Below are 225732 nucleotides of genomic sequence, written 5' to 3'. Positions count from 1 at the left end.
GGGCTACTCAGCACATCGAGACGCTCAACACGCTCGACTACCGCGATCTCGATGCCGGCCTGGAGGCATGGACCGACGCCTCGACCGGCACGTTGCGTGATCAGCTCGCCGGAGTCCCCGATGAGGAGAAGCAGATGCTCGCCGAACAGCAGATGATCTCCAGTGGGGAGGTCGTCGAGGCAGCCGTCACCGATCTGGACGATGACACCGCCACCGTCATCGCGGCCGTCGAGGTCACGGTCACCGATGGCAGCGATCCCGATGCGGAGCCGACGGTCAAGCGCAATCGGTTCAGCGCCGAGCTGCTCCACGAGGACGGCGACTGGAAGCTGGAGTCCCTGTCGCAGGTCTCGGTGAGTCTGTCATGAAGGCCGCGACGCGATGGATCGTGATCGGTGTGCTCGTGGCCGTCGGGCTCGCGGGTTGGGGCACGTCCTGGTACGTCTACCAGGGCGCCGCCTCCCAGAACGCGGCACTCATCGAGACCGGGCCGACGGCAGAGGTGCAGTCGCAGGTCACCCAGGCGCTCACGCAGGTGCTGACCTATGACTACAACGATCCCGAGGCGACCGAGGACGCCGCGCAGCGGCTGCTCGCCGGCGACGCCTATGAGGAGTACGAGACGCTGTACGCCGCGCTGTCCGAGCAGGCACCGGACCAGCAGCTCACGCTCACCGCGCAGGTGCAGGCGGTCGGCGTGACCGAGCTGAAGGACGATCGGGCCGAGGTGCTGGTCTTCCTCGATCAGTCGAGCCGTCGTGAGGGCGACGAGGAGGCCTCCGTCTCCGCGGCGCAGATCGCGGTCGGCGCCCAGCTGGACGGCGATGTCTGGACCATCACCGACCTGCGCGTCCTCTGATCCCCTCGGTGGTCGAGTAGTGGAGGTCGCTTAGCGACCGGAGCGTATCGAGGCCACGCGTACGGAAAGGTGATCTCGCTCCGTGACGGCTATGCCCCTCGGGTCACGGCTCCATCGGCACGTGCTCGCAGGGCTCGCCGTGCCTACTCGATCACCGGTCCCTCACCTCGGTGGTCGAGTAGCCAAAGGCCGTCCACGGCCGACGCGTATCGAGGCCACGCGTACGGAAAGGTGATCTCGCTCCGTGACGGCTATGCCCCTCGGGTCACGGCTCCATCGGCACGTGCTCGCTGCGCTCGCCGTGCCTACTCGATCACCGAGTTCGACCGCTCCCAGCATCGAGGCGGGTGGACGGAGGGGTCCGGTCTTGACGCGCGCCGAGCCATCTGCGATGCTACGTCGTGAAGCTTAGCCTTACCTAAGAACTTGGCCGCTCCGTCGTGCCCTCGGGTGGCTCAGCCTCGATGCCCGGCGAGACCGGGGCGGCCACTGTTTGGACGCGGCAGCCACCCCGGCCACCTCACCGGCATCCTCACCGCCGACACGCACGTGCCGGCGGAAGCGCGGAGTGCCGGGAGGCACTCCCACTGTAGTGATGGAGTGATTCATGCGTACACGTATCCTCGTCGTCTCGGCCGCCGCCGCGGCGCTGACCCTCACTGGCCTGATCGGTTCGCCGGCTCTCGCGGCCGCCGGGCTCACCCCTCCGCCCAGCGTCGATGGTGCCGGTGAGCGCTTCTACGACGACGGCGACACGACGACGGCCTCTCTCACCGGCCTGTCGGCGAATACCGACTACTACGTGGGGCTGTGCTCGAATACGAACTACCCGCTGGGCATCCCCGCCTGCACGAGCTTCATCCCGATCACCACCGATGGCTCGGGCGCGGCGACCGCCGTGGTCGCCCTGGAGAACAACGGCGGCAATGCCCATACCGGTGCGCCCGGTCAGCCGTCGACGGTCAACTGCACGGCCGCGGACTCCTGCGCCGTCAAGGTGGCGTCGCACGGCAGCGTGCCGGCGATCGTCGACCAGAGCGTGTCGTTCAAGGTCAACCCCTGAGCTGACACCGAGGGGCCGGCGGCTCGGGGGTCGCCGGCCCTCTTCTCCGCCTGTCCAGCTGTCCCCACCTTCGTAAGGTTCCCTTCGCATGTCCGTGCGCCGTTGGTCGATCACGACCTTCCTGCTCAGCCTCATCGCCAGCCTCCTGGTCATCACCGCTCCCGTTCCCGCCGCCACCGCCGCTCCCGTCGAGATCACCGAGGGGTCGGTCACGTGGGGCATCAAGCAGTCCTGGCGCAACTACGTCGGAGACGGTCAGTTCCTCTCCGAAGGGGTCGAGCGCAACGAGGACGGAACCTTCCGATTCCCCGTCCGCGGCGGCAGCTTCGACCCTGACACCCATGCGTTGACCCTGGAACTGGGTGGAACCGTGCGGTTCGCCGCCTACTGCGACGACTACCAGGCCTATACCGACTGCATGCTCGACTCGACCTTCAGTGAGCTGTCGCTCACCATCGCGCCAGACCGCCAGGAGCTCCGGGGCACCTATGCCGGCCGACCCCGTGAGGATACGAGCGCACCGATCGAGACGAATGTCGACGTACCGCTGGTCTTCATCGACGCCTCGGGCACCGAGCCGGACACCGAGGGCGGCACGACCAGGTGGGCGGGACTGCCGAGCGTTGCCTCGGATCAGCTCATCCTCTACGGCGCCGGAACCCCCATGGACCCTGTGTCGATCGAGTATCAGGGCCCAGGAGGCGCACCGGACCTCGGTGAGCATTGGGACACGCCGGGCACGCCGGCCCTGGCCGACGGCCCCCTGTGGTCACCGGGTGACGAGGTGGAGCAGCGCTCGCTGCTGACGGGCCGCGATGTCGTCCATGTGATCGACAAGGAGACGGTCAACTCGGCCGAGATGACCATCCGTGCTCTCGATCCGCAGACGATGACGGAGCTCGCCGAGATCACCGTGCCGTTGGCCAACAGGCGTTACGCCGCGGTCGACCCGCAGACGAACCGCCTCTTCGTCGGTGCCTACGACTCCGCCTCCGATGTGCGCAGGGCCACGGTGGTGCGCTTCGACTACGTCGACGGTGCCTACGCGATGACTCAGCTCACGGAGTTCGCGACCCGGGGCCTGGACGCCGTGACCTGGAACCACGTCACCGAGGAACTCGCGGTGGTGACCCACGATGCGGGCACCGCTCCCGACCGGTTCACCGTGCACCGCTTCGCGGACGGTGCCGGTGCGCCGCAGGCACAGACGATCGAGCTGGCCGAGGGGCTCGTCACCGCGTCGATCTTCCGCGCGGCCGACCGGGCCCTCCCGCCCGCCTCGCAGCAGATGGCGGTCCTCCGCGATGGCAGCTACCTCGTGGTCGGCGGTTTCCGGGCCGATGGCACCCCTCTGCCGGCTCGCCGGCTCACGATCGACGACGTACCCCAGATGACGGAGACCGAGGGCACGGTTCCGCAGCGGCAGCCCTATGGAGAGGACTTCGGGCTCTACTACAACTTCTCGCAGGCGCAGACGACCAGCGACGGCAGCGTGCTGCTCTTCGACTCCGGATGGTCGAGTGTGGTCGCCTATGCCGACCTGGCCGAGGGCGAGCCACGCTTGGTCACCGATGACCTCGCCCTCTCCGGCGAGGGGATCACCGACCTCGCGGCCAGTGACGGCGAGCGCGGACTCGACTACGCCTTCTCCACCAACACCCAGAGCATCGAGGTCTTCCGTGATCGCCGGCTGATCAAGAGCCTGCCGATCGAGGGCTTCGTCTCCCCGTTCTCGGCCAAGTATGTGGCGGGGATGGCGCCCGATGGGGCGTTGCTCGTGCAGGTGGCCGACCCGGAGACCGGGAAGCGCGCCCTCCGGCGTCTCGACGTCACCGCGATCTCGCCCGAGGTCACAGCGCACCCTGCCGACCGTTCCGTCACGCTCAAGGATGGCGCGACCTCGGCATCGCTGGCCTTCTCCGCCTCGGGCACGGGTGAACTGCAGTGGCAGATCCGTCCCTCCGGGGCGAGCACGTTCAGCGATATCGAGGGGGAGACCACGCCCCTGCTGGGGTTGACCGCCACGCTCAACTCCGACGGCACCCAGGTGCGCGCGGTCTTCAGCAACGCGGCCGGCAGGATCGCCACCGACCCCGCCACCATCTCCGTCGCGAGCGCGCCCGTCATCGAGGCGCAGCCCGTCGCCCCGGACGTCTACATCGGGCAGTCCTTCGAGCTCTCGGTGCTCACGGTCGGCAAGCCCACGCCGACCGTCACCTGGCAGCGCAAGGCCGGGAACGGCTGGACCGAAGTGGCACAGGGCGACCGCCATCTCGCGACCGATGCGGGACGCGAGCTGAACGGGACCACCTATCGGGCCGTGGTGAGCAATGAGCACGGCACGGTCCACAGCGACGAGGTCACCGCGACCGTGCGTGAGCGTCCGGCCGTGCCGGAGACGCGGACCTTCACGGGCGTCGCCCTGGAATGGGCGGGCAGCAGCGAATGGCAGCACCGTCCGCCGAACGGCAGCGTCGCCAACTACTTCTCCGCGGGAGTGTCGGACGGCACGCAGCGCACCTACGCGGCCGCCCGCGACGGTGTCGAGGTCGTCCAGCGCTCGGCCGACGGCAAGCGCACCCGCGCGAGCTGGGGAGCCAGGGGAGCCCACGTCGATGCCGGGGGTCAGGCCGCGCAGCTGCTGCGCTGGACCGAGGGCACGGCGAAGGTCGAGAAGGACGGGTCCGCGGTCATCACCTGGCCGGGCAGTGCCAGCGTGAACTTCTACGACGGTCTCGTGCCGTTCACGATGAGCGATGTCACCGCGCAGATCGGTGCGGACGGCAAGGGCCGGGTCACGGCTGATCTCGCCGGCTACGCGGGTGACATCAGCAATCCGAACAAGCCCAAGGAGCCGGTCGCGCCGCGCCAGGACGTCGTCGTGGCGACCTTCTCGGGTGCCGTGGTGGATACCGATCGCGGGTTCGTCATCGATCCGGACTTCGACCGGGTCGGCATCGACGCCCGCGGCGGCACGTCGCAGGTGCGCACCGGCACCGGGTGGGGCGCGTGGCCGCAGCCCTTCGTCGACTTCCACGTGGCCACGGGGCTCGCGGCCTATTTCTACACGACCGGCGGCTCGATGGATGCCGCCAAGCGCCCCTCCGCACTCGCGGTCGGCTTCGACGGTGCCACGCCCACGGTCCCGACGCCGAAGCCGCCGCCGGGCGGCAACCGGCCCCCCGAGTCGCCGAACACCGCGCCGCCGGTGTCACCGGTGCCGGTCACCCAGGTCAACAGCGCTCGTGAGGGCGCGCTCCTGTGGGGCGTCAAGTCGTCCTTCCGCAGCTACATCACCGGGCCGATCGCCAAGGGGTCGATCGCGGTCAGCGGGGGCGCTGCCGAGGAGGGCGGGCAGTTCCGCTTCGGCCAGCGCTCGAACGAGACGAACGGGGGAGTCGGGACGGCGGGCTTCGGCGGCGCGGTCCGTTTCACCGGCCACCACGGCATCCTCGATCTCACGTTCAGCGATCCCGTGGTGCGGATCGACTCGCCGCAGAAGGGCGCGCTGCTCGTGCGGGTCGGCGGGGGAGGGCCCACCGAGATCGCAACCCTCGATCTGGCCGCGGGCGCCCGCAGCGAGTCCGAAGGCGCGTTCGCCTATACCGGCGTGCCGGCCACGCTCACCGGTGCCGGCGCCGGGGTGTTCTCCTATGGCTCGTCGCAGTTCTACGCCCCCGGCACGGCGATGGACCCGGTGTCCTTCGTCGTCGGCTCGAATGCCAGCGGCGGTGCCGGGGGAGGCGGCAGCACCACGGTCGCCGCGGCGGAGAGCAAGGATGCGTGGACCCCGCCCGATGAGCCGCCGGCACGTTCGGGGCTGACCGTCGAGGGCGACTTCCCCGACGGCATCCCGGCGGGCACCGAGATCACCGTCTGGGGCGACGACTTCGCGGCGAACGAGGAGGAGATCAAGGTCGTCCTCTACTCCGATCCGGTCGTGCTCGACGAGGAGCTGACCGCCGACGAGACCGGACGTGCGTCCTGGACGGGCATCATCCCGCTCACCACCGAGCCCGGCGAGCATGTGCTGACCTTCCAAGGCGAGGACAACGATCTCGGGGCCGAGTTGACCGTCATCGAGGCCGAGGAGCTCGACGGCTGCCGGATCGAGGATGCCTCCCTCGACTGGGGCTTCAAGGAGAGCTTCCGTGCGTACATCTCCGGCTCGATCGCGCACGGCGACTGGAGCACGGCCGGTGGCGCGGGATACGAGACACCGGCCTTCACCTGGCGTGAGGGGACCGGCACGGCCGACCTCGACGCGGGGACCGGCCAGGTCGACTTCGCCGGCTCGGTCACGTTCAGCGGCCACGACGGCCTGCTCGACACGACGATCGCCAACCCGCGGATCCGCTTCATCGACGAGGACCGGGCACAGCTGCTGCTCGATGTCTCCGGGGTGACGATGGAGGACGCGATGGCGGGCAACACCGATGCCGTCACTGAGGCCACCGCCGTGCCCTTCGTGGACCTCGACCTCGCCGGCGGTGAGATCGAAAGGGACGGCACCACGCTGATCGCGCGCGGCGTCCCGACCGCGATCACCAGCGAGGGTTACGTGACCTTCCCGAACTACGAGGCGGGCACGGCCTTCGATCCGGTGGACTTCGAGGTCACGGTGGCCGATTGCGTCGAGGAGGATGTCGCCGCGCTGGCGCCGGTGGACACCGCGGGCATCGATGGCGGCCTGCCGTGGTGGGGCTGGGTGGCGATCGCGCTCGGCATCCTGTTGGCCCTGCTGACGGGTGCCGCCGGAAGCTGGTTCGTCCTGCGCCGCTCGGTGCCTGCTCAGACCTAGCCCGATCTCGTGCCCGTCTGGGGCGGTTGCTGGAAAACCCCACCCTCCCGGCAGCGGTAGCTGGTCAACGTTATCGAGGCCGGATGGCGTTGACCGGCTACCGCTGCCGGGAGGGTGAGGTTGATGGTCTACCGCCACCGGGCCGGGACCACGAGGCCGGACGCTCAGGAGCGGGCGGCCCCGTGGTCGCTGTGGGAGACCGGGCATCCGCCGGGGAAGGTGCCGAGTGAGCTGATGTCGTAGCCGTCGGGATAGCTGCGGATCCAGCGGATGTCCTCGAGCTGCTTCGGTCGTCGCCGCGCGGGCGCCGCGCGAAGCAGCATCCCCCGCAGGCGCAGGGAGAGCGGCCCGAGGCGTTCGACAAGGCGGGGCGGGGTCGCATAGCGCAGAGAGCTCCGCAGCGGCTCATCCATGAGCGAACGGGCGAAGGCGTGCATGAGGCGGTCGGGGACCCACGGGTAGAAGGTCGTCATCAGGTCGAGGGTCGCGTCAGCGACCCGGCGGGACCCGGCGGCGTAGGCGAAGTGCTCCTCCTCGTAGTCGTCCATCAGCCGGGCGAAGGCGTCATAGTCCTCGGGGATGTCGCGGATGCCCATGTGCCGGCCGAGCTCGGTGTAGTAGCGCACCGAGGCCCGCACCTCCCGGTCGATGAGGGGACGTTTGCCGAAGCGCTCGATCCAGCGCGCCGGCACGACGACGAAGGTGCTCAGCACATAGCGCATCTCGTGGTCGGGGATGTCGTAGGCGCGGTGCATCTGATTGATCCGCCGGATCGCCGCGCGGGCATCGGGGTGCTCGAAGCCCTGCTCGCCAGGGGCGGCGAGCAGCAGCGTCGTGTCGTCATAGCGCTTCTGCGTGTCGGTGGTGAACGCGCCCGTCTCGTCGAGCAGCCGGCCGATGCCGGGCACCGCGTACGTGCGGAACAGCGCGAAGCTCAACGCCATCAGCATGTCCCACGGGAACTCGTGCTGGGCGAGTACCCCGTAGATCTGGCGGTAGTCGGTGTCCGGGTCGAGCTCGTCATTGTGCCGGCGCCAGTGATCGCGCTTCATGACCCAAAACTAGAGTGAGCGCTCTAGATGTGCAAGGGTGCTCTCGTGAGAGCCGTCGCGCAGCACCGAGCCGAGCAGTCCACCCAGGTCATGATCCGCGCCACCGCCGAGCTCATCGAGGTCGGCGGGCTGCGGGCGGTCACCGTCGCGGCGGTGGCTCGTCGCGCCGGGACCTCGAACGGCTCGTTGTACCACCGCTTCGGCGACCGGGAGGGTCTGCTGGTGGCGCTTCAGCGGGACACGCTCGACCGCCTGGAGGCCGAGGCGCTGGCCGTCATGGAGCTGGCGCGGGAGCAGGAGCCCGAGGCGGCCATGCGCAGTGCGGTCCGAGGTGCCCTGCGGTTGTTCGGCCAGTACCGCAGCGCGTTGCGGGCCTTCTTCGTCGAAGGGCAGGAGGTCGCGGCGTTCGAAGCACGCAATGCCGAATGCCTGCGCCGGCTGTCCGAGTCGGCGGAAGCCCTCCTGGTGGACCGGCTCGGCGTGGCCGCGACCGAGGCCGCGGCCATCTACCGGGTGCTGTTCTCGGTCGGTGCGACCCGGGCGCTGTTCACCGAGGAGCAGATGCGCAGCGAGCGTGTCGGCGACGATGAGCTCGAGAACGTGCTCGTGCGCCTGCTGCGGCGCTGATCAGTGCTCGATGTCGACCTCGCGGGTCTCCTTGCCGAGGAGCAGGGCCACGAAGGTCAGCACGGCCATCGAGGAGAGGTACACGCCGACCCAGAAGGGGCTGCCGTCGCCGAGCGTCCACAGCCACACGGCGATGAAGGGTGCGACCGCCGCGCCCAGGATCGAGCTGACGTTGTAGCTGATACCCGACCCCGTGTACCGCACATTGGTGGGGAACAGCTCCGGCAGCAGCGCGCCCATGGGGCCGAAGGTGAGTCCCATCAGGGTGAAGCCGAGGATCAGCCACAGCATCACGAGTCCGCCGTCCAGCAACGGCACCCACAGCAGGCCGAAGACCATGATCGCCGCGGTGATGACCAGCAGGCTGCGACGCCGTCCGAAGCGGTCGGCCATCGGGCCGGAGATCATCGTGAAGGCGCCGAAGAAGACGACGCCTCCGATCATCATCAGCACGAAGGTGTTGTAGGAGTAGCCCAAACCCGAGAGCTCGGCGTCCTGAGGTGCGCGCCCGTAGCTGAGCGAGAAGGTCGTCATCAGATAGAACAGCACATAGGTGGCGAGCATGAAGAACGTGCCGAGGACGAGCTCGCGCCCGTTGGAGCGCACGACCGACGCCAACGGCAGCCGCTGGACCTTGCCGGTCTCGACCGTCTTGGAGAAGGCCGAGCTCTCGACGAGCTTCAGCCGGATGTACAGGCCGATGATCACCATGACGGCGCTGAACAGGAAGGGGATGCGCCAGCCCCACTCCAGGAAGGTGTCCGAGGGCCTGGATGGATCGTCCGAGGGCATGATGACCGCGATCAGCAGGAACAGGCCGTTGGCGAGGATGAAGCCGAGCGGGGCTCCCAGCTGCGGGAAGGTGCCGTACCAGGCTCGCTTGCCCTGGGGCGCGTTCTCGGTCGCCACCAGCGCGGCGCCGCTCCATTCGCCGCCGATCGCGAATCCCTGTGCGAGGCGCATGACGACCAGCAGGAACGGCGCCAGCCAGCCCACCATCGCGTAGGTGGGCAGCAGCCCGATGAGGAAGGTCGCGATGCCCATCGTGAGGAGCGCCGCGACGAGGGTGACCTTGCGCCCGGACCGGTCGCCGAGATGGCCGAAGAAGATCGCGCCGGCGGGACGGGCGACCATCGCCGCACCGAAGACCGCGAAGGACGACAACAACGCGACGGTGTCATTGCCCTCGGGGAAGAACAGGTGCGGGAACACCAACACCGCGGCCGTCGCGTAGACGTAGAAGTCGTAGAACTCGATCGTCGTGCCCACGAGGCTGGCCATGAGGACGCGGGAACGAGGATTGGCGGGCGCGGCGGACGGTGCCGCGGAGGTCGACGACATGGTGGTGCTCCAGGGAAAACGGCGATGAACGCAGCGATGCTACGCCCGGATCCATGCTCGCGCCGCCGCGGGGTGCGATGTGTGATCCGGCTCGCGCCGATCCGCGGCGCACCCCGCCGAGGGGCGGGCGTACAGTGGCGCGCGTGACGGCTGTGCGACTCGAGGGAGTGAGATTCGTCCGCGCGGGACGGGAGATCCTGCACGGTATCGATCTGACGGTCGAGCGGGGCGAGCAATGGGCCTTGCTGGGACCGAACGGTGCCGGCAAGTCCACCTTGCTGTCGATCTGCTCGGCGACCACCTTCCCCAGCCGCGGCACCGCGAGGATCCTCGACGCCCAGATGGGACGCGTCGACCTGCGCGAGCTGCGCCGCTCGATCGCCGTGGTCGACGCACGCCACCCGCTCGGCTCCAATCTCTCGGTCCGCGACATCGTGCTGACCGGGGCGACCTCCACGATCGAGCGGATCCCGCGCTGGGAGCCGAGCCAGGCCGAGGTCGAGCGTGCCGAGGACCTGATGAAGCAGTTGGCCGTCGGCGACGACCCGACGCAGCGCTGGCTCACGATGTCGCAGGGGGAGCGGGGCCGGACGCTGATCGCGCGCGCCCTGATGACCGAGCCCGATCTCATGATCCTCGACGAGCCGTCCACGGGCCTGGACCTCGCGGCGCGGGAGCGGATGATCGCCACGATCGACCGCCTCCCGGACACCGGGGTCACCACCATCATGGTCACGCACCACTTCGAGGAGCTGCCCGCACGCGTCAGTCACGCCGCGCTCATGAGCGCTGGTCGCCTCGTCGCCGCCGGACCCGTCGACGAGGTGCTGACCGATGCTCTGGTGAGCGAGGCCTACGAGCACCCGATCACGGTGGAGCGAGTCGGCGGTCGGTGGACTGCCCGAGCGCGTCTGCCGTGATGGACGACCCCAGTCTCTACCTGCTGGCCTTCGTCGCCGCGGCGGCGTTCCTGGCGGGCTGGACCGATGCCGTGGTGGGCGGCGGGGGACTGGTGCAGCTGCCCGCCTTGATGATCGCCTTCCCTCACGCCGCGCCGGTGCAGCTGCTCGCCACCAACAAGCTCGGCTCGATCGCCGGCACGACGACGTCCAGCATCACCTACCTGCGCCGGGTGCGTCCCGACCCACGGACCGCGCTGCCGCTCGCGCTCGCCGCCTTCGCCGGATCGCTCGGTGGGGCGTTCGTGGCCTCGTTCCTGCCGCGTGAGGCCTTCAACCCGATCATCCTCGTCGTGCTCGTGGTGGTGGGCGCCTACACGCTGGCCACCCCGAAGCTCGGGCTCGTCACCCGCATCCGGTTCTCCGGCGGGCGGCACTACGGCGCCGCGATGACCACCGGGATGCTGATCGGCTTCTACGACGGAGCACTCGGCCCCGGCACTGGATCCTTCCTGGTCTTCGCCCTCGTCGGATGGCTGGGGTACGGGTTCCTGGAGGCCAGCGCGAAGGCGAAGATCGCGAACTGGGCGACGAACTTCGCCTCGCTGCTCGTGTTCGTGCCGCAGGGCGCGGTGATGTGGAAGATCGGCGTCATCCTGGCGGTCTTCAACATCGCCGGCGGCTACCTCGGGGCCCGGACGGCGGTGGCGAAGGGTGCCGCGTTCATCAGAGGTGTGTTCGTGGTGGTCGTGGGAGCCTTCATCCTCAAGATCGGCTGGGACGTCGTGCAGCAGCTGCTCTGATCCATCTGCCATGCGTCCGTGCAGTGGGTGGCCGAGGATATGGAGATGGCTCCGCTGCTCGTCGTCCTCGGTCTCGTGCTGCTGGCGGTAGGCGCGGAGGCGGTCGTTCGAGCCGGGGCACGCGTCGCACGTCGGTTCGCCGTCCCGCCGCTCGTCGTCGGCATCACGATCGTCTCGGTGGGCACGAGCCTGCCCGAGCTGGCGGTCGGCGTCGATGGTGCGCTGCGCGGTGCCGGTCCGCTCGTGGTCGGCAATATCGTCGGCACCAATATCGTCAACCTGCTGCTGATCCTGGGCCTCGGCGCCGTGCTCGCGCCCGTGCTGCTCGATCGGACGACGCTGCGACGCGATCTGCCGGCGATCGTCGTGGTCGCCGTGATCACGGCACTGCTGCTCGTGGACGGTGAGCTGTCGCGGGTCGATGCGATCGTGCTGGTGATCCTCGCCGTGGGTTACACCGGCCTGGTGCTGCGCCAGCGTTCCGGGGCTGTCGAGAGCGAGGTCGACGACGCACACGGGTCACCGGTCCGCGACGTGATCGTTCTGGTGGCCGGTCTCGCGGCGGTCGTCGGCGGTGCCGAGCTCTTGGTGAGCGGAGCCGTCGAGCTGGCGCGGCTGTGGGGTGTCGACGACGACGTCATCGGTCTCACGGTCGTGGCCATCGGCACCTCGGCACCTGAGCTGGTGACCCTGATCGTGGCGACGATCCGCGGCGAGCGCGGATTGGCGCTGGGCAACCTGATCGGTTCCAGCGTCTACAATCTCGCGCTCGTGCTCGGAGCCTCGGCGCTCGTCCGTCCCCTGGCGGTCAGCGATCCGATCGTGCGATTCGATCTCCCGGTGATGGTGGCGGTGGTGCTCCTGCTCGTCCCGGTGTTCTGGTCGGGGCGCCGCATCTCGCGCACCGAGGGTGCCGGGCTGGTGGTCGCCTACCTGGTCTATCTCGGGGCTGTGCTCGTCGTGCGGATCTGACCGCGGCCGGGCGCTACGCTGCGGCTATGGACTTCGCCTTGGACGAGATCGACCAGGAGATCGCCGGCCTGGCGCGCACCTTCGTGGATCGTGAGATCGTGCCGCACATCCGCGACTGGGACCGTGCCGAGTCGGTCGACGTCTCGATCGTGGGACGGCTGGGAGAGCTGGGTTTTCTCGGCCTCGGCATCGCCGAGGAGTACGGCGGCACTCCGAGCAGCTTCCAGGCCTACGCCGCGGTGATGGAGGAGCTGGGCCGTGGCGACAACTCCATCCGGGGCATCGTCTCGGTCAGCCTGGGCCTGGTCGCCAAGTCGATCGCCTCGCACGGCACCGAGGAGCAGAGGTCGCAGTGGCTGCCCCGGCTGACCTCCGGCGAGGCGTTGGGATGTTTCGGTCTCACGGAGCCGGACTCCGGCTCCGACCCCGGCTCGCTGCGCACCCGAGCGCGGCGCGACGGCGACGACTGGGTGCTGGACGGCGAGAAGATGTTCATCACCAACGGCACGTGGGCGGCGGTCGCGCTGGTGTTCGCGCGGACGAGTGACGAGGGCGGCCGTGGAGTCACCGCCTTCCTCGTGCCGACCGATGTGCCCGGCTTCACGGCCCGGTCGATCGAGGGCAAGCTCGGACTGCGCGGGCAGGCCACGGCGGCGCTGAGCCTCGAGGGCGTACGCGTCCCGGACTCCGCACGGCTGGGCGATCTCGGGCGGGGGCTCCCCATCGCGTTGGAGGCGCTCACCAAGGGGCGGATCTCCGTGGCGGCCAGCAGCGTGGGTGTCGCACAAGCCGCACTGGATGTCGCGCTGGGCTATGCCACCGAGCGCAGGCAGTTCGGTGGGCCGATCGCCGCCAAGCAGCTTGTACAGGAGCTGCTCGCGGACTCTGCCGTCGAGATCGACGCGGCCCGGCTGCTCACCCGCCGGGCGGCGTGGGGTGTGGATCAGGGCACGGCCCTGCGCGCGCTCACTCTCCATGTCTCGATGGCCAAGCTCGCGGCGAGCGAAGCGGCCGTCGCGGTGACCAATCGCTGCCTCCAGGTCTTGGGCGGATACGGTTTCATCGACGAGTTTCCCCTCGGCAAGTACCTGCGGGATGCCCGCGTCCTCACCTTGTACGAGGGCACGAGCCAGATCCAGAAGCTGATCATCGGACGGGAGTTGACCGGTCTCAATGCCATGTGACACCACCAATGACTTCATCGTGACGTTGTCGTGCCCCGATCAGATCGGCATCGTGGCCACGATCTCCGGTGCGCTCGCGCAGCACCACTGCACGATCGTGGAGTCCCAGCAGTACGCCGACCCCGACACCCGGCAGTTCTTCATGCGGGTGCGCTTCTCCTCCGCCGAGCCGCTCGCGGTCGAGGAGATGCGCGAGCGGCTGGCCGGGGCCGTGGGGTCTTTCGAGATGACCTGGCAGCTCCACGACGCCACCCGGCCGATGCGGGTCGTGGTCATGGTCAGCAAGCAGGGCCATGTGCTCAACCATCTGCTGTTCCGATATCGCACCGGGCAGTTGCCGGTCGAGATCGTCGCGGTCGTCTCCAACCACACGACCTGGGAGAAGGAGGTGCGCTGGCACGGTATCGACTTCCACTACCTGCCGGTCACCGCCGACACCAAGGACGATGCGGAGCGTCGTGTGCTCGCGCTGATGGACGAGACGGGCGCCGAGGCGCTCGTGCTGGCGCGCTACATGCAGATCATCTCCGATGACATGTGCCGCGCCGTCCACGGGCGGGCGATCAACATCCATCACTCGCTGCTGCCGAGCTTCAAGGGCGCGCGCCCCTATGAGCAGGCCCATCGCCGTGGGGTCAAGGTCATCGGTGCCACCGCGCACTATGTCACGGCCGAACTCGACGAGGGACCGATCATCGAGCAGGACTTCCGCCGTGTCGATCACCGATCGAGTGCGACCGAGCTCGCCGGTCTCGGTCAGGACCTCGAGGCCCGCGCCCTCGCCGGCGCCTTGCGGGCGCATGCGGAGCACCGCGTCGTCCTGAACGGCGTCAAGACCGTCGTCTTCGACTGAGGCGAGCCCCCGCGGCAGCTGCTCGGCCGCCGATCTGGTGGGTCCCTTTCGTGGTCCCCGTGCGGTGGTGGCGGTAGACCATCAACCTCTCGTCGGAGCTGGGGGTAGCTCGTCAACGTATTCGAACGTCGATGGGGTTGATGGCGTACCGCTGCTTGGCGGGGGTGGTCGTGGCGCGGCCTGTGGATGAGCCTTCGACGATGTCGGTGTGCTGGTGTTGTCCGTCGACGCGGGGGATCGATCTGCTGTTGAAGAAGGATCGATTGGAGCGGGCGGGCTGCTCGGCTGACGGAGCCCACCTTTTGCCGGGTTCTGGCCCTTTTCGCAGTGCTCCAGGGGCCACAACCCGGCAAAAGCCGGACGTCAGCGTTGGGTGATGTCCGGGTGCTCGTCGCCCGCGGCGCCGAGCTGCTGATCGATGTCCGCGGTCGTCGGACCCTCGGAATCCGGTTCCGCCCCGCGTCGATCCTCCGAGGGCGCATCGGGCGACACCTCCAAGTCGACCTGCTCGTTCAGGTAGCGCAGGATCTCCGCGACCGCCGCGGCCACCGGGACCGCCAGGAAGGCGCCGGTGATGCCGAAGAGGGAACCGCCCGCCGTCACCGCCAGCAGCACGACGCCGGCGTGGAGCTTCATGCTCTTGCCCTGCAGCCACGGCGAGAGGATATTGCTCTCCAACTGCTGGACGGCCACGATGATGAGCAGCACGATGATCGCGTCCTGCAGGCTGTTGGTCACCAGGGTCACCAACACGGCCAAGGCTCCGGTGGCGAAGGCACCGACGATCGGGATGAAGCCGCCGAAGAAGGTCAGGATCGCCAGCGGGATCGCCAGCGGCACGCCGACGATCAGCAGGCCGAGGCCGATGAAGAAGGCGTCGACCGCCGAGACGATGCCCTGCGTGCGGATGAAGCCGCCGAGGGTCCCCCACGAGCGGCCCATCAGCTCGCTGAGGTGACCGCCCACGCGACGCCCGCCGATGCGGCGAACGAAGGGCAGGAAGCGGTGGCCGTCCTTCAGGATGAAGAAGACCAGCACCAGCGTCACGACCAGGTTGATGATGACATTGGTGACCGTGCCGAGCGTGCTGAAGACGCCGGAGCTGATATCGCCCGCGGAGTCTCGTAGCCACTGCTGCACGGTGTCGATCGCCTGGGTGATCTGTCCCTCGGTGACCTGGAAGGGCCCTTCGGTGAGCCACTGCTGCACCTTGTTCAGACCGCTCGCGGCGCTATTGGCGATACTGGGCGCCTCGTCGATCATCTGCGGGATGACCATCGCGAACACGACGAACACGCCGCCGAGGAATCCGAGCAGCGTCAACAGAGCGGAGAGGGCGTCCGGGAACCCGATACCCTTCAGCTTGCGAGCCGGGGGCTCGAGCACGGTGGCGACGAGGATCGCCAGGCAGATCGGGAACCACACCATCCACGTGCGCCCGATGACCCATCCCAGGACGTAGAGCGCGGCCGCGATCACGACGATGCGCAGTCCCCATCGCTGCAGTTGGGCGAAGCCTTCGTCGATGACGCGACCGCGGTCGCGGAGATTGGTGGTGCTCACCTGGAAAGGTTAACGGTTCAGGTCCCAATTCACCGGCTCAGCGCCCTGTTGTCGCAGCAGCTCGTTGGCGCGGCTGAACGGCCGCGAGCCGAAGAAGCCGCGCGAGGCCGACAGGGGGCTCGGATGTGCCGAGGCGATCTGCGGGGTCGAGCCGAGAAGGGAGCTCAGATTCTGGGCGTCGCGGCCCCACAGGATGGCCACGAGCGGACGGTCGCGGGCGACGAGCGCGCGGATGGCCTGCTCGGTGACCGCCTCCCAGCCTTTGCCGCGATGGCTGGCCGGCGTGCCGGGGCGGACGGTGAGGACGCGGTTGAGCAGCAGCACACCTTGCCCGGCCCAGGGGGTCAGGTCGCCGCTCGCGGCGGGCTCGATGCCCAGATCCTCATGCAGTTCGCGGTAGATGTTGATGAGGCTCTTGGGGATGGGACGCACATCGGGCTCGACGGAGAAGGAGAGTCCCATCGGATGCCCCGGTGTGGGGTAGGGGTCTTGTCCGGTGATGAGGACCTTGACATCGGCCATCGGCTCGCGGAACGCGCGCAGGATGTCCTGGCCGGCCGGGAGGTAGCTGCGACCGGCCGACATCTCCTGACGCAGGAAGTCGCCCATCCGCGTGATCTGGTCGGCGACAGGCGCGAGGGCATCGGCCCAGTCCGGGGCGATGAGGTCGGTGAGAGGGCGGCGTTCGGTCATCGGTCCCATGCTGCCGTAGGGCAGACGGTCCGGACGTCCAGGGTCGCCTTCGGTGTGTCCGGCGTGTCCGAGGTGGCGGCCGGGAAGCGCTGGAGACAGGCGGCTAGACTCGCTCTGCTTTGTCTGCCGTCGCGTCGTACCGCGCCTTGTTGCGCACAGTCGGGCCCGCCTACGTCCTCGTAGCCTTCCTCGGGCGGATTCCGCTTGCCATGAGCCAGCTGGGTGCCCTCGTCATGGTCAGCGAGGTCAGCGGTCGTTATGCGCTGGGTGGTGCCGCGGCCGGATCACTCGCCATCGCCAATGCCGTCGGCGCTCCGATCGCCGGGATGCTGGCCGACCGGATCGGGCAGCGGCCCGTGGTGCTCGTGCAGTCCCTCGTCGGCGCGGCGGGACTCGCCGCGCTCGTGGCCGTGACGACGCCGACCGCTCCCGCCTGGCTCATCGTGGCCGTGGCGGCCGCGACCGGGCTCATGCTGCCCCAGGTCGGACCGCTGGCCCGCGTGCGGTGGCGCCCGATCACCTCCCAGGATCAGCCCGGGCCGAGGGATCAGCGTCGCCTCATCGACGCCGCCTTCTCCTATGAGGGCGCCGCGGACGAGGCCTCCTTCGTCCTCGGTCCGGCCCTCATCGGTGTGCTCGGCGTCCTCCTCGATCCGGCCGGCGCGGTGCTCGCCGCCGCGGTGATCCTCGCGGTGTTCGGCACCTGGTTCGGGATCCACCCGACCGCACAGCTGGTCGCGAAGGCGGCGTCCGTCGTCGCGGACGGACGTCTGTGGTCGGTGGCCTTCGGGGTGCTCATCGTGGCGCAGTTCTTCGTCGGCACGCTGTTCGGCAGCATCCAGACCGGCAGCACGGTGCTGGCGACGGCAGCGGGTCAGGCCGGTCTCGCGGGCCTGATCCACGCCTGCCTCGGAATCGGCAGCGTGATCGCCGGTCTGTCGATCACCGCGCTGCCCGAGCGCTTTCTGTACTCGACTCGGATGCTCGCTGCCGCCACGGCGTTGTTCCTCTTCGCGATCCCGCTGTGGTGGGTGGACTCGCTCGGTGCGCTCGTGGCGGTGATCAGCGTGCTCGGTTTCGCGGTCGCTCCGTACATGATCAGCAACTTCGCGCTGGCCGGGATCATCGTCCCGATCACCAAGGTCGGCACCGCGATGACCTTCCTCGCGGCGGCCACCGGTCTCGGCTATGCGACCGGCGCGGGGATCGCGGGCCGCCTCGCCGATGCGGGTGGACATCAGCCGGCATTCGGCGTGACCATCGCCGCCGCCTGGGGCGCGCTGCTGCTGGCGATCATCGCCAACAGCACCCTGCGCCGGGCCCGCGTCGTCAGCTGAGTCCCGGTCAGTCCGGAAGGTGGCCGACGGCGGCCGCGAGACGGGCTCTGGCGGTGGGCCATTCGTCGTCGAGCATCGCGTAGGTGACGGTGTCGCGCCAGCTGCCGTCCGGGCGTCGCCGATGCTTGCGCAGGAGTCCCTCGCGGGCGGCGCCGAGGCGGGCGATCGCCGCCTGCGAGCGCTCGTTGCGCACGTCGGTCTGCCAGACCACACGGACGCAGCCGAGATCGTCGAAGGCGCGGGTCAGTAGCAGGAGCTTCGCTTCAGTGGGGGCACCTCCCGCTTGCGGGGGATTGTGGCCCTGCCGCCCGTAGGGCCGGCCGAGCCGGGTGTGCCCGATCGCCACCGTGCGCAGAGAGGCGTCGATCTCGTAGAAGGTCGTCATGCCGATGGCGCGTCCGCTGGCGGCGTCGACCTGAGCCCACGGTGCCATGGCCGGCTGCTCGCGATACCAGTCAGCCGCTCGGCGAGCTCCTCCGTCGATCGCGGCGGCGGCCAGCTCAGATGCCGGAAGACCTCGTCCTCGACGACCTCGAACAGGTCCGTGGTGTGCTCCTCGGCGAGGGGGGCAGCTCGACCAGACGCCCGCGCAGGGGCGGGTTCAGCAGATAGCCCTCGGCGTCCATCGGGACACCGGACCCGGGCGCACGGCGCCGCGGGCTGGGCGAGATTGGATTCTTCGGTCACACTAGAGGGGCCGCGCCACAGGGGGCGCGGCTTTTCGCGATGGCTCATCGCGGAAGTTCGTTCTTCTCAGTGAGGATGAGATGCCGAGCGCTGCTCAACGTTCAGACGACCCTCCGTGTAGTACCAAGGCGCCAGGGGGTGGGCGCCGATGAGTGTGGTCTATCTGCTGCTGGGCCTGGTGGTCGTCTTCCTGATCACCGTCGCCACCGCCTATTTCGTGGCCCAGGAGTTCGCTTATATGGCCGTCGACCGGTCGCGCCTCAAGGCGCGGGCCGCCGCGGGAGACGCAGTCTCCGCGCGGACGCTGCAGGTCACGGGCCGTACCTCGTTCATGTTGTCCGGCGCGCAGCTGGGCATCACCGTCACCGGCCTGCTGGTCGGTTACGTCGCCGAACCGCTGATCGGCGAGGCCTTCGGCGACATGCTCGGCGGGGCCGGGGTGTCCACCGCTGCCGGCGTGATGATCGGCACGATCATCGCGCTGCTGCTGTCGACGATCATCCAGATGCTCTTCGGTGAGCTCTTCCCGAAGAACCTGGCGATCTCGCGTCCCGAGCCCGTCGCCCGGGCCCTGTCGCGTTCGACGCTGATCTACCTCAAGCTCTTCGGCTGGCTCATCACGGTGTTCGACCACGCGTCGAATCTGCTGTTGCGAGCGCTGAAGATCGAGCCGGTGCACGATGTCGAGAGCTCGGCCACGGTCAGGGATCTGGAGCACATCGTCGCCGAGTCGCGCGAGAGCGGCGACCTGTCGCCCGAGCTGTCGATGATGGTCGACCGGATCCTCGACTTCCCGCGTCAGGACGTGGAGCACGCGATGGTGCCGCGCTCGCGGGTCGATGTCATCGAGTCCGATGAGACCATCGGCACCTTGCGGGAGCAGATGGCGTCCGGGCACTCGCGCTATCCGGTCATGGAGGACGACCGGGTCGTGGGCGTGGTCCACCTCGTCGACGTGCTCGGCGGCTGCGATGAGAGCGCCACCGTCGCCACCATCATGCGCGACGCTCTCGTCATCCCCGAGCTCATGCCGCTGCCGAATGCGCTCGCCGCCTTCGGCGAGACCAACGACCAGCTGGCCTGTGTCGTCGACGAGCACGGCAGCTTCACCGGCGTGCTCACCCCGGAGGACCTCGCGGAGGAGTTCGTGGGCGAGATCGCCGATGAGTGGGACGACCTCTTCCCGGTGGCGGAGCAGGAGGGCGCGGGCGTGTGGCGCGTCTCGGCGGACTCGCACATCGACGAGGTCGAGCGACTGCTGGAACGGGACCTGCCCGAGGGCGACTACGAGACGCTGTCCGGCCTCGTCATCGCCTCCCTCGGCCGGCTGCCGGACGAGGGCGATGTCGTGCGGGTCGAACTGCCGCCCGACGCCGGTGCGGTGGCGCTGGGCGAGGAGCCCGAACCGGAGTTCCTCGATGTCACCGTGCTCGAACTGCGCGATCATGTTCCCGCGTCGGTGCGTCTGACCTTGCCGAAGCTCGCGTCGAGTGGTCAGGAGGCCGACGATGAGTGACCAGCCCTGGATCGTGCTCATCGCGACGATCGCGATCATCGCGTTGAGCGCGTTCTTCGTCGCGGTCGAGTTCGCGCTCATCGCCGCCAAGCCGCACCGTATCGAGGACGCGGCGGCCACGAGCCGTTCGGCACGCGCGGCTCTGCGGTCTTCGCACGAGCTGACCCTGCTATTGGCCGGTTCCCAGCTGGGCATCACGGTCTGCACGCTGGCGCTGGGTGCGATCACCAAACCGGCGGTCCACTACGCCATGACCCCGCTGTTCAGCGGATGGGGTCTGCCGTACTGGCTCGCGGACGCCGTGGCATTCGTGCTCGCCCTGATCATCGTCACCTTCCTGCACCTGGTCGTGGGGGAGATGGCGCCGAAGTCCTGGGCGATCGCCCATCCGGAGCGTTCGGCGATCATGCTGGCGATCCCGATGCGGGCGTTCATGTGGGTCGCGCGCCCGCTGTTGCGAGGGCTGAACCTCGCCGCCAACAGGCTGGTGAGGCTGGTCGGTGTCGAGCCAGTGGATCAGACCTCGTCGAGTCAGAACGCGGACGACCTGCGGCAGCTCGTCGAGCACTCGGCGAATGTCGGCGCGCTGGAGGCGCGGTACTCGGCGCAGATCACGCAGACCTTGTCGTTGCAGGATCTCGTGATGGCCGACATCGTGGAGGCCGGCGGTGAGCTGACCACGGTGCCCGACGGCGCGACCGTGGCCGATGTGCAGCGCGCGGCGCGCGAGTCCGGGCATCTGCGCATCCTCGTGGGCCCGCCGACCGATCCCCGGCGTGTGGTGCACGTCCGCGAGACGCTGACACATGACGACGATGTGCTCGTGGAGCAGCTCGCCCGGGAAGTGTTCGCGCTCGAGGCCGCGACGCCCCTGCATGAGGCGCTGTCGACGATGCGTGAGTCGCGCAATCACCTCGCGCTCGTCTATGACGGCGGGCGGGTCCAGGGTGTCGTGACGCTCTCGGACGTCCTGCGGCGGCTGTATCCGGCCGGCCAGGCGGTCGAGGCCGGCGCGTCCTGACCCTCCGGCGGGAGCGGTAGGTCATCAACCTCTCGTGCCGTGTGCAGGTAACTGGTCAACCTCATCGATGGCCGATGAGGTTGACCAGCTACCGCCGGACGGCGGACAGCGAGCGATCCGGTAGACGCAGACGCTTCGTTATCGCTGATCGCCGGCCAGGGGGCTGTCGCCGTGGGCGGCGAGGAAGGTGACGGGGACGGAGGTGACATCCTCGATCAGCGGTGCGAGGTCGTCGACGTGGTGTCGGAATCGGTCGGTCTGAGCCCAACTCTCTCTGGCCTCGGCCGATCGGAAGCGGGTGACGACGATCAGGCTCGCGCCATCGCGCGATCGATAGACCTCGTTGCCGAGCCAGCCGTAGGCGGTGGCCTCATCGCTCATATCCCGCATCTCGGCGATCTGGAAGGCGGTCAGCGCGTCGATGTCACCGCCGACGGCAGTGAACGTATTGATCGAGATGTATGGGCTCTGGCGGTGTCGATCGGTCATGGGAGGCTCCTTCTGTGTCGATATTCGGTGTGCGCTCGAGAGCGCCGATGGTCTAGTTCGGGAACGGGCGGTGGGTGCGAGCGTCGGTGAGCACATCGCGCCACCAGGCCAGCTCGGCCAATGCCGCCGCGAGAGCCGTGGCCGTGCCATCGCCGGGTGCGTAGCGTTCGGTGCCGTCCAGGGTCTGCCACGGTGCGGCGAGTCCCAGGCAGCGGCGGGTGGTGACCATGTTCAGCTCGGCCAGCACCCCGCGCAGGTGCTCGATCGCGGCGTGGCCGCCATGGACGCCGTAGGCGATGATCGTGGCGGGCTTGAGCATCCACGGTGTGTAGTGCCAGTCGATCAGTCGCTTGAGTGAGGCGGGATAGGAGTGGTTGTACTCGGGAGTGACGAACACGAACGCCTCGGCCGCCGCGATCCGGCCGGTCACCTCGCTCTGGGGTCCGCCGCCGGGGTAGAGCTGGGAGTCGTCGGGCAGGGTGATCTCGGCCAGATCGATCAGATCGATCTCAACCCCGTCGATGTCGTCGAGAGCGTCGACGACCCAGTCGGCGATGGCCGGGCTCACCCGTCCATCGCGCACGCTGGAGGAGATCACCGCAACCTGTGTCCTGGCCCGGGTCGAGGTGGCGTGGTGGTCGACGGAATGCTGTGCTGGTGTGGTCATACCGATCACGCTGAGGGTTGAACATATGGTGAAGTCAAGCCCCGGCGGTGCGTAACGTGGACCTCATGACTATCACCACATCGGCCCCTGCGGGCGAGGTGCTCACCGTCAGCGACGTCGCCGCCCAAAGTGGCGTCGCGCCCTCAGCCGTGCGGTTCTACGAGAAGCACGGCGTGATCAACGCAGTACGTACCTCTGGCAACCAGCGCCGCTTCGACGAGTCCGCCGCCTGCCGCATACAGGTCGCCAAGCTCGCCCAACGCGTCGGACTGACCGTGCGCGAGATCGCCGGACTGTTCGCCGGCCTGCCCCCTGCCCCTGAACCGGAGGACTGGGGCCGCGTCGCCGAACAGATCGTGACCCAGGCCGAGCAGCGCGTCGCCGATCTCAAAGCGCAGCTCGACGCCCTCGGATCCGATGACAAGCTCTGCGAGATCGGTGCGAACCTCGGCACCTGAGCACGGGTCGCCGACGGGGCGAAGGATCCCCTGCGCGGTCAGGAGATCGGGCGAGTGGTCTTGCCGTGCGGGTCGCGCTGCGCATTGAGCTCGGTGAGGAAGTCATTGGCCCACCGGTCGATGTCGTTCTCCATCACCTGCTTGCGCAGCGCCTTCATCCGGCGCGAGGTCTCACGACCGCTGGCATTGATCGCCTCGAGCATCTTCTGCTTCAGACCGTTGATGTCATGCGGGTTGACCAGATAGGCCTGCTTGAGCTCGGCGGCGGCGCCGGCGAACTCGCTGAGGACCAGGGCGCCGCGGTTGTCCCAGCGGGTCGCGATGTACTCCTTGGCGACGAGGTTCATGCCGTCGCGTAACGGGGTCACCACCATGACGTCCGCGGCCCGGTACATCGCCGCCATCTCCTCGCGGGGATAGGAGGCGTGCAGGTACTGGATGGGTTGTTGGCCGATCCGCCCGATATCGCCGTTGATCCGGCCGACGAGCTGGTTGATGTTGTCGCGGAGCAGCTTGTAGGAGTTCACGCGCTCGCGCGAGGGAGTGGCGATCTGGATGAACTTGACGTCGTCGAGTTGTACGAGACCGTCCGCGACGAGCTCGCCGAAGGCACGGAGTCGCTGCGGCAGCCCCTTGGTGTAGTCGAGCCGGTCGATGCCGAGGAGGACGGTCTCGGGGTTGCCGAGGCTCTCACGGATCTCGGCGGCTCGAGCCTGCACCTCGGGGGTGCGCGACAGCGTCTCGAAGCCCTCGGCGTCGATCGAGATCGGGTAGGCCTTGGCCAGGACGGTGCGCCCATCGGGAAGGTAGACCGTGTCGCGGTGGGTCTTGTGACCCACGCGCTGCCGCACCAGGCGGATGAAGTTCTGCGCTGCTCCCGGTGCCTGGAAGCCGACGAGGTCGGCGCCCAGCAGGCCCTCGAGGATCTCGCGGCGCCACGGCAGCTGCTGGTACAGCTCGGTGGGCGGGAAGGGGATGTGCAGGAAGAAGCCGATGCGCAGGTCCGGGCGCAGGGCGCGGAGCATCTGCGGCACGAGCTGGAGCTGGTAGTCCTGTACCCACACCGTGGCGCCCTCGGCGGCGATCTGCGCGGCCTTCTTGGCGAAGCGGCGGTTCACGCGCACATAGGCGTCCCACCACTCGCGGTGGTACTCCGGGGCGGCGATGACATCGTGATACAGCGGCCAGAGCGTCGCATTGGAGAAGCCCTCGTAATACTCCTGGACGTCGTCCTCGGTGAGCGGGATCGGCACGAGGTGCATGCCGGCGTGGTCGAAGGGCCGGAGCTTCTCATCGGCGGCGCCATGCCAGCCGATCCATGCTCCGTCGTGTCGTCGCATGACCGGCTCGAGGGCCGTGACCAGTCCGCCGGGCGAGGTGCGCCACAGGACCTCGCCATCGGGGGACGTGACCCGGTCCACCGGGAGACGGTTCGCGATGACGACGAAATCGGGCTGCTCCCTCGGCATACCCTCAGCCTAGATGATCGACGGGTCTAGGGCTCGGGTTCTGGTGCGGTGGTCCGGCGGCTCCTACGGAGGATGTGCTGTGGCGGTGACCTACGCACCCCTCGCGCGGTGGGGGGGGGGGGGGGGGGGGGGGGGGGGGGCGGGGGGGGGGGGGGGGCCCCCCCCCCCCCCCGGGGGGGGGGGGGGGGGGGCCCCCCCCCCCGCCCCGCCCCCCCCCCCCCCCCCCCCCCCCCCCCGCCACCCGAGGCGCGTGCGGGACAACTCACCTCCCACGCGTCAGGATGATCTCCGTGCTTCGGCGAGGTTCCCGGGTATATGACATCGATGTGATTCATGTCGTAGGATCGATCCCATGAGCGCTGTGGAGAAGGTCCATCACCCGGGTGAGCCGGGCAGCTCCCTCACTGATCGCGACCGGGAGGTGCTCGAGCTCGAGCGTTACTGGTGGCAGTACGCGGGCGCCAAGGAACAGGCGATCCGCGAGAAGTTCGACATGTCGGCGACACGCTACTACCAGATGTTGAACGCGCTCATCGATAGCGAGGAGGCGCTCGCCTTCGATCCGCTGCTGGTCAAGCGGTTGCGCCGGCTGCGCGCTGAGCGTCAGCGGCGGCGTTCGGCCCGGCGCCTCGGCTTCGACGTCTGACCGGTCGTGAGCCAGCGCTTCCGTCGGCCGGTCTCACGATGAGCGAATCGGAACCGGAAACCCCCGCGCCCTCGGGTCCTCAGCATCGCCATGCGGCGCGTTCACGGCTGCTGTCCATCGTCGCCATGACGGCCCTGGCCGTCGCCACCGGCGTGCTGGTCGCCTTCGCGCTGCAGGGCGGCGGAGGGGACGACGACCGTGTCCAGCCCCCGAACCTCGCCGATGCGGCGGCGTCGGAGCCCACGCCTGAACCCGAGCCGGAGCCGACCGAGGACGCCGAGCCGGAACCGGACCCCGAGCCGGAACCAGAGCCAGAACCCGAACCCGAGCCGGACCCCGAACCGGCGCCGCCGGCCCGCACCCTGGGCGTCATGGTGCTCAATGCGACGAATGTCACCGGCCTTGCCGCTCGTACGACGGGCCAGGTCTCGGGTGCGGGATGGAATGTGGTCGGGTCGGGCAATGCCCGCGGCAGCTATCCCGCCGACACGATCTATTACCCCGCCGGCGGGTACGACCAGGCGCAGCTCCTCGCCGCCGACCTCGGTGTCGGGAGGCTCATGCCGAACCTCGCGGACATGCCGAGCAATCGACTGACGGTGGTCCTGAGCTCGGCTCGCTGACGTCCCGGCATACTTCTCGGCATGACCGAGCGAAGCGAGGGAGCAGTGGGGTTGTCATGCCGGTGCATGCCTATCGTTGTGGTTCTCTGGCAGGCGGCGGCATGACCGAGCGAAGCGAGGGAGCAGTGGGGTTGTCATGCCGGTGCATGCCTATCGTTGTGGCTCTCTGGCAGGCGACGGCATGACCGAGCGAAGCGAGGGGACGATGGGGCTGGATCTGCCCGCGGCAGTGACCGATGAACCGGGTTCGGTCCTACTCGGGCTCGACTTCGACGGCACGCTGGCGCCGATCGTCGACGATCCGACGAGAGCCGACATCCATCCTCAGTCGCTGACGGCCTTGCGCCGGCTCGGTCGGCTGCTCGGACAGGTGGCGATCATCACGGGCCGACCTCTGGACCAGGTGCGCCGGCTCGGGCGGTTCGAGGACGGATCGGGTCTGGAGCACCTGGTGATCTGCGGCCAGTACGGAGCCGAGCGCTGGGATGCGTCGACGAATGAGATCACCCGTCCGCCGCGGCCGGAGTCGATCGTGGAACTCGAGCGTCGGCTGCCCGAATGGCTGGCCGCGCACGCGGCGCAGGCTGTGCGGATCGAGGACAAGGGACTGGCGCTCGCCCTGCACACCCGAGGGGTGGCGCCGGGGCTCCTCGACGATCTCGCCCCGGATCTCGCCGAGCTGGCCTCCGAGCTGGGGCTCGTGGTGGAGCCGGGACGTCAGGTGATCGAGCTGCGCACGCCGGGCACCGACAAGGGCGAAGCGCTCGCCGCCCTGGCTGCCGGAGGCTCGTTCGCGAGCGTGGTCTATATCGGCGACGATCTGGGCGATCTGCCGGCTTTCGATGCCGTGGACACGCTGCGTGCGGAGGGTCTCTTCGGTCTGCTGGCCGTCTCGGCGTCGACCGAGCAGCAGGCTCTCGTGCCGCGTGCGGATCTCGTCCTCGACGGTCCGGACGGGGTCGCCGAGTGGCTCACCGCATTGGCCGACGCGATCGACTGATCTCACGATATGAGCGCTCGTCTCTATATATGAGATTCGCGTTTCGTGTCGCCGGTCCCGCTCATTAGGCTGCTCACAACTCATCGAGAGGGGCAGAGGGATACGGCCCGACGAAGCCCCAGCAACCAGCCGATCATGCGGCCAGGTGCTACGTCCGTCCTCGCCGAGAGCCGGCCAGGAGAGATGAAGGAGTGCTTCGTGAGCCTGACCCTGGAATCCACCACCTTGCGTGCCGGCGCGTTCGGCAACGCCACCTGTCTGAAGTGCCGGGAATGCGGCACGACCCGGGAGCTGGGTCCGTACTACGCGTGCTTCGAGTGCTTCGGCCCGCTGGAGGTCGGTTACGAGTTCGGCACGGTGACGCGTGAGCAGATCGAGGCCGGGCCCAGCAATATCTGGCGATACAAGGCGTTGCTGCCGGTGCCGGAGGACATCGAGTCCAGCCCCAATCTCGAGCCCGGTTTCACCCGGCTGCTCGATGCGCGCAATCTCGCCGGGGAGCTGGGGCTGACGAAGCTCTGGGTCAAGGACGACAGCACCAATCCCACCAACTCCTTCAAGGACCGGGTCGTGGCCTGCGCGCTGAGCGCCGCCCGTGAGCTCGGCAGCCGCGTCTTCGCCTGCCCGTCGACCGGCAACCTCGCCAATGCTGTCGCGGCCGCGGGCGCCCGGGCCGGCATCCCGACCGTCGTGTTCATCCCGAGCAACCTGGAGACCCCGAAGCAGGTCAACTCCGCGGTGTTCACGGAGAATCTCGTGGCGGTCGACGGCACCTACGACGATGTCAACAAGCTCGCCAGCGAGATCGCCGGCGAGGACCCGGGTTGGGCCTTCGTGAATGTCAATGTCCGGCCGTTCTATGCCGAGGGCTCCAAGACGCTGGGCTATGAGATCGCCGAGCAGCTCGGCTGGCGGCTCCCCGATCAGGTCGTGATCCCGGTCGCCTCAGGCTCGCAGCTGACCAAGGTGCACAAGGCCTTCACCGAGCTGATCGAGCTCGGTCTCGTCGAGGACAAGCCCTACAAGATCTTCGGCGCGCAGGCGGAGGGCTGCTCGCCGGTGGCGACCGCCTTCGCCGACGGGGTGGACGCGATCCGCCCGGTCAAGCCCGACACGATCGCCAAGTCGCTCGCCATCGGCAATCCGGCCGACGGCATCTACGTGCTCGACATCGCCCGGCAGACCGGCGGCAGCGTCGAGCAGGTGAGCGACGATCAGATCCGTGAGGCGATCGTGCTGCTCGCGCGCACCGAGGGGATCTTCACCGAGACGGCCGGTGGCACCACCGTGGCGGTGCTGAAGAAGCTCGTGGAGACGGGGCAGTTGGACCCGGAGGCCGAGACCGTCGTCATCAACACCGGTCACGGGCTCAAGACGCTCGATGCCGTCAGCGATGCGGTGGGCCCGCGGGCCACGATCGCCCCGACCTACGACGCCTTCGCCGCTGCTGGCATCGCCTGAGACCGCACACCCTGTATCCGAGGAGTTCCGCATGTCCGTGTCCGTTCGTATCCCCACCATCCTGCGCACCTACACCGGTGACGAGTCCCAGGTGAACGCCGACGGCGCCACGCTCGCCGAGGTGCTGGAGTCGCTGGAGACGTCGTACCCGGGGATCAAGGCGCGCATCGTCGACGAGGACGGCAAGCTGCGTCGCTTCGTCAATGTGTACGTCGCCGAGGAGGATGTCCGCTTCGCGGACGGCCTCGACACCCCCACCCCCGACACCACCCAGATCTCCATCATCCCCGCTGTGGCCGGAGGCTGTTGAGCTGACGTAGGGCAAATGAGGGGCGAAGCCCCGCTGTAGCGGGAGGCTGTTGAACCCTCGGTGGTCGAGTAGGGGAGTGCGCTCAGCGCGCGAGCCGTATCGAGACCACGTCGGGTGGGGTGATCTCGCTCCGTGACGGCTAGGCCCCTGATGTGCTGGCTCCATTGCGTCGGCCGTGGCCGGCCTTCACTACTCGATCGCCGAGCACGTGCCGACGGGCCTGTGTCCGCCCAGCGAGAACGAACATATGGGGCATAGCGCGTGGCGAGGGCACGGCGTTACGCTGAATCGCACGGGGTCCAGACGGGGCCCAGAGCTACAGCAAGGTGGGAAGCTCATGGTGCAGGGCACCGTCAAGTGGTTCAATCCCGAGAAGGGATACGGCTTCATCGAGGTCGATGGACACGATGACGTGTTCGTCCACTGGTCGAAGATCGCCGTCGAGGGATTCAAGACCCTCGACGACGGCCAGTCCGTGGAGTTCGAGGTCATCGACGGGCCCAAGGGCCGTGAGGCCCAGGGCGTCTCGCCGACCGTCTGATTCTCCGGCGCACCGGACGTCGGGGCGACAGGCCACTAGGCTGTCCGCATGGATGACGAGTGGATCGGTATCGGCGCGATCGTCGGGCTGTTGCTCGGGTCGGTCGGATTCCTCGCCTTGGACAGCCCCTGGTGGCTGCTGATCGGCCCGGTGGTCGGATTGGCCATCGTCCTCATCTTCGGTCCTCGCCGTTCGGTCGATGACACGCAGGACCACGAACACGACTCTCGCTGACCTGCGTTGCGCCACGTTGATTAGCACTCGTATAGTGAGAGTGCTAGTTATGGATCGGTCCGATGAGGCCGGTTGTGGCGTCGAGAAGGGTTCGGCGTCGACGCCGGTCGTCCGTCGCGGGCATCGCCCGGTCTGCCCTATCAACCTGTGTGGGAGATACGCACACCATGGCCAAGTCCATTGCATTCAACGAGGAAGCGCGCCGCGGCCTCGAGCGGGGCATGAACCAGCTCGCCGACGCCGTCAAGGTGACGCTTGGCCCCAAGGGCCGCAACGTCGTGCTGGAGAAGAAGTGGGGCGCCCCCACGATCACCAACGACGGTGTGTCCATCGCCAAGGAGATCGAGCTCGAGGACGCGTACGAGAAGATCGGCGCCGAGCTCGTCAAGGAAGTTGCCAAGAAGACCGACGATGTCGCCGGTGACGGCACCACGACGGCCACCGTGCTTGCCCAGGCGCTCGTGCGCGAGGGTCTGCGCAATGTGGCCGCCGGTGCCAACCCGATGAGCCTCAAGAAGGGCATCGAGACCGCCGTCGAGGCCATCATCGAGCAGTTGCACGAGATGGCCAAGGACATCGAGACGACCGAGCAGATCGCCTCGACCGCCTCGATCTCCGCCGCTGATTCCACTGTCGGCACGATCATCGCCGAGGCGATGGACAAGGTCGGCAAGGAAGGCGTCATCACCGTCGAGGAGAGCAACACCTTCGGCCTCGAGCTCGAGCTCACCGAGGGCATGCGCTTCGACAAGGGTCACCTGTCGGGCTACTTCGTCACCGATCCTGAGCGTCAGGAGACGGTGCTGGAGGATCCCTACATCCTCATCGTCAACAGCAAGATCAGCTCCGTGAAGGACATGGTTCCGGTCCTGGAGAAGGTCATGCAGTCGGGCAAGCCGCTCGCCATCATCGCCGAGGACGTCGAGGGCGAGGCCCTGGCCACCCTCGTGGTCAACAAGATGCGCGGCACGTTCAAGTCGGTCGCCATCAAGGCCCCCGGCTTCGGCGACCGCCGCAAGGCCATGCTCGCCGATATCGCCATCCTCACCGGTGGCGAGGTCATCAGCGAGGAGGTCGGCCTCAAGCTGGAGAACGCCGACCTGAGCCTGCTCGGCACCGCTCGCAAGATCGTCACCACCAAGGACGAGACCACCATCGTCGAGGGTGGCGGCGACCAGGAGCAGATCAACGGCCGGGTGGCCCAGATCAAGGCCGAGATCGAGAACAGCGACTCGGACTACGACCGTGAGAAGCTCCAGGAGCGTCTCGCCAAGCTGGCCGGCGGCGTGGCCGTCATCAAGGTCGGCGCGGCCACCGAGGTCGAGCTCAAGGAGCGCAAGCACCGCATCGAGGACGCCGTTCGCAATGCGAAGGCGGCCGTCGAGGAAGGCATCGTCGCCGGTGGCGGCGTGGCGCTCGTCCAGGCCACGGCCGCAGCATTCGAGAAGCTGTCGCTCGAGGGCGACGAGTCGACCGGTGCCGCGATCGTGCGCTCGGCCGCCTCGGCTCCGCTGAAGCAGATCGCGATCAACGCCGGCCTCGAAGGTGGCGTCGTGGCGGAGAAGGTGGCGGGCCTGTCGGCCGGTCACGGTCTCAACGCGGCCACCGGCGAGTACGTCGACATGATCACCGAGGGCATCCTCGACCCGGCCAAGGTCACGCGCTCGGCGCTGCAGAACGCGGCCAGCATCGCGGCCCTGTTCCTCACCACCGAGGCCGTCGTCGCCGACAAGCCGGAGCCCGTTCCGGCCGGCGGTGGCGCCCCGGACATGGGTGACATGGGCGGCATGGGCTTCTGACGAAGTCCCGTTCCACCACGAAGGCCCCCGGCATCGCCGGGGGCCTTCGTCGTTCTCCACACCGCCACCAGGTGGTAGCGGTAGCTGGTCAACGTGACGCATCCGGTGGCGGTAGTCCAGCAACGTCATCGAGGCCGGATAGCGTTGCTGAGATACCGCCACCGGGGAGATAGCGTTGCTGAGATACCGCCACCGGGGAGGCGAGCGGGCTCCGGGGCGCGGTCAGACGTCGAGGGCGTCGAGCGCGGCGAGGACCGCTCCAGCCGCACACGACTGGTCGCCGAGCGTGGCGCGGGCGACGTGCGTGCGCTGAGCGATGGGTTCGAGCGCGTGTCGCCGCAGGCCGTCGCGCAACCCATCGAGGAGCAGCTCACCCGCCTCGGCCAGGTCGCCGCCGACGACGATCAGCTCCGGGCCGACGATCTGCGCGAGCGTCGCGGCGGCCCGGCCGAGGTGACGGCCGGCGTCCTCGATGAGGCGGCGCGCGCCGAGGTCGCCGTCGAGAGCTCGTGACACGAACTCGTGGACGGTGAGATCGGTCGCGAAGGTGCTGAACTGCTCGACCAGCGAGGCGCCCCCGGCGTAGGCCTCGAGGCAGCCGCGGCTGCCGCACCGGCACAGCGGTCCGTCCTCGTCCATCGTCAGGTGGCCGAGCTCTCCGGCGGTGCCGAGGCCGCCGTGGAAGACCTGGCCGTCGAGTACGAGACCGGCGCCGATGCCCGAGGACACCTTGAGGTAGGCCATCGTCCGCACCTCGCCCCCCGCGCCGTGCGTGAACTCCGCGAGGGCACCGAGATTGGCATCGTTGTCGACGCGCACCGGCACGCCGAAGCGCTCCTCCACCGCGGCAGCGGCATGGACTCCTACCCAGCCCGGGAGGATCGAGCCGGAGTTGATGATGCCGTCATCGCTGATCGGTGCGGGCAGGCCGACGCCCAGCGCGTGCAGCGTCAACGACGGGTCGTGGGCGTCGAGCAGCTGGTCGAGGAGCTCGTGGGCGACTTTGAGGGCATCGCGGTAGTCGTGGTCATCGGCGAAGGCCTGGGTCTCGGAGCACAGGATGGTGCCGCCGAGATCGGCGAGGCACACCCGCACATGCTCGTGGCCGAAGTCGATACCCCCGACGAGCCCGGCGGATCGGTCGATGCGGACGACCGCGCCGCGCCGGCCGGCGCCAGCCACGACATCGACGAGTCCCGTGCGTTCGAGCTCGCGCACGAGGGTGGACACGGTCGCCGGTGCCAGCGAGGTCCGCCGGGCGATCTCCGCCTGACTGACCTCGCCCCCGCGTCGCACCGTGTCGAACACGAGACGACGGTTTCGTGCGCGCAGGGCGGCGGTGGTGTGGCGGCCGGTCATGCCGCTACTGTGACGGCCCGACTCAATGACGTCAAGTAGTGAACACAAAAACGAGAATTAGGCGTCTCAGATGATATTTATCTTCAACTCTTGACGACAAACGGTGAAGCGGAGCACACTGGCGTGCGTCGGATGTGATCTGGATCGCACTCGACATCCCCATCAGTGCTCATTCGTGGAGGATCCCGTGAACCGCTATCGCCGCACCGCCGTGTACGGCCTCGTCGCCATCGTCTCGGTGGCCGGCCTGGCCGCCTGTGGCGCCAACAGCTCCGACGACTCCGGCGATGGTGGCAAGACCATCGCCCTGCTGCTGCCGGAGACCAAGACCACTCGCTACGAGTCCTTCGACAAGCCGCTCTTCGAGGCCAAGGTCAAGGAGCTCTGCAGCGACTGCAAGGTCAACTACCTCAACGCCGATCAGGATGCATCCAAGCAACAGCAGCAGGCCGAGTCGGCGATCACCGACGGCGCCTCCGTGCTCGTCCTCGATCCGGTCGACGGCAAGGCCGCCACCGGCATCGTGAAGTCCGCTCAGTCCTCAGACGTGCCGGTCGTCGCCTACGATCGCTTCATCGAGGGTGCCGACTACTACATCTCCTTCGACAACGAACGAGTCGGCGAGATGCAGGGCGAGGCGCTCGTCAAGGCCACCGGCGACACCGGTGACATCCTCATGCTCAACGGCTCCCCGACCGATCCCAACGCGGCCCAGTTCAAGAAGGGTGCACACAGCGTCATCGACAAGAGCGGTCTCAACGTGCTCGCCGAGTACGACAATCCCGACTGGAGCCCGGACAACGCGCAGAAGTTCACCAGCAGCCAGCTGAACAACATCGACCCCTCGCAGCTGGCGGGTGTCTATGCGGCCAATGACGGCCAGGCCGGCGGTGTCTTCGCGGCGCTCAAGGCCGCGGGCGTGACGGACTTCCCGCCGATCACCGGACAGGACGCCGAGCTCGCCGCGATCCAGCGGATCCTCGCCGGACAGCAGTACATGACCGTCTACAAGCCGATCAAGACCGAGGCCGATCAAGCGGCGCAGCTGGCCGTCGACCTCGTCAATGGTGACAAGCCCTCCGACACGACGGACTTCGAGGGCGTGCCCTCCTACATCCTCGAGCCGATCTCGGTGACGAAGGACAACGTCAAGGACACCGTCGTCAAGGACAAGTTCTACTCCGTCGACGACATCTGCACGACCGAGTACGCCGACGCGTGCCAGTCCGCCGGACTCCAGTGATCCGTGGGCGGGAGCTGCTCGGCTCCCGCCCACCCACCGCGACGATCGAGGAGGACACTCGATGACGACCACGACAGCTCCCGTGCTCGCGCTGTCGGGCATCGGCAAACGGTTCGGTGCCGTCCAAGCGCTCTCGGGGGTCGACCTGGAGGTGCGACCGGGAGAGGTGGTCGCCCTCGTGGGCGACAACGGCGCCGGCAAGTCGACGCTCGTCAAGATCATGTCGGGCGTCTATCAACCCGACGAGGGCGAGATCGTCTTCGTCGGCCGCACGGTGACGGTCAACGGACCGAAGCAGGCCAAGGACCTGGGGATCGCCACGGTCTTCCAGGATCTGGCGCTCGCCGACAACCTCGATGTGGTCGCCAACCTGTTCCTGGGACAGGAGAAGACGAGCGGCGGCGTGCTGGACGAGGTCGAGATGGAGGCGAGCAGTTGGCGCCTGTTGCGTCAACTGAGCGCCAAGATCCCGTCGGTGCGCATCCCGATCGCCTCACTCTCGGGCGGTCAGCGGCAGACCGTCGCGATCGCGCGCAGCCTCGTCGGCGAGCCCAAGGTCATCATGCTCGACGAGCCGACGGCCGCTCTCGGCGTCGCGCAGACCGCCGAGGTGCTGAACCTCGTGGAGCGACTGCGTGAGAACGGACTCGGGGTGATCCTCATCAGCCACAACATGGCGGACGTGCAGGCCGTCGCCGACCGCATCTACGTCCTGCGGCTGGGGCGCAATGCCGCCGAGTTCGCGATCGACGCGGTGACCACGGAGGAGCTCGTCGCCTCGATCACCGGGGCCTCGGACAATGTCGTCTCGCAGCGTGCCGCGAAGGAGCACCAGCTATGACCGCGCCGACCACCACCCCTCCCGCCGGCCTGGCCGACCGTTCCGATGAACGACTCGTCGAGGACTCGTCGCCGCGCGCGCTCCTGGGCGGCTTCATCCGGCGGATGCGCTCGGGCGATCTCGGCATGGTGCCGGTGATCGTCGGACTCGTCGCGATCTGGGCCGTGTTCTACGCGCAGAATCCGCGTTTCCTGTCGTCGCGCAATCTGGTCGAGCTGAGCCTGGACTCGGCCACCATCGGCATGATCTCGGTGGGCATCGTGCTCGTCCTGCTGCTCGGCGAGATCGACCTCTCGGTGGGGTCGGTGAGCGGTGTCGGCGGGTCGGTGCTGGCCGTGTTGCTGGTGTACCAGGGGTGGCCGCTGCTGACCGCCGTGCTGGCGGCGCTCGCCTGCGGCATAGCGATCGGCGTGCTCTACGGGTTGCTCTACACGCGCTTCGGTGTGCCGAGCTTCGTGATCTCGCTGGCGGGCCTGCTGGCGTTCCTCGGAGTCCAGCTGTGGGTGCTCGGCTCGAATGGCACGGTCAATCTGCCGGGTGACTCGTGGATCATCGACTTCGCGAACTTCTGGTTCCTGCCCGCCTGGGCCTCCTATGTGCTCGCCGTCGTCGCGGGGGCCGTATACCTACTCGTCCGGATGGCGACGATCCGGCGGCGGCGGGCGGCCGAGCTGTCGGCTCCGTCGATGGTGTCGGTGACGGTGCGAGCGGCGTTGATCGTCATCGCGCTGGCAGGTCTCGCGTACTACCTCAACATCGATCGCGGGATCGGCTACCTGCCGTTGCTGTGGGTGGGAATCATCGTGTTCATGGACCAGGTGCTGCGGCGCAGCACCTGGGGACGCCATGTGTACGCGGTGGGCGGCAATGAGGAGGCGGCCCGGCGCGCGGGCATCGGCGTGGGCAAGGTCTACGTGAGCGTCTTCGCGCTCTGCTCCTTCTTCGCGGCCTTCGGCGGGGTACTGGCGGCTGGGCGGTTGCAGTCGGTCGCCCAGTCCAGCGGCGGCACCGACACCAATCTGATGGCGATCGCGGCCGCGGTGATCGGGGGAGTGAGCCTGTTCGGCGGCCGCGGCTCGATGTTCGCGGCGCTGCTCGGCATGTTGGTGCTGCAGTCGATCACCAGCGGGCTCAACCTCGTCGGGGTCGCGGCGGAGATCCGCTACATCGTCACCGGCGCGGTGCTGCTGCTCGCCGTCACGATCGACTCGCTGTCCCGGCGCGCCCGCAAGAGCAGCGGAAGGTTCTAGGCCCGGCTCAGCTGGTGGCGGTGCGTCATCAACCTTTCCCTCGAGGTGGAGGTAGCTGGTCAACGTCATCGTGGCTCGATGACGTTGACCAGCTACCGCTGGATCGGCTGGGCTGGGTCGCACTGCGTCAGACTGCGCCCGGAGCGCGTGAACCTTAGGCTGGCGAAATGGCAGCACGTCGTCCGCCTCGCTGGGTGTCCTGGTTCGTGTTGGTCTTCTGGGTGTGGTTGGGTTTCGCTGGCATCCTTTCGGCGGTCTTAGGCGACCGGCTGCTCGATATCTCGCTGGGTCTCCTGGTCGCCGTGGTGGCACCGATCGGCGTCTGGGAGAGGTGGCAGTTCTTGCGGGGCCGGTCAGCTCGTGGGCCGCAGATCTCGATGATGCTCGCGCTGCTCGGACAGGCGACGACTCAGGTGACGCTCGCCGATGACACATTCCGGTGGTGGCTCCTCGGGGGGATGTTCGTGCTGGTGGTGTTCTCCCTCTTCTCGGAGATCCGCCGCCAAAAGGGCCGGCCCATCGCCTTCGATCGATGGATCGACGCGCGCTTCACTCCACGTCAGCTGACCTACGCGACCTTCGGCATCACGGGCGTGGGTGTCATCGTGATCGGTATATGGGCCTATCTCGCCTATGGTGCCGCCATGTTGTCCGTGCCGGTCTTCGGATTGACGGTGGTGGGGATCGCCTTCTGGGTCGCGCTGCGTCAGCTGGCGCGCCAGGGCGACTAGCGGGTCGCGTGTCCGAGTCCGTCGATCTGGCCTACCCCTTCACCGGGCGTTGGCTCGTCCAGAACAGCCCGGCGAACCGGTTTCCCAGCCACGGCACCCATCTCTTCGCCACGGCCTATGCCATCGATTTCGTGCCGGTGACGGACGCCGACCGAACCGCACCGATCACGTTCGGCTCCCTCGTGAGGCCGGAGCCCACCGACAGGTTTCCCGGGTTTGGGCGACCGATCTTGGCGCCCATCGACGGCATCGTGGTGGCCATGCACGACAGCGAGCCTGACCACCCGGCCTATCGCGGACTGCCGTCGATCCGTTACGCCCTGACCCAGCGGCGGCGGGCGTCCGCGGGCTGGGCGGCACTCGCCGGGAATCATGTCTTGATCGAGGGTCGCGGCATCGTTGTCGCGCTGTGTCATCTGCAACAGGGCAGCAGCGAGGTGTCGGTCGGCCAACGGGTGCGGTCCGGCGATGTGCTCGGCCGCTGCGGAAACTCCGGCAACAGCACCGAACCCCATGTCCACGTCCAGGCTATCGACAGCCGCGATATCGATCGTGCGAAGGCCGTGCCTCTCACCTTCGACGGGGAGCTGCCGGCCAATGGTGAGATCGTCCATGTGAGCGTGCCCGACGAGCGAGGTTGAGAGACGACGGCCGGGTCAGGGGGTGAGGATGCGCAGGGCGCCGGGGCGGCAGCGCAGGGTCACCTCGCGGTCGGCGAGCTCGTCGCCATCGGCACCGAAGGGCACATCGCGCTCCGCCCGGATCAGCACCTCTCGGGCGGTCCGCACCGTGACCTCGGGCCGGTCGACGTGTGCGCCGTGCTTCGCCTCCTTCATGAACGATGCGAGGCGCAGCAGCGAGGCGCTGCCATCGACGGTCAGCAGATGGATCAGGCCGTCGTCCAGGGTCGCGCTCGGAACGATGTGCAGGCCGTGCCCATAGCGCCCTGAGTTGCCGGCGACCACCATCATCAGGTGCTCCGTGGTCGTCACGCCGTCGAGTGTCAGCTCGAAGGAGGCCGGCCGCCAGCGCAGGGCTGCCAGCACGGGCGCGAGCCGGTACAGCAGCAGCGCCGGCACGCGACGATGACGATTGATGATGCGGGTCGACAGGGCGTCGATGCCCGCGTACACATTGCCCGGCACGATCACGCCATCGGCATCGAGCACGTCGATCGCCCGGATGTGCCCGTCGAGCAGCACCCGCGCGAGCGCCACCGGCGCGTGGGGGAGTCCGAGGCCGAGCGCAAGATCATTGCCGCGTCCGGCCGGCACGATGCCGAGCACACCGTCGCCGGCCACCACCCCGCCGGCGACGTCACGGACCAGCCCGTCCCCGCCGACCGCCACCACGGTGCGTCCCTCCAGGGACAACTGCTCGGCACGCTCCCTGGCCTGATCGGCGCTGCGTGTCGGCTCCATCGCGACGTCGGCACCACCCGCCCGCAAGGCCGCGGCGACCGGCTCCCACCGTTCCACGCTGGTGCCAGCGGACCCCGAGATCGGGTTCAGCAATGCGGTGAAGGCGGTCATCTCAGTGTCCGGCTCGCGGCAACAGGATCCCCGGGTTCACGACACCCGAGGGGTCGAGGGTCTGCTTGATCGCCTGGAGCGCCTCGACCGCGAGCGTCCCGAGCTGCTCGGTGTAGACGCCCTGATGATCCACGCCGATCCCGTGGTGATGGCTCGGCGCCGCCCCGATACGCAGGAGCGTCTCGTTCACCGCGGTCTTGGCGACGGCCCACTGGGCCACCGGGTCCTCGGCCTGCGCCGCCGCCACCGTGAAGTAGAGCGAGGCCCCAGTCTCGTAGACGTGGGAGATGTGGCACATGGGGATGCAGGGCGTGCCCTGGTCGCCGAGCGCGGTGGTGAGTGCCGTGTTCACGGCATCGCGGACCTCGGTGAGGCGCGACCAGAAGGTCGCCGTCTCGAGGGTCTCGATCAGGACGCCGTTCTCCAACAGCGGATCGCGTAGATAGGGGGCATTGAAGCGACCCTCGCGCCACGCCTCACCCGGAGCGGTCCCGAGCTCTTCGCCGCCGAGATCGCGCAGGATCGTCGTGACGGCCTCTCGGCGTGCGGCGACATCGGCCGCCGTGCCCTCGAAGCCCACGATCGCCAGGCAGCCGCCGGGATTCTCCTCCAGTGACTCGTTCGGGTCGGCGAGATTGACCAGCGTCTCGATCTCATCGGAGAGCCGGAGCACCGTCGGGCGAGGCCCGTCCTGTGCGAGCCGCCGCAGCGCTGCGGCCCCGGCGGCGAAGTCCGCGAACCGCCAGCCCTCGAAGACTCGTGTCTCGGGCAGGGGCCGCACGCGCACCCGCACCCGCGTGATGACACCGAAGGCGCCTTCGGAGCCCAGGACGATCTGCCGCCAGTCCGGGCCCGCGGCGGACCGGGGAGCGTTGCCGATCTCGATGGTTCCGCGCGGTGTGACGAGGGTGAGCCCGACGACCATCTCGTCGAAGCGGCCGTAGCCCGCCGACGACTGGCCGGCCGACCGCGCCGCCGCGTAGCCGCCGATGGTGGCCCCGGCGTAGGACTGTGGGAAGTGCCCGATCGTGAAGCCGTGCTCGGCCGCGAGCTCCTCGGCCCGCGGGCCGCGCGTGCCGGCCTCGAAGGTGAGGATCCGGGACTCCGCGTCGACATCGAGGAGTCGATCGAGAGCCGCGAGATCGAGGGCGATCACGCCGGTAAAGCCGTCGCGCTCGGCGGTCAGCCCGCCCACCACGGACGTGCCGCCGCCGAAGGGGACGACGGCGACCCGCTGTTCGCCGCACCAGCGCAGTACCGACTCGACCCCGGCCTCGTCCGCGGGGCGCACGACGGCGTCGGGGGCATCGACGAGGGCATTGCCGCGCAGTCGTAGGAGATCCGGCGTCGACCAGCCGTTCGCATGTGCCGTGCGATCGTCGTGCTCGGTGCTCACCGACCCGTCCCCGACGGCTTCGCGGAGGGAGTCGAGCAACTCTGCGGTGAGACCGGTGTCCGGGGGGACCAGCTCGCCGAGAGGCGTCGGAGGCCGCTCGGACGTGGTGATGCCCACCAGGCCGAGGGCTCCGGTGATCCGCTCGCTCAGCGTGACGAAGTGTGAGGGATCGCCCCACCGATACGGGTGGAAGTCCACGACGGGGAGGTCGGTCTCGTCGACGGGACGAGGTCCGGGGGTGACGTCGGTCATGCTAGTATTAAACACATGACCGCAGATCGTTTCAACTCCTCGGAGTCGGCCCTGCACCTGGTGCGGTCCCGTCCCGCTGCTGAGACGGCCGCCTCGATCGACTCCCACCGCATCCTCGACGCCGCGCTCGAGTTGATCGTCGAGGAGGGTCTCCCGCGGACGACGATGACCGCCATCGCCCGACGGGCAGGGGTGGCCCGCGCGACCCTCTACCGGCGCTGGGAGAACGTCACGAGCATCGCGGCCGATGTGTCCACCCGTGAATGGAACCGGCTGACCGAGCGTGCCGCCGAGCGGTCGGTGGGCTCCACGCGTGAGCGGGTGGTGGCGACCGTCGTCGGCATCGTCGGCGAGATGCGCTCCCACCCGCTGTTGCGTGCCATCGTGGAGGAATCGCCGGAGTTCCTCACGCCCTACCAGGTACGCCGCCCCGGCCAGGTCTCCGCCTTCCACCTCGCGATCATCGAGGACGCACTGCGCCAGGGTGCCGCCGACGGATCGGTGCGGTCCGGCGACCCGGCGGTGCAGGCTCAGGCGGTGCTGCTGATGAGCTGGTCCTTCGTCATCACCGCGCCGGCCATCCTCGACGTCCCCGATGCGGTCGGCCCCGAGCTGGACGCGTTGGACGCCGAGCTCGCCCTCGCCCTCGACCGGTACCTCGCACCATGACCACGGCCCGATCCTCATCGCTCAACGCGGCCCGGCGTTCGCGCGAGCTGGACGAGATCGCCGGGGGAACGGTCGACCTCGTCGTCATCGGCGGCGGGGTGACCGGTGCGGGTGTGGCGCTCGACGCCGCCACGCGCGGGCTCTCGGTCGTGCTGCTCGAGGCCCACGACCTCGCCTTCGGCACCAGCCGCTGGAGCTCCAAGCTCGTGCACGGAGGCCTGCGTTATCTCGGCACCGGCGATGTCGATGTCGCCTATGAGAGCGCGATCGAACGACACCACCTGATGACCACGATCGCCCCGCATCTCATCCGGCCGCTGCCGAATGTCTTCCCCGAGCTTCCGTCGATGGACCGGAAGCACGCGGCCCTGGTGCGGGCCGGGCACTGGGGAGGCGATGCGTTGCGTCGAGCGGCCCGGACCTCCGCCTCGCTGCTGCCACGACCCGATCGCATCGACGCGGAGGCGGTCGAGCGCTACGCGCCCTGCGTGCGTCGTGAGGGGCTGCGCGGTGGGCTGCGCTTCTGGGACGGCCAACTCGTCGACGACGCGCGCCTCGTGGTCGCGATTGCCCGCACGGCCGCGTACTACGGCGCCCGTGTGCTGACCCGGTGCCGTGTCCTCTCGGCGTCGGGCGCGGGGGTACGGGTGCGCGACGAACTGAACGGATCGGAGTTCGATCTCTCGGCGCGGGCGGTCGTCAACGCCGCGGGGGTGTGGGCCGGCACCCTGGCCGACGACATCTCGCTGCGACCGAGCCGCGGCACCCACCTGGTGATGTCGCAGCGGACCTTCGGTGGACTCTCCGCCTCGCTCATGGTGCCGATCCCGGGATCGACGACGCGATTCGTCTTCGCGCTGCCGGCACCCCTCGGCCGGGTCTACGTGGGGTTGACCGACGAGGACGCTCCGGGCCCGATCCCGGATGTGCCCCGCGCGTCCGACGACGAGATCGACTTCCTGCTCGACACCATCGGCCTGGCGCTGGAGCGTCCCGTGACCCGCGACGACCTGCTCGGCACGTTCTCGGGGCTGCGTCCGCTGCTCGACGCGGGAGAAGCGAGCAGCGCCGACGTCTCCCGGCGCCATGTCGTCCAGCGGGGCTCCGACGGCGTGACCACGGTCGTCGGCGGCAAGCTGACCACCTACCGCCGGATGGCCGAGGACGCGGTCGACCTCGCGGCCCGCGATGCCGGGCTCTCGGCAGGTCCGTGCGTCACTCGCCGCGTCCCCCTCGTCGGTGCGGGGCCGGAGCGCGATCCGCGTGCCCCGGGTGAGCTCCTGCGTCGCTTCGGCAGCGAGGCCGGGGCCGTCCTCGACTCGTCACCCGGTCTCGACGAGCCGATCGCCGAGGGCCTCGACGTGAGCCGGGCCGAGCTGCGATTCGCGGTCCGTCACGAGGGAGCGTCGACCGTCGACGACCTGCTCGACCGGCGCACCCGGATCGGGCTGGTGGCGGTCGATCGTGCCCGTGCGGAGGACGCGGCGCGCGAGGCGCTCGACGAGAGCTGAGATGATGCCGCGGTGGACGACTCGCTGACCGCCGACCACCGCGACCGCCTCCGGGCGGCGGGCGTGGAGGCCTCCCGGGTGGACTCGCTCGTCGTGCGCCGGGTCGCCGACGGGCTGCCGCCGTGGTGGCACGATCTCGACAACGCGCTCTACCTCGCGCCTGGGGCCAGATTGCCCGAATCGGTGCTCAGCCAGCTCATGCTGATTCCGATGCGCCGCGCCCTGGTGGTGGTCGGCGGGCCGATGGACCATCTCGTCTCCCTGCTGCTCGGCGGGGACGACGCCACCGTCTTCCTCGACGAGCGCGTCGTCCTGACGGCGGGGGAGGTGTACTGCGGGGCGGGTTCGTCGATCGTGCTGCACGGACCGGTGCTCGCGACCCGCTGCGCGGTGATCGACGCGCGCAACGGCGGCAGCATCGTGGCCGCCGGCGACCAGCTGTGGGCCTCGAATGTCTACCTGGCGACGGATGACATGCACCGGCTGGCCGATCGTGCGACCGGCGAGCGGCTCAACCCCTTCGGAGCATCGATCCGTCTCGGCGAGCACGTGTGGCTGTGCCGCGACGCGGTGGTGAGTGGTCACGTCGAGATCGGCGAGGGCGCGTGCGTGGCGATGCGCGCGGTGGTGCGCAACCAGAAGGTGCCGGCGCACAGCGTCGTCGGCGGCGTCCCCGCGCGGGTGCTGCGCGATGACGTGCGCTGGGACTACGACGACGTGCCCTGAGCGAGCCTGCCGCGGGCGGTGCGGGATCCCGCACATGACCGCCTTGGGTGTGGGATAACTCACCGCCCGCGGCGTGGCCGTCTCGGATGGTGAGATCGGTGGGCCGACCCGGCGCGGCATTCGTACGGTCGATGTCTGGCGGCACCACGAGTGTGGCCATCTTCTCCACCCCCACCGGCCACGAGCCGTGCACGAAAGGACGTCCATGTCGGACCAGAACCTCATCGAAGCGCCCAAGAAGCGCACCGGACTCATCGTCGCGATCGTCGTGGTGGTCCTCGCTCTCATCGCGGCGGGTGTCTTCGCCCTGACCCGCGGCGGTGACGAGGACACGGTGCGGATCGGCGTCGTCGGCGCGAGCGACCCGTACTGGGAGACCTACAAGGAGGCCGCCGCCGACGAGGGCATCGACGTCGAGATCGTCGACTTCGCCGAGTACACGCAGCCCAACCCCGCTCTGGCGGCCGGCGACCTGGACCTCAACCAGTTCCAGCACATCGTCTACCTCGCCGACTACAACGTGAACAACAACGAGGACCTCGTCCCGATCGGCACCACGGCGATCTACCCCCTCGGCCTGTACTCGCTGGACTACGGCGATGTCGAGGAGATCCCCGACGGTGAGACCGTCGCGGTGCCCAATGACGCCACCAACCAGGCGCGTGCCCTGGTGCTCCTGCAGTCCGCCGGCCTCATCGAGCTGACCGACGGCGGCACCGCCTTCTCCGATCTCGCCGATGTCGACACCGCCGCCTCGCGGGTCGAGGTGACGGCGCTCAACGCCGAGATCACCGCAGCCTCGCTGCAGGACGTCGCCGCTGCCGTCATCAACAACGACTTCGTCGAGAACGCCGGCCTGAGCTTCGACGACGCGATCTACGAGGACAGCGCCGACGACCCGGACGCGCTCCCGTACGTCAACATCTTCGTCGCGCGCGCCGAGGACGAGGACAACGAGACCTATGCCAAGCTCGTCGAGATCTACCAGGACAGCCAGGATGTGCTCGACGGCGTCCAGGACGTCTCGGGTGGCACCGCGGAGTTCGTCAAGACGCCGATCGACGAGCTCAAGTCGACGCTGGCCGATGCCGAGCAGGACGTCCGCGACAACCAGTAAGGTCGCCACGTGGCCCTCATCGAGTTGCGGGATGTCGCCAAGGCGTACCCGCCCAGGCGCCGAGGAGGTGACCCCGTCCATGCGGTGGACGGGGTCACCCTCGACGTGGCCGAGGGAGAGATCCTCGGCATCGTCGGGTACTCCGGTGCCGGCAAGTCGACCCTCGCCCGGCTGATCAACGCGCTCGAGCCGGCCACGTCCGGCTCGGTGGTGGTCGCCGGACAGGACCTCACCACCCTCCGCGAGAGCGAGCTGCAGAAGGTCCGCCGCACGATCGGCATGATCTTCCAGCAGTTCAACCTGTTCCACTCGCGCACGGTGTGGGGCAATATCGCCTATCCGCTCAAGGTCGCGGGGATCTCGGCCACCGAACAGCAGGAGCGGATCTCCGAGCTGCTGCACTTCGTCGGCCTGGCCGACAAGGCGCACCAGTATCCCGAGCAGCTGTCCGGCGGCCAGAAGCAGCGTGTCGGCGTGGCCCGCGCGCTGGCCTCGTCCCCGCGCATCCTGCTGGCCGACGAGGCCACCAGCGCACTCGACCCGGAGACCACCCAGGGCGTCGTCGATCTGCTGCGCCGCGTCAATGCCGAGTTCGGCATCACGATCGTCGTCATCACGCACGAGATGGAGGTCGTCAAGAACCTCGCCGACCGGGTCGCGGTGATGGAGGACGGCAAGGTCGTCGAGTCCGGCACCACGTTCGACCTCTTCGCTCGCCCCGCGCACGAGGTCACCCGCCGCTTCGTCAACACGGTGGTCGACGACATGCCTCCGGCGAGTGTCGTGGAGGAACTGCGCAAGCGGCACCCCGGACGCCTCGTGACGCTCGGATTCCGCGAGGACTCGGCTTCCCAGTCGCAGGTCTTCGGGGCCTTCGGCGAGGCGGGCGTCGGTTTCGAGCTGATCTACGGCGGGATGGAAGAGGTGCAGGGCAAGACCTTCGGCAACCTCACCGTCGAGCTCACCGGGGGCCGCGTCGATGAGGCCGTTCGTGTCGTGTCCGGGCTCGTCGAGGTCAGGGAGGTGCGCTGAATGGATCGCGTGATCGAGCTGCGCGGGCTGATCGGCACCGCCACCATCGAGACGATCGTCCTCTCGGCGGTCGGTCTGACGATCGGCGGACTGCTGGGCCTCACGATCGGCACGGCGCTGTATGTGACTCGCAGGGGCGGCCTGATGGCCAACACCCCGGTCAACGTCGTCCTGAACGTGCTGGTCAACTTCTTCCGGCCCATCCCGTTCATCCTGCTCGCGATCGGCCTGCAGGGCCTCGTCCGCGAGGTCTTCGGCACCGGCATCGGCAACACGGCGGCGATGCCGATCGTGGTCTTCGCGGCGACCTTCGGCATCGCCCGCATCGTCGAACAGAACCTCGTCTCGGTGTCCCCGGGCGTGTTGGAGGCGGCCCGTTCGATGGGGGCGAGTCGGTTGCGGGTGATCTTCACGGTCCTGCTGCCCGAGGCCTTCGGGCCGCTGATTCTCGGCTTCACCTTCGCCTTCATCGCGATCGTCGACATGATCGCGGTCGTCGGCGTGATCGGCGCGGGCGGCCTCGGCAACTTCGCCCTGCAGTACGGCTACCGGCAGTTCAACCCCTGGGTGACCTGGACGGCCATCCTCATCGTCATCGTGATCGTGCAGATCGGGCAGTTCGCGGGCAATGCCGCCGCCCGCAAGGTGCTGCGTCGCTGAGTGTCCCGGCGGGCCCGGTTGACGTGGTTCAATGGCGCACGTGAACGAGCCGATCCCCGCCCAACCGGACATGCCGCAGATCTCCATCGGCGATATCGGTGTGTCGCCACAGAGCGTCTTCCTGCCCACCGGCGCCTTCCCGATCGCGGGCACCACGTGGCAGATCGCCGACTACTCACGCAGCGAGGAGAGAATCCCGGCGTGGGCGATCGTCTGCGCAATCGTCTTCTTCCTGTTCTGCCTGCTGGGGCTGTTGTTCCTCCTCGTCAAGGAACGCACGACGACCGGCTATGTCCAGGTCACGGTCTCGGGGCCCGGGTTCGCGCACACCGCCACGATCCCGGCCGGCTCGCCGCAGACCGCGCCGATGGTGACCCAGCAGGTCAACTGGGCGAGAGGGCTGGCCGCGCGGACCTGATCGGCGCCATGACGCGGAGTGACGACACCCTCTACCCGGGGGTAACTTGTTGTTACACTCCCAGGCATGAACGATCTGGCCTACACGGCGAAGGTGGCTCACCGCATCGGCCTGCTCGGATTGGGTAATCCGCTGCGGCTCGCGAGGGCCGGCATGCATCTGGTCAAGTGGGGACCGGCACTGCCGTCCGGCCTGAACGCGGCCGCCGCCCGGTTTCCCGAGCAGACCGCGATCATCGACGACGCGGGGGAGATCACGTACCGCGACCTCGTCGCCGAGGTCAACCGCGTGACCGCTGCGCTCAAGGAGCGTGGCCTCCAGCCGGGCGATTCCATCGCGATCCTGTCGCGCAACCACCGGTGGATGGTCATCGCACTCGTGGCGATCATGCAGCTCGGTGGGCGCATCCTGTTGCTGAACACGATGGCCAGCCGCTCCCAGCTCACCGACCTCGCCGAGCGCGAGGGGGCCGAGCTGATGATCGTCGACCAGGAGTTCCTCGAGGTCCTCGCCGACGTGCCGCGCGAGAAGATCGTCCTCGGCTGGGCCGATGCCGACGCCCCCGAGGATCTCACCACGCTGAGCGACCTCGCCGACGGCCAGCCGGCCGACGGTCACCGCAAGCCCGCCAAACACGGCCAGATCGTCATCTTCACCTCCGGCACCACGGGCCTGCCCAAGGGCGCCCGGCGCGAGGAGCCCAAGGACCTCAAACCGCTGCTCGCCTTCTTCGGCTCCATCCCGTACCGGGGCAACTCGACCGTCGTCGTCGCGGCGCCGCTGTTCCACTCGTGGGGACTGTTGAACTTCAGCTTCGGGCTGACCACCGCGCCCACCTACGTCCTGCGGCGCAAGTTCGTGCCTGAACTGGTCATCGAGGACATCGGCCGTTACCGCGCGAAGGTGCTCGTCGTGGTCCCGCTCATGATGCAGCGGATGGTCGACGCCGACCCGGACGTCATCGCGCGCACCGACGTGTCCAGCCTCGAGATCACCGCCACCAGCGGCAGCGCGCTCGCCGGAGACCTCGCCCTGCACTTCATGGATACCTTCACCGACTCGATCTACAACTTCTACGGCGCCACCGAGACCGGCTGGGTCACCATCGCCTCGCCGCAGGATCTGCGCACCGCCCCGGGAACCGCCGGCAGCATCCCGTGGCGCACCACCGTCAAGATCCTCGACTCCGACGGCCGCGAGGTGCCACAAGGGGAGACCGGGGTCATCCACGTCGGCAACGACATGCCCTTCGGCGGCTATACCGACGGCAACACCAAGACCTTCGCCGACGGGCTCATGAACACCGGCGACCTCGGCTACTTCGACGAGAACGAGCTGCTCTTCGTCGCCGGACGCGATGACGACATGATCATCTCCGGTGGCGAGAACGTCTTCCCCCGCGAGCTCGAGGACGCCCTCATCGAGCACGAGGCCGTGCGCGATGTCGTCGTCACCGGCGTCGACGACGAGAAGTGGGGTCAGCGGCTCGCCGCCTTCGTCGTTCTGCACGACGGCTCAGAGGCCTCCGAGCCGGACCTGGTCGAGTACGCGCGGGCGCAGGTTGCCAAGTTCGCTGTGCCCAAGAGCGTGGTCTTCCTCGACGAGCTGCCTCGCAACCCCACGGGCAAGGTCATGAAGCGCGAGCTGCCGAGGATCTAGCGTCACGGGTGAGCCTGCGTGCACGCGCCCGGGCGTGTCGATACGGTGTCTGCGTGGTGATCCGAGCGCTCGTCGACACGTTGCTCGCACGCCGGCAACGCCGCACGCGCGCCGCCGGTGGGCTCCGTGTCGAGTACGCGCCGCGCCGCGACGGCCGCCCGGACCCGGGCGAGATCGTCTGGACCTGGGTGCCCTATGAGGACGATCCCGCCCAGGGCAAGGACCGTCCCGTGCTCATCATCGGCCGCGACGGGGCCGACCGGCTCTACGGCCTCCAGCTCACCTCCAAGGACCACGACCGCGATGCGGCCCAGGAGGCCCGCGCGGGACGACTCTGGGTCGACATCGGAGCCGGCGACTGGGACCGGGAGCGCCGCCCCAGCGAGGTTCGGATCAATCGGCTCCTCGAGATCGATCCTCGTTCGGTCCGGCGCGAGGGCGCCGTCCTCGACCGGGCACGCTTCGACACCGTGATCGCCGCCGCGCGACCTTATCTGCGGACATGAGCGAGCGAGCATGAGCGAGCGCCAGCGAGTGAACGGACGAGGCGTATGAGCGTCATCGACACCGTCGACCGGTTTCAACGCCGGCATCGCGTCCTCGGCTTCCCTCTGGCCGTGATCTACAAGTTCTTCGACGACCAGGGGCCGTATCTCGCGGCGATCATCACCTACTACGCCTTCATCGCCATCTTCCCGGTGCTGCTCATCGCCACCTCGGTCCTCGGATTCTTCCTGCAGAACGACCCGGATCTGCAGCAGCAGCTACTCGACACCGTGCTGGCGCAGTTCCCCATCGTCGGTGACCAGCTCGGCCGCCCGGACGGCTTCTCGGGGAGCACCTCGGCGATCGTGGTGGGTGTGCTCGCGGCCACCTACGGCGTCATGGGTCTCGGCCTGTCGGTGCAGAATGCCGGCAATGTCGCCTGGGCCGTGCCGCGCAACTCGCGCCCCAATCCGATCCTCCTGCGCCTGCGCTCCCTCATCATCATGGCGATTGCCGGCTTCGGGATCCTGATGGTCGCGATCGGGACGTCTCTTCTGCAGGATCCCTCCGCCATCGGGCTGAGCTCCGTCCCGGACTTGGGGATCCTCATCCGCTTGATCGGCTTCATCATGACCGGGGCGATGTTCATCGCGCTGTTCCTGCTCATCAGCCTCGGCCGCGCGACCTTCGGGTCCGTGTTGCCCGGGGCCGTCTTCTGCGCGCTGTCCTGGCAGGGGCTCCAATACGGCGGCGACGTCTACGTCCGGCACATCATCGTCCGGGCGAGTGCGATGAACCAGACTTTCGCGCTCGTGCTGGGGCTCATCGCCTTCCTGTTCATCGCCGCGCTGATCGTCATCATCGGGCTGGAGGTCAACGTCGTCCTGCGCCGGCGGCTCTATCCGCGCGCCCTGCTGACGCCGTTCACGGACAATGTCCGGCTCGGGCCGGGCGACATCCGCGCCTATACGAGCTATGCGCGGATGCAGCGGCACAAGGGCTTCGAGACCATCAACGTGGAGTTCACGCCGGAGGAGGAGCCCGCGCGGGGCTCGGAGGGGGAGTCCTCCCACTAGACTGGAGACTCCTGGCCCGACACGAACGAAGGACGAGAAGGTATGCCGACCGGCAAGGTGAAGTGGTACGACGCCGACAAGGGATTCGGCTTCCTCAGCCGTGACGGCGGCGAGGACGTCTACGTACGTGCCGACGCGCTTCCCGAGGGCGTGGAGTCGCTCAAGTCCGGCACGCGCGTCGAGTTCGGCATCGTCCAGGGCCGTCGCGGCGATCAGGCCCTCCAGGTGCGGCTGCTGGACCCGGTGACCTCGGTACGCCGCTCGCAGGCGCAGGCCCGGCGCAAGCCGCCGGAGGACATGGTCGTCATCGTCGAGGACCTCATCGGTCTGCTCGACAGCCTGGGCGAGGGATACCGGCACAATCGCCACCCCGAGGGCAAGCAGGCCAAGGTCACCGCGCAGCTGCTGCGACGCCTCGCCGACGAACTCGACTGACCCGCCCTGGAGTCTGAGCCCTCCATCAGGAAGAATTGAACGGTGAGTATCTCGACGAGCGATATCGCGCGCACCGCCCTGGACGAGTCGGTCGACGACGGCTCGGTGGGGGACCATCTCGGCGCGACCGACGAGGCGACCGGACTGCTCACGGAGCGCTTCGCGTGCACCCTCCCGGGCTACATCGGATGGTACTGGGCCGTCAGCCTCTCGACGGTGCCGGACTCGTCCCCGACGGTCAACGACATCGTGCTGCTGCCCGGTGACGACGCGATCGTGGCCCCGGCCTGGACCCCTTACCGCGACCGGATCCAGCCCGGTGACCTGAGCCCCGGCGATGTCCTGCCCCCGGAGGAGGACGACATCCGTCTCGCCCCGGCCTGGTTCGTCGGCGATGGCGACGGCGAGGGCGTGGTCGATCGACACTTCGCCCGCGAGATCGGGCTGGGTCGCGAGTGGGTGCTGTCGTTGGAGGGCCGCGAGGAAGCCGCCGACCGTTGGTACGGCGGCGAGCACGGTCCGGACACCCCCATGGCCGAGCAGGCACCGGGTCGTTGTGGCAGCTGCGGCTTCCTCATCAGCCTGAGTGGCGACCTGTCCGATCGCTTCGGTGTCTGCGGCAATGGCACGGCCAATGCCGACGGGCGCGTCGTGGCGTTGACGCACGGCTGCGGTGCCCACTCCGGATCGCGACCCAAGCGATCGGCGTCCGCGACCGCGCTGCCCGACCCGGTCGTCGACACCATCAAGGTCGATGAGCTCGAAGGCTTCTGAGCCACGCCCCGGTGAGTGACGCACCTCTGCACGATTCGGGCGGTGGGCTACGCACCTCTCAGCTCGCCCGAGACGTGCGTAAGTCACCGCCCCTCGGTCGACCCGATGGCGACCCCGGGCACGTCTCCGCGGCGGTCACTTGCGGCGACGGCCTCCGGCAGGCGGACGCTGACGAGCCGCGGCGAGCGCGTTGCGCCGGCGGCGGCAGTACTCGATGCCGATCAGTCCGAGTCCGAACCCGGCGAGCGCCGCCCAGAGCCACCACTGCGTGCCGTTCTCGCGCAGCGTGCCCCAGAACGGGATGAGGGCGACCGCCGCCACGGCCCACAGGATCGTGCCCACGGTCATCGTCCGGACACCGTCGACGTCCATCGGCTGCACCTCGGCCACCCGGTGCGTCGTCTTGCCGATCTCGATCTCGGTGATGTCCGGGTGCCCCAGGTTGTGGCGACGGGCGGCACGATCCGTGTCCGGCGCTGGATCACTCTCAGGGCTCACACCCCCACCCTACCCAGCGGTGGGGGATGATGGACGCGATGAACCCACGTCGTCGCCGGATGCTGATTCCGGGATTGCTGATCGCCCTGCTCGTGGTGGCGGCGATCGCCTCGTTCACCGGTCGCGCGGAAGGCGCGGAGCAGCAGCCTGTCAGCCGGATGAGCGATCCGCGGATCACGGAGTCCAGCGGACTGGCGGTGAGCCGCGCGCACGACGACCTCGCCTACACCATCAACGACTCGGGTCACGACCCCGTCGTCTACGCGGCGCGGATCAGCACCGGCGAGACCGTCGGCGTCACCCGCCTCGACGCGCACGTGACCGACCCGGAGGCGCTCGCACTCCACGACGGCACACTCTGGGTCGCCGACACCGGTGACAATGCCGCCGTGCGCGACGAGATCGCGCTCCTGGCCCTGCCGGAGCCGGGACCAGGCGATCGGTCGGTGACTCCCGACCGCTATCGCGTCACACTCGACAGCCCCGCCGATATCGAGGCACTGCTGGTCGACGGCGCGGGAGTGCCGCACCTGGTCACCAAGGTCATCGGGTCAGGCGCCGTCTATCGACTCGACGATCTCTCCACGGAGAGCCCGGTGGCAGCCGCACGTCTCGACATCACCGCGCCGCCTCTGGTCACCGATGCCGCGTTCGCCCCCGATGGCTCTTCCGCCGTGCTGCTGACCTATCTGGGCGTGCACGTCCTCGATGCCGACTCGTGGCAGACGCGGGCGACCCTGCCGCTCCCTCCGCTCGAACAGGCCGAGACCATCGCCTATACCGACCCGTTCCATGTGCTGGTGGGCAGTGAGGGCGAGAACAGCCCGCTGTACCGGGTGGCTCTCCCCGCGGTCGCGCCCCGGGAACTGGCCGCCGTACCAGGACTCGGGCTCCTGGTCCTGCTGGTCGCGAGGCTCAGCGACCAGATGCGGTGAATCCGTACCTCGCCGTGCTGCTGGCGGCGGTGTGCTTCGGTACGACAGGAACCGCCCTGGCGCTCGGGCCCGACGACGCGACCTCCTTCTCCGCGGGTGTGGCCCGGGTGGTCCTCGGCGGTGGCGTGCTCGGAATCGTGGCATGGGCGACCAGCCGCGGGACCCGCATCAGCTGGTCGCCGCGCTCGATCGCCCTGGTCGCAGTCGGCGCGACCGGCGTCCTGGCCTACCAGCCGGCCTTCTTCCTCGGAACCACGAGCAACGGTGTCGCGATCGGCACGGTCGTCGCTCTCGGCAGCGCCCCGGTCATGACGGGAGCACTGGAGTGGCTCCTCACCGCCCGTCCGCCCTCGCCCGTCTGGTTCGCGGCCACGCTCATCGCCACCGTGGGAGTCGTGCTCCTGTCGGGAGTCCTCGACACCGCCGCCGGAGTCTCCGCGCTCGGGCTCGCGGGATCCCTCGGCGCGGGACTGAGCTACGCGGTCTACACCTTGTCGGGCAAGGCGCTCATCGACGGGGGTCTCACACCGCGAGCCTCGATGGGCACCATCTTCGGCGCGGCCGCCGTCCTCGGGCTGCCGCTGCTGGCCTTCGCCCACACGAGCTGGATCGCCACCGGCGGCGGCGTGGCGACGATCCTCTGGCTCGGGCTCGTGACGACGGTCGTCGCCTATCTGCTGTTCGGTCATGGTCTCCGGGCGCTGCGGGCGTCGACCGTCTCGACCCTCACACTCGCCGAGCCCCTGACCGCGACCATGCTCGGCCTCCTGGTGCTCCGCGAGACGATGGACCTCTCCGCCGCGCTCGGGCTCGCGGTGATCGCGGTGGGCATCGGCGTGCTCGGCTTCGGCGGACGCGCCGGGGGACGCGACGAGCCGACCCCACGGCGAGCCCCGCGCCGGTGACCGGGACAATGGTCCGGTTGTCACCCTTCGCACCATAGGAGAGCCATGACCGGCGTCCTGGACCGTTACTTCAAGATCTCCGAGCGCGGCTCGACCATCCCGCGCGAGCTGCGCGGCGGTCTCGTCACGTTCCTGACGATGGCCTACATCGTGGTCCTCAACCCGATCATCCTCGGCGGTGTCGCCGATGCGGAGGGCAACTACCTCGGCGGCGACTCCGAAGGCGCCAATATGGCCGCCATCGCAGCAGCCACCGCCCTCATCGCCGGTCTCATGTCGATCATCATGGGACTCGTCGCGAACTTCCCGCTCGCCCTTGCCGCCGGCCTCGGCCTCAACGCCTTCGTGGCCTACGCGGTCGCCACCGAGATGACCTGGGCCGATGCGATGGGCCTCGTCGTCATCGAAGGCATCATCATCCTGGTCCTGGTGCTCACCGGCTTCCGCAAGGCGGTCTTCGACGCCGTGCCACGGCAGATCAAGACGGCGATCGCCGTCGGCATCGGCCTGTTCATCACGCTCGTCGGACTGGTGAACGCGGGCTTCGTCCGCACCACCGGACAGGGATCGCCGCCGGTCGGACTCGGCATTGACGGGGTGCTGCACGGCTGGCCCGTGCTCGTCTTCTGCATCGGCCTGATCGTCATGATCGGCCTCTACGCCAACGGTGTACGCGGCGCGATCCTCATCGGCATCATCGTCACCACCGTGCTCGCCGGCATCGTGCAGGCCGTCACCGACACCCCGGGCTCGAACGGGGATCCCTTCAGCACCGGCTGGAACCTGAACGTCCCGGGCATCCCCGACTCGATCGCGGCGGTCCCTGACCTCTCCCTGCTCGGCGAGTTCAACCTCCTGGGCTCGTTCGACAAGGTCGGTGTCGTCGCGGTCATCCTGCTGATCTTCAGCCTGCTGCTCGCCGACTTCTTCGACACCATGGGCACCATGACGGCGGTCGGCACCGAGGCCGGACTGAACGACGAGGACGGCGCGCCCATCAACACGCAGCGCATCCTGGTGATCGACTCCATCGCCGCGGCCGCCGGTGGCGCCGCGAGCGTCTCCAGCAACACCTCGTACGTCGAGTCGACCGCGGGTGTCGGCGACGGCGCGCGCACCGGGCTCGCCAGCGTCACCACGGGCGTGCTCTTCCTGTTCTCGATGATCTTCACGCCGCTGGTGGGCGCCATCCCCAATGAGGCGGCCGTCGCGGCACTCGTGCTGGTGGGCTTCCTGATGATGACCCAGGTCACCGGCATCGACTGGGACGACATCGAGATCGCCATCCCGGCCTTCCTCACGATCGTGCTCATGCCGTTCACCTACTCCATCACGGTCGGTATCGGCGCGGGCTTCCTCGCCTTCGTGTTCTTGAAGCTGGTGCGCGGCAAGTTCCGCGAGGTGCACGTGCTGATGTGGATCATCGCGATCCTGTTCCTCGCCTACTTCCTTCTCGGCCCGCTCGGCGATCTGCTCCTGTGATCGCCCGGGCGGCGCGATAGCGTGCTGCCATGTTGATCGCACTGGGAGACAAGAAGCCTCAGGTCGCCGATTCGGCCTTCGTCGCGCCGAACGCCACGCTGGCCGGGTCGGTCATGGTCGAGGAGGGGGCGAGCGTCTGGTACGGCGCGGTCCTGAGAGCCGACAACGAGCCGATCACGATCGGGAAGAACGCCAACGTGCAGGACAACTGCGCGTTCCACGTGGACGTCGACAAGCCGGTCACCCTGGGCGAGGGGGTTTCGGTCGGCCACGGTGCGATCATCCACGGCGCTACGGTCGGTGACTTCGTGCTGGTGGGCATGGGCTCGATCATCATGAACGGCGCGGTGATCGGCGAGGAGTCGCTCATCGCCGCGGGTGCCCTGGTGCCCGAGGGCATGGAGGTGCCGCCACGCTCCCTCGTGATCGGTGCCCCCGCGAAGGTCCGCCGCGAGCTGAGTGACGCGGAGGTCGAGCGGCTCCACCTCAACGCCGCGGTCTATGAGAACCACCGCGACCTGCATCGAGACGGCACCGTCCTCGACTGACTGGTCTGAACTCGCTGGGGGTGCGGCGGCATCATCGGCAGCGCAGCATGTCCGTATGGCTTCCACCGACGACGCACCGGCGTCCTCCGGCGAACCGAAGACCCGACTGAGGCGGGGCATCACGCCGCTGTTGTTGTTCGTCTTCATCCTCGGGGATGTGCTCGGAGCCGGCGTCTATGCCCTGATGGGAGAACTGGCCGCCGATGCCGGCGGCGTCATCTGGTTGCCGATCCTGATCGCCCTGGTCATGGCGCTGCTGACGGCCGCCTCTTATGCGGAGCTGGTGACCAAGTACCCGAAGGCGGGCGGCGCGGCGATCTTCGCGCAGCGTGCCTTCGGCAACCGATTGGTCTCGTTCCTCGTCGGGTACTGCATGCTCGCGGCCGGGGTGGTCAGCGTGGCCGGTCTGGCCGTGGCCTTCGCCGGCGACTATCTCGGCACCTTCGTGTCCGTGCCGGTGGCGGTCGCGGCGCCGCTGTTCCTCGCCCTCGTCGCGCTGCTCAATGCTCGCGGCATCAAGGAATCGGTGCGCTCGAATCTGGCGATGACCGCCGTCGAGTTCGGCGGACTCGTCCTGGTCATCGTGCTCGTGGGCATCGCGGTCGGTCGCGGCGGGGGAGAGGTCTCGCGCGTTACCGAGTTTCCGGAGGGAGACGGGATGGTCGGTGCGGTCCTCGCAGCCGCCATCATCGCCTTCTACAGCTTCGTCGGCTTCGAGACCTCGGCCAATGTCGCCGAGGAGGTGCAGGACGTCTCGCGGGTGTATCCCAAGGCCCTCTTCGGCGCCCTCGCGGTGACCGGCGCCGTCTACGTGCTGGTTGCCCTCGCTTCGAGCACGATGCTGCCGTCCGACGAGCTGTCCGGATCGAGCGGGCCCCTGCTGGAGGTGGTGCGGGCGACGGGTATCGGACTCCCGGCGTGGGTCTTCAGCCTGATCGCCCTGGTCGCCGTCGCCAACGGCGCACTGCTGACGTCGATCATGAGCTCGCGCCTGACCTATGGCATGGCGGAGGAGGGCCTGCTTCCGGCGGCGCTGGCGAGGGTATTGCCGCACCGGCGGACCCCCTGGGTGGCGATCGTGGTCACCACGGCGATGTCGATGGTCCTGGCGGCATTCGGCACCTTGGCCACGTTGGCGGAGACGGTGGTCCTGTTCCTGCTGTTCGTGTTCATCTCGCCGTACTCGTCCTACGCAAGGACTCGGTGCCGCACCGCCACTTTCACGTCCCCCGCGCGATCCCGGTGCTGGCACTGGTCAGCTGCGCGGTGCTGCTGACCCAGCAGACCTGGCACGTGTGGCTGCTGGGTCTCGTGCTCGTCCTCGTGGGCGTGTGCGCGTACGTGCTCCAGCGAGCGGTCTCCTCTACCGGTGCTCGATGACGTAGTCGATGCAGCGGGTCAGCGCGGTGACGTCGTCGGGATCGATCGCGGGGAACATCGCCACACGGAGCTGGTTGCGGTTCAGCCCGCGATAGCCGGCCACATCGACGATGCCGTTCTCGCGGAGTGCTGCCACGACGTCCGCCGCCGGGATGTCGTCGGAGAGGTCGACGGTGCCGACGACGAGTGAGCGCTCCGCCGGGTCCGGCACGAAGGGCGCGGTGTGCTCGCCGGCCTCGGCCCAGGCGTAGAGGCGGCGGCTGGACTCCCGGGTGCGCGCGACGGCCGCGTCGAGGCCACCGAGACCGTTCAGCCATCGCACCTGCTGGTCGAGCAGGAACAGCGTCGCGATGGCGGGGGTGTTGTAGGTCTGGTTCTTGCGCGAGTTGTCGATCGCGACGGGCAGATCGACGAAGCCCGGAATGTGGCGCCCCTCGGCCTTGATCCGCTCGGCTCGCTCGATCGCGGCGGGGCTCATGATCGCGATCCACAGGCCGCCGTCGGAGGCGAAGGATTTCTGCGGGGCGAAGTAGTAGACATCGGTCTGCGCGATATCGACGGGCAGGCCCCCGGCGCCGGACGTCGCGTCGACGACGACGAGTGCCTCCGGGTCGGCTCCGTCAGGACGCAGGACCGGGACCATGACGCCCGTCGAGGTCTCATTGTGGGCCCAGGCGTAGACATCGACCCCGGTCTGAGCCGTGAGTGCCGGGTGCGTGTACGGCTCGGACTCCGCGATCACCGGGTCCTCGAGGAAAGGCGCCCGGGCGACGGCGGTGGCGAACTTGCGGGTGAACTCCCCGTGGACGAGGTGCAGGCTCCGGCGCTCGATGAGGCCGAACATCGCCGCGTCGAAGAAGGCGTGCGAGCCGCCGACCCCGAGCACCACCTCGTATCCCTCGGGAAGGTCGAAGAGGGAGGCGAGTTCCTCGCGGACCCGGCCGACGAGGTCTTTGACGGGAGCGGCGCGATGGGAGGTCCCGAGCAGCGACGTGCCGGTGGCGGCGAGTGCCGCGAGGGCCTCCTCACGGACCTTGGAGGGACCGGAGCCGAAGCGTCCGTCGGCGGGCAGCAGTTCGGCGGGAAGGGGATCTGACATCGGCACCTCTCGGACTCTACCGCCGGTTCGCGGGACGGTCCTCGTACAGGGTGACCGGGACCTCACTGATCATCGCTCCCGCGCGGTTCCGTACGATGCCGCCATGGCACCCGACTCCACGATCCGCCTGGCCGAGGGCGTGCACCACGACCTCGCCGAGTGGGAGAAGGCCACTGCGGCTGTGCTGCGCAAGAAGGGCAAGCTCGCCGAGGAGGCCCCCGACTCCGATGTCTGGGATCTGCTCGCGACGCGCACGCTCGACGGCATCAGCGTCACGCCGCTCGGCACTCCTGCGCTCACCGACGACCTCCCCGATGCCGGTCTGCCCGGCCAGTCGCCGTTCACCCGCGGCGCGGCGGCGGCCCGCACCGAGCTCGACGGCTGGGACGTGCGGGGCTGGTTCATCGATCCGGACACCGATGCCGAGCGGGTGAGCGCCGAGCTGGAGAACGGCGCCAACTCGCTCTGGCTCACGGTGGGCCCCGAGGGAATCGAGGTCGATCGCCTCGCCGCTCTCCTGGAGCCCGTGTTCGTCGACCTCGCCCCGGTGGTGCTGGACGCACCGACCGACCCGCGCGGTGCTGCGGCGGCGCTCCTGGAGGTCGTCGAGGACAAGGCGGTGCAAGCCCACGCCGGCACCAACCTGGGGGCGGACCCGCTGGGCGCCCTCGTGCGAGGACGCGGCGACACCGGACTCGATGTCGTGGTCGATCTCGCCCGGCTGGCCAAGGAACGCGGTGTCCGCGGCGCCGTGGTGGATGCCACGGCGGTCCACGAGCTCGGCGCCTCCGACGTGCAGGAGCTCGCCTACGCGCTGTTCGCCGGGGTCACCTATCTGCGCGCTCTCACCGACGCCGGGTTGAGCGCCAATGAGGCCGCGGAGCAGCTGGAGTTCCGCCTCGCCGCGACCGACGAGCAGTTCGCCACCATCGCCAAGTTCCGCGCTGCCCGCCGACTGTGGGATCGGGTGGGCCAGCTCAGCGAGGTCACCGAGCCGGCCCGAGCCCAGCGTCAGCACGCCGTCACCTCGCGGCCGATGATGTGCCGTTACGACTCGTACACCAATATGCTGCGCACCACCGTGGCCACCTTCGCGGCCGGTGTCGGCGGGGCAGATGCCGTGACGACCCTGCCCTTCGACGAGCCGCTCGGCCTGCCGACGCCGTTCAGCCGGCGCATCGCGCGCAACACCTCCGCTCTGCTCGTCAGCGAGTCCCATGTGGCGGCTGTGACGGATCCGGCCGGCGGTGCTCACGCGGTCGAGAAGCTGACCGACGACATCGCCCGCGCGGCGTGGGAGCTGTTCGGTGACCTGGACGCCGCGGGCGGCGTGGACGCCGCTGTGGACCTCCTGCGTTCGCGGATCGACGAGACGGTGGCCGATCGGGCCCTCGCGATCGCCCGGCGCAAGCGTCCGATCACCGGGGTCAGCGAGTTCCCGAATCTCGCCGAGACGCTCCCGGACCGTGCGCCCTATCCCGTCGCCCCGGCGGTCTTCCGTTACGCCGGGGAGTACGAGGAGATGCGCGACGAGCCGTCCGAGCAGCCGGTCTTCCTCGCCACGATGGGTCCGATCGCCCAGCACACGGCCCGGGCGAGCTTCGTCATCAACCTGCTGGCCGCCGGTGGGATCCACCACGGCATCGCGGGCGCGACCGATGGTGTCGACACGGTCGTGGCGGCCTATCGCGAGGCGGGACAGCCCGCGGTCGTGTGCCTCGCCGGCACCGACAAGGCCTACGCTGAATGGGGCACCGATCTCGTGGCGGCGCTGCGTCAGAACGGTGCCCGTCATGTCATCGTGGCCGGCAAGAACGAGGTCGGTGCCGATGACGCAGCGGCGATGGGCGTCGATGCCCTCGCCTTCCTCCGCCGCACCCGGGAGGTGCTGTCCGCATGACCATCCCCTCCAGTTTCTCCGGTCTGCCGTTCGATCCCGAGCAGCCGTCGATGCCCGATGCCGGGGCCTACGCCCGGGCCACCGACGGCGCCGAGCCGTGGACCGCACCCGAGGGCATCGACGTCAAGCGCCTCTACACGCCCGAGGACCTCGCCGGAGTCGACGCTCTCGACACGTACCCCGGTCTGACACCCTTCCTGCGCGGCCCGTACCCGGCGATGTACACGACGCAGCCCTGGACGATCCGCCAGTACGCCGGCTTCTCGACCGCCGAGGAGTCGAACGCCTTCTACCGCCGCAACCTCGCGGCCGGCCAGAAGGGCTTGTCGGTCGCGTTCGACCTCGCGACCCACCGCGGTTACGACTCGGACAATCCGCGGGTCGTCGGCGATGTCGGCATGGCGGGCGTCGCGATCGACTCGATCTACGACACGCGCAAGCTCTTCGAGGGCATCCCGCTGGACCAGATGAGCGTCTCGATGACGATGAACGGCGCGGTGCTGCCCGTTATGGCGCTCTACATCGTGGCCGCGGAGGAGCAGGGCGTCGCGCCTGAGCAGCTGGCCGGGACCATCCAGAACGACATCCTCAAAGAGTTCATGGTCCGCAACACCTACATCTACCCGCCGGCGCCGTCGATGCGGATCATCTCGGACATCTTCGCCTATACGGCCGCCAAGATGCCGCGGTTCAACTCGATCTCGATCTCCGGGTACCACATCCAGGAGGCCGGGGCGACCAACGACCTGGAGCTCGCCTACACGCTGGCCGACGGCGTCGAGTACATCCGCGCCGGCCTCGATGTCGGCCTGGACATCGACGCCTTCGCGCCCCGGCTGAGCTTCTTCTGGGCGATCGGCATGAACTTCTACATGGAGATCGCCAAGATGCGCGCCGCGCGCGCGATCTGGGCGAAGCTCGTCGGTCAATTCGATCCGAAGAACGCCAAGAGCCTCAGCCTGCGCACCCACTCGCAGACCTCCGGCTGGAGCCTCACAGCGCAGGATGTCTTCAACAACGTCCAGCGCACCGCGATCGAGGCGATGGCCGCGACGCAGGGGCATACGCAGAGCCTGCACACCAACGCCCTGGACGAGGCCATCGCGCTGCCGACCGACTTCAGCGCCCGCATCGCCCGTAACACCCAGCTGCTGCTGCAGCAGGAGTCGGGCACGACGGACATCATCGACCCGTGGGGCGGCTCGTACTACGTCGAGCGGCTCACGCACGACCTCGCCGCCCGCGCCTGGGCGCACATCGAGGAGGTCGAGGCCGCCGGCGGCATGGCCAAGGCGATCGAGGAGGGCATCCCCAAGATGCGCGTCGAGGAGGCCGCGGCGCGCACGCAGGCCCGCATCGACTCCGGCCAGCAGGCGGTCATCGGCGTCAACACCTATCGCGTGCCCGATGACGAGCCGGTCGAGGTGCTCAAGGTCGACAACAAGTCGGTGCTCCAGCAACAGCTCGCCAAGCTCGACCGGCTGCGCGCCGAGCGCAGCGAGGACGACGTGCGCCGCACGCTCGAGGCGCTCACCAACTCCGCCGAGCGGGGGGCGGGCCGGGACGGCTCGCTGGACGGCAACCTCCTGGCCCTCGCGGTCGATGCCGCGCGCGCCAAGGCGACCGTCGGCGAGATCAGCGACGCGCTGGAGAAGGTCTACGGGCGCCACCAGGCGGTCATCCGTACCATCTCGGGTGTGTACCGCAGCGAGTCCGGAGGATCCGGTGACGTCCAGCGCGTGCTGGAGGCCACCGATGAGTTCGAACAGGCCGAGGGCCGCCGTCCGCGCATCCTGGTCGCCAAGATGGGCCAGGACGGCCACGACCGCGGCCAGAAGGTCATCGTCTCGGCCTTCGCCGACATGGGCTTCGATGTCGACGTGGGCCCGCTGTTCTCGACCCCCGAGGAGGTCGCGCAGCAGGCGGTCGACGCCGATGTGCACATCGTCGGGGTGTCCTCGCTGGCGGCCGGCCACCTGACCCTGCTTCCCGCGCTCAAGGCGGCGCTGGCGGAGCTGGGCCGCGAGGACATCATGGTGGTCATCGGCGGCGTCATCCCGCCCGATGACGTCCCGGCACTCCGCGAGATGGGTGCGGCAGAGGTGTTCCTGCCGGGCACGGTCATCGCCGAGTCGGCGTTGTCGCTGCTCGACAAGCTCCGCACCCAGCCGCAGAACTGATCGGTCGCGGCATCGCCGGGCGCCCGATCAGGGCGAACGGCGCCTGAATCGGTCGGCGGTGTCGGCGATCTTCTGGCGCAGCGCGTCCAGTCCCGTGAGAGGCTCGGCCGCGACGCGCTTGTTGGTGCCCTCGCGATTGTCGCCCTTCTCGAGGATCACCAGATTGTGGAAGCAGTGGAGGCCCTTGATCGTCAGATCGGTGGGCGTCGGCCGGTAGTGCTGGTCCAGGTACTCCTCGTAGTTGAGGCCGTCGACGAGATCCTTGACCAGTGCCATCGTGGTGGAGGGGTCGTGGCGATCCCGGCTGCCTCCCCAAGCGGGCCAGTAGGACGTCTGGGTGTCCTCGATCGCGTAGAGACCGTCGAGGGGGAGACGCTCGAACAGCAGCGCGAAGGTCTCGCGGATGTGCTCGGGACGATGGCTGCCGTCGTCGATGACGACCTTGATATCGGGGAAGTCGGCGAAGATCCGGTCGAGCACCTCGGGGTCGACCTGACTGCCCTGGTAGACGTGGACGCGGTCGCCGGCGACGAAGGACTTGTCCTCGATGTCGAGGCCGATGATCTGAGCCCGGGGGAAGAAGTCGCGCCACATGCGCAGGGAGGCGCCGCCCTCGCCGGACTGGGCGTACCCGCCGATGCCGATCTCGAGCAGCGTGAAGGACTCGTCCCGGAGATGTTCCAGGAAGCGTTCGTAGTGCGGGGTGTAGCGATGCATACCCCACTTGTCCGTGCCGTGGGTGGTGGCCAGCTCGGTCAGACTCGGCCCCGGTTCGGAAGCGCGCATGTCGACACCCTAGACGGCCGGACCCGAACGTGCCGGGAATCAGCCCGCATCGGGGAACACCCGGCGGGCGATCGCCTGGACATCGCGATCGAGGGCATCGAACTTGGCGTTGAGCCGGGTCTCCATGACGCCCATGTCGGCGCGGAGAGCGTCGGCCAGACCGCTCACCTCGCCGCGGAGGCCGGTGGCCAGTCCGCTCATCTCGGCGCGGAGGCCGGTGGCCAGTCCGCTCATCTCGGCGCGCACGCCGCCGATTTCGGCGCGGATGAGGCGGGTCACCATCACGCCGAAGAGCGTGAGCGTGCCGAAGAACGCCGTGATGAAGGTGGCGATCAACGTCCAGGTCTGGGCTTCGGTCATGGCGTCCTCCTCGACTCCAGTGTGACTGACAGGGGGGACTCTGCCAATGATGTGGTGATCAGGGAAGCGGCATCGGTGGGCGCCTGTGGACAATCGGCAGCCTAGACTCGGGCGCGTGGTCGACATCGCTGCTCTCGCCGAAGGTGTCCGCTCCGGTCAGCGGGGGGCGGTGGCGCGCGCGATCACCCTCGTCGAGTCGCGGCGGGCCGATCATCGAGCCGCCGCGCGGGAACTGCTGACCGCGATCGCCCCGGAGGCCGGGGGAGCCGTACGCGTCGGGATCTCCGGTGTCCCGGGGGTCGGCAAGTCCACCTTCATCGAGGCCCTCGGTCGCCACCTGACCGGACGCGACCTGAAGGTCGGAGTGCTGGCCGTCGATCCCTCCAGCGTCCGCACGGGCGGCTCGGTCCTGGGGGACAAGACGCGCATGGCCTCGCTCGCGACCGATCCGAAGGCCTATATCCGTCCCTCGCCGAGCGCGGGCACCCTGGGTGGCGTCGCGCGGGCCACGAGCCAGGCGATGACGATCCTGGAGGTCGCCGGTTACGACGTGGTCCTCGTCGAGACCGTCGGCGTCGGTCAGTCGGAGATCACCGTGGCGGGCATGGTCGACACCTTCCTCTTCCTGACGATCGCCCGCACCGGCGATCAGCTCCAGGGGATCAAGAAGGGCATCCTGGAGATCGCCGATGTCATCGCGGTCAACAAGGCCGACGGCGAGCGGGCGAAGGAGGCCGAGGTGACCGCCCGCGAGCTCTCGGGAGCCCTGCGTCTCGTCTATGCGGGCACCCAGGGATGGGTGCCGCCCGTGCTGACCTGCTCGGCCCTCGAGATGACCGGTATCGACACGGTCTGGAGCCGGATCATCCGGCATCGCGAGTTCATGGGATCCACGGGGCTTGCCGAGAAGCGGGCCCAGCAGCAGCTGGACTTCACCTGGGCGCTCGTCCGTGACGAGATCGACCAGCGCCTGCGCACCGATGAGAATGTCGCGGCCGTCCGTGAGTCCCTGCGCGAGCGGGTCCTGGCGGGTGAGCTGCCCGCCGTCGCCGCGGCCGACGAGATCCTCCGCGCCTACGACAGCTGACCGTCCCTGCGCCGTGCCCATCTCCCGGGCAGCGCGAATACCAGTTGACACCGTTCCCAATCATGGGTCAGGCTAGGTGTGTTGGGAGCGTTCCCAACGCGTTCCACCTCGACCCACAGAAGGCAGTCACGGTTTCATGAGCGACATCATCCCGGTCCCCGACGACTTCGAGGCGTGTGTCCAGCACGCACTCGATCAGGACGACACCGCCCGAGCAGTGGTGCGGAAGGCACTCGACAAGGGGTTGGAGCGTGTCTACCTCGTCGGATGTGGTGGCTCGCACTTCGGGACCTACCCCGCCTTCGACCTGCTCGACCGTTACGCCACCGGACTCACGACACAGCGGCTCACGAGCAGCGAGCTGACGTCGCGGACGCCCGCGGGGCTAAACGAGCGCGCGCTGGTCGTGGCCGCATCGCACTCGGGCAACACCCCTGAGACGGTGGCGGCGGCGAAGCTGGCCAAGGCCAAGGGCGCGACCGTGGCGTCGATCTCTCGCGAGGGTGACAACGGTCTCTCACGCGTCGGGGACGTCCACTTGCACTATCCCGACACGATCTCGATCACCGAGCCCAAGCTGGTCCACAACGAGCAGGTCGCGCTGGCACTGCTCGAGGCCTTCGGCGCGGCCGACACCGCGACGGTGCTGCGTGACAGCCTGCCGCAGCTCCCGGGTGCGCTCCGCGCCGTCAAGGACGAGGTCGCCGAGGCGGGTGAACGTATCGCCGACATCCTCACCGATGCGCCACTCAGCTACATCGTGGGCGGGGGACCGGCCTACGGCATGGCGAAGATGATGGCCTGGTGCTACTTCCAGGAGATGCAGTGGATGAACTCGGCCGCCATCAACGGTGGTGACTTCTTCCACGGCCCCTTCGAGATGATCCTGGAAGACACCCCGCTGGTGGTGCTCCTCGCCGAGGATGCGAGTCGTGGACTCGGCGAGCGGGTCGTCTCCTTCGGCGAGCGCTACACCTCGAGATTGGGAGTCGTCGACACCGCCTCCTTCTCGTTGCCGGGCATCTCGGCCGGGGCCCGTGGCGATCTGAGCGTCATCGCGTTGATGAGCGCCGAGCGGCGCGTGCTCGATCACGTGGCCGCCCGGCGCGGTCACGACACCTCCGTCCGCCGCTACATGTACAAGGTGCAGTACTGATGAAGATCCTCGGTGCCGGCGACAATGTCGTCGACCGATACCGACGCCTGGGAACGCTGTTCCCGGGAGGCAATGCCGTCAACGTCTCCGTCTTCGCCTCGCGGCTGGGCGCTCGCGCCGCCTATATGGGGGTCCTGGGCGATGACGATGCGGGACGTCACGTGTTGGCGTCGCTGGAGGCCGAGGGCGTGGACACGACGTGGACCACGACGGTTCACGGCACCAATGCCTATGCGGATGTCGACATCGTCGGCACCGATCGCGTGTTCCTCGGCTCGGATCGTTCCGTGCAGCCCTTCGAGCCGACCACGGCGCAGCTCGATGCCATGGCGGAGTTCGATCTCGTGCACTCGGGATACGCGGGATCGTTGTGGCCCCACGTCGAACAGATGGCCGAGCGGACGAAGGTGTCCTTCGATTTCGGGAGCCGCTTCGAGCTCGGCGAGATCCTGCCCCGGCTGCGGCACCTTTACCTGGCGGCCTTCTCGGCCAGCCACCTGGACGCCGAGGAGGCCGAGGGGCTCATCCGGCGGGCTCTCGACGCCGGTGCCACGCATGTCGTCGCCACGCGGGGAGCCGAGGGCGCCTATGTGGGTACCTCCCGAGAGACGCTGTTCCAGGACGCCGAGTACGTCACCGTGCGCGATACCCTCGGCGCCGGGGATGCCTTCATCGCCTCCGTGCTCGTCGGCCTGCTGAGCCACCGCGATCTCCGGGCGACCTGCGCCGCGGCGAGTGCTCACGCAGCTCAGGTCTGTCTCGAACACGGCGCCTTCGGGCATCCGCTCCCGCATGCGCCATCCGATCCTGCCAGCGATTCGAAAGTGGTCAACTCATGAGTCTTCGCCTGGGCGTCGACACCGGTGGCACCTTCACCGATGTGGTCGCATTCGACGATGCCACCGGCCAGGTGCACGTCCGCAAGGTGTCGAGTACACCGGACGATCCGGGACGCGCCATCCTCCGTGGAGTGGCGGAGATCCTCGAGCAGATCGGCGGACGTGCTATCGGCGAGGTCTCGTACTTCGCGCACGGCACGACGGTCGGCACCAATGCGCTGCTCACCGGCAATGGCGTGTCGACCGGGCTGATCACCACACGGGGGTTCCGCGACCTGCTCGAGCTGGGACGGGGGCGTCGTCCGGCGATGTACGACCCGCAGGCCGACAAACCGGCGCCCTTGGTGCCCCGGCAGGCCCGAGTCGAGGTGACCGAGCGGGTCCGGCACACCGGTCGGATCGAGACTCCCCTCGACGAGTCCGAGGTGCGCGCGGCGGTACGTGACCTGCGCGACCAGGGAGTCGAGGCCGTGGCGATCTGTCTGCTGTACAGCTATGTCGATCCGACCCATGAGGGGCGGATCGCCGAGATCGTGCGCGAGGAGTTCCCCGAGGCCTATGTCTCGATGTCCAGCGAGGTGCTGCCGGAGTTCCGGGAGTACGAGCGGCTCTCGACGGTCGTGACCAATGCCTATGTCGGGCCGGTGGTCTACCGGTACCTGGCGGCATTGCGGGAGAATCTCGCCGCCCAGGGCCTGCGAGCGGTACCGCACGTCACCCAGAGCAATGGCGGTGTGATCCCCTTCGCGACCGCCGAGGCCATGCCGGTGCGCCTCGTCCTCTCCGGGCCCAGCACCGGTGTGGTCGGGGCGGCGCAGATCTGCTCGGCGGCGGGCTTCGACGACATCATCACCTTCGACATGGGCGGCACCTCCTCGGACATCTCACTCGTCCAGCACGGCCGCCCCAAGGTCACGTCGGGCATGGAGCTCGACGGCCGCCCCATCCGATCGCCCATGCTCGACATCCATACCGTCGGCGCCGGGGGCGGATCACTCGGGTGGATCGACTCCGGCGGCCATCTGCGCGTCGGGCCGCAGAGCGCGGGCGCCTCGCCCGGACCCGCCTGCTACGGCGAGGGACTCGAGGCGGCGGTGACCGATGCCAATGTCGTCTTGCAGATGCTCAATCCGGAGTATCTGCTGAACGGCCAGATGAAGATCGACCGGGAGGCGTCCGTGCGTGCCGTGCGGCGGCTCGCGGAGCCGCTGGGCCTCTCGGTGGAGGAGACCGCCCTGGGGATCCTGCGGGTCGTGACCGCCAACATGGCGCGGGCCATCCGGGTGGTCTCGGTGCAGCGCGGGTACGACCCGCGTGACTATGCGTTGGTCCCGTTCGGCGGAGCCGGTCCTCTCCATGCGTCGCGATTGGCCCGGGAGCTGCGGATGCGGCACATCGTCGTGCCGGAGATCCCCGGTGCTCAGTCGGCCATGGGGCTGTTGATGACCGATGTGAAGACCGACTACATGAGGACCCAGATCATGCCGGTGTCCGCCGGGACCGCCTCGCATCTCGATGAGGTGTTCACCGGACTCGCCCGGCGTGCGGACGAGTGGTTCGACGAGGAGGACGTGCCCGCTGAAGGCCGCCGGCTGGTTCGCCGGCTCGAGCTGCGGTACGCCGGGCAGAACTTCGAGTTGCCCGTCGAGGTGCCCGAGGAGCACGACATCGTCGTCGGCGGTGTGTCGCAGATTCTCGACGCCTTCCATGCCGCACACGAGCGGGTCTACGGCTACCGGTCGCCCGAAGCCGCCGTCGAGGTCGTGACGTTCCGATTGGAGGCGCACGGCGTCGCTCCGCGCGTCGAGATGACGCGAAGCGAGGCCGACGGCGGCGGCATCGCGGAGGCGGTCGTCGATACCCGGGAGACCTGTTTCGATCCCGACCGCGGCTACGAGCCCGTCACGGTCTACGATCGCGGCCGCCTCGGCGTCGGTCATCGGATCGTGGGACCCGCGATCATCGAGCAGATGGACACCACGACCGTCCTGCTCCCCGGCGACGTCTGCGTCGTCGACGAACTGCGCAACCTCGTGATCGAGATCGGAGAGCAAGCATGACCACAGCGAACACGGGTGGCGACGGCGTCCTCGACCCGGTGACGGTCGAAGTGGTCGGATCTGCCCTGTCGACCATCGTGGAGGAGATGAGCGAGACGCTCGTCAAGGCCGCGTTCTCGCCGAATATCAAGGAACGACGTGACTGCACGGCCAGTCTGTTCGATGCGAGCGGCAACGCCATCGCTCAGGACGAGGGAGGTTCCCCGCTGCATCTCGGCTCGCTCATGGGCATCGTCGCGGCCATCCGAGAGCGCTTCGACGAGACGCAGATCCGTCCGGGCGATGTCTTCATCGGCAATGATCCCTATACCGGCGGGGGCTCGCACCTGCCCGATATCGTCCTGGCGACGCCGATCTTCGTCGGCGATCGGATCTCCGCGTGGGCGGCGACCCTCGCGCACCACGCCGACTTCGGTGATCGCGGACATGCGCACATCTATCAGGAAGCCATCCGCATTCCTCCCGTGCACCTGGTGCGCGAGGGCGACACACAGCAGGAGCTGCTCTCGCTGATCCTCCTGAACTGCCAGATCCCCGAGGAACGGATGGCCGATCTGCGGGCCCAGGAGGCGGCGCTGCGTGTCGCCGCCGCTCGTTATCTGGAACTGTGCGACCGGTATGGGTCGGAGGTCATCGAGGCGGTCGGTACCGAGCTGCTCGACTACACCGAGCGCCGGACTCGCGCGGCCATCGCGGAGTTCCCCGACGGCGAGTATCGCTTCGAGGACCTCTTCGACTGCCCCGAGCTCGACGACGAGCTCACCCTGCGGGTCCGCGTCGTGGTTCGTGGTGACGAGCTGCTCTTCGACTTCGCGGGCAACCCGTCTCAGGTGCGGGCGAGCGTCAACGTCGTGTGGACGGGGCTGTACGCGGCCGTCTACTACACGGTCAAGACGCTCATCGATCCCGATATCAGCCCCAACGCCGGGTTGTACCGACCGATCACGATCGAGGCCCCCGAGGGGTCGATCGTCAACTGCACGGCGCCTGCAGCGGTCAACGGACGCAGTGAGACCTGCCAGCGCATCGTCGACCTGATCCAGGGCGCGCTGGCCGAGGCCGTTCCCGATCGCGTCACCGCGGCCGCCAACGGCGCGAATACGGGAGTCCATTTCTCCGGACACGATCCTGTGCGCGGTCGCGACTTCGTGTACCTCGAGACGATCGGCGGGGGCAGCGGGGCGCGCTTCAACAAGGACGGATTGGACGGTGTCCAGGTCCACATGACCAATACGTCCAATCTTCCCGTCGAGAGCCTGGAGGCGGAGTACCCGCTCGTGGTGGAGGCGTACGAGCTCCTGGACGACTCCGGTGGCATCGGCGAGTACCGCGGTGGGCTCGGGATCCGCCGCAAGATCCGGGTCGAGGCATCCGATGTGCATTTCTGGCTGGACACCAGTCGGCAGAGATCGCGACCCTGGGGACTCTTCGGCGGCGGATCGGCGGAGTCCGCCCGTTGTGAACTCAGCGACGACGCCCGACCCATCGATCATGGCTACACCGTGCTGCAGCCCGGTCAGTCCGCATCGATCGAGACCGCTGGCGGCGGTGGTTACGGCGATCCCGCCGAGCGCCCGGACGCGGCGGTTCAGCAGGACGCCGTCGAAGACAAGATCTCGCCGGCGACGGTGGAGCAGTACCGGACTCGTCGCACGCGGTGACCCGGCCGGGGAGGCTGCTCACCCGCGCTCGGTCAGCGCGGGGGAGCGGTCGACTCTCGGGGGATGAGCCGCGCCGGCAGTCGCAGGTCCCGCTCATCGGGATCGATGTCGCGAAGCTGTGCGAGGAGCCGCGTCGCCGCGGTGGAGCCGAGCTCATGGCGCGGCTGATCGATGACGGTGATGGAGGGCCGGACGAGCATCGTCCAGTCCTGGTCGTCGAATCCGATGAACGAGAGATCATCGGGCACGGTGAGACCGCTGTCGACCACCGCCCGGAAGGCGCCGAGCGTCACGATCGCGTCGGTGCAGTACAGGCCGGTGAAGCCCAGGCCGGCATCGAGTGCGCGGCGCACGGCCGCCTGAGCCGACCCGGCTTCGTAGTCGGACTCGAGGACGAGGGACTGGTCGAGTTCGAGACCGTGCTCGATGAGCGCTTGGGCATAGCCGAGAAGTCGCTGGGTGGAGGGACGCAGCCGGGAGACATCGGCGTCCGAGGGGAGATCGGCCAGGGAGTCGAGCCGATCGGGTGCCTCGGTCACGATGGCGATGCGCCGGTGGCCCAGCTCGAGGAGGTGCTCCACGGCGAGCCGTGAGGCTCCGATGTGGTCGGCGGAGACCAGCGGGACGTCCGCGAGGGCGGGCATGCGACGGTCCAGCAGCACCACGGGCGTACCGTCCTCGAAGAGCCGGAGGATGGCCTCGGGGGCGTCCTGGAACACGGGCGCGATGATGAAACCGTCCGCGCGCTTCTCCGCGAGGACCTCCAGCGAGCGGGCCTCTACGTCGGCGTCATTGTCGGTATTGCTGACGATGACCTCGAAGCCGGCCGCCCGCGCGGCGTCGGTGAGTCCGCGCAGCGTCGCGGAGAAGAAGGCATTGGCCACATCGGGGATGACCGCCGCGATCGTATTGCTCGTGCCCGACACCATCGCTCGCGCCAGTGCATTGGGCCGGTAGCCGAGTCGCTCGGCGGCCTCGGTCACCCGTCGTTGCGTCTCCGCGCTGGCGGACCCGTGGCCCGACAGGACGCGAGCCGCCGAGGACTTGGAGACACCTGCCTCGCGGGCGACGTCGATCACGGTCACGGATGGGCTGCGACGAGACACCGATGGACCTTCTCACTCTCGCGGGAACCGGACGATCCGGTCGTCCGCATCTTAGGCACGCGGCGGTCCGGGCCCGATGCACCTGGCCGTCCCGTCAGCGAGAAAGGTGGCGCCCGATGACAGGGTGACCTAGCTGACAGAAAGTGATTGACACCGTTCCCAAGTCTAGTACACACTGGCAGGAACCTGATCGTGGGAGCGTTCCCATTCCTGCTGTCCGGTCAGGGAGACGGGGCCGCCGGCCTCGATCAGCGGCGGCCGGCAGGCCGTTCACCGTGAGGAGACAACGATGCGAACACTGACCAGTAGCGGGGCGCGCCGCGCCTTGAGGCTCGCCGGGGGTCTGACCGCGGCGGCTCTCGTGCTCACCGCCTGCTCCGGAGAAGGCGGGTCCGGTGACGGAACGAGCGGGACGCTGCGCTTCGGTCTCGACAGCGACGTGCCCAATCTGGTGACTCCGCAGAACCAGGGCAGCGCGTCGATGATGCTCAACAGCGTCCTCCACCGCGGGCTCGTGGCCTACGACGAGGACGGCGAGATCGTGCCGGCGCTGGCCGAGAGCTGGGACGACGAGGACAGCCAGGTCTACACCTTCACCCTGCGCGACGGCCTGACCTTCCACGACGGCACCGAGCTGACCAGCGAGGACGTGAAGGCGACCCTCGAGCACCTGCGGGACCCGGAGGCGGTCGCGAAGCTCTTCCCCGTCGCGGAGGGAATCGAATCGGTCGAGACACCCGATGAGCTGACGGCCGTCGTCCGGCTCGCGCAGCCTGACGCCGCCTTCCTGCCCTACCTCGCCGACGTGTCGGGGGCCATCTTGCCGAGTGAGTCCATCGGACAGGACGAGCCGACCTATGTGGGCGCGGGACCGTTCTCCTACGTGAGCTACGAGCAGGGAACCTCCTTCACGGTCGAGCGTTTCGATGACTACTACGAGGACGGCGAGCCGGACTTCGACTCCATCGAGTTCCAGATCCTTCCCGACCAGTCCGCTCGCGACAACGCGTTGCTCAGCGGGAGCGTCGACATGATCTCCTTCGTGGGATGGAGCTCGTACGAGCAGGTGGAGAATGCGGCGAATCTCGTCCTCGACGAGACCGAGGGCCCGTTCATGTACCTGCAGTTCAACACGACACCCGACAGCCCCTTCAGCGACCCGCGCGTGCGTCAGGCCGTGGCCTATGCGGTGGACCGCCAGTCCGTGGTCGACTCGGCGCTCGGCGGTGAGGGCGCACCGCTGTGGGGAATGCCCATGCCCGAGAGCAGCGAGTTCTACAACGAGGAGCAGGCGGACTACTACGAGCAGGACCTCGACACGGCTCGCCAGCTGCTGGCCGATGCGGGGTATCCGGACGGCTTCAGTGCGCGCATGCTCTCCTCGTCCCAGTACGACTTCCATCAGAACACGGCCCTCTCCGTGCAGGGCGATCTGGAGAAGATCGGCATCGAGCTCGAGATGAACCTGCCGGACTGGCCGACGCGGCTTCAGCTCGGGGCCGATGGCGACTACGACATCGCCGTCTACGGCACCGTCGGCGTCACGAACGATCCCGCCTGGCTCGACCAGATGCTCACGCCGGCCGGTTCGCAGAACGCGCCCTTCGGATACGACGACCCCACGGTCGGTGACCTGCTCGACCGTGGACGTGAGGCGACCGACGAGTCGGAGCGCAAGGCGATCTACGATGAGCTCGGCGCGTACGTCCTCGAGAACGCCCCGGTCATCGGCCTCGCCTGGCGCTCGCAGGCCTACGGCTATGTGGACACGATCGAGGGCTTCTCGAATATCCCCGGCTTCCTGACCTTCGACTCCGGCTACACCCTGGCGTCCGCGGTCCGACGGTGACGGTGGCGACCCGTGGCGGGCTCGCTCCGGCCACGGGTCGTCATGTGCGGGAAGGAATCTGAATGCTCTCCACCATCGTCAAGCGGCTCGCCATCGGCGTGGTCGTGCTGTGGGTGGTCTCGACGGTCGTGTTCTTGGCCCTCCACCTGGTGCCGGGCGACCCCGCCCGGACGATCCTGACCGGTACCGGAGCGACCCCCACCGAGACCGCGATCGAGCAGTTGCGCGAACAACTCGGCCTGAACCTGCCCCTCTGGGAGCAGTACCTGCGGTTCATGGGGCACCTGGTCACCGGCTCGCTGGGCGAGTCGCTGCGTAACGGTCAGGAGGTGACGGCCCTCGTCGCGCAACGGCTGCCTCGCACGCTCGAGCTGGTCCTGGCCACCACGATCGTCTCGGTGATCCTCGGTGTCGCCCTCGGTGCGCTGGCCGCTCGGCGCGGTGGGTGGCTCGATCGCGTCCTGACCGTCGGGACGTCCTTCGGTGTCGCGGTTCCGGCCTATGTCGCCGCGGTGGTCCTGGTGTACGCCTTCGGAGTCCAGCTCCAGTGGCTCCCCTCGGGCGGCTATGTCGCGTTCGGTGCCGACCCGGTGGGCAATCTTCGCTCTCTCATCCTGCCCACGGTCGCGCTCTCCATCGGCTTCACCGCGATCGTCGCGAGGATGACCCGCACCTCCGTGCTCAGTGTGGGGGAGCAGGACTGGGTGCGCACCGGCCGTGCCGTCGGGCTGACGGAACGCCAGGTCTTCAACCGCCATGTGCTGCGCAATTCGCTCACCTCGGTGCTCAGCGTGACCGGATTGCAGATGGGTGCGCTGCTCGGCGGCACCGTCATCGTCGAACGGGTCTTCAGCTGGCCGGGACTCTCGGCGCTCCTCGTCGATTCGGTCAACAACCGCGACTACCCCGTCGTGCAGGGCGTCGTACTGATCATCGCCGCGCTCTTCGTGCTGCTCAACATCATCGTGGACATCGTCTACGGATTCCTCGATCCGCGTGGGAGGGACTGATGGGACGTCTACACGCGCTACGGCGCGAGCTGCGCTCGCCCGGCCCCCTGATCGCCGCAGCCTTCCTGCTGCTGCTGATCGTGGCGGCGCTCCTCGCGCCTTGGCTGGCTCCCCACGATCCGCTGGGGCAGAGCTCCGACCGACTGGTGCCGCCGGGTGGCTCCCATCTCCTCGGTACCGATCAATTCGGGCGTGACGTGTTCTCGCGCTTGGTCACGGGCGCGCGGGTGGACCTGCTGGTCTCCTTCGGCGCCGCCGGACTGGCGGCATTGATCGGCGTCACCGTGGGGCTCGTCGGCGGTACGTCGCGCGGCGCGGTGCGGATGCTGACGATGCGCGGCATCGAGGTCATCCTCGCCTTCCCGCCGATCGTGTTCGCCCTGCTGGTCGTCACGCTCTTCGGGCCCGGCGCGTTCACGCTGGTGATCACGATGGGCATCCTCTTCGCTCCGAGCTTCGCCCGGATCGTCTACGGCGAAGTGCTGACGATCGACCGTCTCGAGTACGTCCAGGCCAGTCGGGTCATCGGCAGTTCGCGCCGGCGCATCCTCGGCCGGGTCATCCTGCCCGGCGTGCTGCCTCCCGTGCTCGTGCAGCTATCGCTCACCGTCGCGACGGCGATGTTGCTGTCCTCGGGGCTCAGCTACCTCGGACTGGGCGTCGTCCCGCCGACTCCCTCCTGGGGCGGCATGATCGCCGAGGGCCAGGCGCTCATGATGCGGTCACCCCTCCTGTTGCTGTTCAGCAGCGGTGTCGTCGTGGCGACCGTGTTGTCCTTCTCCGTGCTCGCGGACGCTCTCGAACGCGCACTGGACCCGCGCCGTGGACGGCGCGGGCGGCGACCCTCGACCCCCGTCAAACCGCTCAGCGTCAGCTGACCGGCGAGTACCCCATCAGCGAGGAGGTGTCCGATGCGATTCGGAGCCCATAGCCAGATGTTCGTCCATGACATCGCCGAGGATGTGGAGGGTGTCTTCGAGACCATCGCCTCCTACGGCCTGGACGCCATCGAGATCCATGTCGGCGATGCGCGGGAGTTCCCCGTGGAGCGGGTGACCTCGGCGGCGCATCGCACCGGTCTGGAGGTCGTGGTCGGAACCGCTCTGCGGGCCGACCAGTCCACGGTCTCCGATGACCCGCGCGTGCGACAGCGGGGCGTGGACCACCTGCGGCGGTGCATCGAGATCGCGGACGCGGTCGGTGCCCGCATCGTGGCCGGCGGCGTCCACTCGGCCAACGGGACCTTCGCCGGACGCGGCAGGACCGATGAGGAGTGGGACCGCTCGGTCGAGGCACTGCGCTCGGCGGCCGAGGATGCGACCGATGCCGATGTGACGCTCACCGTCGAACCGGTGAGTCGCTACTCGGGCTACTTCCTCAACACCGCCGCCGATGCGGTCGCCCTGGTCGACGCGGTCGGCTCGTCTCACGTCGCCGTGCAGCTCGACACCTTCCACATGAACATCGAGGAGCCTGATCCGGTTGCGGCGATCGAGGCCGTCGGGGCCCGCCTGCGACACGTTCACGCCGTCGAGAACACGCGAGGAGTGCCGGGGACCGGACAGGTTCCGTGGAGCGCGATCTTCGAGGCGCTGGATCGCGCCGGCTATGAGGGCCTCTTCGTCTACGAGCACTTCCCGATCACGCTTCGCGAGATGGCCGTCCGCACCCACACCTGGCGCTCGATCGCCTCGAGCGAGGAGGTCTGCCTCGAGGGCACTCGCCGGCTACGGGCCCTGGCGGGCGGTCTCACTCACGATGGGAGCCCGGCCCGATGACGGCGGCAGAGCGCGAGTGCGTCCTGGAGGCCCGATCGCTGAGCATCGGATTCGCTCAGGACGACGACGAGACGGCGTGGGTCACGCAGGATGTCTCCTTCTCGGTGGACGCTGGGGAGACTCTCGCGATCGTCGGCGAGTCCGGTTCGGGCAAGACGGTGACGGCCATGGCGGTGCTCGACCTGCTGCCGGGCAATGCCGTCCGCTCCGGAGAGATCCTGTTCCGGGGCGAGGATCTGGTCGCCGCGTCACCGGAGCGGCTGCGGACGATGCGCGGACAGGACATCGCGATGGTGTTCCAGGAGCCGATGACCGCCTTCAATCCCGTGTATACGGTGGGCCGTCAGATCTCCGATGCCATCCGGTCGCATGAGTCGATCTCCTCCAAGGCGGCGTCCGAGCGGGCGGTCGATCTGCTCCGGCTCGTCGGCATCCCCGAGCCGGAACGGCGGGTGAAGAGCTTCCCGCACCAACTCTCCGGCGGGCAGCGCCAGCGCGCGATGATCGCGATGGCGATCGCCTGCCGGCCCGCGGTCTTGATCGCCGACGAACCGACCACGGCCCTCGACGTGACCGTGCAGCAGGAGATCCTGCAGCTCCTGCGCCGGCTCCAGCGCGAGTTGTCGATGGCGATCATCTTGATCACGCACGACATGGGCGTGGTCGCTGAGATGGCCGATCGCGTGATCGTCATGCGATCGGGCGAGGTGGTCGAGCGCGCGGACGTGCACGCGCTGTTCGAGAAGCCGTCCCACCCGTACACCCGTGCACTCCTGGAAGCCGTGCCGCGGATCGACACCGCGGCGGCGGAGTCTGCGCCGCCTGAGGAGGCCTCGAGTCTGGCGCTGGAGGTCTCCGATCTCCACGTCCGCTATCGCGGGCCCTGGGGGAGGCCGGGCTTCCTGGCAGTGCAGGACGTGAGTCTCACGATCGGGCACGGACGCATGCTCGGGCTCGTGGGGGAATCGGGATCGGGGAAATCGACTATCGGGCGGGCGATCGTCGGATTGGCACCCATCGAGGCCGGGACGGTGCGCATCAACGGGCGCGAACTGGACACGTCGCGGAGCCGTCAGCCCGCCGAGGTGCGACGACAGTACGCGATGGTCTTCCAGGATCCTGCGTCCTCGCTGAACCCGCGGGTGAGCATCGGTGAGAGCATCGCCGAACCGTTCGTGGTGCACCGGCGTGAGCTCAGTGGCCGCGAGCGGCGCGCGAGGGTGGCTGAGCTCCTGGAGATGGTGGAGCTCCCGGCGGAGTGGGAGTCGCGCTTCCCGCACGAGTTGTCCGGCGGCCAACGGCAGCGGATCGGCATCGCTCGGGCACTCGCCCTCGAGCCCTCCCTCCTGATCGCCGACGAGCCGACATCCGCACTCGATGTGTCCGTTCAGGCGGCGGTCCTGCGCATCTTGCAGGAGCTGCAGGAGCGGCTCGGTTTCTCGTGTCTCTTCATCAGCCACGATCTCGCGGTCGTGGAGCTGCTGGCCGACCAGGTAGCCGTGCTGCAGCACGGCCGCCTGGTGGAATCGGGAGCCACCGCGCAGGTGCTGCGACATCCCCGTGAGGACTACACCCGTCGCCTGGTCGAGGCGGCGCCGGTACCCGATCCCGTCGTTCAGCGGCAGCGAGCGTCAGCCTCCGAACGCACCTGACGGATCTCAGTATTCGAGACAGCATGACCCGGACTAGTCATTAAGGACTAGTCCGGGCTACTGTAAGTCTCAGAACAGCAGAAAGGCCCGGCCATCTCGGGGGGATGGCCGGGCCTTTGCTGTGGGATCAGGCGGTCGCCCAGGCCGGGTTCCAGCCCGCCACCTCGTCGGCACGACGCTCAGCCGGCCCGGTGTAGATCGACGACGGACGGATCAGCCGGCCCGTGCGCTTCTGCTCGAGGATGTGCGCGCTCCAGCCGGCAGTGCGGGCCGAGGTGAACATCGCGGTGAACATGTGCGGCGGGATCTGGGCGAAGTCGAGGACGATCGCGGCCCAGAACTCGACATTGGTCTCCAGCACCCGATCCGGACGGCGCTCGCGCAACTCCGCCAGCGCGGCCTGCTCGAGAGCCTCGGCGACCTCGGCGCGAGGGGCGTTCAGCTCCTTGGCGGTGCGGCGCAGCGTGCGGGCACGGGGATCCTCGGCCCGGTAGACGCGGTGGCCGAAGCCCATCAATCGCTCGCCGCCGTCCAGCAGCCGCTTGACGTAGGCGCGGGCGTCGCCGGTCCTCTCGACCTCCTCGATCATGCCGAGGACTCGCGAGGGGGCACCGCCGTGCAGCGGGCCGGACATCGCACCGACGGCGCCCGACAGGGCCGCCGCGGCATCCGCGCCGGTGGAGGCGATGACCCGCGCGGTGAAGGTCGAGGCGTTCATGCCGTGCTCGGCTGCCGACACCCAGTACGCATCGATCGCCTTGGCGTGGTCAGGATTCACCTCGCCGCGCCAACGGGTCAGGAAACGTTCGGTGATGGTGTCGCACTGATCGATCTGCGCCTGCGGCACCATCGGCTGGCCGACACCGCGTGCCGCCTGAGCGACATAGGAGAGCACCATCACCGCCGTGCGCGCGAGATCGGCGCGGGCCTGCTCGTCGCTGATGTCGTAGAGCTGTCCCATGCCCCACTGGGGCGCGGTCAGGGCGATCGCGCTCTGGACATCGGCGCGGATATCGCCGGAGTGGACCGGGATGGGGAAGGGCTCCGCGGGCGGGAGGCCGGGCTCGTAGGCGCCGTCGACCAGGAGCCCCCAGATCTTCTCGAAGGGCACGCGGCCGACGAGATCGTCGATATCGACGCCGCGGTACCGAAGCGCCGATCCTTCCTTGTCGGGCTCCGCGATCTCGCTCTCGAACGCGATGACACCCTCTAGTCCGTGATGCACTTCAGTCATGTCTGCATTGTGCCTTGCCTATGCCTACGGTGTGGACATGGACTCCGCTGACTTCACCGCGCTGCGGCACGAGTACGAGGCCGCCGGGTTGAGCGAGCAGGACGCCGGCGACGACCCGATCGCCCTCTTCGAACGCTGGCTCGCGGACGCGATCGCTGCCGGTCTCGATGAGCCGAATGCGATGGTGCTCGCCACCGCGACTCCGGAGGGCATGCCCTCGGTACGCACCGTCCTGCTCAAGCAGCTCGACGAGCGCGGGCTGGTGTTCTTCACGAGCTACACCTCGCGCAAGGGCCGCGAGCTGGCGGTCAATCCCCGAGCCGCCGTCGTCATGCCCTGGCACCCGCTGCAGCGGCAGATCCGTGTCGAGGGGGCGGTCGAGCGCATCGATCCGGCGGCGTCCGATGCCTACTTCGCCGCCCGGCCCCTCGGCAGTCGTCTCGCGGCGATCGCCTCGCCCCAGTCCGAGCCGGTCGGTGACCGCGACGAGCTCGAGCGCCGCTATGCGCAGGTGGAACGAGCCGGAGCGGAGGTCGAGCGTCCCGAGTCGTGGGGCGGCTATCGGATCGGCTGGGAGACGGTGGAGTTCTGGCAGGGTCGGCGCAATCGCTTCCACGACCGCGTGCGGTTCCGTCGTGAGGACGGACGGTGGTCCAGGGATCGCCTAGCGCCCTGACCGTCGCGTGGCAAGATCGATCGGGTGTCCGCTCGCTCGGTCCTGCCCGACCTCACCCCGCTTCGCGTGTCACCGGCGTACCGCCGGCTCTGGACGGGGCAGACCATCTCGGCGTTCGGTCAGCAGATGGCCCTCGTGGCGATCTCGTTCGAGGCGTACCACCTGACCGGCGAGTCCTTCGCGGTCGGGCTCATCGGCCTGTTCGGGCTCCTGCCCCTCGTCCTCGGTGGTCTCTACGGCGGAACGCTCGTCGATGCCTTCGACCGCCGGAAGGTGGCGCTCGTCTCGGCGCTCGGGCTCTGGGCCTGCTCGCTCGCGCTCGTGGCGCACGTCCTGGCCGGTTGGGAACGGGTCGAGGTGCTCTACGCGATCGTCGCGGTGCAGTCGGCGATGTTCGCGGTCAACAACCCGGCGCGCGCGGCGATGCTGCCGCGCCTCCTGCCGATGAAGGTCCTCCCCGCCGCCAACGCCCTCGGCATGGCCTCCTTCACGCTGAGCTTCACGGTGGGCTCGCTGCTGGGCGGCAGCCTGATCGCGGCTGGCGGCGTCCGCTCGGTCTACATCGTCGATGCGGTGCTGTTCACGGCGGCGATCTACTCGATCCTGCGGTTGCCCTCGCTGCCCCCGGGTGAGCGCGCACCCGTTCCCGGGTTCCGCTCGGTGATCGACGGTCTCGGGTTCCTGCGCCAGGCGCCGAACCTGCGGACCTCGTTCGTGCTCGACATGTGCGCGATGGTGCTCGCGCAACCCCGCGCCGCCTTCCCGGCGCTCGCCGCGACGGTCTACCTCGCCGGAGGCAGAGGAGCGGACGGTGCCTGGGTGCTGGGCCTGCTCCAGGCGGCTCCCGCGATCGGGTCCTTCCTCGCCTTCTGCGTCTCGGGATGGATCAGCCGGGTGCATCGTCACGGAGTCGCCATCGTCGTCGCGGTCCTGGCGTACGGAGTCGCGGTGGCGCTCGCCGGTGTGACCGCCATCGGACTGCCGGGCGCGTTGTGGCTCGGGGTCACTCTGCTCGCGCTCTCCGGATCGGCCGACATGGTCAGCGCCGCGTATCGCTCGACGATGCTGCAGACGGCGGCGCCCGATGAGATGCGCGGACGGATGCAAGGCGTGTTCACGGTCGTGGTCGCGGGCGGGCCGCGTCTCGGCGACTTCCTGATGGGCTCGCTCGCGAGCATCTTCGGCGAAGGCCGGGCCATGGTGATCGGCGGTGTGCTCTGCGTGGCGGGCGTGGGACTCGCGGTGCTCAGCGCGCGTCGATTCCTCGCCTACGACGCTCGGCGCCCCATGCCGTGATCAGCGCGGCATTCGCTCGATTTTGTGAACGCCTTCACCAACTCGTAGACTGTCGAAGCGCCTTCTGACCGGCCTTCCACTGGTCGCATCGAGTCGATCGGCGCAGGAGTACCGTGACCATTCTTCCGCGTAGATCCCGGCTGACGGGTGCCTCGAGCAGCGACCGAGGCCTCCCCAACGCTACCGTCGCTCGGCTGCCGCTGTACCTGCGGGCGCTGACCCAACTGCGATCCCAGGGGTCGCAGACCTGTTCGTCCGATCAGCTCGCCGAGTCCACCGGCGTCTCCTCGGCGAATGTCCGCAAGGACCTCTCCCACCTGGGATCGCACGGCACCCGGGGCGTCGGCTACGACGTCGACCATCTGCGCGCCGAGATCGCTCAGGCCATCGGGCAGACCCAGGACTGGAATGTCGTCCTCGTCGGTGCCGGCAACCTGGGTACGGCCCTCGCGGCCTATCCCGGCTTCACCTCGCGCGGCAGTCGCATCGTCGCTGTCGTCGACGCCGACCCGGCACGGGTCGGCGAGCAGGTCGGGGATCTCTCCATCGAGTCGATCGACCAGCTCGAGACGATCATCACCGAGCGGTCGGTGTCCATCGCGATCGTCGCGACACCGGGCCAGGCCGCCCAGGACGTCGCCGACCAGCTCGTCGGCGCGGGCGTCACGAGCATCCTCAATCTCGCGCCCGTGGCCCTCAGAGTGCCCGAGGGCGTGGACGTCCGCCAGGTCGATGTCGCGGCCGAGCTGCAGATCCTCGCCTACCACGAGCAGCGCAAGGGCCACCCGCGCGAGGAAGCGGGGGTATCCCGATGAGCGAGCGCAGCGAGCGAACGACGAGGCTTCTCATGCCGGTATCGGCCTATCGTGTTCTTCTTCAGGCGGTGGCGGCATGAGCGTGTTGGTCGTGGGGATGTCCCACAAGTCGGCGCCGGTGGACCTGCTGGAGCGGGTCGCGCTGGACACCGACTCCTCGGTCAAGCTCTCGCATCGGGTGCTCGAGAACGAGTATGTGAGCGAGTCCGCGATCATCTCGACCTGCAACCGGGTCGAGGTCTACGTCGAAGCTGAGCGCTTCCACGGCGCCGTCGACGAGGTCTCGCGTCTGCTGGCCGAGCACTCCGGGCTGACGCGCGAGGAGCTCGTCCGCCATGTCTACGTGCACTACGACGAGGCTGCCGTCGCGCACCTGTTCGGTGTGGCGTCCGGCATGGACTCGATGATCCTCGGCGAGAGCCAGATCCTCGGGCAAGTGCGCGACGCCCTCTCCTCGGGCCAGGCCGAGTCCACGGTCGGGTCGGCGCTCAACACGCTCTTCCAGCAGGCATTGCGGATCGGCAAGCGCGGTCACGCCGAGACCGGCATCGACCGGCTCGCGCCGTCGATCGTCACCGCCGGGTTCGACGCCGCGGGCGATGTCGTCACCGCACCGTCCTCGCGGATCCTCGTCGCGGGCGCCGGCACCATGGCGAGTCTCGCGGTGCGCACGCTCGTCGACCGCGGCGTGGAGCCGCAGCGCATCTGGGTCGCCAATCGCACCTTCCAGCGGGCCTTCGAGCTCGTCGCCGCCTACGGAGTCAGCGCGGTGCGCTGGGAGGCGCTCGATGTCGAGCTCTCCGCGGCCGATGTCCTCATCACCTGCACCGGTGCCGCCGGAACGGTCTTCGATCGCGAGCGCATCGGCGCGGCGGCGGGGGACCGCCCGATGAGCGTCATCGACCTCGCGCTGCCGCGCGATGTCGCCGGAGACGTGCGCACGCTGCCCTCCGTCGAGGTCGTCGACCTGGAGGTGCTGGCCGCACAGGCGGCCAATGCCGAGCTCGCCGACGACGTCCGCCAGGTGCAGGGCATCGTCGCCGACGAGGTCCGCAGCTTCCTGGCCGCCAAGAACGCCTCGAAGGTGACCCCCACCGTCGTCGCACTGCGTGGCATGGCCACGGAGGTCGTCGCGGCCGAGACCGAGCGCGTGCTGGCGAGGCTCGGCGACGATGTCGACGACGACACCCGCCGCGAGGTCGGCCAGGCGCTGCGCCGTGTCGCCGAGAAGCTCATCCATGCCCCCACGGTGCGCGTCAAGGAGCTGGTCGACGGTCCGGAGGGCCTGACCTACGCCGACGCCCTGGCCGATCTCTTCGCCCTCGACCAGACCACCGTCCGAGCGGTGACCGCGGTGGGAGGTGAGCCCTCGTGACGACCCTGCGGCTAGGGACCCGCGGCAGCCAGCTGGCCGTGACCCAGTCCTCGCATATCGCCGATCGGCTGCGCGCCGAGACCGGTGCCGATGTCGAGCTGGTGACGATCAGCACGCTGGGCGACCGCTCCAGCGCGCCGCTCAGCACCTTCGGCGGTCAAGGCGTCTTCGTCGCCGCCGTGCGCGACGCGCTGGCCTCGGGCGAGGTCGATCTCGCGGTGCACTCACTCAAGGACCTCCCGACCTATGCCGATCCGCGACTCACGCTGGCGGCCATCCCGCAGCGTGAGGATCCGCGCGATGCGCTCGTGGCGCGCGATGGCCTGACCCTCGCCGAGCTTCCGGCCGGCTCGCTCGTCGGCACGGGATCACCGCGCCGTGTGAGCCAGCTCAATGCCCTCGGCCTCGGTCTGCGGATCACCGGCCTGCGCGGCAATGTCGACACGCGCATCGGCAAGATGACCTCCGGTGAGCTCGACGGCGTCGTCCTGGCCCGGGCGGGGCTCGCCCGCCTCGGCCGCACCGATGAGATCACCGAGGCGATCGACCCGATCCAGATGCTCCCGGCGCCCGGCCAAGGGGCGCTCGCCTGCGAGTGCCGCGCCGACGATGCCGACACCCATCGCCTTCTCAGCGTTCTCGACGACCCGGACACCCGGGCCGCCGTCAGTGCTGAGCGCAGCCTCCTCGCCACCTTGGAGGCAGGCTGCAGCGCTCCGGTCGGAGCGCTCGCCGAGATCGTCAACGAGGGCGAGGAGCTGTGGCTCCGCGCCGTCGTCGGCGATATCTCGGGATCCCCATCCATCCGCCTGTCCGCCAGCGGACCTCCCTCCGAGGCCGTGGCGATCGGTGAACGTCTCGCTGCCGAGATGCTCGCTGAGGGCGCCGACCGACTGGTCCAGGCCAGTACCCCAGCCCCATGACCACCCGGCAGACCACGACTCCACAGTCAAGAAAAGGGAAGACCTTGACCACCACCACCGCCATGGAAGCGCCCGTGACGCCCGTATCGACCGCCCCGGCCCTCGGCCAGGTGAGTTTCGTCGGAGCCGGACCGGGCGATGCCAGCCTCCTGACGGTGCGGGCCACCGAGCTGCTCGCGACGGCCGATGTCGTCATCACCGAGACGCCCGAGCAGGCCCTGCTCGTCACCACCGACGCCGAGATCATCGACGCGGGTCGCGACAACGACGGCAATGAGTTGACCGCCGCCGCCCGTTCGAAGCTCGTCGTCAAGCACGCCAAGGCTGGTAAGCACGTCGTCCGACTGATGGTGGGTGACCCGTTCACCTACGCCACCGGTCCGGAGGAGGCGCTCGCTTGCCACAAGGCGGGTATCGGCTTCGAGATCGTGCCGGGGGTCTCCTCGGTGTCGGCCGTCCCCGCCTACGCTGGCGTCCCGCTGACCAGCAAGCAGCACCGCGAGTACACCGTGGTGAGCGTCGGCGATGCCTCCATCGACTGGAGCGAGCACGCCGACGACGACACCCTGGTGCTCTTGTCGGCCGTGGCGCGGATCGGGGAGGTCGCCAAGGCGCTCATCGCGGCCGGTCGCCCCGAGACCACGCCGGTGGCGATGACCCGCGTCGGCACCACCACCGAGCAGGCCACGGTGGTGTCCACCCTCAAGACGATCGCCGCCGATGCCAAGGCCGCCAAGATGACCTCGCCGGCGATCACGGTCGTGGGCGATATCGTCGGCATGCGCGAGGCGCTCTCGTGGTTCGAGACCAAGCCGCTGTACGGCTGGCGGATCCTCGTGCCCCGCACCAAGGAGCAGTCCGCCGGGCTGGCGCAGCGTCTGCGCGGCTTCGGGGCGGTCTCCGAGGAGGTGCCGACCATCTCGGTCGAGCCGCCGCGCAACCCGCAGCAGATGGACAAGGCCGTGCGCGGTCTCGTCGAGGGGCGCTACGAGTGGATCGCGTTCACCAGCGTCAACGCGGTCAAGGCGGTGCGTGAGAAGTTCGACGAGTACGGACTCGACGCCCGGGCCTTCTCCGGTCTGAAGATCGCCGCGGTGGGGGAGAAGACCGCCGAGGCCATCGCCCAGTGGGGGATCCGCGCCGATCTCATCCCGAGCGGTGAGCAGTCCGCGCGCGGTCTGCTCGAGGACTGGCCGCCCTATGACGACCTCCTCGATCCGATCAACCGGGTCTTCCTGCCGCGGGCCGATATCGCGACCGAGACCCTCGTCGCCGGGCTCATCGACCTCGGCTGGGAGGTCGACGATGTGACGGCCTACCGCACCGTCCGGGCAGCGCCGCCGCCGGCGCCCACCCGCGAGGCGATCAAGTCGGGCAAGTTCGACGCCGTGATGTTCACGTCGAGCTCGACCGTCCGCAACCTCGTGGGCATCGCCGGCAAGCCGCATCAGTCGACGATCATCGCCTGCATCGGCCCGGCCACCGCGAAGACCGCCGAGGAGCATGGTCTGCGGGTCGATGTCCTCGCCGAGAAGCCCTCGGTCGAGGTGCTCGCCGACGCGCTCGCCGAGTTCGGTGCCCAGCGCCGGGACGCCTTCATCGAGGCCGGTGACCCGGTGACCAAGCCCTCGCAGCGCACCAAGCGCCGCAAGAGCTGATGTTCCCCGCGGATCGGCCGCGCCGGCTGCGCAGCACGCCCGCGATGCGGGCGCTGGTGCGCGAGACCCGAGTCGACGCATCGCAGCTGGTGCTGCCGATGTTCGTCGCCGAGGGTCTCGACGCGCCGCGTCCCATCGCGAGCATGCCCGGAGTCGTGCAGCACACCCGCGACTCGGCCAAGGCGGCCTATGCGGAAGCCGCGGAGCTCGGCCTCGGCGGCGTCATGCTGTTCGGGGTCCCCGAGCACAAGGACGCGGTCGGCTCGGGTGCGGTCGATCCGGCGGGCATCCTCAACCTCGCCATCGCCGATGCGCGGGCCGAGGTCGGCGATGCGACCCTCGTGATGGCCGATCTGTGTCTCGACGAGTTCACCGACCACGGCCACTGCGGCGTGCTGGACGCGCGGGGCCGTGTCGACAACGACGCCACGCTCGAGATCTACGCGCACATGGGTGTCGTGCAGGCCGAGGCCGGCGCGCATGTCGTGGGTCCCAGCGGCATGATGGACGGCCAGGTCGCGGCGATCCGCGAAGCGCTCGATGCCGCGGGCCATCTCGACACCGTGATCCTGGCGTACGCGGCGAAGTACGCCTCGGCCTTCTACGGGCCGTTCCGGGAAGCGGTCGACTCCTCGCTGCAGGGAGACCGGCGCACGTACCAGCAGGATCCTGCCAACGCCCGCGAGGCGGTGCGCGAAGCGCTGCTCGACCTCGCCGAGGGCGCCGACATCGTCATGGTCAAGCCGGCGCTGTCCTATCTGGACCTGATCGCCGACGTGCGGCGCGAAGCCGATGTCCCGGTCGCCGCCTACAACGTCTCCGGCGAGTACTCGATGGTCGAGGCCGCCGCCGCCCAGGGGTGGATCGACCGGGAGCGCGCGATCGACGAATCGGTGCTCTCGATCCGGCGCGCGGGTGCCGATATCGTCCTCACCTACTGGGCCGCCGAGATCGCCCGCCGCCTACGCGGCTGACCGTTCCGGCGGCGGTGGGTCAGCGCCCTTCCGCGGCCGGCGGTGACCTACGCACCTCTCGTCGCGGTGGGCGGTGACGTACGCACCTCTCGTCGCGGTGGGCGGTGACGTACGCACCTCTCAACCGGATTGAGACGTGCGTAGGTCACCGCTTCCGTTCACGCCTCGGCGCGATGGGCTACCGGCCGCGGATCAGTGGGGCTCGTAACCGCGGCTGGTCATGCACTGCTGGTAGCGGCCCTCGTTGCCACGGGGGTCGGTCAGGCGAACGCTCTTGGCACGGCAGTCGGTCGAGTTCAACACCCAGTCGACTCCGCCTGCCAGCCTGGAGATGAGCCGGGTGACGGGCTTGACGACATCCTCGACGACCGGAACGCCGTCGACGGTGTTGTCGACGCCGTCGGTGATGGGGTCCGTGACATCGCTGACGGGACCGCGAGGTGCGGAGCCGCTCCCACCGCCTCCGCCAGGAGCCGGGTTGGTCTCGGGCAGTGTCTCGAACCGCGGCGGCTCGCTGCCACCGTCGCCTCCGCCGGTGCCGCCACCTCCGCCGCCGCTACCGCCGCCGGACCGCCGCTGTTCCTCCTCGACGCGCTTCTGCTCCGCGGCCCGCTGGGCACGCTCGGTCGCCTGCTGACGTTCGGCGGGGGTCATCGTCTGGTCGCGCTCGAAGCTGGTCAGGACCGAGGACTTGGAGCTCCCGGTGGGCACGGTGGAGAAGTTGCCCTTGCTGTAGGCATCGGAGATCTTGAGGACGAGATCGACGTACTCGTCGGAGTTGTTGTACCGCTTGACGGCCGCCTTGAGGTCGTCGCGCGCGGAGAGGTCGCCGTCCCCGGCGCAGAGGTAGATCGCCGAGGCCGTGGCCGCGTCGTGGATGTTCTGGGGATTCTTGGTGCCGTCCTGGTCGGCGTCGATGCCGACGGCATCCCAGGTGGTGGGGATGAACTGCATCGGACCGATGGCGCGATCGAACTCGGTGTCCTTGTCGAGCTTGCCGTCATCGGTGTCGCGAATCAGCGCGGTGCCGTTCTTGCCGTTGAGCGGGATGCCGTAGATGCCCGGCTGCGCGTTGCCGTCGGAATCGAGGTTGTTGCCGTTGACGCGGCCGTGATCGGACTCGACCCTGCCGATGGCGGCCACGAGATGCCACGGGAGATTGCAGGACGCGTCGGCCTGCTTGAGCAGGCCGGCAGCGCGCCGGTAGGCGTTCGCCGCCACCTGCGGAATGCCGTCGGAGGCGAGGGAGTCCAGGGTTCCTTCGGCGCCCGCCTTGGGGTCGATGCCCGCGGGAGCCTTCTCGACGCTGGCCGGCGACTCGAAGGGCGTATCGGGCACCTCCGGGATCGCGCCGTACTCACTGTCGGCGGTCGCCAGGCCCGGGCCGGCCACGGCGACGGCCGTCGCTCCGACCAGCAGACCAGCGGGAACGACGGCTGCGATGCGCTGCCAGCGCGGCAGTGTGCGCCATGAACTACTCACCAGGACTCCCTCCCCGGGCGTATGAGACCCGTCTCACACGGTAACCCGAAGTTGCGTGACACTCCACCCAACGAGGATGTGGACGCGAGGTTACGGCTCGCTGTGGTGGTCGTCACGGCCACTCCGGGCCTGCGGTATCCGCGCTTGTGCCAATTGGCACAATGGCGAGGTGCCCACTGACCGTTCCGCCGATATGTTCCAGCGCGCCCGTCGCGTCTCTCCGGGCGGGGTGAACTCGCCGGTCCGCGCCTTCAAGGCCGTCGGCGGCACCCCGCGCTTCATGACCTCCGGCGAGGGTGCCTGGCTCACCGATGTCGACGGCAACCGCTACGTCGACTTCGTCGGCTCGTGGGGGCCGATGCTGCTGGGCCATGCGCATCCGCAGGTCATCGCCGCGGTGCAGGAGGCCGTGGCACGCGGGACCTCGTTCGGCACGCCCGCCGAACCGGAGGTCGCCCTCGCCGAGGAGATCGTCGAGCGGACCAGCGTCGAGTCCGTCCGCCTGGTCACCTCGGGCACCGAGGCCACCATGTCGGCGATCCGCCTCGCTCGCGGCGTCACCGGACGAGACCGCGTCGTGAAGTTCGCCGGCTGCTATCACGGGCACGTCGATCCGCTGCTGGCCGAGGCCGGATCGGGGGTCGTCACGCTCGGCATCCCCGGCACGCCCGGCGTCCCGGCGCATGTCACCGCGGACACCATCGTGCTGCCGTACAACGATGTCGACGCGGTGCAAGCGGCGTTCGCCGAGTTCGGCGGCCAGATCGCCTGCATCATCACCGAAGCGGCGCCGGGCAACATGGGCCTCGTGCCGCCGGCACCGGGCTTCAACGCGGCGCTGGCGCGCATCGCGTCCGAGCACGGTGCCCTGTTCATCAGCGACGAAGTCATGACCGGCTTCCGCGCGGCGCGCGCGGGCCACTGGGAGCTCGACGGTCAGCGTGAGGGATGGGCGCCCGACCTGGTCACCTTCGGCAAGGTCATGGGCGGCGGCTTCCCCTCCGCCGCCTTCGGCGGTCGTCGCGACCTGATGGAGCATCTCGCCCCGGCCGGCCCGGTCTACCAGGCCGGCACACTGGCCGGCAATCCCGTCGCCACCACGGCCGGCTTGACGACCCTGCGCCTGGCCACCCCCGAGCTCTACACCGATCTCCTCGCCACCTCGCTGCGAGTCCGTGAGCTCGTCGGGGAGGCCCTCGTCGGCGCCGGGGTGCCGCACGTCATCCAAGCGGCCGGAACCATGTTCAGCGTGATGTGGGGGGTCACCGATCCGGTGACCGACTTCGCCGGCGCTCAGCGCCAGGACACCGCGGCCTTCGCCGCCTTCTTCTCCAGCATGCTCGACCAGGGCGTCTACCTCCCCCCGAGCGCCTTCGAGACCTGGTTCGTCTCGGCGGCTCACGACGACGCCGCCCTGACTACACTGTCCGAGGCGTTGCCGGCGGCCGCCCGTGCCGCGGCCCGCGCGCTCGACGACCGCCCGTGACCGCGAGAACGAGGACGATCCGACCATGACCACCAGGACCACCGTTCACCTGATGCGCCACGGCGAGGTGCACAATCCCGCCGGCGTGCTGTACGGCCGGCTCGCCGGCTACAACCTCTCCGAGCTCGGCCACGAGATGGCCGAGACGGTGGCGGAGTCGCTCAAAGACCGCGACATCACCTATCTGGTGGCGTCACCGCTCGAGCGCGCCCAGCAGACGGCGCGCCCGATCGCGGAGATCCTCGATCTGCCGATCCACGATGACGAGCGGGTCATCGAGGCGTCCAACAAGTTCGAGGGCAAGACCTTCGGTGTCGGCGCGGGCGCCCTGAAGCGCCCCGGCAACTGGCTCTTGGTCTGGAACCCCGTCCGGCCCTCCTGGGGCGAGCCGTACAAGCAGATCGCCAAGCGCATGGAGCTGGCGATCGACGATGCCCGCGAGGCGGCCCGCGGCCACGAGGCCGTCATCGTCGCGCACCAGCTGCCGATCTGGATCGCCCGGCGTGCCTATGAGCGTGCGCGCTTCGCCCACGACCCGCGCAAGCGCCAGTGCTCGCTCGCGAGCCTGACCTCGCTGACCTTCGAGGACGACCGCTTCGTGTCGCTGCACTACAGCGAGCCGGCGGGTCACCTGTTGCCGGACGTGCTCAAGGGCAAGTTCGTGGGCGGCGCCTGATGCGACACGCCCTAGCCGGTCTCGGGGTTGCCGCGATGCTCGTCCTCACTGCGTGCAGCGGCGTCGAGGAGGGCGGCGAAGGCGGCTACATCAGTGGTGACGGCACCGTCACCACCATCGACCCCGGCGACCGCCAGCCGGCACCCGCGCTGAGCGGCCTCGACCTCGAGGGTGAGGAGCTCTCCACCGAGGACTTCGCCGGGCAGACCATCGTCGTCAACCTCTGGGGATCCTGGTGCCCGCCGTGCCGCAAGGAGATGCCGATCCTCAAAGAGGTCGCCGAGAGCTATGAAGACTCCAGCGTCCAGTTCCTCGGACTGCTGACCCAGGACAAGCCCGCCTCGGCCCGCGCCTTCAACGACAAGATCGGCATCACCTATCCGAGCATCGTCGACGACAGCGGCGAGAACCAGCTCGCCTTCGCCGACTCACTGCCCTCGCAGGCGATCCCCACCACGTGGATCATTGACTCCGAGGGCCGAGTCGCCGTGCGCATCCTCGACCCCGAGCTGGGCGCGGGCACGCTGACCGATCTCATCGAATACGTGCGGAAGAGCACGCAGTGACCGACTGGTTCGGCGATGCCGTCCTCTCCGGATCGCTGATCGTGGCGATTCCCGTGGCAGCTCTCGCCGGACTGGTCTCGTTCTTCTCACCCTGCGTCCTGCCGTTGTTGCCGGGCTACCTCTCCTATGTCTCGGGCGTGGGGGTGCAGGACCTGCGCACCAGCAAGCGCTGGCGTCTCGCCCTCGGCTCGGCCCTGTTCGTGCTCGGCTTCACCGCCGTGTTCGTCGCCGGCGGAGCGCTGTTCGGGGCGGCCGGTCAGCGGCTGCGCCCCTATGGCGACACCCTGACGATCGTGGCCGGGGCGGTCCTCATCGTGCTCGGTCTGGTCTTCGTGGGAGCCATCCCGGGACTGCAGCGTCAATGGAGGATGCGTCAGGCGCCCAAGGTCGGTCTGCTGGCGGCGCCACTGCTCGGAGTCGTGTTCGGCATCGGCTGGACGCCGTGCCTCGGGCCGACCCTCTCGGCCGTGCTCATCCTCGCGGGGAACGAGGGGACGGCGTCCCGCGGGGCGTTGCTGACCCTCGTCTACGGGCTCGGCCTCGGCCTGCCCTTCATCATCGCCGCGTTGTTCTTCGCGCGGTTCATGGGAGCGCTCGACGTGGTCAAACGACACCAGCGCGCGGTCTCCATCATCGGGGGAGTGTTGTTGATCGTCACCGGTCTGCTCATGGTCAGCGGTCTGTGGACCGAGCTGGTCTTCCACCTGCAGCAGTGGGCCGCCGACTTCGAGGTGGTCGTATGAGCGAGCGAAGCGAGCGAGCGATGGGGCTTCTCATGCCGGGACCTGTCTATCGTCGTTCTTTCTGGCAGGTGGTCGTATGAGCGAGCGTGCGAAGCGGCAGCAGCGGGCGTCGGAGCTGGCCCCCCGGGAGTTCCTGCGGTGGATGTGGCGTCAGCTCACGTCGATGCGCACGGCCCTGTTCCTCCTCCTGCTGCTGGCCGTCGCGGCGATCCCCGGATCCTTCATCCCGCAGCGAGGCGTCGACGCCCGGGCCGTGCAGATCTTCTTCACCGATCATCCGACCCTCGCGCCGATCCTCGACGCGATCGGGATGTTCTCGGTCTACTCCTCGCCGTGGTTCAGCGCGATCTATCTGCTGCTGATGATCTCGCTCGTCGGCTGCATCATCCCGCGCATCGGCGTGTACGCGCGAGCGTTGCGGTCGCGCCCCCCTCGCGCACCCCGTAACTTCGCGCGGATGCCGGCATCGGGCAGCTTCACCACGACGGCCTCGGTCGACGAGGTCATGCAGGCCGGCCGGTCCGTGCTCGGCCGGGCCCGGATCGATGTCGTCGACGACGATGCGGGCAGCGAACTGCGAGCCGAGAAGGGCTTCCTCCGCGAGCTCGGCAATCTCGTCTTCCACGTCAGCATCGTGGTCGTGCTGATCGGGGTCGCGATCGGCGCCCTCTGGGGCTATCGCGGCTCGGTGATCGTCACGGAGGGCAATGGCTTCTCCAACACGCTCAGCCAATACAACGAGTTCGATTCCGGCCCGCTGTTCGACCCCGAGGATCTCCCGCCCTTCAGCTTCCGGCTCGACCGGATGATCGCGGAGTTCCACGCCGACCCCGAGCAGCCGCAGTACGGCGCTCCCAAGATGTTCCGCGCCGATGTCACGTACACCGAGCGCCCCGGTGACGAGCCCACGCCCTACGAGATCTTCGTCAACCACCCGCTGTCGCTCGACGGCGGCGAGGTGTTCTTGCCCGGGCAGGGGTACGCCCCGGTCGTCCGGGTGACCGATGCCGACGGCGAGGTGGTCTTCGAGGACGCCGTGGTGTTCCTGCCCGAGGACGGGAGCTACCGGTCCTCCGGCGTCATCAAGGTACCCGATGCGCAGCCCACGCAACTGGGCTTCCAGGGCTTCTTCCTGCCCACTGCCGTGTCGACGGGGGAGGGCCAGGCCTCCGAGACGATCTACCCGGGAGCGGTCAACCCGCTGATCGGGCTGCGCATGTGGACCGGCGATCTCGGCCTCGACGACGGCGAGCCGCAGTCGGTGTACGTCCTGGAGAAGGACGGCATGCAGGAGGTCCTCGACGAGGCCGGCGAGCCGCTCAACATCAGCCTGAGCCCGGGACAGTCGCAGGCGCTGCCCGGTGGCGGCACGATCGAGTTCGTCGAGCTCCGCCGCTTCGCCCGCTTCCAGATCGCGTCGACACCCGGGGTGATGCTGCCCCTGGTGGGCGTGAGCGTCGGGGTGGTCGGGCTCATCGCCTCGCTCATGGTCCGTCCTCGCCGGACCTGGATCAGGGCGAAGGTCACGACCGGCGATGACGGCCGGTCGCTTACAGTGGTGGACGTCGCCGCGCTCGACCGCGTGCCGCGTGACGAGCTACCGGACGATCTCGACGAGTTCCTCGCCAGCCTGCGCGAGGAGCTCGGTGAGACGACATCCGCACAGGAGAACCGGACATGACCGTAGAGCAATTCGCCCAGATCTCGAACTACACGACCGTCGCCGCCACCTGCGTGCTGGGGCTCGCCCTCCTGGCCTATGTCGCCGAGTGGGCGTTCGCCCGCAAGGTCGAGGCGAATGCTCCGGCTATGGCGGGCTCCGCCGGCGCAGCCTCCCCGGTCGCCGAGGAGTCCGATGTCGAGCCGGTGACGGATCGCTTCTCCAGGATCGGTCTCGTGCTGACCGTCCTCGCGACGGCGCTCATGATCGTCAGCGTCGTCACTCGCGGGCTGGCGGCCGAGCGGGTGCCCTGGGGCAATATGTACGAGTTCGGTCTGATGGGCATCACGATCGCGCTGGTCATCTATCTCGTGCTGGTGTGGAAGTACCAGGTGCAGTGGGCCGGCGGCATCGTGGTGGCCTTCGGCCTGGTGGTGCTCGGCATGTCGCTGTCGACCTATGTCCCGGCCGGCCCGCTGGTGCCCGCCCTGGACTCGCACTGGTTCATCATCCACGTCGGTGCCGTGGTGCTTGCCGGAGCCTTCTTCCTGGTCGGTGCCGCAGCCTCGGTGCTGTACCTCATCCGCGCGAGGGCCGAGGCGAAGGGCACGGTCGGCCCGGTGCTCCGGCGCTTCCCGGCGGCGGCCGTGATGGACAAGATCGCCTACCGGGTCAACGCGATGGCCTTCCCGTTGTGGACCTTCGGCGCGCTCATCGCCGGGCCCATCTGGGCGCACTACGCCTGGGGACGTTACTGGGGCTGGGACCCCAAGGAGGTGTGGGCGTTCATCACCTGGGTGGTCTACGCCGGCTACCTGCACGCCCGGGCGACCGCTGGCTGGAAGGGACGCCGCGCGGCCTACTTCTGCCTCATCGGCTTCGTGACCTTCCTGTTCAGCTACTACGGCGTCAACCTCTTCGGCTCCGGCCTGCACTCCTACGCCAAGTAGGTCCTCCGCGCCCCCTCCGAGATGTGGCCGGTTGTGGCCCGTTGGGCGACGGTCGAACGGGCCACAACCGGCCACATCGTGGCGGCTTCGGCTGATCTTCTCGCTCGGTGAGATCGGCCCCGGGATACTCCCAGGACCGGTCTGGGACCGACGTGTGCCGGGGTGTGGCCCTGGAGAGCCTTCTCAGGGGCTACACCCCGGCGAAAGTCGTCCGACAGGGGAGGCTCAGAGGCCGCGGAGGTAGTCCGGGTCGTCGTCGGGACCGCGGGGTCCACGGGGGCGCCAGTTGCGGGGTCCGGACGAGGGACGCTGGCGGGCCTGGCCGAAGAAGATCCAGAGCAGGGCTCCGGCGTACGGGAGCAGCACGATCACGGCCACCCAGGCGAGCTTGGGCAGGTGCTGGACGCGAGCCTTCGGGGCGGCCAGCAGGTCGAAGAGCGCGTAGACCAGCAGAACGACCCCGACCACGACCAGCAGCGCCTTGCCCATGGACCCGAGACTACTCGGACCCCCGTAGAGTTCGGGCCATGAAGGCATTCTGGTTGTACACCTTCGCGCGCCTCGGCGTCTTCATCAGCTGCTACCTGGCGACCTGGCTCATCGCGAGCCTGTGGATCGACGGATTGACATTCCTCAATCTGTGGGTGCTCATCGTCGCGCTGGTGGTCTCCTCGGTCATCTCACTGTTCGCGCTGGCTCCGCTGCGCGACGCCCTCGCGGCCCGGTTGGAGTCGCGGGCGTCGTCGATCAACCAGCGCATCGAGGAGTCGCGGCGTGCCGAAGACGTCGACTGAGCTGCGCGACTGGATCGACACCGCGATCGGCCGGGTCGAGGCCGATGCGAACCGCAGCGCGGACACGCATCTGCACACCTTCGCGCTCCCGACGCCCGGCATCGACCTCTACCTCAAGGATGAGTCCGTCCATCCCACGGGCAGCCTGAAGCACCGGCTCGCCCGCTCGCTCTTCCTCTACGCGCTGTGCAACGGCTGGCTGCGCCCGGACTCGACGATCATCGAGGCGTCCAGCGGCTCGACGGCCGTCAGCGAGGCGCACTTCGCGCGGCTCATCGGGCTGCCCTTCGTCGCGGTCATGCCGGCCACCACGAGCACCGAGAAGATCGCCCTGATCGAGTTCGAGGGCGGCCGCTGCCATCTCGTCGACGACCCTTCGACGGTCTACGACGAGGCGCGCCGGCTCGCGCGCGAGTGCGACGGGCACTATATGGACCAGTTCACCTATGCCGAGCGTGCCACCGACTGGCGCGGCAACAACAACATCGCCGAGTCGATCTACGCGCAGATGGCCGCCGAACCCCATCCGATCCCGTCCTGGGTCGTGGTCAGCGCGGGCACGGGCGGAACCTCGGCCACGATCGGCCGCTTCATCCGCTACCGCCGCCACGCCACCCGGCTGCTGGTCGCCGATCCGGAGAACTCGGCCTTCCTGGAGGGCTGGGACACCGACTCATCCGATGTCGTCACGGGTGTGCCGGGCCGTATCGAGGGGATCGGACGGATGCGCGTCGAGCCGTCCTTCGTCGGCGGGGTCGTCGACGACATGATGCGAGTGCCCGATGCGGCCTCGATCGCCACGACGCGGTGGGTGTCCGCTCGCCTCGGCCGTCTGGTGGGCGGATCGACCGGCACGAACGTGTGGGCGGCGCTGCAGATCGCCGAGAGGATGCGAGCCGCGGGGGAGACCGGCTCGATCGTGACCCTGCTCTGCGACGGCGGGGAGCGGTACACGCATACCTATTTCGACGATGTCTGGCTCGCCGATCGCGATATCGACACCGCCCCCTACGCCGCAGCACTGGACAGCTACACGGCGACCGGCACGCTCACGCTGCCGTGAGCCCTCGCCCGCGGTGGCGGTAGGCCATCAACCTTACGCCCGCGGTGGCGGTAGGCCATGAACATTATGGGGCCGGTATGGGGTTGACAGGCTACCGCCGACCGCGCCCAGGCGTCAGAGCGAGCCGATGACCAGGCCCGCGGCCAGGCCGATGGCGTAGACGAGTTCGAGCAGGCCGGAGTCGCGTAGAACAGCGATCAGCTCGCGTCCGGTGGCCCCCGAGCCGATCACCCGCACCGCGCGGGCGGCCAGCGGTGCGCTGGCGAACGCGAGGAGCGCCCACCACGTCGTCACCGCCGCGCACCACACGGCGGCGGCAGCCGCGATGACGATCAGCAGCGTGTAGAAGCGCCGCGACCCGCGGTCGCCGAGGACGACGGCGAGGGTGCGCTTGCCGACCTCCCGGTCGGTGGGGATGTCGCGCAGATTGTTGGCGACCAGGATCGCGCAGGCGAGCGCTCCGATGCCGATGGCCGCGGCGGTGCTCGCCTGATCGATCTGCTCGGTCTGCACATAGGCGGTGCCGATGACCGCGACGAGACCGAAGAACAGGAAGACGCTGACCTCGCCGAGCGCGCGGTAACCATAGGGATTCGAGCCGCCGGTGTACGTCCACGCGGCGGCGATGGCCGCGGCGCCGACGAGCAGCAGCCACCAGGTGGTCGTGGCAGCGAGGGCGATGCCGAGGACGCCGCCGAGCGCCAGGAAGCCGAGCGCTGCCGCCTTGACCTTGCCCGGCGCGACGTGTCCGGATCCGACCAGTCGCAACGGGCCCACGCGCTCGGCGTCGGTGCCGCGGACGCCGTCGGAGTAGTCGTTCGCGTAGTTGACGCCGATCTGCAGGGCCAGGCTCACGCCCAGCGCCAGGAGCGCCTTCCACCACACGAAGCCGTCGGCGTGGACCGCGACTCCGGTGCCGGCGAGGACCGGCGCGACGGCTGCGGGCAGCGTCCGGGGACGCGCGCCTTCGATCCACAACTGGACGGTGCTGGGGGAGGAACTCACCCGCCAGAGTCTGCCACTGTGCGGGCCACCGGCCGCCAGGTATCCCGTGCCTGGCGGCGGTAGCTCATCAACGGCACCTCGAGCGTGGAGGTAGGCGGTCAACGTCACGCCGGGTTCATGAGGTTGAGGACGTACCGCTGGAAGCCGCGAAACGTTGCTGGGCTACCGCTGCTGGGTGGGTCCTAGGCTGGGTCGGGATGAACGCCTCCCTGCGCCCCGTGTCCGGCACGACCCGTGAGATCTATCCGCTGTTGGCCGAGTGGGTGCGCGATGGCGGCGACTCGATCGTGGTGCGGACCTCCGGGAGCACGGGAACCCCGAAGGACGTGACGCTTTCACACGCGGCGGTCGTCGCTTCGGCCCGTGCCAGTCTGGAGCGCCTGGGCGGCCCAGGTCAGTGGATCAGCGCATTGCCGCCGACCGCCGTGGGCGGACTGCAGGTGCTCGTCCGCTCGATCCTCGCCGGCCAGGAACCGGTGATCGCCGAGGACCACGCGTCGATCCCGCTCGCGATCGAGGCCATGACCGGGGGACGACGCTACGCCTCGTTCGTGCCCACTCAGCTGTTCCGTCTGCTCGCCTCCGATGAGGCGGCGGCGCTCGCCGGCCTCGATGCCGTCCTGCTCGGAGGTGCTGCCGCGCCGGCCGATCTGGTGCGCCGCGCGGACACGCTCGGCATCCGCATCGTGCGCACCTACGGCATGAGCGAGACGGCCGGCGGGTGCGTCTACGACGGCGTCCCGCTCGAAGGAGCCCGGATGCGGATCTCCTCCGACGGCCGCGTGGAACTCGCCGGGCCGATGCTCTTCGACGGCTACGGCGACGCGAGGCGCGTCGGTGAGTGGTTCACCACCGCCGACCTCGGTGAGATCACCGACGGCCGCCTGCGGATCATCGGTAGAGCCGATGAGATCGTCGTGTCCGGTGGTGTCAACGTCCCGCTTCCCGCGGTCACCGAGGCAGTGCGAGGCGTTTCCGGTGTCGTGGATGTCGTCGTGACCGGGGTCCCCGATGACGAGTGGGGCACGAAGGTCGTCGCGGTCGTGGTGGGGTCGGCGGGGCTCCAGGAGCTGCGCGATGCCGTCGAGGCGGCCGGGCATCCACGGTCCTGGGCGCCGCGTGAGCGCGTGATCGTCGAAGCCCTGCCGCTGCTGCCCGGGGGCAAGCTCGACCGGCTGGCCGTGAAGGAGATCGCCGCCCGAGGCGCTTGACCGGGGGAGTATCGTAGGAAGGTCGGCCTTGCGCCGGCTTCTTTCGTCTCCCATCCAGTTGAACGGGGTTCCTCGATGTCCGCGCCCGCCTCCCAGGCCGCCCCCAAGCTCGCCCGCGAGCACCTGATCCTCATCGGCGTGCTGCTGGTCGCGAGCTTCGTGGTGATCCTCAACGAGACCGTCATGAGCGTCGCCCTGCCGGTCCTGCAGGAGGATCTCGGGGTCGAGCCGAGCGTCGGGCAGTGGCTGACGACGGCCTTCCTGCTGACGATGGGCGTCATCATCCCGCTCACCGGATTCCTCATCGAGCGGATCGGCACCCGGACGCTGTTCATCACCGCGATGGGACTCTTCACCGCCGGCACCGTGGTCGCCTTCTTCGCGCCCGGGTTCGCGGTGCTGCTGGTGGCGCGGGTGATCCAGGCCTCCGGCACCGCGATCATGATGCCGTTGCTGATGACGACGATCCTCACGATCGTCCCGGTCGAGCGCCGCGGCGTCATGATGGGCAACATCACCATCGTCATCTCCGTCGCGCCCGCGCTCGGCCCGACGGTGTCGGGCGTGATCCTCGATCACTTCGGCTGGCGCTGGATCTTCGGCCTGGTGGCGCCGATCGCCGTGCTCGCGCTCGTGCTCGGTGCCCGCTATGTCGTGGAGGTCGGCGAGCGCTCGGACAAGCGGGTCGACCTGCTCTCGATCCCGCTCGCGATCGTCGGTTTCGGTGGCGTCGTCTACGGGCTCTCGGCACTCGGCAAGTCCTCCGGCGGCGGACCCGTGCCCGTGTGGCTCGCGCTGACCGTCGGCGTCATCGCGGTGATCGCCTTCGTCGTGCGGCAGATCGCGGTCTCTCGCGAGAACCGCGCCCTCCTCGATCTGCGAGTCTTCGGCTCCAGCCAGTTCACCATCGCGATGATCGCGATGACGGTGGGCTTCGCGACCCTCATGGGCGCCATCATCCTGGTGCCGTACTTCGCGCAGCAGTCCCTCGGCCTCAGCGCCGCGCAGACGGGCCTGCTCACGCTGCCCGGCGGCATCCTGATGGGCTTGGCGGGTCCGATCGTCGGACGTCTCTACGACGCCTACGGACCGCGACCGCTCACCCTGCCCGGCACGATCCTGGTCGCCATCGGCATCTGGATGCTGACGACGGTCGGCGTCGACACCCCGATGTGGTGGCTGATGGTCTCCCAGATCGCGATCAACGTCGGTCTGGCCGCCACCTTCACGCCGGTCATGACCAGCGGACTGGGATCTGTGCCGGCTCCGCTCTACTCGCACGGGTCGGCGACGCTGGGCACGTTCCAGCAGGTCGCCGGCGCGGCGGGAGCCGCGATGCTGGTCTCGATCATGTCGGTCGTGGCGACCGGCGGAGATTCGGGCGGCCTGGAGGATCCCCAGGCGGTCGCCGACGGTGTCGTCGCGGCCTTCCGGGTGGCCGGTGCGCTGTCGCTGGTGCTGATCGTGGTGTGCCTCTTCGTCCGCCGTCCGGCCCCTCAGGACGCCGCGTCCTGAGGGGCCTGGCGGGCGCTCAGCTGGAGAGGGCCGCGGTGACCGCCTCGTGGATCGAGCCCGGCCCGCTCACCAGTTCCCACTGACGACCCGAGGTGCGGTTGTCGTCGAGCACGGCGGCGAGCACAGCGGCCACGTCGGCGCGGGGGATCTCACCCCGCTCGACCTGCGGGCCCAGGAGCACGCGCCCGGTCGGCTCGTCATCGGTGAGGGCACCGGGTCGGATGATGGTCCAGCGCAGCGAGCTCGCCCGCAGCGCGGCATCGGCGTCGCGCTTGGCCTGGACGTAGGCCTTCCAGACATCGCCGGAGTCCTCCGGCGGGTCCTCGTCGATGCCGATGGCGGAGACCTGGAGGAATCGATCGATGCCGACCTTCTGCGCGGCCTCGATCGACTTCAGCGACCCGCCCAGATCGACACTCTTCTTGCGCTCGATATTGCCGTCGGGGCCGCCGCCGGCGGCGAACACGACCGCCGCGCAGCCCTCGAAGGCCTGCGCGAAGTCATCGGTCTCGGCATTCTCGATGTCGAGCAGGCGCGAGCGCGCGCCCAGCGGGGTCAGGTCATCGGCCTGTTGTGGGTCGCGGATCAGCGCGACCGGCGTGTGCCCGGCATCGACGAGCAAGGGAATCAGGTGGCGGGAGATCTTTCCGTGACCTCCGACGATCGCAATGGCAGCCATGTCTATCACCGTAGCGGGAACTCGCTATGGTCGTCGGGTGCAGTTTCGGACCTTCACGATCACCATGCCGACGACCTTTCGCGGAGTGAACCGCCGCGAGGGGATGGTCGTGCGCGGTGAGGTCGGCTGGGCGGAGTTCAGTCCGTTCCTCGACTACAGCGCCGTGGAGTGCGTCCCCTGGTACCAGGCGGCGCTCGACTCGGCCAATCGTCCCTGGCCCGATCGGGTCCGCGACCGGGTGCCCGTCAACATCACCGTGCCGGCCGTCGACCCCGACCACGCGGCCCGCATCGTGCTCGGCAGCACCTGCCGGACCGCGAAGGTCAAGGTCGCCGAAGGGGGCCAGTGCCTGGCCGACGACATCGCCCGAGTGGAGGCGGTGCGCGACGCGCTGCCACTCGGCGGCCACCTGCGCATCGACGCCAACGGCGGCTGGGAGGTGGGCGAAGCGGTCAAGGCGATCCGCAAGCTCGACAAGGCGGCGCGCGGACTCGAGTACGTCGAGCAGCCCTGCGCCACCGCCAAGGAGCTCGCCGAGGTGCGCAAGAAGGTCGAGGTCCCGATCGCCGCGGACGAGTCGATCCGCCGATCCGGCGACCCGTTCCGCGTCCGCGACCTGGAGGCCGCGGATATCGCCGTCCTGAAGGTGCAGCCGCTCGGCGGCATCCACGCCTGCTATCGGATCGCCGAGCAGATCGACATGCCTGTCGTGGTGTCCAGCGCCGTCGAGACCTCCATCGGACTGGCGGCGGGGATCGCGCTCGCGGCCGCGCTACCGGACCTGCCTTTCGCCTGCGGTCTCGCCACGACCTCGCTGCTGGCCGGTGACGTCGTGACGGAACCGTTGCACCCGGTCGACGGCTGCCTGCCGGTCATCCGACCCGAACTCGACGAGCGAGCCTTCGCCCGCGTCGCCGCGCCCGAGGACATCGACGAACGGTGGCAGCTGCGTCTCGAGGCCGTGCGCGAGGAGCTCGAGGAATGACATCGCCGCGAGCGGTCGACATCGCGCGTGATCTCGTGGACGAGCTGCTCGCCCGCGGCACGACGGAGGCCGTTCTGGCTCCCGGCTCACGTTCGGGGCCTCTCGCGCTGGCGCTGCACGCTGCCGATGAGCAGGGCCTCCTTCGGCTGCACGTGCGTGTCGACGAGCGCGAGGCCGGGTTCCTCGCGCTCGGGCTGGCGAAGGCGACCGGACTCCCGGTACCGGTGGTCACGACCTCGGGAACGGCGGTCGCCAATCTGCACCCGGCGTTACTGGAGGCGCTCCACGCGAGTGCGCCCGTCCTCGCGGTGACAGCCGATCGCCCCGGCCGTCTGCGAGGCACCGGAGCCAATCAGACCACCGACCAGCGTCGGATCTTCCCCCACATCCGGTTCGTCGAGGGAGTCGCCGAACTGGCCGTCGGCTGGGGCGAGGATGGACCCTGTCATCTCAACCTCGAGCTCGACCAACCGCTCATCGAGCCGATGCAATGGCGGTTCACCACCCTCCGCCGGAGCGTCGAGACACCCGCGCCGGCGGTCACGGTGGTGGATCCCGGGCCCCGGACGGTCGTCCTCGCCGGCGACGGGGCCGGCGACGGCGCAGCGCTTCTCGCCGAGAGCGGTGGCTGGCCGCTCCTGGCCGATCCCAGCTCCGGAGCGCGGCGTGGGGAATCGGCCATCGCGACGTATCGACTCCTGCTCGACCACTTCGCTCCGCGCATCGAGCGGGTGGTGTCCTTCGGGCACGCGACGCTCTCGCGATCCGTGACGGCTCTGCTGAGCCGCTCGGATGTGGACATCGTGCATGTCGGCGATCAGTCGACCTTCCCGGTCCCCGCGGGCGAACGAGTGACCTTCGTCGAGTCCGTCGAGACGATCGGACGACCGGCCGACGACTGGCTGGACGCATGGCAGGAGGCCGACAGGAGAGTCCGCGCCGGTCTCCCCTCCGCCGAGGTCTTCGATATCGCCCAGGCGGCGTGGAGCGCGGCCGCCGACGGACTGCTGTTCATCGGCTCCTCCAATCCGGTACGCGACCTGGACCTCGTCGGCGATCCAGCCCGGCCGCCCCGTCGGGTGCTCGCGAATCGCGGCCTGGCGGGTATCGATGGCGCCCTGTCCACTGCGATCGGTGCAGCGCTCGCGCGGCCGGACCGGAAGGCACTGGGGGTGGTCGGCGACCTCACCTTCCTGCACGGCAGCAACGGGTTGTTGATCGGTCCGGCTGAGCCCCGCCCGGACCTGACGATCGTGGTGGTCTCCGACGACGGGGGCAGCATCTTCGCGACCCTCGAACAAGGCTCCGCGGACTACGCCGTCGCCTTCGAACGTGTCTACGCCACCCCGACCGGCGCCCGTATCGCGGAGCTGTGCGCCGGGTACGGCATCGCTTACGAGCGTGTCAGCGCCGCCGCGCTGCCGGCCGCGCTGACACAGGAGGCTCGCGGTGTCCGTGTCCTGGAGGTGCCGGTGTCCCGGGAGGATCGCCGAGCACTCGCCGAGGCCTGCGTGCGCTCGGCGCACGAAGCTCTGGACAGGATGACGCCCTGACGCCGAAGTAACGGCGGAGCGGTTAACGTCGGGGCATGGGTTCACCCGATATTGCGGTGATCGGGGCCGGGATCGTCGGCCTCGCCGCCGCCCACGAGCTACGACGGCGCGGTGCGTCGGTCACGGTCTACGAGTCGGGGCGGCCGGGACACGGCCAGTCGGCCGGTTCCTCGCGCATCTTCCGGCATGCCCACGCCGACCCGCGCATGATCGACTATGCGGTGGAGTCTCGAAAGGCGTGGCGGCGCTGGGAGGACGAGTTCGGGGCGCCGTTGATCGCTGCGGACGGTGCTCTCGCGCTGGGCCCCGGCGCACCCTCGATGCTCTCCGCCTTGGCCGAGCGCGAGGGCATCGAGGCATCGGTCGCGGACGCGAGAATCCTTGCAGAACGGCTTCCCGTGCTCGCGGCCTACGAGGGTCCTGGTCTGGCGGACAGGTCCGGTGGATCGATCGACACCATCCGGGTGATCTCGTCGCTGACGTCCGCGGTGGGTGACGGTTTGGTGGGCGATGTGGTGCTGAGCGTGCGTCCGCTGGCCGGCGGAGGGGCGGAGGTGCGCACCGCGAACGGCTGCCGGAGCCACGATGCCGCCGTCGTGGCAGCAGGGCGGGGCACGCAGGCGCTGGCCCGCGGTGCGGGGCTCTCGCTGCCGGTGGAGACTCGCGCTCACGTACGGGTCTCGTTCGCGCCGCGCTCGCCCGTCGGATCGCTCGCGACCCTTCAGGACACGAGCGGTGCCTTCGGGGAGGCGGGCGTCTACGCGGCCGCCTATCCGGATCGCTCGGCCTACGGCGTGGGTCTCGCCGAGGACGTGCCGACGGCCGAGGACGGCGCGATGCTGGCCCCGGACGGTCTCGCGGCGCATGTCGAGCGGGTGATCGCTTACGTGAAGCGGGCCCTTCCCGGCCTCGATCCCGATCCGGTCGGTTACGTGCACTGCTGGGCGACCCGTCTTCCCTGGGGCGATGATGGCGTCGCGGTCTGGACCGCCGGGGACATCGCGTTCCTCGCGGGACACAATCTGTTCAAGCACGCTCCCGCCCTCGGCCGGGAGCTGGCGGCTACCGTGCTGGACGGCGAGGTCCCGGCCCTGCTGCGACCTGAGGCGCGCTTCGGGCGGGCCTGATCGCGTGTCAATCGCCGGTGGTGTCTCTCCAGATGTGCCGGCTGAGGGCGGTGACGTCGCGGTCGAGGTGCTCGAACTTGGTGTCCATGGTGTCGAAGCGGGCGTTCATCTCGCCGTGTAGGCCGTCGATGCGGTGGTGGACACCGTCGATCCGGCCGATCATCTCGCCACGCAGGCCGTTGATGGACGCGGCGATGGTGCGGTTGATCTGGACGGTCATGAGGGTCATGGCACCGAGCATGATCGTGGTGAAGACGCCGATGAGGGTCCATACCTGGGGGTCGTTCACAGCGCTCATCTCCTCATTCTGACCGACACGTCGGCCTCGGCACCAGTACTGAGGCCGACACTAGGCAGGCCCGCCGACGAGGTGGAAGGGCGATGCGACCGGCTGTGGATGAACTCGGCGACACCTGCCGGCTGTGGATGATCCAGGGTCAGGCCAGCTCGATCACCGCATCGGTGACCTGCTCGCGGCAAGGGAAATCACCGAGGGTCCGTTCCTCACGGCGCGTGGTGCCGGACTGGGTGCGGTCGGTGCCGTCGACGTCGACGAGCTCCAGCTCGTAGGTCAGAGTCCGGTACCCGTCCGTGGGGATCGGGAGAGATCCATCCTCGCGAACCCGGTAGTCCTCGCACTCGGTCGGGTCCTCGCAGGAGGCCGGCACGAAGGTGCCTGCGGCCACGCGGCGCAGATCGAACACCTGGGGCTCGTCATCGTCGTCATCGCGCAACTCCACCCGGATGGCGAGCACCCCGGCGAATGCTCCTGTCGTCGTCTCGATGCGGACCTCGCCGGTATGACCGGTCCATGCGCAGCCGATGCAGCCCGAGCCGGAGACGAGCGCCGTCACGACGAGCGCCGTCGACACGGTGAGACGCCGGAATCGGAGCGAAGGCATGGGTTCCACCCTGCCCGCGGGGCGAAGGTGTTGTCCACAGAATCCGCGGCAGCGACAGAGTCAGGCGAGGTCGATCACCGCATCGGTGACTCGCTGGGGACACGGGAAACCTATCGTCCGCTTCTCGCTGGCGGCGGTTCCCGCCTCGGTGCGCCGGGTGCCGTCGGTATGGATCAGCGCTATCTCGTAGTCCAGCGGCTCGTGCTCCGTGGCCACGATCGATAGCGCGATCGACCCCTCGCGATCGAGGCGATGCGCCTGGCATTTCGTGGGATCACGGCATTCGGCGTCGATGAAGGAGTCGCGTGCGACGCGATGCAGCTCCACCGACGCTGGCTCCTCACACCCCGGTGGGCAGAGGCGGAGACGAATCTCCGTCACCTCGTCGAAGGTCCCAGCAGGGGCCTCGATGCGGACCTCGCCCGCATAGGCGATCGCCGCGCAGCACCCTGAGAACACGCCCACCGTGACGGCGGCGACGATCACCGCCGCCGCCCGTCGCCGGAGAACGGGAGCCCGCATGGCTCCCACCCTGCCCGCGGGACGAAGGCGTTGTCCACAGGTGGCGCGACGGGCGATGGACAGGTCTCCCGGGTCCTCCGAAGCTGGTTGCGTGGGGTTCACGCGTGGGATACTGGCCAGGAGACGAGGAGGTGCGCGATGTCGGTGGTGCTGCCCGCAGGTCCGGGGCCGTGGACGGTCGACGATCTTCCGGAGTCGACGGTGCCGGTGGAGCTGGTCGACGGGAAGTTCGTCGTGAGTTCCGCTCCCACTCCTCGTCATCAACTGGTGTCCGCGCGGCTGGTGGCGTTGCTCGACCGGCTGGGATTCGCCGGGCGGGTGGTCGCGGCGAGCGATGTGATCGTCGATCCGCACAACAGTCGCCAGCCCGATGTGCTGGTCGTCGCACCGGGTGTCGACCTGTGGGACGGGCCGGCCTTGACACCGCAGGACATCGTCCTGGCCGTCGAGATCGTCTCCCCGAGCTCGGTCACGACCGATCGCGTCCTCAAGCCCGCTCAGTACGCCGCGGCCGGCATCGGGGGCTACTGGAGGATCGAGACCGAGCCGCGACTGGTACTCACCGCCTACGCCCTCCAGCGGGGTGATGATGTCTATACCGAGACCGGCACGTGGACCCACGGGGAACGGGTGACCGTCGCCGAACCCCTCGACGTGACCTTCGAGCTGGCCGAGCTGCGCCGCTGACCATCCCGACCGTGACACTGCTTGTGTCACGGATCACTCCCGTCTACGGTGAACTTCACCGTTGACGAGTGAGGAGCCGTGATGGCAGAGGAGACCTTCGACTACATCGTCGTGGGGTCGGGGAGCGCCGGGGGTGTGCTCGCCGCGCGGCTCACCGAGGACCCGACGGTTCGCGTGCTGCTGCTCGAGGCGGGGCCCGAGGACGATGACGACATGATCCGGATCCCCGCCGGATTCTCGTCCCTGTTCAAGACGCGCTGGGACTGGAACTACTGGACGACACCCCAAGAGCACCTGGCCGGGCGTCGCGCGGACTGGCCGCGGATGAAGGCCCTCGGCGGATGCTCGTCGATGAACGCGATGATCTACATCCGCGGCAACCGCGCCGACTACGACGGCTGGCGCGACGACTTCGGCGCCGAGGGCTGGGGTTACGAGGACGTGCTGCCGTACTTCGTGCGCAGCGAGTCCAATGCCCGGCTGTCCGGTCCCTTCCACGGCACCAGCGGTCCGCTGCGGGTCGAGGACCGGCGCTTCACGCACGAACTGAGCGAGGCCTTCGTCGAGTCGGCCGCGCGGGCGGGTCTTGCGCGCACCGAGGACTTCAACGGCGCGACCCAGGACGGAGCCGGTCAGTACCAGGTCACGCACCACCGGGGCCGACGCTGGTCGGTCGCCGACGCCTACATCCGTCCCGCCCGGCCACGGCGGAACCTGACGATCCGCACCGAGGCCTTCGTGACGCGCATCCTGATCGACGGCGCGGGTCCGCGAGCCACCGGTGTCGAGTACGAGCGCTTCGGCGTCACCGAACGGGTACGCGCCGAGGCCGAGGTGCTCCTGTGCGGCGGGGCGATCAACAGCCCCCAGGTGCTCATGCTCTCGGGCATCGGTCCGGGCGACCATCTGCGCGAGCACGATATCGAGGTCGTCGTCGACTCACGCGGAGTCGGAGAGGGGCTGCAGGATCATCCGGTGGCGGGGACGCTCATCGAGACCCAGGACACGAGCGACCTCGCCGAGGCGCAGACCCTCGGCAATCTCGCGCGCTGGCAGACCACACGCCGCGGACCGCTGGTCTCCAACGTGGGCGAGGCGGGAGCCTTCTTCGCCAGCCACGAGGGGCTGGAGCACCCCGATATCCAGATCCACCTCGCGCCGACAGGCTTCTATCACAACGGCATCCACGAGCCGGTCCGCCGCATGGTCACCGTCGCGCCGACCCTCGTCGACATCCACAGCCGTGGCCGGCTGCGGCTGCGATCGGCAGATCCGCACTGGCATCCGGAGATCGATCCCGGCTACTTCACCGACCGCCGGGACCTTGACGCGATGGTGGGAGGGTTCCGGCGGGTCCTCGATATCGTCTGGCAGGGCCCGCTCGCGCGATACCTGCGGGCGCCGGTCGAGCCCTCGACCACCGCCCCGTCCGATGACGATCTCATCGAGGTGATCGCCCGGCTCGGCCAGACGCTCTACCACCCGACGTCCACCTGTGCGATGGGCTCGGGCGGCGACAGCGTGGTCGACCCGCGGCTCCGGGTCAACGGAGTGGAGGGTCTGCGGGTGGTCGACGCCTCCGTCATGCCCCGCGTCGTGCGTGGCAACACCCATGCCCCCACCGTCATGATCGCCGAGAAGGCGGCCGACCTCATCAGGAGTGGTACATGAGCGAGCACACCAGCGAGACCTTCGATTCGCTGAATCCCGCGACGGGGGACGTCGTCGGCACCTACCCCATCGATTCGGACGAGCAGGTGCGCGAGACGGTCGCCCTTGCCCAGCACGCCGCGGCGTGGTGGGACGAGATCGGCTTCGCCGGCCGGCGGGAGCTGCTGTTGCAGTGGCGCAGCGTGCTCACCCGCCGGATCGAGCAGATCGCCGACCTCGTCCACCGGGAGACGGGCAAGCCGCACGGCGACGCTCTGCTCGAGGCGGGCCTCGCCGTCGACCACATCGACTGGGCGGCCAAGCACGCGCCGAAGGTGCTCGGACGCCAGAAGGTCGGCTCGGGACTGCTGATGGCCAATCAGGTCTCGACGGTCGAGTACAAGCCGCTGGGGGTCGTCGGGGTGATCGGTCCCTGGAACTATCCGGTGTTCACGCCGATGGGCTCGATCGCCTACGCCCTCGCGGCGGGCAATGCCGTCGTGTTCAAGCCCAGCGAGTACACCCCGGGCGTCGGGCGATGGCTCGTCGACACCTTCACCGAGGTGGCCCAGGGAGCACCCGTGCTGCAGCTCGTGACGGGCTTCGGTGAGACCGGCAACGCGCTGTGCCGATCGGGGGTGGACAAGCTCGCGTTCACCGGCTCGGCCGCCACGGGTCGCAAGGTCATGGCCGCATGCGCCGAGACTCTGACACCCGTGGTGATCGAGGCCGGCGGCAAGGACGCTCTCATCGTCGACGAGGACGCCGACCTGTCCGCGGCGGCCGAGGCGGCCTTGTGGGGTGGCATGTCGAATGCCGGTCAGACCTGCATCGGCACCGAGCGCGTCTATGTCCATGAACGCGTCTTCGACCCCTTCATGGACGAGCTGCTGGATCGCGCGCGGGCGGTGCGCCCGGGGTACGACGACGGAGGCCTGTACGGTCCGGCCACGATGCCCTCGCAGCTCGGCATCATCCGCGAGCACATCGAGGACGCGATCGCCCGCGGGGGCACCGTGGTGCTCGGCGGTGACGATGCCGTCGGCGAGCGCTATGTGCAGCCCACCATCATCACCCACGTCCCCGAGGACTCCCTCGCGGTCACGCAGGAGACTTTCGGGCCGACCCTCGTCGTCAACCCCGTGACGTCGATGGACGAGGCGGTGGACCGCACCAACGCGACGGCCTACGGGCTCGCCGGAGCGGTCTTCGGTCGCAAGAACGCCGAGAGCATCGCGCTTCGCATCAGATCGGGGATGACCTCGGTCAACTCGGTGATCTCCTTCGCCGCCGTTCCCACGCTCCCGTTCGGAGGCGTGGGGGAGTCGGGCTTCGGCCGCATCCACGGACCCGACGGGCTGCGCGAGTTCACTTACCCGAAGGCGATCACGGTGCAGCGGATGAAGCCGCCGCTGGCACTCACGACCTTCGACCGGGACCGCAAGACCGAGGGTCTGTTCGCGAAGCTGCTGACCGTGCTCTACGGCGGATCCTCGACCCTGCCCCGCCGCTGACCTTCTCCACAGGTTCCGGCATCGGCGACGTTCTCCACAGGTCTTCCTCGGGGCCTTGGCGAGGGCGTCCCGCAGACGTTGACTGTGGGACATGGACGAGGAGAGGACCTATCATGAGTGTCATGGCCGCCGAGATGCTGAGCCTGCCGCGGGGGCGTCCGTTCACCCGCGACGACCTCGACGCGATGCCCGACGACGGGCATCGCTATGAGCTGCTCGACGGGGTGCTCGTCGTGAGTCCGGCACCGAGGATCGTCCATCAGTTCGCCCTGGGAGAGCTCTACACCGTGCTGCGTGCGGCCGTGACGCCAGAGCTACAGGTGTTCTTCGCGCCGGTCGATGTGGTGCTGGCCTCCGACACGGTCCTCCAGCCCGATCTGCTGGTGGCGCCGAGAGATGACTTCACCGAGCGGGACCTTCCGACGGCTCCGCTGCTGGCGATCGAGGTGCTCTCGCCGTCCACTCGGCGCTTTGACCTACTGCTGAAGAAGGAGCGCCTGGAGCGCGCCGGTTGCGCGCACTACTGGGTGGTGGACCCGGAGGAGCCGTCGATCACCGCCTGGAGGCTCGTGGACGGTGCCTACCAGCAGACCGCTCGGGTGATCGGCGACGACCGCTTCGATGTCGCTGAGCCCTTCGCGATCGGCTTCGCTCCCGCCGACCTGGTGGAGTGACGCCTTCGGGCCGACCTGGCCGCCCGTCCTATGCTGGAGGGCGTGTCTTTTCATCGTTACGTGGCAGTAGGGGACAGTTTCACCGAGGGCGTCGGCGATGCCGACCCGTCGCGGCCGAACGGCGTCCGCGGCTGGGCGGACCGGGTCGCGGAGGTCCTCGCCGCCCGCACCGATGACTTCGGCTACGCCAATCTCGCGATCCGCGGCCGTAAGCTCGGCCCGATCGTGGCCGAGCAGATCGATCCCGCGATCGAGCTCGCCCCGGACCTGGTGACCATCTACGCGGGAGCCAACGACATCCTGCGCCCCAAGGTCGACATCGACGACCTCATGGGCCTCTACGACACGGCTCTGGGCAAGCTGGCCTCGACCGGCGCCCGGCTCGTGCTGTTCACCGCCTTCGACCCGGCAGGATTCCCGATCTTCGGCTCGCTGCGGGGACGTTTCGCCATCTACAACGAGCTCGTCCGCGAACTGGCCGAGCAGCACGAGGCGACCCTGGTGGACTTCTGGCGCCTGCGTGACTACCGAGACGACCGCCTGTGGGATATCGACCGGATGCATATGTCCAGCGCGGGTCATCAGCGCATGGCGATGGCGGTCCTGGACGCGCTCGGCGTGCCGCACGACCTGGAGCCGCTGCCCCTTGTCGAGCATCCTCCGCTGTCACGTGCGGAGCGCCGCTCGGCGAATGTGGACTGGGTCCGCGAGTACGCCGGGCCCTGGGTCAAGCGCCGGGTCACCGGGACGTCGAGCGGCGATGCCCTCGATCCCAAGCATCCGGACTACGTCAGCCTCTGATTCCTGCGAACCTCGGCCGGGCCGCTGTCGATCTGGCAGGGTGAGCAGATGGATGTGCTGGAGATGGCTCGTTGCGAGCGGGCCGACCTCGCCGATCTGCTGGAGACGCTGACGCCCGAGCAGTGGTCATCGCCGAGTCTCTGCAGCGGGTGGTCCGTGCACGATGTCGTGGTCCACATGGTCAGCTACGAGGAGCACGGCCCGCGGGATCTGCTGGGACGCTGGCGGCGGGCCGGGTACTCCTTCGGACGCCTGAACGACGTCGCCCTCGAGGAGTATCGGGGGATGAGCCCGCGCGAGTCGATCGCCTTCCTGCGTGAGCATCTCGAGCCGCGGGGAGCCACCTCGCGGTTCGGCGGAAGGGTGGGTCTCGCGGACGGCCTGATCCATCACCAGGACATCCGGCGCCCGCTCGGTCTCGTGCGGACGATCCCTCCGGAACGACTTCGGTGCGTCCTGGCCTTCGCGATCCTCGCACCGCCCTTACGCGGCGCCTGGCACGCGCGCGGCGTGCGGCTGGTGGCCGAGGACCTCGACTGGGAGTGGGGGCGCGGACCGGAGGCCCGTGGTCCCGGCGAAGCGGTGCTGATGGCGCTGGTCGGACGCCGGGGAGCCGCCGAGGAACTCACTGGCCCCGGTGCCGCCACATTGCGCGACCGATTGGGCTGACTCAGAGTGTGACGCTGTGGTCGGCGAAGGCCGTCATGGGATCGATCGGATCGCCACCACCGGGACGGACCTCGAGGTGGAGGTGCGGGCCGGTCACATTGCCGGTCGATCCGGTGTAGCCGATGACATCACCGGCGCGGACGGTCTGACCCGCCTCGACGGTGATCCGGCTCTGGTGGGCGTACCACATCTCCGTCTCGGTGCCGTCGTCGAGCACGATGACGGTCTTGTTGCCGTAGGCGCCCTCATAGCCCGCCGACTTCACGGTGCCGCTCGCGGCCGCGATGATCGTGGATCCGGAGGGACCGGCCAGATCGAGGCCGGTGTGGCTCCCGCTGGACCAGAGCCCGCTGGACTGGCCGAAACGTGCCGTCAGCCGGTAACCCGCGACCGGGACGACCCACTGGTTGGCGATCTGCTCGGAGTAGGACTCGACCGTGCGCTCCACGGCATCGCGCTGTTCGGCGATCACCGCGAGCTGCTCCTGCTGATCGGAACGCTGCTCTTCATAACGCTGGCGATCGAAATTGCGGCTGATGTCCGTGCCGTTGGTGCTGCCGAGATCCGCTCCGCCGATATAGGACTGGCTGATCGTCTGGTACTGGCTCGCTGAGAGGGCACCCTGATCGGTGAGACCGCCGGCGGCCACCGTGCCGACCCCCGCGGACGCCACGGCGACGAGGCCGGCGATGGCGGGGGTCACACGAAGATTCAACGACCGCTTCGACTTCGGGGCGACTCGCTTGCCGCCGCGTGGGGTCTGCTGACTCCCAGTGCGGCGAGGCGCTGTCGGCTTCACACAATCTCCGTAACGTCGGCGAGCAAACTCCATCGAGGTTAGCGCATGGATGGTTGCCTCTTTCAACTTCTCAGCCGAAGTGATAAATATTCGTCCGGCTCCAGGAGGGTCGACACTGGCATGGCAGGCTGGCGCCATGACCGCGAAACGGCTGCTCATCGGGGCAGTGGGTGATGACGAGGATGCGATCGCGGCCGCCGCGCGCCGGTGGCGGGATGCGGGCGCCGAGGTGGTCTATCTCGGGGCGGGCGTTCAGGCGGAGGCCGTCGCCGCGGCTGCGATCGGTGAGGACGTCGCCGCCATCGTGGTGGACGCGAAGGGTGCCGAGCCGGTGAGGGCGGCCCTCGCACGCGCTGGCGCCGAGGACATCGAGGTCCGGGTCTCGGCATGAGGCGCCCCGCAGTTCCGGGACGAAAGACGGCCCCGCCGCAGGACTGGGGTGCTCGGCCCGATAAAGTCGGCACGGCTCGAAGGGCGCCTGCCAGCTCCGCGTAGTAGCGCCACTGACTCGACGAAGGACGGTTGTCACCGTGGATTTGATGGAGTACCAGGCGAAGGAGCTCTTCGCCAAGCACGATGTGCCGGTCACGCTCGGCGCCGTGGTCACCACCGCCGACGAGGCCGAGGCCGCGGCGCAGGAGATCGGTGGCGCCGTCGTCGTCAAGGCGCAGGTCAAGGCCGGAGGCCGCGGCAAGGCCGGAGGCGTCAAGCTCGCCAAGACGCCCGCCGAGGCCCGCGAGCACGCGTCCAACATCCTCGGCATGGAGATCAAGGGGCTCACGGTCAACCGGGTCCTGATCGTCCCCGCCGCCGAGATCGTCGAGGAGTACTACTTCTCCTTCCTGCTCGACCGCTCCAACCGCAGCTACCTGACGATTGCCAGCGTCGAGGGCGGTGTGGAGATCGAGGAGGTCGCCAAGACCAACCCCGACGCCGTCCGCCAGATCCCCGTCGACGCCACCACCGGCGTGGACGAGCAGAAGGCCCGCGAGATCGTCGCGGACGCGCGCTTCCCGATCGAGCTCGTCGACCAGGCCGTCGGCACGATCCTCGCGCTCTGGAGGGTCTTCGTCGAAGAGGACGCCACGCTCGTCGAGGTCAACCCGCTCGCGCGGCTGGCCGGTGACAAGCTCGAGGCCCTCGACGGCAAGGTCTCGCTGGACGAGAACGCCGACTTCCGCCATCCCGACCACGCGCAGTTCGAGGACAAGGCCGCGGCCGACCCGCTCGAGGCGAAGGCCAAGGAGAAGGGCCTCAACTACGTCAAGCTCGACGGCGAGGTCGGCATCATCGGCAACGGCGCGGGTCTCGTCATGAGCACCCTCGACGTCGTCGCCTACGCCGGCGAGGCGCACGGCAACGTCAAGCCCGCCAACTTCCTCGACATCGGCGGCGGCGCCTCGGCCGAGGTCATGGCCAACGGCCTCGACGTCATCCTCGGTGACGAGCAGGTCAAGAGCGTGTTCGTCAACGTGTTCGGCGGCATCACCTCGTGCGACGCGGTGGCCAATGGCATCAAGGGCGCCCTCGAGCTGCTCGGGGACAACGCCACCAAGCCGCTCGTGGTGCGTCTGGACGGCAACAAGGTCGACGAAGGCCGCGCCATCCTCAACGAACTGAACCACCCGCTGGTGACCCAGGTCGACACCATGGACGGTGCCGCCGACAAGGCCGCCGAGCTCGCGAACGCGTAAGGATCAAGCAGACATGTCGATCTACCTGAATTCCGACTCCAAGGTCATCGTCCAGGGCATCACCGGCGGCGAGGGCACCAAGCACACCGCACTGATGCTGAAGGCGGGCACCAATATCGTCGGCGGTGTCAACGCCCGCAAGGCCGGCACCACCGTCTCGCACGTGGACGCCGAGGGCAAGGACGTCGAGCTCCCCGTCTTCGGCTCCGTGGCCGAGGCCATGAAGGAGACCGGTGCCGATGTCTCGGTCGTCTTCGTGCCCCCGCCGTTCGCCAAGGACGCGGCCATGGAGGCCATCGACGCGGGCATCAGCCTGCTGGTGGTCATCACCGAGGGCATCCCGGTGCAGGACACGGCCGAGTTCTTCGCCCACTCGCAGGGCACCAAGACGCGCATCATCGGTCCGAACTGCCCCGGCATCATCACCCCGGGCGAGGCACTCGCAGGCATCACGCCGGCCACGATCGCCGGCAAGGGGCCGATCGGTCTGGTGTCCAAGTCGGGCACGCTGACCTACCAGATGATGTTCGAGCTGCGTGACTTCGGCTTCACCTCGGCCATCGGCATCGGCGGCGACCCGATCATCGGCACCACGCACATCGATGCCCTCGAGGCCTTCGAGGCCGACCCCGACACCAAGGCGATCGTCATGATCGGCGAGATCGGCGGCGACGCCGAGGAGCGGGCGGCCGAGTACATCAAGGCCAATGTCACCAAGCCGGTCGTCGGCTATGTCGCGGGCTTCACCGCCCCCGAGGGCAAGACGATGGGCCATGCTGGCGCGATCGTGTCCGGCTCGTCCGGCACGGCGGCGGCTAAGAAGGAGGCCCTGGAGGCTGCGGGCGTCAAGGTCGGCAAGACGCCGAGCGAGACGGCCGAGCTCATGCGAGAGATCTTGCAGAGCCTCTGACGCCATCTCACGACGAAGCCCCCGGGATCTGGTCCCGGGGGCTTCGTCGTGTCCACGGGACCGCGTCAGGCGGCCTTGCGGACCAGCTCGCGCAGCGTCCGCTCGACCTCGTCGTCCCACTCCACGACCGCGAAGGACGTCGCCCACATCGCGCCGTCGTCCAGGTGCGCGTCCTCGTTGAAGCCGATCGACGTGTAGCGGGTGTCGAACTTCGATGCCGGCTGCACGAAGGTCACCACCTTGCCGTCGCGGGCATAGGACGGGAACCCGTACCAGGTCTTGGGATCGAGCTGAGGGGCCTCCTCGGTCACGACGACGTGGAAGCGCTCGGCCACGAGCCGGTCGAGCCCCTCCAGAGCCGCGATGGCCTCCATACAGGCATCGAACTCCTTCGCCTTCTTGGCCGCGCCCTTCACGCCCTTAGCGGCGCGCAGCTCCTCGGCGCGTTGTTTCATGGCGGCGCGCTCGGTGGCGCTGAAACTGTCCTCGGACATGGATCTCCTCGTGGTGCTCGAACGAACCGTGATGTTCGCTGATTCACCTTAGGACTGCGAGGAGGGGTGGTGCTTCTCGATTCGTGATCACTCGTCGGCGTAGGCGAGGCGCTGACCGGCCCGCTCCATGATCGCCCCGAAGTCCTCCGCGGTGAAGGTGTTGTCGCCCGACGGCGGGGCGAGCACCTGGGTGATCTCCGAGCCGCGGCGGACGACCCCCATGCGGTAGTAGACGCGCTCGTCCTCACCGGTCTCGAAGCTCAGCCTCCAGCTGACCCCGACGAAGCCGCCGGTATCGATGTCCTCGCGTTCGTCGATCTGTGCCGAGAGCTCGCTGTCGCCGCATCCATCGACCGCGGCGGCGATGCCCTCCAGGGTCTGCTGTGCGGCGTCATCGGACTCCAGCCGCGCGCTGGTCTGCGCGACGGCGAACTCCGGCGGCAGGTCGTCGGCATCGGGGATGGCGATGAGCCGGCTCGCGACCTCGGAGAACTGTTCGCCGCTGAAGTCGGTCTTGTCGCAGAGGGAGGCGGCCGGGTTGAAGCCCTCCGGCTCCTGGGCCGGGCCGGCCGCCCACACGCGGTCGATCGAGCCCAGCGGCGGCATGTCCACCACGCTGAGGAAAGAGGGGTACTGGTCGGTGACGGGAGGCAGGGCCGGCTCGACGGTGATGTCATTGGTGCACTCACCACCGGAATCGGCGCACACCCTGGCGATCGAGTCGTTCAGCGTACGGGCGAACTCGTCGACATCGGTCGGCTCGGTGCCGTTGACCTCGTGGATGAGCGTGCTGGTGACGGTCCCCGACTGCGCGAGGCCCACGCTGATGAACCGTGCGGGATCGCGATAGGACTGCAGGCGGATGATCTTGAAGTCGCCGAAGGGGCGTTTGACGGTGTACGCGTCGATCAGCCGGGTCCGCGGATGGGCGCAGTTCGCGTACCAGTCGCGCAGTGTCGTATACGCCTCCTGCGAGGCCTCCTGGCTCCGGGACACCTCGATCGACTGCGCGACCCGCTCTCCGGCGGGACTCGTGCTGTACGCCCGCACGAACACCTTCAGAGGGTCGCTGTCGGCGAAACGGGTCGGCGGACAGGTCGAGTAGGGGGTCGTGTTCTCGGTGTTGGTCTCGGTGGCGTCGACCTTCCACTCCTGCTCGGGATTGAGGCGCTCGACCTGATCGAGGGAGAGGAGATCGTCCTTGTCGATATTGTGCGCATCGAGGATGACATCGGGGCGCTCCGCGCCCATCTTCTCCCGATAGGGCAGGCCCTCGACCGTGGCCAGGGCGTCCCCATTGGTGGCCACGAAACCACCGGCGAGCACCGCCAGTACCGAGACGGCGACCAGGATCGCGGCGCCGCGGCGCCCACCCTGTCGAGCCGCGCGGCGCAGCGCGTCCGGCTCGGGGAGCTCGAGCGTGTCGACGCTGTCACGGAGCGTCATGAGGCGGGACTCGAGTTGTTCCAGGGGCTGGGTGAGTGCGGCCTCCAGCCGGGTCAGCGCATTGCTCGCCAACTCCATGCCGATGGCATCGTCGATCTGCATCTCGCGCGTGGCGTCGTCGAGATCGACGCCGGCGACCGTGAGCAGTGTCACGATGCGGCGTTCGTCGTAGTCGAGGTCGTGCAGCGCTCCGAGCAGTGCGGTGTCGCCGCCATCGTCGTGGCGCTTGCGCAGGGGGTGGACTCCGCGGGAGAAGGACGTCAGCTTGGCGGCCTGATCGCGGACATAGGCGACCGGATCGCTGCTGTCGCGCAGCCGTCCCCACGCACGCCAGGCTCGCTGGTAGGCGTCGACGCTCGCATCACGCGCCACCTGCCGGTCCCCGCACAGCGCATAGGTCGTCGCTACGACCCGCCGACGGGTGGCGCGGTAGAAGTTGTCGAACTCGTCGACACGCGTCATCGGTTCTCGACCTCCTGTGAGCATCCGTGACGGGTCCCGTGCGCGGGCTGGCCCCGTGCTCCGGCGACGCGCCGGGCGACACGCCGTGCGCGGCCGGCCGTTCTCGAACCGCGGGGGAGCGGCTCGGCGTGGCAGGCTGCGACATCGCAACTTTACAGGTTGGATGGGCGGGTGCCTGACCGGATGCGTGCTGCCGACTCCTGGCGCCCCGCCCTCCTGACGGCGGCCGCCGCCGTCGCGATACCGGTGATCGCAGCGATCCTCGTGGTGGCGGCGGTGACCCAGGACGCCGGTTGGGCGACTCTCCGCGCGGGGGTGCGCGTCTGGCTCGTCGCGATCGGCGCGGGCCTGCATGTCGGCGAGACGTCCATCAGCCTGGTGCCCCTCGGAGGGGTGCTGGCCGCCGGCGCGATCGCGGCCGCCGTGGCCGCGCGGCAGGCGCATCGAGACACACCCGATGCCGTCGTCTTCGGTGCCGTGGCCGGCGCCGGTGCCGGGGCCCTCGCCGCCACGCTCTCCGCCGCGACCTCGGTCGGGTCGATCGGCACCTCCTTCGTGCGAGCCGCCTTCGGTGCCTTCGTGGTGGTCGGAGTCTCGGCCGCGATCGCCGTGGCGATCCGGGTGCCCGGGTCGTTCCGCCTTCCCGCATGGTCGACACCGATGCTCCCCGCGGTGCGAGCCGGAATCCGCGCCGGCGCACTGATCCTGGGCTACGCGGCCACGCTCGTCGCCGTGCTCGCTGCCTTCCAGGTCCGCCGCGCGGGGGACCTGTGGGCGGCGCTGGACCCAGGGATCGGAGGCGGAGTGGCCCTGGCGATGGTGTCGTTGATGTCGCTGCCGACGATCGTGGCCTGGGCTTCCGCCGCGCTCATCGGACCGGGATTCGCGCTCGGCACCGATACGAGTGTCTCGATGACCGGTGTGGACGTCGCCGCATTGCCGGCCTTCCCTCCGCTCGCGGTGATTCCCTCGCCTGGGCCCTTCCCCGATCTCGTCGTCGTGCTCATGGTCGTCCCCGTCCTGCTGGCCGGATGCGCCGGATGGCGATGGGTGGCGGTACCCGCCGACACGTCGCTGTGGACACGCGTGGCGCTCGGAGCGGGGGCCGGTGCCGTCGCCGGGGTGATCGTCGGCCTGGTGGCAGCGACCGGCCGCGGGGCGGTCGGCCCGGGTCTCCTGGCCGATGTGGGCCCTCCGATTCTCAGCACCGCGGGCATCGCCATCGTCTCGTGGGCGCTGGCCGGGGCGATCGGCGGTGCACTGGGCCACTATCGTGGTCTCCGTGCCGACCAGGAGTGACCGTCCCGCGCGCATCGTCGTGCTCGTCTCAGGCAGCGGCACCAATCTCCAAGCGCTGCTCGACGCCGCCGCGGATCCCTCGTTCGGGGCCGAGATCGTCGCCGTGGGCGCCGACCGCGACGGCATCGAAGGTCTGCGCCGGGCCGAGCGGGCCTCGGTGCCGACCTTCATCGTGCGTCTCGCCGACCACCCGGACCGACCGGCGTGGGATATCGCCCTCGCCGACGCCGTCGCCCAGCACGACCCCGATCTGGTGGTGCTGGCCGGGTTCATGAAGCTCACCGGCCCCGCTTTCCTCGGGCTCTATGCCGGTCGCACGCTGAACACCCATCCGGCGCTGTCACCGGCCTTCCCGGGCATGCACGGACCCCGCGACGCCCTCGAGTACGGCGTCAAGATCACCGGCGCGACGCTCTTCGTGGTCGACGAAGGTGTCGACACTGGCCCGATCGTCGCCCAGGTCGCCGTACCCGTCCTCGACGAGGACGACGAGGACGCGCTGCACGAGCGCATCAAGACCAGCGAACGGCGCATGCTCGTCGAATGGGTCGGGCGCCTCGCGCGCGACGGCTACATCGTCGACGGACGCCGGATCGTCTCGCCTCCACCAACGTCAGTCCAGAACCAGGAGTAAGACCCTCATGACCGACTCGTCCCGTTCTCCCCTCCGCCGGGCCCTCGTCTCGGTGTACGACAAGACCGGTCTGACCGATCTCGCGCGTGATCTCGCCGCCGCTGGTGTGCAGATCGTCTCGACCGGATCGACCGCGAAGACGATCGAGACCGCGGGTGTCGAGGTGACTCCGGTCGAGGAGCTCACCGGCTTCCCCGAATGCCTCGACGGCCGTGTCAAGACGCTGCACCCCCGGGTGCACGCGGGCATCCTCGCCGACCGCCGGCTCGAGCAGCACCGGGCTCAGCTCGAGGAGCTCGGCGTGGAGCCCTTCGACCTGGTCATCGTGAACCTCTATCCCTTCCGCGAGACCGTCGCCTCCGGCGCGAGCTCTGACGAGGTCGTCGAGCAGATCGACATCGGCGGACCCTCGATGGTCCGGGCGGCTGCCAAGAACCACCCGAGCGTCGCCGTCGTCGTGTCCCCGGATGCCTACGACGAGGTGCGCGAGGCGCTCGGTGCGGGCGGTTTCACCTTCGAGCAGCGCCGGCGCCTCGCGGCCCAGGCTTTCGCGCACACCGCCTCCTACGACGCCGCGGTGGCGTCCTGGTTCGCCTCCGTCTACGACGGCTCGGAGGACGGCTGGCCAGAGTTCGTCGCCGAGGCCTGGGACAAGCAAGCGGTGCTGCGCTACGGCGAGAACCCGCATCAGGAGGCCGCGCTCTACACCGACGGCAGTGGCGGTCTCGCGGGCGCCGAGCAGCTGCACGGCAAGGAGATGAGCTACAACAACTATGTCGACACCGATGCCGCGATCCGGGCTGCCTTCGATCACGGGCGTCCCGCGGTGGCGATCATCAAGCACGCCAACCCGTGCGGTATCGCGGTCGGCGAGGACATCGCCCAGGCCCACGCTCGTGCGCACGCCTGCGACCCGGTGTCGGCCTTCGGCGGCGTGATCGCCGCGAACCGCCCGGTATCGGTCGCAATGGCCGAGCAGGTCGCCGACGTGTTCACCGAAGTGATCGTCGCGCCCGGCTACGAGGACGGCGCCGTCGAGATCCTGCAGCGCAAGAAGAACATCCGCATCCTGCGCGCCGACGATCTGGGCACGTATCCTCCGGCGGAGTTCCGCCAGGTCTCGGGCGGACTGCTGGTCCAGCGACGTGACCAGGTCGACGCGCCGGGAGACGACCCGACCGGATGGACGCTCGTCGCCGGAGACCCCGCCGACGAGGCCACCCTCGCCGACCTCGCCTTCGCCTGGACGGCCGTGCGGGCGGTCAAGTCCAATGCGATCCTGCTGGCCAAGGACGGCGGATCGGTCGGCGTGGGCATGGGCCAGGTCAACCGCGTCGACTCGTGCCGGCTCGCGGTCGAACGCGCCGGCACGGAGCGCGCGCGAGGGGCCGTGGCGGCGTCGGACGCGTTCTTCCCGTTCGCCGACGGACCTCAGATCCTCTTCGACGCGGGCGTGCGCGCCATCGTGCAGCCCGGCGGCTCGGTGCGCGACGAGGAGACCATCGAGGCCGCTCAGGCCGCCGGCATCACCATGTACGTCACGGGGACTCGGCACTTCTTCCACTGATCCGGCGGCACGCCTCGTCCACGGACTCCGGCCCGGCGAGGTGGGCGGCGAGCAGGTAACGCAGCGACGTGGCCAGGTTGTGGGCCTCGACGACGTCGTCATCGTGGCTCTGCAAGCGGATGGCAGTGCCGACCATCTGGGAGATCAACGCCGCGGCCAGCTCGTCCGGCTGCTCGAGTCCGTGCTCGGTCAGCAACCCGGTGAGCCTCTGGTTGATGAGGCGTACAGCCTCGGAGATCTCCGGGCGGAGCTCTTGGTCACGGCTCGCCTGAAGGAACAACGCGAGGTCGAGACCCCACATCGTGCGGTCATGCTCGGCGAAGGTGGGGATGATCGCCCTCGTCGTGTCGTCGACATCGGCGAGGAATGACAGGTCGAGGTCGTGCAGGTCGACATTCTCCAGCGATGCCGTCCACCCGGTGATGTGTCGTCGAAAGGCCTCGCGCACCAACTCGGTGATCGACGCGAAGTAGTAGGTGGTCGCGGCCGTCGGCAGTTGCGCCTCGCTGGCGACGGCCCGGTGGGTGACTGCGCGGATGCCACCGAAGGCGTAGACGCGGACGGCGGCGTCGAGCAGTTGTTCTCGGCGCTGACGGCTGCGTTCTTGGGAGAGGCGGGCTCGGGCCACAGTGGTCGTTCCTCTCGGGAGGTTGGATGTGCATGTTGGGGGTAGAACATGATCCTACGGGCCAAGCTCTGATGAGCGCCGTGCGAAACTGTCCCAGTGACTGCGCAGATTCTCGACGGCAAGGCCGTCGCCGCCACGATCAAGTCCGAACTGGCCCACCGCGTGGCCGCCTTGCGCGAGCGGGGGATCGTCCCGGGACTCGGCACGATCCTGGTGGGCGACGACCCGGGGAGCACCTGGTACGTCGCGGCCAAGCACCGCGATTGTGCGGAGATCGGGATCGAGTCGATCCGCATCGATCTGCCCGCCACGGCGACACAGGAAGAGGTCGAGGAGGCCGTCGACCGGCTCAACGCCGACCCCGCCTGCACGCTCTACATCGTGCAGCTCCCGCTGCCGGCGGGGCTCGACGAGAATGCGGTGATCGGTCGTATCGATCCCGCCAAGGATGCCGACGGGCTCCATCCCACGAACCTGGGCTGGCTCGTGCTGGGCAAGGAAGCCCCCCTGCCGTGCACACCCCGCGGCATCATCGAGCTGCTGCGTCGTCACGAGATCGACATCGCCGGTCAGCACGCGGTGGTGATCGGCCGCGGCATCACCGTGGGGCGGCCGATGGGCCTGCTGCTGACGCGGCGCAGTGAGAACGCCACGGTGACCCTCTGCCATACCGGCACGCGCGATCTGGCGGCAGAGGTGCGCCGCGCCGATATCGTCATTGCCGCGGCGGGTGTGCCAGGCATCGTCACCGGCGACATGGTCAAGCCCGGTGCGGCGCTGTTCGATGTGGGAGTCAGCCGCGACGAGAACAACAAGATCGTCGGTGACCTTGCCCCGGATGTCTGGGACGTGGCCGGTTGGGTGACCCCGAACCCCGGGGGCGTGGGTCCGATGACGCGGGCGATGCTGCTGAGCAACGTGGTCGACTTCTCCGAGGCCCAGGCGGCGCAGTGAGACCACCGCGCAGTCGCGGATCGAGGATCTACCTGATCCAGCTGGCCGCCGTGCTCGTCGGCCTGGTGCTGGTGATCGCGGGCGCCTGGCGGGTAGGTGTGGCGACGGTGGGCGCGTCCTTCCTCATCGCGGCAGCGCTGCGCGCCGTGGTGACGCCCGACCAGTACGGCATGCTGCGTGTACGGGGCAAGGCCTTCGACATGGCGTGGATGCTGGTGCTCGGCGGATCGCTGGTCTTCCTCGCGGTCAACATCCCCTCGCAACCACCGCTATGACCCGCTGACGCGATGTGGCCGGTTGTGGCCCGTTTCCTCGATGAAGAACGGGCCACAACCGGCCACATGTCGCGCCGAGACGGCGCCGGGGCTCAGATCAGGCCGAGGGACCGGACCGCGTCACGCTCTTCGATGAGCTCGGCGGCGGTGGCGTCCATCCGTGAGCGACTGAAGTCGTTGATGTCCAGGCCCTGCACGATGGACCACTCGCCGCCGGAGCATGTGACCGGGAACGAGTACACGATGCCCTCGGGGATGCCGTAGGAGCCGTCGGAGGTGACCGCCATCGAGACCCAGTCGCCGTCCGGAGTGCCGTGCACCCAGTCGCGGGCGGCGTCGATCGTGGCCGAGGCCGCCGAGGCCGCCGACGAGGCTCCACGAGCGTCGATGATGGCGGCACCGCGCTTGGCGACGGTGGGGATGAAGTCGTTCTCGATCCAGGCCTGGTCGTCGACGACCTCGGCCGCGTTCTGTCCACCGATCTCGGCGTGGAAGATGTCGGGATACTGCGTGGCCGAGTGGTTGCCCCAGATCGTCATCTTCCGGATGTCCGCGACACCGGCGCCGGTCTTCGCGGCCAGCTGGCTGAGTGCCCGGTTGTGGTCGAGGCGGGTGAGAGCGCTGAACCGCGAGGACGGGATGTCCGGTGCGTTGCTCATCGCGATGAGGGCGTTGGTGTTGGCAGGGTTGCCGGTGACGCCGATCTTCACGTCATCGGCCGCGGCCTCGTTGAGCGCCTTGCCCTGTGCTGTGAAGATCGCGCCATTGGCCTCGAGGAGATCGCCACGCTCCATGCCCTTGGTGCGGGGACGAGCTCCCACCAACAGCGCCAGGTTGACGCCATCGAAGATGTGGCGAGGGTCGTCGCCGATCTCGACCGAATCGAGGGTGGGGAAGGCGCAGTCGTCGAGTTCCATGACGACACCCTCGAGGGCCCCGAGGGCGGGGGTGATCTCCAGCAGTCGCAGCTGCACGGGGGTGTCGGGCCCGAAGACGGCACCGCTGGCGATTCGGAAGAGAAGGCTGTAACCGATCTGACCGGCGGCACCGGTGACGGCGACCTTGACAGGGGACTGGCTCACGGCGTTGTGCTCCTCGTCTGTTGGGTACGTCACGAAACTAGCGCATGACCGGGCTCACGTCTCGGGCCGTGTGACGGTATAGGTCAGATGGGCGAACTGTCCGCGCCGCTCGACATCGACCAGACGCAGGCGATCGGGACCCAGGCGCCGGGGCAACAGCGGCGCGCCGGCTCCGAGTGTCGCTGGCGCGACCGTGGCCTGGATCTCGTGGAGCGCGCCGGCATCGTCGAACTGTCCAACGAGGTCTCCACCTCCCATCAGCCAGACATCGCGGCCTTGGGCACGGTCGGTGATGGCCTCGAGATATCCGGCGGGATCGCCGGAGAGGATCGTGATATCCGCCCCGGCCGGAAGGGGGAGATCACGGCTGGTGAAGAGGAAGGCGGGCTTGCCGGCGACAGTGTCCGGCCACGTCTCGGGGTGGTCGAGCACGCCGGTCTCGTCGAGCAGCCAACGATAGGTGGACGACCCCATGACCACCGCTCCGACGGAGTCGGTGAAGGAGCTGAAGGCGTCGGCGTGCTCGGGGTCGGCCGTGTCGCTTCCCTCGACGGCGAACAACCAGCTGAGCGAGTGGTCGGTATCGGCGAGATAGCCGTCGAGTGTGGTGGCGGTCAGGTAGACGAAACGGCTCATGTCGCGACTCTAGGCGGCGACACTGACAATCGGTACCGACGACGAAGGGCCGCCCATCGGATGATGGACGGCCCTTGTGCAGCCGGGGTCAGCCGGCGTGGGTGTTCGGCTCCGTGATCGGTGCTGAGGCGTTGGCCTTGGCCGCATCGTCCTCGCTGCCGGGATTGGGCTCGCCCTGTCCGGCGCGGACGAGCTCCTCGATCTTCTTGCCGGTCTGCTCGTCGACGTTCTTCCAGTAGAGGAATGCGCGCTCGAGCACGTCTCCCTTCACTCCGCCGAGCAGGTGGCCGGCGACGGTCTGGACGAAGGCCTCGCGCTGCTCGTCGTTCCAGACCTCGCGGACCAAGTGTCCCGGCTGTGACCAGTCGTCGTCCTCGGCGCGCAGCGTGTAGGCCTGGCGGACCATCTCGCCGTCGGTCTCCCAGCCGTCGGATACCGTCCCGGTCTCGTCGGCGTAGCCGCGGCCGAAGGAGTTCGGCGCGTACACCGGGGCGTCGCCGGAGTGCTGGTAGGCCATCGACCCGTCGAAGGTGTACGTGTTCTGGTGCTGGGTGTTCTTCGCCTGGTTGACCGGCAGCTGGTGGTAGTTGGTGCCGATGCGGTAACGGTGCGTGTCCGAGTACGCGAACGTGCGGCCGAGCAGCATCTTGTCCGGGCTGAAGCCGATGCCGGGCACGACGGCCGAGGGCTCGAACGCGGCCTGCTCGATCTCGGCGAAGAAGTTCTCCGGGTTCCGGTTCAGGGTCATGGTGCCGACCTTCACCAGCGGGTAGTCGCTGTGCGGCCAGATCTTGGTGAGGTCGAAGGGGTTGATCCGGTAGGTCTTGGCGTCCTCATAGGGCATGAGCTGCACTGAGAGGGTCCAGGACGGGAACTCGCCGTTCTCGATCGACTCGTAGAGGTCGCGACGATGGAAGTCGGCGTCATGACCGGCGATGCGGTCGGCCTCGTCGCCCGTCAGTCCCTCGACGCCCTGGTTGCTGTGGAAGTGGTACTTGGCCCAGTGCTTCTCGCCGGCCTCGTTGATCCACAGGTAGGTGTGCGAGCCGTAGCCGTTCATGTGGCGGTAGGTCTTGGGGATACCGCGGTCGCCCATCAGGTAGGTGACCTGGTGCGCGGACTCGGGGTTGAGCGTCCAGAAGTCCCACTGCATGTTGTTGTCGCGCAGGCCGTTGCCGCCGCGTCGCTTCTGCGAGCGGATGAAGTGCGGGAACTTCATGGTGTCGCGCACGAAGAAGACCGGTGTGTTGTTGCCGACGAGGTCGTAGTTGCCTTCGGTGGTGTAGAACTTCAGCGCGAAGCCGCGGGGGTCGCGCCAGGTGTCGGGTGAGCCCTGCTCGCCGGCGACGGTCGAGAAGCGCGCCAGCATCTCGGTCTGCACGCCCTTCTGGAAGAGCGCGGCCTTGGTGTAGGCGCTGACATCCTCGGTGGTCTCGAAGACGCCGAAGGCGCCCGAGCCCTTGGCGTGCACGTTGCGCTCGGGCACGCGCTCGCGGTTGAAGTGCGCCATCTGCTCGATGAAGTGGGTGTCGTGCAGGAGGATCGGGCCGTCGGCGCCGACGGTGAGGCTGTTGCGGTCAGAGGTCGCGGGGGCACCGGTCTGGGTCGTCGACCCGAGGTCGGCTTCCGGAGTGGGCTTGGCGGCGAATGAGGTGCCGTCGGTCGGCTGAGGAATCTGTGCCATGGTGACTCTCCTTAGTGGGTGGATGTGGCGGCCGAGCACGTAGGGCACAGGCCCCAGAACGTGACCTCGGCTTCGTCGATGGCGAATCCGTGGGACTGCGCGGGGGTGAGACAGGGGGCCTCGCCGACGGCGCAGTCGACGTCTTCGACCGCTCCGCAGGAACGGCAGACGAGGTGGTGGTGGTTGTCGCCGACGCGCCGCTCGTAGAGGGCGGGAGAGCCGGCGGGTTCGATGCGGCGCAGGAGGCCGGCCCGGGTGAGATCGCCGAGCACGTTGTAGACGGCCTGGACCGAGGTGCCGGGGAGGGTCTCACGGACGCTGCGGAAGACGGTGTCGGCGGGGACGTGCGGCTGGCGGGCGACGACGCCGAGGACGGTCAGCCGGCCGGTCGTGACGCGCAGACCGGCGGTCTGCAGTTGCTCGCGCGGGGTCGGATACTCGCCGGGAGGCGAGGTGATCGGAGCCGTTGCGGTCATGCTCCCAGTTTAGTCTTTGTTTTGAGTTCTTCAAAGAAAGGGCACCCTCAGTTCGGTCGCCGGGTCAGGTGCGGAGTTCTTTCTCGAGGGTGGTCCATCGCCGTGCGCGCGCCTTGATCACGGTTCCGTCGAGTAGGCGCTCGATTCGGTGCGCTCGGTCGTCGATCGCGGCTTGGCTCTCGGTGCCGATGTCCTCGAGTAGCCGGAGGGCCACGGTGGCGTCATCGCGGATCGTCCAGCCACCGACGATCCGTCCGTCGGCCCAGATGGTGGGGCCGGCATTTCCGACATTGTCGAAGAGCTGCGCGGCGTGGTCGCCGAGGTACCACGAGCGCTGTTTCCAGCCCATGGTGGTGGAGTCGAGGGCGGGCAGGAGGGCGACCCACGGCGGGGGCTCGGGGGTGGCGGCGAGGTCGTCGGATAGCGCGATCGCGGGGCCGGATTCGGTGTGAACCTCGGTCGTGTCGATGGCGGCCAGTGCGGCGCGGGCTGTGGTCTTGGTCCACCCGGTCCACCAGCAGAGGTCCTCCAGTGGGGCGGGTCCGTAGGCGGCGAGCCAGCGCCTGGCGATCTCGCGAGCGGCGTCCTCGGGGGTCGGCCGTTCGGTGAGCGCTGGTGTCCAGGTCTCGGCAGCGCACCAGGTGAACTGGGTCGAGGCCCAGGTGCCGGCCGGCTTGGCGCGGACGACGTGCCCCTCGGCGGACATCAGGGTCAGAAGGCGGCTGGCCATCGACTGGGTGGTGGCATAGCGGGTGCCCGCGCCGATCTCGACGCGGGTGGTGAGGATCGGGTCGGCGGCCGCGAGATCGGCGCTTCGGAAGACGCCGAGGGCGGGGAGTGCGCCTCGCGCGGCGGCGTGGGCGTGGTCGAGGAAGCGTTCTGGATCTTCGATGCCGGAGTCACGCAGCATGGTGAGTAGCTTGCGACGTTCGGGTGCCGCGACGCTGCGGGAGGTGGCGGCGAGGCAGGAGCCGGCGAGGTCGGCCGGGACGGCGAAGACGGTGCGTCGCATGGCCAGTACGCGGACGAGGGTGCGATCGGAGTACAGCGCTCGTTCCAGGTCGGCGATCGAGGGTTCGATGAGTCGTGCGCAGACGCCGATGGCCATCGAGGCGGGATCGGTGCTGTGCAGTGCGACGACACGCTGGGCGACTTCTTCGGAGCTGTCGGCGGGGGTAGCGAGCGCATGTCGCACTCCGATGCGCCGCCGTCTTTCAGCGCCGTCGATCGTCACGGTCATGGAAGGGATCCTAGGGTCGCCATCGGTGGTTGCTCGGCGGACCCGGCGTTCTCCGCGCTCGGTGTCGCCGCTCGTGAGCTGCTACCTGTCTCGCGGGCACGGAGGATGTGCTTCCGTGGCTGCTGGGGTAACCACAGAAGCACATTCTCCGTCCTGCGAGAACGGAGGATGTGTCTTTATGGCGGTCAGGGCAACCGCGGAAGCACATCCTTCGTCCCGCAGGGCCGATTCCCCTGAGCGTCGCCTCACGAGTCTTTTCAGCGCGCCACGAGTGCCGCTGCGGATGGCGGTGAGCCATTCCGCAGTTCGTCGGCGAAAGTACGGGATAGCTCACCACTCAGCGGCGCGAGCCCGCGCACCACCGCCGGAGCTCAGCCCGCACTACCTCAGCGCGCTACCTGGAGTTCGTGACGGATGACGTCGACCCGGTTGGTCGTGATGGCGTCGACGCCCATCCCGGCGAGGCGTCGCGCGACGCCGGGGGAGTCGACGGTCCACGCGGTGACGGTCTTGCCCCGTAGATGGATCTCGTCGATGACACGCCTGGTGAGAAGCGTCCCGTCGAGGTGGAACTCGTCGTAGCTGTCCAGATCGGCGGTGCTGGGCCGGCGAACGGCGGCCAGCGCCGTCCTCGCTCCCGGGATCGCGCGACGCACCGCGTCGATCAGTGGCCGTTGAAAGCTCAGGAAGGTCACGTTCGGCCGACGACCCACCGTGGCAGCGAGGGCGGCGGCGAGGTGGACGGGATCGACCTGGGTGGCTTTCAACTCGATGCAGAGGGTCTGAGGCCGTCCGCGGAAGGCCTTGAGGATATCGGCGATGAACGGAAGAGGGGTGCCGGCCCACAGGGGCCCCTTCCACGCGCCGGCATCCAGCCGGGCGATCTCCGCTGCCGTGAAGTTCCAGACCGGTTCCTCTGACCGACCGGGGAAGACGCGTTCGACGTCGGTGGTGCGCCGTAAGGTCTGGTCGTGCAGGGCGACGATGTGGCCGTCGGCCGTCTGGTGCACGTCGAACTCGATGCCATCGGCCCCCAGAGTGGCGGCATCGAGCATGGCAGGGAGGGTGTTCTCCGGCGCCGTGAAGCTCTGGCCCCGGTGGCCGTTGATCCGTACCCGGCGGGTTCCGTCGACGATCCCGGTGATGGTGCCTTCGGTCGGTTCAGTCGTCATGTTTCCCACGGTGCGCTCCCCGGGTGACACCTTCGACGCGAGAAGGTGAACAGCGGGCGACGAAACCGCCTCGGGCTGGTCTCAGAGGGACGAGAGGAGGTTGAGAACCTCCGGCACTCGGTTGAGAGCGTCGCGTGCAATGAGGAATCCGACGATGCCCACGATCCAGGCCGTCGTCTCGCCGCCGTTCTTCTCCATCCATCGAGCCACGCGTTGCAGCAACGGCTCGACGAGCCTGCGCGCCACCAGTCGCAGCAGCATCAGCACCAGCGCCGGCAGGATCATGACGAAGCAGTAGGCGGTGAGGAGAGCGAGCCGTTCTGCCCAGCTGAGGTCGGCTGTGCTGATGAGGCCGGTGGCGGCGAGATACGGCAGCATCGTCGCGACTTCGATGAGCGCTGCCGCGAGCGCGACGCCGACGAGGGGCAGGAGCCCTCCCTCGTCGCCCATGATCCGCGAACGCCAGCGCATGATCCGACCCGGCTCCTCCTGACGATCGACGTCTTTCTTCTTGCCGATGAAGAAGCTCCACACCAGCAGGGCGACGCCGACAGCCAGTTGAACGCGTGCTGCCGCGGGGTGGTCGAGGAGGGCGTCGAGATCGCCGATGAACGTGTCGAGGCCCGCGACGAGCAGAACGCCCACCGCGAGGTAGAAGCCGGCGACTGTCGTGAGGAAGACCACGATCCGCCCGGCGCGTAGACGGCCGGGGGTGAGCAGGAACCAGATCGGGATCAACAGCGTCCCGAAGCTCGTCGAGTCGATGAGGGCGAGCACCCCGAGCGGCGCGAGGAGTTCTGGCGTCATGACGCCAGTCTCTGGTGCATCGAGTCCGCTGACGTCGGGCAAGAGACTGAGGGCCGGCGGTCTGATCTACATCCTTCGATCGACTTCGCCGTGTGGCGGATGTGCTGGGATGTAGGCGTGGAGAGAATCGGCGCGGTATGGCGCGATCGGGTGCGGGCGACGGAGCGCAGTCGTGACATCAGCGATGCCGTCTTCACCTTCGCGGCCGGTAGTGCCTTCGTGGCGGTCGGTCTCGTCAATACCGGCGGTCGGTCCCCGGGGCTCACGGCGGACTCCCGCTGGCTGTACCTACTGCCGTTGACGGCGATCTGTCTGGTGATGGTGGCCAAGAGGCGCCACCCCCTCGCAGCGTTGGCCGCCGGCGCGGTCATCTTCGGTGTCGACGTCGTGATGGGCGGCAGCATCGGGACGCTTCTCGGTTTCTTCGATCTGATCTACGCCGCCGCCCTCCGCGGCCCGGCGACGTGGGTTCGCCGGCTCGAAGTGGGCGTGGGGGTGCTGGTGCCGGTCGCGGCGGCCACGACCTTCGTCGTCTCGGGGGACCCGCAGGTGAGTCTTCTCGTGGGCTTGGCGGTGTTCGCCGTGCTCGGCACGCCGTTGTGGTGGGGACGGTCGGTGCGTCATCAGACGGAGCTCGCCGAATTGGCGGCGGAGCGCGCCCGCGACCTGGAGCGACTGGCCGAACTGCGCAGCGAGGAGGTTGTGCGCGAAGAGCGCACGCAGATGGCGCGCGACCTCCACGATGCGCTCGCCGGTCAGCTGTCGACGATCGCGATCCAGTCCGAGAGCATCCTCGCTACGCCGACGGCGAGCCCGGAACGCCATGAACAGGGACTTCGCGCGATACGCTCCGCGAGCGTGCTGGCGTTGCGGGAGATGCGGGCGATGATCGGACTCCTGCGTACCGGAGCGGAGCCCTCGACCTCGCCGGCCCGCCTCGCCGAGCTCGATGAGCTCGTGGCGAGTTTCGCCGGTCAGGGCTTGCGGGTCGAGCTGGTCGTGCCACCGGAGCTGCCGTCGCTGCCCGCGGCGGTCGACCAGGCCGCGTATCGGATCGTTCAGGAGTCGTTGACCAATGAGCTGAAGCACGGCGGGGGTGGCGGTGTGAGCGCGGCGGTCACCATGCGGCACGGATGTCTGGGGATCGAGGTCACGGGAAGACCGCGCGTGGGAGCGCCGCCTGTCGCCTCCGAGCAGGGCGGTATCGGCCTGTTGACGATGCGCGAGCGCGCTGAGGCATTGGGCGGCACCTTCGAGGCCGGCTGTCGCGAGGATGGCGACGGCAGCAGATGGCGGGTCCGCGCCACGATTCCGCTGGAGGAGATCTCATGACGACTCGGGTGCTCATCGCGGACGATCACGCCGCCATTCGCTCGGGTCTTCGCCTGATCTTGGACGACGCGGACGACATCGTGGTTGTGGGAGAGGCTGGAGATGGGGCGGCCGCGCTCGCCAATGCGCGGGCCCTGCGCCCGGATGTCGTTCTCATGGACATTCGCATGCCGGGGACCGACGGGATCGAGGCCACCGCGTCCATCGTCGGCGAGTCGTTGGCGGATGTCCTCGTCCTCACCACGTTCGACGTCGACGAGTACGTGTTCGGCGCGTTGCGCGCGGGCGCTGCCGGGTTCCTGCTCAAGACAGCGGATGCCGCGACGCTCGTCGACGCGGTTCGTCGGGTCGCGGCGGGTGAGGGGGTGTTGGCACCCGAGGTGACGCGCAGGACTCTCCGCGCGTTCGCCGAGCAAGCTCCGGCCCGACCGGCGGTGCCTTCTGTTCACATCGGTGAACTCACCGGCCGAGAGCGCGAGGTCCTCGCGGCGCTCGGACAGGGTCTGTCCAATGCCGACCTCGCCGCCGCGCTCCTGATCACGGAGGCGACGGCCAAGACGCACGTCTCACGCGTTCTCGCCAAGCTCGGCTGCTCCTCACGTGTCCAGGCGGCGATCGTCGCCCGGGAGGCGGGCCTGGTCTGAGGGGGAAGTGGCGGCGAGCATGGAAGCCCGCCGCCACTCCTCATCGATGGGTCAGCAGGAGTAGGTGCCTCGCAGGTGCACCGGCAACGGGTTGTTGCTCGTCACCTGGAAGTCCCACTTAGCGACCTCGCCGGGGGCGACCGTGCGGCACGGCGGGTCGGGCTGGAAGGCGATATCCGGCCTGACGCTCACCGAGGAGTCGCCGCAGTTGTGGTAGCGCGCGACGCGGTGATCGATCGTGTAGGTGCTGTAGCCGGCGGGGACGGTCTGGATCCACAGGCTGGCGTCCGATGAGCCGCACGGTACCGAATCGGCGCTGGCCGATGAAGTCCCGAGGGCGACGAAGCCGGCCGGGAGCAACACAGCTGCTGCGAGCGTCTTGGCGAATGTGCGGAGTTTCATGATTCTCAGCTCCTTCGGCAGTGACTCTCTGGCATCTTCACCGTAAACACATGCTGTGACCTGCTGCACAGAGAGAACCTGATGATCTCGTCCTCTGCGCTGTGATACGAACGAAAGACTGTCTACCGACGGATCGCCGCATGGCCTGGAGATGCGCGAACGCGCTCCCCATGTAGGCGGGGATGATCCTTCCGTACGATGGGGGACTGTGACTGACGTGCCGCAGACCCCCGAGACCGAGGACGACCTTCCCGAGCAGATGCGGGTGCGTCGCGAGAAGCGCCAGCGCCTCCTCGACGAGGGCATCGACCCGTACCCGGTGACGGTCGAGCGCACTCACGACATCCGCGAGATCGTCGAGACGTACAACGCTGACGAGCTGGGTGCCGACCACCAGACCGGCGTGACGGTCTCCATCGCGGGCCGTGTCATCTTCCTGCGCAATACCGGCAAGCTCTGCTTCGTCCGTCTGCGCGAGGGCGACGGCACCGAGATCCAGGCGATGCTGTCGCTGGCCGAGGTGGGGGAGGAGCGGCTCGCCGCCTTCAAGCAGATCGTCGACATCGGCGATCACCTCCAGGTCACCGGCGAGGTCATCACGAGCCGCCGTGGTGAGCTGTCGGTGATGGCGACCTCGTGGCAGCTCGCCGCCAAGACGATGCGTCCGCTGCCGGTCGAGCACAAGCCGCTGTCGGAGGAGTCGCGCGCGCGGTTGCGCTATGTCGACCTCATCGTGCGTCCCGAGGCGCGCGAGAACGTGCGGGTGAAGGCCAAGGTGCTCGGCTCCATCCGGCGCACGCTCGACGATCTCGGCTACATCGAGATCGAGACCCCGGTCCTGCAGCACACCAACGGAGGTGCCGCTGCGCGCCCGTTCCACACCCATGTGAACGCCTACGACGAGGACGCGCTGCTGCGGATCGCGCTGGAGCTGCACCTCAAGCGTGCTCTCGTCGGCGGGATCGACAAGGTGTACGAGGTCGGCAAGACCTTCCGCAATGAGGGCGTCGACAACACCCACAACCCCGAGTTCATGATGCTCGAGGTCTACGAGGCGTACGGGTCCTACGACACGATGGCCGAGCTGGTGCGTGCGCTCGTCGTCAATGCCGCGCGGGCGGTCGGCAAGACGGTCGTCCCGGCCCGCGATGGCAGCACCATCGACCTCGAAGCCCCGTGGCGTCGGGCAACGATCCATGAGCTGGTCGCGGAGGCGACCGGCGCGGAGGTCACCGCCGAGACCTCCTTCGATGAGCTCGTGGCGCTCGCGGACCGCCACGAGGTGGCCTTGCAGGATCACTGGGGTGCCGGCGAGGTGTTGCTGGAACTCTTCGAGAAGCTCGTCGAGCACACGCTGATCCAGCCGACCTTCGTGTGCGACTATCCCGAGGCCGTCCGGCCGTTGGCGAAGAAGCACCGCACGACTCCCGGCCTGGTCGAGGCGTGGGATCTCATCATCAACGGCGTCGAGTTGGCACCCGCGTACTCGGAGCTCAACGATCCGGTGATTCAGCGTGAGCGGCTGGAGGATCAGGCGCGCCTTGCGGCCGCCGGTGATCCCGAGGCGATGGATGTCGATGAGGACTTCCTGCGGGCGCTGGAGTTCGGCATGCCGCCCGCCGGCGGCATGGGCGTCGGCATCGATCGGCTCGTCATGCTGCTGCAAGGCATCGGCATCCGCGAGGCGATCCTCTTCCCCATCTCCCGCCGGGAGTGATGCAGGAGCCGAGGCGCGCCTCGGCTGAAAGTGATGCTAAAACGGGTTACGGCGTTGCGTTTCTGCAGGTCAACAAGTGTGCTCCCCGCGCGAGCGGGGATGATCCGAGCGAAGCCTTCCGCGAGTTCCGCAAGTCCCAGTGCTCCCCGCGTGAGCGGAGATGGTCGGTTCGGGACGACGCGCAGTTCCGAGGAAGATGTGCTTCTGAGGTTGCTATAACAACCAGAAAAGCGAATCCCGCATCAAGGGCTGACGGAGGATGTGCTTTCGGGGTTGCCAGAGCAACCGCAGAAACTCATCGTGCGTGGCCGGGTGTCGGCTCACGGGCCGAAGGCGTGAGTGGGGAGGTCGTCGAGGGGGAGGGGTGCGATCGCGCCGGCGGCGCAGAGGTGAATGACCTCGCACCCGGCACCCGCGCCCACGGTCGCGCTTCGCACCGTGGCGGCCCATTCCAGGTCATCCGTCCGTACCGGACCGACGTCGGGACGGCAGAGCAGGAAACCGATCCGCCACCACGCGGGCTCGTGATCGAGTAGGTCGAGCAGCCAGTCGGCGAACCGCATCGACCGCTCCGGTGACAGTGGGCCCGTGACATCAGTGAGTGTGAGCAGAGTGCGCACAGTCCTGCCGTCGCGGGCGATGAAGAGGCACTTCAGACACACTGCCGACTCACGTCGGCCCCGGAGCAGTCGTCGCCAGAGGCGTAGGAGATCGATCTGCGAATGGACGGTCGACGGCAGTGGGCGAAGGAGCGACATGCGCACAGCCTGGACGAGGAGCGACGAGGCCGCGAACGGTTATCCACAACCTGTGGCGGTGGCTGTCCTCTTTGTCGGTGTGGGCTCATAGCGTGCGCACCATCGACAAGGAGGATGTATGGACGATCAAACACAGCTGATCGCGTGGCTCGATCAGGAGGACCGGCGCACCACCGAAACGATCCGGAGGTGTGGGGTCTACATCCAGTACGTCATGGGCGACCAGTCCCGGAACGAGACATCGTTCAGCTACACCACCGGCCTCTTCGGCATGGGACACCCGGAACTGTTGGCATTCGGGCTCTCCCCGGCCAGCGCTCGGGGTCTGTTCAACGCGCTGGCGAGCCGAATCCGTGACGGCGAGGATCTGAGCCCCGGGGACATCGTGACCTTCGACGACTGGCATCACCGCGTCATCGTCGAGGTCGTGCCCAACCCCGGACAGATCCTGCTGGCGGCCAACCGCTTCTACCAGCGTCCGCCCGAGCAGTCCGTGCCCGCTCAGCAACTGACCACGGACGACAGGAACGGACGATTTCCCTGGGACGACGGATACAGCTTCCCGACATGGCTCCAACCGCGGCCAGGAGAGTTCTCGGCCTGGGGATGATCGTCACCCAGCGACGAGGGCGGTCAGCTCGTCGATCAGCCAGGAGCGATAGCGCCCGTCGTCCCAGCCCGCCGCACGCAGATGTAGATAGGTGTCGGCAGAGACCAGTAGCCCCACCATCGTCTCGACGTGCCCCACGTCCTCTACCGGCACGATGCCGGTAGAGGCGAGCAGTGCCACGCCCTCGTGGATGCTGCGGATGCGGCGCTCATCGATACGGAGATAGAGCTCTCGCACCTCCGCGTCCGCATCGGCCGCCGAGCGGATCCGCAGGGTGAGCTCGGCCATCCGTTCGAGGGCCGCGGTCATGAAGCCCGCATAGGCCTCGATGAGACTGGCTCGATCCCGAGTGGCGAGGATTGTGCCCATCGCCGCGGTGTCGTTGAGAGAGATGAAGTCTTCGACACCGGCGAGCGCCATCTCGTACGCCGCGAGCAGGAGCGCCGGTTTGGGGCCGTTGAGCCGCACCGTGGGCACGGAGACCCCTGCCTCGACGGCGATGTCGCGCACGGTGGTGAGGCCGTATCCATCGCGAACGAAGAGCCGATGGGCAGCCTCGACGATACGGCGCCTCGTCGCCGCGGCCTCCGCCTCGCGGCGGGGCGACGAGTAGGTCCGCCGCGGCCGCACATCGCTCACTGTCTCCCCCGAAGGCTCTTGACGAAGTATTCGTTATTGCCCGAGTATAACGAATAGGTCGGCGCCGCCTGACCCCGAGCGAATCGAGAGTCACCATGACGCGCGAACCGATGAACAGTGCCCCGGCCGGCGGAGGCGAGCCACGAGGATGTGATGTCGCCGACCTGGCGGTGTTCCATGGCTTTCTCCTTACCCTCTTCGACGATGCGCAACGTTGGGTCACCGAATCGGCCGAGGCCCCTCCTCGCCACGTCGCCCGCATGACCCGGCACCTCGACCACGTGGTCGCCATCCTTCATGATCACCATCACGGCGAAGACCTGGTGCTGTGGGACCGCCTGTCCGGCCGCGCACCCGGGTGCGCGCTGCATGTCGACGCCATGCGTCGTCAACATGAGAGCATCGCCGCCCGCGCCGAGGCACTCAGCGCTGATGTCGAGCGCTGGCGGGAGACTGCGAGCGAGCCCGAACGCCAGCGAGTCGTGGCCTCACTGGAAGCACTGGTCTCTGAACTGCGTGAGCACCTCGGCCAGGAGGAGAACGTCATCGCGCCGGTCGCTGCGGTCGAACTCACGCAGAGCGAATGGGACGAGCTGGCCGAACACGGTCGTCGTGCCGTACCGCGTGAGCGACTTCTGCTGCAGCTCGGGCTCATGCTCGATGCCCTCAGCCCCGATGACGCCGCCCATCTGCTCGCCTCCCTGCCCGCCCCGGTGCGCATGATGTGGGCGGCGTTCGGCGTGCGCGTCTACCGGCGCCAGCGCGCCAGGCTGGAGCGCCGGTCCCCGAGCGAGGCGGCTTGATGCGGCCGCTGACAGCGTGGATGCGCGCGGTGGGTGTGCTGTACCTGGTGCTCGGAGCGACTTGGTTCCCCGGTATCGCAGAACGGATGCTGGACAGCCGGATTCCCGGTTTCGATGCGCCCACGGACGGCGTGGCTGCTCGCGGTTACACGGATTGGATGTTCGGATTCGGGATCGATCTGTTCGTCATCGGCGTCTTTCTCCTCGCCGCGTCACGACGACCCGAGCGCGCCACCGTCCTGGTCTGGCTGGTGATCACGCTCAGCGCTACCCGCGGCATCGGCTTGGATCTCTACCACATCGCGATGGGCTACCCCGTGGTGTCGATGGTGGCCTTCATCGCGCTGCACACGGCGATCATCGCGAGCGGCGTCTGGGCGCTGAGGGCGCAGGAGCGGGCGCCGGCGACGGCGGGGGAGACGGCGTGATCGCCAGCCGTCAGAAGTCCTGAGCGCGGGACTCGCGCGTGCGGCGCCAGAAGGCCCACACCACACCGAGGACGAGCAGCGTGTAGAGGCCGATCGTGATCGGGCTGCTCACCAGGGTGAGGGGATCGTTGTTGGAGTTCGCCATCGCATCGCGCAGCGAGTACTCGGCCAACGGCCCGAGGATGACCGCGATCAGGATCGGCGCGAGCGGCACGTCGTTGCGTCGCATGACGAAGCCGAGCAGTCCCAGCGCGCACATGATCGCGAGATCGACCGTGCTCGCGCTGGTGGCGTACACGCCGAGGCTCGCGAACACGGTGATGCCCGCATAGAGGTACGCCTGCGGGATCTTCAGCAGCTTCGCCCACAGCGGCGCGAACGGCAGGTTGAGGATCAGCAGCGCGATCATCGCGATGAACAGGCTCGCCAGCAGCGCCCACACGATCTCGCCGTTGCGCTCGAACAGCAGCGGACCAGGCTGCATGCCGTACTGCTGGAAGGTCGCGAGCAGCAGTGCCGCGGTCGCCGAGGTGGGCAGGCCCAGGGCCAGGAGTGCTCCCATCGCGCTGCCGGCGGTCGCATTGCCGGCCGCCTCGGGTGCCGCCACGCCACGGATCGACCCGGTGCCGAAGGTCGGCTTGGCGCGCCGCCGATCCAGCCGCCGCTCGGTGCCGTACGCGAGGAAGGTGGGGACCTCGGCGCCGCCGGCCGGGATGATGCCGAACGGGATGCCGAAGGCGCTGCCGCGCAACCACGCCGGCAACGCCTCGAAGAACTCGGGGCGTGTGAGCCACGGACGTCCCTGGGACGGCACCAGCTCGGCGGCATTCGACCGGCCCAGGCGGCTCGCGACGTGCAGCACCTCGCCGATCGCCAACATCGCCACCGTGATGACGACGATGCTGATGCCGTCGAACAGCGCCGGCACCTCGAAGGTGTAGCGCGCCGAACCGGTCGACTGGTCGATGCCGACCAATGCGAGCGCGAGGCCGAAGCCGAGCGCCGCGAGCCCGCGGGCCGCGGACTCCGACACGATCGTCGAGATCGCCACGAAGGCGAACAGAGCGAGCGCGAAATACTCCCCGGGGCCGAACTTGGTCGCCAGCTCGGCGAGCGTCGGCGCGAAGAACACCACGAGCACCGTGGCCAGCATGCCTCCGGTGAACGCGCCGATCGCCGACGTGGCCAGCGCCTGCGGCGCTCGCCCGGCCAAGGCCATGCGATGCCCCTCGAAGGTCGTCGCGATCGCCGTGGAGTTGCCAGGCGTGTTCATCAGGATGCCCGCGGTGGAGTCGCCGAACAGGCCACCGAAGTAGATGCCGCTGAACATGATGAGCGAGGCCAGCGGATCGAGGGTGAAGGTCATCGGCAGCAGCAGGGCGACAGCCATCGCCGACCCGAGGCCGGGCATCACGCCGACCGCAGTGCCGAGGAAGGCACCGACCACCACCCAGATCATGTTCTGCCAGGTGAAGACGTCGCCGAAGCCTCCGGCGAGGTTGATCAACTGATCCATGCCGTCACCACCGATCCAACAGCCCGGCCGGCAGCGCCAGACCGAGAACGCCGCCGAAGACGATCTGGATCACCCCCGCGAGGATGAACCCGACGAGCAGGTTCCACGCGACGCGGCGGTTGCCGAGCGCGGTCGCGACCATCCCGAAGAGGAGCGTGGCGGCGATGAGCCAGCCGAGGAACTCCAGGAGTGCGGTGAAGGCGAGCAGTCCGGCGAAGGCGGAGAGCATCGCGCCCCAGTTGGTGTCCTTGGCCTCGGCTGCCGCGACACGGCGCTCGTCCTCGGGCTTGCGGAACGCGCCGACGGTGAGCGTGGCCGCGACCGCGACGCAGACCGCGGCCACCAGCCATCCGAATCCCTGTGGTCCCAGCAGGCCGCCCTCGCCGACCACGTTCATCGTCAGGTTGCCGTAGACGAGGGCGAGGGCCAGGACGATCAGCAGCGCCGCGACGACCAGTTCGCCACGCCCCGCCCACCAGCCGCGCGGAGTCTCCTCGGCATCGGTCGTCTGCTCACCCGTGGGTCGATCGCTCATGCCGCCACCTGCCAAGAAGAACGATGGTAGGCGGGTCCCGGCATGAGGTGCCTCTTTGTTCGCTCGCTTCGATCGCTCATGACAGCCCCAATTCCTCGAGGATCGCGTCGATACGTTCCTGCTCGCCGACCAGGAAGTCACGGAAGTCATCGGGACCCTGCCAGCTCTCCTCCCAGCGATTGCGCTCGATCGCCTCGTCCCAGGAGGTGGTCTGCGTCATCTCCTCGACGATGTCGAGCAGTTCATCGCGCTCCTCGTCGGTGATGCCCGGCGCCGCCACGATGCCGCGCCAGTTGACCATGTCGACCTCCGAGTAGCCGAGGTCGATCATGGTGGGGGCATCCACGCCTTCGAGGGGTTCGGGCGCGACGACCGCGACGGCGCGCAGCCGACCACCGTCGATCAGGTCGCGGAAGTCGTTGTAGCCGCTGATGCCGACGTCGACGGTGCCGCTCGCGTCCGACAACAGCGAGAGCGTCAGCTCGCCGCCGCCCGCGTGGGGCGTGTAGTGGAGCTCGCCGGCCCCCACGCCGGTCGCCTCGGCCAGCTGGGCGGCGATCATGTGGTCGATGCCGCCGGCTGAACCGCCGCCGATCGGCATCGTGGGATTCTCCTGCCACGCTTCGACGACGTCCTCGAAGGTCTCCAGCTCGGAGTCCGACGGGACCGCGATGACCTCGAAGTCCTCCGCGAGCCGTGAGACCGGGGTGACATCGGTCAGCGTGGTGGAGGAGTCGCTCATCCCGATGCCACCGACCATCACGGTCCCCGTGACCATGATCGTGGTCGGATCGCCGGTCATCCGGGCCAATTGGGAGAGGCCGATCGTGCCCGCCGCTCCCGGGACGTTGACCACCTGCACATTGCCGACGATGCCGTCGGTGCGCAGGGCCTGCTGCATCTCGCGTGCGACGAGATCCCATCCGCCGCCGGCGGCGGCCGGGGCGATGATGGTGAGTGAGGATCGAGCCTGGGCGCCGTCGCCCGTGCCGCGTGCCTCGTCGACGGCGAACCAGCCGACGAGCCCTGCGAGCACGAGCCCGATGGCCCAACGCACTGCTGACACGAGACCCCCTGGAGTGTGGCGTGGGACACTATCCTGACACGACTCGGCCTACTGACTCGTACGCTGGGGGCACGCACTTCGCCCGGGAGGAAACTCATGACCGTCGCCGTCGCTCATCACGACTCACCCGAAGGTCACGCGGCACTGCGTGCCGGCATCGATCTCGCCCGTCGTCTCGGCGGTGATCTGGCGGTACTGCACGTCCTCGACGACGACCTGACGGGCGATGTGGAGGCGGCGCGCCGCGATGCGGGAGAGCGCGTCGGGCGGGCTCTCGAGGGCATCGGCGACGAGGTCCGGCACACGGTCCACATCGTGGCCGCCGGAGGCGATATCGCGCAGGCGCTGATCGATCTGACGACGGAGGCGGGCGCCGAGATGCTCATCATCGGCGCTCGCCGGCGCTCTCCGGTCGGCAAGCTCCTGATGGGCAGCGTCGTCCAGAGGGTCGTCCTCGACAGTCCGGTGCCGGTCCTCGTCGTCAAGCCGTGAGGCGCGTCCCCACCGTCATCTGGTGCGGCGTCGCGATCGTCGCGCTGCTCGCCGGTTGGGGTCCGGTCGCCACGACCTCGGCGAATGCGGAGCGAGCCCGCGGCGAGCTCGAGCTGTACGAGCGTTGGGCCGCCGAGACGGTGGTCGTGAGCGGGAAGCTCGTCGAGGTGGGCCGCAGTCAGGAGGTGCTCCCGGATGTCTGGGACACCCCCGTGACCTACCAGGCCGATCTGCGAGGCGAGGCGGTGCTGGTCGCGACATCGTTGCAGCGGAAGGTCGCTCCAGGCGACGTTCCCGAGCGGCTCGAGCTGCGGGTCTCCCCCGAGCGGGTGCACGCCGGCGAGGTGGCCGCGGTGCAGGGCGGCCGTGAGCTGGCGAGCGCGGAGGATCTGGCGCAACGCCAGGTGCAGCGCGTCGAGGACAGCCGCACGACCGCGACGCTCGCCGCGGGTGTCTGGTGGGTCGCCGCGGCTGTGGCGGTCGTCGCCCTGCTGGTGGTCGGGCGCCTGAGGGGAGCCGCGGGTTTCGCGGGCGATCGCGACATGTCGGTGCGACAGGGACGCTACGACGCGGTGGATCGGGCCGCGCGGTCGGCGGAGCTTCCGCTCGTGCTGGGGAGCTGGGCGTTGCTGAGCTGCCTGGCGGCCTGGGGCTTCACGGTGCGTCCCGTGGTGATCGCCTGGGCGGCTCTGACCCTCTGCGTCGTGGCCGGGACGACGCTGCGGGAGACGCGAGCGCTCCGGGCGCTGATCGCCGCGCCACCGGGTATCGTGCGGAGACGGCGGAGAGGCCGCGCGATCGGGCTGCGCGCGCTTGGTATCGTGCCGCTGATCCTGTCCGGGCTGTTGCTCGTGACCGTGGCGGTGATGGCGAGCACGATCGGTCCGGAGGTCCGCCGCGAGCTGGCCCTCGGTGTCATGCTGGCGGTCGTCGGGACCGCTCTGTGCGCCGCGGGAGTGGCCCAGAGTCGCGTTCCGCAGGCGCCGGTGATTCCGCCCAGGGCGAACAGCGGAACACCGGACGCTCGATGACAGTTGAGTTAAGCATCTGGACACGCCGGCCGGGTTCATCGCCTGGCCACTAGACTGAATGAACAGTCCAGCAGAGGGGACGACATGTTCGAGAGATTCACCGACCGGGCCCGTCGGGTTGTGGTGCTCGCGCAAGAAGAGGCGCGCATGCTCAGCCACAACTACATCGGGACCGAGCACATCCTTCTCGGCCTCATCCACGAGGGCGAGGGCGTAGCCGCCAAGGCCCTCGAGAGCCTGGACATCTCCCTCGACGCCGTCCGCGGCCAGGTCGAGGACATGATCGGCCAGGGTCAGCAGGCGCCGAGCGGTCATATCCCGTTCACGCCGCGGGCCAAGAAGGTGCTCGAGCTCAGCCTGCGCGAGGCATTGCAGCTCGGCCACACCTACATCGGCACCGAGCACATCCTGCTCGGCCTCATCCGTGAGGGCGAGGGTGTCGCCGCCCAGGTGCTCGTCAAGCTCGGAGCCGACCTCAACCGCGTCCGCCAGCAGGTCATCCAGCTGGTCAGCGGCTTCCAGGGCAAGGAGTCCGAGACCGCGGGCACCGCTCCGGAACCGGCCGCCGCATCATCGGCCGTCCTGGACCAGTTCGGCCGCAACCTGACGCAGGCCGCGCGCGAGGGCAAGCTCGATCCGGTCATCGGCCGCGACGACGAAGCCGAGCGCGTCATGCAGACGCTCAGCCGTCGCACCAAGAACAACCCGGTGCTCGTGGGCGAGCCCGGCGTCGGCAAGACCGCCGTCGTCGAGTCGCTGGCCCAGGACATCGTCCGTGGCGACGTGCCCGAGACGCTCAAGGACAAGCAGATCTACACGCTCGACCTGGGTGCCCTCGTGGCCGGCTCGCGCTACCGCGGCGACTTCGAGGAACGTCTCAAGAAGGTCCTCAAGGAGATCCGCACGCGCGGTGACATCATCCTGTTCATCGACGAGATCCACACCCTGGTCGGTGCGGGTGCCGCCGAGGGCGCGATCGATGCCGCCAGCATCCTCAAGCCGATGCTGGCCCGTGGTGAGTTGCAGACCATCGGCGCCACCACGCTCGACGAGTACCGCAAGCACTTCGAGAAGGACGCGGCCCTCAACCGCCGCTTCCAGCCGGTGATCGTCAACGAGCCGACCGTCGCCGACAGCGTCGAGATCCTCAAGGGTCTGCGCGATCGCTACGAGGCACACCACCGTGTCTCGATCACCGACGACGCGCTGTCCGCTGCCGCGACGATGGCCGATCGCTACATCTCCGACCGGTTCCTGCCGGACAAGGCGATCGACCTCATCGACGAGGCCGGTGCGCGCCTGCGTATCCGTCGTTCGGCCACCCCACCGGAGTTCAAGGAGTTCGACGAGAACATCGCCGACGTCCGGCGCCGCAAGGAAGGCGCGATCGACGCTCAGGACTTCGAGCTCGCCGCCAGCCTGCGCGACGAGGAGAAGAAGCTCATCACGGCCAAGAACGAGCGTGAGCGCGCGTGGAAGGCCGGCGATCTCGACTCGGTCGCGATCGTCGACGAGCACCTCATCGCGGAGGTCCTCGCCAAGGCCACCGGCATCCCGGTCGGTCAGCTCAGCGAGGAGGAGTCCACGCGACTGCTCCACATGGAGGAGGAGCTGCACAAGCGCGTCATCGGCCAGGACGAGGCGATCAAGGCCCTCTCGCGGGCGATCCGTCGTACCCGTGCGGGCCTGAAGGATCCCAAGCGTCCGGGCGGCTCGTTCATCTTCGCCGGTCCGTCCGGTGTCGGTAAGACGTGGCTGTCCAAGGCGCTGGCCAACTTCCTGTTCGGCGACGACGACGCGCTGATCCAGCTCGACATGAGCGAGTTCAGCGAGAAGCACACCGTCTCGCGGCTGTTCGGCTCGCCTCCCGGCTACGTCGGCTACGACGAGGGCGGTCAGCTCACCGAGAAGGTGCGCCGCAAGCCGTTCAGCGTCGTGCTCTTCGACGAGATCGAGAAGGCCCACCCGGATATCTTCAACTCGCTGTTGCAGATCCTGGAGGAGGGTCACCTCACCGACGGTCAGGGTCGCGTCGTCAATTTCAAGAACGCCGTGATCATCATGACCACCAACCTCGGTGCTCGTGAGATCGCCAAGGGCGTCAACCTGGGCTTCGCCCAGGCCGGTGACGCCGTCGGCAGCTACGAGCGGATGAAGGAGCGGGTGGCGACGGAGCTCAAGCAGCACTTCCGCCCCGAGTTCCTCAACCGTGTCGACGAGGTCGTGGTGTTCCCGCCGTTGACGCAGGAGGAGATCCTGCAGATGGTGGACATGATGATCGGTCTGCTGGAGGCCCGTCTTGCCGAGAAGGACATGAGCGTCGAGCTCACCACCGCAGCCAAGGAGAAGCTCGCCGAGCGCGGCTTCGACCCGGTGCTCGGTGCCCGTCCGCTGCGTCGCACGGTGCAGCGCGAGATCGAGGACGCTCTGGCCGAGAAGCTGCTCTACGGTGAGCTGCATGCGGGGCAGATCGTCTTGGTCGATGTCGAGGGTGAGGGGCCGGACGCGTACTTCACCTTCACCGGCACCGACAAGGCCGATCTCGAGCTCGAGGGCGTCCGTCCGGCCGTCGAGGCCGGCACCGGCGGCACCGAGGAGTAACGCTCAGCAGTGCTGAACGAGGCGGGTCCGGGTTTCCCGGGCCCGCCTCGTTGTCTGTCCAGTCCCGGGCCGAGCGGTGGCCTGACCGGTCGCGTCGTCCGGCGGTTCCTGAGGCGCGAGCTGAGGTGGCGGTCAGTGGCCGGGGAGGGCGAAGAGATCGTCGTCGACGAGGACGGCGAGCCCATCGTCGAGCAGCGAGGCCAGGCAGCGATCGCGCTGTCCGGCCTCGTCCCAGACGAGATCGAGGGTGGTCTTGTGGACCGGTCCGGGAGCATCGCGCAACACCGCCATCAGCCGGCCGCGCACCTGCCGATCGGTGCCGGCCCAGGCCTGTCCGGTCGGGCGCTGCTCTCCCTCGGGATAGCCCGCCGCGCGCCAGGCGCACAGATCGGTGACCGGGCATGCCTCACAGCGCGGCACCCGGGCCGTGCAGACGAGAGCCCCCAGCTCCATCGTCGCTGCCGCCCACAGATCGGCATCGTCATCGGGGAGGAGGTCGGCGGCCAGCGTGCGTTCCGCCGCGGTCACCGCTTTCGCCGGATACTGCTCGCCCGCGATGACGCGAGTGAACACGCGACGCACATTGGTGTCGAGGACGACGTGGTGACGCCCGTACGCGAAGGACGCGATGGCGGCGGCCGTGTAGTCGCCCACGCCGGGAAGCTCTCGCAGCGTCGCGTAGTCGTCCGGCACCTGACCACCGTGCTCGGAGGCGATGGCGCCGGCGGCGGCATGCAGTCGCTGCGCCCGCCGGGGGTAGCCGAGCCGTCCCCACGCGCGGATCGCGTCGCCGGAGCTGGCGGCGGCGAGGTCGGCAGGGGTCGGCCAGCGCTCCATCCAGATCTCGAAGACGGGGAGGACGCGGCTGACCGGGGTCTGCTGCAGCATGAACTCCGAGACCATCACGGCCCACGGGTCGGGGCGTTCGCCGTGTCGCCCGCGCCAGGGCAGATCGCGTCGGTGGGCGGCGAACCAGGTGAGGACCCGGTCGTGAAGCATCGGGAGAGAGGTCGTCATGGCGCGTCGATCCTTTCATGGCAGGTCGAATCGGTAGCGTTGGACCGTGCCACGAGGACCCCTGCCCGCCGCGATCTACTGGCGCCGCCGTCTGCTGTTCGTCACGGTCCTCATCGCGGTGGTCTGGGCCTCGATCCAGGTCTGGTCCTGGTCGCAGGATCGGCGCGACGATTCCCCTGCCGCGACTCCGACTCCCTCGGCCACGCCGAGCGAGGCCGATCCCAGTCCCGAACCGGAACCGGAGCCGACCGATCTCGTGCCGGTCTCCATGCAGGCGCCGCAGGACGCTTGCACCCCTGAGAACGTCCGTATCGTTCCCTCGGTCGCCGATGGCCAGCCCGGGGGCGCGGACGTGGAGATGAAGCTGCTGGTGTCGACCGTGGACGGCGAAGGGTGTGTTCTCAGTCCCACGGATGCCGAACTCCTGGTCATCATCGCCGCCGACGGGTCGCCGGTCTTCGACTCGACCGTCTGCCGCGAGCCGCTGCTAAGCGAGTCCATCGCCGTGCCGGCCGGCTGGGCCGTGCAGGCCTCCATGCAGTGGAACGGTCGTAACTCCGGAGGGGCCTGCGGCGACGGCGAGCCCCCGGTGGGACAAGGCGACTACACGGTGCAGATCGGCACGCTCGGTGGTGAGCCGGGAGAGACGTCGTTCCGTCTCGCTGAGCCCGAGCCGGAGCCGGAGCCCGAGCCGAGCGAGGACGCGGAGGAGGAGACTCCCGAGGGCGAGGCCACCGAGGAGCCGCCCGCGGAGGAGCCTCCGGCCGAGGAAGCTCCTCCTGAGCAGTGAGCTCGCCTGGCGGGGGCCGTCAGACGTAGCGTTCGAGGATGCTGGACTCGGCGAGCCGCGACAGGCCCTCGCGCACCCCGCGGGCCCGCAGGTCGCCGACGCCCTCGACCGCCTGCAGGTCGTCGAGACTCGCGGCGAGCAGACGTTGCAGCGAGCCGAAGTGCACGATGAGCCGTTCCACCACGGTGCCGGGTAGACGCGGGACACGAGCGAGCAGCCGGTAGCCGCGCGGTGAGAGCGCGGCGTCGAGGTTGTCTCCGTGACCGATGCGCAGAGCCTCGGCCACGCTGCCGAGATCGACCAGGTCGCTCGCGGAGAGACCGCGCAGATCCGTGAGCACGTCGGGGACGGCGACTTTGCGACGTCCCTGCGGCAGATAGTCGCGCACCACGAGTTCGCGCTCGGCCTCGACGCCGCCGACGAGCTCGTCGAGCTGCAGGGCGAGAAGCCGGCCGTCGCTGCCGAGCTCGAGGACGAATCCGTCGATCTCCTCGGCGATGCGGGACACCATCTCCATGCGTTGTGCGACGGCGGCGACATCGCGGACCGTCACCAGGTCCTCGATCTCGAGGGCGGACAGCGCGTCGGCGACCTCGTCGAGCCGGGTGCGGTAGCGCTCGAGCGTCTGCAGCGCCTGGTTGGCCCGCCCGATGACCGCGGCGGTGTCCTCCAGGACGTAGCGGGTGTCGCCGAGATAGAGGGCGATGATGTGCATCGAGGCCGACACCGAGATGACGGGCAGGCCGGTCTGGCGCGCGACGCGATCGGCGGTGCGGTGCCGGGTGCCGGTCTCCTCGGTGACGATGGTGGCATCGGGCATGAGGTGCACTCCCGCGCGCAGGATGCGGGTGGCGGTGCCGTCCAGGATGATCGCGCCGTCCATCTTGGCCAGTTCGCGTAGAGCAGTGGCCGTGAAGGGGACATCGAGGACGAATCCGCCGGTGGAGATCGACTCGACCTGCCGGTCCATGCCGGCGACGATGAGGGCGCCGGTGCGCCCGCGCAGGATGCGCTCGAGTCCTTCTCTCAGCTCGGTGCCCGGGGCAACAGAGCCGAGGGCGCTACGGAGTTCGTTCGACAGGGCCACAGCGACAGCCTAGGCTGCGGCGCCGATTCGGCGCGACCGGCACACTCGGCGCGGGGCGGTGAGGCATCAACCGTCGGGTGGCATCGAGCGCTCCGTAGTGCATCGTTGCCTGGTTGGTGGCTCACCGTGATGTGGTGGCACGCGGTGGCGGTGAGTGATCAACTACTGGTCCGTCGGTGGCTCGCCCGGTGAGTCTCAACGGTTGTTGATGACTCACCTCTCACCAGGGTGAGCGGCGGGCTCAGCTGCCGGTGCGGGCGGCGGCGATGGCCGCCGAGATGTGGGAGACCCGGGCGATGGCGAGCTGGCCGGCGACCGCATCGAGGCCATCGGTGTTCTCTGGGACGATCGCATGCGTGAAACCGATCCGGGCGGCCTCGCGCAGTCGCGCGATGGTGTTGTTGACGGCGCGCACTTCGCCCGCCAGCCCGACCTCGCCGATTGCGACGAGCTGTGGCGGCAGGGGAGTGTCGGCGACCGCCGAGTAGGTGGCGAGCGCGGTGGCGAGGTCGACCGCCGGCTCGTGCAGGCGTGCGCCTCCGACCGAGGCGGTGTAGACGTCGACCTCCCCGAGCTTCAGGTTCGCGTGCTTGGTGAGCACGGCCAGCACCATCGCGATCCGCGACGAGTCCAGGCCGCTGGAGGTGCGACGTGGCGACGGGGTGGTGGCCGCGACAGTGAGCGCCTGGACCTCGGCGAGGAGGGGTCGGCGGCCCTCCATCGTGACGGTGACACAGGTGCCGGGGACGGGTCGCTCGTGCCGGGACACGAACAAGCCGGTGGGGTCGGGCACCTCGACGATGCCGTGGTCGACCAGATCGAAGCAGCCGATCTCGTCGACCGGCCCGAAGCGGTTCTTGACGGCGCGCAGCAGCCGCAGGCGTGAGGTGCGGTCGCCCTCGAACTGCAGGACGACATCGACCAGATGCTCCAGCACTCGCGGGCCGGCGACGGACCCGTCCTTGGTCACGTGGCCGACGAGCAGGGTGGCGATGCTCTCGGACTTGGCCCGTCCGATGACGGTGGAGGCGACCTCGCGCACCTGGGTGACGCCGCCGGGCACACCCTCGATATCGGACGAGCCGATGGTCTGCACCGAGTCGACGATGAGCAGGCTGGGCTTGACCTGGTCGATATGGGTGAGCAACGCGCCGAGGTCGGTCTCGGCGGCGAGGTAGAGCTCGTCGTGGACCGCTCCGGTGCGTTCGGCGCGCAGCCGGACTTGGGCGGCCGACTCCTCTCCGGAGACGTAGAGCGTGCGCCGGCCGGCTCGCGCCCATCGCGCCGCGACCTCGAGTAACAGCGTGGACTTGCCCACACCGGGCTCACCGGCCAGCAGCATGACGGCTCCGGGGACCACGCCTCCGCCGAGTACGCGGTCGAGCTCGGGGATGCCGGAGCCGGTCGCCGACGCGCCCTCGACCCCCACCTCGGAGATGGGCACCGCGGGCGACGAGACCGGGGCCGCGCTGGTGCGGGCGCCGCGAGCCGAAGCGCCTGCGACGTCGACCGTGCCCCAGGCCTGGCACTCTCCGCAACGGCCGACCCACTTGCTAGTGGTCCACCCGCACTCGGCGCACACGTACGCGGTCTTGGTCTTGGCCATGGCTCTCAGCGTAGATGCCTCCGCCGACACCGTGCCGCATCGCCGCCGAGCGGTACCCCATCAACCTCATCGGAGTCCGATGAGGTTGCTGAGGTACCGGCGAACGGTGGGTGAGGTTGCTGCCCCACCGCCACCTACGACCGGCCGAGAACGAAGTCCGCGACGGGTGGGCCGACGATCTCCGGGCCGGCATCGTGTCCGTGGCCTTCCAGATGCAGGAAGGTGCCGTCGGTGAACAGCGGTGTGAGGGTGCGGGCGACGTCGACCATGAAGGGGAAGTCGGCACCCCCGGCGAGCACGAGGACGGGGGCGGTGACGCGCTCGGCGAGCGGCACCGGCAGGAGAGCGCCGTGCTCATCGCCCATGGCCGCGGAGTCGTAGGGGAGGCTGAGCCCGACAGCATCCCACTGCGGGCCGCGCATCTGTGCCTCCGCCATCTCCGGGGGCATGCCGAGCATGGTGGCGAAGGCGATCACGGCGTCGCCCCCTCGTCCGTCGGCCACGAGGTCACGGACCTGGGTGGACCACCGGCGCGGTGTCTCAGCATCCTCGAGGGCGTACGGGGGCTCGTTGAGGATGAGCCGATCGACCGTGTCGAGCGCCGCGGCGGCACGCAGCGCGACGGCCGCTCCGGACGAATGACCGTAGAGGCTCGCGCGGCCGCCGGCAGCGTCGATGAGCGCGGCGATGTCCTCGACCTCGCGCGCCGGGTCCCACGGCGGCGGCGACGCGGCGTCGCCGGAGTCTCCTCGGCCCCGGCGGTCGGGATTGAGGACGTGCAGGCCGCGCTCGGCGAGCTCCTCGGCCAGGCCGCGGGTGGCGGCGCGGGTATTGAGCGCGCCGCCGATGACGATCAGCGCTGGACCCTCGCCGAGGTCGTCATAGACGATGCGGGTGCCGTCGCGGGAGGTGATCTGCGCCATATCCCCACGGTACGCCCGTCGTCGGTCGTCAGATGCGGATCGTGCCGCCGGGGGTCGCGAACTCCGCGACGGTGATGCCGGGCAGGGCGTTCGGCGCGACCCAGCGGACCTCGATCTGCTCGAGGGCGCTGATGGCGCCCTCATCCAGCCAGTCCGACACACGCTGGGGGCTGCCGGCGATCTCGAGGGCTACCAGCTCGATATCCGTCGGCGCCATCTGCGAGGGATGTTCGGCGGGGTCGATCAGCCACTGCATGACCTGTGGCAGCTGGGGATCGGCGGCCATCGAGCTGGTGCCGATCTGGCGCCACTCCAGATTGAACCCATCGGGACGGTGTCTGTTGCCGGGCACCGAGTGGCGGCCGATCATCCGCTCGACCGGAGTGATGTCGTCGACCGCGATACTCCAGCACAGCCAGCCGCCGCCCAGCTCGGAGCGTGCTCGCACGGCCTTGCCGAAGGCCGCCTTCTCAGCGGCCGGATGCTCCAGCACCTCGACGATCTCCATGTACTGGTGGTTGGCCAGCGGCAGGATCATGTTGCGGGTCCCGAAACGGGGATGGATCCCGCCGTCGAGGAAGGGGGTACCGAGACGCTCGCTCAGCTCGGCGGTGGTCTCGGCGAGGCCCTGTGGCCCGGCGGCGAAGGTCACGTGGTCGAGATGCATACGGCATTGTTACGGGCGCCTGCGGCGCGGACCGCACTTAGGGTCGGCTCAGTCTCGAACGGTCCTGCGACTCCGCTGCGAGGCTCGGCCAGGTGGCGGTAGACGGTCAACCCTTCCGGCGCTCGGGAGGTACTCCAGCAACGTCACCGGTCGCGGATGGGGTTGAGGAGATACCGCTGCCGGGAGGGGCGAGCGGTCTCAGCCCGGGTCGGCCGGGTGCGGCTCGGGCCGCCCGTCGGCCAGGAAGCGCTCGCAGCGGGCCGCGAGCTCGTCGTAAGCGGTCTGTCCCATCAGCGCGATGAGCTCGGGACCGTAGGAGACGAACACCGGGTCGGCTCCCACATGGGCGTCGGTGTTCGAGGAGCAGTACCAGTCGAAGTCCTGGCCCCCGGGTCCCCACCCGGCGCGGACGTACTCGCCGATGGTCACCTCGGTGTAGGTGTCTGCGTCGCCGGGGTCGACCTCCCGGAACTCGCGTCGCAGCGGCAGCTGCCAGCACACATCGGGCTTGGTCTCCAACGGCTCGAGGCCTTCGGCGAGCGCGTGCGCGTGCAGGGCGCACCCGTAGCCCCCGGGGAAGTCTCGCGAGTTGTGGAAGATGCACGCACCGTCGACGACGCGTGTCTTCAGCTCGCCGTCCTCGAGCTCGGTCCAGCCGCGCGCGTGGCCTTCGTCGTGGAGCTCCCATTCGGTGGGGTCGAGCACCTCGACGAAGCCGGAGACGCGGGCGACGTCGTCATCGTCGCTGAAGTGGGCGCCGTGGGCGCAGCAGCCGACATCGGGGAGCGAGGCGTAGACGCCGGGGCAGCCCTGACCGAAGATGCAGGTCCAGCGGGAGGTGAGCCAGGTGAGGTCGGCTCGGAAGCGTTCGGTCGAGTCGTCGGGGTTCGCGAACTCCACGAACGCGCGGGGGAAGCCCAGGTCGATCTCCGGCATCACTCCACTGTAGGAGGTCCGGAGGTGTGACGCGGTGGAACGGCCGACCGCATGACGACTGGTGGGAGTGCCGGCTGTCACACTGGAGATCATGCGCATGGGTGTGCTCGACATCGGGTCCAATACCGGCCATCTGCTCATCGTGGACGCCTATCGGGGCGGTCCGCCGGTTCCTGCGCATTCGTTCAAAGAGCCCTTGCGGCTGGCTGAGCACCTCGACGCCGAGCAGCGGGTGACCGATGAGGGTGTCGCGCGGCTGGTGAAGTACGCGGTCGAGGCGACCCATGAGGCCGCCGAGAAGGGCTGCGACACGGTGCTGGCGTTCGCCACGTCCGCTGTGCGCGATGCGGTGAACGCCGACGAGGTGATCCAGGCGGTCAATGAGGCGACGGGACTGGACTTGTCGGTGCTGCCGGGGGAGGACGAGGCGCGGCTGACGTTCCTCGCGGTCCGTCGTTGGTTCGGCTGGTCCTCCGGTCGTCTGGGGGTGTTCGACATCGGTGGAGGCTCCCTGGAGTTGGCGGTCGGCGCCGACGAGGAACCGGATGTCGTCTCCTCCCTTCCACTCGGTGCGGGCCGGCTCACCCGCGAGCGACTCGAGCGAGGGGCCTCGCTGCCCGAGCTGCGGCTCCAGGTGCGCAAGGAGATCGGTCAGCTGGCGGGACCGCTGCTGCGCGGGGGAGGGTTCGACCGGGCGGTCGCGACCAGCAAGACCTTCCGTTCCCTTGCTCGGATGTGCGGGGCGGCGCCCTCGGCGGAGGGACCGTACGTCCGCCGGGTCCTGTCCGCGCAGCGCTTGGGCAAGCTGGTCGATCAGCTTGCCACGATGACTCCCGATGAGGTCGCCGCCTTGCCCGGTGCGACGGTCGATCGCGCTCACCAGATGCGGGCCGGTGCCGTCGTGGCCGAGGCGGCGATGGACCTCTTCGGTGTGGAGGAGCTCGAGATCTGCCCGTGGGCGTTGCGCGAGGGCGTGCTCATCGAGCACCTCGACCACCTCTGATCCGGGCGGACGAGATTTTCTGACTTTTTGGTCCATTTTCCTGCGGCGGACTATCCCGGTGTGATCCGATGGAGCTATTGGCGTTGTTCAGCCCAGTAGCGGCGTCGTCCGGCGCCGGGGCTCTCACGACGTGTGAGGCATCCGGTAGGGGAATCGGAAGGTGCCGCTGTGCGCGCACGTCTGCTCGGTGTTGTTGTCGGATCGACCGTGGCGATCGGTGGAATGCTGGTCTTTGTGCCGGCAGTCGCCGAGCCGGGAGGCGGTGAACGTCCCGGCTCGGTGTGGGAAGCGCCGGCGGAGGTGAACCGCGAGCCGGTGGGCGAGATCCCTGAGGGGGACTGGTCGGCGGATCTCGCCGCTGAGGAGATCGCGGACGATGAGGCCGAGCTTCGGACCCTCATGTCGGCCGGCGATGACGAGGTAGCCGCTCCGGGCCTGGGAGTCCAGGAGCACTACGGTTTCGAGGAGTTCGGCCTCGACGACATCCACACCGCCGCGGTGAATCTGGGGAACGGGAATCTTGTCGTCCGGGCGGAGGATCTCGCCATCAACGGCCCTGGCATCGGGCTATCGCTGGACCGGTTCTACAATGGCCTGTCTCAACGGTTCGGTGGGTATGGGCCGAAGTGGTCGATCTCGGCAGCGCACGACATCGGGCTGGAGGTCGGCCCGACGATGGTGGTCTTCCGGGCGCCGTCGGGCTTCCGCGCTCACTTCACCGAGGCCGACGGCGGCTGGCAGACACCCCCAGGGTTGCAGGCCGATCTCGCCCAGCAGGGCAACGGAGAGTGGGTCGTCACGTATCGCCAGAACGGTGAGCGGCTGGTGTTCACCGCGGGCGGCTTCCTGCTGCGCAACGAGGACCGCAATGGCAACGCGTTGACGTATGCCTACGGAGCGAACAACCGCGTCGCCTCGGTGACGGATGCTGCCGGGCGTGTGACGAGCTATGAGTACACCGGCGTGCGGGTTTCGACGATCACCGACCCCGCGGGCCGGGTGTTCGAGTTCGGTTACGACGACGACCAGCGGCTCACGAGCGTGAAGGGTGCCGACGGCGCGACCCGTCACTATGGGTATGACGATGCCGGGCGGCTCACCCGCATCACGACGGCCGAAGGCTCGGTGACGTCCTTCGGGTACGACGATCGGAATCGTGTCAGCTCAGTCGACCGTCACCTCACATCCGGTGAACCGGACAGCACGGCCGCGACGACGAGCTTCTCGTATGCCGCTGGTCAGACGACGCTGACCGACCCCGATGGCAACGATTCGACCATCGAGCTCGATGACGACGGCCGGGTGACCTCGGTGACCGACCCGTTGGGACGGACGCGTTCACAGGAGTGGACCCCGAATTCGCAGGTTGCGACGCAGACCGATGCGATGGGCGGCGGCACGGGTGAGGGCAATGTCACCAGCTACAGCTACGACGATGCCAATAACCCGACCCAGGTCCAGCTGCCGACGGGTGCGGCGGCGAATGCGACCTATGGGATCGACGACGGCTGTGCCTCGCCGACCTCGGGCCATCCGCACCTGGTCAAGTGCTCGACCGACCCGGAGGGCGGTCAGAAGACTTTTGCCTATGACGGGCCCGGGAATCTGACGCATCAGACCGACACGACGAACGATTCCGGGGGCCAGGAGCTGTCCTACACCCATCATGGCATCGATGGGGCGAGCTGCGGTGGCAAGCAGGGCCAGCAGTGCTCCTCGACCAACGGCAACGGTCACACCACGCAGTACACCTACGATGGCGACGGCAATCTCGCCACCGTCACGCCGCCGGGGCCTGTCGCGCCGACGACATACAGCTACGACTCTGTCGGGCGCGTCACGCAGACCGAGCAGGGCGATCAGGTCATCGGATACGTGTACGACGCGGCCGATCGGCTGGTTCAGCAGACCGAGGAGGTCGCCGGTGAGGGAGCCTGGGAGTCCGACACGGTCTACGACTTCGACGATGACGGCCAGCTGACTGCCGAGGTGCGGTCGGGGGAACCGATCAGTGGGGGAGCCTACGGTGCCCAGTCGCGGCGCGACCACAGTTACGACACCCGAGGCAACACGACAGCGGTGCAGACGCGCGTTCCCGCGGACGGGTCCGAGTTCGATGTGACCATCGCGATGGGTTACGACTCGCGGAGCAACATGACGAGCCACGATGACGGGGTCACGGGTGCTCGGACCTATGCCTATGACGCGGCGAGCCAGTTGACGCAGCTGACGGACCCGGGTGGATCGGTGACCTTCACCTATGACGACAACGGGAATGAGACCGGCCGATCCCTGCCCGGTGGCGCGAGCATCAGCAAGGAATACGACGATTCCTCGCGCCCCACCCGCATCAGCTCAGTGGATGGCGACGGGGAGGCTGTGTCGGACTACTCCTATTCCTTCGACGACGACGGCGTGGATCGCAGCAAGATCCAGGCCCGCACTGATCACGTCGGCATCCACGCCCCGACCGGCTCGACGATCAGCTACGCCTACGACAGTCTCGGACGCCTCGTTGACGCGAACGAGAGCAGCGGCGGTTCTCACTGGACCTACGAATACGACCTCAACGGCAACAGGACGAAGTCCGGAAACGCCACCACGACGTACAACGAGGCCGATCAAGTCGTGGATCCGGGCGGCAACTCGTCGGTGGTTCGACAGTATGACGATAAGGGAAACATGGAGGGTTCGACCAACACGGTAAGAATGATCTACAACAGCGCGAACCAGCTATCTGCCACGCGCGTGTTCGGGACCGGCGGAGCGGTCCCGACAGAGGCCGCTTATATCGACAGCAGCAACACATCACTCGTCAAAGACTGGACTCGATACACGGACCTGGGACGGACGATCGAGAAAACCAGGTTCGAGGCTGAATCCTTCGGCGGTTTAGCGTTGCGCCTGACTGAATTAAATAGTGCTTCAGAGAAGCTTCACGAGTCGATCACACGTTTGCCTGATGGGCGCGCGGTGTCGATATCCCGCGATTCGGGGACTGAGTATCTGGTGGGAGACCATCAGGATTCCACCACCGCGAAACTGAACGCGGAAGGAAGTGCGGCGGCGGTTTACGCATATGAGCCCTATGGCAGTCGACGCGCCACCCCGGCTCCGGACACGCTTTCCGGCTTTGTCGGGACTCAGGCTGGTCTCGGAGGAACCCTCAAGCTCGGGGCAAGGTATTACCAGCCCGGTTATGGAACTTTCACCCAAATGGACCCCGCCGGCGAGGAGCAGAACCCCTACCTCTACGCCGCCGGCGATCCCGTCAACAATTTGGATCCGACGGGGCTGGCGAACGTCAGTTGGCAATGCGGGCTCTCCTGGGCGGGGTCGGCGATTGGTGCCGGGTCGTTGTTGTTCACCCCTTTCACTGGAGGAACTACGCTGGCTGCATCGACCTTCCTGATCGGCCTCCCATTGACTTACGATGCATGTAGTTAGTCTGGAGTCGTTGTATGAATAAGGGTCAGATTTTCCAGTTCGTCTGCGGCGGGCTGATCTGTGCTATTGGACTCGTGATCGCCTCGTCGGACACCGCCTCCTCCACGCGCTGGCTCGCCTTGCTCTTCGCGGCTTCTGGTTTGGCGCAGGCGCTTGTTGCAGCACGCGCGGGCAGGCTTAGGGGTCGGAGGAAGTCATCTCGACGTTGAAGGCCGTGGAAACTATTCTGCTTCCTTTTCCTGTCGGCAGTGGCGATAGATTGAATGCCTGTTGACGAGTTCGCTGGGCTGGGGTTTACGTCTTGCGGTTGTGATTGTTGACTTCCGCTAGATCAATGCGCTATGCCGACGTCTTTGCGACAATGGAGTATCGGTTCCTCCTTCAAGGGCTTTGAAAGAGCGACGCTGAGAATAGTTGTGCTCGGAGTGCCCATCTGAGCACGGGTCTGTCGCTTAGAATTTTCGGCCCGATGTGGCGAAGTGTTCACCACGTCTATTTTGTCAGTGGGGGCGGATAGATTAAGAGCATGTTGATCGCTACTGCTGATGAGGGGCTCGCCGTGTTGGCGGGTCTGCGTCGGGAGAGCGCGGTCGCGGACTTTCGTCGGATTGATGGCATGTTGCGGTATCTCGATGGGATTTCGGCCACGGGATATGAGTTCGCTGCCAGGGTGTCGACTATCGCGCAGGCGTTGGGCTGGTCAGAGAACGTGGTGCAGAACCGGGTAGCTGAGGCGCAGGCGGTCCGCGAGCAGCTACCTGCCACGTGGGAGGCGTTCGGCGAAGGGCGGCTTGATGGTCAGCGGGTGGCTGAGGTTGGTCGTGAGATGGCTAAGCTCGCGCACGCTCAATCGTTCGAGCGGCTCGATGGGCGGATCGCTCGGTATGCCGAATCCCACACGGTGGGTGAGTTGCGGTCGTGGTTGAAGCGTCGGGTGGCGATGGCTGAACCCGAGCATGCCGCCGAACGGTATGAGGACCTCTACCGTGAACGCTCGATCCGGGTGACTCATTCTGACGATGGGACGGGTGATCTGTATGCGAATCATCTACCCTCGATCGTGCTCGCGGATATCGAGGCACGGTTGGATCGCGCAGCACGGGCGATCCATGATCCCGATGATGAGCGGACGTTGGATCAGAAGCGCGCGGACCTCTTCGTGGGAGCACTGGGCGAGATTGATCCTGCCCACGACGGCGCCAAGGCACCTGCGGTCGCGATTGGCGTCATGGTGCCGGCGTCGACCCTTGCTGGCGTGGATGATCAGCCCGGGATTAGTGCGGATCGTGACTGGACGATCCCGGCTGACCTGGTCCGAGAGTTGGCCACCGAGGCGAATCCCTTCTGGTACCGACTCCTCGTCGACGAAACTGGGGAGGACATCCTCGAAACCGTCTACAGCGGCCGATATCCACCCGAACACTTACGCAACGCCATCCGATTCCGAGACGGCACCTGCCGATACCCCGGCTGCAGGGTCAAAGCATCACGGTGTGAAGTCGACCACCGCATCCCCGTACCCTACGGACCCACCGCCGGATTCAACAACTGGTCGCTCTGCAAACGCCATCATGACCGCAAGACCTTCCGAGCCGCCCTGCCCACCCATGACGGCGAGCACTGGCCCATCGGCGACACCATCCTGATCGAATGACCTCAGGCGGTGCGCTCCAGCGTGCCGATCTCGTCGCCGTCACGATTGAAAATGATCAACGTATCGCCCTCGATCCGTGCGGATGTCAACTTGACGAGCCAGGTGTCCACTCCAGGGCAGGCCATCAGCGTCGACATCTGCATCTGGAAACTCAGCTGATTGTCTTCCAGCTCGTAGATCCCGCGAAGGTCGTTGCAGCCATCGCTGCCGCTGACTTCGCCATCAGCGAGCTCAAGATACGGAGAGCGTTCAGCCTTGACCCCCCACGTCGCCTGAGGATCTGCTGAGTCGTCACTCGTCTCGCTGTTACCGCAGGCTGAGACGACCATGAGAGCCACCACGACGATTGCGACGCGGCCCATCGTGAGCACTGACATGAGCTTCCTCCCGATCACTACACCCGGGGGCGGGTGTGACTTTTTCTCAGGTTACAGATAGGTTGAGTTCGTTTGTGACACACAGGCTTGCACTCGGGGACCGGACGACGGGGACGCTGCGGGGTGCCAGCAGGAGAGGAAATGCATGTCGATCCACATGAAGCGAGGTGTCGCGGCCCTAGGAGTGGCGGCCCTGACCCTCACTACGGGGATGCTGTCCGCGACAGCCGCCTCCGGCGAGGAAGGCGCGGCGCTCTCGGCCGACGGCCTCGGCGCGTTCACCGCGCAGGCCGTGCAGGAGACCGATGAGACGATTATCGGTGCTGCGCTCGACGGTGAGGGACAGGTCGTCCTCTACGTCGATCCGACCAAGGGAGAGGCCGCCGTCGATGGCGCCGTAGAGGGCTACTCTGCCGCGCATTCGAATGTTTCTCCGGATAACATCGTCGAGATCCCCGGTGGCTTCGTGTCATACGAGGACACCGATGTCGTGGGCGGCGCCGGCTACTTCACCGCTCCCGGCTTGGACCAGCAGGGCGGCGCTTGCTCCGTGGGCTTCAGTGCCTGGGACAGCGAGGGCAATCCTGCCTTCGTCAGCGCAGGCCACTGCACGGGCGACGGGGACAACCAGCAGGCGGCAATGACCGTCCCGAGCGGTGATCCGGCCGGTGGCGAGACCACTCCTCCCGCCTTCATTCGCGGGGGCTCGGTCGACTTTACGCTCGGCCAGTCGCAGTTCGGCGGCCCCGGCAATGACCCGGGTCCCGCGCCCGGCGAGGAGCTCCCGGAAAATGCCGACGCGTATGTCGATATTTCCGCGTATGACCTTGCGGACGACACGCTGGACCTGTTGCCGGAAGTTACCGATTGGACCACTACTGACGACCTGTCTGAGTCCACGAATCCCGTGACCGCAGTGGGATCGCCTAGCGTCGGTGCCGCTGTCGCGAAGTCCGGTCGCACCTCCGGATACACCGACGGAACGATCGTTACTCAGGCGGGATACGCCCTCATCTCGGGACGGCTTGTTAGCGGATTCGAGACGTCGGGCATGTACAGCGAAGAAGGCGATTCCGGTGGCGCGGTGATGTCCGGCAACACCGCGATCGGTCTGATCTCGGGTGGTCCCCAGGGCGGCGGCACTCAGGTGTGGGTGTCCGACCTTCAGAAGGGCCTCGCTCAGCTCGACGGCTACACGGTCGCTCTCGATCTCGACGAGCCCGCGCTGACGTCCCCCGAGGACGGCGGCACGGTCGGTCGCGGCGATGCCATCACCGGCACCGGCCCCGCGGGCGGCGAGCTCACCATCACCTCCGAAGGCCGCGAGGACCAGACCGTCGACATCAACGGCGAGGGCAACTGGACCTTCAACGCCGTCGAGGAGCTCGGCACCTACGAGTTCAGCCTGACCGCCACGCGCGGTTTCGACACCTCCGACACGGTCGACTTCAGCGTCGAGGTTGCTGCGACCGGACCCGCGATCACCGCTCCCGAGAACGGCTCGACCGTCGTCGGCAGCGTGAACGCGATCTCGGGCACCGGCGAGCCGGGCGCTGAGGTCACGGTCGCCGGCGATGCCTCGGGCACCGCCACGGTCAACGGCGAGGGCAACTGGTCGGTCGAGGTCAACCTCGGCCCCGGTGAGTACCGCGTCAGCGCCACCCAGGTGGTCGACGGTGACGAGTCCGCTGTCACCTCCAGCAGCTTCACGGTGATCCCGGACGCCCCGGTCATCACCACGCCGGAGGACGGCGTCAACTACCGCGCCGCCACCGCCCCCGAGGGCGCTGAGGGCACCGGTATCGAGGACGCGACCATCACGGTCTTCCTGAACGACGAGGAGATCGGTGAGACCACCGTCGAGAACGGCGAGTGGAACGTGGCCTTCGAGGACGGGCTGAAGGCGGGCGACTACACGCTGCGCGCCGTGCAGACCGTCAACGAGCAGTCCAACGACGCCGGTGTGAGCTTCGCCCTCCTCGAGGACGCAGCTGCCCCCGGCCCGGGCGATGACCTCCCGCGGACCGGTATCGCAGCGATGCTGCCGTACATCCTCGGAGGCGCAGCGCTGCTGGCCGCCGGTGGAGCCGCGATGGAGATCCGTCGCCGCCGTGGTCTGGGCGACATCGCCTGATCCGGTAGCCGATTGAGCACGAAGGCCGTGCGTCCTACGGGGCGCACGGCCTTCGTGCTGTCCAGGCGGGCGTCACCTGTGCCGTGACCGGCGAACGACTAGCCTGGTGGAGTGAGTGACCACGAGCCGATCACGGTGTCGCTGTCGACATCATCGGTCTATCCCGACTCCACGGCGGCAGGCTTCGACGCCGCCAAGCGACTGGGATACGACGCCGTAGAGGTCATGGTCGGCATCGACGAGATCAGCACGGAGATCGACACCGTGCAGGCGCTCAGCGTCGAGCACGACATCCCCATCACCTCGATCCACGCCCCCTGTCTGCTGCTGACACAGCGCGTCTGGGGCCTCGACCCGTGGGGCAAGCTGCACCGCAGCGCGGAGATGGCCCTCGAGGTCGGTGCCGAGGTCGTCGTCGTGCATCCGCCCTTTCGCTGGCAACGCGACTACGCCCGCGGATTCGTCGACGGCATCCGTGACCTGGAGGAGAAGTACGATCTCGTCTTCGCCGTCGAGAACATGTACCCCTGGCGCAGCGGCAAACGCGAGTTCCAGGCCTACGCCCCCGGCTGGGACCCGCGCCTCCACGACTACGCGCACGTGACCCTCGACCTCTCGCACAGCGCCACCGCCCACGCCGACCCGCTCGCTATGGCCCGCGAGCTCGGCCCGCGCCTGCGCCACATCCACCTCGCCGACGGCAGCGGCTCGGGCAAGGACGAGCACCTCGTCCCGGGGCGCGGCAGCCAGCCCTGTGCGCAGCTGCTCGAGGAACTGGCGACCAACGGCTTCGACGGACAGGTCGTCGTCGAGATCAACACCCGCAAGTCCGCCGGCCCCGAAGGCCGGGAGAACGACCTCCTCGAAGCCCTCGCGTTCGCCCGCCTCCACGCTGCCGCCTTGCCCTCCTGACCCGTCGCTCGGGGCGTGATACTAGTCTCAGAGCATGAGCGATCTCATGTCTGGACTGCGCATCTCGGTGATCGGCGGAGGCGTCATGGGCGAGACGCTCATCTCCGCCTGGCGGGCGTCCGGCGTCCAGGACATCGCCGTCAGCGAACCGCGAGCGGAGCGAGCCGCCGAGCTCGTCGAGCGTTACGACATCACCAGCGCCGATGCCGAGACGGCCGTGACCGGCGCCAACGTGATCGTCCTCGCCGTCAAGCCGCACCACGTCGCCGAGGTGGCCGAGCAGATCGCCGGATCCGTGCGCTCCGATGCCGTGATCGTGTCCGTCGCCGCCGGCGTCACCACTGCCACCATGGAGAGCCGCCTTCCCGACGGCATCGCCGTCGTGCGGGCCATGCCCAACACCCCCGCGGTCATCGGGCAGGGCATGTTCGGAGTCTCGCCGGGATCGAGTGTCAGCTCCGAGCAGCTCGACCTCGTCGTGGAGCTGCTCGAGGGCGCCGGGAAGGTCGCGGTCGTCGACGAGAGCCAGCAGGACGCCGTGACGGCCGTCTCCGGCTCCGGCCCCGCGTACGTCTTCTATCTCGCCGAGGCCATGATCGACGGCGGTGTCGCGGCCGGTCTCGACGAGCCGACAGCCCGCCAGCTGGCCCAGCAGACCCTCCTCGGCGCCTCGGCCCTCCTCGCGGGCAGCGAGGAGTCGCCCGCCGAGCTCCGTCGCCGCGTCACGTCGCCCCACGGCACCACCCATGCCGCGATCACCACCTTCGACGAGCAGGGGGCCGGCGACGCCCTGCGCGCCGGCGTCGCCGCCTGCGCCGCACGCGCCCACGAGCTGTCCCAGGACGGGTCATGACGCAGCCGGAGTCGGATCGAGCCGCCGTCGTCTTCGACGAGCGGCTGACCGATTACGACTTCGGCCCCTCGCACCCGATGGCCCCGGTGCGGGTCAAGCTGACGATGCGCCTGGCCGAGGAGCTCGGGGTGCTCGACCACCTCGACATCGTGGGCGCCAGCGCCTGCACCGAGGACCAACTCGCGGAGGTGCACACCCCGCAGTACATCGAGAAGGTCCTCAAGCTCAGCAAGCACCCCACCCACGCTGACCCGTCCATCGGCCTCGGTACGGAGGACAATCCGCTGTTCGCCGGCATGCACGAGGCCAGCTCGCTCATCGCGGGAGCCAGCGCCGAGGCCGCGCGCCTCGTGTGGACCGGGGAGCGTCGCCGCGCCATCAACGTGAGCGGCGGCCTGCACCACGCCATGCCGGGCCGGGCGAGCGGCTTCTGCATCTACAACGATGTCGCCGTCGGCATCCGCTGGCTGCTCGACCACGGGGCGACCAAGATCGTCTACATCGATGTCGACGCCCATCACGGCGACGGCGTGCAAGCGATGTTCTACCACGATCCGCGGGTGCTCACGATCTCGCTGCACGAGTCGCCGCAGACGCTCTTCCCGGGCACCGGCTATTCGACGGAGATCGGCGCCAAGGGGGCCGAGGGATCGGCGGTCAACGTCCCCCTGCCGCCCGGCACCTCCGATGCGGGATGGCTGCGTGCCTTCCACGCCGTCGTCCCGGCGATCGTGCGCGAGTTCGGTCCCGAGATCATCGTCAGCCAGCACGGCTGCGATTCCCACATGGACGATCCGCTCACCAACCTCATGCTCAGCGTCGACGGGCAGCGTGCCTCCTATCTCGCGGTGCGCGACCTCGCCGACGAGGTCACCGGAGGCAAGTGGATCGCCACCGGAGGAGGCGGCTACGCGGTCATCGACGTCGTCCCACGGGCCTGGGCGCATCTGCTGTCCATCGTCTCGGGACGGGAGCTCGACCCGCAGGTGGCGACGCCGGAGCACTGGCGTGCCGAGGTCGAGCGACTGCGAGGCCAGCCCGCACCGGCCCGGATGACCGACGGGCGCCGCGCAGCGTTCCGGCCCTGGGAGGAGGGCTACGACCCGGCCAGCTGGCTCGACCGGTCGATCAATGCCACGCGCACCGAGGTCTTCCCGCTGCTGGGACTGGACCCGCTGTACTGAGCCCCGCGCTCCCAGATGAGACGTTCGCTTTAACTGTTCCCCGGTTCTCCACTAGGCTCGACCCACCCCCTCACGAGGATGGTGTCCGATGGCACAAGAACCGAAGTTCCTGACGGTGGCTGAGGTCGCCGAGCAGATGCGTGTGTCCAAGATGACGGTCTACCGCCTCGTCCACTCCGGTGAGCTCGCCGCCGTGCGCGTCGGACGCTCCTTCCGAGTGACCGAGAAGGCGCTGCGCGAGTATCTGGAGAAGTCCTTCTATCAGGCCGGATGAGGGGAGCTTGCCGGTGCGTCGTATCCTGAAGCGATCGTTCTTTTCCCAACCGACCAAAGGTGAATCGTGGGTTCTGTCATCAAGAAGCGCCGCAAGCGCATGTCGAAGAAGAAGCACCGCAAGATGCTCAAGCGCACGCGCGTCCAGCGTCGCAAGCTCGGCAAGTAAGAGCACGACCCGATGAGCAGGGTCGTCCTCGTCACGGGTGTCGCCGATGGTGCGGTGGCCCGGACGGCCCGGCTGATCGCCGAACGGGGTGCGGAGTCCGGCATCGAGAAGGTGGTCGGCGTCGACACGACGCTGCCCTCGCATGAGCTGGGCAGTGTCAAGTTCATCCGCGCGGACATCCGCACACCCGTCATCGGCAAGGTGCTCGCCGTGGAGGACGTCGATACCGTCGTCCACCTCGGGGTGGCACCGTCCTCCAGTCGGCTCAAGTCGACCAAGGAGCTCAACGTCATCGGCACGATGCAGGTGCTCGCCGCCTGCCAGCGCAGCGAGACGCTGCGCAAGTTCGTGCTCGGATCGTCCACCGCGGTCTACGGCACCTCGCCGCGCGACCCGGCCGTGTGGTCCGAGTCGGGCACCGCGCGCGGTGGTGTCCGCTCCGGCTATCCCAAGGACACCGTCGAGGTCGAGGGCTACACCCGCGGCTTCGCCCGGCGCCGACCCGATGTGCTGGTGACCATCCTGCGGATGTCCCAGATCCTCTCCCCGCGATCGAGCGCGCCGCTGGCCGCCTACTTCCGTGGTCCGGTGCTGCCCTCGGTGCTCGGCTTCGACCCGCGGCTGCAGTTCCTGCACCTCGCCGACGCGATGGAGGTCGTCCGGCAGGCCGCGAGCCATGATCGCCCGGGTACCTTCAATGTGGCCGGGGACGGCGTCATGCTGCTGTCGCAGTGTGCGCGCCTGCTCGGCAAGCCCACCGTTCCCTTGCCGCCGGTCGGCCTCGGGAGCGCCTTCGCCCGCGTCGCACGCCTCGTCGGAACCGAGACGAGCCCCGACCTGCACCGGCTGCTGACCTACGGACGCGTGGTCGACACTGCCGCCCTGCGGGACATCTTCGGCTACGAGGTCCGCCACTCCACGCGGCAGACCTTCTCCTCTTTCGCGGGCGCTCTGCGTCCCGGTCTCCTGCACGCGGGGGTGCGATGAACGACGACCTGCGCACGATCGGCTCCTCCGGGCGACCAGGCCGCGGCAACCGGCGCACCTCGCCCTCGGCTGCGGCGCGCGGCCTCGCCGGTGGTGCTCCCGCTGGCCCCGCGCGCAAGAAGAACGCCGGCGAGCGTCCCCGGCTCAGATCCGTGACCGATGACGACGCGGCCGCCGCCGCGGCGGCGGCCGAAGAGACCGCGTCGGGTGCTGGCGGGCGCGACCACGAGCAGCGTGAGCCGCGCCTCGAGGAGCTGCTGAGCGCGCTGCTGGGCGGTGCTCAACGGCTGCTGGGCGAGGACTGGGACGACCGGCTCCACGGCCTCACCGCGGGGCTTGCGCACCGGCTCTCCGGCGACTACGCGATCGACGACTTCGGCTACGATCCCGAGGTCGTCGCCCTGCTCGACCATCTCATCGAGCCGATCGCCGAGAAGTGGTTCCGGCTCGAGGTCCGCGGCATCGAGAACATCCCCGCCGAGGGAGGCGCCCTGCTCGTGGGCAATCACTCGGGCACCGTGCCGGTGGACGGTGTCATCACCGGTTTCGCGGTCCGCAAGCACGCGGAACGGTCGCTGCGTCCCCTGGGCGCCGATCTGGTCTTCTCACTGCCCTTCGTCAGCCAGCTCGCCCGCAAGCTCGGAGCGACCCTCGCCTGCGCCGATGACGCCGAACGGCTGCTCACCCGTGGTGAGCTGGCGGCCGTCTGGCCGGAGGGCTTCAAGGGAGTCGGTAAGCCCTACAGCGAGCGCTACAAGCTACAACGCTTCGGCCGGGGCGGCTTCGTCTCCGCGGCGATGCGCGCACAGGTGCCGATCATCCCGGTGTCGCTCGTGGGGGCGGAGGAGATCTACCCCCTGGTGGGCAATGTCCCCTCGCTCGCGCGGCTGCTCGGCGTCCCGTACCTGCCGATCACGCCCTTCTTCCCGTGGCTCGGTCCGCTGGGGATGGTGCCGTTGCCGAGCAAGTGGATCATCGAGTTCGGTGAGCCGATCCGCACGGATGCCTACCCGGCCGAGGCGGCCGACGATCCGATGCTGCTGTTCAACGTGACCGATCAGGTGCGTGAGACCATCCAGCAGAACCTCTACACGCTGCTCGGCGACCGCGGCAACCCGTTCATCTGAGCGAGACCTATGCGCCGGCGGCTGGCGAGGTATCCCGCACCGCCGGGTGAGGGAGCGTCTCAGTCGGGCCCCGTGCACGAAGGATGTGCCTTGATGGTCGCCATGACAACCGCAGAGGCACATCCTTCGTCTCCATGGCACGAAGGATGTGTCTTGGTGGTCGCTATAGCAACCGCGCAAACACATCCTGCGTCGCTCCGCGGGGCGCGAACACACGAGAACGAAGGTCAGCGGCGCAGCCCGAGCACGCCCAGGACGCTCGGCACGAGGCCTTCCTGGCGGTCGTCGCCCAGGACCGCCCCGACGACCGGCGACAGCACGTCGCCGACGCTGGAGGGTGGTTTGGCCTCGGGGAGCGCGATGATCGGCAGGCTCTCGATGGGCGGAGCCGTGGTCCGCGGACGAGGCTGCTCCGAGGAGCCGGTGTCCCCGCCGCTCGGGGAACCCCCGCGGGTGGTGGTGCCGGGCTCGCCGGTGGCATCGGACTGCCGGCCGGGCTCGCCGCCGTCCTCGGTCCCCGCGGCGGGTCCGCCCTCGACGAGAGTGCGCTGAACATCCGAGAGCAGGTCGTCGACGGACTCGGCGACGCGCTCGGTGTCCCCGGTGCACTCGGGACACGCGGTCCCGATGTCGACGCCCAGATCCGCGAGCGTGCGGACCGCGCGCTCGGCGCTGCCCCGATCGGCGGGCGCCAGGCGCTCCAGCAGCGCATTGATCCGCAACGTGGAGTCCTCGGCGAAGGCGGCGACATAGTCCGCATCGGCCGGATCGACCTGACGTCCCGCGGTGCCCAGCAGGAGTGCGGAGCCGCGCTCGGCGCTGTCGGAGAAGGCATCCAGTGCCGAGCTGACCCGCGTGCGTGCGTTGGTGTTGCTCTGCTGGCCGAGGACCTCGGCCTCTCCCAGTCGCGTGCCGGCCTGCGTGAGGTAGAGCCGCCCGAGGCTCTGGTCGTCGCCGGCGAAGGTGCGCTCGACGCGCTCGGTGCCCATCTTGACCGGATACAGGATGTCGCCGGGGACGGCGCTGGCACTGGCGCTCACCGAGCCGACCAGCGCCAAGGTGGCGGCGACGACGGCCCCCGCCCAGCGGGCCCTGCGTCGTCCAGGGCTGAGGGGCTGGGGCTCGAACACGCGCCGGGGAGGTCCGGCGACCATCGTCTGCCCGGCTGAGGCCAGCAGCTGCTCGCGCAGACCGTCGCGGAAGACCGGATCGGGGTCCGCGGTGGCGCTGACCTCCACCCGCCGCGCCAGCGCCACGAGCGCGCCGACCTCCGCGTCGTCGGGGCGACGACGCGATCCCCAGGCATCGGCGAAGGCCTGGGCGGCGCGGCGGTGGCGGAGGAACACGTGGCGTGGACCTTTCGGATCGTCTGAAGTGATCTAACGACGGGATTCGGCGGAGGTTATGGCTCGGGACGCAGCTCCTGGGGCACGTTCTTGGCGAGATTGCGCAGCGCTCGCAGCTGAAGCTGCTTGACGGCTCCCTCGCTTCGGTCGAGCGCCGCGGCGGTCTGGGCGATCGTCATGCCGGACAGGAATCTCATGACGATGCAGTCCCGCTGCTCGGGGGACAGCTCGCTGATCGCGTGATGGAGAGCATGATCGCCGAGGTGCACGAGCGCCTCGTCCTCGGAGCTCTCGGCGGCGGGCCCACGCTCGGGCACGACATCGGAGGTCAGCTCCATCCGGACCCGGGCCGACTTGTAGTGGTCGGCGATCAGATTGCGCGCGATGGTGGTGAGCCACGCCCCGAAATCCTTGCCCTGCCAGTTGAACCTGCCGACGGCCTTCATCGCCCGGACGAAGGTGTCGCTCGTGAGGTCCTCGGCCAGCTGCCGCGAGCCCACACGGTAGTAGAGGAAGCGGTACACGGTCGTGACGTAGATGTCGTAGAGCTGGCCGAAAGCCTCGGCATCCCCGGTCCGCGCGAGCTCGACGAGGGCATGGACGCGTTCGGCGTGGGACTCATCGCGGTCCGGGGGAGTCCGCGAGGGCTGACCCGTTCCAGTGCGGGTCTGCGCGAGAGCGATCCAGAGTGCGGACACGTCGAAGGGCGGCGCCAGGACGGCGACGCCGATCGGATGCCTCGCTTCGGTCACGTTTTCCCTCCCGCAACTGCCACGACTCTACGGTCTGACATCGCAGATGTCACGAAAACGAGCGGCGATACAGCCGGCGGCCGAGGGCGACCGTCGTCCACACTGCGAGGACCGCCAGCGCCGCCCTGACACCGGTGAGCGCGAAGCGGCGCCCCACCCGATAATCGCGGATGAGCCATCCCTGGCCTCGGGCATGGGCCCGGAGGCGGGCATCGGGGTTCACGGCGCACGGATGGCCGACGAGCTCGAGCATCGGGAGATCGTTGCTGGAATCGGAATAGGCGTAGCAGCGATCGAGGTCGAGGCCCTCCGCTGCGGCGAGGCCCCGCACGGCGACGGCCTTGCCCTCGCCATGCAGCATCTCCCCGACGAGGCGCCCGGTGTAGACGCCGTCGACCGACTCGGCCACGGTGCCGAGCGCGCCCGTGAGCCCGAGGCGCCGGGCGATCACCTCGGCGATCTCGACCGGGGCGGCGGTGACCAGCCAGACCCGGTGTCCACGATCGAGGTGCCACTGGGCGATCGCCCGGGTGCCCGGCCAGATCCGCATCGCCATGAACTCGTCGAAGACCTCCTCGCCGATCTCGCGGAGCTCGTCGACCCGATGCCCGGCGACGAAGGAGAGGGCGGAGGACCGTGCGTCGTCGATGTGATCGCTGCGCTCACCGCCGACATATTGGAACCACACCTGCTTCCAGACGGCGGCGGCGATATCGCGCGTGGTGAAGAACTCCCGTCGGTGGAGCCCCCGCGCGAGGTGGAAGATCGAGGCGCCCTGCATGATCGTGTTGTCGACATCGAAGAAGGCGGCGGTACGCGGGTCGAGTGCGGGGGCGAGGGCCCGTTCCACCTCCGGCGAGGCGGCGGCCGCCTGGCCCGCCAACACGGAGCGCGCCTGGAGATTGCGCGGGATCTCGCGGCGGCCCGGTGACATGCAGCACAGCGTATCGGGCCGACGAAGACCAGTGGTGTGGTTGACTCGACTCGTGCCCGTGAACTTGAGCGACTACCTGCGCGAAGCGGCCCGCGAGACGCCTGACGCGGTCGCCCTCAGCGAGCCTCGAAGCCGTCGTGAGCTCACCTGGGCGGAGCTCGACGCCTGGGTCGACCGGGTGGCGCAGACCCTCCTCGGACAGGGACTCGTCGCCGGACATCGCGTGGCCCTGGTGATGACCAACGGCATCGACCTGTGCGTGGCCTATCTGGCGGTCCTGCGGGGCGGGCTGGTGGCCGTCCCGATCAACCCGCAGGCGCCCGCGCGCGAGATCAGCCGCGTCGTCGCGGACTGCCAGCCCAAGGTCATCGTCACCGACGCGGCCGCCGCCGCGCAGGTGCGCCAGGCGGACACCGCCGGCGCGCTCATCGCCGTGCACCGGGTCGCGCCCGAGGCCGGGGAGCTGACCTTCGATGCGTTACAGGAGCGCCGATCCGGTCAGGTGCCGATGGCACCGCCCGATGCCGAGTCCCTGGCCGTGGTGCTCTACACCTCCGGTGCCTCCGCCCTGCCTCGCGGCGTCCAGCTGACCCATCGAGCCCTGATCGCCAATATCGAGCAGGTCGGGCGCATCGAGCCCCCGGTGATCGGCCCGGGCGACGTGGTGCTCGGGCTGCTGCCGCTCTTCCACGTCTACGGTCTGAACGCGGTCCTCGGGCAGGCGCTCCGGGAACGGGCCCGGGTGGTGCTGGTCGAGAGTTTCGATCCCGATGCCGTGCTCCGCCTCATCGCCGACGAGCAGATCACGGTCCTTCCGGTGGCGCCGCCGGTCATCTCGGCCTGGGCGCGACACGAGAACGTACGCGAAGCCCTCGCCGGTGTCCGCGTGGTGCTGTCCGGTGCAGCAGCCCTCGACCCCGACCTCGCGCTGCGCTTCGAGGAGGTGTCCGGTCATCGGGTCGAGCAGGGCTACGGGCTGACGGAGGCGAGCCCCGTCGTCACCACGACGCTCGTCGACAGCGAGGCGCCCCGCGAGCCCTACACGGTCGGTTGGCCGGTGCCCGGCGTCGAGGTGGAGGTCCGCGACTCGCTCGGTCAGCAGGCCGATCCCGGCGACCCGGCGCAGGTGTGGATCCGCGGCGACAATCTCTTCTCCGGCTACTGGCCCGACGGCGCGGGCGGCCCGGGCGATGACGGCTGGTACGCCACCGGCGATATCGGCATCATCGACGCCCACGGTGCGCTGGCACTCGTCGACCGGCTGCGGGAGATCGTCATCGTGTCGGGGTTCAACGTGTACCCGACCGAGGTAGAGGAGATCGTGGCCCACACCCAGGGTGTCGCCCAGGTCGCCGTCGTCGGGATGCCCGATGAGCACACGGGTGAGGCCGTGGTGGCCTTCGTGGTGCCCGAGGACGAGACCGCCGACGAGCAGGGGCTCATCGAGGCGGTCGAAGCGGTGTGTCGCGAGAATCTCGCGCGCTTCAAGCGGCCGACGCGTATCGTCGTCGCCGCGGGCCTGCCCCATTCGCCGACCGGCAAGGTGGCCAAGGGGCGTCTGCGCGAGCTCGCCCGGGAGACGCCGTGACCGGCGCGGCCGGACCGCGCGTGGTGGTCTACACCCGCGAGGGATGCCATCTGTGCGAGGCCGCCGAGGCCCAGGTGGCCGCGGTGGTGGCCGAGACGGGCGACGGGTGGGAGCGGATCGACATCGATGCCGACCCCGAGCTCGTGCGGCGCTTCGGCGAGCAAGTACCCGTCACCTTCGTCGACGGCCGCCAGCACGACTTCTGGCGCGTCGACCCCGATCGGCTGCGGGCGGCTTTGGCCCGCTGACCGTTCAGCCGAGCCTTCAGTCGGTGGCGAGCGGCGACCTACGCACCTCTCGGCGAGCCAGCGGTGACGAAGGGTGTGCTTTCGTGGCAGCCGGGGCAACCGCAGACGCACATCCTCCGTCGGTCTTCCACGCAGCATCGATCGCGGCTCGGTCGACCGGCCCCTCGACGCTGTCCAAGAGGGCAAAGGCCAAGCGTTCGACAGCAGAGGGCACCATTAGCCGAGGTCGATCTCGATCCAGACCTGCTCGGCGCGGCCGACGAGCTGCGCTTCAGGGGTGTAGAGCGCGGTCGACGTGAAGAACTTGCGGCCCTCGCGGCGATCGAGCTGTCCCACCGCGTGATAGCGCTGACCGGCCGCCGGCACCGCGTAGACCTCCGCCGTCATGGTGCCGAGGAGCATGGGCTGCTGGGAGAAGTCCGCCGCCCATCCGCCGGGGCAGTCGAGGGCCGCCCACGTCACCGGGTCGTCGATCGCGCCGTTCTCTCCCGCGAAACCTGCGTGAGCGTCCCAGGGGGCGGCGGTCAACCCGTCACCGATCGGACCGGAGAAGATGCGCAGTCCGTCGCCCTCGCCGCGCTGCGTTCCGCAGGTGAAGCAGAGATCGAAGGGATGGTGTTCGAATCCGGGATATCCGGCCGCACCGGCCGTGATCTCCTCCGCCGAGGCGAAGCGCGGCGCGTCCCGCAGGAACCCACCGGGACGGGCGTGCCCGACGAGGGCACCGCCGTGGGTGACGAGGCGGACCTCATCGTGGTCGTGCTCGTAGGTGAGCGGTGTGTCCAGCGGCGGCGGCGTCGTGAGCCGCACCTCCACCGGACCGTCGTGCTCGATGCCCGCGGCGATCACTCCGCTGGCATAGCCTCCGTTGCCCGAACCGGGGGGACCGTTGAACTGCCGCGCGATCGTCACCATGTCCTCACCGTAACGGTCGGCGGGGGCGCCCGGTGGTCCCCCTTCCGGCGGTAGCTGGTCAACGTCACGCCGGCGATCGTCCGGGACGGAGGTAGAACGTCAACCTCATCGCGCCTCGATAACGTTGCCGATCTACCGCTGCACGAGACGTGAGGTTGATGGCCTACCGCTACTGGCGGGCTGCGGCTATCGGGTGAGGGCCTCGAAGCGGCGGAGGGCCTCGCGCCGCTCCTCCGCATGATCGACCAGGGGAGCGGGATAGTCCTGCGGCGGGTCGGCCATCGTCCACGGCTCGTGCACGGCGGGTGCGGACACGTCGGCCAGCTCGGGCACCCACCGCCGGATGTAGGCACCGTCGGGATCGAACTTCTTGCTCTGCGTGACCGGGTTGAAGACCCGGAAGAAGGGCGATGCGTCCGTCCCGCAGCCGGCGACCCACTGCCAGCCGTGCTGATTGGACGCGAGATCGGCATCGACCAGGCGGTCCAGGAAGTGCGCCGCGCCGTGGGTCCACTCCAGATGAAGGTCCTTGACCAGGAAGCTCGCGACGATCATGCGGACCCGATTGTGCATCCACCCCTCCGCCAGGAGTTGACGCATCCCGGCGTCGACGATCGGGAAGCCGGTCTCGCCGCGCTTCCACGCCTCGAGGTCGTCCGCGGGCTCGTCGTACTGGAGATGCTCGAAGCGCCGGTCGTAGTAGCCGAAGGCCGAGTCGGGACGCTGGTGGAGGATATCGGCGTAGAACTCGCGGAAGGCGAGCTCGCGCCGGTACGCGGCGGCTCCGTCCGAGCCCAGCGGCGCGAGGTCGGCCAGCATCGTTCGCGGGTGGATGCTGCCCCACTTCAGGTGGACGGACATGCGCGAGGTCGTATCGAGGCCCGGGCGGTCGCGCTCGTCGGCGTAGTCCGTGACGTGGTCCTCGAGCCAGCGGCGCCAGTGCTCGCGTGCGGCCCGTTCGCCGACGGGAGGCAAGGTCACATCGTCCGGCACCCCGGCCTCGGGGATCCGGTGGGTGCGGCCCTCCGGCCTCAGCCAGGGCACATCGCGTACCGCGGGTGCCGGATCGCGCCAGCCGTGATCGAGCCACTCCTTGTAGAAGGGCGTGAAGACCCGGTAACCCTCGCCGTCGCCCTTGACCACCCGGCCGGGCGAGACGGCATAGGCCGATCCCGTGCGCACCAGCGGCACGTCGAGCGCCTTCTCGACCCTGTCGTCCCGGCTCGTGCCGTAGGGCGTGAAGGACGCCGACACGTGCACGCTGTCCGCCCCGGACGCCCGGGCCACCCGCTCGACTTCGCGCTCCGGAGGGCCGTGTACGACGTGCAGTCCGCCGATGCGCTCGTCGAACTCGGACAGCAGTCGCGAGAGGTACGCCGTGCGCACACCGGCTCCCCGTCCCCACAATCGGTCGTCGAGCACGTAGAGGGGAACCACCCCGTCCGGACCGGCCGCGACGGCCTCTCGCAGCGCCGGCTGGTCCATCAGTCTCAGGTCGCCACGGAACCACATCACGGAGGTCGTCATCGCTCCATCGTCGTGCCGGGCCGGTGTGTTCGCACATCGGAACACGCTGTCGGCGGGACGTGGAACAATGGAGGGGTGAGCGACCTGATCGATACCACTGAGATGTATCTGCGCACGATCTTCGAGCTGGAGGAAGAGGGCATCGTGCCGCTGCGTGCTCGGATCGCCGAGCGCCTCCACCAGAGCGGGCCCACGGTGAGTCAGACCGTGGCCCGGATGGAGCGCGACGGTCTGCTCACCGTCGAGGGCGACCGTCACCTGGAGCTGTCGGAGAAGGGCCGTGCACTCGCCACCCGCGTGATGCGCAAGCACCGTCTCGCCGAGCGTCTGCTCACCGATGTGATCGGGCTGGAGATCGAGTACGTCCACGACGAGGCCTGCCGGTGGGAGCACGTGATCTCCGAGCAGGTCGAGCGCCGGCTCATCGACCTGCTCCAGCAGCCCACCGAGTCGCCCTACGGCAACCCGATCCCCGGTCTCGCGGAGCTGGGTCAGGAGGTCGGGGAGGCGGACTTCCTCGCGGGTGTGCAGACACTGCCCAAGGCCATCGCCGGATCCTCGGAGCCGACGCGCCTGGTGGTGCGACGCATCGCCGAGGAGTTGCAGAAGGACACCGCGGTGATGTCGGTCCTGCGGCGCGTCGGCGCCCTTCCGGGTAACGACATCCTCGCATCGGCCGGGCACGACGGTGTCGTCGTCGCTCGCCAGGGGGAGACGGCCGAGATCGACACCGAGGCGGCCCAGCACCTGTTCGTCTCGAACTGACCACCCGGTGTCCGGTGAGCTCGCCGCGTTCGAGGCTGAACGTGCGCGGCTCCTCGGCCTCGCGTACCGGCTGACGGGGAGCGTCGTCGATGCCGAGGACGTCCTCCAGGACGCCTGGCTCCGCTATGCCGCCGCTGACGGCATCGAACGCCCCGCCGCCTGGCTGACCACCGTCGTCACGCGGCTGTGTCTCGACCACCTCGGTGCGGCGAGTCGCCGACGCGAGACCTACCCCGGCACGTGGCTTCCCGAGCCGATCGTCACCGAGCCGCACGACCCGGCCGATCTGGCCGTCGTCGCCGACGAGGTCCGCTACGCCGGACTCGTCCTGCTCGACCGGCTCCCGGCGGATCAGCGGGTCGCCTTCGTCCTGCACGATGTCTTCGACATTCCGTTCGCGCAGATCGCCGAGATCCTCGGCACCACGGCGGCGAACGCCCGGCAGCTGGCGAGTCGGGGACGACGGACGATGGCCGAGGCGCCGCGCGAGTCCCCGGCGGCGGAGCATCGGGCAGCGGTCGAGGGACTGCTGCGGGCGCTGGAGCGCGGCGACGCCGCGGGGGTCGCGGAGGCCCTGCATCCGGACGTGACCGCCTATGGCGACTCCGGCGGTCTGACCCCAACGGCGGGCCGTCCGGTCGTCGGACCCGAGCAGGTGGCGCGCTTCTTCCAGGGACTCGTGCGCCTGTACGGAGACGAGCGACTCGGCGCGATGCGGCTAGTGGAGGTCAACGGCCGGCTGGGACTCGTCACGCCGGGTACCGACGGCCGCTTCCCGGCCCGGGTGGCCGCCTTCAGCGTGGTCGAGGGGCGGGTGATCGGCACCTACGATGTGGCCCACCCTGACAAGCTCCGCGGTGTCAGGCTTGCGGACTGGCATCCCACGGCACCCGACACGCCGAGCCGTCGGAGAAGCCCTGGCCGGTGATGCCCAGGGCGTGGTTCATGCGCGCACGCTGGTTCTCGTGGGCGATCTGGTAGACGAGCTCCAGCGCCCCGCGGTCGCCCAGCCGATCCCGCAGAGGGGTCAACAGCTCCGTCGCCTCGGCGGGCGGCGTGGCCGTCATCGCATCGGAGAGACGGATCACCTGCCGCTCGAGCTCCGTATAGGCCGGCGACGTCTCGAAGTCGTCGATCTCGCGCAGCCGGACGGTGTCCAGTCCGTCGAGACGTTGCAGCATCGCGCCGAAGTCGACACACCAGGAACAGCCCACGGTCCAGGCCGTGCGGTAGACGGCGAGCTGAACGAGGGCGCTCGGGGCAGCGCCGGTCGCGCGTTCGAGGGCAAGCTCATGGACGAGATTCGTCCACAGCAGTCCGGTGTGCCGCGCCGCCACCGCGAAAGGCTCGGGGACTTCGCCGAACCGGCGACGAGCGATGCGGTAGACGAGCCGGGTGAGCGGGTTCGCCTCCGCCGGCCGAAGAGCGGGGATGGTCGGGGTCATGGTGTCCTCCTCGAGATGTCACCTCCTTGACGACACAGCCTGCCCGGATGTGACAGCCCCGCTCAGGTGATCCAGTCGAACGGTGTCGCGGGCATCGCGCTGGCATAGCGTGAGCACTCAATGTGCTACGGGGTGTGCTACGCTTATGTCATGACCACCATCTCGCATCGCGAACTCCGCAATAACTCCGCCGAAGTTCTGCGCCGTGTTGCTGCTGGAGAGGCGATGGAGGTGACCAATCGTGGCGTCGTCGTCGCCTATCTTTCCCCTGCCGCGACTCCGGCGCTGCCCTTCCCGGTATCGCGGCCCGCTCGACGAAGCGGTGGCTGGTCGGCGCTCCCGAAGGTCTCGCTCAGTCGCTCCGTGACTGAGATCGTCGATGACGAACGCGAGGACCGCCGGTGACGGCGGCACAGGTGGTCTATCTCGACACCTCGGCGGCGGTGAAGCTCATCAGCGACGAGCGGGAGTCGGACGGCCTGCGCCGGTACCTGGACGACGGGCCGACGGTCGTGTCCAGCGATCTGCTGGAGACCGAGTTGCGCCGGATCGGTGTGCGCCACGGCATCGATCAGGTACTGATCACGGCCGTTATCGACGGCGTGACGCTCACCCCGCTGAGAAGGGAACAGTTCCGCGAAGCGGGCTTGTACCCGCAGGAGGGTCTGCGCAGTCTCGATAGCCTGCACCTCGCCGGCGCTCTCGGCGTGGAGGCCTCGGCGATCCTGACCTACGACATCAGGCTCGCTGAAGCCGCCCGTGCCCACGGGCTGGACGTCGCTGCGCCGGAATAGACGAGGGCGCTCACCGTGAGGCCGCCCTGCTCAGGTGAGCCAGTCGAGCGGGGTCGCGGGCATCCCGCTCGACCCGTCGCCGGCGGGCTTGACCAGGAGGAGCTGATCGACACCCATGCGGTTCTGCTCGAAGGCCAGCGCTCCGCCCGCCAGGTAGAGCCGCCACACGCGTGCGGTCTCCTCCCCGAGCAGGTCGACGGCCTGGTGCCAGCGGCGTTCCAGGTTGTCCGCCCAGAAGGCCACCGTCCGCGGATAGTGCTCGCGGAGGGCCTGGACATCGCGGATCTCCAGACCGGCTCCCGCGAAGAGCTCCAGCGTGCGGTGCAGCGGCTTCATATGCATGTCCGGCGCGATGTACGTCTCGATGAAGGGGCCTCCGCCGGGGTGCTCACCGCTGCGTGACATCTGCTGCACGAGGGCTCGCCCGCGCGGACGCAGATAGCGGTGGATGGCGCCGGCGAAGTCGACGTACTCCTCGTCTCCGACATGCTCGCCCATCTCGATCGAGGAGACCGCGTCGACGCTGCCGGCCTCCAGCGCCAGATCGCGGTAATGGCGCAGGCTCACGTCCACCCGGTCTCCGACGCCCCGCTCGGCGGCGACCGCCGTGACGTGATCGCGCTGCTCGCTGCTGAGCGTCACTCCGGTCACGGTGACCCCGTAGTGCTCGGCGGCGTGCAGCGTCAGCGAGCCCCACCCACAACCGATGTCCAGCAGACGCATGCCGGGTCGCAGGCCGAGCTTGCGGCACACCAGGTCGAGCTTCGCCCGCTGGGCTTCGGCCAAGGTCATGCCCTCCGCCGAGAAGTAGGCACACGAGTAGGCCATCGTCTCGTCCATGAGCAGGCGATAGAACTCATTGGAGATGTCGTAGTGATGGGAGATCGCGGCACGGTCGCGCTCGGCCGAGTGCACCTCGCCGGTCAGTGCCGACTCGGCCGCCGGGGGAGCGGGGCGAGGGCCGATCGCCCCGAGGCGCAGGGCGAGGACGGCGGCGCGTGCGACGGTACCGGGACGGACGCGGAGCCGCGCCGCGCGTGGATCCCGGGCGCGAGCTTCGTCGACGGCCGACCACACGTGGCGGAGGGCGTCGGCGAGCTCCATCCCCTCGACGTCCAGCTCACCGGTGACGTAGGCGCGCGCCGCCCCCAGCTCCCCGGGCCGGTAGAGCAGATGCCGTACGGCCCGGCGAGAACGGAGCACCACGAGCGGCGCGTCCGCGGGGCCGTGCTCCTGGCCGTTCCAGAGCCGGATACGTAGGGGCACCTCGAAACCGAGGGCGTCGCTGAGCAGTCGGTACACGCGGGAGGCGGAGGACACCCGTCCATCGTCGGGGCAGAGCGTTCTCTTCGCATCCCCTCAGCTTCGCCTGGCATGCTGTCGTCATGGCTTTGCGTCCTCGCCTGCTCGGATGGTTCCACCGCACCGGCAGCGAGGTATTGGGCTGGACGCTGGTCGTGCTGGGACTCTTCATGCTCGTCCTGCCCGGTCCGGGACTGCTCGGGCTCGTCGCCGGCGTGGCGTTGCTCGCCCGGCACTATCACTGGGCCCGCCGTTCCCTGGAGCCGCTGCACGCCAGGGCCATCGAAGCGGCCCGGTACGGGGTGGCCACCTGGCCGCGGATCATCCTCAGCGCGCTCGGTGCGGCCTGCGTGTTCGCGGTGGGGGTCGTGTGGTGGTCCGACATCCTCATCCCGGAGTTCTCGGTCTTCGGGCTCGAGTTCGGTCCGCGACTGCCCGCAGGGGGTCCGGTGACGGCCATCGGCATGTTCCTCTCGGCCGCGATCGCCTGGTTCCTGCTGGGCTACAGCGTGTGGAAGTACCGTTACGCGGTGGCCAGGATCGCGAGCAGGTCCCGCTCCGCCGAGGACGTCACCGACTGACCCGGCGCGGGGATCCGGTGGCGCGGATCGAGCGTGACGCCCTGCTCGAATAGGTCGACGATCCGCGGATCCACATAGGAGGACTTCGCGATGGCCGGCGTGTTGCCCAGATGCTCGGCCACCTCACGCATGGCCGCCGGCGCCGCACGTCGCCGGGACGTGGCCGTGGACGTGTCGGCATGGGCCAGCGAGAGGGCGGCGATGACGGTGCCTCGCCAGGTACGGAAGTCCTTCGCGGAGAAGTCCCCGCGCAGGACCTGCTTGATGTAGTCGTTGACATGCTCGGCATTGAGATCGTGCCAACCGGAGCCGTCCCGCCATGCCAGCAGCTCCTCGCCGCCGCTGCGGCGCCGCAGCATGGGCAGGAGCGCGTCGGCGATGAGCGCATCGCTGACGGTGACGTTGACCTCCTGCCCGGACTTCGCGGCATAGTCGAAGACGAGGCCGTCGGGCGAGGTGTGGACGTGCTCCTTGCGCACGGTGGTCAGGCCGAACGATCCGTTCTCATCGGCGTAGCGGTCGGAGCCGACGCGGAACATGCCGAGGTCGAGCAGCGCGAAGACGGCGGCCTGCGCCTTCTGCAGTCCTTCGGCCTCGCGAAGCTGGCGACGGACGACGCGTCGCCGACGCAGCAGCGCCTCGGCGAAGTCGAGCATCCCCGCGAACTTCTCCCGGTCGCGATGCTCACGCCACGTCGGGTGATAGAGGTACTGCCGGCGCCCGGCATCGTCGGTCCCGGTGGCTTGGAGGTGTCCGTTCTCGACGGGGCAGATCCACACCTCGCTCCAAGCCGGCGGTATGACCAGCTTCTTGCACCGTTCGACGTCGATCCCCGCGAGCGCCCGTCCGTTCTCGTCGAGGTAGCGGAAGCCCCGGCCGTGACGGACCCGCGCCCACCCCGGCATGGACGCCGAGACCCGACGCAGCCGGGTCATCTCAGCGATCCCTCGACGCGGGGACGAGAGAGCGGAGCTGATGCTCGACGGCACGGCGCAGCCGGCCGCTGAAGGGCACGTCGACGCATCGGTAGAGGAGATAGGCCGCGAGGAACACCACGGCGACGGCGGCGAGCATGGCCGGCCACGCGGCCCAGTCGTGGCGATGGAGCACCTCGATGACGTACCAGCCCAGACGCTCGTGGATGAGGTAGAGCGGATAGGTCAGGGCCCCGGCCGTGGTCAGCCACCCCCAGCGGACGTATTGCAGTCGCGTGCACGAGAAGGCCCAGATCATGACCACGCCGAGCAGCAGGATCACCGCGATGATCCCGCCCCTGGCGGTGATGTCGTCCGTGCGCGTCATGAACGCCGCGTACGGGCCGTTGCTCTGATAGGCCATGAAGGCGAGGTTGAAGCCGAGCGCCAGGGTCGTGTCCGGCCGGAACCGGCCGTCGAGGTGGACGAGGTAGAGCACCATGCCGATCGCGAAGAGCGGTGCGTAGTGCGGCATGAGGATCTCGGCGAGGACGTCTCCGCCGTTCTGCTGGGCGAGCGCGCCGAGGACCGGCCAGATCAGGACGAAGGCGAGGATCCGGTGCCGGGTGATGCCGATGAGCATGAACAGGGCGATCAGCACGTAGAACTTGAGCTCCATGTAGAGCGTCCAGTAGATGCCGTCGATATTCTCCGCCCCGAAGGCGGAGTGCACCATCGTGAAGTTGAGCGCCCAGTCGTCCCATCCCAGATCCTCCGCCGGATCGGCCGGGAAGGAGGGACGGAGCGCGAAGACGATGAGGCCGGCGATGAGGACGGCGGCCCAGTACGTCGGGAACAGCCGGCCCACCCGTGAGCCGATGTAGTTCGGCAGGTCTCGTCCCCAGGCGGTCATGAGGATGACGAAACCGCTGATCATGAAGAACAGGTAGACGCCGACGGCGGCATAGGTCGTGACGTGGGCGAACCACCCGAAGTCCTCGACCTGGCTCGGGTAGCGGCCCGTGTAGTGATAGAGGATGACCCCGATCGCGGCGGCGATTCTCAGTCCGTCAAGCAGTCTCAGCCGTGGAGCCGGGGTCGTCGTACTCACGATCCGACCCTACGGTCAGCGCCAAGACGGGGCTCGCCGAACGCGAGGCGGCCGCGTGGGCCGCATGTGCCATCCTGGGGTCAGGACCTTCCCGGTCCCCGGACGAGGAGAGCCGTACCCGGAGTGCGACAAGACGGCCATCGAGGGAGTGATGGTCGTGTCGTGGCTGATTCTCGTGGTGTCCGGTGTCTTCGAGGCCGTCTGGGCGACGGCGCTCGGCAGGTCCGAGGGGTTCACCCGTCTGGTTCCCACGGTGGTCTTCGGCGTCTCGGTCGTGATCAGCATGGGCGGCCTGGCCTGGGCGATGCGTGATCTGCCGACGGGCACCGCGTACGCGGTCTGGGTCGGAGTCGGCGCGAGCCTGACCGTGATCTACGCGATGGCGACCGGCGTCGAGCCGGTGTCGTTGGCCAAGATCCTGCTGCTGCTCGGCCTCGTGGGCTGCATCATCGGGCTCAAGCTCGTGCAGTGAGCACCGCCGATGGGCGTGGTCCACGTCATCCTCATCGCACTTGGCGGGAGGGGCGTCGCGGCGTATGGTTGACAAAGGTCAATTATTGATCTTGATCAACTACTGAAAAGAGTGTGCTTTGGCTGAGTCGACGGCGCCATCGATGACGCATCGTGAAGTCCTGCGGGCCCTGTCCGGTCTGCTCATGGGAATGTTCGTGTCGATCCTCGCGGGGACGGTGGTCTCCACCTCACTGCCGCTGATCATCGCGGACCTCGGGGGATCCCAATCGTCGTACACCTGGGTGGTGACGGCGACGATGCTGGCGATGGCCGTGTCGACCCCGGTCTGGGGCAAGCTCGCCGACATCTTCAACCGCAAGCTGCTGATCCAGCTCGCGCTGACGATCTTCGTGCTCGGCTCGGCGGCGGCCGGCTTCTCGCACAGCACCGACTTCCTCATCGGGGCGCGCGTCGTCCAGGGACTGGGGGCCGGTGGTCTCGCCGCGTTGAGCCAGATCATCCTGGCCGACATCATCTCCCCGCGGGAGCGCGGTCGTTATGCGGGCCTGTTCGGGGCCGTCATGGCGGTCGGCTCGGTCGGCGGCCCGCTGCTCGGCGGCGTCATCACCGATGCCATCGGCTGGCGGTGGAACTTCTTCGTGGCGATGCCGGTCGCGATCGCCGCACTGATCATGCTGCAGCTGACGCTGCATCTGCCGAAGCACGACCGCCCCAAGCCGAAGATCGACTACCTCGGCGCCGTGTTCATCACCGCCGGCATCTCGATGCTGCTCATCTGGGTGAGCCTGGTCGACCACAACTTCGCCTGGGCGTCGGTCGAGACCGCCTGGATGGTGGGCGGCTCGGTGCTGCTGCTCGTGCTGGCCGTGGTCACCGAGCTGCGCGTGGCCAACCCGCTCGTGCCGATGACGATGTTCCGCAATCGCACGTTCACCCTCACGGTGATCGCCAGCCTGGCGGTCGGGGTCCTGATGTTCGGCACGGCCGTCTTCCTGGCCCAGTACATGCAGCTCGCGCGTGGCGCGACGCCGACCGAGTCCGGGCTCCTCACGATCCCGATGATGGTGGGTCTGTTCACGGCGTCGACGGTCTTCGGCCAGGTCATCACCCGCACCGGCCGCTGGAAGCCGGTCATGGTCACCGGCGCCGTCACCGCGATCGTCGGCTCGGTCATGCTGGGTCGCCTCGACGGTGACTCGCCGATGTGGTTCGTCTCCCTCGCGATGCTGGTGCTCGGAGCAGGCCTGGGCATGCTCATGCAGAACCTCGTCCTCGTGGTCCAGAACTCGATCGCCGTGGAGAACCTCGGCGTCGCGACGAGCGCGGTGACCTTCTTCCGCACGATCGGTGGCACGGCGGGAGTGTCCGTGCTCGGATCGGTGCTCGCGCTGCAGGTCAAGGACCGCATCGCCGAAGGCCTCGCCACCCTCGATCCGGAGCAGCAGGCGCAGGCCGCTCAGGCGCTCGGCAGCGGCACCGTGCCCAAGATCGCCGACCTCCCACCCTCGATCGCGAGCGTCGTGGAGCATGCCTACGGATCGGCGATCGGGCACGTCTTCCTGCTCACCGTGCCGCTCGCGCTCGTGGCGCTCATCGCGATCGCGCTGCTGCCCAAGCAGGATCTCGGCACGTTGACGGCGGTCCAGGCCCGCGCGCAGGCCGAAGAGGTCGCCGCGGACATGGCGGGTATCGAAGGACCGCAGAAGACCGAGGAGCGCCGGGTGGACGACGATGAGGCGTCGCCCGCGACAATGAGGTCGTGAACATGCCGACGCCCGATCCGCTCGCCCAAGCCGACCCGCGGGTCGCCGAAGCGGTCGTGGCGGTCGAGGACGCCATGAGCGCCCTGGGTAGCCGCGTCCGGGTCATCCTGCGCGACGCCGCGGGCCAGGTCGACGAGAATCTGCAGCCCTTCGGGCTGCGGATCCTGCGGATGCTGGAGCGCCACGGCGCGCAGTCGGCCGGTCAGCTCTCCGAGTGCCTCGAGGTCGACCCCAGCTCGACGAGCCGGCAGGTCCGCCAGCTCGTCGACCTGCGGCTCGTGGAGGTGACGGCCTCGGCATCGGACCGCCGGTCGCGCATCGTCGCGCTCACCGACTACGGCCACGAGCGGCTCGCGGCCATCGGGCCGTCGAGCCGGATCCTCATGCAGCGCGCGTTGAGCGAGTGGGATCTCGACGACCTGCAGCAGTTTGCGGCGTATCTCGAGCATCTCACCGATGCGACGGTGCCCCTTCCGCCCGCCGGCGCCGATCGGTCGTGAGCTCGGTCAGCATCCGAGTGACCCGCTCTGCGGCGGGGGAGAGCGAGCGGTCCGCGACGCGCGCGATCCCGAGGCGACGATCGACCCGCGGGTCGACCAATGGTGTCGTCGACAGGCCCGCGAAGGACATCAGCGGCAGCACGGTCTCGGGTGCTGCCGCGACCCCGAGTCCAGCGGCCACCAGGCCCGCGATGACCGCGAGGTTCTGAGCTTCCAGTACCTCCTGTGGTCGCGTGCCGAGAGCCTCGAAGGTGTGATCGGTGAGTGCGCGCAGGCTGGCGGCCGGGCCGAAGGCGACCATCGGCTCGGCGGCCAGCGCATGCCAGCTCACCGTCGGGTGAGCGCTGAAGTGGTGGTCGCGGGGATGGACGGCGTGGAAGCTGTCGCTGTAGAGCGGGAGGAAGACGACCGACTCGGGAAGGTCGTCGTCGCTGGTGATGGCGAGGTCGGCTCGTCCGGCGAGCAGGTCCTCGGTCGCGTCATGCGCAAGGGTGTCATGGATGTCGACGGTGACGTCAGGGGCGCTGGTGCGCATCCGCGCGACGATGCCCGGCAGCATGGTGGCGGCCACTGACGGGAGCGATGAGATGCGCACGATCCCGCCGAGGCCATCGCGGTAGAGGGCGAGTTCGCGCATGTCGCGCTCGTGCTGGCTCACCATCCGACGAGCGATCCGCACGAACTCGGTGCCGGCGGGTGTGGCGCGTACCGACCGGGTCGTGCGGTCGAAGAGACGCACGCCCAGACGCCTCTCGACGTCGTTGACGGCGCGGCTCAAGGCGCTCTGCGAGAGGTGGGCTGCCTCCGCAGCTGCGGTGAAGCTGCGGTGTTCGGCGACCTCCAGCACGAGACGGGCGGAACGGAGATCCAGATCGGGCGCGGTCACCGTGTGATTGTCCCACTGCACGCATTAATTCATGCATATTGAGGCGTGCAGAGTGTCAACGAGAGGGCGTAGCGTGACGGCGGTTACATCGTCGATGTGACAGTTGACACCCCCGACAGCGTCCTGCGGGACCAAGAGAGTGAGTGATGAGTTCAGCCCTCGCCCGCCCCGATGCGGACCCCGATATCCACGCCGTCAACGCCGCCTCGTCGTCCGACTTCCAGCCACTCGCCGGGGTGCGGGTCATCGACTTCACCCGAGTGCTGGCCGGCCCCTACGCCACCATGACCCTGGCTGAGCTGGGCGCCGATGTCGTCAAAGTGGAGATGCCCGGGATCGGTGATGAGACCCGTGCGTGGGGCCCGCCCTTCATCGATCACTCCAGTGCGTACTTCCACGCGGTGAATCGCGGCAAACGCAGCATCGAGGTCGATCTGAGTGTCGAGGAGGGTCGCAGAACCGTCGATCGGTTGCTCGCTTCGGCAGATGTGGTGGTCGAGAACTTCCGACCGGGCGTTCCCGAGCGTCTCGGGCTCGATGCCGAGCAGGTCATGGCGCGCCACCCCCAGCTCATCTACGCCTCCATCACCGGTTTCGGCCGAACCGGGCCGATGGCATCGGATGCGGGGACCGAGGTGATCGTCGAAGCGGAGTCGGGGTTGATGAGCGTCACGGGTGAGCCGGGCGCGGCGCCCGTGCGCTTCGGTGTCGCCATGGTCGATATCGCGACAGGTCTCACGATGATCAACGGCATTCTGGCGGCTCTGGTCGAACGCGGCCGGACGCAGCGTGGCCGACGTATCGACGTGTCGTTGTACGCCACCGCCGTCAGTTCGCTCGGGACGGTCATCGCGGCATCCTCCGCGGGGGGCGCGCCGCCGCGGCCGTGGGGGAGCGCGCATCCGTCGATCGTTCCGTATCGCGCTTTCGCCGCCGCCGACGGGCACGTGGTGCTGGGGGCGACCAATGATGCGATGTTCCGGCGCCTCGTCGTGGCACTCGACCTCGCCGAGGAGTTGGGTGGGCCGGAGTGGGCCACCAATGCCGGACGAGTTGAAGGCCGCGAAGAACTCGAAGAGATCGTGCAGCGTTCCGTTGCCCTGACGAGCGTCGACCACGTGGTGGCCCGGCTGCGCGCGCAGCGGGTCTTGGTCGCCCCCGTGCTGCGACCGGACGAGGCCGCGGCCAGCGAGCAGGCCCGCGCGCTGGGACTGCTCGTGGAAGAAGACGGAGTGCTCATGACCCGAGGTCCGCTCGCCGCCAGCCAGGGAGTATCGATGACCCCGGCACCAGCGCTCGGCCAGCACACGCAGGAGATCCTCGCCGAGCTGTTCGCATCGGCTACGGAAGGTCAGGAGGCCACATCATGACAACCGGACGTGCAGCGGTACTGCATTCCTTCGGCGGAGACTTCTCGATCGAGGAGTTCGCCCGCCCCACGGCGGAACCGGGCGGACTCGTCGTCGAGATCGATACGGCCACCATCTGCGGATCGGATGTTCACGCCTGGAAAGGCCACCTGTCCCTGGGCGTGCAGTTGCCGATGATCCTCGGCCACGAGATGACCGGGCGGATCACCGAGATCGGCGCGGGAGCCGATGTCGACAGCGTCGGCCAGCCGTTGCGGGTCGGTGATCGTGTGGTGTGGGCGCATATGTCCTGTGGCCGCTGTCATGAGTGCACGGTCGAACAGACCCCCGTGCTGTGCGCACAGCGGTTCATCGGCTATCTCCATGACTGCTCTGTGCCTCCGCATTTCACCGGCGGCTTCGCCGAGTACGGCATCGTTCGCCCCGGCGCGGGGCGGGTCCGGGTGCCCGATGGTGTCGAGTCGCCGTGGGCCTCGGCAGGGAGTTGCGCACTGCGTACCGTCGTCAAAGCGCTCGACCTCGCCGGGCCGATCGACCGCGACGACACTGTCGTCGTGCAAGGAGCGGGCCCCCTGGGCCTGTTCGCCACGGCACTGCTGTCGCTCCACGACCCCCGCCGCCTCGTGGTGGTGGGGGGTCCGCAGGAACGCCTCGACCTCGCCGAGGAGTGGGGAGCGACGCATACGGTGCTGGTCGATCCCTCGGCGGACCCCGCCGAACGCGTGGAGCAGGTCATGTCGATCACCGGGCGCGGCGCGTCGGTCGCCTTCGAGCTGGCCGGCGCCCCGGGGGTAGTGGGCGAGGGGGTGCAACTGATGGCTCGCCATGGTCGTTACGTCCTGCTCGGCACGCTGGGCGGCCAACCCCAACCCGTCGATGTGGCGACGGTGGTGACCCGTGGCGTCACCATGATCGGTTCGATGAGCGGCGCCATCGGGGACTACCACCGCGCGATGACCGCCTTGGACCGCTACCAGGATCGGTTCGCGTGGGATCGCATGCTCGGGAACACCTACGACCTCTCCACACTCGCCGACGCGATGGACGCCATGGTCTCGATGCGCGAGATCAAACCCGTCGTACGGCCGGCTGCCCGCTGAATCCGAAGGAATCCACCATGAACACTCTGTCGTCATCCACCCCTGCGCCTGACGAGCTGCGCTCGGCTCTCGATGATCACCGCACGAGACTGCCGGGACGTTTCGGCTTGGCCGTCGGGGGAGCGGTCCGCGACCCCCAGCGCTGGAAGGACACGGTCGACCCGGCTACCGGCGAACCGTTGGCCACGGTCGCGAGCGCCACCCCCGAGGAGGTCGATGCAGCGGTCGTCACCGCCCGCGCGGCCGCGGCGCAGTGGGCCGAGCGGCCGCCCGGTGAACGCGGTGCCGTACTGCGCCGGTTGGGTGCGCTGGTGCGTAGAGATGCCGAGGTGCTCGCTCGTCTCGAGACGCGTGACACCGGCAAGCCGTTGACCCAGGGGCGAGCCGATATCGCGGCAGCGGCGCGATACTTCGAGTTCTATGGATCGGTCGTCGAGGGATTCCTCGGCGATTCGGTCCCCCTCGGCCCCGGCTCACTCGCCGTCGTGGAACGGCTGCCGCATGGCGTGACCGGTCATGTCGTGCCGTGGAACTATCCCGCCCAGATCACCGCGCGCTCGGTCGGAGCCGCCCTGGCGGTCGGAAACGCCGCCGTGGTCAAGCCCGCCGACGAGGCGCCGCTGGTGGCATTGGCCTACGCCCGGCTCGCCCGCGAAGCCGGAATCCCCGATGGAGTGCTGAACGTGCTGCCCGGGGGTGCTGAGGCAGGGTCAGCACTGGTTGCCCATCGCGATGTCGACCACGTCTCGTTCACCGGATCGGTAGCCACCGGCCGCGTGGTCGCGGCCGCCTGCGCCGACCGTGGCCGCCCGGCGCTCCTCGAACTCGGCGGCAAGTCCGCTCATCTCGTCCTCGAGGGAGCTGATCTGGGCCGAGCCGCGCCGGTCATCGCCCGGGCTCTGCTGCTGCACGCGGGCCAGACCTGCACAGCGGGGACACGGGTCGTGGTGCACGAGTCGCTCCACGCCGATCTGGTGGCAGCCCTCGTGCCCTTCTTCACGGCCGCCACTATCGGACCCGGACTCGGGGACCCGACGGTCGGCCCGGTCGTGTCGGCGCCGCAGGCCGAACGAGTCAGGGGTTTCGTGGACCGGGCCGAACGCGAGGGGGCTGTGGTCGCCGCGCAGACGCCGATGGCCGCTACCGGCGGTGGCTACTTCGTTCCGCCGGTCCTGTTCGACCAGGTGGCTCAGACGGCCGAGCTCTTCTCGCAGGAGGTCTTCGGTCCCGTGCTCGCGGTGACACCCGTCTCCTCGGATGCCGAGGCGATCGATGCCGCGCACAACAGTGATTACGGCTTGACGGCAGCGGTCTGGTGTACCGACATCGACCGCGCGTTGCGCACAGCGCGGTCTTTGGACGTCGGGCAGAGCTATGTCAACGGCTATGCGCCCGGAGGTGGAGTCGAGCTGCCATTCGGGGGGACACGCGACAGCGGGTACGGCCGGGAGAAGGGTGTGGAGGCGCTCCGTGAGTACAGCCGCACCCGCACCTTGTTCGTCGATATCGCGAGCCACTGAGGGTCGCGTCATGGAGAGGAAGCACATCATGTCCGAGGAAGAATCCTCGACATCCCCCACCGAAGAAGGACTGGTGGAAGTGTGGGGTGACGTCGTCAGCGAACGTCACGTGAAGGTCTCGGTCCTGCTCGGTGCCGGGCTCGCCGTCCCCACCTTCTTGCTGGCGCACCGCGGATTCGCCGGGACGATGGACAATCAGGACCTTGCCAAGACCTTCGCGATGCTCGCCGGCCTGGCCGCTTGCCTGGTCGCCGCGCTGATCAGCGCGCGACTCTTCGAGCCGAAGCGGATCGTCAGCGAACGCACCCTCGATCGTGAGCAGCAGGTCGAGGCAGCCCTTGAGCTTGCGCGTCAGCCGCTCGGCATGGGCCGGCTGGCGGACCTGGACGACGAAGGACGCGAGGAGCTGCGACGCATCGGTCTGTATGAGGTCTTCGAGGAGGCCGAGCGTCGTCTCGCCATCGACGAAAGCGCCCAGGGTGGCGAAACGGAAGCGATCGACGGATCGAGCACTGCTGCGGGAGGAACGCGATGAATCCGGAACTGCTCGACGGCATCCTCACCGCACTGGCGGCGGGGCTCGCTGGCGCCGTCATCTTCTCCCTCCTCGGCCTGGTCTCGGGAACCGACGAGACGGCCACTCTCGCACCGCTGACACTGGCGGTCGTCCTCCTCGGCGTGCCGCCCGCCGGGGTGTTGACCTTCTTCATCGCCGGGGCAGCGGCCAAGCATATGACTCATGCGGTCCCCACCACTCTGCTGGGAATTCCCGGTGACACGATGGCCATCGCCCTGATGGAGGAGGCGAACTCGCTGCGCCGGCTCGGCGTACCGCATATCGCCCTGCGCAAGATGATCTCCGCGGCGGTGCTCGCGGCCTTGATCGCTGTGCCGGTATCCGTGCTCGCCGCCAGCGCTCTCGCGACGATCTCCGAGGACATCAAGAAGGTCATCCCCTACCTCTTCCCGCTGATCGCCATCGTGATCGCCTATCTGTCGAAGGGCCGGTGGGCGTCGGTGATAGCACTGGTGCCGCTCACCGCGATGATCACCGGGCTCAACTCCTTCGTCGCAGCCGAGACCGGGAAGACGCTGGCGATCAGCTTCTTCGTCGGGCTGGCCGTGGGACCGATGATCGTCGACATGGTCGGACTGGCCTCGCCCCATCTCCGGGGCTCTCTGCTGCGTGATCGGCGGCCCACGTTCTGGCTGGCACCCGAGACCGACGCTGGTGGTTCGTCGCGTCCGGCGCGAAACCCGCTCCGCGTGCTCAATCGCAAGGAAGCCTCCACGACGGTTGCCGCCGCCAGCGTCACGAGTTTGACCTTCGTGGTCAGTCCGCTCGCGATGGCGATCCTGGTCGGCGATATCGTCGGCGCTCGGGTCAAACACGCTTACCAGCGCCTCACCCGCGTGATCTCGGTCCGTAACGGTGTCACCGACTCGACGTATCTGGCCGAGACCCTCATCCCGCTGGTGGCCGTCGGGTTGCCGTTGAGCCCGATCGCGGCCGGCGCGGCCGCGCCCCTCTTCAATGCCCCGCCGGTCTTCTCCGTCGGCGGGGACGGGAGCGAGTTGCACAATCTGCATACACTCTTGAGCCCCTCACAGTTCCTGGTGTACAGCCTGATCGGCGTACTGGCCGCGGCTCTGGTGGCCTATCCGCTCACCATCAGGTACGCCCGTCGCGCGGCCTTCTTCGTCGCCCAGCGGTTGAGCCATGAGGCGGTCGTCGGAGCGTTCGCGGGACTCGTCTTGGTGGTCGCTCTCTACGAAGGAGGGTTCTGGGGAGTCGTGGTGATGCTGACCGTCGGCCTCGTCGGCGGTGTGCTCAACAAGGTCATCGGCATGCACGTCGGTGTGCAGTGCATGGCGTACTACGTCTCGGTGCTCTCGGTGCCGGTGTTGCTGGGATGAGCGGGCGGCATCCGACGGTCCACCGCGATCCAGCGCTTCCGCGGAGGGTGACGGTCTACGAGGTGGGGGCACGAGACGGCCTGCAGGCCGAGTCCGCCCTCGTGCCCTCCACCGCCAAGATCGATTTCATCAGCCGCTTGCGGGCTGCCGGCCTGCCCTGGGTCGAGGCCACCAGTTTCGTGTCTTCGCGCCGGATCCCGCAGCTCGCGGACGCCGCCGAGGTCCTGGCGGGCCTCGGCACCGATCTGGAGGCCCATCCGGTGTTGGTGCCGAACCTCCGTGGGCTGGAGCGGGCACGTGCTGCCGGGGCGCGGACGATCGCGGTCTTCGTCAGCGCGACGGAGAGCTTCGCGAGGCGCAATCTCAATGCGGGACGCGATGACAGCCTCGAGACGGCCCGGCGAGTGGTCGAGGAGGCCTCCGGGGAGGGCATGCGGGTGCGCGGCTATGTCTCGATGTGCTTCGGCGACCCGTGGGAGGGGGAGGTGGCCGTCGACGAGGTCGCGTCGGTCTCGCGCTCCCTCCTGGACAGCGGATGCGCCGAGATCTCCCTGGGCGACACGATCGGCGTGGGAACCGCCGGGCACGTCGCGGAGCTGGTCGCGGCGCACGGTCGAGCCGGTATCGGTCCGGAGCTGCTGGCCTTGCACTTCCACGACACCTACGGCCAGGCGCTGGCCAATGTTGCGGCGGGTCTGAGGTCGGGGGTGGCCTGTTTCGACGCCTCCGCCGGCGGCATCGGCGGATGCCCGTTCGCCGGGTCGGCCACGGGCAATCTCGCTACCGAGGATCTGCTCTGGATGTTGTCAGGCCTGGGAATCGAGACGGGGGTCGACCTGGACGAGGTCGTCGCGGCGGGAGCGATGATGACCGATCTGCTGGGGCGTCCGCGCAGCCGCGTCGCCACCGCACTGCTCGGCTGAACAGCGGCTCGGATCATGTCCTGTCGGTGGCCACATCGTCGACGATGATCTCGACCGACGAAGGCCCGAACCGCGGATCCGCGCCGAGGAAGTCCTTGATACACGCGAGGGTCGCGGCGCGAGCTCGTTCGGCGCTGGCGAGGAGGTCGTCGCCATAGCGCCCGCTGATGGTGAGGATGACCGAGGTCAACCGTTCATCGACCACCTCCAAGTCGATCCCCTCGACCTGATAGGTCGGATCGTCGATACGCCGCCGAATGGCCGCGATGACGACTCGGCCGGCGACGAGCACGCGGGCGAATCGCGCGCCATGGGTGGGCTCCCCGTCGGCGCTGAAGGCGATCATCGGCGCCGACGGACGGACGATGCGGCGGACCCGTCGCATGATGTCGTCCGACAGGGTGAACCAGCCCTCCGGCGTCGGCTCCTCGCGGGCAGCCCGGATGGCGGCGCTGGTCTGGTCGCCGGGATTCATCGCCAGGCCTCCATCCTGTCGGCGACGTGACGTCGCGCGCGGTACAGCTGGCCCCGTACGGCGTCCGGGCTCATCGAGAGCGCCTCGGCGAGCTCGTCGTAACTGAGCTCCTCGATCTCCCGCAGCACCCAGACCGCCCGTTGCCGCCACGGCAGTGAAGTCAGCGTCGTCTGCAGTGCGGCGAGGAGGTCGTGCTCCAGGACCACCCGAGAAGGGTCGGCCAGTGCGTCAACGGTACGCCCCGCCAGGATCTCGTCGTCGGTGGGCGTCGGACGCCGGCGTCGTCGGATATCGGCCGCGCGCCGGTGGGTCAAGCTGAACAGCCAGGTGCGCAGCGACGAAAGTCCCTGGAACGACTCGATGTTCTTCCACGCGGAGATGAAGGCGTCCTGAACCGCCTCGCCCGCGTCGTCGTCATCGGCCAGCATCCGCCGCGCGAAGCGGAACATGCTCGGGCCGTGCCGATCCACAATCGCCGCGAAAGCCGCGTCATCGCCGAGGACGGCGGCACGTACCAGACTGGCATCGTCCACATTCCGATCGTCTCCCCGCGAGGTGGCAAGCGCTCGTCGAAGGATGTGATGCGCATCACGTCGTCTGTCGCGTGAGGAATACCTGCCTCGGGCCGACTCACCTGATGTCAACCCATCGACCACTTGCACAGAAGGGGCACATCATGGCTGAGAAGACCACGACGGATGTGGAGAAGCGTGGCAGCACCGGAGCTCTGGTGACGGAGCTGGGACGGACGACGATCGCGGACTCGGTCGTCTCCAAGATCGCGGGGATCGCCGCGCGGGAGGTCGCCGGCGTACACGACCTCGGTGGCGGTGCCGCTCGCACGGTCAGCGCCATTCGCGAGCGAATCCCCGGCGCGTCGGTGGATCGTTCGCAGGGCGTGGCAGTGGAGGTCGGCGAGCGGCAGACCGCGGTCGACATCGATCTCGTCGCCGACTACGGCGTCTCCATCGCCGACCTCGCGGCGGCGGTGCGTCGCAATGTCATCACGGCGGTCGAGCGGATGACGGGTCTGGAGGTCACGGAGGTCAACCTGACGGTCCACGATGTCTTCCTCGACGAGCCCGACGAGCGAGACGATGACCGACACGTCGAGTGACCCCAGCGCGGAGACGATCGCCGAGGCCGTCCAGGCCATCGACGGCGTTCACAGCCTGCACGGAGGGCTCTTCGGGGAGGTGGCGACCTATCTCCCCGGAGGCCGCGTCTCGGGCGTCCGGATCGGCGACGACGGCGTCGACGTCCACATCGTCGTGAGGATGGGACGGCCCGTGCTGCCCGTCGCGGAGGCGGTCCGCGCCGCCGTCGAGGCGATCACCGTCGGACCGACCCATGTGACGGTCGAGGACCTCGCCGACGTCACCGGCGACTGACCCCGCGAACCATCGGAGCGAAGGACAGATCATGAACAGTTCGACTGCCGGCCTCATCGCCGGACTGCTGATCGCGATAGCGATCACGACCGGGGGATTCCTCGGATTCCTGCTAGCGATCGTGCTCGGCGGTGGAGGCCTGCTCATCGGGCGCCAGCTCGCCGGGGAGATCGATCTCGGCGACGTCTTCGCGGGTCGTCGCCGTGAGTGACCTGCTGTATACCGCCGCCGACGCCCCCGGCACCGGCGCCGATCGCCCACCCGAGGACCGTGGCGACCTGCACGTGCACGATCGGGTCGTCGAGAAGATCGTCCGGCGGAGCGCCCTCGAGGTTCGCGGTTCGGTCGTCGGGCACTCCGGCCTCGCCGTGGTCGGGACCGACTACCCGTCGGTCCGGGTCGATCTTCGAGCGGGGCACGCGTGGATCAGTGTCGACATCGCCGCCGGCTGGCCCGCGCCCGTCGAGCAGATCGCCGAGAGGGTGCGCGACCGGGTGCGGCAGCGGACCGAGGAACTGGCCGGCGTCACCGTCCAACGGGTCGACGTCACGGTTCATGTCGTCGAGTCGTCGTCGTCCCCGAGGAGGGTGCAATGAGCAGCTCCCTGGTGCCGACGGCCCGTCCGTCGGCGACACGCGTCGTGGCCTTCTATGCGTTGCTGGGCATCGCGCTGGGTGTCGTGGCCGTGCGCGACCTCGCCGTGGCGCAGGGGTGGGCCGCGGGGAAGCCCTGGTACGAGAGCGCGATCGAGGGGCTCGACGGTCTCTCGGCCAGCTCCGCGGCGACGGCCGTGGGCGTCGTCATCGGCGTGATCGGAGTGGTGGCGCTGATCGGCGCGCTGCTGCCGGCGCGCCGCACCCATGATCGCACCGAGGCGACCCCGGGCCTGTGGGTCAGCTGCCCCGCGATCGCCACGCTGGCCGAACGTGCCGCCGAGCGCACGCCGGGGGTGTACGAGGCGTCGGCGGCTGTGCGCCGTCGGCGCGTGATGGTGCGGGTCGCCGGTTCCGAACCGGAGACCGCCCAGCGGGTCGAGGACTCGGTGAAGCGGGCCCTCGACGGTCTGACCGACCGACGGATCGTCGTCAAACGACGGGAGGTGAAGGTCCCATGAGGCGGAAGGGACGTGTGACGGACCGCCTGCTCGCGGTCCTCCTGGGAGCGCTCACCACAGCCGCTGGGGCGGCGGTGGCGTTGTGGGGCCTCGATGCCGTGCCCCGATGGCCGTCGACACTAGACCTCTCGCAGATCGACGATGCGGTCGTCGACACCGAATGGTGGCCCTGGGTATGGGCCGGCATCGGTGTGCTGCTCGCCCTGCTGGCGCTGACGTGGCTCCTGCGTCGTGCCCGCCCGGTGTCGCGTCCGCCGGCGCTCTCGCGTGCCAGCACCGACGCGGGAGCGGTGAGGGTGGATCTGGACTCGGTCGCCGGGGCGGTCGCGCGCAGGCTCGAGGGCATGGCCCCCATCAGCGCCGCTCGCGGCAAGGGTGTGGACGCGCGCGGCATCTTCCGGGTCGAGGTGCGCGCGGCGATCGACGAGATCTCCGACGGACCGGCGATCGCCCGGGCGGTCGAACGCACGCAGCACGAGCTGGACGAGTCCTTCGGCGACGGCCGGGCCGTGTGCCAGCTCATGGTGTCCGCGCCGAGTCGCTGGCAGGCCTTCCGGCGGCGCGGAGGCACGACGCCGCGGGTGCACTGACGATCTGGTGGGGCAGCGGTCACAGGCCGGGCCCCACCAGATCGGTCAGCCCTCGATGCGGTGCTTCGCGGCGTCGCGCAGCGCCTCCGCGAAGGCGGGATTGTGCGCGGCCAGCTGCTCGAACGCCTCGGCGGTGAAGTGCAGCGCCTGGACATCCGTGGTGGTGACCACCGTCGCGCTCCGCAGGCGGCCGGTCACCAGGGCGATCTCGCCGACGACATCGCCGGGCTGCAAGGTGGCGACGACGCCTCCGTCCTTGCGGATCTCCACGGAGCCGTCGAGCAGGATGTAGGCCTTGTCGGCGGGCTGGTGTTCGAAGATCATCGCCCAGTTCGCGGGGATGTGGACGGTCTGACCCGTGCTCGCCAACGCCTTGATGGTGGCGTCGTCGAAGTCGGTGAGACGCTGCAACGCCGAGACGACGTCGGCATCGGACTTTCGTGCCATGCTGGTTCCTTTCGGTGCGTTGAGCCCCACCGTAGGCCAGTTCCTGCTTTGATGTGGAGCGATGCGTCGAAGTTCAGACGTTCATCTGATGACCGCACAAGGAGCAACGGACATGGGACGCGCGGAGTCACGCATGTTCGGGTCGCGCCTCCTCGGTCCGCCGGACCAGTCGACGCGCCGGCTGCGGGTCCGGGTCCAACTGCTGCTGAGCATCCTCCTGGTAGGAACCCATCTCGTCGGCGTCGGCATCGTGGTGGTCCTGTCGACCGTCGTGATCCCGGCTCCGCCCCCGAATCGCGCGATGTGGATCGCGCTGGCGATCGCCGTGCCGGTCTATGTCGCCGTCGCGATCGCCGTGGGTCTGGGCTGGGGCACGGCGAGGGCACTGTCGGCCCTGCAGTGGGCGCTGCGAGGCGAGGACCCCACGCCGCGCGTGCTCCGACGATCGCTGCGGGTCCCGGTCGCCTTGACCACGACCCAGGCCCTGCTCTGGCTCGGCGGCGTCGTGCTGTTCACGCTCCTGGCGGCGATCATCCAACCCGATCGGGCGCTCATCACGGGATTCACCGTGGCGATCACGATGGTGATCGTCTCGGCCATCGCCTTCCTGTTGAGTGAGTTCGCGTTGCGCCCGGTCGCGGCGCGCGCGCTGGCGGCGGGCGCTGCCCCGCAGGCGCGTCTCGGGGTCGGGGCCCGGATGCTGTTCTTCTGGACCCTCGGCACCGGGGTGCCGGTCGCGGGGCTGCTCACGGTGGCGTTGCTGTCGTTCATGCTCGACGACATCGACCTGCGGCTCATGGCGGTCACGACCCTCGTCATCGCCACGGTGGTGCTGGTGTTCGGCTTCTTCGTCACCTGGCTCAACGCGCGGGCGGTCACCGCTCCCGTGCGCACGGTCCGCGACGCCATGCGCGACGTGCAGTCCGGTCGTCTGGACGTCGAGGTCCCGGTCTACGACGGCACCGAGCTGGGCGCGCTGCAGGTCGGTTTCAACGAGATGGCGACCGGGCTGCGCGAGCGCGAGCGGCTCCGCGATGTGTTCGGCCGTCAGGTCGGCCGCGATGTCGCCGAGGCCGCACTGGCCGATATCGAGCTGGGTGGTCAGTCCCGTGAGGCCACGGTGTTGTTCGTCGACCTGACCGGATCGACCGGCTTCGCCACCGACCGGGACCCTGCCGAGGTGGTCGACGTCCTCAACCGGTTCTTCGGGGTGGTCGTTCAGGAGGTCGACGCGCACGACGGCCTCGTCAACAAGTTCATGGGCGATGCGGTCTTGGCGGTCTTCGGGGCTCCCGCCGAGCGGGAGGACCATGCGACCCTCGCGTTGGCCGCGGCTCGGTCGATGGCGCTGCGACTGCCGCGCGAGATGCCCGAGATCGACTTCGGGATCGGGGTCGCCACCGGCCGTGTCGTCGCCGGATATGTCGGGCACGAGTCGCGCTTCGAGTACACGGTCATCGGCGATGCGGTGAACGCCGCGTCCCGGATCACCGACCTGGCCAAGCGGGTCGAGGGTCGAGCGTTGGCCGACGGGGCCAGCGTCGAGGCTGCCGGAGCCGAGCGCGAGTGGGTCGAGCACGAGACCGTCACCCTGCGCGGCAGGACCACCCCGTCGCACCTCTTCGCACTCACGGAGTGACCGGCTCGTCTTGCCCTCGCTCTGCGGAGCGCTGGGGGAGAAATTGGCCGCGAGTGGTGCGCATTCGCCCCGGAAACGCCTCTCCGAGGGCGAATTCACACCACTCGCAGAGCTCCGCGCAGGAAGGTACACCCTCAACACTCGCGACAGCGTCCGGTGATGTCACATGCTCTAGACTAGAGAGCGAAAGCAGGGGCACGTCTCCCTGTTAGAACCTCACCAAGGGCCCGGCGGTCTTCACCGCTCGGGCCCTTGGTCTTCTCCAGCCGCTTGCATGGCGTCGCCCACACCATGATCCTGCGCCATCTGAATTGAGGATTGTCGGAGTTGCGTCACCATTGCGCACCGGCCGGGAACACCGTCTGACCAGGCGTTCCGTCGGATGCAACCTGTTGTACGCACCCATGCGTCGTTGTGCCCCAGGCAGGATTCGAACCTGCGACACCCGCTTTAGGAGAGCGGTGCTCTATCCCCTGAGCTACTGAGGCGACGCGAACATCTTCCCACGACGGGCCGCCACCCTGAAGTCCGGCGTCGACAGTGGCACACTCGGGTGCGTGCTTCGCCGGATCATCGTGCTGCTCGTCCTGTGCGCATCGATGGTGGCGTGCGCGCGCGAGCCCGCTCCGGCGCCCCCGCCACCGCCCGCTCCCACCTGGAACGCCGGGCCGGAGGGAGCGTGCGAGGTGCCCGAGACCGGCGCCTCCGCGCACACGCTCGACATCGACGGCGAGAAGCGGCGCTTCGCGGTGGACGTCCCCGACGGGTTCAACGGCGAGCGTCTCCCCGTGGTCTTCGTCACCCACGGCCGCGGGGGCGAGGCGACCGCAGCGATGGCCTACACCGGGTTCCCCGAGTACGGGCAGCAGTACGGCTTCATCGTCGTCGCCCCGCAGGCCGAGGGGAGACCCGCTCTCTGGGACTTCTCCACCGGACCGGAGGTCGAGGGCTCGGACTTCGCCTTCATCGCCGCCCTGCGCGAGCACGTCGTCGAGACCTGGTGCGGTGACGACGAGCAGGTCTTCATGACCGGCTTCTCCAATGGCTCGGCGATGACCTTCGCCGCCGCTTGTCTCCCGAGCCTGCGGTTCAAGGCCTTCGGGGCCGTCGCCGCTCCCGGCTACGTGCCCGAACGCTGCGACAGCGCACCTCCCGCGTCGATCATCTACGCCCACGGCACCGCCGATCCCGTGGTGCCCTTCGTCGGCGGGGAGACGGTCATCCAATGGGTCGAGCCCGCCACCCAGGTCATGAACGCCTGGGCACTGCACGACGGGTGCGCGCACGTCGAACGCGAACAGATCGCCGAGGACGTCCAGGTCACCCGATGGGATGTCTGCCGCGACGAGAGCCGACTCGTGTTCTACGTGATCGACGGCGAAGGGCACCACTGGCCCGGGGGTCCGTCGCTGCCCGGGCTCGGCGCGAGCACCCGCTCGATCAACATCACAGCCCTCATGACCGAGTTCTTCGGCCTGTCCAACTGAGCCGGTAGGCGACAATGGGTGACATGGACAAACCGATCGAGAACTGGCTGACCGACATGGACGGCGTCCTCGTGCACGAGGAACGCGCCATCGACGGTGCGTCGGAGTTCATCCGTGCCCTCCGAGACAGCGGTCGCAAGTTCATCGTGCTGACCAACAACTCGATCTACACACCGCGAGACCTTCGCGCCCGGCTTCGCACGAGCGGCATCGACGTGCCGGAGGGCGCCATCTGGACGAGTGCCCTCGCCACGGCGAAGTTCCTCAGCGAGCAGCGCGAGAACGGCACCGCCTATGTCATCGGCGAATCCGGTTTGACGCAGGCGCTCTACGATGCCGGATACACCATGACCTCCCGCGACCCCGAGTACGTCGTGCTCGGAGAGACCCGCACCTACTCCTTCGAGGCGATCACCCGCGCTATCCAGCTGATCGTCGGCGGCGCCCGCTTCATCGCCACCAATCCCGACACCACCGGGCCCTCGCCGACCGGACCGCTGCCGGCCACCGGCTCCGTCGCGGCGCTCATCACCCGCGCCACCGGGATCGAGCCCTATTTCGTCGGCAAGCCCAATCCGCTGATGATGCGCAGCGCCCTCAACCAGATCCAGGCCCACTCGGAGACCACGGTCATGATCGGCGACCGGATGGACACCGACGTGCTCTCCGGGCTGGAAGCCGGCCTGCGCACCATCTTGGTGATGACCGGCTCCACGCGACGTGAGGAGATCGAACGGTTCCCGTACCGTCCCAGCCGCGTCGTCGACTCGATCGCCGACGTCGTCGACCTGGTGGGGTGAGGCCGTGCGCGTCTTCCTGACCGGTGCCAACGGCGTCATGGGTCTGGCCACCGTCGACGCCCTGGTCGAGGCCGGGCACGATGTCATCGGTCTGGTGCGCAGCCCCGGAGCCGCCGAGATCGTCGAGCGCCACGGCGGACAGGCGTGGTACGGCGATGTGTTCGACCCGACCGCGTTGCGCGCGGGGATGGACGGCTGCGATGTCGTGGTCAACTTCGCGACACGCATCCCGATCGGCGCGACCGCCTACCGCCCCGGTTCGCTGACGGCCGTCAACCGCCTGCGGCGCGAAGGCGCGGCGACCGTGGCCGAGATGGCGCGCGAGCTTCGAGTCGAACGGTTCGTGCAGCAGAGCCTCAGCTTCATCTACCAAGGGCGCGGCGATGAGTGGATCGACGAGTTCTCGCCGGTGGACGTCACCTGGGTCACCGAGGCCCTCGTCATCGCCGAGGATCACGCCCGGTCGATCGAGGAGACCGGCGGCGTGTCGGTGCGGCTGCGCTACGGGCTCATCGTCGGCGACGACCGCAACACGCGCTACGTGCTGAGCCGGGCCCGCCGCGGCAAGCCCTTCGCCCTCGGAGATCCCGACGGATGGATGCACGTCATCCATCCCGACGACATCGGCACCTCGGTGGTCGCCGCGCTCGGGGCACCCGCCGGGGCCTACAACGTCGGTGCGGAGCCGTTGCGCCGCCGGACCTACGCGGATCTGATCGCCCGCGCCGCCGGACGCGAGCACGGCGACTTCCTCGCTCCCTGGATCGTCGAGCTCGGCGGTGACAAGATGGAGATGCTGACCCGGTCGCACCGCGTCAGCTCAGCGCTCTTCACCGAACGCACCGGGTGGCGTCCACGCCACCGCGAACTCACCGAGGACTGGTTTCCCGCTCGTGACTGACGAGACCGCGTCACAACGCCAGCAACGGCTGCGCCGCGCCGCCGAGCTGCTGGGCGATCTGATGCCCGAGACGACGAGCGACGAACGTGACCCGGGAGGCGACGACACCCGATCGCGCGAACGCGATCTGCTGCGCGACCGCCCCCCGCATCACGGAGGCTGACCGTGCTTACTGTCGGTCGGCGGGCGGAGTGTCGGGCGTGCGCTCGAAGTCGCCTCCGGCGAGGGCGTCGCGGATCTCGCGCAGCAGCAGGATGTCCTCGGTCGGGCCCTCGGGCTCGGGCTCCTCGCCGCGTTGCAGACGCTCCAGCAGCCGCTTCGAGGGCACGACGAAGATGAAGTAGACCACCGCGGCGGTGATGATGAACGTGATCACCGCGTTGATGAAGCCGCCGACGTTGATGAAGGTGTTCGGGTTGTCCCCGAGGACCCGGAAGCCGAAGCCCTCGGCGTCGACCCCGCCGAGCGAGGCGATGAGCGGGTCGATGAACGACGAGGTGAAGGCCGCGACCAGCGCGGTGAAGGCTGTGCCGACGACCACCGCGACCGCGAGGTCGACGATATTGCCGCGGAACAGGAAGTCCTTGAAACCCTTGAGCATGTCTGCGTTACCCCCTGGTGGAGAAAGCCATCAGGTGAACTGTATGCCCCAGCGCAGTGATGGACCAGTCATTCGAGGGAGTGGACGAGGGTGAGCCTGCCCACGAGGGCGGCGCGGGCGATCGCGGCGGCGGCCTCCGGAGCCGCCTGGATGCCGACGGCGGTTCCGGCGTCCCCTTCCTCGATGAGGACGACGGAGGCGGCCGTGGCGAGGGTCAGCTCGTCGTCGTCGGCTCCGTCGGCGATCGCGAGGACGTCGACGCGATCACCGGGGCGCACCAGCGCCGCCACCTCCGGCTCGACGACCACGCTCGCGAGCACCGTGCCCTCGTCCAGGGACCGGGGATCGATCACCCGGCGATCGGTGAACGGCTCGCCCGCCCGCATCGGTCCGGCGACCTGGCGTCCGGCGATCTCCTCGGCGGGATGAGCCACGGCCGCGTCATCGGGAACCTCGATGACGCGGATGTCGTCGGCAGCCAGTCGGTGGCCGCTCGGCAGATCGTGTGCCGCGACCTCGACTCGCGTGGTGGCGGGGGACTCCGTGAGCGCCGCGAGCGCGAAGAGGACCGCCAGCCCGGTGAGGACAGCGCACAACGAGCGGCGGTGGTCGGCGATCAGACGTGACAGGCGCTCCATGCCGCGACACTAGGGCGAGGAGGTGGATCTGTCCCCGCTCGTCCACAGGGTCTTCGCGACCCGTGACTCAGCTGCTGGTCGAGGCGGTGCCGCTCGAGGACGATGTGGAGGACGAGGCGGTCGAGGAGCTGCCCGAGGTGGAGGACGACGATCCCGACGAGTCGCCGGAGGAGGACGCGCTCGAGGGCGAGCTGTTCGACGACGAGCCGTTCGAGGAGGATGACGATCCCGAACGGCTGTCGTTGCGGTAGAAACCGGAGCCCTTGAAGACCACGCCGACGGCGCCGAACACCTTGCGCAGGCGGCCCTGGCACGCCGGGCACTCGGTGAGCGCGTCGTCGGAGAAGCTCTGGCGGATCTCCAGGCCTTCCCCGCAGTCGGTGCACTGGTACTGGTACATGGGCACGGTAGGTTCTCTCCCCACGGTAGAAATGCTGCCATCTGAGGGTACAGTGGCGTCCTAGCGAACCACGGACGTGGGACGTGACGATCTGTCGACCGAGGACTTCACCGCCGTGACCGAATGGCTGCTGCTGGCCGCCTCCCTGTTGCTCATGATCGGCTGCGGCGTGTTCGTCGCCGCGGAGTTCTCCTTCGTCACCGTCGACCGCGCGACCGTCGATCGGCGTGCCGCGGCAGGGGAGCGCGGTGCGGCGGGAACCCGCAAGGCGCTGACGACCCTGTCCACTCAGCTCAGTGGCGCGCAACTGGGCATCACGATCACCAACCTCGCCATCGGCTACCTGGCGGAGCCGGCGATCGGCCGGCTGCTGCACGACCCGCTCTCCGCCCTCGGCCTGTCCGGCGGGGGTCTGCGCGCCGCCGGCTATGGCATCGCCCTCGCGCTCAGCACGATCGTCACGATGCTCGTCGGCGAGCTCATCCCGAAGAACTTCGCCCTCTCCTTGCCGTACCGCACCGCGGTCTTGACCCAGCTGCCGCAACGGTGGTTCACCCGGGCGATGGGCTGGCCGATCCGCGGCCTCAATCAGATGGCGAACAACACCCTGCGCTGGCTCGGCGTGGAGCCGCAGGAGGAACTGCGTTCGGCCCGGTCGCCGATCGAGCTGCGATCGCTCGTCCTGCGATCGGCCGATCACGGGGCCATCGACGACGAGACGGCCGACCTCGTCGCTCGCAGCATCGCCTTCGGCGACCGCACCGCCGCGGATGTCCGCACGCCCCGCGTACGGGTCCGCTTCCTGAACGAGCACGACACGGCCCTGGATCTCATCGAGGCGGCGCGGCAGACCGGGCACTCGCGCTTTCCCGTCATCGGCACGTCCCCGGACGACATCGTCGGCATCGCGCACATCAAGCAGGCGGTCGCCGTGCCGGTCGACCGCCGTCGTTCGGTCCGGGTCGAGGAGATCGCCGACCCGCCCACCACCGTGCCGGACTCGATCGAGCTCGATCCGCTGCTGTCGCTCCTGCGCGAAGAGGGTCACCAGATGGCGATCGTGCTCGACGAGTACGGCGGCACCGACGGGGTGGTGACGCTGGAGGATCTCGTGGAGGAGATCGTCGGCGACATCGCCGACGAGCACGACCGGCTCTCGGCGCACAGCCGTCACCGTCGCGACGGCACGTGGTCGCTGTCGGGTCTGCTGAGGCCCGACGAGGTCTTCGAGCGCACCGAGATCGCGCTCCCTGAGAGCGAGGACTACGAGACGATCGCGGGGCTGATCCTCGAACGGCTGGGTCGCCTCGCCGAACGCGGCGACCAGATCGTGCTGGAACTCACCCAGACTCCGGACAGCGACGAGGAGTCGCTCGTCCCGCTGCTCGTCACGTTGACCGTCGAGCGGATCGAGGGACGCCGGATCGACCGCGTGTCGATGACCGTCGAGGAATCGATCGGCGGTGGCGAGCAGTGAACAACTGGTTCGCGATCGGCTTGACCTTCGTGCTGCTTGGGCTCAACGCCCTGTTCGTGGCCTCGGAGTTCGCGCTCATCTCCGCGCGGCGTACGCAGCTCGAGCCGCTCGCGCAGTCCGGCCGACGCTCCGCGCGGCTCGCGCTCAAGGCGATGGAGAATGTCACGCTGGCGATGGCCGCGGCACAGCTCGGCATCACGATGTGCTCGCTGGGGCTCGGAGCGATCAGCGAACCGGCGATCGCCCACCTGCTCGAACCCGCTTTCGAGCTGCTGGACGTGCCACCCTCCCTCGTGCATCCGATCTCCTTCGCGATCGCGCTCACGCTGGTGGTGTTCCTCCACGTGGTCTACGGCGAGATGGTCCCCAAGAACCTGGCCCTCGCGGCTCCCGACCGCGCCTCGCTCGTGCTCGGCCCGTTCATGCTCGGGGTCATCGCGGTGCTCAAGCCGCTCGTCATCGCCCTGAACGCCATCGCCAACAGCGCGGTCCGGATCGTCGGCATCGAGCCCAAGGACGAGGTGGCCTCGACCTTCACGCACGACGAGGTCGCCGGTCTCGTGGAGGAGTCGCGTCGTGAGGGACTGCTCGACGAGGACGAGTACGACCTCGTCACCGGAGCGCTCGACTTCCACGACGCGACGGTCGCGCGCGTGCTCATGCCGCGCGACACGCTCGTGACGATCGGCCGGGAGGCGACACCGGCCGATGTGGAGATCGCCTGCGCGCGGACGGGCTTCTCGCGGTTCCCCGTCGTGGACGACGACGGGGAGCTGGTCGGCTACCTGCACATCAAGGACGTGCTGGAGACCGATGACGCCATCCGGACCGCCCCCATCGCCGACAAGTGGGTGCGCCCGCTCGCCACAGTGGGGTCGACTGTGGGCCTGCTGGATGCGCTGCGCACGATGCAGGCGCGAGGCTCGCACATGGCCCGGGTGGCGGACCAGGGCTCCGGCACTGTGCTCGGCGTGGTCATGCTCGAGGACGTGCTCGAGGAGCTCGTCGGCGAGATCCGCGATGCCGGACGTCAGGGAAGCCGGCCGTGAACGACGCCCGCGCGATCGGTCTTGCCTCGGTCGGCGACGCCGAGGTGATCGCCCGTCTGCAGGTCGATTTCGCCGTCGAGTTCGACACCCCCACGCCGACCTATGAGCAGCTGCTCCCGCGTTTTCGGGCCCTGCTGGGCCACCCCTCGGCCTTCGTCCTGCTGTCCGGGCCGCCGGCCGATCCCACGGGTTATGCGGTGGTGACGCTGCGGCCCACCGTGTACTGCGAGGGCCCGCTGGCCGTGCTCGACGAGCTCTACGTCGTCCCTGCGCTGCGCGACGGAGGCATCGGCACGTCGCTGCTGCAACGCGCCGTCGACGAGGTGATCGCCCGCGGCGGTGGCGAGATGCACATCAATGTCGACGAGATCGATGTCGACGCCCGTCGCTTCTACGAGCGGCACGGGTTCGTCAACATCGAGCCGGGCACCGACTACCGGATGCTGTGCTACCTGCGCGAGCTCGACGATCGCTCCTGACAGACGAGAACCCGACCCGAAGGGAGTGATCGGGTCGGGCTCTCTCACGCCGCGCGGGCGCGGGGTCCGGCCGGGAGGGAGGGAAATCGGTGCCGTACCCACTGTGCCCAACGACACGTCCGTGGCGAGGTTATGGCCGCCTCGGCACTTTCCGGACGAGGTGACTGATCGTGATGCTTCGTGGTCGCGATGGCGACCCGAAAGCATCGACATCGGTCCGTGGCCGGCGAGAAGTCGATGCTGTGCGGCTGCCCTGACGACCACGAGGCATCATCATCGGTCCTCGACGCCGGGCGGGGCGAGGACGGCTGTGGCGGCTCCCTAGAATCGAGGGGTGAGCCCAGATCATGACCTCGTCCTCGTCGTCGACTTCGGCGCTCAGTACGCCCAGCTCATCGCCCGACGGGTGCGGGAGGCCAAGGTGTACTCCGAGGTCGTCCCCCACACGATGCCGGCCGAGGAGATGCTCGCCAAGGAGCCGAAGGCGATCATCCTGTCCGGCGGACCCTCGTCGGTCTACGAGCCCGATGCGCCCGCGCTGGCGCCGGGCCTCGTCGATGCCGGGATTCCCGTCTTCGGCATCTGCTACGGCTTCATGGCGATGGCCCAGGCTCTCGGCGGCCGCGTCGCCAAGACCGGTCAGCGCGAGTACGGACGCACCCGGGTGACGGTACGCGAGCCCGGCACGCTGCTCGCGGGTCTGCCCGAGCGGCTCACCTCCTGGATGTCGCACGGCGACGAGGTGGTCGAGGCGCCCGAGGGGTTCACCGTCAACGCCACGTCGCCGCGCGCCACCGTCGCGGCCTTCGAGGATGTCGGCCGTGGTCTCGCGGGGGTGCAGTGGCATCCCGAGGTGCTGCATTCTGAGCACGGCCAGCGGGTCATGGAGCGGTTCCTCCTCGAGATCGCCGGCTGCCGGCAGACCTGGACGAGCGTCAACATCGTCGACGAGCAGGTCGAGCGGATCCGTGAACAGGTCGGCGAGGCTCGGGTCATCTGCGCTCTCTCCGGAGGCGTCGACTCGGCGGTCGCCGGGGCTCTGGTCCAGCGCGCCATCGGCGACCAGCTCACCTGCGTGTTCGTCGACCACGGACTGCTCCGCGAGGGGGAGGCCGAGCAGGTCGAGCAGGACTTCGTCGCGTCGACCGGGGTCACGCTCAAGGTCGTCGACGCCGTCGACCGCTTCCTCGGGCACCTCGACGGTGTCTCCGACCCGGAGGAGAAGCGCAAGATCATCGGCCGCGAGTTCATCCGCGTCTTCGAGCAGGCCGAACGCGAGGTCGTCGAGGCGGCACCGGAGGGCCAGCCGGTCCGGTTCCTCGTGCAGGGCACCCTGTATCCCGATGTCGTCGAGTCCGGCGGCGGCGAGGGCGCGGCGAATATCAAGAGTCACCACAATGTCGGCGGGCTTCCCGAGGATCTCGAGTTCGGTCTGATCGAGCCGCTGCGGACGCTCTTCAAGGATGAGGTCCGCGAAGTGGGCCGCCAGCTCGGGCTGCCCGCGGGCATCGTCGAACGGCACCCCTTCCCCGGCCCCGGCCTCGCGATCCGCATCGTCGGCTCGGTCGACGCCGATCGTCTGCGCATCCTGCGCGCCGCGGACAAGATCGTGCGCGAGGAGACCACCAGGGCCGGTCTCGACGCCGAGATCTGGCAGTTCCCGGTGGTGCTGCTGGCCGATGTGCACTCGGTCGGCGTCCAGGGCGACGGCCGCACCTACGGTCACCCGATCGTGCTGCGCCCCGTCACCAGCGAGGACGCCATGACGGCCGACTGGGGACGGCTCCCGTACGACGTCCTGGAGCGGATGTCCACGCGCATCACCAACGAGGTCGACGAGGTGAACCGCGTCGTCCTCGACGTCACCAGCAAGCCCCCCGGCACCATCGAGTGGGAGTGACCCTCGCGTCGTGGCGGTAGGCCATCAACCCTTCCGCGCCCGGTGGCGGTAGACCGTCAACCTCATCCGTAGCCCATAACGTTGATGGCCTACCTCCAGCGGAGGGGCGTTGCCGCGGGCTCACGTCCGTTCCGTAGCGTGGGGGCCGTGAGCGCGCCGATCGTCATCGCGCACCGAGGGGTTCCCGGTGCGCGACTGGAGCACACCGCCGAGTCCTATCAGCTCGCCATCGAGCAGGGAGCGGACTACATCGAACCCGACCTCGTGATGAGCCGGGACGGCGTGCTCGTCGTCCGTCACGAGAACGAGCTCTCCTCGACGACGGATGTCGCCGACCGCGCGATCTTCGCCGACCGGAGGACCACGAAGGATGTCGACGGCGTGGCGGTCACCGGCTGGTTCAGCGAGGACTTCACACTCGAGGAACTCAGGTCGCTGAGCACCCGCGAGCGGATCCCGGAGGTGCGTCCGGGCAACCTCGGCCTGACGGGGACGATCCTCACCTTCGAGCAGGTCATCGACATCGCCGAGGCCGAGAACGCGCGTCGCGGGCCCGGGGAGCCGCGCCTCGGCATCTACCCGGAGACCAAGCACCCGACGTACTTCAACGCGCTCGGATACGACATCACCGACCTGCTGTTGTCCACGCTACGAGGCCGCGATCTCGACACCGAGCGACCCCGGTTCCCCGTCATCATCCAGTCCATGGAGCCGGGCAATCTGCGCTGGCTGCGCTCGCGGACCTCGCTGCCGCTCATCCAGCTCCTCGAACACGGCGGCGCCCCGTACGACCATGTGCTCGCGGGAGACTCCCGGGACTACGCCTTCCTCGCCTCCGCTGCCGGTCTCGCCTTCATCGCGGAGTACGCCGACGGAGTCGGAGCCCACAAGAGCCTGGTGATCGCGCGTGACGCCGAGGATCGGCTCGCGGCCCCGACGGCGCTCGTCGGCGACGCCCACGATCTCGGTCTGGCCGTGCACGTGTGGACGCTCCGCGACGAGAACCACTTCCTGCCCGCCGACCTGAGGAACGGCCAGGGCCCCGCCGATCACGGCGATGCCCTGGCCGAGTACCTCGCGTTCTACGACGCGGGTGTCGATGGCGTCTTCAGCGACTCCACCGCCCGTGCGATCACTGCACGGGACCGCTGGGAGCGTCGGTCCCCGTCTGCCACGGGGTCGCCGGCTCCTGGGGCATGATCACCCAGGCCACGATGTAGGCCACGACGCTCACCGGCAGCGTCACGAGGACCGCGACGAGAGCCACCAGTCGCACGAGCGTCGCGTCCCAGCCGAAGTAGGCGGCGATGCCGCCGCAGACGCCCCCGAGCCACTTGTCCTGGGTCGAGCGGGTGAGCTTCTTAGCGGTCATGTTCTCCTCCTGAAGGTCAGGGCCACGCCGATCAGGCCGATCACGATGAGGGCGATCGGTCCGGCGAGCCGCAGTTGAGCGCCGGTCATGACGTCGTACTCGAGTGCTGTCCATCCTGCCGCGACGAGCAAGAACAGCACGCCGAACACGAAGGGTGTCACCCGGAAGGGATGGATGTTCATCGTCGGATCACCTCGATAGCTCCGGCCGAACTGTTGATGGATAGGTGGAAGACATCCGACCCGGGGTCGCCGTAGTCGAGATGCGGGCTCCAGCCGTCGGCGGTGCGCTCGAAGACCTTCACCTGGCCCGCCCAGCGGATGGCGGCATCGACATGGACGTCGAGATCGCGGGGTACGACGACCCGCACCAGGCCGAGCCCGTGATCGATCTCCACGGACTCCCCGGCGAGATCGTCCGGGACCGAGACATCGGTGAGGTCATAGGTCACCTGGCCGGCGCCGGTGTCGATCGCGCGGGTGGCCTGGCCGACCGATGTCGGGGTGAAGGTGAAGTCGCCGGCACGGGCATTCGGCAGCGCGGACGTCGCCGCGAGAACGACGCACAACACGAGACCGACCGGGACGAGGAGTCCGGCATTGCCGATCTTGCTGCCCACGAGCAGGCCCACAGCGGTGAGGACCAAGCCGGTGAGCGCGTAGATCTCGGGAACGACATTCGCGACCTGCTCGGACCAGAGCCACAGGCCACCCCAGGCGAGCAGGATGAGCGAGACGGTGCCGAGGAACAGAGCCGGCGACCAGGGAGTCCGCGGAGGCCCTGGGGGCGGGGGAGGACCGTGCATGAGGGGAGGCCCGGACGTGGGCGGCTGTGCGCCATCGTCCTCGTCGTCCGAAGCGATGCCGTCATCGCCCGACTCATCGGCCGTCTTCTCGGTCGAGCCACCGGCGGGGGTTGGCCCGAGCGTCGTGGTGACGGAGTCATGTCCGGCCGGAGACGGGGTCGCGGCGAACGGCGGTGAGCCTGGACTCGGCGGGCCGTACGGGACCCCCGGAGCCGGTGGACCGTACGGAGTCCCCTGGGGCGGCGAGGCCTGGGTGCCGCGCCGGTGCCGTCCTGAGACGAACCAGTAGACCAGGGCGATGGGGACGGCGACCCAGAACATCACCCAGAGCGTCACCCAGGCCCAGCCGCCGAGTCCCCAGGCGCTGTCGCCGAGGATCGCGGCGATGGCGATCGCCCCCGCGATCGCCAGGCCCACCATCCGGACCTGCTTCTCGTTCTCGCCGAGGCCGAACATCTCGCCCAACACGCTGCGGTCCTTGCCCTCCTCCGGCATGAGGAGCCAGCACGCCCCGTAGAGCACGAGGCCGGACAGCCCGACGAGGGTGAGCACGACGAAGCCGACGCGCACGATCACCGGATCGATGCCGAGCCAGCGGGCGATGCCGGTGGAGACACCGGCGATCATCCGATCCGAGCGCGGTCGGCGTGCGTTCTCGAAGTCCTGGAGTCGGCGTGGCGGCGAGGACGCGTCCCGCGGCGTCGATGTGTCCTGATCGTTCATGTCTCCATCGTGGCCGTCCGGCGCTCCGCCGACCATCGGGTGTTTCCCTGATTCCTCCCGGTGTCGTGTCAGGGCGATGCCGGGGTCGTCCCTGGTGGCGCGCTCGCGCGGCCGCGTGTGAGGCTTGGTGCCGTGACCACCTCCGCCGCCCCGCCGCATCCCCGAGCGACGCGGCCCGTCGACCGGCGGATCGTCGGAGGCGTCGCGGCCGGGTTGTCCGACCATCTGAACGTGCCGGTGCTGTGGATCCGGATCGGGTTCGTGGTCGCGACGTGGTTCAACGCGGCCGGGATCATCGGCTATCTGCTGCTCTGGCGCTTCCTGCCGCTGTCCTCACCCGACGACACCCCCGGCATCGCCTCAGCCACACGGGCCGGCATGCGAGGTGCGGAACGGACCTCCGCCCGCGAGATCGCCCAGACGGTCGCGATCGGCGCGGTGGGGCTGGGTGTCTTCGCGCTGATCTCGATTCTCGGCGGCGGTGTGTCCTCCCGCCTGCTGATCCCGGTGCTCGCCGGCGCCCTGGGCGTCGCCCTGATCTGGCGCCAGCTCGACGACGCCACCTGGAGCTCCTGGCTGCGACAGACCCGAGGTGCCGGCTACTGGGCGCGTATCGCCGCCGGCCTCGGCCTCGTCGGGCTCGCCGCCGTCTACGTCATCTCCGAAGGCCGGGGCTGGAACGCCACCCTCGATCTCGTCGCCGCCGTGGTGGTGGCGGTCTTGGGAATCGGACTCATCCTCGGCCCGTGGATCGGGAGCCTCTGGCACGATCTGGAGAGCGAGCGGCGCGAACGGATCCGCTCCCAGGAGCGCGCGGACATGGCCGCACACCTGCACGACTCGGTGCTCCAGACCCTCGCGCTGCTGCAGAAGAACGCGGCCGACCCTCGTACGGTCGCCACGCTGGCGCGGCGGCAGGAACGCGAGCTGCGGACCTGGCTGTACGGCGACGAGATGCCCGGTGACGGCACGGCGGTGCGCTCGTTGCGCACCGAGGCGGAGGACGTCGAGACCACGCATCGCGTGGCGGTCGAGCTGGTGGCGGTCGGCGATCACCCGCTGTCGGCGGACGCGGTCGCGCTCGTCCGTGCCGCTCGCGAGGCGATGGTCAACGCCGCCAAGCACGCCGGTTCCGAGCGCGTCGACGTCTACGCCGAGTTCGCCGCCGACCGTGGCGAGGTCTTCGTGCGCGACCGCGGAGTGGGCTTCGATCCCGACGGCGTCGCCGACGACCGGCAGGGCATCCGCGGATCGATCGTGGAACGGATGCGTCGCCACGGCGGCGAGGCGACGGTCAAGAGCACACCGGGGGAGGGCACGGAGATCGTGCTGACGATGCCGTGGGACGATCCGGCCGAGGAGGACGAGGATGGATGAGTTGCGAGTCGTGGTCGTCGATGACCACGCGATGTTCCGGTCCGGCGTGCGCGCCGAGCTCGAACGCGTGGGAGCGGGGCGGGTCCGCGTGGTCGCGGAGGCCGAGGACGTCCCCTCGGCGGTGCGGGTCATCGCCGACCATCGTCCGGACGTCGTGCTGCTCGACGTCCACATGCCCGGCGGGGGAGGCCCGGAGGTCATCGCCCAGGCGCCCGGCGCCACGTATCTCGCGCTGTCGGTGAGCGACGCGGCGGAGGACGTGATCGGTGTCATCCGGGCGGGAGCGCGCGGCTATGTCACCAAGAACATCGCCGCGGATGAGCTGGTGGACGGCATCGAGAGGGTCGCGGCGGGCGACGCGGTGTTCTCGCCGCGGCTGGCCGGTTTCGTCCTGGACGCCTTCGCCGGCACGATCGCCGTGGCCCATGTCGACGAGGATCTGGACCGGCTCACCGAGCGCGAGCGCGAGGTCATGCGCCTCATCGCGCGCGGCTACGCCTACAAGGAAGTGGCCAAGGAGCTGTTCATCTCGATCAAGACGGTCGAGACCCATGTCTCCAATGTGCTGCGCAAGCTTCAGCTCTCCAGCCGCCACGAGCTCACTCGCTGGGCCAGCGACCGCCGCCTCATCTGACCCGAAGGCTCGTCCGCGCGGCTGTGAGGGGCGGTGAGTTACGCACCTCTCGCTTCCCAGGGCGGTGGGTTGCGCACCTCTCACCGACCTCGAGAGGTGCGTAACCCACCGCCCCGGGTGGGCAGGGGTGCGCAGCCCACCGCTCGAGTTCGGCGCGTGATTCTGCTGTCGGCAGAAGACGCGAAGGCCGGCGACAGGACCGGCCTACGATGAAGCATGCCGGAAACTCCATCGTCCCCTGATCATGCGGCGGCGCGCGAGCCGCTCTGGCGCGAGGCGCTCGGCGCGCGGTTGCGTGACGAACGTCGACGTCGCGACGAGACCCTCGGCGATGTCGCCCGGCGCGCGGGCATCTCGCTGCAGTATCTGTCCGAGATCGAACGCGGGATCAAGGAGCCGTCGAGCGAGATGATCGCGGCGGTGGCCGGGGCGCTGGAGCTGACGCTGCTCGACCTCACCGTCGAGGTCTCCCGGCAGCTGAGCGCTCCCGTGGCGGGCACGGCGCGCGGCGCCCAGCGTGGTGCCTTCGCCCTGGCCGCCTAGCGACCGATGCGCGCCCAGCCGGGGCGGTAGGTTGTCAACGTCTCCCTCCCCGGTTGAGGTACCTGATCAACGTCATCGGGGCTCGATAACGTTGATCAGCTACCGCTGCCAGCGAGGAAAGGTTGACCAGCTACCGCCGCCGGAACCTGCCCGGGGTGCTCCGCGGCAGCGCCGTCAGCCGTCCCGTTCCGCGAGCACGGTGTCGATGAGTCCGTAGTCGCGGGCGGCCTCGGCCGTGAAGACCCGGTCGCGGTCGGTGTCGGTGCGTAGCGTCGCGACATCCTGGCCGGTGTGCCGCGAGAGGATCCTCTCGATGTCCGTGCGGATCCGCACCACCTCGTCGGCCTGCAGGATCAGGTCGGGGATAGGGCCGCGTCCCTGTGCCGCCGGCTGATGCAGCACGATCCGCGCGTGGGGCAGAGCGGCCCGTGCCCCCGGAGCCCCGGCGGCCAGCAGCACCGCACCGACGGAGATCGCCTGGCCGACGCAGGTCGTGGCGACGCGGGGCCGCACGTAACGCATGGTGTCCTGGATCGCGAGCATCGCGCTCGGATCGCCGCCCTCGCAGTTGATATAGAGCTGGATGTCGCGGCTGGGATCGTCCGCCTCGAGATGCAGCAGTTGGGCGACGAGGGCGTTCGCCACCCCGGCGTCGATCGCGGTGCCCAGATAGACGACCCGCTCGGTGAGCAGGTGGGAGTAGACGTCCATGATCCGTTCGCCGCGCGGGTTCTGGGTGATGACATTCGGGATCGGGTAACTGCTCATCGTCTCGCTCCCGCTGCCAGGCCCAGCGGCTGCGGCTGCGTCGGAGAGATCGCGTCGAAGCTGCCCGCGATCTCATCGACGAAGCCGTAGTCGAGTGCCTCTTGGGCCGAATACCAGCGGTCACGCAGGGAGTCGTTGAACACGCGCTCGATCGGTTGTCCGGTGTCCTGGGCGATCAGTCCGAGCACCGTGTCGCGGGTATGACGCAGGTCCTCGGCCTGGAGCTCGAGGTCGACGGCGGTGCCCGAGATACCCGCTGAGCCCTGATGCATCAAGATGCGCGAGTGGGGGAGTGCCCGCCGTTTGCCGCGACTTCCGGCCGACAGCAGGAACTGCCCGGCGCTGCACGCCATTCCCAGTACCAAGGTCGACACGTCGCAGGGGACCATCCGCATGACATCGCGGATCGCGAGCATCGCCGGGACCGAGCCGCCGGGGGAATGGATCCACAGAGCGATCTCCGCTCCCGGCCTCTCGGCGGCCAGGGTGATGAACTGGGTGGCGAGGAGGGTTCCGTTGTCGTCGTCGAGTTGCCCGTCCAGCACCAGTACGCGCTGCTGGTACAGCTCCCGGCGCGTGCTCTCGCCGAACAATCGAGGGTTCTTCTCATCGGTCATGTCTTCACTGTGAGTCCCTCAGGCGGCGGAACGAAGCCCCTTCCGCCGTCGGCGGAGCCTTCCACCCTCAGCGGAACGAACCCAGAACCGGTTGAGTATGGGGGCACCCCACACTCAACGGGTTCGCGAGGTCACCAGACGCTCTCGAAGAGGGTGACGGCCTCGGCCCGACCCATGCCGCGGCTCTGCGCGGACTTGGCGAAGGCGATGGCCGCGTTGCGGGTGTCGTCGTGGGTCAGCGTGGTGCTGGCGATGAAGGAGCCGCGGCGTCCCTCGGTGCGGATCACGCCCATCGCCTCGAGCTCGCGATAGGCGCGGGCCACCGTGTTGACCGCGAGCCCGAGCGTCTCCGCCAGGGCCCGGACCGTGGGGAGCCGTTCTCCCTCCGGCAGTTCACCGGAGGCCGCGGCCTCGGCGATCCGCTGACGCAGCTGCTCGAACGGCGGAGCCGTCGCGTCGGAGTCGATCGTCCATTCCATGATTCCATTGTGCTGCGTCGGTGGTAACGATGCCGACCACCTCCCGGAATCATCGGCCTGGTTCCAGTGAGCTAGGCGCGGAGACCGATCGAGCACGGGATCGTCAGCGCGAGCCACTAGTCTGGAGGCGATGACTCTGCCGTTCCCCGTGCCCTCCTCGCCAGCCCCCGAACGCGGCCCCCGTGTGACCACCTCGGACCGACTGGTCGAGGGCCTCAACGACGCCCAGCGCGAGGCGGTGACCCACACCGGCGGTCCGCTCCTCGTCGTGGCCGGGGCCGGATCGGGCAAGACCCGCGTGCTGACGCGGCGGATCGCCTGGCTCATCGCCGCGCGCGGCGCGCATCCGGGGTCGGTGCTGGCGATCACCTTCACCAACAAGGCCGCTGCCGAGATGCGCGAGCGGGTCGCCGAGCTCGTCGGCGGTCGCGCGCGGATGATGTGGGTGTCCACCTTCCACTCCGCCTGCGTGCGGATCCTGCGACGTGAGGCCGACAAGTTCGGTTTCACCTCGTCCTTCACGATCTACGATGCCGCGGACACCCGCCGGCTCATGACCCTCGTCTGCCGTGACCTGGACCTCGATCCCAAGAAGGTCAATCCGCGCGCGGTGCTCAACCACGTCTCCAATCTCAAGAATGAGCTCGTCGATCACGAGGCGGCGGCGAGCCGCGCGCAGACGCCCACCGAGCAGCAATACGCCGAGTGCTATGCGCTGTACCAGCAGCGGCTGCAGGCGGCCAATGCCATGGACTTCGACGACCTCATCATGAACACCGTCCATCTGCTCCAGGCCTGGCCGGAGGTCCGCGAGGCCTACCGGCGCCGCTTCCGGCACGTGCTCGTCGACGAGTACCAGGACACCAACCACGCGCAGTACGCCCTGATCCGCGAGCTGTGCGATGCGGAGTCCGATCTGATGGTGGTCGGCGACTCCGATCAGTCGATCTACGCCTTCCGCGGCGCCAATATCCGCAACATCCTGGAGTTCGAGTCCGACTTCCCCGATGCGCACACCGTCCTGCTGGAGCAGAACTACCGCTCCACGCAGACCATCCTGACCGCCGCCAATGCCGTCATCAGCCGCAACGAGGACCGCAAGGACAAGAAGCTGTGGTCCGCCGAGGGCGATGGCGAGCAGATCGTCGGCTACGTCGCCGACGACGAACGCGACGAGGCCCAGTTCATCGCCGATGAGATCGACCGGCTCACCGATGACGGCACGGCGGAGCCCAAGGATGTCGCGGTGTTCTACCGCACCAACGCTCAGTCACGGGTCTTCGAAGAGGTGTTCATCCGCGTCGGTCTGCCCTATCGGGTCGTCGGCGGGGTGCGGTTCTACGAGCGCAAGGAGGTCAAGGACGCACTGGCCTATGTGCGCGCGCTGGCCAATCCCCGCGACGACGTCTCGGTGCGCCGGATCCTCAACGAGCCCAAGCGCGGCATCGGCGACCGGGCCGAGAGCGCCCTCGATCGCTTCGCGCAGCGGCGGCAGATCAGCTTCTGGGAGGCGATGGGCCGGGTCGACGAGATCGACGACCTCGCCACCCGCTCGCGCACGGCCGTCCGGCAGTTCGCCGAGGTCATGCACGGGCTGCGGCAGCTCGCCGACTCCGGCGCCCCCGCGGACGCCGTCATCGAGGCCGCGCTCACGCGCACCGGCTATCTCACGGTCTTGGAGGAGAGCCGCGATCCACAGGACGAGACCCGCGTCGAGAACCTCGCCGAGCTGGTCGCCGTCGCGCGGGAGTTCGTGGCCGGTGCCGCCACGCTCGCCGATGACGCCGAGGCCGCCCCTGAGGACACCGATGCCGGTGATCTCACCCCCGGATCCCTGTCGGCGTTCCTGGAGCAGATCGCCCTCGTCGCCGATGCCGATGCCATCCCCGATGACGGCGAGGGGGTGGTGACCCTCATGACGCTCCACACGGCCAAGGGGCTGGAGTTCCCTGTCGTGTTCCTCACCGGCCTCGAGGACGGCGTCTTCCCGCACATGCGGTCGATGGGCGACGCCAAGGAGCTCCAGGAGGAGCGACGCCTCGCCTATGTGGGCATCACCCGCGCCCGCGAGCGGCTCTATCTGACGCGTGCCTCGGTGCGATCGGCCTGGGGGGCGCCGGCCTACAACCCTCCGTCGCGCTTCCTCGACGAGGTGCCCGATCACGTCATGGACTGGCGACGGCTCGGCTCGCCGGCCACGCAGTGGACGCCGAGCACTCCCTCGGCCTCCGCGCGGCGGGACAGCGGCTCGTTCCGCTCGGCGAATGTGGCCGCCCGGTCCAAGCGCGCCACCCGGGACATCGTCGCCCTCGAGCCCGGGGACCGGGTCACCCACGACACCTTCGGGCTCGGCACGGTCGTCTCCCTCGACGGCTCGGGCCAGAACTCGGTGGCCAGCGTCGATTTCGGATCGCAGGGAGTCAAGCGGCTGCTGCTGCGCTACGCGCCGGTCGAGAAGCTGTGACTATGACAGTGCCCACATCGCCCGCCGGACCGCCCCGATCACGGAACAGATGAGCCGGATGCCACGTTGGCATCTTCCGTGACCTCGATGACTCAGACCCGGCGCCCGACCCATCTCGGCCTCGCGATCATCGCCCTCGCGCTGGGCGGTTTCGCCATCGGCACGACGGAGTTCGTGACGATGGGCCTGCTCGCCGACATCGCGGACAGCATCGATCGCTCGATCCCTACGACCGGCCACATCATCACGGCCTACGCCTTCGGCGTGGTGGTCGGCGCTCCGCTGATCGTCTCGCTCGGTGCCAAGCTGCCCAAGCGGGAGCTGGCCATCGGTCTCGTAGTGGCGCTTGCGGTGGGCAACGGCCTCACCGCGCTCGCCTCCGGCTATCTGCCGGTGCTGGTGTCCCGGTTCATCGCGGGGCTCCCGCACGGCGCGTACTTCGGGGTGGCCTCGCTGCTGGCCGCGTCGATGGTGCCCGCGTCGATGAAGGGGCGGGCGGTCAGCCGCGTCATGATGGGCCTGTCGGCGGGCACGGTCGCGGGTGTCCCGTTGAGCGCCTGGCTCGGCCTGCACTTCGGCTGGCGATCGGCCTATGTCTTCGTGGTGGTGGTCTCGCTGCTGACCGCCGTGCTGATCTGGCGCTTCGTCGAGCGCGTGCCGGGCACGCCGGAGGCCACGATCCGCCGTGAGCTCGCGGCGCTCAAGCGCCCGCAGGTGCTGCTGGCCGTCGCGGCGGGCATGATCGGCTTCGGCGGCATCTTCGCGATGTACTCCTATATCGCCCCGATCGTCACCGATGTCGCCGGCCTCGGCCGCACGACGATCCCGTGGTTCCTGCTGGCCTTCGGCATCGGCTCGGTCGTCGGCACCTGGCTGGCGGGGATCCTCGCCGACTGGGACAACGTGCGGCAGATCGTCGGCGGATTCGTCGCGAGCGTCGCGGTGCTCGTCGGGTTCTACGCCGTGATGGACCAGCCCGTCTTCACGGCCATCGGGGTGTTCGCGATCGGTGCTCTGGGCAGCATCGTCGCGGTGGGGCTGCAGATCCGCCTCATGCACGCCGCGGGTGATGCGCAGATGCTCGGGGCGGCGCTCAACCACTCCTCGCTGAATGTCGCCAATGGTCTCGGGGCGTGGCTCGGCGGCATCGTCATCGCCGCGGGCTACGGCTACCGCGCGCCGAGCCTCGTGGGTGCCGGACTGGCGGCGGGCGGACTCGTCGTCGTCCTCATCGCCGTCGCCCTCGAGCGCCGCACCCGCCGCTGACCCCGGCCCCATCTGACCCTCCGGGTCCAGCTTTTGCCGGGTTGTGGCCCTCGTGCGAGTCAGGAAAGGGCCACAACCCGGCAACAGCTGTGAGCGCGACGCGACAGGCTGGACTCAGGCGGTGATGGACTGGGCGCCGACCGAGGGACGCAGCCAGACGTGGTCGCCGTGATGCAGATCGAGTGCGGTCGCCTCGCTGCGCGTCACGGTCACCTGCACCGGCTGGGTGTAGCGCGGATCGGTCGGGGTGACCTCCAGCCGGATCTCGAAGCCGATCCGCGTCCACCGGGTGATCGGTCCGTCCACGACAGCGGCCTGTTCCAGGCGTGAGATCTCGATATCGTGCGGACGGATCAGCCGGTCGCCGAGGGTCGTCACCGGGCCGAGGAAGCTCAGCACGAACTCGCTCGCCGGCTTGTCGTAGAGGTCATCGGGGGTGCCGACCTGCTCGATGCGCCCCTCGTTGATGACCACGATGCTGTCGGCGACCTCGAGGGCCTCCTCCTGATCGTGGGTGACGAAGACCGTCGTCACGTGCACCTCGTCGTGCAGCCGGCGCAGCCAGTCGCGCAGCTCCTTGCGGACCTTGGCATCGAGTGCGCCGAAGGGCTCGTCGAGCAGCAGGACGCTCGGCTCGATCGCGAGTGCCCGGGCGAGCGCCATCCGCTGACGCTGGCCTCCCGAGAGCTGAGCCGGCAGCCGATGCGCGAACTGCTCCAGGTGGACGAGCTCCAGCAGCTCGTCCACCCGGCGCTTGATCTCCGCCTTGGGACGCTTGCGGATCTCCAGCCCGAAGGCCACGTTCTTGGCCACCGACATGTGCTTGAACGCCGCATAGTGCTGGAAGACGAAGCCGACATTGCGGCGCTGGGCGGGCACCCGGGTGGTGTCCTGGCCCTCGATCTCGATCGAGCCGCTGTCGGACGTCTCCAGGCCGGCGATGATGCGCAACAGGGTCGACTTGCCGCCGCCGCTGGGGCCGAGCAGCGCCGTCAGCCCGCCGCTCGGGATCGTCAGGTCGATATCGCGCAGCGCGACGAAGTCGCCGAAGTTCTTGTTGATCCCGCTGATCTCGATGCCCATGTCTATTTCTTCTCCTTGGGTCGCAGGATCGTGACGATCACGAGGGCCGCCACGGCGATGAGGGTGAGCAGGAAGCTCGTCGCATAGGCCGCGCCGCGCTCGAACTCCAGGTACTTGTCCTCCACGACGAGGGTGGCGGTCTGGGTCTGCTGGGTGATATTGCCCGAGACGATCTTGACGGCCCCGAACTCGCCCAGCGACCGGGCCAGGCTCAGCACGACGCCGTACACGAGCGCCCACCGGATCGAGGGCAGCGTGATGCGCCGGAAGGTCTGCCAGCCGCCCGCGCCGAGCGAGCGCGCCGCCTGCTCCTGCTCGGTGCCGACCTCCTGGAGCACCGGCACGACCTCGCGGATCACCAGCGGCAGGCTCACGAAGGCGGTCGCCATGATGATGCCAGGCACCGAGAAGATCACCTGGAAGTCGATCGCGCCGAGGACCGGTGCGAAGGCACCGTCGCGGGGACCGTAGGCGAGCAGGAGCGCCAGGCCGATGACGACGGGGGAGACCGACAGCGGCAGGTCCAGCAGGGAGTTGAGCACTCCCTTGCCGGGGAACTCGTAGCGGACCAGCAGCAACGACATGCCGACGCCGAAGACGGTGTTGATGACCACGGCCCAGAAGGCGACGACCACCGTCATCTGCAGGGCGAAGATCACGACCGGGTCCTGCAGCGCCGCGACCAGATGGTTGCCGTCGCTGAAGGTGTGGATCACCACCAGCGAGACCGGCCAGACCACGAGGAAGAACAGATAGGCCAGTACGATCGCCCGGCGAACATAGGTCGCCCGGGTACGTCGTGGCCGGCGCACGGTGGAGAGCTCAGTCACGACGGGCCACCCGCCTCGAGATCAGATTGAGCGTCACGATCGCCGCGAGCGCCACGCCGAGCAGGATGACGGCGACCGCCGAGGCGGCGGCCGGATTGTCGTTCTCGATATAGGTGAAGATCCGTACGGAGGCGACCTCGGACTCGAAGGGCAGATTGCCCGAGAGCAGCACGAGTGAGCCGTACTCGCTGATCCCACGGGCGAAGGAGAGCGTCGCCCCGGCGGCGATGGCGGGGGTCAGGCTGGGCAGGATGATGCGCCGCCACGTCGTGAAGGTGCTGGCGCCGAGCGAGGCGGCGGCCTCCTCCACCTCGGGCTCCAGCTCCATCAGCACCGGCTGCACGGCCCGCACCACGAAGGGCAGCGTCACGAACAGCAACGCCAGGAACACCGAGTGGGAGGTGTTGGAGACGTCGATCCCGAGCGGGCTCGCCGGTCCGTAGAGGCTCAGCAGCACCAGGCCCGCGACGATGGTGGGCAGCGCGAAGGGGATGTCGATGATGATCTCGAGGACCCGCTTGCCGGGGAAGTCGTCGCGCACCAGGACCCAGGCGATGAGCGTGCCCATGACCACGTTCAGCGCCGTCACCAGCAGCGCCTGGCGGACCGTGAGCCAGATGGCTGCCGCCGTCTGGGAGCTGCCGAGGGTCTCGGCGAAGACGGCCCAGCCGCCACCGGCAGCCTGGAAGGCGATGAGGGCGAGCGGGATCAGCACCAGGATGCTGAACCACGTGACGCCGATCCCCAGACCGATCGCCGCAGGCCGGTCGAGGGTGGACGACGCCCGGCCGCGACGACGCGTGCGCGCCGTCGCGGCCGGGTCGAGCTGCTCGATCGTCACGAGTTCAGTCCCGCGGCGGTCTGGAGCCGGGTGATGATGCCCTCGCTCTCGTCGAAGAAGGTGCTGTTGACCTCGTCCCAGCCGCCGAGGTCGTCGTCGATGGTGAAGAGTGTCGCGACGTCCGGGAACGGGTTCTGCGGATCCATCGCGCCCTCGACCTCGCCGACCTCGACCCCGTCGACCGAGCGCAGCGGGCGGAAGCCCTTGCTCACGTACTCGGTCTGTCCCTCGGGCGTGAGCACGAAGTCCAGGAAGGCCTCAGCCTTGGGGTCCGCATCGGTGAGAACGGCCGCCGGATTCTCGATGAGCAGCGTGTCCTCGGGCACCACATACTCGATCGGCTCGCCGTTCTGCCGCGCGAGGATGGCCTCGTTCTCATAGGAGATGAGGACATCGCCGGTGCCGCTCTGGAAGGCCTGCGTCGCGTCGCGTCCGCTGCCCGGGAATGCCTGCACGTTGTCGAGCACGTCGGCCAGGAAGGCCTCCGCCTCCTCCTGCGAGCCGCCCTGGCCCACGATGTGCAACCATGCGCCGAGGATGTTCCAGCGCGCGGCTCCGGACGATCCGGGATTGGGCGTCACGATGCCGATATCGTCGCGGGCGAGGTCGTCCCAGCCCTGGATGTTCTTCGGATTGCCCTCGCGCACCGCCAGCACCACCACCGAGTCGGTCACGATGCCCTTGTTCGGTCCGTCGTCCCACGACTCGTCGACGAGGCCGGCATCGACCAGTCGGGTGACATCGGGGGTGACGGAGAAGTGCACGTAGTCGGCGTCGAGTCCGCTCGCGACGGCACGGCTCTGATCGCCGGAGGCGCCGTACGACTCCTTCCAGCTGACACCGGCGCCCTCGTCGGTCTCGGCGAAGGCCGCTTGCGCGGCGTTGTTGCCGGCCTTCGGCACCGCGAACCCGACCAGCGAGAGCGACGTGGCATCGGCATCGGCGCTGCCGCCGGCTCCCGAAGGCGCGCATGCGGCCGTCGCGATCAGCGAGGCGAGGGCCGCTGCAGCCGCCAACCGGCGACGGTACCGAGAAGTCATCGAGGTGCCTTTCTGGGCTTTCGGAGATCCTGACGAGCCCTCACGTTAGGGGCCTGGCGCACTTCTGAGACGCCTGTCCGCCCTGTGGACAGCGTTCTCACCGCCGCCGGATTCTGGTAAGGACATCCGCTCTCGGCGCGTTCAGGAGCACGCCAGCGACGGTCGCGGCCTCGATGCGCGGTAGGTTGGGGCCGTGAGCGAATCGACGATCATCTACACGCACACCGACGAGGCCCCCGCCCTCGCCACCCACAGCTTCCTGCCGGTGATCTCCGCGTACGCGGCTACCGCCGGTGTCGAGGTCGAGACCCGCGACATCTCGCTGGCCGGGCGCCTCATCGCGGTGTTCTCGGACCGTCTGCCGGCCGAACAGCGCGTCGACGACGCCCTCGCCGAGCTCGGCGAGCTGGCCAAGCGCCCCGAGGCCAATATCATCAAGCTGCCGAATATCTCGGCCTCGATCCCGCAGCTCAAAGCCGCCGTCGCCGAGCTGCAGTCCCAGGGCTACGACCTGCCGGACTACCCGGACGAGCCGACCACGGACGAGGAGCGCGACATCCGCGCCCGTTACGACAAGGTCAAGGGCAGCGCCGTCAATCCCGTGCTGCGCGAGGGCAACTCCGATCGACGAGCCCCCGCCTCGGTCAAGAACTACGCCCGCAAGAACCCGCACCGCATGGGCGCCTGGAGCGCCGACTCGAAGACCAATGTGGCCACGATGGGCGAGCACGACTTCAAGGCCAACGAGCAGTCGGTGACACTGCCCGCCGATGACGCGCTGCGGATCGTGCACGAGGCCGCCGACGGCACCACCACCGTCCTCAAGGACGATCTGAAGGTGCTCGAGGGCGAGGTCGTCGACGCCACGATCATGCAGGCCGCGTACCTGCGGGCCTTCCTCGCCGACGCGATCGCCCGCGCCAAGGCCGAGGGCGTGCTGTTCAGCGTCCACCTCAAGGCGACCATGATGAAGGTCTCCGATCCGATCATCTTCGGCCAGGTCATCAAGACCTTCTTCGCTCCCGTCTTCGAGCAGTACGGTGCCGATCTCAAGGCCGCCGGCCTCTCGGCCAATGACGGTCTCGGCGGCATCTACGCCGGCCTGGAGAAGCTGCCCAATGGCGCGGAGATCAAGGCCGCGTTCGATGCGGCGCTCGCCGAGGGTCCGGAGCTCGCGATGGTCGACTCCAGCCGCGGCATCACCAATCTGCACGTGCCGAGCGATGTCATCGTCGACGCCTCCATGCCCGCCATGATCCGCACCTCGGGCCATATGTGGGGCGCCGACGATGAGGAGCACGACACCCTCGCGGTCATCCCGGACAGCTCCTATGCGGGCGTCTACCAGACCGTGATCGAGGACTGCCGAGCCAACGGCGCCTTCGACCCGTCGACGATGGGCTCGGTGCCCAATGTCGGCCTGATGGCGCAGAAGGCCGAGGAGTACGGCAGTCACGACAAGACCTTCGAGATCGAGTCGGCGGGCACCGTGCGCGTCCTGAACGCCGCGGGCGATGTGCTCATGGAGCACGATGTCGAGGCCGGCGACATCTGGCGCGCGTGCCAGACCAAGGACGTCGCGATCCGCGACTGGGTCAAGCTCGCCGTCACCCGCGCCCGCGCCACGGGCGATCCGGCGGTGTTCTGGCTCGACGAGAGCCGCGCCCACGACGCGAGCCTCATCGCGAAGGTCAACGCCTATCTGCCCGAGCACGACACCGAGGGCCTGGACATCCAGATCCTCAGCCCCGAGCTGGCCACGGCGTACTCGCTGGAGCGCATCCGCAAGGGCGAGGACACCATCTCGGTCACCGGCAATGTGCTGCGCGACTACCTGACCGACCTGTTCCCGATCCTCGAGCTCGGCACCAGCGCCAAGATGCTGTCGATCGTTCCGCTGATCGCCGGCGGCGGTCTGTTCGAGACCGGTGCGGGCGGCTCGGCTCCCAAGCACGTGCAGCAGCTGGTCAAGGAGAACCACCTGCGGTGGGACAGCCTGGGTGAGTTCCTCGCCCTCGCGTCGAGCTTCGAGCACCTCGCGCAGACGACGGACAACGCTCGTGCGCAGATCCTCGCGGACACCCTCGACCGCGCCACCGGCACCTTCCTGGACGAGAACAAGTCACCCAGCCGCAAGGTCGGCGAGATCGACAACCGGGGCAGCCACTTCTATCTCGCGCTCTACTGGGCCGAGGAGCTCGCGAAGCAGACCGAGGAAGCTCCGTTGGCGCAGGCCTTCGCTGAGCTCGCCTCGACGCTGCGCGAGAAGGAAGAGCAGATCAACGCCGAGTTGCTCGAGGTGCAGGGCTCGCCGGTCGACCTCGGCGGCTACTTCCAGCCCGATGTCGAGAAGGCCACCCAGGTGATGCGTCCCAGCGCCACCCTGAACGAGGCCCTCGCCACCCTCTGAGCCCCCCCGGGGCAAATCTTGGGCGGGGTGGGCCCCCTTTCCGGCGGGGCACCGGCCCCACACCCCGGCATTTCTCTGTCGTCCACAGGGATCATCTCGAGAGATGAGCATCCACAATCGTTCCACGGGGTCTGGTCGAACCGTCGGACGCGGGCGACTCTCGAAGGATGGAACTCCCTGTAGAACTGGCTGGCGGTCCCTTCACCCGCGCTGAGGCGCTTGCCGCCGGGCTCACACCGAAACAGATGAGATCGTCACGACTGCGCCGGTTGCTGCGCGGTGTGTACGTCAGCGCTGACCTCGTCCTCACCGTGTTGGTCTGGGCGCGCGCGGCGCTACTCGCCGCGCCGTCTGGAGCCGTGATCTCCCACCACACGGCGCTCGCTCTCTGGGGACTCGATGTGCCATCGGACGGCCGAATCCATGTCTCGACGCGTACCGGTTGGGACAGCGAACATCCCCGGATCGCCAGCCACCGGCGACTCGCGTCGATCGCGGTGCGAGAGCGACACGGGCTCCTGATCACGAGCCCGGAACGGACCTTCGTCGACCTTGCGACCAAGCTCAGCTGGCCGTGGCTCGTCGTCGTCGGCGACTGGCTCATCGAACAGAGGCTCACCACGCTCCAGAGGCTCGTCGAATACGCCGAAGAGCGACATCTCAGCGGAGTGCGAAAAGCTCGCCGGGCGTTGCGCTGGGTGCGCGAAGGGGCGGAATCGCCGCGAGAATCCTGGGTACGTGTGCTTCTCGTGATGGCACGGCTGCCCGAGCCGGAAAGTCAGGTACGGGTCTTCGGCGCCGATGGCATCTTCGTTGCCCGAGTCGACTTGGCATATCGCGCCTGGAGAGTCGCCGTCGAGTACGACGGTTACTGGCACGAACGGTCCGCCCGGCAGCGCGAACACGATCGGGACCGCCGCGAGCGGCTCGAACGTCTTGGCTGGACCGTGGTCGTGATCTACGACGGCGACCTTCGGGATCCTCGGAGCATTCCATGGAGGGTCTTCCATGCGCTACGAGATCAGGGGTACCTCGGCTCGGCTCCGGTCATGTCCGTCATGTGGGATCGCTGGTTCTCGCCGAACAACCTTCGCCGGGTTGTGGCCCCTTCTGCAGCCGCCTGAGGGCCACAAGCCGGCAAAAGTTGGACCCGGAGGGTCAGCGGGGGCGGGGGAAGAACTGGACGATGAGGAGACCGAGGAGGAAGGCCGCGGCGGGGACGAGGAGGGCCTGGCTCATTGCGGTGGAGAAGGGCTCGGCGGCCTCGGGAGGCAGCGCGGTGGGGCCCGCGCCCTCGGCACCAGCGCTGGCCGCCTGGGGGAGATGCGCCGCGAGGCGGCTGGAGATCGCCGCGGCGATGGCGGCGCTGCCGAGCACCGCGCCGATCTGGCGGGTCGCGTTGTAGACCCCGGACCCGGCGCCCGCCGACGCCATCGGCAGCCGGCGGGTCGCGGTCGCGGCGAGCGGCGACCACAAGAAGGCATTGCCGAAGCCCACCAGAGCGGTGGCGATGAGGATCAGCCAGACCGGGCTATCGGGAGTCACCGTCTGACTCATGAACAGGATCGACCCGCCGGAGACGCCGAACCCGATCGAGGCCAGCAGCCGCGGCGCGACACGATCGGTCCAACGGCCGACGATCGGCGCCATCGCGGCCGTGACGACGGCCATGGGGATCAGCAGCATCCCCGACTCGGTAGGGGACCAGCCGCGAGCCGTCTGGGCCCACAACATGAACGGGAATGACATCGCGGTGACCGAGAAGGACACCATCGAGATCGCCGCATTGGAGACCGAGAAGTTCCGCTCGCGGAACAGCTGCAACGGGACGAGCGGCTCACGACGGACCCGGGACTGCCACCACAGGAAGATCGCGCCGACCACCAGGCCGAGGGCGATGAGAGCCGGGACCGAGACGATACCGGTGATCTGGCCCCAGTCGTAGCGTTCGCCCTCCTGGATGCCGAAGACGATGAGGAACATCGCGGCGGCGCTGAGCACGACGCCCACCCAGTCGAAGGAGTGCGCATGGGTCTCCAGCCGCGGCACCAGCCTCCAGGCCAGGGCGAAGCCGATGATCCCCACCGGCACGTTGACGAAGAAGATCCACTCCCATCCCGCGGAGTCGACCAGGACACCGCCCAGCACCGGGCCCACGAGCGTGGCGACGCCGGCCGTGGCACCCCACAGCGCCATCGCGCGGCCGCGGCTCTCCGGGGGGAACGTGCGGGTGATGACCGCCATGGTCTGCGGGGTCATCATCGAGGCACCGAGTCCCTGGAAGACCCGCGCGACGATCAGCATCTCGATCGTGGTGGTGACCGCACACCACAGCGATGCCAGCGTGAACAGCGCCAGACCGACCAGATACACGTTCTTTGGGCCGATGCGATCGCCGAGCCTGCCGGTGATCAGGAGGGGCACGGCGTAGGCGAGCAGATAGGCGCTCGTGACCCAGATGACCGTGTTGTAGTCGGTCTGCAGCGCCGAGCGGATCGCGGGGGTCGCGACCGAGACGATCGTGGTGTCGACCAGGATCATGAAGAAGCCGATCACCATGGCCCACAGCGCCGGCCAAGGGTTGGCGGGGGTCGTGGTGGCGTCGGGGGACGAGGAGTCGGTCACAGGCCGAGTCTGCCACCGACCATGGACGTTCTGGTCGTCGCGCCCGGGACGCTCAGGGAGCGGCGACGAGCGAGGCCGGATTGGGCACGGAGCCGAAGCGACCCAGAGGCAGGATCCTGAAGTTGAGTTTGGCCTCGATGGCATCGGCCGCGAAGAACCCGTAGACGCGAGAGTCCTCCGAGGCGCCCCAGTTGTCGCCGACCAGCCAGTACTCGTCCTCGGGCACGACGAACTCGCCCGTGCCGCCTTCCCTGCCCTCGACGGTGCAGCACATCCCGCCTCCCGGCTGGTCGTCCCACTCCGGGTTCGCCACGCGGTAGGCGACCGATTCCCCCTCCGGTCGCACGGTCACGACCGGCACCTGAGCGGTCGACTCCACGGTCACCGTGTCTCCGGGGATCCCGATGACGCGCTTGACGATCGCGACATCCTCGGGCGTGCGGGTCTCGACGAGGTCGAAGCGCTCGATGCTGGACCGGTTCCAGAACTGCGCCTGCAAACGGTCGCCGTGGGTGAGGGTCGGATTCATGCTGGTGCCCTTCACCTGCACCGAGAAGGCGAGCGCGGCCACGGCACCGACGGCCAGCAGGAAGAACCCGATGAGCGCAGTGATGCCGAGGACGCGGATGGCGGCGATGCCGCGTTCATAGGAAGAAAGCATGGGGTCCTCGGGGTTCGTCGGGCGGCACCACTGTAGTCGGGGTGGGGGAAATCACGATTCCAGTGGACTGCAACTCCGAGTTATGCCTACACTCAGACCGTCGCCTCGTGATCTGGGTCACTGAGGGAGTAGCCAGTAGGGCGACACCACCGCTCGTTGAGGGACGAGTGGTCAGAGGGAGATATAGATGAAGACAGAGGGAATGGGTCGCGCGCGCCTTGGGCGGTTCGCGGCCATCACGGTGCCGGCCACGCTTGCGAGCGTCGGTCTGGGGATCGCGATCGTGCAGGGCATGGTCGCGGCCACGATCTCATCGGCCGGTGGTTTCGATCTGGACACCAGCTTGAGCGCCGATGCGCTCAAGGTCCGTCCGGGGCAGACGCAGGTCGGCGATGCCGATACGGGCAAGGAGACGATCTTCGCCGAGACCGAGAACGCGCGGGCCGACGGCCTGACGGTCAAGAGCCCGACGGTGAACCTGCCGCTCGTGCAGGGCGTCCACCTGGAGATCGCCTCGACGGACAGCAATATCGGCCTCGGCAATGTCGCGCTGAATGCCGCCACGTTGCGCACACCGAACGGCGCCAGCCTGAACAACGTCACCCTGGGCCAGGCGCAGTCGCAGTCCGGCTTCTCGGACACGAGTCAGGCCTCGGGCTATGACGCGACCGGCTTCTCCCTGGTGAGCGGCGAGTCGACGTTGAACAACATCTCGGCGAAGGCCTATGCGGTCACGCTCGGTGGCCTGTCGCTCAACAATCTGTCGCTGTCGGTCAAGCGCAGCTGACGATCGCTGGTGGCGTGGGGGGGGGCCGCCCCCCCCCCCCCCCCCCCCCCGCGGGGCCCCCCCCCCCGCCCCACCACACAGCCCCACCCCCCCC

Annotated in this window: 227 protein-coding genes, 1 tRNA gene and 2 riboswitches (1 of these 230 only partly in view); of the genes, 151 read left to right on the top strand and 77 right to left on the bottom strand. The window is 68.8% G+C overall.

Features of this window, described 5'->3' with window-relative positions; all coding sequences use genetic code 11:
- The 4 genes from JL108_RS02775 to JL108_RS02760 form a co-directional block, all read left to right on the top strand.
- Positions 1-368, top strand: the 3' portion of a protein-coding gene (locus tag JL108_RS02775) for a hypothetical protein (protein WP_205196841.1). The gene continues 235 nt to the left of window position 1, outside the view; the window shows 368 of its 603 coding nt (coding positions 236-603); the start codon falls outside the window, past its left edge; the stop codon is at positions 366-368.
- Positions 365-859, top strand: a complete 495-nt coding sequence (locus JL108_RS02770; RefSeq protein ID WP_205196839.1) for a hypothetical protein — start codon at positions 365-367, stop codon at positions 857-859. The genes JL108_RS02775 and JL108_RS02770 overlap by 4 nt, the downstream gene beginning before the upstream one ends.
- A 607-nt stretch (positions 860-1466) precedes the next feature.
- Positions 1467-1922, top strand: coding sequence for a hypothetical protein (locus tag JL108_RS02765; RefSeq protein ID WP_205196837.1), 456 nt, complete (start codon positions 1467-1469; stop codon positions 1920-1922).
- An 88-nt stretch (positions 1923-2010) separates the two neighbouring features.
- Positions 2011-6723 carry an HtaA domain-containing protein gene (locus JL108_RS02760; protein WP_205196835.1) on the top strand — a complete coding sequence of 1571 codons (4713 nt, stop codon included), beginning with the start codon at positions 2011-2013 and terminating at the stop codon, positions 6721-6723.
- 164 nt (positions 6724-6887) lie between these two features.
- Here JL108_RS02760 and JL108_RS02755 read toward each other — a convergent pair whose 3' ends face one another.
- Entirely contained in the window at positions 6888-7775 is an 888-nt protein-coding gene (locus JL108_RS02755) for an oxygenase MpaB family protein (protein ID WP_205196833.1), read from the bottom strand.
- Between the two features lie 45 nt (positions 7776-7820).
- On the opposite strand from JL108_RS02755, the gene JL108_RS02750 reads away from it, so the two are divergent.
- On the top strand, positions 7821-8402 hold the full coding sequence (locus JL108_RS02750; protein WP_307837164.1) for a TetR/AcrR family transcriptional regulator: 582 nt from the start codon (positions 7821-7823) through the stop codon (positions 8400-8402).
- Here JL108_RS02750 and JL108_RS02745 read toward each other — a convergent pair whose 3' ends face one another.
- Complete coding sequence (locus tag JL108_RS02745) at positions 8403-9743, bottom strand: MFS transporter (RefSeq protein ID WP_205196831.1); 1341 nt, start codon at positions 9741-9743, stop codon at positions 8403-8405.
- A 143-nt stretch (positions 9744-9886) separates the two neighbouring features.
- Between JL108_RS02745 and JL108_RS02740 the strand changes: the two genes are divergently transcribed.
- Genes JL108_RS02740 through purU form a run of 5 tightly spaced genes read left to right on the top strand, consistent with a single transcriptional unit; the run spans position 9887 to position 14454 of the window.
- Positions 9887-10663 carry an ATP-binding cassette domain-containing protein gene (locus tag JL108_RS02740; protein ID WP_307837163.1) on the top strand — a complete coding sequence of 259 codons (777 nt, stop codon included), beginning with the start codon at positions 9887-9889 and terminating at the stop codon, positions 10661-10663.
- Positions 10663-11445, top strand: coding sequence for a TSUP family transporter (locus tag JL108_RS02735; protein ID WP_205196821.1), 783 nt, complete (start codon positions 10663-10665; stop codon positions 11443-11445). Before JL108_RS02740 ends, JL108_RS02735 begins: the two co-directional genes overlap by 1 nt.
- A 45-nt stretch (positions 11446-11490) precedes the next feature.
- Positions 11491-12417, top strand: coding sequence for a calcium/sodium antiporter (locus JL108_RS02730; protein ID WP_205196819.1), 927 nt, complete (start codon positions 11491-11493; stop codon positions 12415-12417).
- Positions 12418-12443: 26 nt separating this feature from the next.
- Entirely contained in the window at positions 12444-13601 is a 1158-nt protein-coding gene (locus JL108_RS02725) for an acyl-CoA dehydrogenase family protein (protein WP_205196818.1), read from the top strand.
- Positions 13591-14454: a formyltetrahydrofolate deformylase gene (gene purU, locus JL108_RS02720; RefSeq protein ID WP_205196816.1), complete on the top strand. Its 864-nt coding sequence runs from the start codon at positions 13591-13593 to the stop codon at positions 14452-14454. The genes JL108_RS02725 and purU overlap by 11 nt, the downstream gene beginning before the upstream one ends.
- Positions 14455-14817: 363 nt before the next feature.
- On the opposite strand, the gene JL108_RS02715 is transcribed toward purU, so the two are convergent.
- Positions 14818-16017 (bottom strand): AI-2E family transporter, encoded by a 1200-nt coding sequence (locus JL108_RS02715; RefSeq protein WP_205196814.1) that lies wholly within the window; start codon positions 16015-16017, stop codon positions 14818-14820.
- 9 nt (positions 16018-16026) lie between these two features.
- On the bottom strand, positions 16027-16710 hold the full coding sequence (locus tag JL108_RS02710) for a uracil-DNA glycosylase (RefSeq protein ID WP_205196812.1): 684 nt from the start codon (positions 16708-16710) through the stop codon (positions 16027-16029).
- A gap of 119 nt (positions 16711-16829) precedes the next feature.
- Here JL108_RS02710 and JL108_RS02705 point away from each other — a divergent pair, with 119 nt between their 5' ends.
- Positions 16830-18047, top strand: a complete 1218-nt coding sequence (locus JL108_RS02705; RefSeq protein WP_205196810.1) for an MFS transporter — start codon at positions 16830-16832, stop codon at positions 18045-18047.
- Positions 18048-18054: 7 nt separating this feature from the next.
- Here the strand turns inward: JL108_RS02705 and JL108_RS02700 are convergent, their stop codons facing one another.
- Positions 18055-18480 carry a GNAT family N-acetyltransferase gene (locus JL108_RS02700; RefSeq protein WP_205196808.1) on the bottom strand — a complete coding sequence of 142 codons (426 nt, stop codon included), beginning with the start codon at positions 18478-18480 and terminating at the stop codon, positions 18055-18057.
- A 402-nt stretch (positions 18481-18882) separates the two neighbouring features.
- Here JL108_RS02700 and JL108_RS02695 point away from each other — a divergent pair, with 402 nt between their 5' ends.
- Both JL108_RS02695 and JL108_RS02690 read left to right on the top strand, forming a co-directional pair.
- A complete protein-coding gene (locus JL108_RS02695; RefSeq protein ID WP_143911182.1) occupies positions 18883-20250 on the top strand; it encodes a hemolysin family protein in 1368 nt (455 codons plus the stop codon).
- A complete protein-coding gene (locus JL108_RS02690; RefSeq protein WP_205196806.1) occupies positions 20243-21271 on the top strand; it encodes a hemolysin family protein in 1029 nt (342 codons plus the stop codon). Before JL108_RS02695 ends, JL108_RS02690 begins: the two co-directional genes overlap by 8 nt.
- Before the next feature lie 138 nt (positions 21272-21409).
- Here the strand turns inward: JL108_RS02690 and JL108_RS02685 are convergent, their stop codons facing one another.
- Together JL108_RS02685 and JL108_RS02680 are read right to left on the bottom strand one after the other, a co-directional pair.
- Entirely contained in the window at positions 21410-21760 is a 351-nt protein-coding gene (locus tag JL108_RS02685; RefSeq protein WP_205196804.1) for a putative quinol monooxygenase, read from the bottom strand.
- A 52-nt stretch (positions 21761-21812) separates the two neighbouring features.
- Complete coding sequence (locus JL108_RS02680; RefSeq protein WP_205196802.1) at positions 21813-22427, bottom strand: NADPH-dependent FMN reductase; 615 nt, start codon at positions 22425-22427, stop codon at positions 21813-21815.
- A gap of 65 nt (positions 22428-22492) precedes the next feature.
- Between JL108_RS02680 and JL108_RS02675 the strand changes: the two genes are divergently transcribed.
- Complete coding sequence (locus JL108_RS02675; protein ID WP_205196800.1) at positions 22493-22885, top strand: MerR family transcriptional regulator; 393 nt, start codon at positions 22493-22495, stop codon at positions 22883-22885.
- A gap of 38 nt (positions 22886-22923) precedes the next feature.
- On the opposite strand, the gene JL108_RS02670 is transcribed toward JL108_RS02675, so the two are convergent.
- The gene (locus tag JL108_RS02670) at positions 22924-24354 is read right to left on the bottom strand and encodes a trehalose-6-phosphate synthase (RefSeq protein ID WP_143911184.1); all 1431 of its coding nucleotides are present in this window, start codon (positions 24352-24354) and stop codon (positions 22924-22926) included.
- A 352-nt stretch (positions 24355-24706) separates the two neighbouring features.
- Here JL108_RS02670 and JL108_RS02665 point away from each other — a divergent pair, with 352 nt between their 5' ends.
- From JL108_RS02665 to groL, 8 genes are all read left to right on the top strand, one after another.
- Positions 24707-25000 (top strand): DUF3263 domain-containing protein, encoded by a 294-nt coding sequence (locus JL108_RS02665; RefSeq protein WP_205196798.1) that lies wholly within the window; start codon positions 24707-24709, stop codon positions 24998-25000.
- A gap of 38 nt (positions 25001-25038) precedes the next feature.
- Complete coding sequence (locus tag JL108_RS02660; protein ID WP_205196796.1) at positions 25039-25623, top strand: LytR C-terminal domain-containing protein; 585 nt, start codon at positions 25039-25041, stop codon at positions 25621-25623.
- A gap of 181 nt (positions 25624-25804) precedes the next feature.
- Positions 25805-26623, top strand: coding sequence for a trehalose-phosphatase (gene otsB / locus JL108_RS02655; protein ID WP_240190515.1), 819 nt, complete (start codon positions 25805-25807; stop codon positions 26621-26623).
- 77 nt (positions 26624-26700) lie between these two features.
- Positions 26701-26813, top strand: a riboswitch (SAM riboswitch).
- An 8-nt stretch (positions 26814-26821) separates the two neighbouring features.
- A complete protein-coding gene (thrC, locus tag JL108_RS02650) occupies positions 26822-28084 on the top strand; it encodes a threonine synthase (protein WP_307837162.1) in 1263 nt (420 codons plus the stop codon).
- 31 nt (positions 28085-28115) lie between these two features.
- Positions 28116-28394, top strand: a complete 279-nt coding sequence (locus JL108_RS02645; RefSeq protein ID WP_205196793.1) for a ubiquitin-like small modifier protein 1 — start codon at positions 28116-28118, stop codon at positions 28392-28394.
- Between the two features lie 337 nt (positions 28395-28731).
- A complete protein-coding gene (locus tag JL108_RS02640) occupies positions 28732-28935 on the top strand; it encodes a cold-shock protein (RefSeq protein ID WP_143911190.1) in 204 nt (67 codons plus the stop codon).
- Positions 28936-28983: 48 nt separating this feature from the next.
- Positions 28984-29169, top strand: a complete 186-nt coding sequence (locus JL108_RS02635) for a hypothetical protein (protein ID WP_143911191.1) — start codon at positions 28984-28986, stop codon at positions 29167-29169.
- Positions 29170-29336: 167 nt separating this feature from the next.
- Positions 29337-30968 carry a chaperonin GroEL gene (groL, locus tag JL108_RS02630; RefSeq protein WP_205196790.1) on the top strand — a complete coding sequence of 544 codons (1632 nt, stop codon included), beginning with the start codon at positions 29337-29339 and terminating at the stop codon, positions 30966-30968.
- 222 nt (positions 30969-31190) lie between these two features.
- Here groL and JL108_RS02625 read toward each other — a convergent pair whose 3' ends face one another.
- Positions 31191-32327 carry an ROK family transcriptional regulator gene (locus JL108_RS02625; RefSeq protein ID WP_205196788.1) on the bottom strand — a complete coding sequence of 379 codons (1137 nt, stop codon included), beginning with the start codon at positions 32325-32327 and terminating at the stop codon, positions 31191-31193.
- A 187-nt stretch (positions 32328-32514) separates the two neighbouring features.
- On the opposite strand from JL108_RS02625, the gene JL108_RS02620 reads away from it, so the two are divergent.
- The 5 genes from JL108_RS02620 to JL108_RS02600 all read left to right on the top strand — a co-directional run bounded on the left by JL108_RS02620 (position 32515) and on the right by JL108_RS02600 (position 37033).
- Entirely contained in the window at positions 32515-33570 is a 1056-nt protein-coding gene (locus JL108_RS02620) for a sugar ABC transporter substrate-binding protein (RefSeq protein WP_205196786.1), read from the top strand.
- A gap of 61 nt (positions 33571-33631) precedes the next feature.
- Positions 33632-34411: an ATP-binding cassette domain-containing protein gene (locus JL108_RS02615; RefSeq protein ID WP_205196784.1), complete on the top strand. Its 780-nt coding sequence runs from the start codon at positions 33632-33634 to the stop codon at positions 34409-34411.
- Positions 34408-35661 (top strand): sugar ABC transporter permease, encoded by a 1254-nt coding sequence (locus JL108_RS02610; RefSeq protein ID WP_205196783.1) that lies wholly within the window; start codon positions 34408-34410, stop codon positions 35659-35661. Before JL108_RS02615 ends, JL108_RS02610 begins: the two co-directional genes overlap by 4 nt.
- Before the next feature lie 167 nt (positions 35662-35828).
- Complete coding sequence (locus JL108_RS02605; RefSeq protein WP_205196781.1) at positions 35829-36392, top strand: hypothetical protein; 564 nt, start codon at positions 35829-35831, stop codon at positions 36390-36392.
- A gap of 8 nt (positions 36393-36400) precedes the next feature.
- Complete coding sequence (locus JL108_RS02600) at positions 36401-37033, top strand: M23 family metallopeptidase (protein ID WP_205196779.1); 633 nt, start codon at positions 36401-36403, stop codon at positions 37031-37033.
- A 15-nt stretch (positions 37034-37048) separates the two neighbouring features.
- Here the strand turns inward: JL108_RS02600 and JL108_RS02595 are convergent, their stop codons facing one another.
- Positions 37049-37924 (bottom strand): diacylglycerol kinase family protein, encoded by an 876-nt coding sequence (locus tag JL108_RS02595; protein ID WP_205196777.1) that lies wholly within the window; start codon positions 37922-37924, stop codon positions 37049-37051.
- Position 37925: 1 nt separating this feature from the next.
- Entirely contained in the window at positions 37926-39572 is a 1647-nt protein-coding gene (locus JL108_RS02590) for an FAD-binding oxidoreductase (protein ID WP_205196776.1), read from the bottom strand.
- A gap of 15 nt (positions 39573-39587) precedes the next feature.
- Here JL108_RS02590 and JL108_RS02585 point away from each other — a divergent pair, with 15 nt between their 5' ends.
- From JL108_RS02585 to JL108_RS02530, 12 genes are all read left to right on the top strand, one after another.
- Positions 39588-40241: a TetR/AcrR family transcriptional regulator gene (locus JL108_RS02585; RefSeq protein WP_205196774.1), complete on the top strand. Its 654-nt coding sequence runs from the start codon at positions 39588-39590 to the stop codon at positions 40239-40241.
- Positions 40238-41752, top strand: coding sequence for a glycerol-3-phosphate dehydrogenase/oxidase (locus JL108_RS02580; RefSeq protein WP_205196772.1), 1515 nt, complete (start codon positions 40238-40240; stop codon positions 41750-41752). The genes JL108_RS02585 and JL108_RS02580 overlap by 4 nt, the downstream gene beginning before the upstream one ends.
- A 12-nt stretch (positions 41753-41764) precedes the next feature.
- The gene (locus JL108_RS02575; protein WP_205196771.1) at positions 41765-42478 is read left to right on the top strand and encodes a hypothetical protein; all 714 of its coding nucleotides are present in this window, start codon (positions 41765-41767) and stop codon (positions 42476-42478) included.
- A gap of 205 nt (positions 42479-42683) precedes the next feature.
- Positions 42684-43595: a MetQ/NlpA family ABC transporter substrate-binding protein gene (locus JL108_RS02570; RefSeq protein WP_205196769.1), complete on the top strand. Its 912-nt coding sequence runs from the start codon at positions 42684-42686 to the stop codon at positions 43593-43595.
- Between the two features lie 9 nt (positions 43596-43604).
- The gene (locus JL108_RS02565) at positions 43605-44627 is read left to right on the top strand and encodes a methionine ABC transporter ATP-binding protein (RefSeq protein ID WP_205196767.1); all 1023 of its coding nucleotides are present in this window, start codon (positions 43605-43607) and stop codon (positions 44625-44627) included.
- Positions 44628-45287 carry a methionine ABC transporter permease gene (locus JL108_RS02560; protein WP_205196765.1) on the top strand — a complete coding sequence of 220 codons (660 nt, stop codon included), beginning with the start codon at positions 44628-44630 and terminating at the stop codon, positions 45285-45287.
- A 40-nt stretch (positions 45288-45327) separates the two neighbouring features.
- Positions 45328-45705, top strand: a complete 378-nt coding sequence (locus tag JL108_RS02555) for a hypothetical protein (RefSeq protein ID WP_143911204.1) — start codon at positions 45328-45330, stop codon at positions 45703-45705.
- 66 nt (positions 45706-45771) lie between these two features.
- Complete coding sequence (locus tag JL108_RS02550; protein WP_205196763.1) at positions 45772-47364, top strand: AMP-binding protein; 1593 nt, start codon at positions 45772-45774, stop codon at positions 47362-47364.
- Between the two features lie 53 nt (positions 47365-47417).
- Positions 47418-47870, top strand: a complete 453-nt coding sequence (locus tag JL108_RS02545) for a type II toxin-antitoxin system PemK/MazF family toxin (RefSeq protein ID WP_307837161.1) — start codon at positions 47418-47420, stop codon at positions 47868-47870.
- Positions 47871-47915: 45 nt separating this feature from the next.
- Entirely contained in the window at positions 47916-48926 is a 1011-nt protein-coding gene (locus JL108_RS02540) for a YihY/virulence factor BrkB family protein (RefSeq protein ID WP_205196761.1), read from the top strand.
- Between the two features lie 42 nt (positions 48927-48968).
- A complete protein-coding gene (locus JL108_RS02535; protein WP_143911208.1) occupies positions 48969-49361 on the top strand; it encodes a cold-shock protein in 393 nt (130 codons plus the stop codon).
- 42 nt (positions 49362-49403) lie between these two features.
- Positions 49404-50135 (top strand): DUF3027 domain-containing protein, encoded by a 732-nt coding sequence (locus JL108_RS02530; RefSeq protein ID WP_205196759.1) that lies wholly within the window; start codon positions 49404-49406, stop codon positions 50133-50135.
- 135 nt (positions 50136-50270) lie between these two features.
- Here the strand turns inward: JL108_RS02530 and JL108_RS20390 are convergent, their stop codons facing one another.
- On the bottom strand, positions 50271-50633 hold the full coding sequence (locus JL108_RS20390) for a DUF2530 domain-containing protein (RefSeq protein WP_246065022.1): 363 nt from the start codon (positions 50631-50633) through the stop codon (positions 50271-50273).
- Positions 50634-50671: 38 nt separating this feature from the next.
- On the opposite strand from JL108_RS20390, the gene JL108_RS02520 reads away from it, so the two are divergent.
- The 5 genes from JL108_RS02520 to JL108_RS02500 are packed head-to-tail and all read left to right on the top strand — an operon-like array spanning position 50672 to position 55779.
- Entirely contained in the window at positions 50672-51568 is an 897-nt protein-coding gene (locus JL108_RS02520) for a hypothetical protein (protein WP_205196757.1), read from the top strand.
- Positions 51565-52473, top strand: a complete 909-nt coding sequence (locus tag JL108_RS20385; RefSeq protein WP_205196756.1) for a DMT family transporter — start codon at positions 51565-51567, stop codon at positions 52471-52473. Before JL108_RS02520 ends, JL108_RS20385 begins: the two co-directional genes overlap by 4 nt.
- A 45-nt stretch (positions 52474-52518) precedes the next feature.
- Complete coding sequence (locus JL108_RS02510) at positions 52519-53955, top strand: NCS2 family permease (RefSeq protein ID WP_143911210.1); 1437 nt, start codon at positions 52519-52521, stop codon at positions 53953-53955.
- A gap of 29 nt (positions 53956-53984) precedes the next feature.
- Entirely contained in the window at positions 53985-54503 is a 519-nt protein-coding gene (locus tag JL108_RS02505; protein WP_143911211.1) for a gamma carbonic anhydrase family protein, read from the top strand.
- Positions 54504-54558: 55 nt separating this feature from the next.
- On the top strand, positions 54559-55779 hold the full coding sequence (locus tag JL108_RS02500) for an APC family permease (RefSeq protein ID WP_205196754.1): 1221 nt from the start codon (positions 54559-54561) through the stop codon (positions 55777-55779).
- 87 nt (positions 55780-55866) lie between these two features.
- Here JL108_RS02500 and serC read toward each other — a convergent pair whose 3' ends face one another.
- Entirely contained in the window at positions 55867-56982 is a 1116-nt protein-coding gene (serC, locus tag JL108_RS02495) for a phosphoserine transaminase (protein WP_205197051.1), read from the bottom strand.
- A gap of 103 nt (positions 56983-57085) precedes the next feature.
- Between serC and JL108_RS02490 the strand changes: the two genes are divergently transcribed.
- A complete protein-coding gene (locus JL108_RS02490; RefSeq protein ID WP_205196752.1) occupies positions 57086-58882 on the top strand; it encodes a methylmalonyl-CoA mutase subunit beta in 1797 nt (598 codons plus the stop codon).
- A 50-nt stretch (positions 58883-58932) separates the two neighbouring features.
- Entirely contained in the window at positions 58933-61062 is a 2130-nt protein-coding gene (scpA, locus tag JL108_RS02485) for a methylmalonyl-CoA mutase (RefSeq protein ID WP_240190562.1), read from the top strand.
- A 27-nt stretch (positions 61063-61089) separates the two neighbouring features.
- Here the strand turns inward: scpA and JL108_RS02480 are convergent, their stop codons facing one another.
- Positions 61090-61848 (bottom strand): hypothetical protein, encoded by a 759-nt coding sequence (locus tag JL108_RS02480; RefSeq protein ID WP_205196750.1) that lies wholly within the window; start codon positions 61846-61848, stop codon positions 61090-61092.
- 39 nt (positions 61849-61887) lie between these two features.
- Positions 61888-62208 (bottom strand): hypothetical protein, encoded by a 321-nt coding sequence (locus tag JL108_RS02475; RefSeq protein WP_205196749.1) that lies wholly within the window; start codon positions 62206-62208, stop codon positions 61888-61890.
- A gap of 115 nt (positions 62209-62323) precedes the next feature.
- On the opposite strand from JL108_RS02475, the gene meaB reads away from it, so the two are divergent.
- From meaB to JL108_RS02450, 5 genes are all read left to right on the top strand, one after another.
- Positions 62324-63295, top strand: a complete 972-nt coding sequence (gene meaB / locus JL108_RS02470; protein WP_205196747.1) for a methylmalonyl Co-A mutase-associated GTPase MeaB — start codon at positions 62324-62326, stop codon at positions 63293-63295.
- Positions 63296-63431: 136 nt separating this feature from the next.
- A complete protein-coding gene (locus tag JL108_RS02465; protein ID WP_205196745.1) occupies positions 63432-64451 on the top strand; it encodes an SIS domain-containing protein in 1020 nt (339 codons plus the stop codon).
- Positions 64451-65290 (top strand): PfkB family carbohydrate kinase, encoded by an 840-nt coding sequence (locus JL108_RS02460; protein WP_205196743.1) that lies wholly within the window; start codon positions 64451-64453, stop codon positions 65288-65290. Before JL108_RS02465 ends, JL108_RS02460 begins: the two co-directional genes overlap by 1 nt.
- Positions 65287-67350 carry a hydantoinase/oxoprolinase family protein gene (locus JL108_RS02455; RefSeq protein ID WP_205196742.1) on the top strand — a complete coding sequence of 688 codons (2064 nt, stop codon included), beginning with the start codon at positions 65287-65289 and terminating at the stop codon, positions 67348-67350. Before JL108_RS02460 ends, JL108_RS02455 begins: the two co-directional genes overlap by 4 nt.
- The gene (locus JL108_RS02450) at positions 67347-69011 is read left to right on the top strand and encodes a hydantoinase B/oxoprolinase family protein (RefSeq protein WP_205196740.1); all 1665 of its coding nucleotides are present in this window, start codon (positions 67347-67349) and stop codon (positions 69009-69011) included. The genes JL108_RS02455 and JL108_RS02450 overlap by 4 nt, the downstream gene beginning before the upstream one ends.
- A gap of 32 nt (positions 69012-69043) precedes the next feature.
- Here the strand turns inward: JL108_RS02450 and JL108_RS02445 are convergent, their stop codons facing one another.
- The gene (locus tag JL108_RS02445; RefSeq protein ID WP_205196739.1) at positions 69044-70117 is read right to left on the bottom strand and encodes a LacI family DNA-binding transcriptional regulator; all 1074 of its coding nucleotides are present in this window, start codon (positions 70115-70117) and stop codon (positions 69044-69046) included.
- Positions 70118-70406: 289 nt separating this feature from the next.
- Between JL108_RS02445 and JL108_RS02440 the strand changes: the two genes are divergently transcribed.
- The 5 genes from JL108_RS02440 to JL108_RS02420 all read left to right on the top strand — a co-directional run bounded on the left by JL108_RS02440 (position 70407) and on the right by JL108_RS02420 (position 76406).
- Positions 70407-71966: an ABC transporter substrate-binding protein gene (locus JL108_RS02440; protein WP_205196737.1), complete on the top strand. Its 1560-nt coding sequence runs from the start codon at positions 70407-70409 to the stop codon at positions 71964-71966.
- Between the two features lie 62 nt (positions 71967-72028).
- The gene (locus JL108_RS02435) at positions 72029-72976 is read left to right on the top strand and encodes an ABC transporter permease (RefSeq protein WP_205196736.1); all 948 of its coding nucleotides are present in this window, start codon (positions 72029-72031) and stop codon (positions 72974-72976) included.
- On the top strand, positions 72976-73854 hold the full coding sequence (locus JL108_RS02430) for an ABC transporter permease (RefSeq protein WP_205196734.1): 879 nt from the start codon (positions 72976-72978) through the stop codon (positions 73852-73854). The genes JL108_RS02435 and JL108_RS02430 overlap by 1 nt, the downstream gene beginning before the upstream one ends.
- A 33-nt stretch (positions 73855-73887) precedes the next feature.
- On the top strand, positions 73888-74754 hold the full coding sequence (locus tag JL108_RS02425; RefSeq protein ID WP_205196732.1) for a sugar phosphate isomerase/epimerase: 867 nt from the start codon (positions 73888-73890) through the stop codon (positions 74752-74754).
- Positions 74751-76406: an ABC transporter ATP-binding protein gene (locus tag JL108_RS02420; RefSeq protein WP_205196731.1), complete on the top strand. Its 1656-nt coding sequence runs from the start codon at positions 74751-74753 to the stop codon at positions 76404-76406. Before JL108_RS02425 ends, JL108_RS02420 begins: the two co-directional genes overlap by 4 nt.
- A gap of 127 nt (positions 76407-76533) precedes the next feature.
- Here JL108_RS02420 and JL108_RS02415 read toward each other — a convergent pair whose 3' ends face one another.
- Entirely contained in the window at positions 76534-77640 is a 1107-nt protein-coding gene (locus tag JL108_RS02415) for a citrate synthase 2 (protein ID WP_143911220.1), read from the bottom strand.
- 37 nt (positions 77641-77677) lie between these two features.
- Between JL108_RS02415 and pdxH the strand changes: the two genes are divergently transcribed.
- The 7 genes from pdxH (at position 77678) to hemB (ending at position 85357) form a co-directional block, all read left to right on the top strand.
- Positions 77678-78316: a pyridoxamine 5'-phosphate oxidase gene (gene pdxH / locus JL108_RS02410; RefSeq protein ID WP_205196729.1), complete on the top strand. Its 639-nt coding sequence runs from the start codon at positions 77678-77680 to the stop codon at positions 78314-78316.
- Between the two features lie 24 nt (positions 78317-78340).
- Entirely contained in the window at positions 78341-79612 is a 1272-nt protein-coding gene (locus JL108_RS02405) for an MFS transporter (RefSeq protein WP_205196727.1), read from the top strand.
- A 113-nt stretch (positions 79613-79725) separates the two neighbouring features.
- Positions 79726-80427 carry a redox-sensing transcriptional repressor Rex gene (locus tag JL108_RS02400; protein WP_307837160.1) on the top strand — a complete coding sequence of 234 codons (702 nt, stop codon included), beginning with the start codon at positions 79726-79728 and terminating at the stop codon, positions 80425-80427.
- 76 nt (positions 80428-80503) lie between these two features.
- Entirely contained in the window at positions 80504-81802 is a 1299-nt protein-coding gene (locus JL108_RS02395; RefSeq protein WP_205196725.1) for a glutamyl-tRNA reductase, read from the top strand.
- Complete coding sequence (gene hemC, locus JL108_RS02390; protein ID WP_143911224.1) at positions 81799-82725, top strand: hydroxymethylbilane synthase; 927 nt, start codon at positions 81799-81801, stop codon at positions 82723-82725. Before JL108_RS02395 ends, hemC begins: the two co-directional genes overlap by 4 nt.
- Positions 82726-82787: 62 nt before the next feature.
- Positions 82788-84383 (top strand): bifunctional uroporphyrinogen-III C-methylase/synthase, encoded by a 1596-nt coding sequence (locus JL108_RS02385; protein WP_205197048.1) that lies wholly within the window; start codon positions 82788-82790, stop codon positions 84381-84383.
- Entirely contained in the window at positions 84383-85357 is a 975-nt protein-coding gene (gene hemB / locus JL108_RS02380) for a porphobilinogen synthase (RefSeq protein ID WP_205196724.1), read from the top strand. The genes JL108_RS02385 and hemB overlap by 1 nt, the downstream gene beginning before the upstream one ends.
- Positions 85358-85549: 192 nt before the next feature.
- Here hemB and JL108_RS02375 read toward each other — a convergent pair whose 3' ends face one another.
- Positions 85550-86839: a lytic transglycosylase domain-containing protein gene (locus JL108_RS02375; protein ID WP_205196723.1), complete on the bottom strand. Its 1290-nt coding sequence runs from the start codon at positions 86837-86839 to the stop codon at positions 85550-85552.
- Positions 86840-87032: 193 nt separating this feature from the next.
- On the opposite strand from JL108_RS02375, the gene hemL reads away from it, so the two are divergent.
- From hemL to ccsB, 6 genes are all read left to right on the top strand, one after another.
- Positions 87033-88325: a glutamate-1-semialdehyde 2,1-aminomutase gene (gene hemL, locus JL108_RS02370; RefSeq protein WP_240190557.1), complete on the top strand. Its 1293-nt coding sequence runs from the start codon at positions 87033-87035 to the stop codon at positions 88323-88325.
- Positions 88326-88350: 25 nt separating this feature from the next.
- On the top strand, positions 88351-89001 hold the full coding sequence (locus JL108_RS02365) for a histidine phosphatase family protein (protein WP_143911228.1): 651 nt from the start codon (positions 88351-88353) through the stop codon (positions 88999-89001).
- Between the two features lie 35 nt (positions 89002-89036).
- Positions 89037-89567 (top strand): TlpA disulfide reductase family protein, encoded by a 531-nt coding sequence (locus JL108_RS02360; RefSeq protein WP_205196719.1) that lies wholly within the window; start codon positions 89037-89039, stop codon positions 89565-89567.
- On the top strand, positions 89564-90310 hold the full coding sequence (locus tag JL108_RS02355; RefSeq protein WP_205196714.1) for a cytochrome c biogenesis protein CcdA: 747 nt from the start codon (positions 89564-89566) through the stop codon (positions 90308-90310). Before JL108_RS02360 ends, JL108_RS02355 begins: the two co-directional genes overlap by 4 nt.
- Before the next feature lie 76 nt (positions 90311-90386).
- Positions 90387-91991, top strand: a complete 1605-nt coding sequence (locus tag JL108_RS02350) for a cytochrome c biogenesis protein ResB (protein ID WP_205196713.1) — start codon at positions 90387-90389, stop codon at positions 91989-91991.
- Entirely contained in the window at positions 91988-92920 is a 933-nt protein-coding gene (gene ccsB / locus JL108_RS02345) for a c-type cytochrome biogenesis protein CcsB (protein ID WP_205196712.1), read from the top strand. The genes JL108_RS02350 and ccsB overlap by 4 nt, the downstream gene beginning before the upstream one ends.
- Positions 92921-93145: 225 nt before the next feature.
- On the opposite strand, the gene JL108_RS02340 is transcribed toward ccsB, so the two are convergent.
- Positions 93146-93409, bottom strand: coding sequence for a PLD nuclease N-terminal domain-containing protein (locus JL108_RS02340; RefSeq protein ID WP_143911233.1), 264 nt, complete (start codon positions 93407-93409; stop codon positions 93146-93148).
- 38 nt (positions 93410-93447) lie between these two features.
- On the opposite strand from JL108_RS02340, the gene JL108_RS02335 reads away from it, so the two are divergent.
- Both JL108_RS02335 and JL108_RS02330 read left to right on the top strand, forming a co-directional pair.
- On the top strand, positions 93448-93714 hold the full coding sequence (locus JL108_RS02335) for a DUF4229 domain-containing protein (RefSeq protein WP_143911234.1): 267 nt from the start codon (positions 93448-93450) through the stop codon (positions 93712-93714).
- On the top strand, positions 93695-94777 hold the full coding sequence (locus JL108_RS02330; RefSeq protein WP_205196709.1) for a PLP-dependent cysteine synthase family protein: 1083 nt from the start codon (positions 93695-93697) through the stop codon (positions 94775-94777). Before JL108_RS02335 ends, JL108_RS02330 begins: the two co-directional genes overlap by 20 nt.
- 114 nt (positions 94778-94891) lie before the next feature.
- Here JL108_RS02330 and JL108_RS02325 read toward each other — a convergent pair whose 3' ends face one another.
- The gene (locus JL108_RS02325; protein WP_205196708.1) at positions 94892-95782 is read right to left on the bottom strand and encodes a 1,4-dihydroxy-2-naphthoate polyprenyltransferase; all 891 of its coding nucleotides are present in this window, start codon (positions 95780-95782) and stop codon (positions 94892-94894) included.
- A gap of 197 nt (positions 95783-95979) precedes the next feature.
- Between JL108_RS02325 and JL108_RS02320 the strand changes: the two genes are divergently transcribed.
- Both JL108_RS02320 and JL108_RS02315 read left to right on the top strand, forming a co-directional pair.
- Positions 95980-96993 (top strand): AMP-binding protein, encoded by a 1014-nt coding sequence (locus tag JL108_RS02320; RefSeq protein ID WP_205196707.1) that lies wholly within the window; start codon positions 95980-95982, stop codon positions 96991-96993.
- 75 nt (positions 96994-97068) lie between these two features.
- Positions 97069-98508: an MDR family MFS transporter gene (locus tag JL108_RS02315; protein ID WP_205196706.1), complete on the top strand. Its 1440-nt coding sequence runs from the start codon at positions 97069-97071 to the stop codon at positions 98506-98508.
- Positions 98509-98524: 16 nt separating this feature from the next.
- On the opposite strand, the gene JL108_RS02310 is transcribed toward JL108_RS02315, so the two are convergent.
- Complete coding sequence (locus JL108_RS02310) at positions 98525-99187, bottom strand: SDR family oxidoreductase (RefSeq protein ID WP_205196705.1); 663 nt, start codon at positions 99185-99187, stop codon at positions 98525-98527.
- A 37-nt stretch (positions 99188-99224) separates the two neighbouring features.
- On the opposite strand from JL108_RS02310, the gene JL108_RS02305 reads away from it, so the two are divergent.
- The 3 genes from JL108_RS02305 to JL108_RS02295 are packed head-to-tail and all read left to right on the top strand — an operon-like array spanning position 99225 to position 102852.
- Entirely contained in the window at positions 99225-100172 is a 948-nt protein-coding gene (locus tag JL108_RS02305; protein WP_143911240.1) for an o-succinylbenzoate synthase, read from the top strand.
- The gene (menD, locus tag JL108_RS02300; RefSeq protein ID WP_205196704.1) at positions 100169-101725 is read left to right on the top strand and encodes a 2-succinyl-5-enolpyruvyl-6-hydroxy-3-cyclohexene-1-carboxylate synthase; all 1557 of its coding nucleotides are present in this window, start codon (positions 100169-100171) and stop codon (positions 101723-101725) included. The genes JL108_RS02305 and menD overlap by 4 nt, the downstream gene beginning before the upstream one ends.
- Before the next feature lie 35 nt (positions 101726-101760).
- Positions 101761-102852 (top strand): FAD-binding oxidoreductase, encoded by a 1092-nt coding sequence (locus tag JL108_RS02295; RefSeq protein ID WP_205196703.1) that lies wholly within the window; start codon positions 101761-101763, stop codon positions 102850-102852.
- A 7-nt stretch (positions 102853-102859) separates the two neighbouring features.
- Here JL108_RS02295 and JL108_RS02290 read toward each other — a convergent pair whose 3' ends face one another.
- The 3 genes from JL108_RS02290 to JL108_RS02280 all read right to left on the bottom strand — a co-directional run bounded on the left by JL108_RS02290 (position 102860) and on the right by JL108_RS02280 (position 104276).
- A complete protein-coding gene (locus JL108_RS02290) occupies positions 102860-103150 on the bottom strand; it encodes a hypothetical protein (protein WP_205196702.1) in 291 nt (96 codons plus the stop codon).
- Between the two features lie 139 nt (positions 103151-103289).
- Positions 103290-103754, bottom strand: coding sequence for a hypothetical protein (locus tag JL108_RS02285; RefSeq protein ID WP_205196701.1), 465 nt, complete (start codon positions 103752-103754; stop codon positions 103290-103292).
- Positions 103755-103814: 60 nt separating this feature from the next.
- Complete coding sequence (locus tag JL108_RS02280; protein WP_205196700.1) at positions 103815-104276, bottom strand: hypothetical protein; 462 nt, start codon at positions 104274-104276, stop codon at positions 103815-103817.
- 138 nt (positions 104277-104414) lie between these two features.
- On the opposite strand from JL108_RS02280, the gene JL108_RS02275 reads away from it, so the two are divergent.
- The 6 genes from JL108_RS02275 to JL108_RS02250 all read left to right on the top strand — a co-directional run bounded on the left by JL108_RS02275 (position 104415) and on the right by JL108_RS02250 (position 110271).
- Positions 104415-104963: a Uma2 family endonuclease gene (locus JL108_RS02275; protein WP_205196699.1), complete on the top strand. Its 549-nt coding sequence runs from the start codon at positions 104415-104417 to the stop codon at positions 104961-104963.
- A gap of 81 nt (positions 104964-105044) precedes the next feature.
- The gene (locus JL108_RS02270) at positions 105045-106634 is read left to right on the top strand and encodes a GMC family oxidoreductase (RefSeq protein WP_205196698.1); all 1590 of its coding nucleotides are present in this window, start codon (positions 105045-105047) and stop codon (positions 106632-106634) included.
- Positions 106631-108127, top strand: coding sequence for an aldehyde dehydrogenase family protein (locus JL108_RS02265; RefSeq protein ID WP_205196697.1), 1497 nt, complete (start codon positions 106631-106633; stop codon positions 108125-108127). The genes JL108_RS02270 and JL108_RS02265 overlap by 4 nt, the downstream gene beginning before the upstream one ends.
- A gap of 113 nt (positions 108128-108240) precedes the next feature.
- Positions 108241-108801 (top strand): Uma2 family endonuclease, encoded by a 561-nt coding sequence (locus tag JL108_RS02260; protein WP_205196696.1) that lies wholly within the window; start codon positions 108241-108243, stop codon positions 108799-108801.
- 42 nt (positions 108802-108843) lie between these two features.
- A complete protein-coding gene (locus JL108_RS02255; protein ID WP_205196695.1) occupies positions 108844-109602 on the top strand; it encodes an SGNH/GDSL hydrolase family protein in 759 nt (252 codons plus the stop codon).
- A 48-nt stretch (positions 109603-109650) separates the two neighbouring features.
- Entirely contained in the window at positions 109651-110271 is a 621-nt protein-coding gene (locus JL108_RS02250) for a maleylpyruvate isomerase family mycothiol-dependent enzyme (RefSeq protein WP_205196694.1), read from the top strand.
- A gap of 1 nt (position 110272) precedes the next feature.
- Here the strand turns inward: JL108_RS02250 and JL108_RS02245 are convergent, their stop codons facing one another.
- On the bottom strand, positions 110273-110974 hold the full coding sequence (locus JL108_RS02245; protein WP_205196693.1) for a M23 family metallopeptidase: 702 nt from the start codon (positions 110972-110974) through the stop codon (positions 110273-110275).
- Between the two features lie 232 nt (positions 110975-111206).
- On the opposite strand from JL108_RS02245, the gene JL108_RS02240 reads away from it, so the two are divergent.
- From JL108_RS02240 to sucD, 3 genes are all read left to right on the top strand, one after another.
- A complete protein-coding gene (locus JL108_RS02240; protein WP_205196692.1) occupies positions 111207-111461 on the top strand; it encodes a hypothetical protein in 255 nt (84 codons plus the stop codon).
- 139 nt (positions 111462-111600) lie between these two features.
- The gene (gene sucC / locus JL108_RS02235; RefSeq protein ID WP_205196691.1) at positions 111601-112764 is read left to right on the top strand and encodes an ADP-forming succinate--CoA ligase subunit beta; all 1164 of its coding nucleotides are present in this window, start codon (positions 111601-111603) and stop codon (positions 112762-112764) included.
- Between the two features lie 13 nt (positions 112765-112777).
- On the top strand, positions 112778-113674 hold the full coding sequence (gene sucD / locus JL108_RS02230; RefSeq protein ID WP_143911254.1) for a succinate--CoA ligase subunit alpha: 897 nt from the start codon (positions 112778-112780) through the stop codon (positions 113672-113674).
- 65 nt (positions 113675-113739) lie between these two features.
- On the opposite strand, the gene JL108_RS02225 is transcribed toward sucD, so the two are convergent.
- Both JL108_RS02225 and JL108_RS02220 read right to left on the bottom strand, forming a co-directional pair.
- A complete protein-coding gene (locus tag JL108_RS02225; RefSeq protein WP_205196690.1) occupies positions 113740-114168 on the bottom strand; it encodes a hypothetical protein in 429 nt (142 codons plus the stop codon).
- An 87-nt stretch (positions 114169-114255) separates the two neighbouring features.
- A complete protein-coding gene (locus JL108_RS02220; RefSeq protein ID WP_205196689.1) occupies positions 114256-116076 on the bottom strand; it encodes a hypothetical protein in 1821 nt (606 codons plus the stop codon).
- 171 nt (positions 116077-116247) lie between these two features.
- Between JL108_RS02220 and JL108_RS02215 the strand changes: the two genes are divergently transcribed.
- The 3 genes from JL108_RS02215 to purH are packed head-to-tail and all read left to right on the top strand — an operon-like array spanning position 116248 to position 119576.
- Positions 116248-117375, top strand: coding sequence for a DUF6350 family protein (locus JL108_RS02215; protein WP_205196688.1), 1128 nt, complete (start codon positions 116248-116250; stop codon positions 117373-117375).
- Positions 117350-118009, top strand: a complete 660-nt coding sequence (gene purN, locus JL108_RS02210) for a phosphoribosylglycinamide formyltransferase (protein ID WP_307837174.1) — start codon at positions 117350-117352, stop codon at positions 118007-118009. Before JL108_RS02215 ends, purN begins: the two co-directional genes overlap by 26 nt.
- A 7-nt stretch (positions 118010-118016) precedes the next feature.
- On the top strand, positions 118017-119576 hold the full coding sequence (purH, locus tag JL108_RS02205) for a bifunctional phosphoribosylaminoimidazolecarboxamide formyltransferase/IMP cyclohydrolase (protein WP_205196686.1): 1560 nt from the start codon (positions 118017-118019) through the stop codon (positions 119574-119576).
- Here the strand turns inward: purH and JL108_RS02200 are convergent.
- Positions 119548-120204 carry a TetR/AcrR family transcriptional regulator gene (locus JL108_RS02200; protein WP_205196685.1) on the bottom strand — a complete coding sequence of 219 codons (657 nt, stop codon included), beginning with the start codon at positions 120202-120204 and terminating at the stop codon, positions 119548-119550. The genes purH and JL108_RS02200 overlap by 29 nt on opposite strands.
- Before the next feature lie 96 nt (positions 120205-120300).
- Here JL108_RS02200 and JL108_RS02195 point away from each other — a divergent pair, with 96 nt between their 5' ends.
- Both JL108_RS02195 and JL108_RS02190 read left to right on the top strand, forming a co-directional pair.
- The gene (locus JL108_RS02195) at positions 120301-121158 is read left to right on the top strand and encodes a bifunctional methylenetetrahydrofolate dehydrogenase/methenyltetrahydrofolate cyclohydrolase (protein ID WP_205196684.1); all 858 of its coding nucleotides are present in this window, start codon (positions 120301-120303) and stop codon (positions 121156-121158) included.
- Positions 121155-121433, top strand: coding sequence for a DUF3017 domain-containing protein (locus tag JL108_RS02190; RefSeq protein ID WP_185972914.1), 279 nt, complete (start codon positions 121155-121157; stop codon positions 121431-121433). The genes JL108_RS02195 and JL108_RS02190 overlap by 4 nt, the downstream gene beginning before the upstream one ends.
- A 92-nt stretch (positions 121434-121525) precedes the next feature.
- Here JL108_RS02190 and JL108_RS02185 read toward each other — a convergent pair whose 3' ends face one another.
- From JL108_RS02185 to JL108_RS02155, 7 genes are all read right to left on the bottom strand, one after another.
- Positions 121526-122515, bottom strand: coding sequence for a malate dehydrogenase (locus JL108_RS02185; protein ID WP_205196683.1), 990 nt, complete (start codon positions 122513-122515; stop codon positions 121526-121528).
- 54 nt (positions 122516-122569) lie between these two features.
- Positions 122570-123151: a dihydrofolate reductase family protein gene (locus JL108_RS02180; protein WP_205196682.1), complete on the bottom strand. Its 582-nt coding sequence runs from the start codon at positions 123149-123151 to the stop codon at positions 122570-122572.
- 88 nt (positions 123152-123239) lie between these two features.
- The gene (locus JL108_RS02175) at positions 123240-124835 is read right to left on the bottom strand and encodes a catalase (protein ID WP_205196681.1); all 1596 of its coding nucleotides are present in this window, start codon (positions 124833-124835) and stop codon (positions 123240-123242) included.
- 11 nt (positions 124836-124846) lie between these two features.
- Entirely contained in the window at positions 124847-125311 is a 465-nt protein-coding gene (locus tag JL108_RS02170) for a Fur family transcriptional regulator (RefSeq protein WP_143911266.1), read from the bottom strand.
- 64 nt (positions 125312-125375) lie between these two features.
- Positions 125376-126551: a winged helix DNA-binding domain-containing protein gene (locus JL108_RS02165; RefSeq protein WP_205196680.1), complete on the bottom strand. Its 1176-nt coding sequence runs from the start codon at positions 126549-126551 to the stop codon at positions 125376-125378.
- A gap of 386 nt (positions 126552-126937) precedes the next feature.
- Positions 126938-127723, bottom strand: a complete 786-nt coding sequence (locus tag JL108_RS02160; protein ID WP_205196679.1) for a glycerophosphodiester phosphodiesterase family protein — start codon at positions 127721-127723, stop codon at positions 126938-126940.
- Positions 127724-127804: 81 nt separating this feature from the next.
- The gene (locus tag JL108_RS02155) at positions 127805-128530 is read right to left on the bottom strand and encodes a GAP family protein (RefSeq protein ID WP_205196678.1); all 726 of its coding nucleotides are present in this window, start codon (positions 128528-128530) and stop codon (positions 127805-127807) included.
- A 117-nt stretch (positions 128531-128647) separates the two neighbouring features.
- Between JL108_RS02155 and JL108_RS20380 the strand changes: the two genes are divergently transcribed.
- On the top strand, positions 128648-129862 hold the full coding sequence (locus tag JL108_RS20380) for a sensor histidine kinase (RefSeq protein ID WP_205196677.1): 1215 nt from the start codon (positions 128648-128650) through the stop codon (positions 129860-129862).
- Positions 129859-130506 carry a response regulator transcription factor gene (locus JL108_RS02145; protein ID WP_205196676.1) on the top strand — a complete coding sequence of 216 codons (648 nt, stop codon included), beginning with the start codon at positions 129859-129861 and terminating at the stop codon, positions 130504-130506. Before JL108_RS20380 ends, JL108_RS02145 begins: the two co-directional genes overlap by 4 nt.
- 51 nt (positions 130507-130557) lie before the next feature.
- On the opposite strand, the gene JL108_RS02140 is transcribed toward JL108_RS02145, so the two are convergent.
- Positions 130558-130908, bottom strand: coding sequence for a hypothetical protein (locus JL108_RS02140; protein ID WP_143911272.1), 351 nt, complete (start codon positions 130906-130908; stop codon positions 130558-130560).
- 259 nt (positions 130909-131167) lie between these two features.
- On the opposite strand from JL108_RS02140, the gene lysS reads away from it, so the two are divergent.
- Positions 131168-132625 (top strand): lysine--tRNA ligase, encoded by a 1458-nt coding sequence (lysS, locus tag JL108_RS02135; protein WP_205197046.1) that lies wholly within the window; start codon positions 131168-131170, stop codon positions 132623-132625.
- Positions 132626-132945: 320 nt separating this feature from the next.
- Here the strand turns inward: lysS and JL108_RS02130 are convergent, their stop codons facing one another.
- On the bottom strand, positions 132946-133383 hold the full coding sequence (locus JL108_RS02130; protein WP_205196675.1) for a hypothetical protein: 438 nt from the start codon (positions 133381-133383) through the stop codon (positions 132946-132948).
- A gap of 118 nt (positions 133384-133501) precedes the next feature.
- Here JL108_RS02130 and JL108_RS02125 point away from each other — a divergent pair, with 118 nt between their 5' ends.
- Entirely contained in the window at positions 133502-133993 is a 492-nt protein-coding gene (locus JL108_RS02125) for a DUF4262 domain-containing protein (RefSeq protein ID WP_205196674.1), read from the top strand.
- A gap of 3 nt (positions 133994-133996) precedes the next feature.
- Here the strand turns inward: JL108_RS02125 and JL108_RS02120 are convergent, their stop codons facing one another.
- Positions 133997-134632, bottom strand: coding sequence for a helix-turn-helix domain-containing protein (locus JL108_RS02120; protein WP_307837158.1), 636 nt, complete (start codon positions 134630-134632; stop codon positions 133997-133999).
- Between the two features lie 95 nt (positions 134633-134727).
- Here JL108_RS02120 and JL108_RS02115 point away from each other — a divergent pair, with 95 nt between their 5' ends.
- Positions 134728-135435, top strand: coding sequence for a hemerythrin domain-containing protein (locus JL108_RS02115; protein WP_205196673.1), 708 nt, complete (start codon positions 134728-134730; stop codon positions 135433-135435).
- Positions 135435-135863, top strand: a complete 429-nt coding sequence (locus JL108_RS02110; protein ID WP_205196672.1) for a BphX family protein — start codon at positions 135435-135437, stop codon at positions 135861-135863. The genes JL108_RS02115 and JL108_RS02110 overlap by 1 nt, the downstream gene beginning before the upstream one ends.
- A gap of 10 nt (positions 135864-135873) precedes the next feature.
- On the opposite strand, the gene JL108_RS02105 is transcribed toward JL108_RS02110, so the two are convergent.
- The 3 genes from JL108_RS02105 to JL108_RS02095 all read right to left on the bottom strand — a co-directional run bounded on the left by JL108_RS02105 (position 135874) and on the right by JL108_RS02095 (position 138980).
- Positions 135874-137379, bottom strand: coding sequence for a tripartite tricarboxylate transporter permease (locus JL108_RS02105; RefSeq protein ID WP_143911278.1), 1506 nt, complete (start codon positions 137377-137379; stop codon positions 135874-135876).
- A 4-nt stretch (positions 137380-137383) separates the two neighbouring features.
- Entirely contained in the window at positions 137384-137914 is a 531-nt protein-coding gene (locus JL108_RS02100) for a tripartite tricarboxylate transporter TctB family protein (RefSeq protein WP_205196671.1), read from the bottom strand.
- Positions 137915-137990: 76 nt separating this feature from the next.
- On the bottom strand, positions 137991-138980 hold the full coding sequence (locus JL108_RS02095; RefSeq protein WP_307837157.1) for a tripartite tricarboxylate transporter substrate binding protein: 990 nt from the start codon (positions 138978-138980) through the stop codon (positions 137991-137993).
- 96 nt (positions 138981-139076) lie between these two features.
- On the opposite strand from JL108_RS02095, the gene JL108_RS02090 reads away from it, so the two are divergent.
- The 3 genes from JL108_RS02090 (at position 139077) to JL108_RS02080 (ending at position 143104) form a co-directional block, all read left to right on the top strand.
- Entirely contained in the window at positions 139077-139472 is a 396-nt protein-coding gene (locus tag JL108_RS02090; RefSeq protein ID WP_205196670.1) for a universal stress protein, read from the top strand.
- Positions 139469-140503, top strand: coding sequence for a hypothetical protein (locus JL108_RS02085; protein ID WP_205196669.1), 1035 nt, complete (start codon positions 139469-139471; stop codon positions 140501-140503). The genes JL108_RS02090 and JL108_RS02085 overlap by 4 nt, the downstream gene beginning before the upstream one ends.
- 84 nt (positions 140504-140587) lie before the next feature.
- On the top strand, positions 140588-143104 hold the full coding sequence (locus JL108_RS02080) for an ATP-dependent Clp protease ATP-binding subunit (RefSeq protein ID WP_143911283.1): 2517 nt from the start codon (positions 140588-140590) through the stop codon (positions 143102-143104).
- 132 nt (positions 143105-143236) lie between these two features.
- On the opposite strand, the gene JL108_RS02075 is transcribed toward JL108_RS02080, so the two are convergent.
- A complete protein-coding gene (locus JL108_RS02075; RefSeq protein ID WP_205196668.1) occupies positions 143237-144121 on the bottom strand; it encodes an A/G-specific adenine glycosylase in 885 nt (294 codons plus the stop codon).
- 46 nt (positions 144122-144167) lie between these two features.
- On the opposite strand from JL108_RS02075, the gene JL108_RS02070 reads away from it, so the two are divergent.
- Positions 144168-144911: a hypothetical protein gene (locus tag JL108_RS02070; RefSeq protein ID WP_205196667.1), complete on the top strand. Its 744-nt coding sequence runs from the start codon at positions 144168-144170 to the stop codon at positions 144909-144911.
- 19 nt (positions 144912-144930) lie between these two features.
- Here the strand turns inward: JL108_RS02070 and disA are convergent, their stop codons facing one another.
- From disA to JL108_RS02045, 5 genes are all read right to left on the bottom strand, one after another.
- Positions 144931-145998 carry a DNA integrity scanning diadenylate cyclase DisA gene (disA, locus tag JL108_RS02065; RefSeq protein ID WP_143911286.1) on the bottom strand — a complete coding sequence of 356 codons (1068 nt, stop codon included), beginning with the start codon at positions 145996-145998 and terminating at the stop codon, positions 144931-144933.
- A 241-nt stretch (positions 145999-146239) separates the two neighbouring features.
- A complete protein-coding gene (gene radA, locus JL108_RS02060; RefSeq protein ID WP_205196666.1) occupies positions 146240-147604 on the bottom strand; it encodes a DNA repair protein RadA in 1365 nt (454 codons plus the stop codon).
- 134 nt (positions 147605-147738) lie between these two features.
- The gene (locus JL108_RS02055) at positions 147739-148527 is read right to left on the bottom strand and encodes an alpha/beta fold hydrolase (RefSeq protein WP_205196665.1); all 789 of its coding nucleotides are present in this window, start codon (positions 148525-148527) and stop codon (positions 147739-147741) included.
- A 28-nt stretch (positions 148528-148555) separates the two neighbouring features.
- Entirely contained in the window at positions 148556-149194 is a 639-nt protein-coding gene (locus JL108_RS02050) for a VOC family protein (RefSeq protein ID WP_143911289.1), read from the bottom strand.
- 198 nt (positions 149195-149392) lie between these two features.
- Complete coding sequence (locus JL108_RS02045) at positions 149393-150130, bottom strand: hypothetical protein (RefSeq protein ID WP_205196664.1); 738 nt, start codon at positions 150128-150130, stop codon at positions 149393-149395.
- A gap of 67 nt (positions 150131-150197) precedes the next feature.
- On the opposite strand from JL108_RS02045, the gene JL108_RS02040 reads away from it, so the two are divergent.
- The 3 genes from JL108_RS02040 (at position 150198) to JL108_RS02030 (ending at position 156234) form a co-directional block, all read left to right on the top strand.
- Positions 150198-151133, top strand: a complete 936-nt coding sequence (locus tag JL108_RS02040) for a Ppx/GppA phosphatase family protein (RefSeq protein ID WP_307837156.1) — start codon at positions 150198-150200, stop codon at positions 151131-151133.
- Between the two features lie 168 nt (positions 151134-151301).
- The gene (locus tag JL108_RS02035; protein WP_205196663.1) at positions 151302-154580 is read left to right on the top strand and encodes an RHS repeat-associated core domain-containing protein; all 3279 of its coding nucleotides are present in this window, start codon (positions 151302-151304) and stop codon (positions 154578-154580) included.
- Between the two features lie 526 nt (positions 154581-155106).
- Positions 155107-156234, top strand: a complete 1128-nt coding sequence (locus JL108_RS02030) for an HNH endonuclease signature motif containing protein (RefSeq protein ID WP_205196662.1) — start codon at positions 155107-155109, stop codon at positions 156232-156234.
- Positions 156235-156236: 2 nt separating this feature from the next.
- On the opposite strand, the gene JL108_RS02025 is transcribed toward JL108_RS02030, so the two are convergent.
- Positions 156237-156611, bottom strand: a complete 375-nt coding sequence (locus tag JL108_RS02025; RefSeq protein WP_205196661.1) for an META domain-containing protein — start codon at positions 156609-156611, stop codon at positions 156237-156239.
- Positions 156612-156756: 145 nt separating this feature from the next.
- Here JL108_RS02025 and JL108_RS02020 point away from each other — a divergent pair, with 145 nt between their 5' ends.
- The 8 genes from JL108_RS02020 (at position 156757) to JL108_RS01985 (ending at position 164250) form a co-directional block, all read left to right on the top strand.
- The gene (locus JL108_RS02020) at positions 156757-158745 is read left to right on the top strand and encodes a S1 family peptidase (RefSeq protein WP_205196660.1); all 1989 of its coding nucleotides are present in this window, start codon (positions 156757-156759) and stop codon (positions 158743-158745) included.
- A gap of 111 nt (positions 158746-158856) precedes the next feature.
- A complete protein-coding gene (locus JL108_RS02015) occupies positions 158857-159657 on the top strand; it encodes a sugar phosphate isomerase/epimerase (RefSeq protein ID WP_143911296.1) in 801 nt (266 codons plus the stop codon).
- A 34-nt stretch (positions 159658-159691) separates the two neighbouring features.
- Complete coding sequence (gene proC, locus JL108_RS02010) at positions 159692-160510, top strand: pyrroline-5-carboxylate reductase (protein WP_240190511.1); 819 nt, start codon at positions 159692-159694, stop codon at positions 160508-160510.
- The gene (locus tag JL108_RS02005; protein ID WP_205196659.1) at positions 160507-161694 is read left to right on the top strand and encodes an acetoin utilization protein AcuC; all 1188 of its coding nucleotides are present in this window, start codon (positions 160507-160509) and stop codon (positions 161692-161694) included. Before proC ends, JL108_RS02005 begins: the two co-directional genes overlap by 4 nt.
- Positions 161695-161782: 88 nt before the next feature.
- The gene (locus tag JL108_RS02000) at positions 161783-161968 is read left to right on the top strand and encodes a helix-turn-helix domain-containing protein (RefSeq protein WP_143911298.1); all 186 of its coding nucleotides are present in this window, start codon (positions 161783-161785) and stop codon (positions 161966-161968) included.
- Between the two features lie 66 nt (positions 161969-162034).
- A complete protein-coding gene (locus JL108_RS01995; RefSeq protein WP_012359487.1) occupies positions 162035-162136 on the top strand; it encodes a 30S ribosomal protein bS22 in 102 nt (33 codons plus the stop codon).
- Between the two features lie 12 nt (positions 162137-162148).
- Positions 162149-163123, top strand: coding sequence for an NAD-dependent epimerase/dehydratase family protein (locus tag JL108_RS01990; protein WP_205196658.1), 975 nt, complete (start codon positions 162149-162151; stop codon positions 163121-163123).
- The gene (locus JL108_RS01985; protein WP_205196657.1) at positions 163120-164250 is read left to right on the top strand and encodes a lysophospholipid acyltransferase family protein; all 1131 of its coding nucleotides are present in this window, start codon (positions 163120-163122) and stop codon (positions 164248-164250) included. Before JL108_RS01990 ends, JL108_RS01985 begins: the two co-directional genes overlap by 4 nt.
- Before the next feature lie 227 nt (positions 164251-164477).
- On the opposite strand, the gene JL108_RS01980 is transcribed toward JL108_RS01985, so the two are convergent.
- Genes JL108_RS01980 through JL108_RS01970 form a run of 3 tightly spaced genes read right to left on the bottom strand, consistent with a single transcriptional unit; the run spans position 164478 to position 167282 of the window.
- Complete coding sequence (locus tag JL108_RS01980) at positions 164478-165596, bottom strand: DUF5667 domain-containing protein (RefSeq protein ID WP_205196656.1); 1119 nt, start codon at positions 165594-165596, stop codon at positions 164478-164480.
- Positions 165597-165652: 56 nt separating this feature from the next.
- Positions 165653-166348 carry a sigma-70 family RNA polymerase sigma factor gene (locus JL108_RS01975; protein ID WP_205196655.1) on the bottom strand — a complete coding sequence of 232 codons (696 nt, stop codon included), beginning with the start codon at positions 166346-166348 and terminating at the stop codon, positions 165653-165655.
- Between the two features lie 49 nt (positions 166349-166397).
- Positions 166398-167282 carry an HAD family phosphatase gene (locus tag JL108_RS01970; protein ID WP_205196654.1) on the bottom strand — a complete coding sequence of 295 codons (885 nt, stop codon included), beginning with the start codon at positions 167280-167282 and terminating at the stop codon, positions 166398-166400.
- A gap of 52 nt (positions 167283-167334) precedes the next feature.
- Between JL108_RS01970 and JL108_RS01965 the strand changes: the two genes are divergently transcribed.
- Both JL108_RS01965 and JL108_RS01960 read left to right on the top strand, forming a co-directional pair.
- A complete protein-coding gene (locus JL108_RS01965) occupies positions 167335-168870 on the top strand; it encodes a class I adenylate-forming enzyme family protein (RefSeq protein WP_205196653.1) in 1536 nt (511 codons plus the stop codon).
- The gene (locus JL108_RS01960) at positions 168867-169118 is read left to right on the top strand and encodes a glutaredoxin family protein (protein ID WP_307837155.1); all 252 of its coding nucleotides are present in this window, start codon (positions 168867-168869) and stop codon (positions 169116-169118) included. Before JL108_RS01965 ends, JL108_RS01960 begins: the two co-directional genes overlap by 4 nt.
- Positions 169119-169334: 216 nt before the next feature.
- On the opposite strand, the gene JL108_RS01955 is transcribed toward JL108_RS01960, so the two are convergent.
- Together JL108_RS01955 and JL108_RS01950 are read right to left on the bottom strand one after the other, a co-directional pair.
- The gene (locus tag JL108_RS01955; protein WP_205196652.1) at positions 169335-170033 is read right to left on the bottom strand and encodes a hypothetical protein; all 699 of its coding nucleotides are present in this window, start codon (positions 170031-170033) and stop codon (positions 169335-169337) included.
- A gap of 186 nt (positions 170034-170219) precedes the next feature.
- Positions 170220-171560, bottom strand: a complete 1341-nt coding sequence (locus JL108_RS01950; RefSeq protein ID WP_205196651.1) for a deoxyribodipyrimidine photo-lyase — start codon at positions 171558-171560, stop codon at positions 170220-170222.
- A gap of 75 nt (positions 171561-171635) precedes the next feature.
- Here JL108_RS01950 and JL108_RS01945 point away from each other — a divergent pair, with 75 nt between their 5' ends.
- Both JL108_RS01945 and sigJ read left to right on the top strand, forming a co-directional pair.
- Entirely contained in the window at positions 171636-172325 is a 690-nt protein-coding gene (locus JL108_RS01945; protein WP_143911307.1) for a metal-dependent transcriptional regulator, read from the top strand.
- 7 nt (positions 172326-172332) lie between these two features.
- Complete coding sequence (sigJ, locus tag JL108_RS01940; protein ID WP_205196650.1) at positions 172333-173253, top strand: RNA polymerase sigma factor SigJ; 921 nt, start codon at positions 172333-172335, stop codon at positions 173251-173253.
- Here the strand turns inward: sigJ and JL108_RS01935 are convergent.
- Positions 173186-173770 (bottom strand): carboxymuconolactone decarboxylase family protein, encoded by a 585-nt coding sequence (locus JL108_RS01935; protein WP_205196649.1) that lies wholly within the window; start codon positions 173768-173770, stop codon positions 173186-173188. The two genes, sigJ and JL108_RS01935, sit on opposite strands and share 68 nt — an antisense overlap.
- 150 nt (positions 173771-173920) lie before the next feature.
- Between JL108_RS01935 and JL108_RS01930 the strand changes: the two genes are divergently transcribed.
- Both JL108_RS01930 and JL108_RS01925 read left to right on the top strand, forming a co-directional pair.
- Positions 173921-174175 carry a type II toxin-antitoxin system Phd/YefM family antitoxin gene (locus JL108_RS01930; RefSeq protein WP_205196648.1) on the top strand — a complete coding sequence of 85 codons (255 nt, stop codon included), beginning with the start codon at positions 173921-173923 and terminating at the stop codon, positions 174173-174175.
- The gene (locus tag JL108_RS01925) at positions 174172-174564 is read left to right on the top strand and encodes a type II toxin-antitoxin system VapC family toxin (protein WP_205196647.1); all 393 of its coding nucleotides are present in this window, start codon (positions 174172-174174) and stop codon (positions 174562-174564) included. The genes JL108_RS01930 and JL108_RS01925 overlap by 4 nt, the downstream gene beginning before the upstream one ends.
- Before the next feature lie 30 nt (positions 174565-174594).
- Here the strand turns inward: JL108_RS01925 and JL108_RS01920 are convergent, their stop codons facing one another.
- Positions 174595-175884 carry a cyclopropane-fatty-acyl-phospholipid synthase family protein gene (locus JL108_RS01920; protein ID WP_205196646.1) on the bottom strand — a complete coding sequence of 430 codons (1290 nt, stop codon included), beginning with the start codon at positions 175882-175884 and terminating at the stop codon, positions 174595-174597.
- Positions 175885-175949: 65 nt separating this feature from the next.
- Between JL108_RS01920 and JL108_RS01915 the strand changes: the two genes are divergently transcribed.
- Positions 175950-176447: a PGPGW domain-containing protein gene (locus JL108_RS01915; protein WP_143911311.1), complete on the top strand. Its 498-nt coding sequence runs from the start codon at positions 175950-175952 to the stop codon at positions 176445-176447.
- Here JL108_RS01915 and JL108_RS01910 read toward each other — a convergent pair.
- Positions 176390-177382 carry a DNA topoisomerase IB gene (locus JL108_RS01910; RefSeq protein ID WP_205196645.1) on the bottom strand — a complete coding sequence of 331 codons (993 nt, stop codon included), beginning with the start codon at positions 177380-177382 and terminating at the stop codon, positions 176390-176392. The genes JL108_RS01915 and JL108_RS01910 overlap by 58 nt on opposite strands.
- 1 nt (position 177383) lies before the next feature.
- A complete protein-coding gene (locus tag JL108_RS01905; RefSeq protein ID WP_185972919.1) occupies positions 177384-178472 on the bottom strand; it encodes an acyltransferase in 1089 nt (362 codons plus the stop codon).
- Positions 178473-178551: 79 nt separating this feature from the next.
- Positions 178552-178614: riboswitch (guanidine-III (ykkC-III) riboswitch) on the top strand.
- 9 nt (positions 178615-178623) lie between these two features.
- Here JL108_RS01905 and JL108_RS01900 point away from each other — a divergent pair.
- The 3 genes from JL108_RS01900 to JL108_RS01890 all read left to right on the top strand — a co-directional run bounded on the left by JL108_RS01900 (position 178624) and on the right by JL108_RS01890 (position 181209).
- Positions 178624-178944, top strand: a complete 321-nt coding sequence (locus tag JL108_RS01900) for a multidrug efflux SMR transporter (protein ID WP_143911314.1) — start codon at positions 178624-178626, stop codon at positions 178942-178944.
- A gap of 142 nt (positions 178945-179086) precedes the next feature.
- Complete coding sequence (locus JL108_RS01895; protein ID WP_205196643.1) at positions 179087-180709, top strand: MDR family MFS transporter; 1623 nt, start codon at positions 179087-179089, stop codon at positions 180707-180709.
- Between the two features lie 2 nt (positions 180710-180711).
- Positions 180712-181209, top strand: a complete 498-nt coding sequence (locus tag JL108_RS01890; protein ID WP_240190535.1) for a MarR family winged helix-turn-helix transcriptional regulator — start codon at positions 180712-180714, stop codon at positions 181207-181209.
- Here the strand turns inward: JL108_RS01890 and JL108_RS01885 are convergent.
- Positions 181160-182095 carry a LysR family transcriptional regulator gene (locus JL108_RS01885; protein WP_205196641.1) on the bottom strand — a complete coding sequence of 312 codons (936 nt, stop codon included), beginning with the start codon at positions 182093-182095 and terminating at the stop codon, positions 181160-181162. The genes JL108_RS01890 and JL108_RS01885 overlap by 50 nt on opposite strands.
- A 146-nt stretch (positions 182096-182241) precedes the next feature.
- Between JL108_RS01885 and JL108_RS01880 the strand changes: the two genes are divergently transcribed.
- The 6 genes from JL108_RS01880 to JL108_RS01855 are packed head-to-tail and all read left to right on the top strand — an operon-like array spanning position 182242 to position 188925.
- Positions 182242-183465 carry a CaiB/BaiF CoA-transferase family protein gene (locus tag JL108_RS01880; RefSeq protein ID WP_205196640.1) on the top strand — a complete coding sequence of 408 codons (1224 nt, stop codon included), beginning with the start codon at positions 182242-182244 and terminating at the stop codon, positions 183463-183465.
- The gene (locus JL108_RS01875) at positions 183462-184565 is read left to right on the top strand and encodes a zinc-binding dehydrogenase (protein WP_205196639.1); all 1104 of its coding nucleotides are present in this window, start codon (positions 183462-183464) and stop codon (positions 184563-184565) included. The genes JL108_RS01880 and JL108_RS01875 overlap by 4 nt, the downstream gene beginning before the upstream one ends.
- Before the next feature lie 17 nt (positions 184566-184582).
- Positions 184583-186085 carry an aldehyde dehydrogenase family protein gene (locus JL108_RS01870; RefSeq protein ID WP_205196638.1) on the top strand — a complete coding sequence of 501 codons (1503 nt, stop codon included), beginning with the start codon at positions 184583-184585 and terminating at the stop codon, positions 186083-186085.
- A gap of 10 nt (positions 186086-186095) precedes the next feature.
- Positions 186096-186620 carry a hypothetical protein gene (locus JL108_RS01865; protein ID WP_205196637.1) on the top strand — a complete coding sequence of 175 codons (525 nt, stop codon included), beginning with the start codon at positions 186096-186098 and terminating at the stop codon, positions 186618-186620.
- Entirely contained in the window at positions 186617-188002 is a 1386-nt protein-coding gene (locus JL108_RS01860; RefSeq protein ID WP_205196636.1) for a tripartite tricarboxylate transporter permease, read from the top strand. The genes JL108_RS01865 and JL108_RS01860 overlap by 4 nt, the downstream gene beginning before the upstream one ends.
- Complete coding sequence (locus tag JL108_RS01855) at positions 187999-188925, top strand: hydroxymethylglutaryl-CoA lyase (protein ID WP_205196635.1); 927 nt, start codon at positions 187999-188001, stop codon at positions 188923-188925. Before JL108_RS01860 ends, JL108_RS01855 begins: the two co-directional genes overlap by 4 nt.
- Positions 188926-188938: 13 nt before the next feature.
- On the opposite strand, the gene JL108_RS01850 is transcribed toward JL108_RS01855, so the two are convergent.
- Positions 188939-189400 carry a hypothetical protein gene (locus JL108_RS01850; RefSeq protein ID WP_205196634.1) on the bottom strand — a complete coding sequence of 154 codons (462 nt, stop codon included), beginning with the start codon at positions 189398-189400 and terminating at the stop codon, positions 188939-188941.
- Positions 189397-189933, bottom strand: a complete 537-nt coding sequence (locus JL108_RS01845) for a sigma-70 family RNA polymerase sigma factor (RefSeq protein ID WP_307837154.1) — start codon at positions 189931-189933, stop codon at positions 189397-189399. Before JL108_RS01845 ends, JL108_RS01850 begins: the two co-directional genes overlap by 4 nt.
- Before the next feature lie 143 nt (positions 189934-190076).
- On the opposite strand from JL108_RS01845, the gene JL108_RS01840 reads away from it, so the two are divergent.
- From JL108_RS01840 to JL108_RS01815, 6 genes are read left to right on the top strand one after another with little or no spacing between them, the layout of a single operon-like run.
- Complete coding sequence (locus JL108_RS01840) at positions 190077-190517, top strand: Asp23/Gls24 family envelope stress response protein (RefSeq protein ID WP_143911319.1); 441 nt, start codon at positions 190077-190079, stop codon at positions 190515-190517.
- Entirely contained in the window at positions 190498-190791 is a 294-nt protein-coding gene (locus tag JL108_RS01835) for an Asp23/Gls24 family envelope stress response protein (protein ID WP_205196632.1), read from the top strand. Before JL108_RS01840 ends, JL108_RS01835 begins: the two co-directional genes overlap by 20 nt.
- Positions 190792-190822: 31 nt before the next feature.
- Entirely contained in the window at positions 190823-191002 is a 180-nt protein-coding gene (locus tag JL108_RS01830) for a DUF2273 domain-containing protein (RefSeq protein ID WP_185972921.1), read from the top strand.
- Positions 190995-191387, top strand: coding sequence for an Asp23/Gls24 family envelope stress response protein (locus JL108_RS01825; RefSeq protein WP_205196631.1), 393 nt, complete (start codon positions 190995-190997; stop codon positions 191385-191387). Before JL108_RS01830 ends, JL108_RS01825 begins: the two co-directional genes overlap by 8 nt.
- Complete coding sequence (locus JL108_RS01820) at positions 191384-191905, top strand: DUF6286 domain-containing protein (protein WP_205196630.1); 522 nt, start codon at positions 191384-191386, stop codon at positions 191903-191905. Before JL108_RS01825 ends, JL108_RS01820 begins: the two co-directional genes overlap by 4 nt.
- On the top strand, positions 191902-192495 hold the full coding sequence (locus JL108_RS01815; protein WP_205196629.1) for a hypothetical protein: 594 nt from the start codon (positions 191902-191904) through the stop codon (positions 192493-192495). The genes JL108_RS01820 and JL108_RS01815 overlap by 4 nt, the downstream gene beginning before the upstream one ends.
- Positions 192496-192540: 45 nt before the next feature.
- Here the strand turns inward: JL108_RS01815 and JL108_RS01810 are convergent, their stop codons facing one another.
- On the bottom strand, positions 192541-192942 hold the full coding sequence (locus JL108_RS01810; protein WP_143911324.1) for a cyclic nucleotide-binding domain-containing protein: 402 nt from the start codon (positions 192940-192942) through the stop codon (positions 192541-192543).
- Positions 192943-193054: 112 nt separating this feature from the next.
- On the opposite strand from JL108_RS01810, the gene JL108_RS01805 reads away from it, so the two are divergent.
- Positions 193055-194581, top strand: coding sequence for an adenylate/guanylate cyclase domain-containing protein (locus JL108_RS01805; RefSeq protein ID WP_205196628.1), 1527 nt, complete (start codon positions 193055-193057; stop codon positions 194579-194581).
- A 415-nt stretch (positions 194582-194996) separates the two neighbouring features.
- On the opposite strand, the gene JL108_RS01800 is transcribed toward JL108_RS01805, so the two are convergent.
- Positions 194997-195069, bottom strand: a tRNA-Arg gene (locus JL108_RS01800).
- 69 nt (positions 195070-195138) lie between these two features.
- Between JL108_RS01800 and JL108_RS01795 the strand changes: the two genes are divergently transcribed.
- From JL108_RS01795 to JL108_RS01780, 4 genes are read left to right on the top strand one after another with little or no spacing between them, the layout of a single operon-like run.
- Positions 195139-196068, top strand: a complete 930-nt coding sequence (locus JL108_RS01795) for a PHB depolymerase family esterase (RefSeq protein WP_205196627.1) — start codon at positions 195139-195141, stop codon at positions 196066-196068.
- 14 nt (positions 196069-196082) lie between these two features.
- Positions 196083-196868, top strand: a complete 786-nt coding sequence (locus JL108_RS01790; RefSeq protein ID WP_205196626.1) for an HAD-IIA family hydrolase — start codon at positions 196083-196085, stop codon at positions 196866-196868.
- A 4-nt stretch (positions 196869-196872) separates the two neighbouring features.
- On the top strand, positions 196873-197769 hold the full coding sequence (locus JL108_RS01785; protein WP_143911328.1) for an NAD(P)-dependent oxidoreductase: 897 nt from the start codon (positions 196873-196875) through the stop codon (positions 197767-197769).
- Positions 197762-197932 (top strand): hypothetical protein, encoded by a 171-nt coding sequence (locus tag JL108_RS01780; RefSeq protein WP_185972924.1) that lies wholly within the window; start codon positions 197762-197764, stop codon positions 197930-197932. The genes JL108_RS01785 and JL108_RS01780 overlap by 8 nt, the downstream gene beginning before the upstream one ends.
- A gap of 6 nt (positions 197933-197938) precedes the next feature.
- Here JL108_RS01780 and mscL read toward each other — a convergent pair whose 3' ends face one another.
- The 3 genes from mscL to JL108_RS20375 form a co-directional block, all read right to left on the bottom strand.
- On the bottom strand, positions 197939-198370 hold the full coding sequence (mscL, locus tag JL108_RS01775; RefSeq protein WP_205196625.1) for a large conductance mechanosensitive channel protein MscL: 432 nt from the start codon (positions 198368-198370) through the stop codon (positions 197939-197941).
- Between the two features lie 68 nt (positions 198371-198438).
- The gene (locus JL108_RS01770; protein WP_205196624.1) at positions 198439-199008 is read right to left on the bottom strand and encodes an SAF domain-containing protein; all 570 of its coding nucleotides are present in this window, start codon (positions 199006-199008) and stop codon (positions 198439-198441) included.
- A 67-nt stretch (positions 199009-199075) separates the two neighbouring features.
- The gene (locus JL108_RS20375; RefSeq protein ID WP_205196623.1) at positions 199076-199414 is read right to left on the bottom strand and encodes an FmdB family zinc ribbon protein; all 339 of its coding nucleotides are present in this window, start codon (positions 199412-199414) and stop codon (positions 199076-199078) included.
- Positions 199415-199484: 70 nt separating this feature from the next.
- Between JL108_RS20375 and JL108_RS01760 the strand changes: the two genes are divergently transcribed.
- The 5 genes from JL108_RS01760 (at position 199485) to JL108_RS01740 (ending at position 205513) form a co-directional block, all read left to right on the top strand.
- A complete protein-coding gene (locus tag JL108_RS01760) occupies positions 199485-200885 on the top strand; it encodes a hemolysin family protein (protein WP_307837152.1) in 1401 nt (466 codons plus the stop codon).
- Positions 200882-201934 (top strand): hemolysin family protein, encoded by a 1053-nt coding sequence (locus JL108_RS01755; RefSeq protein ID WP_143911332.1) that lies wholly within the window; start codon positions 200882-200884, stop codon positions 201932-201934. Before JL108_RS01760 ends, JL108_RS01755 begins: the two co-directional genes overlap by 4 nt.
- Positions 201931-202413, top strand: coding sequence for a GNAT family N-acetyltransferase (locus tag JL108_RS01750; protein WP_205196622.1), 483 nt, complete (start codon positions 201931-201933; stop codon positions 202411-202413). The genes JL108_RS01755 and JL108_RS01750 overlap by 4 nt, the downstream gene beginning before the upstream one ends.
- 334 nt (positions 202414-202747) lie before the next feature.
- Positions 202748-204313 carry a glutamine-hydrolyzing GMP synthase gene (gene guaA, locus JL108_RS01745; protein ID WP_205196621.1) on the top strand — a complete coding sequence of 522 codons (1566 nt, stop codon included), beginning with the start codon at positions 202748-202750 and terminating at the stop codon, positions 204311-204313.
- Between the two features lie 147 nt (positions 204314-204460).
- Positions 204461-205513, top strand: coding sequence for a glycerophosphodiester phosphodiesterase (locus JL108_RS01740; RefSeq protein ID WP_205196620.1), 1053 nt, complete (start codon positions 204461-204463; stop codon positions 205511-205513).
- Here the strand turns inward: JL108_RS01740 and JL108_RS01735 are convergent.
- From JL108_RS01735 to JL108_RS01725, 3 genes are read right to left on the bottom strand one after another with little or no spacing between them, the layout of a single operon-like run.
- Complete coding sequence (locus JL108_RS01735) at positions 205446-205685, bottom strand: PspC domain-containing protein (protein WP_143911336.1); 240 nt, start codon at positions 205683-205685, stop codon at positions 205446-205448. The two genes, JL108_RS01740 and JL108_RS01735, sit on opposite strands and share 68 nt — an antisense overlap.
- Complete coding sequence (locus JL108_RS01730) at positions 205682-205867, bottom strand: hypothetical protein (RefSeq protein ID WP_143911337.1); 186 nt, start codon at positions 205865-205867, stop codon at positions 205682-205684. The genes JL108_RS01735 and JL108_RS01730 overlap by 4 nt, the downstream gene beginning before the upstream one ends.
- A complete protein-coding gene (locus JL108_RS01725) occupies positions 205864-207213 on the bottom strand; it encodes a PspC domain-containing protein (protein WP_205196619.1) in 1350 nt (449 codons plus the stop codon). The genes JL108_RS01730 and JL108_RS01725 overlap by 4 nt, the downstream gene beginning before the upstream one ends.
- Before the next feature lie 132 nt (positions 207214-207345).
- Here JL108_RS01725 and JL108_RS20370 point away from each other — a divergent pair, with 132 nt between their 5' ends.
- From JL108_RS20370 to JL108_RS01710, 3 genes are all read left to right on the top strand, one after another.
- A complete protein-coding gene (locus tag JL108_RS20370; protein ID WP_205196618.1) occupies positions 207346-208590 on the top strand; it encodes an ATP-binding protein in 1245 nt (414 codons plus the stop codon).
- Positions 208583-209224 (top strand): response regulator transcription factor, encoded by a 642-nt coding sequence (locus JL108_RS01715; protein WP_143911340.1) that lies wholly within the window; start codon positions 208583-208585, stop codon positions 209222-209224. Before JL108_RS20370 ends, JL108_RS01715 begins: the two co-directional genes overlap by 8 nt.
- Before the next feature lie 216 nt (positions 209225-209440).
- Positions 209441-209767, top strand: coding sequence for a helix-turn-helix domain-containing protein (locus JL108_RS01710; RefSeq protein ID WP_205196617.1), 327 nt, complete (start codon positions 209441-209443; stop codon positions 209765-209767).
- A 174-nt stretch (positions 209768-209941) separates the two neighbouring features.
- Here JL108_RS01710 and JL108_RS01705 read toward each other — a convergent pair whose 3' ends face one another.
- The 3 genes from JL108_RS01705 to JL108_RS01695 form a co-directional block, all read right to left on the bottom strand.
- Complete coding sequence (locus JL108_RS01705; protein ID WP_205196616.1) at positions 209942-210535, bottom strand: ClpP family protease; 594 nt, start codon at positions 210533-210535, stop codon at positions 209942-209944.
- Positions 210532-211152 carry a ClpP family protease gene (locus JL108_RS01700; RefSeq protein ID WP_205196615.1) on the bottom strand — a complete coding sequence of 207 codons (621 nt, stop codon included), beginning with the start codon at positions 211150-211152 and terminating at the stop codon, positions 210532-210534. Before JL108_RS01700 ends, JL108_RS01705 begins: the two co-directional genes overlap by 4 nt.
- Before the next feature lie 131 nt (positions 211153-211283).
- Positions 211284-211631 carry a GntR family transcriptional regulator gene (locus JL108_RS01695; RefSeq protein WP_143911344.1) on the bottom strand — a complete coding sequence of 116 codons (348 nt, stop codon included), beginning with the start codon at positions 211629-211631 and terminating at the stop codon, positions 211284-211286.
- Positions 211632-211761: 130 nt separating this feature from the next.
- Here JL108_RS01695 and pcrA point away from each other — a divergent pair, with 130 nt between their 5' ends.
- Positions 211762-214095, top strand: coding sequence for a DNA helicase PcrA (gene pcrA, locus JL108_RS01690; protein ID WP_205196614.1), 2334 nt, complete (start codon positions 211762-211764; stop codon positions 214093-214095).
- 87 nt (positions 214096-214182) lie between these two features.
- On the top strand, positions 214183-215361 hold the full coding sequence (locus JL108_RS01685; RefSeq protein ID WP_205196613.1) for an MFS transporter: 1179 nt from the start codon (positions 214183-214185) through the stop codon (positions 215359-215361).
- Positions 215362-215475: 114 nt separating this feature from the next.
- Here JL108_RS01685 and JL108_RS01680 read toward each other — a convergent pair whose 3' ends face one another.
- Genes JL108_RS01680 through JL108_RS01665 form a run of 4 tightly spaced genes read right to left on the bottom strand, consistent with a single transcriptional unit; the run spans position 215476 to position 219131 of the window.
- A complete protein-coding gene (locus JL108_RS01680; RefSeq protein WP_205196612.1) occupies positions 215476-216444 on the bottom strand; it encodes a sulfate/molybdate ABC transporter ATP-binding protein in 969 nt (322 codons plus the stop codon).
- A 2-nt stretch (positions 216445-216446) separates the two neighbouring features.
- Entirely contained in the window at positions 216447-217274 is an 828-nt protein-coding gene (locus JL108_RS01675) for a sulfate ABC transporter permease (protein WP_205196611.1), read from the bottom strand.
- Positions 217267-218115, bottom strand: coding sequence for a sulfate ABC transporter permease subunit CysT (gene cysT, locus JL108_RS01670; RefSeq protein WP_307837151.1), 849 nt, complete (start codon positions 218113-218115; stop codon positions 217267-217269). Before cysT ends, JL108_RS01675 begins: the two co-directional genes overlap by 8 nt.
- Positions 218112-219131, bottom strand: a complete 1020-nt coding sequence (locus JL108_RS01665; RefSeq protein ID WP_240190510.1) for a sulfate ABC transporter substrate-binding protein — start codon at positions 219129-219131, stop codon at positions 218112-218114. Before JL108_RS01665 ends, cysT begins: the two co-directional genes overlap by 4 nt.
- Positions 219132-219348: 217 nt before the next feature.
- On the opposite strand from JL108_RS01665, the gene JL108_RS01660 reads away from it, so the two are divergent.
- Positions 219349-221565: an NADP-dependent isocitrate dehydrogenase gene (locus tag JL108_RS01660; protein ID WP_205196609.1), complete on the top strand. Its 2217-nt coding sequence runs from the start codon at positions 219349-219351 to the stop codon at positions 221563-221565.
- Between the two features lie 245 nt (positions 221566-221810).
- Positions 221811-222689, top strand: coding sequence for a DUF559 domain-containing protein (locus JL108_RS01655; RefSeq protein ID WP_205196608.1), 879 nt, complete (start codon positions 221811-221813; stop codon positions 222687-222689).
- Between the two features lie 34 nt (positions 222690-222723).
- Here JL108_RS01655 and JL108_RS01650 read toward each other — a convergent pair whose 3' ends face one another.
- Both JL108_RS01650 and lepB read right to left on the bottom strand, forming a co-directional pair.
- Positions 222724-224190 (bottom strand): DHA2 family efflux MFS transporter permease subunit, encoded by a 1467-nt coding sequence (locus JL108_RS01650; RefSeq protein WP_307837150.1) that lies wholly within the window; start codon positions 224188-224190, stop codon positions 222724-222726.
- 52 nt (positions 224191-224242) lie between these two features.
- Positions 224243-224851, bottom strand: coding sequence for a signal peptidase I (lepB, locus tag JL108_RS01645; RefSeq protein WP_205196607.1), 609 nt, complete (start codon positions 224849-224851; stop codon positions 224243-224245).
- Positions 224852-225038: 187 nt separating this feature from the next.
- On the opposite strand from lepB, the gene JL108_RS01640 reads away from it, so the two are divergent.
- The gene (locus JL108_RS01640; RefSeq protein WP_205196606.1) at positions 225039-225638 is read left to right on the top strand and encodes a DUF6230 family protein; all 600 of its coding nucleotides are present in this window, start codon (positions 225039-225041) and stop codon (positions 225636-225638) included.
- Positions 225639-225732 lie beyond the last annotated feature (94 nt).

Origin of the sequence: Aeromicrobium sp. YIM 150415 (assembly GCF_016918125.1) — a bacterium.
In the GTDB taxonomy this organism is placed as follows: domain Bacteria; phylum Actinomycetota; class Actinomycetes; order Propionibacteriales; family Nocardioidaceae; genus Aeromicrobium; species Aeromicrobium piscarium.
Note: the sequence above shows the minus strand (reverse complement) of the source record. Positions and strands in the feature narration are given on the sequence as shown.

Coding starts and splice junctions, on each gene's coding strand:
- JL108_RS02770 (WP_205196839.1), top strand. CDS start 365: ATGAAGGCCGCGACGCGATGGATCGTGATCGGTGTGCTCGTGGCCGTC.
- JL108_RS02765 (WP_205196837.1), top strand. CDS start 1,467: ATGCGTACACGTATCCTCGTCGTCTCGGCCGCCGCCGCGGCGCTGACC.
- JL108_RS02760 (WP_205196835.1), top strand. CDS start 2,011: ATGTCCGTGCGCCGTTGGTCGATCACGACCTTCCTGCTCAGCCTCATC.
- JL108_RS02755 (WP_205196833.1), bottom strand. CDS start 7,775: ATGAAGCGCGATCACTGGCGCCGGCACAATGACGAGCTCGACCCGGAC.
- JL108_RS02745 (WP_205196831.1), bottom strand. CDS start 9,743: ATGTCGTCGACCTCCGCGGCACCGTCCGCCGCGCCCGCCAATCCTCGT.
- JL108_RS02735 (WP_205196821.1), top strand. CDS start 10,663: ATGGACGACCCCAGTCTCTACCTGCTGGCCTTCGTCGCCGCGGCGGCG.
- JL108_RS02730 (WP_205196819.1), top strand. CDS start 11,491: ATGGCTCCGCTGCTCGTCGTCCTCGGTCTCGTGCTGCTGGCGGTAGGC.
- JL108_RS02725 (WP_205196818.1), top strand. CDS start 12,444: ATGGACTTCGCCTTGGACGAGATCGACCAGGAGATCGCCGGCCTGGCG.
- purU (WP_205196816.1), top strand. CDS start 13,591: ATGCCATGTGACACCACCAATGACTTCATCGTGACGTTGTCGTGCCCC.
- JL108_RS02710 (WP_205196812.1), bottom strand. CDS start 16,710: ATGACCGAACGCCGCCCTCTCACCGACCTCATCGCCCCGGACTGGGCC.
- JL108_RS02700 (WP_205196808.1), bottom strand. CDS start 18,480: ATGGCACCGTGGGCTCAGGTCGACGCCGCCAGCGGACGCGCCATCGGC.
- JL108_RS02695 (WP_143911182.1), top strand. CDS start 18,883: ATGAGTGTGGTCTATCTGCTGCTGGGCCTGGTGGTCGTCTTCCTGATC.
- JL108_RS02690 (WP_205196806.1), top strand. CDS start 20,243: ATGAGTGACCAGCCCTGGATCGTGCTCATCGCGACGATCGCGATCATC.
- JL108_RS02685 (WP_205196804.1), bottom strand. CDS start 21,760: ATGACCGATCGACACCGCCAGAGCCCATACATCTCGATCAATACGTTC.
- JL108_RS02680 (WP_205196802.1), bottom strand. CDS start 22,427: ATGACCACACCAGCACAGCATTCCGTCGACCACCACGCCACCTCGACC.
- JL108_RS02675 (WP_205196800.1), top strand. CDS start 22,493: ATGACTATCACCACATCGGCCCCTGCGGGCGAGGTGCTCACCGTCAGC.
- JL108_RS02670 (WP_143911184.1), bottom strand. CDS start 24,354: ATGCCGAGGGAGCAGCCCGATTTCGTCGTCATCGCGAACCGTCTCCCG.
- JL108_RS02665 (WP_205196798.1), top strand. CDS start 24,707: ATGAGCGCTGTGGAGAAGGTCCATCACCCGGGTGAGCCGGGCAGCTCC.
- JL108_RS02660 (WP_205196796.1), top strand. CDS start 25,039: ATGAGCGAATCGGAACCGGAAACCCCCGCGCCCTCGGGTCCTCAGCAT.
- otsB (WP_240190515.1), top strand. CDS start 25,805: ATGACCGAGCGAAGCGAGGGGACGATGGGGCTGGATCTGCCCGCGGCA.
- JL108_RS02645 (WP_205196793.1), top strand. CDS start 28,116: ATGTCCGTGTCCGTTCGTATCCCCACCATCCTGCGCACCTACACCGGT.
- JL108_RS02640 (WP_143911190.1), top strand. CDS start 28,732: ATGGTGCAGGGCACCGTCAAGTGGTTCAATCCCGAGAAGGGATACGGC.
- JL108_RS02635 (WP_143911191.1), top strand. CDS start 28,984: ATGGATGACGAGTGGATCGGTATCGGCGCGATCGTCGGGCTGTTGCTC.
- groL (WP_205196790.1), top strand. CDS start 29,337: ATGGCCAAGTCCATTGCATTCAACGAGGAAGCGCGCCGCGGCCTCGAG.
- JL108_RS02625 (WP_205196788.1), bottom strand. CDS start 32,327: ATGACCGGCCGCCACACCACCGCCGCCCTGCGCGCACGAAACCGTCGT.
- JL108_RS02615 (WP_205196784.1), top strand. CDS start 33,632: ATGACGACCACGACAGCTCCCGTGCTCGCGCTGTCGGGCATCGGCAAA.
- JL108_RS02610 (WP_205196783.1), top strand. CDS start 34,408: ATGACCGCGCCGACCACCACCCCTCCCGCCGGCCTGGCCGACCGTTCC.
- JL108_RS02605 (WP_205196781.1), top strand. CDS start 35,829: ATGGCAGCACGTCGTCCGCCTCGCTGGGTGTCCTGGTTCGTGTTGGTC.
- JL108_RS02595 (WP_205196777.1), bottom strand. CDS start 37,924: ATGACCGCCTTCACCGCATTGCTGAACCCGATCTCGGGGTCCGCTGGC.
- JL108_RS02590 (WP_205196776.1), bottom strand. CDS start 39,572: ATGACCGACGTCACCCCCGGACCTCGTCCCGTCGACGAGACCGACCTC.
- JL108_RS02585 (WP_205196774.1), top strand. CDS start 39,588: ATGACCGCAGATCGTTTCAACTCCTCGGAGTCGGCCCTGCACCTGGTG.
- JL108_RS02580 (WP_205196772.1), top strand. CDS start 40,238: ATGACCACGGCCCGATCCTCATCGCTCAACGCGGCCCGGCGTTCGCGC.
- JL108_RS02570 (WP_205196769.1), top strand. CDS start 42,684: ATGTCGGACCAGAACCTCATCGAAGCGCCCAAGAAGCGCACCGGACTC.
- JL108_RS02560 (WP_205196765.1), top strand. CDS start 44,628: ATGGATCGCGTGATCGAGCTGCGCGGGCTGATCGGCACCGCCACCATC.
- JL108_RS02550 (WP_205196763.1), top strand. CDS start 45,772: ATGAACGATCTGGCCTACACGGCGAAGGTGGCTCACCGCATCGGCCTG.
- JL108_RS02540 (WP_205196761.1), top strand. CDS start 47,916: ATGAGCGTCATCGACACCGTCGACCGGTTTCAACGCCGGCATCGCGTC.
- JL108_RS02535 (WP_143911208.1), top strand. CDS start 48,969: ATGCCGACCGGCAAGGTGAAGTGGTACGACGCCGACAAGGGATTCGGC.
- JL108_RS02520 (WP_205196757.1), top strand. CDS start 50,672: ATGAACCCACGTCGTCGCCGGATGCTGATTCCGGGATTGCTGATCGCC.
- JL108_RS02510 (WP_143911210.1), top strand. CDS start 52,519: ATGACCGGCGTCCTGGACCGTTACTTCAAGATCTCCGAGCGCGGCTCG.
- JL108_RS02505 (WP_143911211.1), top strand. CDS start 53,985: ATGTTGATCGCACTGGGAGACAAGAAGCCTCAGGTCGCCGATTCGGCC.
- JL108_RS02500 (WP_205196754.1), top strand. CDS start 54,559: ATGGCTTCCACCGACGACGCACCGGCGTCCTCCGGCGAACCGAAGACC.
- serC (WP_205197051.1), bottom strand. CDS start 56,982: ATGTCAGATCCCCTTCCCGCCGAACTGCTGCCCGCCGACGGACGCTTC.
- JL108_RS02490 (WP_205196752.1), top strand. CDS start 57,086: ATGGCACCCGACTCCACGATCCGCCTGGCCGAGGGCGTGCACCACGAC.
- scpA (WP_240190562.1), top strand. CDS start 58,933: ATGCCCGATGCCGGGGCCTACGCCCGGGCCACCGACGGCGCCGAGCCG.
- JL108_RS02480 (WP_205196750.1), bottom strand. CDS start 61,848: ATGCGCGCTTCCGAACCGGGGCCGAGTCTGACCGAGCTGGCCACCACC.
- JL108_RS02475 (WP_205196749.1), bottom strand. CDS start 62,208: ATGACCGAAGCCCAGACCTGGACGTTGATCGCCACCTTCATCACGGCG.
- JL108_RS02465 (WP_205196745.1), top strand. CDS start 63,432: ATGAGCGACATCATCCCGGTCCCCGACGACTTCGAGGCGTGTGTCCAG.
- JL108_RS02460 (WP_205196743.1), top strand. CDS start 64,451: ATGAAGATCCTCGGTGCCGGCGACAATGTCGTCGACCGATACCGACGC.
- JL108_RS02455 (WP_205196742.1), top strand. CDS start 65,287: ATGAGTCTTCGCCTGGGCGTCGACACCGGTGGCACCTTCACCGATGTG.
- JL108_RS02450 (WP_205196740.1), top strand. CDS start 67,347: ATGACCACAGCGAACACGGGTGGCGACGGCGTCCTCGACCCGGTGACG.
- JL108_RS02440 (WP_205196737.1), top strand. CDS start 70,407: ATGCGAACACTGACCAGTAGCGGGGCGCGCCGCGCCTTGAGGCTCGCC.
- JL108_RS02435 (WP_205196736.1), top strand. CDS start 72,029: ATGCTCTCCACCATCGTCAAGCGGCTCGCCATCGGCGTGGTCGTGCTG.
- JL108_RS02430 (WP_205196734.1), top strand. CDS start 72,976: ATGGGACGTCTACACGCGCTACGGCGCGAGCTGCGCTCGCCCGGCCCC.
- JL108_RS02425 (WP_205196732.1), top strand. CDS start 73,888: ATGCGATTCGGAGCCCATAGCCAGATGTTCGTCCATGACATCGCCGAG.
- JL108_RS02420 (WP_205196731.1), top strand. CDS start 74,751: ATGACGGCGGCAGAGCGCGAGTGCGTCCTGGAGGCCCGATCGCTGAGC.
- JL108_RS02415 (WP_143911220.1), bottom strand. CDS start 77,640: ATGACTGAAGTGCATCACGGACTAGAGGGTGTCATCGCGTTCGAGAGC.
- pdxH (WP_205196729.1), top strand. CDS start 77,678: ATGGACTCCGCTGACTTCACCGCGCTGCGGCACGAGTACGAGGCCGCC.
- JL108_RS02395 (WP_205196725.1), top strand. CDS start 80,504: ATGAGCGTGTTGGTCGTGGGGATGTCCCACAAGTCGGCGCCGGTGGAC.
- JL108_RS02385 (WP_205197048.1), top strand. CDS start 82,788: ATGGAAGCGCCCGTGACGCCCGTATCGACCGCCCCGGCCCTCGGCCAG.
- hemB (WP_205196724.1), top strand. CDS start 84,383: ATGTTCCCCGCGGATCGGCCGCGCCGGCTGCGCAGCACGCCCGCGATG.
- hemL (WP_240190557.1), top strand. CDS start 87,033: ATGTTCCAGCGCGCCCGTCGCGTCTCTCCGGGCGGGGTGAACTCGCCG.
- JL108_RS02365 (WP_143911228.1), top strand. CDS start 88,351: ATGACCACCAGGACCACCGTTCACCTGATGCGCCACGGCGAGGTGCAC.
- JL108_RS02360 (WP_205196719.1), top strand. CDS start 89,037: ATGCTCGTCCTCACTGCGTGCAGCGGCGTCGAGGAGGGCGGCGAAGGC.
- JL108_RS02350 (WP_205196713.1), top strand. CDS start 90,387: ATGAGCGAGCGTGCGAAGCGGCAGCAGCGGGCGTCGGAGCTGGCCCCC.
- ccsB (WP_205196712.1), top strand. CDS start 91,988: ATGACCGTAGAGCAATTCGCCCAGATCTCGAACTACACGACCGTCGCC.
- JL108_RS02340 (WP_143911233.1), bottom strand. CDS start 93,409: ATGGGCAAGGCGCTGCTGGTCGTGGTCGGGGTCGTTCTGCTGGTCTAC.
- JL108_RS02335 (WP_143911234.1), top strand. CDS start 93,448: ATGAAGGCATTCTGGTTGTACACCTTCGCGCGCCTCGGCGTCTTCATC.
- JL108_RS02320 (WP_205196707.1), top strand. CDS start 95,980: ATGAACGCCTCCCTGCGCCCCGTGTCCGGCACGACCCGTGAGATCTAT.
- JL108_RS02315 (WP_205196706.1), top strand. CDS start 97,069: ATGTCCGCGCCCGCCTCCCAGGCCGCCCCCAAGCTCGCCCGCGAGCAC.
- JL108_RS02310 (WP_205196705.1), bottom strand. CDS start 99,187: ATGGCTGCCATTGCGATCGTCGGAGGTCACGGAAAGATCTCCCGCCAC.
- menD (WP_205196704.1), top strand. CDS start 100,169: ATGACATCGCCGCGAGCGGTCGACATCGCGCGTGATCTCGTGGACGAG.
- JL108_RS02295 (WP_205196703.1), top strand. CDS start 101,761: ATGGGTTCACCCGATATTGCGGTGATCGGGGCCGGGATCGTCGGCCTC.
- JL108_RS02290 (WP_205196702.1), bottom strand. CDS start 103,150: ATGAGCGCTGTGAACGACCCCCAGGTATGGACCCTCATCGGCGTCTTC.
- JL108_RS02285 (WP_205196701.1), bottom strand. CDS start 103,754: ATGCCTTCGCTCCGATTCCGGCGTCTCACCGTGTCGACGGCGCTCGTC.
- JL108_RS02280 (WP_205196700.1), bottom strand. CDS start 104,276: ATGCGGGCTCCCGTTCTCCGGCGACGGGCGGCGGCGGTGATCGTCGCC.
- JL108_RS02275 (WP_205196699.1), top strand. CDS start 104,415: ATGTCGGTGGTGCTGCCCGCAGGTCCGGGGCCGTGGACGGTCGACGAT.
- JL108_RS02270 (WP_205196698.1), top strand. CDS start 105,045: ATGGCAGAGGAGACCTTCGACTACATCGTCGTGGGGTCGGGGAGCGCC.
- JL108_RS02265 (WP_205196697.1), top strand. CDS start 106,631: ATGAGCGAGCACACCAGCGAGACCTTCGATTCGCTGAATCCCGCGACG.
- JL108_RS02260 (WP_205196696.1), top strand. CDS start 108,241: ATGAGTGTCATGGCCGCCGAGATGCTGAGCCTGCCGCGGGGGCGTCCG.
- JL108_RS02250 (WP_205196694.1), top strand. CDS start 109,651: ATGGATGTGCTGGAGATGGCTCGTTGCGAGCGGGCCGACCTCGCCGAT.
- JL108_RS02240 (WP_205196692.1), top strand. CDS start 111,207: ATGACCGCGAAACGGCTGCTCATCGGGGCAGTGGGTGATGACGAGGAT.
- sucD (WP_143911254.1), top strand. CDS start 112,778: ATGTCGATCTACCTGAATTCCGACTCCAAGGTCATCGTCCAGGGCATC.
- JL108_RS02225 (WP_205196690.1), bottom strand. CDS start 114,168: ATGTCCGAGGACAGTTTCAGCGCCACCGAGCGCGCCGCCATGAAACAA.
- JL108_RS02220 (WP_205196689.1), bottom strand. CDS start 116,076: ATGACGCGTGTCGACGAGTTCGACAACTTCTACCGCGCCACCCGTCGG.
- purH (WP_205196686.1), top strand. CDS start 118,017: ATGACCGACTCGTCCCGTTCTCCCCTCCGCCGGGCCCTCGTCTCGGTG.
- JL108_RS02180 (WP_205196682.1), bottom strand. CDS start 123,151: ATGAGCCGTTTCGTCTACCTGACCGCCACCACACTCGACGGCTATCTC.
- JL108_RS02175 (WP_205196681.1), bottom strand. CDS start 124,835: ATGGCACAGATTCCTCAGCCGACCGACGGCACCTCATTCGCCGCCAAG.
- JL108_RS02170 (WP_143911266.1), bottom strand. CDS start 125,311: ATGACCGCAACGGCTCCGATCACCTCGCCTCCCGGCGAGTATCCGACC.
- JL108_RS02165 (WP_205196680.1), bottom strand. CDS start 126,551: ATGACCGTGACGATCGACGGCGCTGAAAGACGGCGGCGCATCGGAGTG.
- JL108_RS02160 (WP_205196679.1), bottom strand. CDS start 127,723: ATGACGACTGAACCGACCGAAGGCACCATCACCGGGATCGTCGACGGA.
- JL108_RS02155 (WP_205196678.1), bottom strand. CDS start 128,530: ATGACGCCAGAACTCCTCGCGCCGCTCGGGGTGCTCGCCCTCATCGAC.
- JL108_RS02145 (WP_205196676.1), top strand. CDS start 129,859: ATGACGACTCGGGTGCTCATCGCGGACGATCACGCCGCCATTCGCTCG.
- JL108_RS02140 (WP_143911272.1), bottom strand. CDS start 130,908: ATGAAACTCCGCACATTCGCCAAGACGCTCGCAGCAGCTGTGTTGCTC.
- lysS (WP_205197046.1), top strand. CDS start 131,168: ATGCGGGTGCGTCGCGAGAAGCGCCAGCGCCTCCTCGACGAGGGCATC.
- JL108_RS02130 (WP_205196675.1), bottom strand. CDS start 133,383: ATGTCGCTCCTTCGCCCACTGCCGTCGACCGTCCATTCGCAGATCGAT.
- JL108_RS02125 (WP_205196674.1), top strand. CDS start 133,502: ATGGACGATCAAACACAGCTGATCGCGTGGCTCGATCAGGAGGACCGG.
- JL108_RS02115 (WP_205196673.1), top strand. CDS start 134,728: ATGACGCGCGAACCGATGAACAGTGCCCCGGCCGGCGGAGGCGAGCCA.
- JL108_RS02110 (WP_205196672.1), top strand. CDS start 135,435: ATGCGGCCGCTGACAGCGTGGATGCGCGCGGTGGGTGTGCTGTACCTG.
- JL108_RS02105 (WP_143911278.1), bottom strand. CDS start 137,379: ATGGATCAGTTGATCAACCTCGCCGGAGGCTTCGGCGACGTCTTCACC.
- JL108_RS02100 (WP_205196671.1), bottom strand. CDS start 137,914: ATGAGCGATCGACCCACGGGTGAGCAGACGACCGATGCCGAGGAGACT.
- JL108_RS02090 (WP_205196670.1), top strand. CDS start 139,077: ATGACCGTCGCCGTCGCTCATCACGACTCACCCGAAGGTCACGCGGCA.
- JL108_RS02080 (WP_143911283.1), top strand. CDS start 140,588: ATGTTCGAGAGATTCACCGACCGGGCCCGTCGGGTTGTGGTGCTCGCG.
- JL108_RS02075 (WP_205196668.1), bottom strand. CDS start 144,121: ATGACGACCTCTCTCCCGATGCTTCACGACCGGGTCCTCACCTGGTTC.
- radA (WP_205196666.1), bottom strand. CDS start 147,604: ATGGCCAAGACCAAGACCGCGTACGTGTGCGCCGAGTGCGGGTGGACC.
- JL108_RS02055 (WP_205196665.1), bottom strand. CDS start 148,527: ATGGCGCAGATCACCTCCCGCGACGGCACCCGCATCGTCTATGACGAC.
- JL108_RS02050 (WP_143911289.1), bottom strand. CDS start 149,194: ATGCATCTCGACCACGTGACCTTCGCCGCCGGGCCACAGGGCCTCGCC.
- JL108_RS02045 (WP_205196664.1), bottom strand. CDS start 150,130: ATGCCGGAGATCGACCTGGGCTTCCCCCGCGCGTTCGTGGAGTTCGCG.
- JL108_RS02030 (WP_205196662.1), top strand. CDS start 155,107: ATGTTGATCGCTACTGCTGATGAGGGGCTCGCCGTGTTGGCGGGTCTG.
- JL108_RS02025 (WP_205196661.1), bottom strand. CDS start 156,611: ATGTCAGTGCTCACGATGGGCCGCGTCGCAATCGTCGTGGTGGCTCTC.
- JL108_RS02020 (WP_205196660.1), top strand. CDS start 156,757: ATGTCGATCCACATGAAGCGAGGTGTCGCGGCCCTAGGAGTGGCGGCC.
- proC (WP_240190511.1), top strand. CDS start 159,692: ATGAGCGATCTCATGTCTGGACTGCGCATCTCGGTGATCGGCGGAGGC.
- JL108_RS02005 (WP_205196659.1), top strand. CDS start 160,507: ATGACGCAGCCGGAGTCGGATCGAGCCGCCGTCGTCTTCGACGAGCGG.
- JL108_RS02000 (WP_143911298.1), top strand. CDS start 161,783: ATGGCACAAGAACCGAAGTTCCTGACGGTGGCTGAGGTCGCCGAGCAG.
- JL108_RS01990 (WP_205196658.1), top strand. CDS start 162,149: ATGAGCAGGGTCGTCCTCGTCACGGGTGTCGCCGATGGTGCGGTGGCC.
- JL108_RS01985 (WP_205196657.1), top strand. CDS start 163,120: ATGAACGACGACCTGCGCACGATCGGCTCCTCCGGGCGACCAGGCCGC.
- JL108_RS01970 (WP_205196654.1), bottom strand. CDS start 167,282: ATGTCACCGGGCCGCCGCGAGATCCCGCGCAATCTCCAGGCGCGCTCC.
- JL108_RS01955 (WP_205196652.1), bottom strand. CDS start 170,033: ATGGTGACGATCGCGCGGCAGTTCAACGGTCCCCCCGGTTCGGGCAAC.
- JL108_RS01950 (WP_205196651.1), bottom strand. CDS start 171,560: ATGACGACCTCCGTGATGTGGTTCCGTGGCGACCTGAGACTGATGGAC.
- JL108_RS01935 (WP_205196649.1), bottom strand. CDS start 173,770: ATGACCCCGACCATCCCCGCTCTTCGGCCGGCGGAGGCGAACCCGCTC.
- JL108_RS01930 (WP_205196648.1), top strand. CDS start 173,921: ATGACCACCATCTCGCATCGCGAACTCCGCAATAACTCCGCCGAAGTT.
- JL108_RS01915 (WP_143911311.1), top strand. CDS start 175,950: ATGGCTTTGCGTCCTCGCCTGCTCGGATGGTTCCACCGCACCGGCAGC.
- JL108_RS01910 (WP_205196645.1), bottom strand. CDS start 177,382: ATGACCCGGCTGCGTCGGGTCTCGGCGTCCATGCCGGGGTGGGCGCGG.
- JL108_RS01900 (WP_143911314.1), top strand. CDS start 178,624: ATGGTCGTGTCGTGGCTGATTCTCGTGGTGTCCGGTGTCTTCGAGGCC.
- JL108_RS01895 (WP_205196643.1), top strand. CDS start 179,087: ATGACGCATCGTGAAGTCCTGCGGGCCCTGTCCGGTCTGCTCATGGGA.
- JL108_RS01890 (WP_240190535.1), top strand. CDS start 180,712: ATGCCGACGCCCGATCCGCTCGCCCAAGCCGACCCGCGGGTCGCCGAA.
- JL108_RS01880 (WP_205196640.1), top strand. CDS start 182,242: ATGAGTTCAGCCCTCGCCCGCCCCGATGCGGACCCCGATATCCACGCC.
- JL108_RS01875 (WP_205196639.1), top strand. CDS start 183,462: ATGACAACCGGACGTGCAGCGGTACTGCATTCCTTCGGCGGAGACTTC.
- JL108_RS01870 (WP_205196638.1), top strand. CDS start 184,583: ATGAACACTCTGTCGTCATCCACCCCTGCGCCTGACGAGCTGCGCTCG.
- JL108_RS01865 (WP_205196637.1), top strand. CDS start 186,096: ATGGAGAGGAAGCACATCATGTCCGAGGAAGAATCCTCGACATCCCCC.
- JL108_RS01860 (WP_205196636.1), top strand. CDS start 186,617: ATGAATCCGGAACTGCTCGACGGCATCCTCACCGCACTGGCGGCGGGG.
- JL108_RS01855 (WP_205196635.1), top strand. CDS start 187,999: ATGAGCGGGCGGCATCCGACGGTCCACCGCGATCCAGCGCTTCCGCGG.
- JL108_RS01850 (WP_205196634.1), bottom strand. CDS start 189,400: ATGAATCCCGGCGACCAGACCAGCGCCGCCATCCGGGCTGCCCGCGAG.
- JL108_RS01840 (WP_143911319.1), top strand. CDS start 190,077: ATGGCTGAGAAGACCACGACGGATGTGGAGAAGCGTGGCAGCACCGGA.
- JL108_RS01835 (WP_205196632.1), top strand. CDS start 190,498: ATGACCGACACGTCGAGTGACCCCAGCGCGGAGACGATCGCCGAGGCC.
- JL108_RS01830 (WP_185972921.1), top strand. CDS start 190,823: ATGAACAGTTCGACTGCCGGCCTCATCGCCGGACTGCTGATCGCGATA.
- JL108_RS01820 (WP_205196630.1), top strand. CDS start 191,384: ATGAGCAGCTCCCTGGTGCCGACGGCCCGTCCGTCGGCGACACGCGTC.
- JL108_RS01815 (WP_205196629.1), top strand. CDS start 191,902: ATGAGGCGGAAGGGACGTGTGACGGACCGCCTGCTCGCGGTCCTCCTG.
- JL108_RS01810 (WP_143911324.1), bottom strand. CDS start 192,942: ATGGCACGAAAGTCCGATGCCGACGTCGTCTCGGCGTTGCAGCGTCTC.
- JL108_RS01805 (WP_205196628.1), top strand. CDS start 193,055: ATGGGACGCGCGGAGTCACGCATGTTCGGGTCGCGCCTCCTCGGTCCG.
- JL108_RS01790 (WP_205196626.1), top strand. CDS start 196,083: ATGGGTGACATGGACAAACCGATCGAGAACTGGCTGACCGACATGGAC.
- mscL (WP_205196625.1), bottom strand. CDS start 198,370: ATGCTCAAGGGTTTCAAGGACTTCCTGTTCCGCGGCAATATCGTCGAC.
- JL108_RS01770 (WP_205196624.1), bottom strand. CDS start 199,008: ATGGAGCGCCTGTCACGTCTGATCGCCGACCACCGCCGCTCGTTGTGC.
- JL108_RS01735 (WP_143911336.1), bottom strand. CDS start 205,685: ATGACCGCTAAGAAGCTCACCCGCTCGACCCAGGACAAGTGGCTCGGG.
- JL108_RS01730 (WP_143911337.1), bottom strand. CDS start 205,867: ATGAACATCCATCCCTTCCGGGTGACACCCTTCGTGTTCGGCGTGCTG.
- JL108_RS01725 (WP_205196619.1), bottom strand. CDS start 207,213: ATGAACGATCAGGACACATCGACGCCGCGGGACGCGTCCTCGCCGCCA.
- JL108_RS01715 (WP_143911340.1), top strand. CDS start 208,583: ATGGATGAGTTGCGAGTCGTGGTCGTCGATGACCACGCGATGTTCCGG.
- JL108_RS01710 (WP_205196617.1), top strand. CDS start 209,441: ATGCCGGAAACTCCATCGTCCCCTGATCATGCGGCGGCGCGCGAGCCG.
- JL108_RS01705 (WP_205196616.1), bottom strand. CDS start 210,535: ATGAGCAGTTACCCGATCCCGAATGTCATCACCCAGAACCCGCGCGGC.
- JL108_RS01700 (WP_205196615.1), bottom strand. CDS start 211,152: ATGACCGATGAGAAGAACCCTCGATTGTTCGGCGAGAGCACGCGCCGG.
- JL108_RS01695 (WP_143911344.1), bottom strand. CDS start 211,631: ATGGAATGGACGATCGACTCCGACGCGACGGCTCCGCCGTTCGAGCAG.
- pcrA (WP_205196614.1), top strand. CDS start 211,762: ATGACTCTGCCGTTCCCCGTGCCCTCCTCGCCAGCCCCCGAACGCGGC.
- JL108_RS01685 (WP_205196613.1), top strand. CDS start 214,183: ATGACTCAGACCCGGCGCCCGACCCATCTCGGCCTCGCGATCATCGCC.
- JL108_RS01680 (WP_205196612.1), bottom strand. CDS start 216,444: ATGGGCATCGAGATCAGCGGGATCAACAAGAACTTCGGCGACTTCGTC.
- JL108_RS01655 (WP_205196608.1), top strand. CDS start 221,811: ATGAGATCGTCACGACTGCGCCGGTTGCTGCGCGGTGTGTACGTCAGC.
- lepB (WP_205196607.1), bottom strand. CDS start 224,851: ATGCTTTCTTCCTATGAACGCGGCATCGCCGCCATCCGCGTCCTCGGC.
- JL108_RS01640 (WP_205196606.1), top strand. CDS start 225,039: ATGAAGACAGAGGGAATGGGTCGCGCGCGCCTTGGGCGGTTCGCGGCC.